The following is a 227880-nucleotide window of genomic DNA, read 5'->3' as shown; positions in this document are numbered from 1 at the left end:
GGCGACCGATTGGACTTCGTTCGGGCAGACGAAGGCCACGTCGTAGGAGCCGACCTCTTCCAGCGCCAGGCGCGCAATCTTGGCGCCGAGGGCCCGCGCCTTTGCGACGGACTCGCCGAGCGACGATTCCGTCGTCGTATTGTTGAGCTGGACGATCAGTTCACCCTTGCGCACGATCTGGCCGACCTGAACGGCGATGGTTTCCACCACCCCTGCTTCGGACGACTGCACGATTTGCGTCTTGGAGACCGGAATAACCTTGCCTTCCCCTCTCGCGATTTCATCAATCTCGGCGATTGCCGCCCAGGCCAGAAAGAGCACGATGAAGCACGCGACAAAAACCACGATCATGCGGGCCATGAACGGAGGCGTGTCGGCAACCGGACGGCTCATGGCTTGACGCCCTTCTTCTGCATGGCTTCGATAACCTGATGCTTCGGCCCGTCTGCCACCACACGGCCCTTATCGAGGACGATCAGACGATCGACGAGATCGAGCATCGTGAAGCGATGGGTTGCGATCAGAAGCGTGGTGTTCTTGTCGAAGGCATTCGACAAACGGTTGATCAGATGACGCTCGCTGGCCAGATCCATGGCGCCCGAGGGCTCATCGAGGAAAACGATCTTCGGCCTGGTCAGCAGAAGACGCGCTATCGTCATGGCCTGCTTCTGGCCACTCGACAGATTGGAACCGCGCTCGCCGACGGGCATATCGAAGCCGCGGGGATGCCGCGAGACGAACTCTTCAACACCGGTCATGCGGGCCACTTCGAGCAGTTCTTCGTCGCTGGCATCCGCCCGACCGATCAGGAGGTTCTCCTTGACCGTCCCGGAAAAGAGATCCGAGGACTGGCCTGCGACGGCGACGGCCGAGCGCACTTCCGACATGTGATACTGGCGGATATCGACGCCATCGATCAGCACGCGCCCGTCTGTCGGGACGAAGAGACCATCCAGCAGACGGCCAAGCGTCGTCTTGCCGGAACCGATACGGCCGATGATGCCGACCTTTTCACCGGGCGCGACGGTCAGCGACAGCTTGCTGATGACCGGGTTGTCTGAGCCCGGATACTGAAAGCTCACATCCTGGAAACTGAAACCACCATGCTTGATTTCGCGGTTGACGAAACCGACCGTCGACGGACGATCCTCCGGCTGCTCCATCACCTGGTCGAGAATTCTAAGCGACAGTGTCGCCTGACGGAACCGCGCGAGCGTCATTGCGATCTGACCGAGCGGCGCGCCGGCCCGGCTGGCAAGCATGACAGTGGCGATGATCGCGCCCATGGCGAGGCGCCCCTCCGAGAATTCGTAGGTGCCCGCAATCACGATCAGCACGCCGACAATCTGCTGGATGAGCGCCGTCAGGTTGATCGCATTCGTCGAGACGTGCTTGATCTCTTCGCTTGTGCGGCTCGAATGCTTCATCAACTCCTGCCAGCGACGCAGCATGGTCGCTTCGGCGCGCAGGCTCTTCAGCGTTTCGATGGTGGAGATCGTCTCGACCAGAAGCGCCTGCCGTTTCGACGCCTCGTTGGACGCCGCTGCCATCCGGTGGCCGATCTGAGCCTGGGCGCGAAGTCCGATCGCGATCGACAGGATCAGCGCTACGGCCGGAATGATCGCAAGCCAGCCGGAGATCAGATAGATGACGATCAGGAAGATGAAAACGAAGGCCGTATCGATCATCAGACCGATCGTGTTCGAGGTGAAAAACTCGCGCACAAACTCGTATTGCATGACCCGATTGGCATATTCGCCCGTCGACATCGGGCGCGAGGCAAGCGTCGTATTGAGCACCTTGTCGAAGATCATCTGTGACAGGCGCAAATCGGCGTTGCGACCTGCGTGGTCGATCAACGAGGCGCGCGCTTCCTTGAGCAGATAGTCGAATAGATAGGCGAGCATGATGCCGGCCGCGAGCACCCACAGGGTGGGAATTGCCTTATTGGGCAACACGCGGTCGTAGACATTCATCGTGAAGAGTGGCGAGGCAAGCGCGATCAGGTTGATGAACAGCGCGGCAAGGATGACCCGAAGATAGGTGCGCCAATAGGGCATCAGCGCCCGCACCAGCCAATGGCGCTTCTCGATCTCGTCGGCACTGCCGATCCGCGCGTCTTCCGTGTCGTTCCGATAGAAGAGCGTGAAAGCGAACAGGAACTCCGGACCGAGCGCCATGAGTTCCTGATGCGTCAGGCGGGCGGAAGCGATACCCTCGCGAATATCAAGCGTGTAGACGCCGTCGTCGCTGACCTCGAGCAAGGGCAGCGTGCCGCCATCCTTCAGGACAACAATCGCTGGACAGTCAAAATCGTTCTCGCGGATCGCACGTTCGCCAACCCGGATGACCTGCAGGCCAATTCGCTCGGCGACATGTTCCACATCGTCGAGTTCGAGAGATTCAACGATTTCGTCCGGCAGACCTGAGAACAGTACGGTATCGGAGCTGGGCCGACCGTAAAATGTGGCGACAGCCTTGAATGACGCACGAAAGCTCAGGCGGGCACGAGGGCCCGCCGGTTCGATCAACGAATTTAACATGTCATCCTATCGGATGGGCGTTTACTGGAGCGGCGCCAGGAGGTCCATCGGAATTCCCGCCTTTTGCCGCGGATCCCGCTGGACATAAGCCCCATTCGGGGTCGTCTTCACGGAGAACTCGTTGCGCGCATATGCGTCGGTCTGGCCGACCGGCTTCGCATTCATGGTCTTCAGAAGGGAGCCCGAGGCCGCCAGGATCTTGTACTCCGCAAATAAGGCCGCGACGCGGGCCGTTTCTGCGACGATGCTGGTGTTGAAGCGGGTGTTCTGTGCGTCGAGAACGTCCAGAAGCGAGCGCTGGCCAATCTTAAACTGCTCGCCGTAAGACGAGACGAGCTGGGCATTCTGCGAGGACTGCGAGCTCAGGATCTGGGAGAGCTCGCCGCGGCTGCGGCGCTCATTCCAGGCCGAACGCACGGACTCTTCGATCTCGCGGTGAACCTGATCGGATGCGTAGCGCTGCTCGCTGGCGCGACGGATCTGCTCCTGCTCACGAGCCTGGTCGATACCACCGCGATAGAGGTTCCAGCGGGCGACCAGACGCACCTGAACGTCGTTGGTGTTGCCCTGGCTGGTGCCCACGTCGTTGCCGACGCTCGCACGACCTTCGAGATCGACGGTCGGGGCATAGTTGGAGCGGGCGGCACGCACAGCGGCGTCAGCCGCATCGATGTCGGCGCGGGCCGAATAGATGCGCGGATTGTTGGCCTTGGCAGTTGCGATGGCGTCATCCAGCGTGCGCGGGATGAACTTGGCAACCGAACCCGGCACCTTGGCATTGGTGATCGGCTCACCGACCGTCTTCAGGAAGCGGATCTTGGTGAGCTCGAGTTCTTCCTGAGCTTCACGCAGGCGGGCCTGGGCGGCCGCGAGACGCTCGCGTCCCTGAACCGCATCGACTTCCGTCAGCGCGCCACCGGAGATGCCCTGGTTGATGTCAGAAAGGATGCCATTGTGGAACGAGACGTTCTGCTGTGCGACACCGACGATCTTCGCCTGCAGAATGTATTCCAGATAGTCCTGAACGACCTGCAGGGCGATCGTCTCCGAACGCTCCAGAACACGGAAGGAAGCGCCGTCAACACGCGAGGCCTGCTGGTCGACCTGGGCGCGGCGACCGCCGCCGTCCAGGAGGCGCTGGGTGACCGTAAGACCGACCTCGGAGGAATTAAAATCCTCGTAGTCCCGCGTCAGATTTCCCGTGCTCTCGTTGGAGAGCCGGCGCTTTCCCACGCTTGCCTCGAGATCGATCGACGGGAGATAGAGACCGCGCGCCTGGCGCAGTTCGAACTCGACCGCCTCACGGTTCTGGACCGCCTGCGAAATCTGCGGATTGGTCGTCAGCGCCTTCTGAATGGCCTCTTGCAGCGACATGGCGCTGGCAGGGGCAACAGACGCGATGGCGAATGCTGCCGAGGTGTACAAGGCTGCAAATAAAGTCTTTTTCGTAAACAACGGATTGCCCCTACCCAAATCTTGCTTGGGTGTCGTTATATACCGGGGCGACTGTCGAGGGGAAGTCCAATCGGCATGTCCAAAAGATGCACCCAATTTTGATCTGTTGGAACGAAACTCAAGTTTTTCCAAATCCGAAGGAAAGAAATACTCGAAAATTCGACTAGGCACCGTAAACATCAACTATTGTGCACGTTCATTCGAATCATTTTGCCCGGCTCCGATGTTAACCCTGCAATAAGGTTCCCCTATTTTTGAGGTGAAACCCCGAAGATGCGGGGGAACTGTCTCCCCGGCGCAACACCCATTCAAGCACCCGCGACTGTCGATGGGCAGCAACGCATGCGCAAATCCAGAGTCCTTTTCGAATCGATGGCAAGTAAAGTCCACTTCAGCACAACCGCGAAAAGAAAAAGGGCGCCGATCTGGCGCCCGTTCTCCTAGTAAAACCACTATCTGTCTTAGTCGTGTGGCGTCACGACCGTGTGCTTGTCGTCGAACAGCACCTTGATGGCGGTGTCGTGGTTCTGCAGGACCACGACATCCTTCCAGGTGTCAGCACCGGTCTGGACGCTGACCGTGGTGTTGCCGTCGTCGACCGTTGCCCGCAGATGCGAGGCTGCGGTCTCAGCAGAGGCCTGCTCACCGAGCAGACTGTCGAGCAGGGCCGTGACATCGAGCACGTCGCCGTCGCCGTTGAAGTCGGTAATGACATCGGCGACATCGAGCTCGTCCAGCGCCGTTCCGTCAAAGACGAAGGTGTCGTTGCCGGCACCGCCGGTCATCACCACCTTGCCCATGCCGCCATGCAGGATGTCATCGCCATCCGTTCCCATGACCGTCAGCGGATCCGCATCCGACCCGAAGATCGTATCGAAGCCAACTTCCATGAAATCGCCGGTCGAGCCATCAGCGAAGGTGAAGGTGCCCTTCGAGAAGACCGTCTGACCATCTTCCTGACCGCCGGTGTTGTCGGTGGTGAGCGAGATGCTGGTGACACCGTTGTCGAAGAGGCTCGACAGCTCGCCTTCGTCGCTGATGCCGTTGTTGTTGGCATCAACCCAGATCTTGAGCTTGGAGAAGGCATCGTCGCTTGCATCGATTACGCCGTCACCATTTGTATCGAGCGAAGCCAGAGCCGCCACGCCGCTTGCAAACTTCCCGCCATTGAAATCAGGCGTGAAGATCTCCGAGCCGTTGTCGATCAGGCCGTTGCCATCAATGTCATAGGCAAGGATGCCATCGTCCTTGGTCCAGGCAATCTGGTCCGCCTTGCCATCGGCATCGATGTCGAAGGTGACACCGTCGCCGATCGACGAGAAGGCGAAGCCGTTCTTGTCGAGGTCGAGGATGATCGGGTCTGCAACAGCGGTGTAAGAGTTATCGCCCAATGACGACACAGTTATAACGTAGCTGGAACCGCCGATCTCTACTCGAACGCTATCGGATCCCCATCCGTTCGCACCCGTCAAAGTGTAAACGGTGGTCCAGCCTGCTCCGCCGCCGAGGGAACCGTTCACATCGACTTGGACAAGAAGATTGCTCCCCGAGTTCTGTAGTCTGACGTAACTCGACACACCTCCGTGAGTGAACGCTGGAACCAGAGCGCTTAAGTCGATCTTGTCACTCACCATACCATTTGAACTGTAAGTGTAGTCCGTGATCGTATCAGAATTGCTCGAAGAGGCTGCCTCAGCACCCCAACGGAATGTGTTCGAACCCGAGCCGCCCCGCAGAGTGTCGTTTCCGAGGCCACCCATGATAATATCATTGCCGTCGCCACCCGAAATCGTGTCGTTGCCGCTACCGCCAATGATTACATCAGCACCGGTCGAACCGGTGATCGAGAACCCCTCGGTCTGGTTTGATAGGTTAAGCACGCCGCTAGACGTCATACGAACGTTTTCAATGTTCACAATCTGAGCGTTGGAAGCGCTGGTGAACCCGCCGGTGACATAAAGCGTGTCGGTGCCAGATCCTCCATCCAAAAGCAGGTCGTCTTGGTCTCCGTACAGCCAGTCGTCTCCATCGCCACCGTAAAGCGTATCCTTCCCGGCACCGCCGTACAGGTCGTCATCTCCATTCTGGCCAAACAGCGTGTCATCGCCGTCTCCGCCATACAGTATGTCACGACCTCCCCAGCCATAGACGATGTCATCACCCACCAAAACCGGATTGTTTTCATTCCCCGGCAATGTTTCCCCCTGGTTCTTGCCGCCCAGAATGTTGAACGTTTCCAGGTAAGTGGCGCCGGTTGGATCAGTAACCTTCACAACGATCGTATAAACACTGTCGTTGGCGATTGCATCAATCGTGCGTACTTCGCCGCTCGGCGTGATTTGGATCCCTGCTCCAGACACGAGTTCGTAGACGTGTCCGCTGGCGTTGTCAGGATCGACAACGGAAAGCTGAGCGATCTTCCTGTTAGAAGGAGGCAGATTGGAACCCGGATCGACCGCCGTCCAGATGATATCCGTCGGTGCCTGCCGCGTGTCTATCGTGAAGTTGCCGGACGCCGTCGCCCCCTCATTGCCGTTCCCGGCGAGGTCAAAGACGGAGTTCGTCTTCAGAGTGATCGAGTTCGTGGCAGAGTTCACACCGGAACCAGGGGTGAAGATTGCAGTCCAGGTTTTTCCGTCGGGGCTAGAGGTGACTGGAGACAGCGTACCGTTCTGAATGACCAGATCGGTATTGGTGAAAGCAGTCACGGCTTCACTGAAGCTGAAGGTGACGAGCGAGGTTTCGCCGAAAGTCAGGTTCGGATCCGCAAGCGTGATGGTGACCGTGGGTCGAACCGTATCGACAACGTAGTTGCCGCTGGTCGATCCCGTTCCTGCGTTTCCGGCAACATCAGAAAACTCGGTTCCAACGGTGATCACATTGGTCGCCGCTTCCGTGTTTTCAGCTGGCGTTAGCGTACCCGTCCAGACTTTGCCATCCGTCGTCGTCAGTGTGCTGAGAGTACCGCTCGAAACGTTCACATCGTCATTGCTGAAGCCTTGGACCGCCTCTGAGAACGTGATGGTCACCGTAGCAGCGTCACCAATCTTAAGGGCAGCGTCATCGATCTCAATGGACTGGACAACAGGCGCAAGCGTGTCGATTGCGTAGCTGTTTGAGTCCGTGGTTCCGGTCCCCGCATTTCCGGCGGTGTCCGCCACACCTGCGTTGTCGAGAACGATGAGGTTGCTAGTATCCTCCACGTTCACGTCAGGCGTGAAAGTAGCAGTGAACGTTATATTGTCAGTGGTCTCAAGCGAGCTGAGTATACCGTTCGCAACGCTGAAGTCAGCCGTAGTGAGGCCTGAAACTGGTTCACTGAATGTGATGGTGACCAGGGATGTCTCGCCGATCTTCAGGCTGGTGTCATTGATCACGATGGTCGCCGTTGGACGCACGGTATCCACGGCGTAGCCGTTAGACTGGCTCGTACCCGCACCGACATTGCCGGCCAGATCAAGTACACCTGCGTTATTCAGGACGATCAGGTTGGCGGCGTTCTCAATATTCGCAGATGGCGTCAGCGTGGCAGTCCAGGTTTTGCCGCCGTCGGCGGAGGCGAGACCGGAAAGCGAACCATTCTGAACGGTGAAGTCTGCGAGATCGAGCCCTGAAACCTCCTCGTTGAAGGCGATGGTAACCATCGACGTTTCGCCAATCCTGAGGCTTGTATCCGCCACAGTGATGGTCGCTGTCGGACGAAGCGTATCGACGGCGTAGTTGTTGCTCGTCGCCGCGCTGCCCGCATTGCCGGCAAGATCGGTATAGGAAGCAAGCACCGATACGACATTGGTCGTGTCTTCAAGATCGGCATTCGGGGTGAATTTCGCCGTCCAAGTCTTGCCGCCATCTTCAGACTTCAAGTCTGTCAGTATGCCGCTCTCCGCAGACATGTCATTGAGATCGAAGTTTTTGACGGCTTCGGAGAAGATGATCGTCACAGTAGACGTATCGCCGATCTTGAGCGCCGTATCATCCATGGTGATAGACACGACAGTTGGCGGCACGGCGTCTGGTCGGGTCACCGTGATGACAAACTTCTCTGCCGTCAGGGAAACTCCGTCGCCATCGGCATCGACAGCCTGGATGATCGAGGAGAAGTCGATTGCCTTTGCGGCGTTGCCGTCGAGCGGCTTGTTGAGGGTGAAGGTGCCTTCACCATTGGCTGCGATGGACAGGGTAAAGACTGTGACATTGCCTGCCGTGGCGGTGAGGACATTGCCGACCACGGCATAGGTCAATGCCGTTCCACCGACGGAGAGCGCCTGAGCCTCCAGTGCAGCAGTGCCGGTCTTCAAGCTGAATTTGACCACCTCATCCGCACCGCCCTTGACGAGAGCGCCGAGATCAAATTCGCCGACCGCTGGCTGACCGGTCTGGCCGGGGGTGCCTGCAAGACCGCTCAGCGTGCTCTGCATAGCGGCGGACAGCGTGGCCGAGCTGTTGACGTTCGTCGCCGTACCGCCTTCGACATTGCCGAGGACGACAAGGCCGGAGTTGCTTGCATTGATGCCAAAGGCTTCGATCTTGAACGCCTGATCCGGACCGGCGTTTCCGTCAGCGTCGGTCTTGATCGCCAAGAGCTCGTTCTGAATGGCCGCAATCGCCTGGTTGACGTTGGCATTGCCATTGTTCGTCATGTTCGGCTCGCCATCCGACAGGAAGATGAGCTGATTGACATGCGCATTTGGCAGGGTGCCGGGCTGCGTGGCCAGCGTCGTTACCGACTGCAGATCCACATCACCATAACCGTAACCGACCGTGAACTCAACGTAAGCGATGGTCTTGCCGCTGTTTGCGCCGCTGCCGCTCAGGACGACGTCGGTCGAACTATTGCCGACCACGACCGAGGATGACTGGAAGGTTCCGTCTGTGAAGACGATCTTGTACTGGAACTGCGTGTTGCCAGGGTTATTGTTGTCGTCCAGCTTGAATGTCGCGCTGGTGACCGGAATGCCACTGAAGTTTCCAGTATTGGCATAACCGTTCGGGCCGTCGAAATCATCGAACGCGCCGAAGTCGAAGCGCAACATTTGGCCGGGATCCACGTCAGTGTCGCTGAAACCGGAGCTTGCGCCGAAACCGCCCGTCGTGCTGCCATTGGCGTTGATCAGGTCCGCCAGCTGGTTTCCAGGAATATTCCAGCCGGACACCAGAGCAATCTGTTTCGATCCATTGCCGATGATATAAGCCCGATCGTAGCCCGAACCGCTGTTGGCGTCGAACGACTTCAGGGTCGAGGTCACGTCGATGGATGTGGACGCAACGCCCTCGATCCACTGCAGAGCCTGCTGGAGACCGGCTTCGTAGTTGGTGCCACCTTCGTCATTCAGATTTTGAACATCCTGCAGCGCCTGGTTCAGCGCGTTTTGCTGGACTACGCCGTTGACGATCAGATCGTAGGTTCCGACCGCAGAACCTTCTTCACCAAACTCGACGAGATGAACGCGAACGTCCTTGGCGCCGGACTGGCTGACCTTTGCGAGGAAGTCCTGTACCTGCGCCTTCAGCGTGGACAGATCCCGATCAATACTGCCGGACGTATCCAGAACCAGGACAAAGTTCGCCACCTTGCCCGGGACAGAGTCAACGACTTCAGGGGCGATGACGGTGATTGCCTCGTTCGCCGTCGTCAGGACCGGGATATCGTCCTGGATCTCGATCACGAGCTTGCCGGTCGTCAGTGTCACCGTGTCGCCGTCACCATCCTTGCCGACGATGAACTGCGACAGGTCCAGGGACACCGCGTTTTCAGCATTGTCGAATTCGCCATTCGCGCCACTCGCCACGTCGTCGAGCGACGGATGGTCGATCTGGCCCTTCAGCTTAAACTCATAGGAGCCGTTTGCGTTGACTTTGAGCTCAAAGACAACCCGTTCCGGGCTGCTGGCGACGTAGCCGGTGAGCGTATTGCCGATCACCTTGATCAGAACGTCGGCCCCTTGGGAATTCAGGCCGGAGTCAATCGGCGAAGTCGTCGGCTTGAGCGAGATCGCTTCTGTCGCATGGGCGCCATCGGCACCAAAGTCGAAGAGTGCCGTAAGGGTCCCTGCGACACCTGAGGCCATGGCCGAACCGGTTCCGGCAACCTCACCCGGACGTGATGCGTCGGGCGCCGCAGACGGCAGGCCATCTTCATCAACCTTGATCGTCAGCGATCCGGACTTCACACTCGGGCCATCGTCCTGGAAGCGGATGTTACCACCGAGGTCGATCGTCTCGCTGTCTCTGGCACGGTCGCCTTCGTCATCGAAGATCGTCGCGGTCGCGGTCAGCTTGACGAGGTTGTCGGCAAGTTGCTTGATATCGCCGGTGTACGGGCCGTTGCTTTCCGAAAGCGAATGATCGATTTCCCGCAACTGGGTCAGGGTTACCTCACCCTTGCTGTTGACGGAAATCGAGAAGACAACGTCGCCGGACTGCGTCTTGCCGTAGACGATACCGTCATACAGGAACAGCTTGATGTTCTGGCCGTCGTGGTTGAGACCGGAGTCCATGCCGTTGTTGCCAGTCAGGCTCAGCGCATAGCTCATAGAGATGCGACCGGGGCCGTCGGCACCGAACGACGACGAGGCAATCGAGAAGACACCACCGAAGCTTGCCGTGCTTGAGGCATGGTCCGTGGCAGAACCGATGGTGTCGCCGTCCTGCGTCTGAAGGATGATCTCCTGCTCGTTGTTGGCAACAAGGTTGATCCGCGGGCCATCGTCCTGGAAGCGGATATTGCCACCAAGGTCGATCGTCTCGCTGTCGCTGGCGCGGTCGCCTTCGTCATCGAAGATCGTCGCCGTCGCGGTCAGCTTGACGAGGTTGTTGGCGAGTTGCTTGATATCGCCAGTGTACGGGCCGTTGCTGTCCGAACGCGAGTGATCGATTTCCCGCAACTGCGCCAGCGTCACCTCACCCTTGCTGTTGACGGAAATCGTGAACACAACGTCGCCGAGACTCGTCTTGCCGTAGACGATATCGTCATACAGGAACAGCTTGATGTCACGGCCGTCGTGGTTGAGACCGGAGTCCATGCCGTTGTTGCCGGTCAGGCTCAGCGCATAGCTCATCGAGATACGGCCGGGGCCGTCGGCGCCGAACGACGACGAGGCAATCGAGAACACACCACCGAAGCTTGCTGTGCTCGAAGCATAGTCCGTGGCAGAACCAATCGTATCGCCATCCTGCGTCTGCAGAATGACCTTGTGCTCGTCCTTGGCAACAAGGTTGATCCGCGGGCCATCGTCCTGGAAGCGGATATTGCCACCGAGGTCGATCGTCTCGCTGTCGCTGGCGCGGTCACCTTCGTCATCGAAGATCGTCGCCGTCGCGGTCAGCTTGACGAGGTTGTTGGCAAGTTCCTTGATATCGGTCGTGTAGGGGCCGTTGCTGTCCGAACGCGAGTGATCGATCTCGCGGAACTGCGCCAGCGTCACCTCACCCTTGCTGTTGACGGAAATCGAGAAGACAACGTCGCCGGACTGCGTCTTGCCGTAGACGACACCGTCGATCAGGAACAGCTTGATGTCCCGACCGTCGTGGTTGAGACCGGAGTCCATGCCGTTGTTGCCGGTCAGGCTCAGCGCATAGCTCATCGAGATACGACCAGGGCCGTCGGCACCGAACGACGATGAGGCAATCGAGAACACACCACCGAAGCTTGCTTTGCTCGACGCATAGTCTGTCGCGGAACCAATCGTATCGCCATCCTGCGTCTGCAGAATGACCTTGTGCTCGTCCTTGGCAACCAGGTTGATGCGCGGGCCATCGTCCTGGAAGCGGATATTGCCACCGAGGTCGATCGTCTCGCTGTCGCTGGCACGGTCACCATCTCCATCGAAGATCGTCACCGTCGCCGTCAGCTTCACCAGGTTGTCGGCAAGTTCCTTGATATCGGTCGTGTAGGGGCCGTTGCTGTCCGAACGCGAGTGATCGATCTCGCGGAACTGCGCCAGCGTTACTTTGCCTTCGGCATCGACAGAGATCGAGAATATCAGGTCGCCAGACTGCGTCTTGCCGTAGACGGCACCGTTGATCAGGAACAGCTTGATGTCACGGCCATCATGAGTGAGACCGGAGTCCATGCCGTTGTTGCCGGTCAGACTCAGCACATAACTCATCGAGATGCGACCAGGGCCGTCGGCGCCAAACGACGACGAGGCAATCGAGAAAACACCACCAAAGCTTGCCGTGCTCGACGCATAGTCCGTCGCAGAACGGATCGTATCGCCGTCCTGCGTCTGAAGGATAATCTCTTGCTCGTTGTTGGCCACGAGGTCGATGCTCGGCTCATCATCTTCGACGCGAACCGTAAACTTGCCATCGGCGCTGTCGCCATCGGAATCGGTTGCAGTGAAGGGGATCTCAATGTCGAGGAAATCGACCGGGTTGCGCGGCGTTTCCGAACCAGATACCCGCGAGGCTTCAGTCTCGGACGGAACCGAGCCATTGCCGCCGGCCGCATAGTGGTCGAGATTGCCGATCAGCTCAAAGGAGTAGGAGCCATTGGCTGTCGTCGGATTGAGCGTGACGATGAAGATCGTTTCGCCTTCGACCGGATACGGGAATTCGGCGATCGGGCCACCGTCATCTTCGATACGCAGCGCCTCGAACGGACCGTCAAAGAAGGCCTTGTATGCGATCAGCTGATAGCCGCCATTCCACTTGCCGTCAGTGCCTTTCGTATACTCGATACGGTAGGACAGCGGGAAACCGTCCGAACTCAGACCAGCGAGACCAGGAATCGCTGCCTGGATTTGAGCGGAGGTCGAGGAAGTATCGAGACCCGTGAAGCCGACGGTACGGCCGACAGGATCGTCCCCAATCGGCTTACCGTCTTCACCCAAAGTTTCACTCTTCAGATCGTTGTCCGCTCCCCAGCGAATGGCGAGCGAACCTTCTGCCCTGGAAGCGCCCGCAGATTCGCCTTCGGAGTCGGACTCCGAGTCCGATACACGCTTTACAAGCCTCGGCTCGTCGCCCTTGCCCGTGAGACCGTCTTCGTTGACCGAACCGTCGACCGGGGCGCCAATCGTCGGCGCATCGTCTTGCACGTCGATATTGAAGGTGCCGGTGACACTATCCCCATCGCGGTCGGTGACCGTGTAGGTGAAGCCGAGGCGCAGGAGATCATCGAGATCATCCTGTGAGCCGTTGCTGCCAGCATCCGGATGGTCGAGCTTGCCGACAAGCTCGAAGGTGAAGTCGCCCGTGATACGGTTGGTTACCGTGATGGTGAAGACGAGGTTGCCCGCAGAATCACGGCCCTCTAGAGCCAAGAAGCTGGGGGCCGCACCGACGGGCGCGAAGCTCGTGACCGTAATGGGAAGACCACCCGAGGTGAAGCCGCCAAGAACCTTGAGGCCATCCCCCTCGTCCACGTCGGACGCGCCGACGAAACCGATGGCAGAGATCGTGCCAAAATCCCGCCCAGGATTGAAGGGCAGACGGCCACTGATGATCTTTACGCCGTCGCCGCCGGCGATGACAGCCTCGTCGTAGATGAACGAGGTCGTCAGAGGAGTCGGGATGGAGGGACGGCCATTGCCGCCGAACACCACGCCCGTGCGCAGCTCGTCGCCGAAGCTGGTATCGCCGAGCAGATCGGCCAGCGCCAGATCTTCCGGACCGGCGTCGATCGGATCGTCATTGAAATTGCGGCTGGCGCTGGGCGTGCCCTGGGCCGAGAAGGTGCCGTCGGGACCGGCCGCGACGTTGATGTTACTCTCTTCGAGGGCCGCGAAGAGCGCGACCTGCGGCAACTCGACATCGCCGATCACAAAGGTCGGGATGTTGGCGGCGCCGCCGATCACGGTGATCTCGGTGCCATCCGCCAGGACGAGGACCAGATTTTGGCCGTCCACCTGGAACTCGAGATTGTCGAGCTCGATGCCGGCCGGCAGGGTCACGATGTTTTCGGCGTTCGCCGCTACTTCGCTCGGGATCGCCGCAGCGGCGACGTTAACCGGCTGCTGAGCCGGCAGGCGATCGGTGCGACCGGCGTCGGGCGTTTCCGCCTCAGCCACTTCAATTCCCTCTACGGTCTCGCTGGCGAAACCCAGATGCTGCTCGACCGCAGAGTCGAACTCGTCGGCTGCGGAAGTATTGTCGATGCTGGACAGGCGCGGATCTTCGATGGACATGGTAACTCACCCCTTAACAAGTTGATCGCAGTTAAATCCCGATGCCGGGGCAAGTGCAACGGTTTCTTAACCCTGAATACATAACCGGTTATGCTTGGAGCGACCATTATTGAAAAAGAAGTTAATTTCGGGCCGAAAAATCCTTTTATTTCTGCAGTTTACTCAAATTTTAACGAATGGGCGCTGGCGGCTGGAATGGCATCCACCGATTGCGCTAGCGAGTACTGCGTCCACTTGAAGCAGCAACCATGGCACCCCCGAAACAAGTGATGGCCGGACGCTCGTCGAGTGTCCGGCCATTCAAAGAAACGGAGCGACGGGGTCAGTCTTCCGCGAAGATCGGGTCGTCGATGAAGGGGCCACCCTGATAGACCGCGATCGTATCGCCCGGCTTCGGCCTTGCCACCGCTGCATCGATTTCGGCGCGGAAGCGCTCGGCGTTATCCTTCGGTTGCCAGCCGAGATAAGAGACATGGGAATTGTCCCACCAGCGGGTGTCGTTGTTCGAGCAGCCCCAGATCACCGGGCAGGCCAGGCGCGGGACGCTGAAGATGCATTCGATCATCGACAGGAAATCGTCATAGCTCATCCAGGTGGAGAGCATGCGGTGGTTCTTCGGCTTCTCCATGCAACTGCCGATGCGCACCAGAGCCGTCTCCTGGCCGAACTTTTCGAAATACATGCGGGCGAGCGCCTCGCCGAAGCATTTGGACACGCCGTAAAGCCCGTCCGGGCGCATGGGCATCTCGTGGTCGAGATATTCGTCCTGGCGATAGAAGCCGATCGTATGGTTGGAGCTGGCAAACAGAATGCGCGGCATGCCGTTCGCGCGCGCGGCTTCATAGAGATTGTAGAGACCGAGCAGATTGGCGTTCATGATCTTGGAGAACTTGTCTTCAACCGAGATGCCACCAAGATGGATGATGGCGTCACAGCCTTCAACGAGCCTGTCGACGGCTGCCCGATCGCCAAGATCGCAAACCATTGCCTCTTCATGCGCCGCGACCCGACCGAGATCCACGATATCCGAGACCCTGACAATCTCCGCAAGCCCCTTCAAGCGCCCGCGCATTGCGCTGCCCAGCCCGCCGGCAGCCCCCGTCAGCAAAAGCCTCTTCACGCGCAGTCCTCCATGATGTCACACCTCAACTTATCATACAGGTTGCCCTGACCCGGTCAATATCGTAAACCTTACGAGCAACAGGCTGACAAAGCCCGACGCATGGATGATGATATGCGCCGGCACACAGGGGCGGGAAAACACGTATGGCATTGCAGGCACGAAGCGAAGCGGGCTCCGGAACCCTTGTGGAGAAACTCGGCGACACGTTGCGCAAGGCGATCGGCGCCGGCCAGTTCCCGCCCGGCAGCAAGCTGCCGAGCGAGGCGCAACTGTCCGAAGCCCACGGCGTCTCCCGAACCGTCGTGCGCGAGGCGATCGCTTCGCTGCGCGCCGACCGCCTGGTAGAGGCCCGCCAGGGCGCTGGCGTCTTCGTCCTCACCCCTCAGGAGCCGACGCCCGCCCCCTTGCTGATCGGTAATGTGGACCCGGCGCGCGTTTCGTCGATGATTGAACTCCTGGAGCTCAGAACGGCAGTGGAAGTGGAGGCAGCAGGCCTCGCCGCGTTGCGACGTTCCCCCGCCCAGGAAGAAGTCATACTTGAACGGCACTACGCTATCCGCGCCTGTCTTGAGGCTGGCCAATCGACTACGGAAGCCGATTTCGCCCTTCATCTCGCGATCGCCGAAGCGACCAACAACCCCCGTTTCCGCGAATTTCTGGCAATGATTGGCAAGAATGTCATCCCGCGGGCCGCCTTGCGCGACGAAGACAGCGAGGAGGATCAATCCGCTTATCTGCACCTCATCGATGCCGAACACGCAGATATTGTCGAGGCGATTTCCCGAGGCGATGAGGAGGCCGCGCGTGACGCGATGCGGCGTCATTTGCGCGGCAGTCAGGCGCGCTACCGCGCCCTTTTGCGCGAGCAGCGCCAACCTGTACGATAACATTTGACATAGGCGTCGTTAATACGTATGACAACTTGGCCGGAGGAGGCCAAGAGAGGACATTCGAACATGACGCCGCAAGACATCAAGGCCGCGCTCGGCGCCGGCCTGCTCTCCTTTCCTGTCACGCATTTCGATGACGCAGGGAATTTTAAGTCCGACAGTTATGCAGAGCATGTGGCGTGGCTATCCGGCTTCGATGCGCCTGTGCTGTTTGCGGCTGGCGGCACGGGAGAGTTCTTTTCGCTGACGCCATCGGAAGTTCCGCGCGTGGTCGCCGCGGCCAAGGAGGCGGCCGGCAAGACGGCCATCGTCTCGGGCTGCGGATATGGCACCGACATTGCCATCGAGATCGCACGATCGGTCGAAAAGGTCGGCGCTGATGGCATTCTGCTGTTGCCGCATTATCTGATCGACGCGCCGCAAGAGGGCATGTACCAGCACGTCAAGCGCATCTGCCAATCCGTCGGCATCGGCGTCATGGTCTATAACCGTGACAATTCGGTTCTGGGTGTCGAGACGCTGCAGCGCCTGTGCGATGAGTGCCCCAACCTGATCGGTTTCAAGGATGGCACCGGCGATATCGGGCTCGTGCGCCAGATCACGGCGACCATGGGGGATCGCCTCACCTATCTCGGCGGTATGCCGACGGCCGAACTCTTCGCCGAGGCCTATCTGGGCGCTGGTTTCACCACCTATTCATCCGCCGTCTTCAACTTCGTGCCGGGGCTGGCCGTCGACTTCTACAAGGCGCTGCGCGCCGGTGAGCGCGAGCGGTGCGAGACGATCCTCAAGGACTTCTTCTATCCGTTCATGGCGATCCGCAGCCGACGCAAGGGTTATGCGGTCTCGGCCGTCAAGGCTGGCGTCCGCCTGCAGGGCTTTGCCGCCGGCAAGGTGCGCCCTCCCCTCGATGACCTCACGGCGGAAGAAGAAGAGATGATGGCCAAGCTGATCGCGCCGTGGAAGCGCTGAGCAAAGGACGCCCCAGATGAAGATCGCCGAGGTTCGCACCCATCTTCTCGAGCACAGGCTCACCGTTCCGTTCCAGAGCGCTTCGATGCGCTTTGATCGGCGGGCGCATGTGCTGGTCGAGATCGTCTGCGACAACGGGCTGACGGGCTGGGGCGAATGCCTCGGTCCGGCACGACCGAATGCGGCGGTGGTTGCAGCCTATCGCAACTGGCTGATCGGCATGAACCCGCTGGAAACCGAGAAGATCTGGGCGGTTCTCTACAACGCCCTTCGCGATCAGGGCCAGCGCGGCCTGACGCTCACCGCATTGTCGGGCATCGACATCGCACTCTGGGATATCAAGGGCAAACATTTCGGCGCATCGGTTTCGACGCTGCTCGGCGGGCGTTTCCGGGAGAGCGTCAAGGCCTACGCGACCGGCAGCTTCAAGCGCGACGGCGTTGATAGGGTCGAGGACAATGCGCGTGACATCGCGCTCTATCGCTCCCAGGGCTTCCATGCGTCCAAGATCAAGGTCGGCTTCGGGATCGAGGAGGATCTGCGGGTCATCCGGGCTGCACGCGAGGCAGCCGGCTCCGAGATGCGCCTGATGGCCGATGCCAATCATGGCTATGGCGTATTGGAGGCCGTCGAATTCGGCCGTCGGGCTGCCGAATACGGCCTCGACTGGTTCGAGGAGCCCGTCGTGCCGGAGCAGCTGGCGGCCTATCGCGAAGTGCGAGCCAGGCAGCCGATCCCCGTTGCGGGTGGCGAAACCTGGCACAGCCGCTGGGGCATGAAGGAGCCGATCGAGAGCCGCGCGATCGACATCGTCCAGCCGGATCTCGCCGGTGTCGGCGGCTTTACCGAAGCAAAGCGCGTCGCCGATCTCGCAGCACTGCACGGCGTGCGGGTCGTACCGCATGTCTGGGGAACGGCTGTCCATATCGCAGCCGCTCTGCAGTTCATTGCCGCGATGGTGCCGGATCCGGTGCGCGTCAACCCGATCGAGCCGATCCTCGAATTCGATCGCACGGACAATCCGTTCCGGCAGGCCGTTATCCAGACGCCGATAGAACACGAGCATGGCGTGGTCGCCATCCCGAATGCACCGGGTCTCGGCATCGAGATCAACCGCGATGCTCTCCAGGAATTCAAGATGAAGGACGAGGCATGAGCCTGATCCGCACCCTTGCCGGTCGCAAGCCCGCCATCGCCCTGCCCAAGGGCGCGATCGATACGCAGATGCATGCCTATTTGCCCGGCTATCCGGCACTGCCCGGAGGGCCTGGCCTTCCAGCCGGTGATCTGCCGACACCCGAACAATACCGCCAGTTCATGGACTGGATCGGAATTGATCGCGTCATCGTCACGCAGGGCATGGCGCATCAGCTGGACAATTCCAATCTCGTCGCCTGCCTTGAATGGTTCGGAGACATCGCTTGGGGCATTGCAGCCGTCGATGCCAGCACCAGCGAAGCCGAGCTCGATCGTTTGTCGGCGGCGCGGGTGCGCGGCGCGCGGATCATGAATCTGCCGGGCGGTGCGGCCAATCTGACCAAGCTCGAAGAAGTGGATGCGATTGCCGCCAGCCGAGACTGGATGATCGCCATCCAGTTCGATGGCAGCGACATCCTCGACTATGAGGAGCGGCTCTCGAAACTCAGATCACGCTGGGTGCTCGATCACCACGGCAAGTTCTTCCGCGGGGTGACGCCGGACAGTCCTCAGGTGAAGGCCACCAAACGGCTGATCGACGGTGGCCGCTGCTGGTTCAAGTTCGCCGGCGCCTACGAGTCCTCCAAGACGGGCGGACCGGATTTCGCCGACGTAGGCGCCGTTGCCCGATCGATTGCGGCGCATGCGCCGGAGCGGATCGTCTGGGGCTCGAACTGGCCGCACAATCTGGCGCGAACCCAGGCTGACTATCCCGACGATGCCGCGCTCGCCGACACCGTGCTTGGCTGGCTGCCAGACGAGACGGCTCGCCGTCTCGCGCTCGTGGACAATCCGGAAGAACTTTTCGCTATCGCGCCTGCTGCAGGCAGGTAGCCGGACTGCAATCCGCCGAAACGGGAGGTTCCGGCGGCTCAATCAAAGAGGAGGAAGACCAATGAAGACTGCCGCAATGCTCAGCCTCGCGATGGGGCTCACCTTTGGTGCGGGTGCTGCCGTCGCCCAGGAGATCACCCTGCGTTCCGCCGACATCCATCCCGACGGCTATCCGACGGTCGATGCCGTCAAGTTCATGGGCGAACTGGTCAAGGAACGCACCAACGGCCGCATCGCCATTCAGGTGATGAACAACGCAGCACTTGGCTCCGAAAAGGACACGATCGAGCAGACGCGCTTCGGCGTCATCGACATGAACCGCGTCAATAGCGCACCGTTCAACAACCTCGTGCCGGAAACGGTGGTCTTTGGGCTGCCCTTCCTGTTCCGCGACACCGAACACATGCACAAGGTGGTCGATGGCGAGATCGGCGATGAAGTGCTGGCCGCCTTCGAACCGCATGGCCTGATCGGTCTTGCCTTCTACGATTCCGGTGCACGCTCGTTCTATTCGACCAACAAGCCGATCAACAGCCTTGCCGACCTCAAGGGCATGAAGGTCCGCGTCCAGCAATCAGACCTCTGGATCGCGATGATGGAAGCCTTTGGTGCGAACCCGACACCGATGCCCTTCGGCGAAGTCTACTCGTCGCTGGAAACCGGCGTCGTCGACGCGGCCGAAAACAACTGGCCTTCTTATGAATCCTCGCGTCACTTCGAAGTGGCCAAGAACTACACGCTGACCGATCATTCGCTCACGCCGGAAATCCTGGCGATCTCCAAGATCACCTGGGACAAGCTGACGCCGGAAGACCAGACGATCATCCGGGAGGCCGCCAAGGAATCCGTCGGCAAAATGCGGGAACTGTGGCAGGCACGCGAAAAGGCGTCGGAAGAGAAGATCCGAGCATCCGGCGTGAACGTGATCACCCCCAACAAGGAAGAGTTCGCCGCTGCCATGCAGCCGGTCTACGACAAGTTCGTCACGGATCCCAAGATGAAAGAGCTGGTGGAGCGCGTTCGCGCCGTCAAGTAAGCACCACGGACCGGCCGCATCCTCGATGCGGCCGGTTTTTTCTTATCCTGGATTTCGGAGGGATCCATGTCGCGTTTCATGCGGGCCATCAGGCCCGGCCTCAGCTGGCTGAGCCTCGCCTGCCTTTATCTGGCCGGCCTCGGCGTGGTCCTGATGACCATCATCATCGGCTGGCAGGTTTTCGGCCGTTACGTGCTCAATGACACACCGAGCTGGTCCGAGCCCCTGTCGCTGCAGCTGATGTCCTGGTTCATCCTCTTGGGTGCGGCCGTCGGCGTGCGCGAAAGCGTGCATCTCGGGCTCGACATCGTTCGCCACAACATGGCGCCTCGCATCCAGCGCCTGATGGATCTCGTCAGCCTCGGCCTGATCTGCCTGTTTGGCGGCGCCATGTCCTACTATGGTACGCTGCTGGCCATGGGCACCTGGACAGCCCGGATCCCCGTGCTCGGGTGGCCGGGTGGCATAGACTTCATTCCCCTCATCATCGGTGGCGCAATGATCTCCATCTTCGCGCTCGAACGCTTCGCCGACACGTTCATCGGTACTGCTATCCCGGCGGCGGACGATGTCGCCCAGACCGAGGTTGTGTGATGGCCTATACGATCCTTTTCGGTACCTTCGCCTTTCTCATGCTCCTCGGCATGCCCATCGCTTTTTGCCTCGGGATCGCGTCCTTGGCGACGGTCCTCTATATCGGCATCCCGCCGATCGTGATCTTCCAGCAGCTGAATTCGGGGATGAACGTCTTCGCCATGATGGCGATCCCCTTCTTCATCTTCGCCGGCGATCTGATGGTGCGCGGCGGCATCGCCTTCCGTCTCATTCGCTTTGCCTCCGGTTTCGTCGGACACATGCGCGGCGGGCTGGGGCAGGTGAATATCGTCTCATCGACGCTGTTCGGCGGCATTTCGGGTTCGGCGGTTGCCGACGCATCGGCCATCGGCGGCCTGATGGTGCCGCAGATGGCAGCGCGAGGCTATGACCGCGGATACGCCGTGAACGTGACGATCAGCTCTGCCCTCATTGCCCTGATGATCCCGCCGTCGCACAACATGATCCTGTATTCGATCTCGGCAGGCGGCACGGTCTCGGTTGCGGATCTCTTCACCGCGGGCATCATTCCCGGGATGCTTCTGACCGTCGCCCTGATGGTCACCGCCTATGTCGTGGCCCGCAGACGTGGTTATCCGGCCGAACCCTTCCCCGGCTTTGCGAAACTGCTGGTGTTCTTCTTCGCCGCCCTGCCCGGCCTGCTGCTGATCGCCATCATTTTCGGCGGCGTGCGCTCCGGTATCTTCACGGCGACCGAAAGCTCCTGCATCGCCGTTATCTACGCCTTTCTCGTCGCCGTACTCGTCTATCGCGAGCTGAACTGGAGCGGCTTTGTCGAGGCGATCCTCGGCGCGGTGAAAACCACGTCACTGGTTCTGCTCGTCATCGGCATGGCCGCTGCCTTTGCATGGCTCATGTCCTTTCTGCAGGTACAGGTCACGCTCATCCAGGTGGTCAAGTCGATCTCGGATAACCCGATGGTCGTCCTGCTGCTGATCACCATGGTCCTCCTGCTGCTTGGCACTTTCATGGACATGGCGCCGCTGATCATCATCACGACGCCGGTTTTCCTGCCGATCGTCCAGGCCTTCGGCATCGATCCCGTGCATTTCGGTGTCATCATGATCCTGAACGCCGGGATCGGTCTGATCACGCCACCGGTTGGAACCGTGCTCTTCGTCGGCTGCGCCGTGGGCAAGATCACGATCCGGGAGGCGATGCAGACCATCTGGCCATTCTTTGGCGCCTGCGTGATGGTGCTTTTGTTGGTCACCTTCATTCCCGAGATATCGCTCTGGCTGCCGGCGCAGTTCAAGTGATCCTCCCGCTCTCGCCTTCCGAGTGTTCTCAGCAGGAGCCCCAGCTCCTGCCTCTCTTCCTGTTCGAGTGACAGAATGCGCATCCGCTGCTGACATTATGGAAAGCCAACCACACAAAATGACAGTTTCTCGCCATTTCGGCGAAGCGTGACCACCGCTACAGTGATCCAACCTTCGTTCTCAACCGGTGGATCATGACAGCGCCAGCCCCTTCGGACAAAGCCCTCGTCCCCTTCGTCAGCGTCGAAAACATGATGCGGCTCGTGCATCACATTGGTATCGAGCGCGTGCTCACCGAGCTCACCGACGTCATCGAAGCCGATTTCAAACGCTGGGAACTGTTCGATAAGACGCCGCGCGTCGCGTCGCATTCCCGCGAGGGCGTCATCGAGCTGATGCCGACGTCGGATGGGGAGATCTATTCGTTCAAATACGTGAACGGCCATCCGAAGAACATGGCGGAAGGCCTACAGACGGTGACCGCCTTTGGTCTGCTCGCCGATGTCTCGACCGGCTATCCGGTTCTGCTCACCGAAATGACCCTGCTGACGGCCCTTCGCACCGCGGCGACCTCGGCGATGGCGGCCCGCCACCTCGCCCCCAAGGGCGCGACGACCATGGCAATGATCGGCAATGGTGCCCAGGCAGAATTCCAGGCGCTTGCGATGAAGGCCGTGCTCGGCATCACCCATGTCAGGCTCTTCGACATCGACCCGAAGGCAACGGAGAAGACACGGCGCAACTTGGAGGGCTCCGGCCTTGATGTCACGGCCTGCACAACGTCACAGGCGGCGATCGAAGGGGCCCAGATCATCACGACCTGCACCGCCGACAAGCAGTATGCCACCATCCTGACGGACAACATGGTCGGCGCTGGCGTGCACATCAACGCCATCGGTGGCGACTGCCCCGGCAAGACCGAACTGCATCGCGATATCCTCTCCCGTGCCGACACTTTCGTCGAGTATCCGCCGCAGACGCGGATCGAAGGCGAGATCCAGCAGATGGATCCGGACTATCCCGTCATCGAGCTCTGGCAGGTGGTCACCAGTCAGGTCGAAGGTCGTAAGAACGACAAGCAGATCACCCTCTTCGACAGCGTCGGCTTTGCGATCGAGGATTTTTCGGCATTGCGCTATGTGCGCGAGCGCGTACGGGGGACCGCCTTCTACCAGTCTGTCGATCTGATCGCCGATCCGGACGATCCTCGCGACCTGTTCGGCATGCTGCAGAGGTCCAAAAACTGAGCCCCCACCCCCAAGATCTAGGGGTTCGCGCTGAATTTAAGTTGGCGGAAATATTTGCGGCCTAATGTCCTCATCTCCAAGGAGTCTGGCCGGATGAATGATGTCGAACGCCTGAACATACTCCATCAGTACGGCATTCTCGATACGCCGCATGAGGAGCCCTTCGAACGGATCGCCGCCCTGGCGCGCCTGATCTTCGACGCGCCGATCGTGCTGATCTCGCTGCTTGACGACGATCGCCAATGGTTCAAGTCGAATATCGGTCTGGACCTGCGCGAAACCGAGCGCGAACACGCGATATGCAACGAGACAATTCGCAGCGACGACGTTCTGGTGATTGCCGACACAAGGCAGGACATCCGGACGGCGCGAAACCCTTTTGTCATTGGAAAACCTTACGTCGCATTTTATGCAGGCGCTCCGCTGGTGACCTCGGAAAAAGCTCGCCTCGGTTCACTCTGCATTATGGATCGCGAGCCGCGACACTTCGATGAGCGGCAAATGGCGATCCTGCAGTCGCTCGCCGCCCTGGTGATGCGGGAAATGGAGCTCCGGCGGCAGATCGATCAAGACTGGCTCACCGGTGCCACATCTCGTATGGCCTTCCACGGTACTTTGGAGAAGCTTGTCGGACGCATGGCGCCACCGTCGATCGGCCTGATCAGCTTCGACATCGATCACTTCAAGCAGATCAACGACCGATTTGGTCATATGGCAGGCGATCGTGTGCTGATCGACGTTGTGGAGGTGTGCCGCGGCGTCTTACGCGATGGCGACGTGATCTCACGGATGGGAGGCGAGGAATTCGCCGTTCTCTTGCCGGGGGCAACAACCAAGAGCGCGCTTGCAGTCGCCGAGCGCCTCCGGCAGGCAATCGAAAGCTCGCGACGCACAGATGTTGATGGCCCTGTCACGGCAAGCTTCGGTGTCACCATGCTCGATCAGGGCGACCACGGTCTGGCAGATCCCTTGCGGCGCGCGGACGAGGCCCTTTATCGATCCAAGGCGAACGGCCGCAATCGAGTCACCTATTCCTGGGCCATGCCTGCAGAAATAGGCCCTGGCGTCGGTAGCGTGTGCAATGGGTCTTTAAGCAGATAGTCTGCCCGTTGGCCCGATCCGTTCATGCCGGCCCGAGAAGAATGTCCTCGGCTTCTTCACGTTCCATGTCGAGCACACGCTTAGCCAGATCTAAGCCGAAGCCCTGGCGGGCAAAGGAGGCGATCTCCTTGCTCCAGCGGGCGTCATCGGCTTCCACATCCGGTCGGCGGAAGGGCCCGAAAGCCTTCTTTCGCGCGTAGACCACGGCCGAGCGAAAATCGTCGGCGTCGACGAGGACGGCATCTACGATGCTGCGGTCGACCCCCTTCTCCGCGAGCTTGCGGGCAATCGCGCGCTTGGAGCGGCCGCTGCGCGCCGCCGAATTCGCCCGGATCTCCGCATAATTCTGGTCGTCCAGCGCCTTCATGCTGCGCCCGAATGCAAGGGCCGTCTCGGCCAGCGCATTGACCTGACCCTCGCTGATATCCTCGAATTTGCTGCGCGCCTTGCGCTTGATCGCGTCGGAAAGCTCGCGCTCGGTCATCATGCGTTTCGCGAGACGGTAGGCGGCGGAATTCTTCGCCCAGGCCAACATGCGAGGCGTGGGCTGATCTTCGGTGGCTTTCGACGGTTCGTCCATGGGCCCGGTGTCCCAACTTCGTGGACGATCGTCAACAGACATCTGGACCCGTTGGATTGATCAATGAGACCGCAGCCACTCCGCAAGTTCGGCCTCGGCGCGCTCCAGAGCACTGTAGTTCAGAAGCTTGCGCAGCAACGCGACCGTCACAGCCCTGGCCCGCAGGTTGAAGCGTCCTTCGTCGCTGTCTTCGACCGACATCTGGTAGACGCCGAGTTTTTCGTAGAGCTGTTGAAGGCGGTTCTGAACGCTGCGGATCGATAGGCCCCGTCGGCGGGCGATGGTGCGGTCCGTCAATCCGAGCGCGATATCGACGAGGATCTCGTATTCGCTGTCGCTGAAGCCCCTCACCTGTCCGAGGCTCTTCTGCTGCATGCCGCGCACTTCGCGATCGATGACGCATTGCGCCTCAACGAAGATACTGCGCAGCGCGAGTTTCAACCGCTCATCGGAGGCTGATTTCAGGACGTAACCATAAGCCGCGCCGTCCGGCACGATACGGGAGACGCCACGCACATAGGCTTCGTCGGAATAGTTCGACCAGAAGAGGATGCGGGTATCGGGTCGTTCCTTCCAGATGGTACGCGCTGCCTCGATGCCGTTGCGGGCGTTCATCTGCAGGTCCATCACGATATGGGCGGACTTGTGGTCGCGCGCCAAGCGCTCGCCATCGGCCCCGTTCTCGGCCTCCAGCACGTCGCGGCATTCCGGAAGAGCCGCACACACCGCTTCGAGAAGATAGGAGCGGTGCAACGGATCGTCCTCCACGATCAGGACCTTCATGCGTCATATCCCTTCGCTGTCATTGTCTGCGCAGGGAGAGGCAGTTGCACCCGGACAGTCGTCCCCGCGCCCTCCCGGTTTGCTCCTATGGTGAACTTGGCCGAGATCAGCCGCGCCCGCGTCATCATGTTGTCGATGCCCCCGCCCTCGCCTCGGCCGCCACGTGACAGGCCGCGTCCGTTATCGGCGACTTCGACGACGACCGCGCAGTTGCTTGCCCGCAGACGGACCTCAAGCTCGCTGGCCTGCGCATGGCGAACCGCATTGTTGATGGCCTCCTGCGTGATCCGAAACAACGCGATCCGAACCGTCTGATCCAGGAGATCGATGACACCGTCGCTGTCGTCCACCAGACGCCAGGACAAAGATGCCCCCTGATCTCGAACGGCCCGATCGAGATGGTTCTCGATCGCATGGGCAAAGCCGAAAAGCTGCAAGACAGCCGGTTTCGCCTCCTCGATGATCTCGCGCAAATTCTGCATGCATTGCTGCAGACTGCGGGCCACGGGCTCGAGCATCTCTCCACTCAGGTCCTTCTCCTGCATCATCCTGTCGACCCGGCGCGACAGGCGCGTCAGGTCGGCAAGCGTCTGGTCGTGCAGGTCCATTCCGATGCGCTGCCGCTCGCTTTCGAGCGCCTCGGTGAGATTGAGAGCGCCCAGCCGCAAGCCTTCCTCGCGAGCGCGCGCCTCGGCCTCAATGATGGCCGACTGCTTTGCCTGTTCAGCGGCTCGAAGGGCAAAGAAATAGGGAGACAAGAGGTCGGCGATCGACTGGGCGTTTTCGACATCCTGTGGCGAGTAGAAATCCACCTGATGCGAGGAGCAGCTGAGCGCGCCGATAACCTCGCCACCCACCTTCAGCGGCACATGGATGCGGCTGCGGAGGTTGTGCTCGAAGATCGGACGGGTGAAGGGCGTATCGACGTGGTAGCGGGTTTCAAGCTGTGCATCTGCCGTCAGGAGGAAGTCTATCTCGCCCCAGAGCAGGGTCCGGATCGGGCTGCTCGCCACCGGTGCAGGCGTCGTCTGGCCCCAGAAGGTGTCGAGACCAGTCTCGTAAGCGGTATGATAGAGCCCGTTGACCATGGTGATGCAGACATCGAGGTGGTCATGCGGCACGATATGCGATACTTCGACGCCCACGGCCTTGATGGCCGAGCGGAAATCGAGCTGACCGGCCAGGAGCCTGGATATGCCGAGATAGTGATCGAGCAACGCCGAGGGCGCGATCTTGAGCATGGTGTCCTCCCGCAGCCACTCCCACGGCCGCATCGCCTTCATAACACATCTCGATAGGGTGGTCGTCTTGCGGGATCCCGCAGGACTTTGCGTAATTCCCGCAAACGTCCTGCCGTCCCGAACCTGTACAGGCGTCGCCGTTCGCTCCATCCTGATCCTGCCGAGAAGAGGAACTCGGCGGGGAATTCAGACCGGGACACGCCCGGCTGTTTGGAGGAAACCGGCGCCAAGAGCGCCGGACAACAGGGAGTGAGATCATGAAGACCAGCAGAACCCTTCTGGCGAGCGCGGCACTGTGCCTTATCGCCACATCCATGCCCGCAATGGCCGACACCTCGGCCAAGAAGATTGCCCTTTCGAACAACTATGCCGGCAATTCCTGGCGCCAGGCCATGCTGACCAGCTGGGAAAAGGTGACCGGCGAGGCCGTCAAGGCCGGACAGGTCGCAGCCGCCGACGCCTTCACCACCGCCGAAAACCAGGCGACCGAACAGGCAGCGCAGATCCAGAACATGATCCTGCAGGGCTATGACGCCATCGTCATCAACGCTGCCTCGCCGACGGCACTCAACGGCGCCGTCAAGGAAGCCTGTGACGCCGGCATCACCGTCGTTTCGTTCGACGGCATCGTCACAGAGCCCTGCGCATGGCGTATCGCCGTCGACTTCAAGGAAATGGGCCGCAGCCAGGTCGAATATCTCTCCGGCAAGCTGCCGCAGGGCGGCAATCTGCTCGAAATCCGCGGCCTTGCCGGCGTCTTCGTCGATGACGAAATCTCGGCCGGCATCCATGCGGGTGTCGAGCAGTTCCCGCAGTTCAAGATCGTCGGCTCCGTGCATGGCGACTGGGCGCAGGACGTAGCGCAAAAGGCCGTCGCCGGCATCCTGCCGAGCCTGCCGGAGATTGTCGGTGTCGTGACCCAGGGCGGTGACGGCTATGGTGCGGCCCAGGCGATCGCTGCCGCCAACCGCCCGATGCCCGTTATCGTCATGGGCAACCGCGAAGACGAGCTGAAATGGTGGAAGGAACAGAAGGACGCCAACGGCTATGAGACCATGTCGGTCTCGATTGCGCCCGGCGTTTCCACGCTTGCCTTTTGGGTCGCCCAGCAGATCCTCGACGGCAAGGAAGTCAAGAAAGACCTCGTCGTTCCCTTCCTGCGCATCGACCAGGACAACCTGGAAGCCAACCTGGCCAACACCCAGGCCGGCGGCGTCGCCAATGTCGAGTATTCGCTCGAAGACGCCCAGAAGGTCATCGGCTCTGCGATGTAACCGACCGGAAACCTCCCCGAACCGTCCGGCCTTCGGGCCGGGCGGTGTGGGGAACCTTTGGCGCGTGAGTGAGAGAGTTGTGCAGCATGAATGCCATGCTCGATAAGGGCGATGGACGGCCCGTCGTCAGCGTTACCGATGCAAGAGTGCGTTTCGGCGCGGTCAAGGCGCTGGATGGCGTCACCCTAGTGATCGGGAGTGGCGAGTGCGTCGGCCTGGTTGGCCACAACGGCGCCGGCAAATCCACGATCGTCAACGTCATCAATGGTGGGCTCAGCCCACATGAGGGCTCCATCCGATACGGTCACGGCAGCGGGGGCCATAGCATCAATGCCGCCCGCGATGCCGGCATTCGCTGTGTCTTCCAGGAGCTGTCGCTCTGCCCGAATTTGACGATCGTCGAGAACACCCGCGTCATGCATCGCAGCCTGAAAGGCTGGGGCTGGCGCAAGCGGGGTGCTGCGCTCATCGAGAGCAAGCTCGAGGAAATCTTTCCCGGCCATTCCATCGACTGCCACGAGGCCGTCGGCACACTCACCATCGCGGAACGCCAGATGGTGGAGATCGCGATCACGTTCTGCGAGATCGGCAGCCCGGTGCGCCTCGTCATCTTGGACGAGCCGACCTCGTCGCTGGATACGCGGCTTGCGGAGCAGTTGCTCGCCTATGTCGAGCGCTTCGTCCGCGACGGCGGCTCGATCCTGTTCATCTCCCACATTCTCGGCGAGATCCTCTCGGTCTCAAGCCGCATCGTCGTCATGAAGGACGGCAAGGTGGTCAGCCAGAGACCGGCCGAGGAGTTTTCGGAGCACGGGCTGATCGAAGCGATGGGCAGCGTGGTGAAGACGCGGCAAGCGCGCACGAACCTGCTGAGGACGGACACGGCAAGTGTGCTGACAGCTGCACCGGTGCGCGGACGCGGCCTCCCCTTCCAGGCCATGAAGGGCGAAATCGTCGGTTTCGCCGGTCTGGGCGGGCACGGCCAGACGGACATGCTGGTCGGCCTCTTCGAGTCCCGAACCGGCAACTGGCTGCGAGCCAATGACCCTGAAGTCGCCTTCGTCGCCGGCGACCGCGCTGTCAATGGTACCTTCACGCTGTGGAGCATCCTCAGAAACCTCAGCATCGGCATCCTGCCGGATCTTTCACGGCTGCAGACCCTGGATTTCGACCGGGAGGAGACGCTGGGGCAGACCTGGAAGGAGCGGATCGGCATCCGCACACCCGACATGGACAATCCGATCCTGTCGCTCTCAGGCGGCAACCAGCAGAAGGTTCTCTTCGCCCGGGCGCTTGCCAGTCGCGCACCCGTGGTTCTGATGGACGACCCGATGCGCGGCGTCGACTTCGGCACCAAGCAGGAGGTCTATACGATCCTGCGGCAGGAGGCGGACGCCGGGCGGACCTTCGTCTGGTACTCGACCGAGATGGATGAGGTCTGCCTCTGCGACCGCGTCTATGTGTTCAACAACGGCATGATCGTTGCCGAACTGAAGGGCGACGAGGTGACGGAAGAAAACATACTCTCCGCCTCTTTCCAGGAGGCCGCATGACGAGGTTCCTCTCCGCCGACAGTCTGCGCCTCGTTATTCCGGCCCTTTCGCTGGTCGGACTTCTTGCGGCCGTCTTCTATCTCCAGCCGCGGGCGATGAGCTATACCGGGCTCAACCTGCTGTTCAATCTGGCGGTACCGATCGCGCTCGCCACCATCGCCCAGATGCTGATCATGACGGTCAACGACCTCGATCTGTCGATGGGCACCTTCGTCAGCTTCGTCGCCTGTGTCACGGCGACCTTCCTGCAGTCCTCGCCTCTGCTGGGTGTCCTCATTCTAATGGCAGCAATCGGCGTCTATGCGCTGATTGGTGTGATGATCCACCTTCGGGATCTGCCGTCGATTGTCGTGACGCTCGGCATGAGTTTCGTCTGGGGCGGGCTTGCGGTTTTGATCCTGCCGGCACCCGGCGGTGAGGCACCAGGCTGGATCCGCTCAATCATGACGGTGAAGCCGCCGCTCGTTCCCATGGCGATCGTTGCCAGCGTCCTGATCGCCGTCGTCAGCCACTATGTCATCATGCGCTCGTCCTTCGGCGTCGTCTTGCGCGGTGTGGGCGGCAACAGCCGCTCGGTTGCGCGGGCCGGATGGTCGATCATCGGCGCACGGGCGGCTGTCTATGGTCTCGCCGGGTTCTTTGCGGTGCTTGCCGGCATGGCGCTGGTGGGGCTGACCACCTCAGCCGACGCCAATATCGCGCTGCGCTATACGCTGCTCTCGATCGCCGGTGTCATTCTCGGCGGCGGTGAATTTGTCGGCGGGCGCGTCTCGCCGATCGGCGCCGTTATCGGTGCACTCACCCTGACGCTGGCCGGCTCATTTCTGTCGTTCCTTAGGATTTCGCCGGACTGGCAGATCGGCGCACAGGGCGCGATCCTGATCCTCGTGCTGACGCTGCGTCTTGCCCTCAATCGCGCCGAAGGCCGGAAGGGCAAGTCATGACCCAGGCACTCTCCACACTCTTCTCCCGGACCTGGATCTGGTCCTTCATCGCGGCCGCCAGTGTCTTCCTTGTCACCATCGTCTTCACGGGCGGCGCAAGCACCGTCGGGCTCGCACAGGCGGCCCTCACCTTCGGGGCATTCTCGGTACTGGTTGGGCTCGGCCAGATGCTGGTGATCACGCTCGGCCCTGGAAATATCGACCTCTCGGTTCCCGCCAACATGACACTTGCGGCAACGGTCTCGCTCAAGGTGATGAATGTCGAAAACAGCATGATCCTGAGCGGGCTTGTCGTTGCCATCGGTGTCGGGATCGCGATCGGGATTGGCAATTACGCGCTGATCAAGCTCTTGCGCATTCCGCCGATCATCGCGACGCTGTCGATGAGCTTCATCGTGCAATCGACGGCGATCTGGACGAACCGGGGACTGCGCATCAAGCCGCCGAGCTGGCTTGCCGACTTCACCACGGCGACGACGGCTGGCGTTCCCAACGTCGCGATCGTCGCCTTGGTGCTGTCCGTCATCGTCTGGTACGTCCTCAACCGCACGGTCTATGGACGCTCGATTGCCGCGATCGGCCAGAGCATTCGCGCTGCCCGCATGGCCGGCATTCCCATCGATGGCACGCGGCTCATCACCTATCTGCTCTGCGCCGTGCTCGCTTCCCTCTGCGGCTATCTGCTCGCCAGCTTTTCCGGCGGTGCAGCGCTCAACATGGGCACGGAATATCTTCTGATGTCGATTGCTGTCGTTGTTATCGGCGGAACTGCCGTTGCGGGGGGCAACTCGAATGTTCCGGGGATATGGGGCGCCTCGCTCTTCATGTTCCTTGTCGTTTCGATGCTGAATACCTACGGTTTTGGCGCAGGCATCCGCCTCATTCTCACCGGTCTCATCATCATCGCCGTCATCATGCTGCCGACCACGCGCAGCACCGGCAAAACCTGAAGCGCTCCAGGACTGTCCCCATGGAAAATCCACACTACGAGATCCGCGACCCCCGCTTCCGCGACCTGCTCGTTTCCAGCGCCGCCCTGGAAGAGCTTTACTCGGGCTGCCGATGGGCCGAGGGCCCCGTCTGGTTCAATGATGGCGGCTATCTGCTGTTCAGTGACATTCCGAACGAACGCGTCCTGCGCTGGGTTGAGGGTGCTGGTACTTCCGTTTATCGGGCGCCGTCGCAGTTCATCAACGGCAATACGCGCGACCGTGAGGGACGGCTCGTTTCCTGCGAACATGGCGGGCGCCGCGTGATCCGCACCGAGATCGGCGGCACGGTTACGACCCTGGCCGATCGGCACGACGGCAAGCGGCTGAACTCGCCAAACGATGTTGTGGTGAAGTCAGATGGTTCGGTCTGGTTCACGGACCCGTCCTACGGCATTCTCTCGGACTACGAGGGCCACAAGGCCGACGAGGAGCAGGTGAGCCGCAATGTCTACCGGCTCGATCCCGCGACCGGCGAGCTCAGCGTCATGATCGACGATTTCCTGCAGCCGAACGGGCTATGCTTTTCGCCGGACGAGACATTGCTCTACGTCGCGGATTCCGGCGCCAGCCACAAGCCGGACGCGCCGCGCCATATCCGGGTGTTCGATGTGACCGATGGCAAGCGGCTGACAAACGGGCGAGTCTTCGCCCATATCGACAAGGGTATTCCCGACGGCATGCGAACGGATATGGACGGGAACCTCTGGTCGAGCGCTGCCGACGGCGTGCATTGCTTCCATCCCGATGGCACGCTGCTCGGCAAGATCCTGGTGCCGCAGGCGGTCGCCAACCTGACTTTCGGCGGACCGAAGAAGAACCGCCTGTTCATCACCGCCTCGACATCACTCTATGCGATCTACACCGCGACACGGGGTGCGCAGACGCCCTGAGTTGCGCCCGACTGCATAGAAAACAACAGGACCGCCCGCTCAGGAGAACGGGCGTTCCCGCTGTCATGCCACGCGTGGGATATGGCACGACCGGATCGGCCTGGCGGCGGCCGATGAGGCAATTACGTGACCAAGAGCGATCACGCAGTCATGGATTTGAAGGCTTCGGCCTGGCTCTCTACCCAGCTTTCGAAGCTTTGCGGCTCCGTGCCCGTCAGCGTCTTGAAGTCACCGGTGGTGCCTGCCAGACCGCCGTTGCCGACCATGGTATCGATAGAGGCAAAGACGCGCGCGACGGGTTCAGGCAGACCGGCTCCGACCATGCCCTGGACGAGACCTTCGACCGGAACATCGATCACGCTGATCTCCTTGCCGGCAGCGGCAGAGATGAGGGACGCCATCTCGCGATGCGTGTAGGAAGAGGAGCCCGTCAGCGTGTAGACGGTCTTTTCCTTGTCTGCGGCGACGAGCGCCGCAGCAGTCGCACGACCGATGTCATCGCGTGAAATGTGCGCCACCTTGCCGTCACCGGCCGCCGAATACCAACGGCCGGAGGCAAGCGCAGGGCCCGCGCTCATCATGACGTTTTCGAAATACCAGTTGTTTCGCAGAATGGTCCAGGCCGGCACCGAGCTTGCTTCGATTGCCGCTTCCGTCCCTTCGTGGTCGGGGGCGAAGAGCAGAGCTGAGTTCAGGGGCTCAGGCATGGAGGTATAAAGCAGATGGCTAACACCGGCCTTTTCAGCTGCGGCGACGGCCGCGCGATGCTGAACGAGACGATGCCCTGGGCGGTCGAGCGTATCCGTGCTGATGATCAGCACCTTTTCGGCTTCGGCGAAGGCTGCTTCCATGGACGCGGCATCGTCGAAATCGACCCGGCGCACCAACACGCCCTTTGCAGCAAGGTCTACCAGTTGCTCCGGCTTGCGGCTGGCAGCAATGATGTCACCTGCGGCGACGCCCGAGGTTTCAAGCAGGTGATGGACAACGCGCTGGCCGAGCTGGCCCGATGCGCCGGTGACGAGATACTTGGCGGTCATGGTTCTCTCATTGTCTGGTCCCCAAACTTCAGGGATGGTTTAATTTACAGAGTAGGTCTAAATTACAGACCATGATCATGCCGTAAAGTAGGCAGTTTTTTAGAACCAGGTTCTGAGGACCGTACCGATGACAGCACATGCGAAGACGAAGACCGATTACACGGCGGCGATCCGTTCGGTAATGGCGATGATCGAGACGCCTGCGAACACGGTTTTCGATGCCGGGAATTGCCCGGTTCGCGATGTCTTTTCCCATATCGGCGACAAGTGGGCTTCCCTCATCCTGCAGACGCTCGGCTACAGGCCGCATCGTTTCGGCGAGCTGAAGCGAGCAATCCCGGATATCTCGCAGGCGATGCTCACGGGTACATTGCGCAGCCTGCAGCGTGATGGCCTGGTTCATCGAAAGGTCTTCCCCACCCAGCCGCCGAGTGTCGAGTATAGACTGACGGAGCTCGGGCAGTCTTTGCTGGGGCCTGTCGCGGCCCTGGTGGTCTGGACGGCGGAACATCACGGTCGTATCCGCGAGGCACGAGCTGTTTACGATGCTGAGAATCCGCCGGCAAAGAAGAAGGTCGCGGCCGCCTGACCGGCATGCTTCGCCTTCAGGCATTTGCTAACCATGCAGATGAACGAAAACGATACGCGGCGCCCGTAACTTGCCCCCTGATATATGGGGGTATGTTATGTTCAGACGATTTCTCTGCGACCGCAGTGGCAATTTCGGCGTCTTGACCGCCATCCTGCTTGTGCCCGTGATCGGAGCGGCGGGCCTGGCCATTGATATCAGCAATGCGCTGACGGTGCGCAGCACCCTGCAGGCGGCGGCCGACGCAGCAGCGATCGCAGCCGTCGCTGAAACCTCCGCCGGCGTGATGCAGGCGATGCAAATGAAATCCGACGGACAGCTATCGGCAGCGATCGCAGATGCTAAGAAGGTGTTTCTCGGCCACGCCAAGATGTCTCAAGCGTACGAGCTCAAGAATTTCGACGTGGAGGTGGTCAAGAGCGGGACCCAGCTGAAGGCCGTCTTCACATTCGACGCGACCGTTCCCACCACACTCGCACGGGTCATGGGACAGAAAGACGTCACCGTCAGCGGCAAGGCCGAGGCCGTCTATCAGACAGACACCTTCCGGGATTTTTACCTTCTTCTCGACAATACACCCTCCATGGGCGTCGGCGCGACGCCGGCAGACGTGACCAAGATGGTCAACAACACCGGAGACAAGTGTGCGTTTGCTTGCCACATCGTCAAAAACGGCGTCGAGGACAAGAACAGCTACTATTACCTCGCCAAGAAACTCGGCGTGACGATCCGCATCGACGTCGTCGCCAAGGCGACGGCGGCGCTTATGGACACCGCCAAGAATTCCCGCAAAAGTTCTAACCAGTTCCGCATGGCCGTCTACACCTTCGGCGAGCGTGCCGAAGATACCAAGTTGCTGGAAGTCGCCTCGCTGACTGACAATCTCGACCAGGTTCAGTCAAAGGCGTCCAAGATCGGGCTGATGTCTATCCCCTGGCAGGGTTATGATAACGACCAGCAGACGGATTTCGACCGCGCCCTCAAGAATATCGGCGACCTCATGGGCGCTTCCGGCACCGGTGCTTCTGCAGGAGATCCGGAGAAGATTGTGTTCTTTGTCTCGGACGGGGTGGGCGACGCCTACAAGCCAAGCACCTGTACCAAGAAAACCACCAACGGGCGCTGTCAGGAGCCGATCGACACCACGCAGTGCGAAGCCCTTAAGAAGAAGGGCTATCGCATCGCCGTTCTCTATACGACCTATCTGCCGCTTCCCACGAATGACTGGTACAAGAAATGGATCAGCCCGTTCCAGTCCGAAATCCCGACGCGGATGCAATCTTGCGCATCGCCGGGTCTCTACTTCGAAGTGAGCCCGAGCGAGGGCATCGCAGACGCCATGAATGCGCTGTTCCTCAAGATCGTCAGTACGCCCCGGATCACAAGCTGAGAGCGCGATCGGAGAACTCAGCTCCCCGACCTGGGGAAGCCCTGCAACGACACGGTATTGCCATCGCTGAACGCCAGGCCCTCGCGCTCGAAGGCCTCGCGGATCGCGCTCAGCGAAGCCGGCCGTGTCGAACGCTCCCCCTCCCCCTCGATCCGCCTGATCGATGAGACCGATACGCCGGACTGCCGGGAGAGATCTTCGAGGGTCCACTGCAACATGGCCCGTCCTGCCCGGATCTGCATCGGCGTCACCGTGGGATCGGTGGCAGATCCGCGATTGCCCAACATGGCAAAGTCTTGATGGCGGATGATCATGCCCAGCCATTCATGCGAGCGTCCACCTTTGTGAAGGACGGGCACCGCGCGGGCATGAAACCATTCATATTCCCCGTCGGCTCGGCGGATGCGCTGATCGGACCTATAGGGGGAGAGTGAGGCCACGGCTTGTTGCCAGGCGGCGCTCACCGCGTCGCGATCATCGGGGTGCACCGCGCTCAGCCAGTTCCCGTCAAGCATGTCTGTTTCACGCTGCCCGGTCAGCGCCGTCCAGCCATGGGAAAACACGGGCTCGCCAGCCGCCGTCGCGCGCCATTCCATGGTTGCGACTGTGCCGATCAATGCTCTGTAGCGCCCGGTGCTTTCGTCCAGCGCCTGCCGGCTCTCATGCTGCTGCGAGACGTCCTGCAGCAGCCCGATGGCGCGGGCCGGACGTTGCTCGGCGTCGAGCACCACTTCAGACCGGAACTCGACCCAGCGTACGGTCCTGTCACCGCGGATGATGCGGAAATTCCGGTTCACCGGCACGCCCGAGCGTATCAGCGACCATATATCTTCGCAGAATGTGCGATCCTCGGGGTGCACCTGATCAATCAGGTCGATCATTCTAAAGGGTCGGGCCTGCTCGAGCCCGATCACGCGCAGGAGACCCGGACTGCAGCTGCATTGACCGGTGGTGAGATCACAGGTCCAGAACCCGGTATTGCCGTGTTCTTCGACGAGTTTCAGGAAATGGGTCGACGAGACGCCTGAAATCTTCCTTCCGGCTGCAGACGCGTCTCCGTCCAGTCCGGAAGAAGCATCACCCAGGGCGGTGTCAAGAAAAGTTCTCATTGCAGTTCGGCAAAGTCCATCATGCGTTCGACGGGAAAGGCCTTGAGCTTGGCCTGTCGGCATCTTTTCCCTTGAAAGCGGACGCTAGCGAGGCCGAAGTCTGCCGACAAGTGTGAAGTGAAAGATTGTTCGGCGCGCGTGTCGCCGAAGCCACTGCCGCATGTATCAGCTGACACGCAACCAGCAGGCTTGTTGTTGTCGCACGATCATGGCAGGAAGCTTCCAGACAAGCATCACGAGAGAGCAATAGCATGTCGAACGTCATCAAGTTCGAGCGCCCGCCCGAAGACAAACCGCCGAAGCCGAAGGCCAGTGTTTCACCTTCGATGCGGAAAACCCTGATCTGGGTAGGGATCGTGGCGGCTTTCGGGTTGGCCTGGGCCTATTTCACGTTCGTTGGCGGCGGCGCCGCTCCGGCTTGAACCCAAAGCTCCTCAGGCCTGCGTTACGGCATCCGGCACCAAAGCTCCCCGGGCGCCGATTACTCTACCCGCCAGTCTGGCGCCGGCAGTAACCGCATCCTGAACGGAGGCACCTTTCAGTTCTGACGCGAGATAGCCAGCGTTGAAACTGTCGCCTGCAGCGGTCGTATCCACAACATGCTCGACCGAGGGGACGGAGAAGCGGGAGAGTTCACCGCTACTGCCCGCAGAGGTGACGTCCTCGGCTCCGTTCTTGACGATGACCCTTCGCGCCCCTTCCGCCTGATAACGTTTCGCCGTCGCGGCTGGATCGGCATCGCCAAACCATGTCGCCTCGTCCTCGAAAGACGGAAGGCAGAGGTCACTCACAGCTGCGGCGCGATGCACCCAGCCGCGCATGGTCTCGGGATTGTCCCAGAGACGTGGCCGCAGATTGGGGTCGAAAACTACAGTGCCGCCCTTGCCCGCGAACTGGCCAAGCGCCTCGATCAGCGCCAGCCGATCCTGGTTCGAGAGAATGGCCAAGGTGATGCCTGACCAGTAGGCGAGATCCGCGCCCTCGAGCGCACGGCTGAGGGCTGCAGGATCACTCGCGAGCCGCTTTGCGGCACTGTCGTTGCGCCAATAGGTGAAACTGCGCTCACCGTCCTTCAAGGTGATGTAGTAGAGCCCGATCGTCTTGTCGGCCAGGCGACGGACATGCTCGGTCCCGATGCCCTCATTGTTCAGGAAATCGACCATCCTGTCGGAGAGCCCGTCGGTGCCGACGGCGCTCACATAATCGACCTGCCAGTCCTTCCCCAGACTGTGACGCAGATAATAGGCGGTGTTCAACGTATCTCCGGCAAAACCCATACTAAGGGTGCCGGGCGAACCCGTCTCCGACAGCTCGCCCATGCATTCGCCGATCGATACGATTCGTCCCATCTTCATCCCCCGTCTTGTCGCTTCCCGTTCCTACCTAGCGCGCCAGCCAACCGCCGTCGACGGGCAGGATCGTGCCATGCACATAAGCTGAGGCATCTGAGGCAAGGAAAACGGCGGCACCACCGAGCTCCTCCGGAGTGCCCCAGCGGCCTGCCGGGATCCGCCCAAGAATGTCGCTGGACCGCTTGGGATCTTCCCGCAAGGCGGTCGTGTTGTTGGTGACGAAATAGCCCGGCGCAATCGCGTTCACATTGATGCCCTTGGCGGCCCATTCACAGGCCAACAGACGGGTGAGACCCGCCAGGCCACTCTTGGACGCCGTGTAGGAGGGGATGCGGATGCCCCCCTGGAAGGACAGCATGGAGGCGATGTTGATAATCTTGCCGCGGGCATTGGGGATCATGCGCTTGGCAGCAGCCTGAGAAAGGAAAAAGGCCGTCTTCAGGTTGACGTCCATGACGGCATCCCAATCGGCCTCGGTGAAGTCGATAGCATCGGCACGCCGGATGATGCCCGCATTGTTGACGAGAATGTCGACGGAGCCGAAAGCGGATACCGCCGCTTCGACGATGTCGTCGACTGGATCGATGGTCGACAGGTCGGCGGAGAAGGAGGCGAAACGTCCAGCTGCAGAGCCAATCATGGCCTCGGTTTCGCTCATGCCCGATCGGCCGACGCCGAGAACAGCGGCACCAGCAGCGGCCAGTGCCACGGCTATGGCCTGCCCGATGCCTGTGTTTGCACCGGTGACGATGGCCGTGCGGCCCGAAAGGTCGAAATATGGTTTCATGATGCTGCTCCCGGAATATCTGGCAAGGGCCGCCTGTTCGATCTAGGCGTCGATGAAAAGCTCGGGATCGAGATCCCCGATATCGTCCAGCTCCTCGGTCATGCGGCCGATATGCTGGCTCATGGCCAGTACCGCCGCGCCGTCGTCGCGGTCACGGATCCCCTCGATGATCGCCGCATGCTCGGCGATGACGATATCAAGCCGCCCCGTGCGAGGCAGCGTGATGAAGCGATAGCGGTCGATATGGACCTTGACCTGCGCGATAACCGTCCAGATCCCCGGGTAGCCGGCGATGTCGGCGATCAACTGATGGAATTCGGTGTCGATCCGGTGGAAGAGCGGAATGTCACCGGCCTCGGCTGCTTTTATCAGGGCTGCCTGATTGTCTTCGAGCGACTGCAAGCGGCTGCCGTCCGTCATGGCGGCAATGGCGAGTGAGACGGTGGTCGCCTCGAGCGCCTTGCGGATCAGGATTGCCTCGTAAAGCGCACGGCGGGGGATGCGGGAGACGAATGTGCCGGACTGGGGATAGATCTCGACGAGCCCCTCATCTGCCAGTCGCAGCAGAGCTTCACGCACAGGCGTGCGGCTGACGCCGAAGCGCTGGCCGAGCTGCTTCTCGTTCAGGGTATCCAACGGCTTCAACTGCAAGCGGACAATTTCGTCCTGCAAGATCGCATGGATCCGGGTCGCGGCACGTCCGTCACGCGTTCGTCCGCGATGATGTTCGACGGGAACGGTGCGCATTTTCCCAGCGTGCTTCTCTGTCTCCGGCATCGCGCCCTCCCAACTGAAATATTAGTATATCAGTTTGCGAGGTGTGTAAATGTCATGCTTCATGGAAAGCGCCTCGCTGTGCTGATTGCACAGCAGGCCCAGTGACGTCATCACCACTGTCCTGCAGCGCAACGTCCGCCTCACGGGATGCCCACATCGAAGCCTGCCGCCAAAGGCGCCCGTTGGTCACCGTGAACACGGCGCCGGGTTGGCGCCGTCAGCAACCTCAGCTGAGACCCATGTAGCGACCGGGCTTGTGGTTGATGGCCAGGATCAGATTGGCGATGGCAGCGCCCAGTACCGAAAGCGCCAAGCGGTCGGCCGGCAGCACGAAGAAGGCGATTGCGAGGATCGTCAGGTCGACGCCGAGCTGGAAATAGCCCGCGCGCAGCCCTGTCTTGTCCTGCAGATACATGGCGAGGATGTTGATGCCGCCGAGACCCGTGCGGTGGCGAAAGAGCATTAGCAGCCCCGTCCCGATCAGTCCGCCGCCGATCACCGTGGCGTAGAGTGGATCGAGATGGGAAAAATCGATCCACTGGCCGTTCAGCTTCGACAGGATCGACACAAGTGCCACAGCGGTGAAGGTCCGGAGTGTGAAAGCCCAGCCCATGCGCTTTACCGCCAGGATGTAGAAGGGCAGATTGACGATGAAGAAGATCACCCCAAAGCCCCAGCCACTGACATAGGACAGAAGCAGCGCGAGGCCGGCGCTCGATCCGACCGTCAGCATGGTCTCGGTATAGATCAGCGTCCCGAGCGAGACGAACATCGTGCCGGAAATCATCGCGAGCACGTCTTCATACAGGCGATGGCGCTCGGCGCCCGCCCGGTTCACGGTGGTCGTGGTCATGATCTCAGCCCAGAAGCGGTTTCAGAACAGCAGCGACGCGCGGAATATCCTGGCTCTTAAGGCCCGCAATATTGATGCGTCCAGAGGTTGGCATGTAGATGCCGTGATCCTTGCGCAGCGCCAGCACATCGGCCTCCTTGAGCGGCAGGAGCGAGAACATGCCCTGCTGCTCGGCGATCTGCGGCGCCAGCTGCCAACCATCCCCGAGGGCTGCCGCCAGTTCGCGGCGGAGGCCATTGAGACGATCGCGCATGCTGTTCAGCTCGTCGATCCAGTCCTGACGCAGGTTTTCGGTGGAGAGAATCGTTCGCACGACGGCCGCACCGTGATCAGGCGGCATGGAATAGCTGGTGCGCGCCATGGTCACGAGGTTCGAGCGGGCGATGTCGGCCGCATCCTGCGTTTCGGCAACGGCAAAGATGGCGCCGGTGCGCTCACGATAGATGCCGAAGGACTTGGAGCAGGAGACGGCAACCAGCGCTTCCGGCACTGCGGCGATGATCGTGCGCAGACCAGCCGCATCTTCCTCGATGCCGGCGCCGAAGCCTTGATAGGCGGAATCGATCAGCGGTACGAGGCGACGCTCGGCGATCACCGCGGCCAGCTCTTCCCACTGGGCCAACGTCAGCGTGGCGCCAGTCGGATTGTGGCAGCTCGCATGAATGAGCACGGCATCGCCACGCGGTGCGCTGCTCAGCGCCTTCATCATGCTGGCGAAACGGACGTCCTGCGTCGGCACATCAAAATAGGGATAGGTCTCGACGCTGAGGCCGGTCGCACCGAAGATACCGGCATGGTTCGGCCAGCTGGGCAGGCCAAGATGGATGCGGCCGCTGCCCGCGCGGGCAATGAGATCCGAGGCGAGACGCAGCGCGCCCGAACCGCCGGGGGTCTGAACGCCCGCGGCAAACTTGCCCTGTCCCTTGCCGCCGACAAGATCCCAGAGCAGGTCGAGGAAGACGCGGTCACCTTCCGGCGCCACATAGGACTTGCTGTCCTGCTTCTCCAACAGTTCCTTCTCGGCCGCCTTGACCGAGCGCATGACCGGCGTGCGACCAAGATCGTCACGGTAGACACCGACACCGAGGTCGATCTTGTCGGCGCGATGATCGGCATTGTAGAGCCCGATCAGGGCAAGCAACGGGTCATTGGGCTGGGAGGCGAGCTTGTCGAACATCGGGGACCTTCGTCAAAATGCGATTGTGTTGGACGAGAGATATCAAGTTTGCCGCGCAAAGTCTCTGCGGATTTCATGTCCGGCACCAACTGAACTTAAGACACATTGCCAGAAATGGTATTTTTACGATAGAATTTTGCGTAATTATGGATAGTAGAGATCGATAATGGAAGCTGAGAGCGCGACCCTGGACAGGATCGATCGAAAGATCATCGCCTGCCTTCTGGACGATGCGAGCCTGAACAATGCAGAACTCGCCGAGCGTGTCGGGCTGACCGCGGCTCCCCTTTCGCGCCGGCTTGCCCGTCTCTATTCGAGCGGGATCATCCGGCAGGCAATCGTCGTCGATGCGCCGCGGGTGGGCCTGGGCTTGCAGGCCTTCGTGGAAATCACTCTCGATCGCACGACGCCGCAGGTCGGCGAGCGTTTCATCGACCATGTCGGCAAACTGCCGGAAGTGGTGGAGATTCATGCCGTTGCCGGCGGCTTCGATTTTCTCCTGAAGATCTCGGTGCGCGACATGACGGACTACAAGCGCCTGATCTGGCAGGAGTTCGATCGTCTGGCCGAGATCAAGACAATCAGGTCGACGATGGTGTTCGACAGTCCGAAGATCTCCTACGGCTATCTGCCGTAAGAAAAAGGGCGCCCTGTCGGCGCCCTTTGTCATTGCATCAAGCTTCAGAAAGCTATCAACCGGCCGTCGGTGCCAACCGACGTTTGGCCATACGGGCGCGGATTGATTCCACATCGGCGCGTGGCGTCGCGGCAAACAGCGTGCGCGTGTATTCGTGCTGCGGATCCGAGAAAACCGCATCGCGCGTGCCGTATTCCACGGCCTCACCGTAGTACATCACCATCACCTCGTCGGCGATGTAGCGCACGACCGAGAGGTCGTGGCTGATGAAGACATAGGTCAGGCCGAACTCTTCCTGCAGGTCGGCAAGCAGGTTCAGGACCTGAGCCTGGACCGAGAGGTCGAGCGCGGAAACGGGTTCGTCGAGCACGAGCAGCTTCGGATTGAGCATCAGTGCACGGGCGATCGCGATACGCTGGCGCTGGCCGCCCGAGAACATGTGCGGGTAGCGGTTGTAGTGCTCAGGCCCCAAGCCGACCTTGACCAGCATCTCGGTTGCGCGTTCGCGACGTTCAGCAGCGCTCATCTTGGTGTTGATCAGCAGCGGCTCGCCGAGCACGTCGCCGATCTTCTGGCGCGGATTAAGCGAACCATAGGGGTTCTGGAAGACGATCTGTACCTTCTGGCGCATGTCGGAGGTCAGATGGCCCGGACGGGTATCGACCTTCTGGCCGTCGATCAGCAATTCACCCGCCGTCGGCTCGTCGATGAAGGTCAGAATGCGGGCAAGTGTGGACTTGCCGCAGCCGCTCTCGCCGACGATGGCGAGCGTCTTGCCCTTGTCGAGCTTGAAGGACACGCCCTTCACCGCATGGACGATCTTGTCGTCCTTGAACATGCCCTGCGGCACGCGATAATCGCGCTTGATGTCGCGGATCTCGAGCATCGGGGTTTGTGTGGCGGCGGTCATGCGGCACCTCCCGTTTCAGCGGCGGCCAGGAAGTCGGAGACCGTCGTCAGGCGATCGCCGGTGGCGTTTTCCGGAAGTGCGGAAAGCAGCGCACGGGTATAGGGGTTCTTCGGGTTTTCGAAGAGCGAGAGCACGTCGGCTTCCTCCATCTTCTTGCCCTTGTACTGGACGATGACGCGGTCGGCGGTCTCGGCCACCACGGCCATATCATGGGTGATCATGATCAGGCCCATTCCGGTTTCCGTCTGGATCTTCATCAGAAGGTCGAGGATCTGCTTCTGGATCGTCACGTCGAGGGCTGTTGTCGGCTCGTCGGCGATCAGGAGCTTCGGATTGCAGGCGATCGCGATCGCGATCATCACGCGCTGGCACTGGCCGCCCGACATCTGGTGCGGGAAGTGGTTCAGGCGCTCTGCAGGATCCGGCAGGCCCACCAGCTTGAACAGCTCGATGGCGCGCTCGCGACGCTCCTTCGCTCCAAGGCCCATATGCAGACGCAGGACTTCCTCGATCTGGAAGCCGACGGTGAAGCAGGGATTGAGGCTTGCGACCGGCTCCTGGAAGATCATGGCCACGTCCTTACCGATCAGCTTGCGCCGTTCGGCGGCCGAGATCTTCTGGATGTCGCGCCCCAGGAATTCCATCTTGTCCGCGGTGATCTTCGCCGTCCAGGGCAGAAGGCCCATGACGGCGAGCATGGCGACCGACTTACCGGAGCCGCTTTCGCCGACGATGGCAAGCACTTCACCAGGTGCGACCGACATCGACACGCCATCGACCGCCTTGAACCAACCACTGGCCGTCTCGAACTGGACGGTGAGGTTCTGAATCTCGAGAAGTGCCATGATCAGGACCTCTTCAGCTTGGGATCGAGCGCATCGCGCAGGCCATCACCCATCAGGTTGATGGCGAGAACGGTGATCAGGATGGCGAGACCCGGGAAGGTCACGACCCACCATGCGCGCAGGATGAATTCGCGCGCTTCGGCCAGCATTGTGCCCCATTCCGGTGCCGGCGGCTGGGCGCCCATGCCGAGGAAGCCGAGGGCGGCTGCGTCGAGGATGGCGTTCGAGAAGGACAGCGTCGCCTGGACGATCAGCGGCGCCATGCAGTTCGGCAGGATCGTCTTGAACATCAGGCGGAAGGGGCTTGCACCTGCAAGGCGGGCGGCCGTCACATAGTCGCGCGTCTTTTCCGACATCACCGCTGCGCGGGTCAGACGGACGAAATGCGGTTGCAGGACAAGAGCGATTGCGATCATGCCGTTTGTCAGGCCGGGGCCGAGGATCGCAACGAGCACGAGGGCCAGCAGCAGCGACGGGAAGGCCAGGATGATATCCATCAGGCGCATGATCGCCGTGTCGAGCCAGCCACCGTAGTAACCGGCAATGACGCCGATCGCGATGCCTGTTGTCAGCGACAGCGTGGTGACGAAAACGCCGATGAAGAGCGAATACTGCGAGCCATAGATGAGGCGGGACAGGATATCGCGGCCAACAGGATCGGTACCGAGCGGATAGCTCCAGTTGCCACCCTCGAGCCAGGCCGGCGGCAGGAGAATAGCGTTACGGTATTGCTCGAAAGGCGAATGCGGTGCGATGACGCTGGCGAAAACGGCGATCAGCACGAGGGCGACGAAAACGACGAGGCCCATGACGGCACCGCGGTTTTCGGAGAAGTAGAACCAGAACTCGGCCAGCATCTGGCGGCGCATCTGAGCGCTCGAAACCGGCTGGCTGACTGTTGTCTCTGCCATGGGACTTTATCCTTCTAGTGGCGGATGCGCGGGTTGATCAGGCCGTAGAGCAGGTCGACGATGAGGTTCACGACCATGATGATGCCGGCGATCAGGAGGAGACCTCCCTGGATGACCGGGTAGTCACGACGGAACACACTATCGACCATCCACTTGCCGATACCCGGCCAGGAGAAGATCGTTTCGGTGAGAATGGCGCCTGCGAGCATGACGCCGATCTGCAGGCCGATCGTGGTGATGACCGGGATCATCGCGTTGCGCAGCGCATGTAGTCCGACGACGCGAAAGGGCGAAAGGCCCTTGGCGCGTGCCGTGCGGATATAGTCTTCCGACAGGACTTCGAGCATGGCAGAGCGCGTCTGACGGGCGATGACGGCGAGCGGAATGGTGGCAAGCACGATCGTCGGCAGGATAAGATGGCTGGCGGCCGAGGCGAAGGCACCCTTCTGACCAGACAGGAGGCTGTCGATCAGCATGAAGCCCGTGACCGGCGGGAAGAAGTACATAAGCGAGATGCGGCCCGATACCGGTGTCCATTGCAGGATGCCGGAAAACAGGATCATCAGCAGAAGACCCCACCAGAAGATCGGCATGGAATAGCCGACAAGGGCGATGCCCATCATGGTCTGGTCGAAGAAGGAGCCACGCTTGATGGCAGCGATGATGCCGGCAGGAACGCCGATGGCGACGGCCAGCAGGATCGCACAGAGGGACAACTCGACCGTGGCCGGGAACAGCGCGAAGAACTGGTCGATGATCGGGCTTTTCGAGACGATCGATGTGCCGAAATCACCGGTCAGAACGCCACCGAGATAATCGAAGTACTGGATGACGAGCGGACGGTCGAGACCGAGCTGCGCACTGATCTGTGCGTGACGCTCGGGTGACATGACGCGCTCACCGGAGAGCAGCGCGACCGGATCGCCGGGGAGAAGCCGGATGAAAGCGAAGGCAATGATCGAGACGCCGATAAAGGTCGGGATCAAGACGGCGAGCCGTCGCAGGAGAAAGCCAAACATGTGTGAGACCTGTTGTTTTTAAGGAGGTCGAACCACGGCCCCGTGGCCGTTTGAGGTTTGCCACAACCGCTCCGCCTGAGCGTTCGAGCATGACGCGAGATCGGTCTCGTATCAACGACAAACGCCGCGGGCCAAGGCCCGCGGCGAAAGATTGTCTGTTTCGATTACTCGGCGATGTCGACGTTTTCGAAGGTGAAGTCGCCAAGCGGGCTCTGGACGAAGCCAGAGACTTCCTTACGCATCGGGACGATCGAGAGCGAATGGTCGATCGTGGCCCACGGCGCTTCGCGCTTGAAGACGAGCTGTGCTTCTTCATAGAGCTTGGTGCGCTCGGCCTGGTCGGAGGTGACCTTGGCCTTCTTCACCAGGGCGTCGAACTCCTCGTTGCACCACTGAGCGCGGTTGTTGCCGCCGACGGCAGAGCAGCCGAGCAGCGTGTCGAGGAAGTTGTCCGGGTCGCCGTTGTCGCCGGTCCAGCCGAGCATGACGGCGCCGTCACGATCCTTGGCCTTCGAGCGGTCGAGATACTCGGCCCATTCGTAGGAGACGATCTCGACGGTAACACCGATCTTGGAGAAATCGTCCTGGATGATTTCAGCGGCGCGACGTGCGTTCAGCATGTAGGGGCGCGAAACCGGCATTGCCCAGACCTTCATCGAAAGGCCGGTTACACCAGCGGCTTCGAGTTCTGTCTTCGCAGCTTCCAGGTCATACGCGTCGTCCTGCGTGGACTGGTTGTAAGACCACATGGTCGGCGGGATCGGGTTCTTGGCCGGAGTCGCCATGCCCTGGAATACGGCGTCGACGATGGCTTCCTTGTTGATCGCCTTGTTCAGCGCCTTACGCACTTCCGGCTTGTCGAACGGAGCCTGGGTCGTGTTGTAAGCGAGGTATGCGACGTTCAGGCCTTCCTGTTCCATGACCGTCAGAGCCGGGTCGGACTTCATGGTCTCGACGTCGGCTGCGTTCGGGAACGGCATCAGGTGGCATTCGCCAGCCTTGAGCTTCTGGTAACGAACGGCAGCATCCGTGGTGATCGCGAAGACGAGATCGTCGATCTTCGGCGCGCCACCCCAGTAATCGGCGTTCTTCTTGTAGCGGATGACGGCGTCCTGCTGGTAGCCAACGAAGGAAAACGGACCGGTGCCGACCGGCATCTGGTTCAGTTGTTCCTTCTTGCCTTCAGCTTCGAGCTTGTCGGCATATTCCTTCGAAACGATCGATGCGAAAGGCATTGCGAGGTTCGCGAGGAACGGCGCTTCCGGCTTGTTCAGCGTGATCTTGACCGTCATGTCATCGACCTTTTCGATCGACTTGATCAGCTCGGGGAAGCCCATGCCTGCGGCATATTCCCAGGAGGTGCCGGCAACATACTGGTTCCACGGATGGTCGGCCTTCAGCTGACGATCCAGCGAGAAAAGGACGTCATCGGCGTTGAGATCACGCGAAGGGGTGAAGAACTCGGTCGTGTGGAACTTGACGCCCGAGCGAAGCTTGAAGGTGTATTCGGTGCCTTCGGCGTTGACTTCATAGCTTTCGGCCAGGCCGGCTTCGGCTTCGGTCGTGCCGGGCTTGAATTCCATCAGACGGCTGTAGATCGGATGCGCGGAGGCATCGAAGGTCGTGCCGGCGGTGTACATGCCGGGATCGAAGCCTTCCGGCGATCCTTCCGAGCAGTAAACGAAGGTCTTGGCGCTGGCGGCACCCGACAGGAAAGTGGCTGCAGCAAGTGCTGCAGCTGCAAGAGCGAACTTGGTTTTCATGAACAGTCTCCCAAAGGCAAAGGACGAGCGTCCTCGCCGGTTCTTTTGGTCCCGCAGCGCGTGGATCGCGCCCGTGTTTTGTGAAGGTCGGGGTCAACCGGTCTTCCGGCGATCGAAGGGCTTCTCGCGGCACGTCGTATTCTGACAAGCACCAGAGATCATCCACCCGATCACTGATGCAGTGTCTTATCGCCTTCGGAAACGTTGTAAAGAGAGATTCGGCTCAATTCCGTCACAGAATTGGTCTGGTTTTCGCCATAATCGGCGCCGAGCAGTTTAATTATTTCCTAACACGACAAGCCGCATTTCGAACGCATCAAAAATTAGAGATCTTTGATAGCCATTGAGAATCAAGGAGGCATCCGATGATGCGTCGCAAAAGGGCAAGGGCTCTCAAGCGAGTCGCGATGGTCTAACAACGGAAGGAAAATTTATCAACCGATCAAAAAAAACAATGAAACGCAACGCCATTGGCACGGCGAAAAGGGGAAGGAGGAGAGGCTTGGGGACCCTCTCCTCCTCTCCTTCGGTCACGCTTTGCGGGGAGAGCGACCGAAGAAGAAAGCATAGGCTGCAGGGAGAACCAGGATGGTCAGGACGGTTGCAACGAGAATGCCGCCCATCATCGCGTAGGCCAGCGGTCCCCAGAAGATGCCGCGCGAAATCGGGATCAGCGCGAGGACTGCGGTCAGCGCCGTCAGCATGATCGGGCGGAAGCGGCGGACGGCGGAACCGATGATCGCTTCACGCCGTTCCATGCCGGCCGCGATATCCTGGTCGATCTGATCGATCAGGATGATCGAGTTGCGAATTATGATGCCGAGCAGGGCAATAACGCCGAGGATCGCGACAAATCCGAACGGGGCGCCGGATATCAGCAATGCAGCAGCGGCTCCGATGATGCCAAGTGGCCCGGTTGCAAGCACCAGCATGGCCTTGCCGAAATGCTGCAGCTGGATCATCAGCAGCACGACGATGACCAGAAGCATGATCGGTGCCTTGGCTGCGATTGAATCCTGGCTCTCGGCACTGTCTTCTGCGCCGCCCTGGATCTCGATCGCGTAACCGGCTGGCAGGCTGTCGCGCAAGGACTGCATCTCATCGAACATCTTCAAGGTCACATCGTTCGACTGCACATCATCCGGCAAGGTGGCCCGCACCGTGATCGTCGGCAAACGGTTGCGACGCCATTCGATGCCCTGCTCCAGCTTCGGCACGACCTTGGCGATCTGCGACAAGGGGATGAAGGCGCCGAGATCCGTCGGGACATAGATCGAGTTGACAGCCGTCAACAGGCGGCGGCTATCCTCCGGCTCCCGGGCCACGATCGAGATCGTTTCCTCACCGGCGCGAACGTCTGCGAGCGGCGCACCGCTCATCGTCGCCTGCAGCATCTGACGCAGGCGCTGTGACGAGACGCCGAGGGCACGGGCACGATCCTGGTCGACGACCAGCGTCATCGCGGGGACCGGCTCGAGCCAGTCATCATGGACAGCCTGCAAAACGGGGTTCTGGTTGAAGCGCGCCTTCACCTGATCGGCAATGCGGCGAACCTCGTCCCGCTCCGGTCCGCTCACACGCATCTGCACAGCCCATCCGGTCGGCGGCCCCAGGAACAGTCGATCGACCTTGCCCCGCACCGAGGGGAAGTCTTCCGCCAGTGTCATGCGCAGCTTGGTGATCAGACGTTCGCGTGCATCCTCGTCCCTCGCCATGACCAGAAGCTGGGCATAGTTCGGATTGCGCAACTGTTGGTCGAGCGGCAGGAAGAAGCGCGGCGCGCCCTCGCCCACATAGGTTGCGACGAAGCGTTGATCCGGATCGGTCAGCAATTCCGCTTCGAGGCGCCTCGCCTCGGCCTCGACTTCCTTGATCGAGGTGCCCTCGGGCAGCCACATGTCGACAAGGATTTCCGGGCGGGACGATTGCGGGAAGAAGTTCTTCGGGATGAACTGGAAGGACCAGAGGCTGACCGCAAAGATGGCGAGCGTCGAGACGATCACGATGATGCGGTGCTCCACGGCCCAGGAGACGGTCGCGCGGAGGCGACGATAGAAGCGGGTGTCGAAAGCGTCGTGATGGCTGCCGGCATGGGCCCGCTGCTTCAGGATCATGTAACCGAGCCAGGGCGTGAAATAGACGGCGACGAACCAGGAAATGATGAGCGAGATGCCCACGACGTAAAACAGCGAGCGGACATATTCACCGGCGGTCGATTCCGCGAAGCCGACCGGGATGAAACCGGCCGTCGTAATGAGCGTTCCGGTCAGCATCGGAAAGGCTGTCGAGGAATAGGCAAAACTCGCCGCATCCAGCTTCTCAAGCCCCTCCTCCAGTTTTCGCTCCATCATCTCCACGACGATCATGGCGTCATCGACCAGAAGGCCGAGCGCGATGATCAGGGCACCGAGCGAGATGCGCTGCAGGTCGAGCCCGAGTTCGTACATGACGGCGAAGGTCGCGGCGAGCACCAGCGGGATGGCAATCGCAATCACCAGACCAGAGCGCCAGCCGATGGAGACGAAGGAGACGACGAGCACGATCAGCAGAGCTTCGCCGAGCGCCTTCATGAATTCACCGATTGCCTCGCGAACCACCTCCGGCTGATTGGAAATCTGCGAGACCTCGAGGCCGATCGGCAGGGTCGCCTCGAAACGCTCCAGCGTCTCCTCCACGGCATCGCCGACATCGGTCACCTTGAAGCCCTTGGCCATGACGACGCCGACCTGAACAGAATCCTTGCCGTTGAACCGGAACTTGCGCTGATAGGGATCCTCGAGACCTTCGGTCACTGTGGCGATATCGCCCAGACGCGTGACCTGGTTGCCGGAATTGAGGCGCAGTTCTCGGATGTCTTCCGCGGCGGAGAAGCCGCCATCGACGGATATGCGGACGGACCTGGAGCCCGTGTCAATGCTCCCGGTCGCATCGATCGCATTCTGGCCGGCAAGCGCACTCTGCAGATCGGTGAAGGTCAGCCCACGTTCGGCGAGCGCCTGGGAGGATACCTCGATGAAGATCTTCTGCGGCTGATCGCCGAGGATCACGGCCTTTTCGACGCCCTCTGTCGACAACAGAACATCGCGCGCCTGAATCGCATATTGCTTCAGCTCGGGATAGCTGTAGCCATCGCCGGTCAGGGCATAGAGCGTGATGTAGGTATCGCCGAACTCGTCATTGAAGTAAGGGCCCAACAACCCTTCGGGCAGCTCGTTTTCGATGTCGCCGACTTTTTTACGCACCTGATAGAAGGCGTCGGCCACGTCGTTGGCATCGGTGTTGCCCGTCACCTGCAGCGTGATGATGGCCGAGCCCGGCCGGGTGTAGGACTTGACCCAGTCCAGATAGGGCGTCTCCTGCAGCTTGCGCTCGATCTTGTTGACGACCTGATCCTGCATATCGGTAAGCGATGCGCCCGGCCAAAAGGCCTGCACCACCATGACGCGGAAGGTAAAGTCCGGATCTTCCTTCTGGCCCATGCGCATCAATCCGAAGAGACCGGTGAGGATGATCAGACCGAAGAGGAAACGGGCAATGCTGGGATGGGCGATGGCCCAACGGGACAAGTTGAACGAGCCCGGTTCGACAGGAGAGTTTGTCATGATTGAAATGTCCCGAAGGTAGGGGGCGCGCTGGGCTTACCGGGTGGCGGCGTCGGGCGTGACGGTGGCGGTTTTCTGATCAGCCTCGGCCGACCGCGACAGGTTCTCGTTGGCCAGCCGAACCTTCATGTCTTCCGCCATGAACTGCGTGCCTGCCACGACCACGAGGTCGCCGGGTTTCAAACCTGCAGACACCTGGATCCCCGTATCGGAAAACGTGTCGATCGTGACCGGTCGCGCATGAACGGTCGCGGCGGTGCGGTCGACGGTCCAGACTTTCGGCTGCTTGGCAGCATCCTGGGCAAGGGCGGACAGCGGCAGCTCGAACAGATTCTTGTCCGACGGCGCAAGCGCCGTGACACGCGCGGTCATGCCGAGCAGGATCTGCGGATTTTCGGGAAGCGTGATGCGCACGGCAAAGGTTCGCGACGTAGCATCCGCACTGCCGGCAACTTCGCGAACGGTTCCCTTGAGGGCAAGGCCATCCTTCGACCAGAAGCCTACCTCGACCTGCTTGCCTGGAGCGAATGCGAAGATCTCATTCTCCGGCACTGCGATCAGCGCTTCCTTCTCGCCGTCGGCGGCGACCGTGACGACCGGGCTGCCTGCTGCCACGACCTGGCCTGCATCAGCACTGATGGCGGTGACGATGCCCGGCTTGTCGGCCTTCAGCTCGCCATAGGCGACCTGGTTTCGCGCCTGCTCCAGCGACGAACGCTGGCTGTCGCGGGTGGCGAGGGCCTGGTTATAGGTGAGTTGCGCCTGCTCGAGCTGCGCCTTGGTCGTCACCTGCTGGCGGTAAAGGGCATCGGCGCGCTTGAGAGCGAAATCGGCCGTTTCCAGCTGGCGGTCGGCTGCGGCAAGGCTCGCCTCGGCACTGCGCATCTGCAACTGGTAATCCGTCACGTCGAGACGCGCCAGCACGTCACCCGGCATCACACGATCGCCGATATCGACCAGGCGCTCGATGATCTTGCCGGCCACCCGAAAGCCGGCGGCAGCTTCGCTGCGCGCCTTTACCGTTCCGGAATAGCGCAATTCGCGCGCGGTCGAGGGCGCCTCGACCTCGATCACCTTCACGGGGCGAAGGCTTGGCTGCTCCACCGTTTCCGCACCGCCTTCCGTGCAGGCGGCGAGCCCGAAGGCGGCGAAAAGGGACAATGCACTCAGGGACAGGCGGACGCTGGCGGACATAGTGGTTCCTCCCCGGCGGGGTCTCAGACTTTGAGGGCTCGGATGGCGAATTCGGTCAGATCTTCCGGACCGGCGCGATTGGTCTTGCCGATACACTGTGCGACCATCTGAGGATGGTGCAGTGGCGAGGTCGCCGCGCCGAAACAGCGCGCCGCATGGGCCGGGTCGCCCTTGGCGAACTCTCCCTTTTCCATGCCTTCCGCAATGATGTCGGTCAGGATGGCCTGGATTTCGTCGATATGCTTGTCGATGACACCCCAGCTCTGCTCGATCGCGGCCACGACCATGTCATGCACCTTGCGCTCATCGAGCATGGTGGCCACGGTGAACTCGAAATGCGTCATGGAATAGCGGCGCAGCCTTTCCTCCGCACTGACCGGAAGGGCGGCGATGGACTGGGCGATTGACAGGCTCTGATGCAGGAGGCGGGCACAGACCCCCTCCAGCAATTCGCTCTTCGAGCCGAAGAACCTGTAGATGTTGGCCGGCGACATGCCGAGTTCCTTTGCCACATCGGCGACGGTTGTCTTGCTGTATCCGTAGTGACGAAATTGCCCCTCCGCCGCCTCAAGGATGCGGGTGGCCATATCGGCTGCTTCGGTGGACGGGACTGTGCTCTGGGTCATGATGATTTACGACTGACGATTTTTGAATTTCGTCATTCGTAAATCAAAAATCGTCACCGGTCAATCGACTTGTCAAGCGATGCGTGAATTGTGAGTAGAGGCGAGAGCCCTCACGAGAACAATGGCAAGCGGGCACAAGAAGCGCCATGCAGCCTAAAGAAAGAGCTAAAATGCAGATGTGGCGCGTGACTTTTTAAGGAGGCTGAAGCGAACGCTTTGGGTCGGAGCCTGTGGCGTGACGACCAATACTACGTTTGGGAAGTTTGAAGAAAAATGGTGCCCGGAGGCGGATTTGAACCACCGACACGCGGATTTTCAATCCTAGCAGACCCTATACAGCGCAGGGCTTGCACCGTCCATGTCGCATTCATGCTGCATCCACAGATCAGCGCAGGAAGGAAGCTTCCGCCGCTGCCATCTCGTCGGCATCATCGCCGCGCGGGAACAGATGGCCGTAGGTGTCGAGCGTCATCATGATTGTGGAATGCCCAAGCCGTTCCTGGACGACCTTCGGCGGTAAGCCGAGCCCGCCATCTTCCGGCCTGTTGATGCACCACGAGGCGTAGAAGTGCCGCAGCGAATGCATGCCGGTATATTTGGCCTTCAGGACAGGATTTCCGTTCTCGTCAGTCTCGTCGGTCTCGATCGTCACGCCCGCCTTGATCATCATCGGCACGAGGCCGCGATTGATGATGTTTGCCAAGCTCTCGACCTTGCCGCTGCCGTTCGGGAATACGAGGTCGAGCACATGGCGCGTCTCGCCCTTCTCGTCGACCTTGAGCTTCGGGCAGGCCAGCCGCCATTCCCGCAAGGTATTCGCCACCATGGGCGGAATGGGGATGAACCGCTCACCCGCCGCCGACTTGGGCCGGCCGAGATCGTTGAAGCGGTCGGCGCGCTCAACAACATGGATTTGCCGCTTGTCGAGATCCACGCTTTCCCACCGCAGCCCGCGCAGTTCTGAGGCTCGCATTCCGGTGAAAACCGCCGTCATCAGCAAGGGGCGCCAGCGGCCCTCCAGCGCTGCGACGAATGCCTTCGCTTCCTCTCGTGTCGGGATATCGACGCCGATCTTCAGCTTGCCCTTCTGGCGCCGCTCCTGCGCTTTCTCCCGGCCGGTGCTGCGCTTGGCCTTCATCTCCCGAACCGGATTGCGCGTGGCAAGGCCCCGCTCCATTGCATCGGACATGAGGCTGCTGAGGCTGGTCATGACCTTGCGGACCATTGCCGCAGATCGGCCCTTCTCGTGCAATTCGTCCTGAAAGGCGCGGGCGGCCGGGACCGTCAGCTTGGAAAGCAGCATTGAGCCGATCAGCGGCTTGATATGCAAATCGATGTGCTGCCGGCGCTGGTCAAGCGTTGTTCGCTCCAGCCCTTGCCGCTCGCCGTCCTTCATCCAGAATTCTGCGGCCTTCTCGACCGTGACGCTGGCGCTGTCTGCGACGTGTATTCCTTCCCGAACTTCGATTGTGGCCGTCGCAGCGAACTGGTCGGCTTCCTTCTTCCGGGCGAACGTCTTCTGCCGCCGTTTCCCTTGGGCGTCGGCATAGTCAACAATCCAAGCGCTCTTCTTCTCGCCCTTGGGCGTGATCCATTGTCTCTTGCGGACGCTCATGTTTCCGACCGCCGTTCGAAGTAGGCCCCGACCATCAGCAGCTCCCGAGCCTTGCCCACGTCACCCTGATCCAGCGCAGCAACGGCGCGGCTGTAGGTGTCGCGAAGACGGGCTTCATTGTCGAGCAACAGATCGATGCGCCGGGAATAGTCCCGGCGGCTGCCTTCGTTGAAGCTCAGTTCGAGCCGCTCGACCATTTCGGCCGTCATGCTGCGCCCGTTGCGATCCGCAGCCTCTTCGACCTTGTTCTTCAGGTCTTCCGGGATGCGAAGCCGGAAATGCAGGTCTTCTCTCGCCATAACTATCGCTCACCATTCAAAACAATTGACGCTCTTGACATCAGTGCCACACCTATGACACACAATCAAGGACACACCGATGCCACACAGACGAAGGAGCACAGGAGATGGCAGAGCAGGAAAAGGAACTGGATCTGATTTGGGGCCTGGCCGAGATCGGGAAGGTGATCGGAAGGACTTACCCCCAAGTTCACCATATGGTTCGGAGCGGCAAGATCCCGCCGATTAGGCAGGTCGGGCAGCGGTATTTCGCAAGCCGCCGGGCACTGATCGCATTTTTCGACCGTGAAGAAGACGCCGCCTAAGCGAGCCCGAGAACACCAAGCGGGCCAACGCCTTACGAAGCAGAACGGCACGAAAGAATGCCGAATTGTCTTACAATATCAGTAGCTTGAATTGAGTTTTGGCGGCAGTTATCTCTTGCGTATCCAGACAAGACCGCCGTATTGTGACACCTGAGACGACCAAACCTCACGGAGCGTAAAGCATGAAAATCAACTGACGCGGGCGCGATGCCTGCACGAACCGAGGCATTGCTATGCAGAAGTCGATCCCCTCTGATCCGGTCGCTCACTGGTCCGAACGTCCGTTTCTCCGAACACGAGAAGTGGCCGAGCTTTTGGCCGTCAGCCGCTCCACCGTCTACAATCTGGAAAAAGCCGGCAAGCTCCGGTTCATCAGCATAGGCCAGCGCACGCTTGTCGATACCGTGTCCCTTGTCCGCTACGTGGACGGCCTGAAGGCATCCGCAGCGGTGCAGGAGGCGCGAGCATGAGCGACGCACGCAGGTACGGCACCAGTTACCACCAGCCCCATCCGCAAGGCCGATTGGCCTTCCTCGAATACTGCGTCCTCGCTTGGTGCGAAGCCGACGCGGCAGGCACTCCACCGACAGACGACCCAAGCTTTCTCGCCTTTGTCGAAGGCGCGATCCGCAAAGACGTTCAAAGTCGGTTACCTGAAGCGCCAGCGGAGACGGTCGATTACTTTGTCCGCGTCGGGCTGGAGGGACATCGCCATTGGGAACAGGCGCGCTTCTATGCCGGCGAGGTTGAGAAGATGAAGGCGCCGCGCCCGCCAAAAGGCAATCTCAGGCGCGAAGTCCCGGCGCACCTCCCGGTACGCCCGACCCGCACGATAGTCGCACACACCGCGCAACACATTCAACGGCAGGCCCCCACACTCTCCCGAAGCTCGATCTATGCGGAAACAGCACAATGGCTGAACGACGGTATCGTGAAGTCGCAGGCTGCTGGGCGACTGGATAAGCGTAACGTCCGGAGCGCTTGCGAGGCGCACGGCATCCTTGATGACGTCGGGACTTTGATCGATCGACAAGTTCGAGCGCGCCGGCAGCGGACGCGAGCAACCGCCCATCTTTGGGACTGCACTCAGCTCGATTGGCTTCAAAGTGGCGCGTTCATGACTGAACGGTGGGGTTCTTCGCCTGGCGAGGCGCTTTTGTTGCGGGAGCGAGCCATCGACTGGCCGCTCGCAGCCTTTGAGCGACTTTATGCGCGAGCCCGCGCTGGCAAGCGCTTTGCAGGACTGTCGGGCTTGGAACTTGCGAAAGCGATCGATGCGACGCTGGGGCTGCGAGAGATGGCCGCGCAGGAGCTGGACAGGCATGCGGGTTTCCACCCGAAAACCGTCTCTATTTCAGCACCCCGCGCCGTGTGAAAGTCGGCGTTCGATTTCGACTTAGGAGACGACCAATGCACCAACTAAATTCCCTTCCGCCCGTATCTGACATGATCACAGTCCGAGAAGCTGCCAGACGCTCTGGTTGGACTGCCGGCCACATTCGCAGTCTCGCCCAATGCGGCAAGCTCGAAAGCAACCGCAGCGAAGGCCGAATACTCGTCGATGCGGAGTGCCTCGCGATCCTGCTCAGGGCGCGAGCAGCCTGCCGACCGAAGCCGAAACTCCGGCTGGTCGTATCGAACAATCATCTTTGAAAAGGAAAAGCCGGCGCGAGAGGTCGAGTTCTCGCTACCGGCCAACAATTGAGGTACGCAATGACTATACCGCACATCATCAGCACCGGCAATCCGGCGTGGGATAAGATGAGAGCCGAGATGGCCGTCGTGCCATTGAAGCTGGTCGATACCGCGAAGCCTAAACCCGAAGCGCCGACACCGGCACAGCTGCAACTCTCCGAGGCCGCAGCGGCAGTCGTCGGCTTCCTGAAACTTCTTGACCCGAACGGCTGGCACAACCTGGTGAGAATTCACCCGGATACAGGGGAGATCTTCGGCAAGACCTTCGCGCCCGGCTCTTGGGCGGAAATTGCTCAATGGGCGGACGCTTACAACGGGGCGTGGAACCTGTATTTCACGGCCAATGAGCCGAAGCCGAACAGCCCCGACAAGAAGCTGAAGAAGCAGGACATCGCCTCTATTCGAGCGCTGGTCATAGATGTCGATCCCGAGGAGGGTGTTGCGTTCGATCGCGCCCGGATGGACCTCGATGAAGAAGCAAAGAAGGCCCAGACGCTGACACTCGCGCCGTCTATCACCCTCGATACCGGCGGCGGCAATCAGTACTTCTGGCTGCTGACGGAGAAGGTGGACGCCCTCAACGGCGGGCAGGAGCGCGCCGAGGCCCAAGGCGAGGCGTTGCAGAACATTCACGGCGGCGACGACGTGCACAGCATTGAGCACATCTTTCGGCTTCCGGCGACGATGAACCTGCCGAACAAGAAGAAGCGCGCCGCAGGCCGTTCAGCTCGGCCGGCGAAACTGCTGTTCCAGAATGATCGGCGCTACACGCTCGAAGCGTTCGAGCAGGGACTGGTGCAGGTTGCCGGGGGTAAGAAGTCGAGCACTGATCCCGATCCCTTCATTCAAGCCGCCTTCAACGACATCGACCTGGACAGCGCTCGCGCAGTCGGCAGCTTTGACGATCTCGACGCCGATTTGCAGGAACGCTTCAAGGCGGCATGCGCAGGTTCGAAACGCTTAGACCGAATTTGGGCAGGCGATCAGCAGTATCTCGGTGACGACAAAACCGGCTCTGGCTGGAGGATGTGCCTCGCGCATGAACTAGGCCGAGCGGGGTCGGTTGCGTTCAACGCACAAGACTATACGGAACTCGTCCACGCATGGCCGATGGTCGGGAACGCTCACGATCTCCCTTTGCGGCAGTTCGCCCGGGATTGGGGCAAGGCAGCCGCAGCGAAGATTGCAGAGCGCGAAACCTGGCATCAGGAGGTCGGCGAAGATCGCAACGAAGGGACCCCTCGCGAGCGTCCCTTGATCACGATCCGCGCCGGCGAGCTAGCGTCTATCGCGACAGAGGCAGAGGCCGCGCTGGTTGTCGGCGGGGCTCCGCTTTACACACGCGGCGGGGCGATCGTCCGGCCGTTCGTTGAAGAACTGCCAGCGACGAAAGGTCGAACAGCGGCAGTGCCGCGCACGGTCAAGGTGAGCAAGGACGGGATCACCGACCATCTGGCCCGCGTGGCTGATTGGGAAAAGTTTGATGCTCGCTCGAAGAAGATGGTTCGGGCAGATCCACCCAAACAGGTCGCCGAAGTCATCTTGTCTCGGGATGGTGAGTGGACGCTTCCGAAGCTCGCAGGGGTGATCACCACGCCCACTCTACGACCGGACCACTCGATGCTCTCTGAGCCTGGGTATGACGCGGCGACGGGTCTGTTGCTTGAGAGGCCGCCCACGATGCCGGAGATCGCGAACAAGCCAACCCGCGAGCAAGCACAACAGGCCCTGGCGTTGTTGCTGGGGCTTCTACGGGGTTTCACCTTCGTAACCGAGGCAGACCGGTCGGTGGCATTGTCGATGCTCATGACGCCCGTAGTACGCGGGGCTATGGCGTGCGCCCCACTTCACGCGGTCCGGGCGCCCGCACCCGGATCTGGCAAGAGCTACCTCACGGACCTTGCAGCGGCCATCTCGACGGGCCAGCCTTGCCCGGTCATCGCGCCGCATCAAGACGAACAGGAGCTTGAAAAGCGTCTCGGTGCTGCCCTGTTGGGTGGCCAGCCTCTTGTTTCGATTGATAACCTTAACGGGGCGCTTGGCAGCGATGCGCTTTGCCAGATTGTGGAGCGTCCTGCCGTGCAAGTCCGCGTGCTCGGGAAAAGCGAATTGGTGCGGATTGAGAACAAAGCAACCATTCTCGCCACCGGCAACAACTTGCATCTGGTCGGGGACATAGTACGGCGCACCGTCGTATGCACCTTGGACACGGGCGAGGAACGCCCCGAACTGCGGCCGTTCGATGACAAACCCTTTGACACGGTGCTCGCCGACCGCGGGAAGTACGTTGCCGCCATCCTGACAATCGTCTTGGCCTATAAGGAAGCAGGCTTTCCCGGGCAGCGCCGCGATCTCGCTTCCTTCGATGACTGGTCGCAGCTCGTTCGCTCGCCTCTGATCTGGCTTGGGTGCGCGGACCCGGTACAAACGATGGAAGCAGCACGCGCGGAAGATCCAGTTCTCTCAAGCTTAAACGCAGTGATGGGAACGTGGCTCGAAAGCGTCGGCGTTGAGGTTCCTTTGAGCGCTGGCGAACTCAAAGAGCGCGCTGATGCGTTTCCCGACCTGCGGGCCGCTCTAATGACAGTTGCCGGCGACCGATCGACCATCGACACCAGAAGGCTCGGCCAATGGCTGAAGAGGTACAAAGGACGAATTGTCTCCGGGCTGAAGTTCGAAGCGGAGGAAGACAGGCACGCAAAGCAGAACGTTTGGGTTCTCAGATATGCGGGTAAGGCGGGGATGTGCGGGTATTCTCTATACCCCGACCAGGAAACTGTCAGATTAGTAACTACTAATAATACCTTAGCACATGACAGTTCTATAGAAGGGATGGGGGAAGTACCCGCACATCCCCGCCTTCCCCGCACGGACATTTTGGCGGAACCGATCGGAGTTTTTGCATGAAGCGGGCGGCGCAGCTTGTGGGATTGGGATCTGGTCGTGTCGCCTTGAGTGGTGGCGCGGCCGGTTTGGTGCGGTCAACTGGTCTGACCTCATGGGTGCATATGACCACGGAGGCTGTGAGCGATGCCTAGGAAGCGATCCGACAGACAAGAAGCGTGGGCCAAATTCGGGCTGCCGAAGATCGGCGCTGCCGCGTTGACGCGGTATAATCGGGAAGTGCGCCCCTATCGAAAGCTCTGCGGCGCCCGAACGAAATCGACCGAGGATCATCGGCCTTGTCAGAACCTGGCCTTGGCTGGTTCCGATCGCTGCCGCATTCATGGCGGGGCTACGCCGAAGGCCGACCAGTGGGGGCTGGTTCAGTGGCCCAATGGGAAGGCCCCGGATGCAGAAGCCAAACTGCAAGCGAAATTGAAAAGGATCGAACGGGATCGCAAGGCGAAGGTGAAGAGGTTGGCAGCCATGAGCCCGGAGGAACGGCAGCGACACGACCAGAGGGCCAATACCCACGCACCGGGACCGGCAGCAGAACGGGCAAGGCGTCGGGATGATCGCAAGCGTGCGGCCGAGATCCGCGCCAGCCTGGATAAGCCCGACGACAAGCCGATATCAGCCGAGCTTGCCGAGCTGCAACGGCAGAAGGCGGCTCTTCAAGCCGCACGGGATCATTATCGGCGACTAGCCGAACAGCAAATGCAACCAACATCAGGGGTCTTTGACTAATGACAGTCGAGCACGATGAAGAAGACGCAGCACGCGCAAGAGCAATTCGAAGACTGCGCACGCGCGGGCTAGAGGCGGCGGTCAACGCGTTGATCGATCTCGCAGAGGACAAGAGCGCTCCCGCGAACAGCAGAGCCGCAGCAGCGAGCGCGCTCGCCCGTGGGAACGGCCTCTATGCGACCACGGGCAATGAGCCGCCCAAGGCCCTGCACGAGATGACGGCAGCCGAGCTGAAAGCAGCAGGTGAAGAGATCGAGCGGGAGAGGCGTGAATTCCTTGCCCTGATGGAAGCCGGGGCCGAGGGCAGCGGCGACGTATTCGAGTGAGGGCTTAGAGCCCCCACTCTTTCAGGTTCTGGTCGGCGGCTGCCGGATCGGCCCTGATCCGCATGATCGTCTGGCGCGTCAGTCCCGTTTCTTTGGCGATTGCAGTCACGCCGGCATTTGCGGCCAGCATCTCGACCACCCTCGCCAGTGTCTTTCTCGTGAAGCTCGGTTTGCGGCCGCGGTAAGCCTTTGTGCGATCCGCTGCATTCGCTTTGGCGTGTTCGATCCCGGCCAACTGAGCGGCCTTCAGGCTTTCCGCCTGCGCTTGGGCTGATGCGGCCATGAAGGAAATAAGCGCATCGCGCACGGCCATCGTCATGGGATCTCGCGCCGATCCGTCAAAGACCATGGAATTGATGATGGTGCGGATAATCACCCCTCGCTCCATAAGCTCACGGATCGTTTGCGTCACATCGCGATAATCTCTCCCGAGGCGATCCACCCAACGCACTACGAGCGTGTCGCCCTCGCGCAGCATATCGAACAGGCGCCGTCCTTCGGGCCTATCCTTCATCTTCGTGCTGACACCGGAAACGCCATGATCGGCGAGAACCTGATCAAAGACATACCCGGCCTTCTCTGCCTGGGTCTGCTGATGGGCTAGGGTCTGTTCGTTCGTGCTCACACGAGCGTAAAAGATCACTTTGGGCATTGGGCTATGGCCGGCTCTCGCCGGCCCTCCTTGGCTGATCTGGGATGATTAGAAGCGCATGGCCGTTTCGGTCAGCACGGTTGCAGCGGCGACACGAACCGTTGTGTGCTGCGTGCTGCGGCGAATGCTCTCGATCTCAGCGAGATTGTGCTGAAAGGCGATCGTGTCGCGCTCATGAGCGCCAGCGCCTTCGATCTCCGTGCGAAGAACCTGAAGGTCATAGGCGTCCCGCTCTTCGGACGTGGGCATGTGGTCGGCATGCAGGCGAAGGAACTCGCCAGCCGCTTGGCGAAGGCGCGGCCAATCGGTCGCGAACATCATGGTTTCAATCTCCATCAGGGCAAAGTGAGCGGTTTCGCGGTCGCCGGCCTTTAGCGCGTCGATGGCTTCGTTCTGGACCGAGATGAAAGAGCGGTATGCGTGGGTGCGGTCGGCGTTCATGGCGTGCTCTCCTTAGTACGCTTGGGTTATGACCGTATATAATCATGACCGTTGACGCTAAGTCAAGCCATACGTACGCAAAAAAGGACAGAAATCGTCCGTACTCTGAACTATACCCATTCGGACAGCATAAGACGGCCATGACAGCATTGACGCGCCACGCATGACCGCAACGCAGCAGCAATCGCGCCTTGCTGCTGCCACCCGGCACCCCGCCCCGGCCCCCGGCACATAGTCGCCCGCGCATCTGACCCCCACCGGGCTACGCCTGGAGAAATGTGCGGTTTCGTGGATGTTTGGACCTCTGAAACTGCTCCCGCCACGCTGGCCTCCGAGCCTCTTTCCTGATATCTTGAACGGGCTGGAAAACCGTGACGAGGCGAGCGCGTCGCACCCGAGGCCCATGCGGGCAAACGTCAATCAATCCGTCCCATCGGCGATCTTTCGCCGCGACCGATATTGATCCAGCAGCCCCATGACAAAGCGCCAGCTACCCCCTGAAATCCGTGCGGAAAACCTCACCATTGGGCGCACTACTTTCGCTTACCGACATGCCCGACACTTCGACAACATCAACGTCGAAGCAGGTAAGACCGTGAGCATTGCAACACAGGCAGCCAATGAAAGCGCAGCTTTCGCAATTCAGCACCTGAAATGGGTTGGCGGGCAGTCGCGATGGGTGTTCGACATGCAGATGGCCTTGGGGGCGATCCTCCAGCTATCTGACCGGCACCGCGAGACGTGGGAGCTACCCGACACCCGCCTGACCCACGAGCTAATGGGCGCCGTCTATTCGGCACTCGGTAGCGCAATCCGTTGGGGTACTTCAGAGCCTGGGATGGGCAAAATGGAGATCGAGCATCTGACAGAGGGGCTGCTTGCCGCAGCGCGCTTGGTCGAGGCGATCGACAAAGAGCAGTTCACCGACCGTCACAACGACGATCGCAGCCGCGTGAAGATCCTGATCCATCGCGCCAGGATCGCCGAGCACTATCAGGATCTCGCCCGCTGGCGTCGGGATCGGGAGCGCGGGACTATCGACCAGATACTCGGAAAGGCGGCTGAAGAAGCCGACATATTCTCATGACCAAGACCGGGAATGAATGCCTCGAAATCGCAGTCTCAAAGCTCAGCAGTGCCGCAGAGGGAAAAAGCGTGGTGCTTCATTGCGCCGAGGGGCTGAATGCGCTGATTGCCGCCGCAAGCCTGGGCGGGCTCGATCCGGCGCTTTCTGCCGATGCTCAGCGGCTCTTGTTCGCAGCCGCTCCACAGGTCGCCGCCGAAACCGCCGGCAGGATCGCAGCCGAGCATATCTTTCACTCTCTGGGATGCGCCAACGCCGCCTTGACCTGTACGGACTTGGATCGCTTCACGTGGCTGCTCGCAACGGCGCGCATTCTGGAAAGCGAGCTTAGAGCGCTGCACCTTCGGGATCTCGTCGTGGCCTCGTCTCAGCTCGATCTTGCCCACGCTCTCAGCAGGAACCCGCTAGCTGCTGTCTTTCACCCCGAGCCGCTGACGGCGCATTGAAGGAACCGAGATCATGACCATCAAAAGCAATCGGGTTTACCAAGATCCTTACGTGGCCCAGATCGCCAGCAACCTGTCCAATTTGTTCGCCCCGCCGATGGGCATGGAGAGCGGCAGCGACGCGGCGGGCTATGCAACGGCAGACGCCAAGCGCGCCGAGATGAACCGGCTGGGACAGTATTTTGAGATGTCGCTGGACCCGACTGTTGATCTCGAAACGCTGAGCCGTGTCGGGACCGGCGCGGGCGTCCTGAACTTCACCAACAACAAGTACGGCGTCGACCAGGGCAACATCAACGCGCTGGAACAGCGCCGCATCATGGAACAGGGCCTGATGGATCGCCAGATGGCCGCGCCCGTGATCCTGGACCAAGGCCAGCGAGCCTTTCTGCCTTCACAGACCGTCGAAGCCACGGACCTCACGGAGATCCTGGAAGGTGCTCCTAAGCCTTTGTCCGCTTCGGAGTGGACAGCGGCGCAGAACCAGCGCCTGCTCGACAACGGCCGTCTGACCGACACGGATCTTCTCGATGCCATCATGGGCGATAAGACCCCGGTTAAGGCGATCGATCCGCGCACCAATCAGCCCGCATTCATGACGCCAGGCGCTGCAACCCGTGTGGGAGCGCAGCCCTATGAGCCGGCCAGCGCTGAACGTGTCGACAACTATCTGGCAGTCGGTCCCGATGGGCAGGAATTCCGCTTCCCCGGTATCGTCGGGCCAGATGGTCGGATCGTGAACGCCAACAACGGCCAGGTCGTGCCGAATGTCATCCGCAAGGAAGGCACCGGGGGCGGGATCACGTTCGAAACGGACGGCGAAGGCAAGATGCGCTTCACCACGGGAGGCAGCGGCAACACCGTTTCCCAACAGACGCAGCTTCAAGGCCAGCGGGACGCAGCAGCGCGCAGCGCCCGTGAGCTTCAGACCCTGTTCGACAACATCTCGGCTTCTGACGTTGGCGTTGCGGGCAACTTCAACGAGCTTCTGACGAACTACGGCGCCCAGATCTGGCCCGAGGTGGCCCGCGGCGACGTGACCTCGATGCGGGCTCAGATGACCGCAACCACCATGGGACTTGCCCGCAGCTTGGCCGGTGACAGTCGGATCTCCGATACCGATCGGCGCATGGCGCAAGAGGTTATGGCCGGAAAGGGCTTGGGCGAAAGCTTGCCCGGCGCAAGGGCAAAGATCGCAGCGCTCACGGTCCTGCACGCTTATCGCGAGAAGTTCGCCGGCACGCTGGCCGAAGGCGGCGAAGCTCTGCCACCGATCAATCGTGCGGTCGTGGGCCAGCTTGTCGATGACGGGGCAATCTCGCCGGCTCTGGCTCAGACCTACGTTGAGACCATGCTCAGCACCAGCCGAGGCGGCCCGACGCAGATCCCCGGCATGGACAGCTTGCAACCGCAGCAGCCCGCGCAGGCCCCCGCCTCGCCACAGTCACCCCCGCCGGGCGTCGATCCGGCCGATTGGCAGTTTCTTACCCCTGAAGAGCGGGAGCTTTTCCGATGACCCCTGAACAGCAGAAAGCCCTTGCGCTCGCTCGCGCCCGTCGCCGCCGCACTGAAGCCGAACAGATGGAAGTCCGGCCAGAAGACCGTCGAGACAGCCGGGGCGTTCCCGGTGGCCCCAATCAGCCTGTAATCCCGCCGCCGGGCCGCGCAGAGCGTGCGATTGATACTGCGGGTACTGTCCTTGGGGCTCCGCTGGACATGGCCGATACCGTTCTCAGCAGCATCTTCGGCATGCCGCCTTCCGAGATCTCCGCTGGCGAGCTGTTCGGCTCGGGAATGCAGGCCGTTGCGGGCATAAAAGAAAATCGCCGCATCGAAGCTACGAACCCCGGCATCCGCCCCGGTGGCGCTCCGCTCAGCGAACGGGCCTATTCCTCGTTCCTGAACACGCCTGAAGCCCGCGACCGCTATCTGACGAACACCTACGGCGCGGAGAATGAAGGCTGGTATGTGCTGAACGATCAGTTCGGCAATCCGACCGATCGCCGCGTGGTTCGGGATAAGGACGGCATCGAACGGCTGTTCAACCCGCCCGGCATCGATATGGGCGACGTTGCCAGCATGGCCGGCGGCGTGCCCGATCTGGTCGGCGCTATCGGCGGCGCGGCGGCATCCGTGCCGGCCTATTCCGTGAGCCCTGCCGTGGGCATTCCTGCTTCGGCGGTCATGTCCGCAGCAGGCGCCCAGATGGTCGGCGAAACAGTCGGCCGTCTCTTCCCCGAGAACCGGGAAGTCGAGCCGTCGATTGTTGACGACGTTCTGCCCCGCGCTGCCGGAGAGGCCAGCGTCGATGCAATTCTCGGAACGATCTTCGGGGGCGTGGGAAGGCTGGCGTCTGGCGCGACCAATTGGGCCAAGGCACCTTTCGCCAAGTCGGCATCCGATCCCATCGCGACCGAGTTCCGGCAGGCATCCGAGCGCCTGCGCTCCCAAGGCTACGACATCGCCCCTCTGGCGAGCGAGGAAGGCGCAGGCGGGTTTATCCCTCGAATGGAAGGCATGCTTGAGAAGCTGCCTGGATCGAGCGAAGCAATGCGGCAGTATCGGGAACGTGGAGATCAGGCCGTTGCCCGTTTCCAGGACGATCTGGCCGGCGGTGTTGACCCCAACGCCGTGGGACGCGAGGCCGTGGGCGAGCTTTCGACGCAGCGACAGAACCTAGCGATTGATCGTGAGCAGGCCCTCACCCGCGCCGATCAGGCCATTGACCGCAACCAGACGAGTTTGACCGAGCGGCAAGGCCCGCTCATGTCCGCTGAAGGTGCAGGCCAGCAGACCCGTGCAGGGCTGGAGCGTGCGCGGCAGGAGTTCAAGGACGAGGCGAAGCGGCTCTACGATGCCGCGCGTGCCGCTCCGGGCGGTCAGGATGCAATCGTCAACGTCGGCCCGGTTCGCGATCAGGTCGCCCGCATTCGGGAAGCGCTGCCCCCGACTGCTGACGGGAGCCCGAGCAACCGTTTCACGCCGCAGGGCCTTTCCCGCTTCCTGCTCGGGGTCGATGACATCGCCGAGAACGTCACCATTGAGCAGGCTCGCCAGATGCGGTCCCTGATCATGGATGCGATCGACGACAAAACTCTGATGCCGGGCGTGCCGGAACGCTACCTGAACCAGTTGAACCAGGCGATCTCCCGCTCGATTGACGACAGCGTTGCCCGAGCTGGCACGCCGGAACTGCGCCAGGCGCTTTCTCAGGCGAACCGCTTCTATGCGCAGAACATCGACCGCTTCAACCGCAAGGGCATCGCGGAGACTTATCGCGAACCGACGCAATCCGGCTTTGTGGAAGACAACAAGCTGGTCGAGCGGCTGCTGACGGGCAGAGGTGCCCCCGGCGTTATCCGAGAGACCCGAGACCTGATGGGCGCTGATAGCAGGGAATGGGCCGCCACACGCCGCAGCGCCGTTGAGCAGATCCTGGACACCGGGCGGGACCAGACCCGGCAGGGCCGCAAGGTGGTCAACGTTGACGGGCTCGTGGAGCGGCTGAACCGCCTCGATGATGAGGCCGTGACCGAGTTGTTCGGCGTCGCCGACGCTCAGCAGCTTCGCAATCTGGCCGTCGATATCTCGAACCGGTCGAAGTATCTCGACGCCGAGGCGCTATCCCAGAACGGAACGCCCAACATCATGGGCCAGCTTCGAGCCGCAGCCGCCGCCGAGGACCAGATCGCGCGTGAGTATCGCAACAGCGCAATCGGGCCTTTCCTGCGTGGCGAGAACGGCGCGGCTGCCAAGCTGAACGCCGAAGAGCTTGTCCCGTGGTTATATCGCCGGGCTTCTCCCAATGAGGCCTTGCAGGTCATGACCAAGCTGCCGGCGCCGATGAAGGCCCAGGTTGAACGTGGGATTGTCGCGGACATCGTTGAGAGTGCCATCAGCCGCGGCGGTGGCGACATGTCGGCCGTGCGCCGTCTCGTGACGGACGAAGCGAACCCGGCAGATAGTCAGGGCATCGCGGAACTGCTCGGGGCCGGCAAGGACAGCGTAAGCCGCCAGCAGGCGGATCGGATCAACGCGCTCGTGTCGCCTGAGAACCGCCAGGCGCTGCGGGATCTGGCTTTGATCACGGCCCGCCGGCAGGAACGGGACGCCACGACCAGCGCAATCGGTGGCCTTGCTGCCGGTGCCGCAGTCACGGGCATGCTCTCGTCACCGGGCAAGGCCTTTCAGGGTGCAGTCGTCGCACGCGGCCTCGCGGCCCTGATCACGCATCCCGGCTTCAGGCGCTGGATGACCAACACCAACCGCCGAACCATGAGCCCGACGACGCAAGCCCAGATGACGGCTTTGACGCCCCAAGCGATCGGGCTGGCTGGCAGTGCCTTGGCTGAGAACTCCGATGTGCAGGCTGCCATGGAGTGGCTGAATGCTGGCGCGTCCCAGATCAACGAAGCGGGCGAGCGCGTGACCCGACCGCCGCAGGGTGCCGGATCGTGGGAAGACTTCTTCGAGCGCGAGATCGCGCGGTGATGCTATTGCCGCGCGAACAGGTCAATCTAAGACCGTGCATTTTCCAATCGCGATGTGCGGCGTGTAGCTGTGCTCAGTTTCGCCGCCGGCAGTGTACCCGACACCAAAATAGTACTCAAAACGCATCGTTCCTTCCACGAATAGAAGGCTCAGGCCGGGGTATCCGCAGCGCAAGCTTGCGTCCTTTGCCGAGGGAAAGGGCTCGCACAGTATGTGGAGCGCGCTATCACCCATTCGATAGACGCCATGCGTAGCCAGTGGATCTAGGCTCGTTGGTGGGATCGGGCGCAATAGGAACTTCATCGGCACGGGGTCAAATCGCGCAGCAGACCACCGATCCGCCTGCCACTTGAAGCCGGTAGCCTGATCAGCAACACAAAGATAGCTTCGCCCCGGCGCTGAAGCGTCCGATGTCGTGGCGCTAACAAGAAGCGCCGCAGCAGTGAAGAGTGTCCGCATGTCTGCCCTCCCCGCGAAGAATGACCGAGGCAAGCGTTACTGACAAGCTGGTTCGGCGTGCTCCATGTTGCATTTCATGTCGCGTCTAACTGCCGCGCATCAGTGAAAACCACTGAAAATCAACGTTTCTCAGTTGCAACATGCTGCGACATGGAAAGGAGCGATTTTTCGGCTAAGTGCTTGAAAAATATGGTGCCCGGAGGCGGATTTGAACCACCGACACGCGGATTTTCAATCCGCTGCTCTACCAACTGAGCTATCCGGGCATCTCGGCTTGTTTGCAAAGCCTGCCGGTCTTTAGTCAAGACCGCCGGGGCATATCCCCGGGAGCGAGCGGGGTTATAACATCTTGTTCGGCCATGTCCAGCGGCTTCGGCGACTTTTTTGAAGAAGATGTGAAAATCGCTGAAAGGTGAACGAGAACAAGGGGATCGGGGGAGGTCGCGAACAGGCTTTTCGGCCAGCGAACGATCAATCGCGGTAGTCGTCGTCCGCCTTGGACTCGTCGTCGGCAACCGGGATGGCGTAGGAGCCTTTCAGCCAGCGCGAGAGGTCGAGATTTCGGCAGCGATCGGAGCAGAACGGATAATTGTCCCGCGTCGAGGGACGGCTGCATTCCGGGCATGGCCGCGTCTTGCGCAGCGGCTCGACCTTGGCGGTCCGCTGTTCGTCTCCCTGCGACATCGTCAGCCCTCCGTCCAGCCGGTGTGCACGTCATAGCCTTCGCCCGAGAGCATCTGCAGCGTCTCGAAGAGCGGCAGGCCGACGACGTTGGTGTAGGAGCCGACGATCTTCTGGACAAAGCTACCGGCAATGCCCTGGATGGCATAGGCGCCGGCCTTGCCGCGCCATTCGCCTGACGCAAGGTAGCATTCGATGTCGTAACCTGAGAGGCGCTTGAAGCGGACCTTGGTCTCGACGATCTTCTGGCGCTGCTTGCCATCGGGGCCGATCAGGCAAACGCCGGTGAAGACCCAGTGGCTGCGACCCGAGAGCAGATGCAGCGCCGAGGAAGCCTCCTGCATCAGCTCCGCTTTGGGCAGGATGCGGCGGCCGACCGCGACCACGGTGTCGGCGGCCAGGATATAGCTGCCTCCCCAGGTCAGATCCTTGCGCACCTGCTGATAGGCGGCGTTTCCCTTGTCTGCAGACAGGCGACGGGCGAGCGAGCGTGGATGCTCCGACTTCTTCGGCGTCTCGTCGAGATCCATCGGCATCAGGCGTGCGGGCTCGATGCCGGCCTGCTTCAGGAGATCCACGCGGCGCGGCGACCCGGAGGCCAAAATCAGCTTCTGTCTCAATTCCATCCGAACGCGCTCCTCAAGCCTCAGCTTTTGGCCTAAGGCTTACTTGAAGCGGTAGGTGATACGGCCCTTGGTCAGGTCGTAAGGGGTCATCTCGACCAGAACCTTGTCACCGGCGAGAACGCGGATACGGTTCTTGCGCATGCGGCCGGCGGTGTGGGCAATGATTTCGTGTTCGTTTTCGAGCTTTACGCGGAAGGTGGCGTTCGGCAACAATTCGGTAACGACGCCGGGGAATTCGAGGACTTCTTCTTTTGCCATAGAGCGGTTGTCTTTCCTGGGGTTTTGGAGGGGCGCACGAGGGGCCCCTGAAAATGTGGGCGGAAACTACACAATCGCCCGGCATTTGTGAACCTTGTAGATTCGGCTTTTGGAATTTGTTTCAAGGGGGGCAAAACCGGCGCTAATCCGGGGCCAGAACCAGCCTGTCCCGGATCAGCTTCGTCAGGCGATCCCGCACGTCGCGATAGGCGATGAGCCGCTGTTCGCGACTGCCGGTTTCGACTGTCGGATCCGGCATCGGCCAATACTCAACCTCGACCGCGGAAGACCGGGTCAATTCGAGGGCTGCGTGATGTGCTTCCGGCGTCAGGGTAATCACGAGATCGAAGTAGTCGTCTTCCATGTCCTCCAGCGTCTGGGGCTGGCGGCGGCCGAGTGACAGGCCGATTTCATCGAGCACGACATCGACGAAGGGGTCTCGCTCGCCCTTCTTGACCCCGGCAGAGGCAACCCAAGTTCCAGATGGCAGGAATTGCCTGGCGACCGCCTCTGCCATGGGGCTGCGAATAACATTCTGGCCACACATGAAGAGGATCGCCCCCGGCCGCGACGGACGCCGGCCCTGAACCCCATCCCCATCCATACCGCCTAGCCCCGCCAATAGAGCACGCAGACCAGAGTGAAGAGACGCCGCGCAGTATCGAAGTCGATCTTGATCTTGCCCGAGAGCCTGTCCATCAGCGTCTGGGAGCCATCATTGTGGATGCCACGGCGGCCCATGTCGATCGCTTCGATCTGCGACGGCGTCGAGGAGCGGATCGCCTCGTAATAGCTTTCGCAAATCATGAAGTAGTCCTTGATGATCCGCTGCAAGGGCGTCAGCGACAGGATGTGCACGGCGACGTCCTCGCCGGCCTCCGTCTTGATCGAGAAGACGAGCTTGCGATCCATCAACGACAGGAAGAGGTGATAGGGACCGCCAGGATGGCCGGCGGGCTCGAACGAGTTTTCCTCGATCAAGTCGAAGATGGCAACCGCCCGCTCATGCTCGACATCAGGGGTCGAGCGCCCGATGGTCTCGTCCAGCACGACATCTGAGAGCCGGAAGTCGCCCGCCGCCATGTGCTAGTCCCCGAGATTGAGCCGGATGGAAACGGAACGCGCATGGGCCTCAAGCCCCTCCGATTTTGCCAGCGCAATTGCAGCCGGCGCAAGCTTGCGCAGCTGCTCCGGCCCGAGCCGCAGGATCGAGGTGCGCTTGACGTAGTCCAGCACCCCCAGCCCCGAGGAGAAGCGTGCGGATCGCGCCGTCGGCAGAACGTGGTTGGAACCACCGACATAGTCACCAATCACTTCGGGGGTGTGACGTCCGACAAAGATCGCGCCGGCATTGCGAATGCCCGATATCAGCGGCTCCGGATTATCAACGGCCAGTTCCAGATGTTCGGCTGCAATCCGGTTGGCGAGCGGAATGGAATCTTCCAGTTTCTCGACCTTGATGATCGCACCGAAGTCACGCCAGCTGGCAGACGCCGTCTCGGCGCGCGGAAGCGACTTGAGTTGACGCTCGACAGCGGCTTCGACCGCTTCGCCCAGCGCGCGGTCATCGGTGATGACAATCGACTGTGCGCCCGGATCGTGCTCGGCCTGGGCCAGCAGGTCGGCGGCCAGCCAGTCCGGATCATTGTCCTTGTCGGCGATGATCAAGACTTCGGATGGGCCGGCAATCATGTCGATGCCAACGGTGCCGAAGACCTGGCGCTTGGCAGCGGCGACATAGGCATTGCCCGGGCCGACGATCTTGGCGACGGGGGCGATCGTCTCGGTGCCATAGGCGAGTGCTGCAACGGCCTGAGCGCCGCCGATGCGGTAAATCTCGGTGACGCCGGCAATACTGGCCGCCGCGAGAACCGTCGGGTTGATGGCGCCACCGGTGGCCGGCACGACCATCACGACACGGGGAACGCCTGCCACCTTGGCCGGCAATGCATTCATCAGCACCGAGCTCGGATAGCTCGCGGTGCCGCCGGGCACATAAAGGCCGACGGCATCGATCGCCGTCCAGCGCGAGCCGAGGCCCACCCCAATTGCGTCCTCGTAGATGTCGTCTTTCGGCATCTGCCGGGCGTGATGGCGTTCGATGCGTTCGGCAGCAAGCTTCAGCGCGTCGATCAATTCCGGAGCGGTGGAGGCTAGTGCGTCTGCAATTTCTTCTTCCGTTACCCGCATGGAGACGGTCGAAAAATCCACGCCATCGAAACGCTTGGAATAGTCGGCAAGGGCCGCGTCGCCGCGCGCGCGCACATCGTCGATGATCTTGCGCACGACATCGTTGACGTCGTCGGAAACTTCACGCTTGGTCGTCAGGAAGGCCGCAAAACGCGCCTCAAAATCTCCCGATGCCTGATCCAGCCAGATTGCCACGCCCCGTATTTCCCTCTCAAGCATTTCAATTTAGATGACGCCGCGACGATCACGTCGATGCGCCGCCTCAGCCGGCCTCGTGTTCCGGACGAGCCGTCGTTTCCCAGGCGCCGCCGATATCGGCAAGCTGGGCCTCGATGCATTCCACTTCCAGCGCGATCGTGCCGCCACCGGCCAATACGAGCTCGACGACGCCCTCTGGCCCCTCGCCCTTGGGAACATACCGGATCGCGAGCAAGGACATGACCTCATCCGCCTTGCCGCGATCGAAGCCGATCGAGCGCACAGCTTCGACGCGCTTCAAGCTCAAGGCCGCACGACGGCGCTCGAAGCTCTTGGTTGCGCGCGCCGCCTTTTCCCAGACGAAACGGTTGGCCGCCAGCGAAAACAGACCCGAGCAAGCCGAAAAACTGAGATCGCCGACCTTGAAGACGGCATCCTGCATATGGGCCGAGATGATCGCGAGATCATCATTGTCGAGCGCCAGAAGCTTCAAGTCCGTCATGTCACCTCACCGTGCCGCCCGACGACGGCCTTCCTGTCGAATTTCATGTTTTCGACATAGGTTGCGGCTTGTCCAGTGGCAACGGGGCAAAAAGACTTTTCGCCCCGTATCGCTCAGAAAGAGATGACCCCCGGCAGGGTCAGTCGCTGATGCGCTCGACAATGGCGCCGCAGCGGGTGAGCTTTTCTTCCAGCCGCTCGAAGCCACGATCAAGGTGATAGACGCGGGAAACCATGGTTTCACCTTCGGCGGCCAGGCCGGCAATGACCAGCGACACCGAGGCGCGCAGATCGGTTGCCATGACCGGTGCGCCGCGCAGGCGCGAAACGCCCTCGATGCGCGCCGTCTGGCCCGACAGCGTGATCTTGGCGCCAAGGCGGGCCAGTTCCTGCACATGCATGAAGCGATTTTCGAAGATCGTTTCGGTGACATGCGAGACGCCATTGGCGCGGGTCATCAGACCCATGAACTGCGCCTGAAGGTCGGTCGGGAAACCGGGGAAGGGTTCGGTGACGATATCGACCGGGCGGATCGCGTCACCATGGCCGATGACGCGGATGCCGCCCTCGACGGCCGAAACTTCAGCGCCGGCGCGGCGGATCGCTTCAATTGCGGTGTCGAGCAAGCCAAGCTCGGTGCCCGCGAGCGTCACGTCACCGCCGGTCATGGCGACCGCCATGGCATAGGTGCCGGTCTCGATGCGGTCGGGCAACACGCGATGACGGGCGCCAGAGAGGCTCGGCACGCCTTCGATGGTGATGGTGGAGGTGCCGGCGCCCGAGATCTTGGCACCCATGGCGATCAGGCAGTTGGCGAGGTCGACGACTTCGGGCTCGCGGGCGGCATTGCCGATCACGGTCGTGCCGCGGGCAAGCGAAGCGGCCATCAGCATGACATGGGTCGCGCCGACCGAGACCTTGGGGAATGTGTAGCGGGCGCCGATCAGGCCGCCCTTCGGCGCCTTGGCATTGATGTAGCCGCCGTCGATTTCCATCTCGGCGCCGAGGGCTGTCAGCCCCTCGATGAAGAGATCGACCGGACGCGTGCCGATAGCGCAGCCGCCGGGCAGCGAAACGCGCGCCTGGCCTTCACGGGCAAGCAGCGGACCGATGACCCAGAAGCTGGCACGCATCTTGGAGACCAGCTCATAAGGCGCCGTGGTATCGGCCACCGTGCGGCAGGTGAAATGCACCGTGCGCGAATAGGAACCGTCCTGATGTTCGCGGCGACCATTGACGGCGATATCGACGCCGTGATTGCCGAGAATGCGGATCAGGCCTTCGACGTCTGCCAGATGCGGCACGTTTTCCAGCGTCAGCGTATCGGAGGTCAAGAGCGACGCGATCATCAGGGGAAGCGCTGCGTTCTTGGCGCCCGAGATCGGGATGATCCCGTTCAACGCATTGCCACCAACAATCCTGATGCGATCCATGAGAGCCTGCGATACGGGCGAGAAATGCCCGCCTTTCCTGAAGAAGGTGTGAGGGGAAGCCAATCCGGCGAGGCTGGCTCTTTAGACGAAAACCACGAGCGGTTCAATTGACGCCGCAACGCTCGGTTAATCACCGGGTTTGGACGAATTTGCGGCAGGATCGGATTTGTCCGCCTCCGCTTCCGCATGCCCGGCCTCGCGGCCCATATCCTGCGATGCGGCGCGCGCAGCCGGCAGACCGACGCCATCCTCAGCCTCACCGGCCCGGCGCGCACGCGACTGCTGCTTGCGGCGGGCGAGATTTTCTCTGAGCTTTGCGGCCGCCCGCTCACGGCGGCGCGCCTCTGCGTCGGACAGCGCACGTTTTCCACGATCGGCAAGCCGGGCCGCCTCGATGACGTCCTCGTCCGCTCCGCCCTTGTTTTCCAGGTCATTCGTCATCAGTGCGTGATAACCGATCGAAGAAAAATCGCAAAGGCCCTTCACATCCCGTCACAAAACTTGGCCGCCCGAACGCTTTATGGCTTGCGCACCCCAAAACTCTGTGGCAATAGGCGCCTCGTTCCGGGCGGCACACAATCTCCGCCCGCCAGATGCTGCTATAGCTCAGGGGTAGAGCACTCCCTTGGTAAGGGAGAGGCCGAGAGTTCAAATCTCTCTAGCAGCACCATTCCATCCCCTTGGATTTTCTGTATTTCTTTCAATCGCTCCCGGCCGCCGATTGATGGCGACGACCGGGCTGATGGCGTTGTTGGTGCGTCGGCTTTGACTAGTTCTTCGCGAGCGTTTCTGTGATGCGCTTGAAGAAATCCAGATTCTCGCGCTCGTAGCCGAGCGGGCTCGCGGGGGCTGCGAGCTTCACGATCACCACGTTGGTCGACCGATCGACATAGGTGTACTGGTTGTAGAGGCCGACGGCGGAATAGGCGTCTGAGCCGCTGATCGTCCACCACTGGTAGCCATAACCATAACCAACCTCAGGATCGACCACGGCGGAATCGGCGGGGGCAACGGTCGAGGCTTCGACCCAGTCTTGCGGGACGACCTGCGTTTCCCCGACCTTGCCGTTTTCCAGCATCATCAGGCCAAAGCGACCGTAATCGCGAAGGGTGGCATTGAAGCCGGCACCATAGAACTCCCGACCAACCGCTTCCGAACCATCGAGCACGTAGAATGCTGGGGCTTCCATGCCAGCCGGTTTCCAGATCTTTTCGCTCATGTAGTCCGCCCCTTTCATGCCGGTCGCGGCCTCCAGAACGCAGCCGAGAATGGACGTATCAAGGGTCGAGTAGTTGAAGGTGCTTCCCTGTTCGTTCAGCGGCTTGGACTCATTTCGCGCATAGTCGCACCAGCGATACTTGTATCCGACCAGTGAGTTGTCATGGACCTTGGTGAGCTGGGTCTCGCTGCCGAACTCGTAGATCTCCTTCCAGTCTATCCCGGAGCGCATGCGGAGAAGATTGAGGATCGTGACATCCGCATAAGCCGTGCCCTTCCAGTCGGGCAGGTAATCGACGACCTTGTCATCGACGCTCTTGATTTTGCCTTCGGAAATCGCGATGCCGATCATGGTCGCCAGCATGGACTTGGCCATGGAAAAGGACATGAAGCGGGTCTGCTCACCGCTGGTGTTGCGGTAGATCTCCTTGACGATCTTCCCATCCTTGATGACCAGCAGCGCGTTTGTCGCGGTCTCTTCGAGGAAGGCATCGAGCCCCTGCTCCTTGCCTTCGAAGACGAAGCTGTTGCCGATGTCACGCTCCTCACGCGGCAATTCTCTCTTGGTCTCCCCTGCTGCCACAGGCCGCGTGGCGAAAAGCTGATCCATGTGCTGGAAAGTCAGGTAGTTCAGTTCCGGCATGAGCATGGCGGCTCGACCGTTGATCATCGTCGGCGTCTCCCAGCGCGACGGTTCAGCAGCAATGGCTGTTGTTGAGATTGACAGCGCGAGGCCGACAGAACAGGCTAGTTTCGATTTCATGAGAACTCCTCCTTTGTTCGCAAGACATACAAAATAGGTGAAGCGCATGGGGCACTCTATCCAGGTCCATCAAGGGGATACGCTCAATTATTGGGCAGGAGCTGCGTGGTCCTATCGGAGCCAGGAGTTCGCCGACGTGACCGAGCAGGCCGGCGCCGTCGGAGGATGGCAGATCGCCAGCAAGCAGTTGGGGCGGGGTCGATATGCGGCGCTCTCGGAAACGCTGTCGATCGGACAGGTCACGATCACGCGCGACCGCATCAATCTTCCGATCGGACAGGAAACGATCAGCCCCGGAGGGCGTGTGTCGCTGTTCTTCCCGCTCCGATCCGAAGGAGGTTGGCGCGTCGATGGCCGGTGTGAGACGGACGCCGTCATAGCCATGCGGCAAGGACTGACCCATTTGCTCGTTGCGCCCGGCAGTGGCAGCGAACTCCTACATGTGGAAATGCCAGCCGCGTTGCTCGCTCTCGATACGAAAGAATCCGTCATCCAGTCGAGACGGCTGCGGCCCGAGGATGAATTTCTGCGCGACTGGCTTCTTTGCCTACTCGGTCAGGCGCGAACTGGTGGTGGACTCGACGGATCAGCCGCAGCTGCGCTGGAGGAAGTTCTCCTCATGCGCCTTTCAAGCTGTGCCGGGGCCTTTGCACCGGCGCCAAGCCAGAAGATCAGTCGGTCTGCGGCGATCGATCTTGTCAGCCAACTGGAACGCGCGCTCCTTAAAGAGGACGACATCCCCGAGACCTTCGGAGCGCTCTGCGAACGCTGGTCCCTGGCACAGAGCGAAGTGGCAGCAGCAACGCTCGCCGCATTCGGGCAAGCCCCTGATCGATGGTACCGGATGGCGCGGCTGAACGGCGTTCACCGTGATCTCCGAGCGCGGTCTCGTGGCCTGACCGTGACACGGGCTGCCACGCGCTGGGGCTTTTTTCACCTCGGGCGCTTTTCGGGTGACTATGCCGCCTTCTTCGGCCGCCACCCGCGGGAAACGCTCAAGGCAAACTGACGCCGAAATCGGCGGCGGCCTTGCGCACCACCTCGGCCACTTCCATCAACTGCTTGGCGATCGGGCTCGTCCTGCGCCAGATCATGCCGATCGTGCGTGAGGGTTGGGGGTCGGCGAAGCGGGCGATCGAGACGTCGGCGGAGCGGGTTTCGACCGGCATGGCGATTTCCGGGATCAGCGTCACGCCGATGCCGGCGCCTACCATCTGGACGAGGGTCGAGAGCGAGCTGCCATCCAGGATCTCGCGGGGGCGCACCGCGCCGATGTCACAGAATGAGAGCGCCTGCTCCCGGAAGCAGTGTCCTTCCTCCAAAAGCAGAAGCCGCATTTCGCGCAGCATCTCGCGGTCCGGCACCGGCTTTTCAGCATCCTCCCTTGGGCGAACCAGAACGAAGTTTTCCTCGAAGAGTGGCGTTTCGGTCATGGCCGGCTCCGAGACCGGCAGCGCCACGATCGCCGTATCCAGCCGTCCTTCGGCCAGTTCCTGCAAAAGCTTCGGCGTCACCGTTTCGCGCACGTGAATGTCGAGATCGGCGTTTTCGCGGGTGAGCGCCGAGATCATGCCCGGCAGAAGATAAGGCGCGACCGTCGGGATGACGCCGATACGCAGGCGTCCGACGAGGTGCTTGCGATGGGCGCGGGCAAGATCGCCCAACTCGTCGACCGACCTCAGGATGTCGCGCACGCGCAGGAGAAACTCCTCCCCGAAGGCGGAGAGACGAAGCTGGCGGGCGGCACGCTCGAAGAGTTCGGCGCCGAGCGCCTCCTCGAGATCCTTGATCTGGACCGAGAGTGCCGGCTGAGAGATCGCGCAGTCTTCGGCAGCGCGCCCGAAATGGCCGTGACGGGCCAGCGCCTCGAAATAGCGGAGCTGGCGAAGGGTGAAATTGATCATAATCTTTTCCTATGGAACTGATCACAATTTCCAAATTACATTAATCGAAATGGTTTGCTAGAACAATTCCAGATGACGTCGTCGGGTCGCCTTTAAGGGGGCGATCCTTTAGCCTGTGACCATACGGATCCGGGCGGCGGCGGGTCAGGCGGGATGTCCCGCCGACAGTTCATCGGCTTGTGATGCTGACATGCTCTTCAAGGCGCGTCAGCGATCCGATCCTGGACAAGCGGGTACTTCAAGGAGGCAAACATGGATACCATGAGCAACAAAAACGCCGGCAAATGTCCGGTGATGCATGGCTCGAACACCGAAAGCGGCGCAAACGTCATGGCCTGGTGGCCAAATGCGCTGAACCTCGACATCCTGCACCAGCACGACACCAAGACCGACCCGATGGGCAAGGGCTTCGATTACCGTGAAGCCGTCAAGCAGCTCGACGTCGCCGCATTGAAGGCGGACATGAAGGCCCTGCTGCGGGACAGCCAGGAGTGGTGGCCAGCCGACTGGGGCCACTATGGCGGCCTGATGATCCGTCTCGCCTGGCACTCTGCCGGCTCCTATCGTCTGGCCGACGGCCGCGGCGGCGGCGGCACGGGCAATATCCGTTTTGCTCCGCTCAATTCCTGGCCTGATAATGCCAGCCTCGACAAGGCGCGTCGTCTGCTCTGGCCGCTGAAGAAGAAATACGGCAACAAGATCTCCTGGGCCGACCTGATCCTCTTCGCCGGTACCGTCGCCTATGAAGACATGGGTCTGAAGACCTTCGGCTTCGCCTTCGGCCGTCCCGACATCTGGGGTCCGGAAAAGGACGTCTACTGGGGCGCGGAAAAGCAGTGGCTTGCGCCCTCCGACAGCCGCTACGACGACGTGACCAAGCCTGATACGATGGAAAACCCCCTTGCCGCCGTGCAGATGGGTCTCATCTACGTCAACCCGGAAGGCGTGAACGGCAAGCCGGATCCGATGGCGACTGCCGCTCAGGTCCGTGAAACCTTCGCCCGCATGGCGATGAACGACGAAGAAACCGCAGCGCTGACCGCCGGTGGCCACACCGTCGGCAAGGCACACGGCAATGGCGATGCCCAGGCACTCGGCGTCGAGCCGGAAGCCGGCGACCTGGAAAACCAGGGCTTCGGCTGGATGAACCCGAACCAGAACGGCAAGGCGAGCCTGGCTGTCACCTCGGGCATCGAAGGCGCATGGACGGCCAACCCGACCGTCTTCGACATGGGCTATTTCGAACTTCTGTTCGGCTATGACTGGGAACTGACGCACAGCCCCGCCGGTGCCCAGCAGTGGCAGCCGATCGGCATCAAGGAAGAGCACATGCCGGTGGACGCCACCGATCCGTCGATCCGTCGCATGCCGATGATGACCGATGCCGACATGGCGATGAAGGTCGACCCGGCCTACCGTGCGATCTGCGAGAAGTTCATGGCGGACCCGGCCTACTTCCAAGACACGTTCGCCCGCGCCTGGTTCAAGCTGACCCACCGCGACCTCGGTCCGAGGGTTCGTTACATCGGTCCGGAAGCTCCGACCGAAGACCTGATCTGGCAGGACCCAATCCCGGCTGGCGCCAAGAACTACGATGTCGGCGCCGTCAAGGCGAAGATCGCAGCTTCCGGTCTGTCGATCGCAGAACTGGTTGCTACGGCCTGGGACAGCGCCCGGACCTACCGCCAGTCCGACATGCGCGGCGGTGCGAACGGTGCCCGCATTCGTCTGGCGCCGCAGCGTGACTGGGAAGGCAACGAGCCGGCCCGTCTGGGCAAGGTACTCTCGGTGCTCGAACTGATCGCCGAGGAATTCGGCGCCAGTGTCGCCGACGTCATCGTGCTCGCCGGCAATGTCGGCATCGAGAAGGCGGCCAAGGCTGCCGGTTACGACGTGACCGTGCCGTTTGCCGCTGGTCGTGGCGACGCGACTGCCGAGCAGACGGATGCCGCAAGCTTCGCCCCGCTCGAGCCGTTGGCCGATGGCTTCCGCAACTGGACGAAGAAGGACTATGTCGTCAGCCCCGAAGAGATGCTGCTCGACCGCGCCCAGCTCATGGGTCTGACGGGCGCTGAAATGACGGTGCTGCTCGGTGGTCTGCGCGTGCTCGGCACAAACTATGGCGGCACCAAGCATGGCGTATTCACCACCCGCGAAGGTCAGCTGACGAACGACTTCTTCGTCAACCTGACCGACATGGGCTTCACCTGGAAGCCGACGGGCAAGAACTCCTACGACATCTGCGACCGCAAGACCGGTGAGAAGAAGTTCACCGCGACCCGCGCCGATCTCGTCTTCGGCTCGAACTCGGTCCTGCGTGCCTATGCGGAAGTCTACGCTCAGGACGACAACCAGGAGAAGTTCGTGAAGGACTTCGTGGCTGCCTGGGTCAAGGTGATGAACGCCGATCGCTTCGATCTCGAAGCCTGAAAGCTACGGCAACGAGCCTCGTGCCCCGAGGCTCGGAACCGCTAGAAGAAGCCGGAGATGCAGCCGCCTCTCCGGCTTTTTGCTGTTTTAGCGCAGGAAGGCGCGAAAGCGGCGCAGGGACAGGACGAAGAACACGGCCGAGATCGCGAGCAGCGCCAGGATCTGCGGCCAGACGACATCGAGCCCGGCATCCCTGAAGAGAACCGCCTGGGCCATGATGACGAAGTGCGTGTTGGGTGCCGCCGACATGATCCACTGGATCACCTCGGGCATGCTTTCACGGGGCGTCATGCCGCCCGACAGGATCTGCAACGGCAGAAGAACCAGCATCAGCAACAAACCGAACTGCGGCATCGACCCGGCGACCGTGGCGAGGAAGATGCCCATGGATGTCGCGGCAACCAGTTGTAGCGCTGCCCCGATGAGGAAAAGGGTCATGGAGCCCTGAAGTGGCACGTTTAGCGCGCCTTGCACGACGACGAAGAGCGAAAACATCGTCGCCAGCAGCACGACCAGGCCCATCGACCAGATCTTGCTCAGCATGATTTCCGCAGGCGTGACCGGCATGACGAGGAGATGTTCGATCGTGCCGTGCTCCCTCTCCCGGATCAGAGCCGCCCCGGTCAGGATGATCGACAGCATGGTGACAGCGGAAATGACTTCATTGATCGATCCGAACCAGCCTTTGTCGAGCTCGGGATTGAAGCGTGCCCGGAGCGACAGACCGACGCTCGCCTGATCCGCTGGGTCTCCCCGGCTGAGGAAATCCGTCACCTCGCGCGTGACGATTTCCTGAATGTACCTGCCGCCGGAAAAGGCCTGGGTCATTTGGGTCGCATCTACATTGAGCTGAATCTGCGGACTGCGGCCGGCCAGAAGATCGCGCTGAAAACCGGGCGGGATATCGAGTACGAAGGTGTCGAGGCCGGCATTCATGCGGGGATCGATGTCAGCTGGTGTGATCATCTGCGGGGCTAAGAAATAAGGCGGGTAGAGCGCGCTTTCGATGCGCAACGAGACTTGCGACCGGTCCTCATCGACAATGGCGACCGCCGCCTTGTTCAGCGTCTCGGGCTCGGCGGTGGCGGCCGTGTAAATGTTCAGGGTGAAGGCATAGACGATCAGGAGCAGCAGGGCCGGGTCGCGGGCGAGACCGCGGAGTTCCTTGATGCCGAGCTCGAGAATGTTGGCCAGCCGCATGGGTCACACCGCCTGCTTTTTCAGGAGGAAGGTCCCTGCGACGAGAAGGAGCGGACCGATGATTGCGAGCGCCAGCAGTTGAGGCTCAAGATCGGCGAAGGTCAGCCCCTTGGAGAAGACACCGCGCGAGATGGTGACAAAATGGCTCGCAGGATAGATCTGCCCGATCAGGGCGCCTGCCCCTTGCAGAGCGGAGACGGGCGACAGCATGCCGGAAAATTGGACGGCCGGGATGATCGTGATCAGCGTGGTGCCGAAGATCGCGGAGATCTGGCTCTTCATGAAGCTCGACAGGAGGAGACCGAGCGCGGTTGCGGCAAAGACGTAGAGCAAGGCTCCCAGCGCCAGAACCGCAAAGCTTCCCGTGAGAGGCACCTGGAAGCCGAAGATGGCGAAGGCCGTTAGGGTGAGGAAGTTCAGGAAAGCGATACCGATATACGGCAGTTGCTTGCCAAGCAAAAATTCGAGACGCGTCACCGGCGTGACGTAGAAATTGATGATCGAGCCGAGTTCCTTTTCACGCACCACGCTCAACACCGACAGCATGGCCGGGATAAGCATCAGCAGGAGCGGGATGACCGCCGGGACCATCGAGACAAGGCTTTCCACATTCGGATTGTAGCGATAGCGCAATTCGATCTCGAAAGGCGCCAGAGTGGCCTTGTCGCCGTAAAGTTCGCGGGCCTTGCGGGCGAGCCAGCTTGCATGCATGCCCTGGACATAACCCGAGACGGTTTCGGCCCGAGCCGGCATCGCTCCGTCGATCCAGGCACCCACGTCGACAGTGCGATTGCCGCGGGCAAGATCGCGGCCGAAGCCGGGCGGGATCTCGATCGCGAGGCTGATGTCGCCGGCGCGCATGCGGCGATCGAGCTCCTGGTAGTCGGTCAGCGGCGGCCGCTCGATGAAGTATCGGGAACCGGCGATCTCCGCGATATATTCCCGGCTCAAGACCGTGTCGTCGCGGTCGAGAGCCGCGAAGGTCAGGTTCTCGACATCGAGATTGATGCCATAGCCGATGACGAACATCAGAATGAGGCTGCCGAGCATGGCAAGCGTCGCTCGAATGGGGTCACGGACAAGCTCCAACGCTTCGCGACGGCTGAAAGCGAGCAGCCGACGGCGATCAAGAAGCGGGCGATGACCTTTCACTTCCGTCGATGGCGCGGGCGCTGAGATTGCAGCGTCTTCAACCTCGCCAGAGCGAAAAGTGGGCACGACTTCTTCGCCGATCGCCTGTTCCAGATGATGGATGAAGGCCTGCTCCAGGTTTTCGGCGCCACAGCTTGAAACGATTGCCTCGGGCCTATCGGTGACCAGAACCTTGCCGGCATGCATCAGCGAGATCCTGTCGCACAGTGCCGCCTCGTTCATGAAATGGGTCGAGACGAAGATGGTCACGCTGTCGCGCCGGGAGAGGTCGGCCAGCAGAGCCCAAAAGCCGTCACGCGCCACCGGATCCACACCCGATGTGGGTTCGTCGAGGATCAGGATGTCGGGACGGTGGATCAAGGCGACGGCGAGCGACAGCCTCTGGCGCATCCCGAGCGGCAGAGCATCGGGCAGTTCTTCCAGCGTCTCGACCAAGCCAAATCGGTTCGCCAGTTCCTCCAGCCGCGGCCCAATTTCGGCATCCGCCATCCCGAAGAGACGGCCATGCAATTCGAGGTTCTGCCGAAGCGTCAGCTCGCCGTACAGCGAGAAGGCCTGGCTCATATAGCCGACGCGGCGCCGGATCGCGATGTCCTTGGGATCGACGGGATGGCCGAAGACCTCCGCCCTGCCCTCGGTCGCGGCCAGCAGCCCCGTCAGCATTTTCATCGTCGTCGTCTTGCCGCAGCCGTTCGAGCCGAGAAAACCGAAGATCTCGCCGCGCGGGATCTCGAAACTGACATCATCGACGGCGGTGAAATCACCGAAGCGCATGGTCAGATGATCCGCACGGATCGCGATGTCGCCGCCATCCGCCTCAGACCGTTTCGCAATCCGCAGCGGTTCGTTTCGACCGCGCTTCTCCTGAGGCAGCAAGGCGACGAAGGCAGCATCGAGTGTCGTGGTTGCCGTTCTCTTCCGCAACTCGTCCGGTGTCCCCGTATCCAGTATGCGCCCGCCGTCCATGGCGACCAGCCAGTCGAAGCGCTCGGCCTCTTCCATGTAGGCGGTCGCCACGATGACGCTCATGCCGGGACGGTCGGCCCTGATGCCGTCGATCAGTTCCCAGAACTGCCGGCGTGATAAAGGGTCGACGCCGGTCGTCGGTTCATCAAGGATCAGAAGATCGGGATCGTGAATAAGGGCGCAGCAGAGACCGAGCTTCTGTTTCATGCCGCCCGATAACTTCCCTGCCGGACGATCAGCGAAGGGCGTCAGGCCGGTGGCGTGCAAGAGGCCGGCAATGCGTCGCTCGCGCTCGCGGCGGTCCTGGCCGAACAGGCGGCCGAAAAATTCGACATTTTCGAAGACCGAAAGCGTCGGATAAAGGTTCTTGCCCAGTCCTTGCGGCATATAGGCGATGCGCGGGCAGGATTTGCGTCGGTGCGAGGCACGCGCCATGTCGCCTCCGAAGGCCTCGACCCGACCTGTCTGGATCCTGCGGGCGCCGGAGATGAGCGACAGGAGGCTCGACTTGCCGACACCGTCAGGGCCGATCAAACCAACCATACGGCCTGCCGGCACATCCAGCGAGACATCGTTCAGCGCCAGCGTCTTGCCGTAGGCGAGGCTCACCCCTTCAAGGCGCACGACAGGATCGTCCGATCGAGTTTGCGCCACACCGTTCATGTCACTGCACCAGTGTCGTCGTCAGGCTCTCGGGCCAGGGAGCAGCAGGATCGAGATTGACATAGGCGATCCCTGGCAGGCCTGTTTTGACCTGCTGGATGTACTTCTTGAGCAAGGCCTCGGGGATCTTCGCCTTGACGCGGAACATCAGCTTCTGTCGCTCCTCGTCGGTTTCCACCGTCTTGGGCGTGAACTGCGCGACATCGGCAACGAAACTGATCCTGGCCGGAATGGTATAGGCCGCGGCGGCGTCGAGCACTATGCGGGCTTCGCTTCCGAGCGCGATGCGCCCCACCTCTGCCGTCGGCAGGAAGAAGGCCATGTAAACATCGGAGAGATCGACGATGTTCAAGACGCGACCGCCTGCGCCCAGAACTTCGCCGAGCTGGGCAACGCGGTATTGCACGCGACCATCTCTCGGCGCCCTGAGTGTGCTGTCGGCAATGTCGGCATCTATGCTTTCGATTGCGGCCGAAGCGGCAGCAACAGCGGCTTCAGCATCAATCACCTGGGCCCGGGCCGCACCGATCGCCGCCTCCGAGGCCGCCACTTGCGCTTTCGACGCGGCAAGAGCTGCACGGGCGCTTGCGGTTGCAGCACGGCCGTCATCGACCACCTGCTGGCTCGTGGTGCGGCTTTCCATCAGCCGTTCCGTGCGGGCAAGGGTGGTTTCTGCGGCGTTCAACTGAGCTTCGCGCTGGGAAACAGTCGCAAGGGCTGCCTCGCGCTCGGCCTCCCGCTGGGCGACAATGCTTCTGGCGGTGTCTACGGCAACGAGCGTGCGGCGATGTTCAGCCACGGCCTGACGGCGATGTGCATCGAGCTGGTTCGTGTCCATCAGGGCCAACACCTGACCGGCGCTGACGAAATCACCTTCTTCGACGAGAATGTCTTTCACCCGGCCGCCGGTCTTTGTGGAAATGTCGATTTCCACTGCCTCGATGCGACCATTGCCGTGCGCGATATTTGCCGGCAGGCCGTCACCTTCAAGGGTCTTCCAGCCATAATAGGCCCCGCCGCCCACCACGATCATCAGCAATGCGACCAGCCAGCCGCTTTGACGCTTTGCCATCCGCCATCTCCGAGATCCGCCTGCCATCGCCGGACATCGGCTTCACCAGGACAGCATAGACATAGCCGCCTGGACGGTCGGCGAACTTGATCCACGTCAATTGGAGATTGCTTCGCCCGATCGTTTCGCGTCAGCAAAACGCCGTCCCGGCGAACCGGGACGGCGTCTCTCTGGCGCAACGAACCATGTGACTAGAAACCGCTGGCAAGCCGGCGGCGAAGATCTTTGATATCGGGCGTGGCCTGCTCCTCAAGCCGCCGTTCCCAGGCAAGGGCCGTGTTGACGATGACGCCCAGGTCATCGTAACGCGGTGTCCACTCCAGAACCTGTTTCGCCAAGGTGGAATCCGCCACGACAAGCGACGCATCGCCGGGACGGCGCGGCGCGTAATCGACGTGGAAATCAGTATTTGTGGCACGACGCACCGCTTCGATGATGTCGAGCACCGAGTATCCCTTGCCGTAGCCGCAGTTGGCCACCAGGGGCCCGCCACCCTTTCGCAAGTATCGCAACGCCTGGAGATGGGCATCCACGAGGTCGTTGATGTGAATGTAGTCCCGCACACCCGTGCCATCTGGGGTGTCGTAGTCAGTGCCATAGACAGACATCGAGGAACGTTTGCCGAGCGCTGCCTCACAGGCCACCTTGAGCAGATGCGTGGCACCGACGGCGGAATTTCCGGCGCGCCCCTGCACATCGGCACCGGCGACGTTGAAATAGCGCAGCGCCACGTAGCAGAGACCGTGGGCGCGCGCCGTATCGCGTAGCATCATTTCGCTCATCAGCTTGGATTGCCCATAGGGCGATTCCGGCCGCAGTGGCGCATCCTCCCGCACCGGCAGCGGCTTGTCCGGCAGACCGTAGACCGCCGCCGTCGACGAGAAGATGACCTTGTCAATCCCCGCCTTGACGGCGGCCGACAAGAGACGGCGGGTGTTTTCGGTGTTGTTCTCGTAATAGCTCAGGGGATTGGCGATCGATTCCGGCACGACGATCGAGCCTGCGAAATGGATGATCGCCTCAATGTCGTTCTCGGCGAAGATCTGCTTGAGGACAGTCGGCTTGGCGATATCGCCCAGATAAAAACGTGCCTGGGGGGCGACCGCCCAACGAAAGCCCGTGGACAGCCGGTCGACCACGACCACCTCTTCCCCGGCATCGAGGAGAGCCCACACCATATGGCTGCCGATGAAGCCTGCGCCACCTGTCACCAAGATCGCCATGACTTTTCTTCCCGTGTTCTTCTTATCGGGACATGAAAAGCATGCGCATCTTACGGAGTGCTTATCGAAAGCCTCCAAGCCACTGAAACGGCTTAACTATTCGAATTCTTCGTAAAGTTCGAGTAAGCCGTTTCAGTCGAATTTTATCGATTCACCATCCGATCGCTTCGGGAGATCAGAGAGCCTTGATATATCCGCTGAGGCGTTCGGCTGCGTCTTCGATATGGGCGGGGTTGCGCAGGAAGCAGGCCCTTAGGAACGGCAGGCCACCCTTGCCGAAGGCCGTGCCCGGTGCCATGCCGACGCCGGTCTTGTCGACGATATCAAGCGCTGCCTTGCGGCTGTCGGTGATGCCGTCGATCTTCAGGAAGGCATAGAGTGCTCCTTCCGGCTTCAAGGTCTCGACCCTGTTGGTGGCAATCAATGCGTCGCAGAGAATGTCGCGCGAGGCCGTGGCGCGCGCGATGTTTTCCCGTATGAAATCGTCCCCCTGATCGAGGGCGATGACCGCACCGCGCTGCATGAACTGCGCGACGCCCGAGGTCGAATACTGGATGAGGTTTTCGAGCACCTGACCGAGCTCCGGTGGAGCAACGATCCAGCCGACGCGCCAGCCGGTCATCGACCAGTTCTTCGAGAATGAATTGGCAAACATCACCTTGTCGCCCTCCTCCATCACGTCGAAGAAAGACGGCGCCCGTTCGGACGAGCCGTAGTAGTAGAGCGCATAGATCTCGTCGGCGAGGATCCAGATGCCGTGGCGGCGGGCAATCTCGAGGATGGCCTTCAAGTCTTCGCGGGTCGCCGTCCAGCCGGTCGGGTTCGACGGGGTGTTGATGAAGAGCGCTTTGGTCTTCGGGGTGATCGCCTTTTCCAGCTGATCGAGATCGAGCACCCAGCGGCCGTCGGTGAAGGAAAGCGGAACGCAAACAGACTTTGCGCCGGCGAGATCGATCGCCGAAACGATGTTCGGCCAGCAGGGCGAGAGATAGATCATCTCATCGCCGGGCGAGGTCAGAGCCTGAACGGCAAGCGCGATGGCCTGCATGCCAGACGCCGTGACGTAAAAATGTTCGACCGGCAGATCAACGGCGAAGTGGCGCTTGTAGTAGCGCGAGAGCGCCTGGCGGAGTTCCGGAATACCGCGCTGCCAGGTGTAGAAGGTCTCTCCGCCAAGCAAAGCTTCGCTCGCGGCACGATTGATGAAGTCGGGCGTGGGCAGATCGCCCTCGCCCGCCCATAGCGGCAGAAGCCCGTCTCGACCCCGTGCATAGTTGATGATCTCGACGATACCGCTTTCCGGTGCGGCGAGCGCGCGGGGGCTAAGGCTGTCCAACAGTGCCATGGGAAATTCACTCCTTCGATCGGTGCCGACTGTCTAACCGATCGCCGGGCAAAAATCCCATGATATTCCTTGAGGACAGGATCGATCCTGCTGATGGGTTCTGCGATCCGCAGCCGGATCGCAGAGAGGTTTCAGCGAGTCTTCAGCAGGTCGCGGATCTCGGTCAGAAGCTGCACATCAGCCGGCGGCGGAGCAGCTTCAGAGGCCTTCAGCTCTTCCTTTTCCATCGACTTGCGCAGCGAGTTCACGCCCTTGACCATCAGGAAGATGATCCAGGCGAGGATCAAGAAGTTGATGACGACGGTGATGAAGTTGCCATAGGCGAAGACGGCACCCTGCTCGCGGGCGGCGGCCAGCGTCTCTGCCGTGACATTGCTGCTCAAAGGCAGGAAATAATTCGAAAAATCGAAGCCGCCAAAAATGACGCCGACAACAGGCATGACGACGTCCTCGACCAGCGAGCTGACGATCAGACCGAAGGCGCCGCCAATGATCACGCCGACGGCAAGGTCCATGACGTTGCCGCGGGCGATGAATGTCTTGAATTCGTGTAGCATTTTCCCCTGCTCCTAGATGGTCCCGAGATTTGCCGGCACACAACCGGTCCGGGATCATGGTTAATCAATCTTCACGCTTTCGAAAATGGTAATTTGGCACAGGCCGCCATTCCCTTTCGACTAAGGTCAATATTCGAAACGATTTCAAAAGACGCAGACATGCCCTAAGGTTCCCCACCGGGCGCAGTCGAGGAGGAAAAGGTGTTCCCAGGCTGGATCATCGTTGCGTCAGCGATCGGTTACCTGTTGCTCCTGTTTGCCGTCGCAAGCTACGGGGACCGGAAGACGCGCGTGCATGGCGTTCCTGCGGGGGGACGGCCGGTCGTCTATGCGCTGAGCCTTGCCGTCTATTGCACGTCCTGGACCTATTTCGGCGGCGTGGGCCTTGCCGCCGAGCATGGTCTGGAATTCATGGCGATCTACATCGGCCCGATCCTGATGTATACGCTCGGCATGCCGATCCTGCGGCGGATCGTCGAACTTGCCAAGACAGAAAAGATCACCTCCGGGGCTGACTTCGTTGCGGCACGATACGGTAAGAACCCCGTCGTCGGCATGCTGGTCACCGTGATTTACCTGGTAGGCATCATTCCCTATATCGCGCTCCAGCTGAAAGCGGTGTCAAGTTCGGTCGCAGCCGTCATGGATCCAACCGCTTACGGCATCGGGACCGGCAATCTCTACTTCATCGACCTGCCACTGATCGTCGCTTTCATCCTTGCCTGCTTCGCGGTGATCTTCGGTACACGCCATACCGATGCGACAGAGCACCAGGACGGCCTGATCCTCGCCATCGCCATGGAATCGGTGGTCAAGCTCATCGCTTTCTGGACATTGGGCGTCTTCGTCATCTGGGTAATGTTCGATGGCCCGGCGGATCTCTGGCAGAAGGCCACCGAGAGCGAGGCTGTCATGGCCGCCCTGACGCATGAAACGCCGCCCAGTCGCTGGCTGTTGTTGATTGCGCTTTCGGCCTTCGCGATCATCATGCTGCCTCGGCAGTTCCATGTCACCGTGGTCGAGAACCGCACGCCCCGGGAACTGAAGCTCGCCGGTATCCTGATGCCGATCTATCTGATCGCCATCAACATCTTCGTCTTGCCGGCGGCCATCGCCGGTGTGTTGATGTTCGGCGGCAGCGGCGATGCCGATCTCTACGTGCTCTCGCTGCCGCTCGAAGCCGGCTCCGGCTTCGTGTCGCTGCTGACCTTCATCGGCGGCTTCTCAGCCGCGACCGCCATGGTGATCGTCGCCTCCGTGGCGCTCGCGATCATGGTGTCGAACGACATGGTCCTGCCGATCTTCCTGCGGCAAAAGCTGCTGGGGCGGCCCAGCCAGCGCGAGGATTTCGCCAAGACGCTCTTGCATATCCGCCGCACGGCGATCTTCGGCGTGTTGCTGCTCGGCTATGTCTACTTCCGATCCGCCGACAATACGACGGGGCTCGCCAAGATCGGCCTTCTGTCTTTCACCGCCATCGCGCAGATCGCACCGGCCATGTTCGGCGGCCTGATCTGGCGGCGGGCCAATGCACGAGGCGCGATTGCTGGCCTCACCATCGGGTTCCTGGTCTGGGCATACCTGCTCTTCCTGCCGAGCCTCGGCGCCGAAGATCATTCCTGGATCGCGTCCGCAGTGCTGGGTTTCCTGTTGCCCGGGCTATCGATGTTCGAACCGCAATATGCCGATCCGCTTGTCAATGCGACAATCTTCAGCCTGCTGGTCAACACACTCGCCTTCGTTATCGGTTCGCTCAGCCGCAATCCGCGCCCTGTGGAGCGCATCCAGTCGGCGATCTTCATCAAGCGCCAGCCGCGTTCCAACTCCGCAACCCGGGGATGGAAGACGAGTGTCGCCGTCGGCGACCTGAAGGCTGCGATTGCCCGCTATCTCGGCAATGAGCGCATGGAGCGGTCATTCCGGTCCTACGAGCAGACGGTTGGCCGCAAACTCGCCGATGACAGTCCGGCCGACATGGCCTTCATCCATTTTTCCGAACAGTTGCTCGGCAGCGCGATCGGTTCGTCTTCGGCGCGGCTAGTCCTGTCGCTGATCCTGCAGAAGGCCGAGGATCCATCGGCCGACACGGTCTGGCTGCTCGACCAGGCCTCGGAAGCGCTGCAATACAATCAGGACATGATGCAGACGGCACTCGCCCAGATGGAGCAAGGGATCGCCGTCTTCGACGCGTCCGACCGCTTGACGATCTGGAACCGGCGCTTCCGCACTCTGCTGGACCTGCCCGAGCATGTCGGCCAGGTCGGATTTCCGCTGCTCGACATGATCGCCATTCTGGCGCAGCGAGGCGATGTTCCGGCCGGTGACACACAGGCTGTGATCCGAAGCTTCCACCAGTTCGACAGGCCGTTCCAGATGGTGCTGGCCGGTGGCCATCGGATCATCGAAGTGCGCTGCAATCTGATGCCCGACAAGGGCCTGGTCGCGACCTTCAGCGACATCACCGCCCGGGTGGAGGCCGACCAGGCCCTCAAGCAAGCGAACGAAACGCTGGAGCAACGCGTCAGCGAACGCACGGCAGAACTGACACGGGTGAACCATGCACTGGCGGAGGCCCGCGCGGCAGCCGACGAGGCCAATATCGGCAAGACCCGCTTCTTCGCAGCCGCTGGTCACGACATCCTTCAGCCTCTCAACGCGGCAAGGCTCTATTCCTCGTCACTGGTCGAGCGGCTCGGCGATTCCCAAAACAGCGCGTTGGTCGGCAATATCGATTCTGCTCTAGAATCGGTCGAGAGCATTCTCGGTGCCGTTCTCGACATTTCGCGTCTGGACACCGGCGCGATGAAGCCACGCTTTTCCAGCGTGCCGTTGAACAGCCTCTTGCAAAGGATCGAAACCGACTTCGCGCCGATGGCTCGAGAAAAGGACCTCAAGCTCGTGGTGATGCCGACAACACTGTCGGTCCGCTCGGATCCGACCCTGCTGCGCCGCCTCGTCCAGAACCTTGTTTCGAACGCGATCAAGTACACGCCGTCAGGCCGCGTCGTGGTCGGGGCCCGGCGTCAAGGCGACAATGTGGTGATCCAGGTCACGGATAGCGGCATCGGTATCCCCTCGTCCAAGTTTCGCACAGTGTTCAAGGAGTTCGCGCGGCTCGAAGAAGGCATGCGCACAGCATCCGGTCTCGGCCTCGGCTTGTCGATCGTCGACCGCATCGCCAAGGTGCTGCAACACCCGGTGGAACTCGCCTCGAAGCCCGGCAGGGGCACGACGTTCAAGGTCGTCATGCCGCTCGATGTCGCCAAGCCGGCCACCCAGGGCGTTGTACCGATCGATGCCGGCAGTCGCTCCACGCCGGCGCTGCATGGCTTCCGGGTGCTGTGCATCGACAATGAGCCGAAGATCCTCGAGGGCATGCAACTTCTCATCTCCGGATGGGGCTGCACCGTCGAATGCGCGGGCTCGATCGCGGAAATGGATGAACTGATCAAGTCCGGCAAGGCTCCGGATCTGGTCATAGTCGATTACCATCTCGACGATGGCAGCGGCATTGGGGCAGTTCTCAGGCTGAGAGCACTGACGCAGGCCGACATTCCCGCTCTTCTGATCACGGCCGATCGCTCAGCCGACGTGCGCGCGGAAGCGGAGCGCCATTCGATCACCCTGCAGCACAAGCCGGTGCGGCCTGCTGCGCTTCGTGCCTTCATCACGCAGGTTTCCTCGCAACGCAGTGCGGCCGCCGAATAGCTCTTGCGGATAAGCGGGCTTGCGACGCCCGACCTCACCAGCTCTTCAAGGCGCGCAGTGTGGGCGTCTTCTTGAAGACGTGATCGTTCATGCGCCCCATCAGACGGTCGAGAAGCGAGACCGCCTCGACCACAGCCGGCCCCTTGTTCAGCATCACGCACTCGGCCCGCGCCGCCATAGCGGCATCGGTCATCTCGCCGCGTGTCGGAATGCCCTGTTTGACCATGTCTTCCAGCACCTGTGTCGCCCAGATGCAGGGGACGGAGGCGGCCTCGCAGATCCAGAGGATCTCCTCCTGCATTTCCGCCAGCCGTTCAAAGCCGATTTCCGCCGCGAGATCGCCACGTGCAATCATCACGCCGAACGGCCCGCGCTGGCGTGCCCGCGCGATGAGGGCCGGCAGATTGGTGAGCGCAAGCGGCTGCTCGATCTTGGCGATCAAGCCGAGCTGCCGATCGATCCTGCCGTGGCGAGAGAGGACGTCGTCAAGCAGATCGATGTCTTCCGGTCGACTGACAAAGGAATAGCCGATGAGATCGGCGCATTCGATGACCATTTCCAGGTCGGCTTCGTCCTTGGTGGTCAGCGGCGAAAGCCCAAGAGCTGTGTCTGGAAGGTTTATGCCCTTTTCCGGCTTCAAGCGTGTGCCGCCAGATTTGGTGCGACGAACGACTATGATCGCCTCCTCCTCTGCTACACTTTCGACAACCGCTTCGAGCTTTCCGTCATCGTAACGGAGCCGATCGCCGACAGAGAGTCGAGTCACCATTTCCGGCAGGGAGACCGCTGCGGAGTGCAGGACTTTCTCATCGATGCGCGGTGCGGCGTTTGCCACCAGGCGGACGCGGTCCCCGATCTGCAGCCTCGGCTTCTTGTCGACCGAGGCCACCTCGCCGGTCCTGATCTTCGGGCCGGCAATGTCCATCAGAACCTTGATGTCACGTCCGCAGACGCCGGCGGCTTCCCGGACGAAAGCAGTCATGGCGCGCCAGGCCTCCGGATCGTCATGGGCACAATTGATGCGGGCGACATCCATTCCGGCCCGGGCAAGGTCCAGGGTGAGGTCCGGACCTTTGGCGGCCTGACTGGGCAGCGTCACCATGATCCGCGTCCGGCGGCTGGCCGGCGTTGTACCAAACAGGGCAACGGTTGAGGCCTCGAGCCGCGCCTCGCCAGCGAAAAAATCCGTTTCCGTCGGCATGGCGGGTGCCCCTGCCCGGACGCCAGAAAGCGATGCCAGCGCATGGATCACGGCATCGATCGTCGGCAGGACCCGGCTTTCCAACCGACCCATCGAAGAAAGGCCAAGCGCCATAAGGCGGCGTTGCAACGAACGGATATCGTGACGACGCAGAGCGAGATAATGGTCCAGATTGACGATCGCGGGGTCCGCTTCACCATGCCCTGAAGACGAAAGCGATGCTCCGTCGAGGATTGCTTGCCTGAGGGTCACCATCTCGGTGTGGATTTCAGCTGCGCGGATGGTGGCGTCGGTGGTCTCTCGCATGTTCATGATCGGCCCTGCCTGATTGTTGCAGAACCCTAATCCCGGCTTGTTGACAGCCCAATGACAGTCGATGTCGCAGGGATCTCAGAGCCTGAGGCTCCATACGGTGGCGTTCACCACGACACCGGGTTCAGCCACGAGCCTTGCCGCCCGTACCGGTTCGAAGCCGGCAATCCGCTTGGTACCGGCCACGCGCCCGCCATCGGCGAAAACCTCCAGAGAACCGTAGTCGAGAAAGACGCGCAAACGGCGGGCGCCCGCGGCCTTCGCGAGATAGCGCGGACCCGGCGGCTCTTCGGGGCGGTCGAGATAGCCATGCAGGATCTCGAGGCCTTCCTCATGCTGGGCAATGGCGAGGCGAATGTCCGGGTGGTCGAACTCCAGGCGAAACGCGCCGCCGGCCTCTGACAACTCGAAGGTTATCTCGGCAGCACCATTGGGCAGCTCGATACGTTGCCCCGACGCCAGCCGCGTACGGTCGAGCATGCGCGCGCGCAGGCTTTCGGCTGCGCCAATGGGAGGCGTCAGCAGTGTGTCTCCTTCGAGAACCAGCGTGCGCGGCAGTGTCATCGCAGAGGGAAAATCGACGGTCGGACCGGTATCCGCCCAATTGCCGAGCCAGCCGATGCCGACCGGCGTGTTGCCGTCGACGAATGCCTGGAAAGCATAGTTGTCGGTGCCGAAATCGAGTTCACGGCCGAAGGACTTGGCGAAGCTTCGCCCATCGAACCAGCCGATGTCGATCATCGTCAGGTTTCGCCGACCCGTCTCCTTGTCCTCGCCGTTCATCAGGCCATAGATCAGCGCCCAGCGGGTGGCGGGGTCACGGTAATCGCCATCCATGGGCAGAAGGCAGGGGCATTCAAGCGCAGAGGTTTCATAGCGCGTCTCGGTGTAGAGCTTGCCGACATAAACCCAGCCGGAGGCCGCGGTGTTATCCTCCGTCTCGTAAAGCAGCACGACGCCACCGGTGTCGCTCTGGCTGCCGAGCAGCATCTTCCAGAGGCCGTCAGGCCCCCGGAACACATAGGGGTCGCGGAAATCGAAAGTCAGACCCTCGCCATCCGGCCTGCGGGGCAGGAAGACCTCGGCAGCACCCGCGCTAAACAGATCGGTCGATGTCGCCGTCAACTGGATTTCCTGTTCGGGAATTCGGTCGGCAATCTTCTCTGTGAAGAAGACGCGGATGCCGGGCCCGTCGGTGCGCGCAATTGCCGAACCGGAAAATGCCCCACCGCGCTTATCCGGCCTGACCGTCAGCTCTTCCGACGGGAAGAGGAAGACCGGAAGGTGTCGCCAGCGCAAATAGTCGGAGGAAACGGCGTGACCCCAATGCATGTTGTTCCAGATCCGGCCATGCGAATAGTGCTGGTAGAAGAGATGCGGGCGCCCGCCGAACCGACCGAAGCCGTTCGGGTCGTTCATCCAGCCGAAGGGCGGGCGGAAGTGATATCCAGCAGGCAGATCCGGCGGCTCGTTGGCCGGATTGGTGTGGATGACCGTAATGCCGGTTTCCAGCACGTCCGATGGTGTAAACCAATAGGCAACTGAGAGTGAGGTCACCGCCGTATCATAGGCCAGTGTGACCGTGCCGCCGCCGAAGACATGGTAGATACGGAAGGAGTTTTCCTCCGAATTGACGGCCTGGACTTCGCCGAATTTGCCATTGACGCTGTAGAAGGAAACGGCTCCCGGCTCATCCGGCGTCACGGCCTTCAGCCAGAGATGCAACATCGCATTGACGGGTAGTTCGACGTCGATGGCCCTGTGGCCTTCCGGTATGCCGGTCGTCGTCGTCATCATGCGCATCTTCCTTTCATTCCTGTCGCCACCGTTCAACGGTACGGCCCGGCGACTGTTCCATGCCTCGATGTCACAGAGGCTTCAGAAAACCGTCATGGCGGCTTCACCCGAAGCGCCTACTGCGGCGAGAACGACATTGAAGATCGGAGCCCTGCTCATGCGTCTCGCCGTTCTCGTCCTCGGCCTGCTTCTGACCCTCGTCACGGGGGCTGCAAGCCTTGCCCCCATTCCTCCGTCCAATCGTGCGGCCCTCATTCACGAGCGCCTGACTAAGGCCAACCTCAACCGCGATCATGTCATGGTCGTGGCCCATCGCGCCGGCTGGAAGAAGGAAGGCGTCGTTGTCCGCGCCGAAAATTCGTTTGCCGCCATAGACCACGCCGTTTCGACCGGGGTTGAAATGGTGGAGCTCGACGTGCGGCGCTCGAAAGACGGCGCGCTCGTCATCATGCATGATGAAACACTCGACCGCACTACCACGTGCCGAGGAAAAGTGGCCGAGTTCACCCTTGCAGAGCTTAGAACCTGCCGGCTCGTGGTCGAGGGAGACCGTCGCACGACCGACGAACATGTCTTCACGCTCGAAGAAGCGATGCTGCATGCGCGCGGCCGGATCCTGATCAACATCGACAACAAGCTCGAGCCGGAAGCCCTGGTCGAGATCGCGGATCTCGCCCGCAGCCTCGGCATGACCGACGGCGTGCTCCTATGGCCGTCTGGAATGCCGACCGGCTGCAACTCGCCCGCGACATCCGCCGCGCCATCGGGGCCGACTTCGCCTTCATGCCGATCCTTGCCGATGACGCCGTGACCGAGCCTGCCTTCATCGACCGCGCCCAATCAGCGCTCGGCGCACCGGCCGCTGAGCTAGTCCACTGGTATCGGGATTCATCGGAGCCGATCACTACGGATGGCGGACCTCTGCTCTCGCCTCTCGCCCGCGCGGCAGCGGTCCGGAATAACACGCATCTCTGGATCAACACCTATCCGATCACCGATCGCCCTGAAGGCATGGTGGCGGGCGGACGCGGCGATTATCTCGCGCTTTCGACCGGGCAACCCGAGGATGTCTGGGGCTTCTTCGTCGAACGGGGCGTCACGATCATCCAGACGGACGAGCCGGAGGCGGTGATCGCATGGCTCGACGCTCAGGGGCTGCGGCGGTCGTATGAGCTGACGAACTGAGATCGGAAATAGAAAAGGCGGCCCGAGAACCGCCTTTTCCAATTCATGCAGGGCCTGACTCAGGCAGCCTTGGCGGCTTCACCGTAGGGGTCGAAGCGGCCGTAGAAGGTTTCGCCCTTGGCAGCCATGTCCTTGAGCAGCGGCGTCGGGGTGAAGTGCGGGCCGTAATCCTTGGCGAGGCGTTCGCAGAGCTCCACGAAGGTCTTCACGCCCATGCCGTCGATGTAGGACAGCGCGCCACCGGTGTAAGGTGCAAAACCAAAGCCGAGGATCGAACCGACATCGGCTTCGCGCGGGTCGTTGACGATGCCTTCCTCGACAGTGCGGGCGGCTTCGAGCGCAATGGTCGCGAGGAAGCGTTCCTGCAGCGTCTTGACGTTGACAGCTTCTGGCTTCAGCTGCGGATGGAGATCCTTCAGGCCCGGCCAGATGTGCTTCTTCGCGGGTTTGGCCGGATAGTCGTAGAAGCCCTTGCCGTTCTTGCGGCCGAAGCGCTCTTCCTTTTCGACCATGCGGGAGACGAGTTCCATGTGGCGCGGGTCGATGGCCTTTTCACCGAGATCGGCAACGGTCGCCTTCAGGATCTTGTAGGACAGATCGATCGCCACTTCATCGTTCAGTGCCAGCGGACCGACCGGCATGCCGGCGAACTTCGCGGCATTTTCGATCATGACCGGCGGAACGCCCTCGATGAGCATGTTGTAACTCTCGGACATGTAGCGCAGGACGCAGCGGTTGACGAAGAAGCCGCGGGTGTCGTTGACGACAATCGGGGTCTTCTTGATCGCAGCCACGTAGTCGAGGGCGACGGCCAGTGCCTTGTCGCCGGTTTCCTTGCCGAGGATGACTTCGGTCAGCATCATCTTCTCGACCGGCGAGAAGAAGTGGATGCCGATGAAATCGACCGGGCGCTTCGAGTTCTTGGCCAAGCCCGTAATCGGCAGCGTCGAGGTGTTGGAAGCGAATATTGCGCCTTCCGGCAGGACGGCCTCGACCTTCTCGATAACGGCTTTCTTGACGTCGCGGTCTTCGAAGACGGCTTCGATGACGAGATCGGCGTCGGCGAGCGTGCCGTAGTCGTCAGAGGGCGTGATCAGCGACAGGAGCTTGTCGCCTTCGTCCTTGGTGAGCTTGCCCTTACCGACTGCGCCGGCAACGAGACCTTCGGAATGGGTCTTGCCCTTGCCCGCAGCCTCCATGTCACGGTCGATCAGCACGACATTGATGCCGGCCGCAGCCGTCACGTATGCGATCGAGGCGCCCATGAAACCGGCACCAACGACACCGACCTTCTTGATCTCCGACTTCGGCTGACCGGCGGGGCGGCGGGCGCCCTTGTTCAGCTCCTGCATCGAGACGAAGAGCGAGCGGATCATCGAATAGGCTTCGGTGGTCTGGACGATCTCGGTGAAATAACGCTGTTCGATCCTGAGACCGGTATCGAAGGGCACCTGCAGGCCTTCGTAGACGCTCTTCAGGATCGCAAGCGCTGCCGGGTAGTTGCCGGCGGTTTCGCGGCGCAGGATCGCGGACGCGGCCGGCCAGAGCTGGGCTGCGGCAGGCGTCCAGATGCCACCGCCGGGAACCTTGAAGCCCTTTTCGTCCCAGGGGGCGACAGGCTTCAATCCGTCCTTGATCATCTGCTTGGCGGCATTGATCAGTTCGCCGGGCTCGACGACCTGGTGCACGAGGTTCATCGCCTTGGCGCGGGCGGCCGACAGGGTCTGACCTGTTGTCATCATCTGCAGGGCATCCTGCGTGTTGGCGAGGCGAGCAACGCGCTGCGTGCCACCGGCGCCGGGGAAGATGCCGACCTTGACTTCCGGCAGGCCGATCTTGACCGATTTGGCGTTCGAGGCCACACGGCCATGGCAGGCGAGCGACAGTTCGGTCGCGCCACCCATGCAGGTACCGTTGATGGCGGAAACCCATGGCTTGCCGTTGGTCTCGATCTTGCGCCAGAGCCAGGTCATGCGACCGGCGGCGTCAAAGAGCTTCTGGACGGCGGCGGCCGGGTCCTTGGCCTTTTCCTCTTCGAGCATGGAGAACATGCCCTTGATCATCGTGAGATCGGCCCCACCGGAGAAGGAGGACTTGCCGGAGGTGAAGACCACGCCCTTGATGCCGTCGTCGGCAACGGTCTGGTCAAGGATCTTCTCGATCTCGTCCATCACTTCCACGGTGAAGACGTTCATCGACTTGTCGGGCATGTCCCAGGTGACGAGTGCAATGCCGTCTGCGTCTGTCTCGATGGTAAAGTTCTTGTAGGTCATGTTGGGATTCCTCTTCCCTTGATTTCGCCGATGTCGCCGCCGCTCCGCGTTGGGTGCGATCTGGCGGGGTTAAGCCCCTCCCCTTGTGGGGAGGGGTTGGGGAGGGGATCTTGTGCAAAGGCCCCTCCCGCCTGCCGGCCACCCTCCCCACAAGGGGAGGGTTAAACCCCATCAAACGCGCTCGATGACCGTCGCCGTGCCCATGCCCGCACCGATGCAGAGCGTAACCAGCGCGGTGTTCAGATCGCGGCGTTCCAGCTCGTCGAGAACGGTGCCGAGGATCATCGCGCCGGTGGCACCGAGCGGATGACCCATGGCGATGGCGCCGCCAGCAACATTCATCTTCGAATGGTCGACCTCGAAATGCTGCATGAAGCGCAGGACGACAGCGGCGAAGGCCTCGTTCAGTTCGAACAGGTCGAAGTCGGAGATCTTCATGCCGGTGCGCTTCAGGAGCTTTTCCGTCACGTCGACAGGACCGGTCAGCATGAGGGCCGGGTCGGAGCCGATATTGGTGAAGGCGCGGATGCGGGCGCGCGGCTTCAGGCCCATCGCCTCGCCGCCGGCCTTGGAGCCGACCAGAACGGCAGCAGCACCGTCGACGATACCGGAAGAGTTGCCGGCATGGTGGACATAGGTAATGCGCTCGATCTCGGGGTGGGCCTGGATGGCAACGGCTTCGAAGCCGCCCATTTCGCCCGGCATCTGGAAGGAAGCGTTGAGGCTGGCCAGCGACTGCATGTCGGTGCCGGGGCGCATGTGCTCGTCACGATCGAGGATGACGAGGCCATTGCCGTCCTTGACCGGGATCACCGACTTGGCGAAGTTTCCGGCAGCCCAGGAGGCGGCAGCGCGCTTCTGGCTTTCGACAGCATAGGCGTCGACGTCGTCGCGCGTGAAGCCATATTTCGTGGCGATCAGATCTGCGGAAACGCCCTGCGGCATGAAGTAGCCGGGGAAGTTTACCGAGGGGTCCATGTACCAGGCGCCGCCTGACATGCCCATGCCGACGCGGGACATCGATTCCACGCCGCCAGCAATCACGATGTCGTCGGAGCCAGCCTTGACCTTGCCGGCCGCGAGGTTGATCGCGTCGAGACCCGAGGCGCAGAAGCGCGAGATCTGCATGCCGGGGGCTGCGAAATCATAACCGGCTTCGAAGGCGGCGGCCTTCGGGATCACTGCGCCGGCTTCCATGACCGGATCGACACAACCGAAGATGATGTCGTCGACGGTGGACGTGTCGAGGCCGTTGCGGTCACGCAGCGCTTCCAGCGTCTTGGCGGCCAGGCGCGGCGTCGGCACTTCGTGCAGCGATCCGTCCTTCTTGCCGCGCCCGCGGGGCGTGCGCACGTGGTCGTAAATGAAAGCGTCAGTCATCATCTCTCTCCCTTGGGCGCATGGGGGCGCCGGAATTTTACTGTCCTCCCCCTGCCGTTTTCCGGACAAGACGGGGGCTGCATCCTCGGGTCAACCCTCCCCCTTGTGGGGAGGGTCGGAGCGCAGCGACGGGGAGAGGGTGCAGCTTGAAAAGGCCCCTCCCCACCCCTCCCCACAAGGGGGAGGGAGCAGGTCGCGCAATCAAAACGCCTCGGCGGCCATTTCCATCAGGCTGTCGGCACCGGTTTCGATGCGAGCCTTGCGCAGCGCCGTTTCCGGCATGACCTTTTCCATATAGAAACGGCCGGTCAACAGCTTGTTCTTATAGTAGTCGGCATCGCCAGACCCTGCGGCCAGGTTATCGTTCGCCGCCTTGGCCATTTTCGCCCACATGTAGCCGAGCACGACGAGGCCGAAGAGGTGCATGTAGTCGGTCGAACCGGCACCGGCATTGTCGGGCTTGGCCATGGCGTTCTGCATGAACCACATGGTGGAAGCCTGCAGATCGTTCAGGCCCTTCTTCAGGCTCTTGGTGAAGGAGGCCATCTTCTCGTCGTTACGGTTCCCTTCGCAGAAATCGCCGATTTCCTTGAACAGCGCCATGACGGCACGGCCGCCATTGAGGCCAAGCTTGCGGCCGACGAGGTCGAGCGCCTGGATGCCGTTTGCGCCTTCGTAAATCATCGCGATGCGAGCATCGCGGACATACTGCGACATGCCCCATTCTTCGATATAGCCGTGGCCGCCATAGACCTGCTGGGCCATGACCGCATGGTCGAAGCCCTTGTCGGTCAAGACGCCCTTGAGGATCGGCGTCATCAGGCCAAGCACGTCGTCGGCAAGCTGCTTTTCAGCCGCATCGCCGGAACGGTGCGCGACGTCGGACTTGAGCGCCGTCCACAGGGTGAAGGCGCGGCCGGCTTCGTTGAAGGCCTTGATGGTCAGCAGCGTGCGGCGAATGTCGGGATGCACGATGATCGGATCGGCCTTCTTTTCCGGCGCCTTGGCACCTGACAGAGACCGGCCCTGAATGCGCTCGCGGGCATAGTTGGCGGCGTTCTGATAGGCGATTTCGGAGATCGACAGACCCTGCAGGCCAACGCCGAGGCGGGCCTCATTCATCATGACGAACATGGCCGCGAGACCCTTGTTCTCAGCGCCGATCAGGTAACCCGTCGCCTCGTCATAGTTCATGACGCAGGTCGCGTTGCCGTGGATGCCCATCTTGTGTTCGATGGCGCCGCAGGTGACCGTATTGCGGCCGCCCACCGAACCATCGTCGCCGACCATGAACTTCGGCACGATGAAGAGCGAAATGCCCTTGGTGCCTTCGGGTGCGCCCTCGATACGGGCGAGCACCAGGTGGATGATGTTATCCGACATGTCGTGTTCGCCGGCCGAGATGAAGATCTTCTGGCCGGAAATCTTATAGGCGCCGTTGCCATCAGGAACCGCCTTGGTGCGCAGCAGGCCGAGATCGGTGCCGCAATGGGGCTCGGTGAGGTTCATAGTGCCGGTCCAGATGCCCTCGACCATCTTCGGCAGATACTTCTGCTTCTGCTCGTCGGACCCATGCTCCAGGATCGCGGCGATCGCGCCCTGGGTGAGGCCAGGATACATCATCAGTGCCATGTTGGCGGACGACATGTATTCGCCAACTGCAGAATGCAGCGTATAGGGCAGGCCCTGGCCGCCGTATTCGGCCGGAACTGCGAGGCCCAGCCAGCCACCCTGACAGTAGGCGTCGTAAGCCTGCTTGAAACCCTTCGGCGTCTTGACCGAACCGTCATCCGAACGGACACAGCCTTCCTGGTCACCGGAGAGATTAAGCGGGAAGAGCTGCTCTTCCGCGAGCTTCGCTGCCTCACCGACGATCGCCTCGATCATGTCGGGCGTTGCGTCCTCGAAGCCGGGCAGGTTGTTATAGCGCTCCAGGCCAAGCACGTCGTTGAGAATGAAAAGCGTGTCGTTTACGGGGGCCTTGTAGACGGGCATCGGGCATCTTCCTCCAAAGACATGATTTCCGACGGGATCGGATTGGGTCTGCTTATACAAATAATTGACGTGCGCGTAAACGTCAAAGTTTTTGGCTGCGGCATTTTTGTGCCGGATGCGGCGTCCGCCCTTTCGTGCATGGCTTCTAACGAAAGGTGCTTGTGCGGGCGTGGCGGGAGACTGAAGACCTCCGCATTCACCGATTTTTGGCGAAGCTTAACGGCTTGTTTACCATGTTTCATGAAAGGTTGCGTTCGAAAGCTGGTGATCCATCCGCGATTCCGACGCGCCCTCATCACCCTTTGGGCAAGAGGCATTCGTCGAGGTCACACAGGACCACCCGGACGCATTCGGACGCACTTTGCATCCGGCACCATCGAGGCGAGCAGAACCATGAACGGATCGCGATCCCAGACCCAACGGCCCGGCAGCCCATCCTCGCTGGATGCCTTGAGCCGCACGATCGAAGGGCTCGAGGCTCGCATCGAGGGCCTTATCGGCCAGCAGACGGCCCGCAGCCGCGGTGCAGACGAGCCGGTGTCACGCGCGCTTCCCGGTCGTCGCGCGAGCGATCCGCCGCGCAGCGAGCGCAATACGCGGCCAGATCCCCTGGCTGAAATTCGCCAACGCCAGCGCCTTCTGGAAGAAAGCCGCAAACACGGCAGCGAAGGCAGCCTTTACAGCCGCAGCGACGATGCGCCGGCGCGTGCGCCCTTGCGTCAACCCGTTCCTCCGCTTGTCGATCCGCAGCCGGCCTATACCACCCGTCCGAGCGCCCCGATGCCGGCGCGCGCAAGCGACGACATCGTGGAAGCCCTGAGCGGCCTTCGCCGCGAGCTCAAGCAGGATATCGGCGAAAGCCTGTCGCGCGAGATCTCCGGCCTTCGCAACGAGATGCGCTCGATCCGCCAGCTCGCCGAAGAAAGCCGCCCCCAAGACGACATGCGCCAGGACATCGCCCGTCTGGCTGAAAGCATCCAGCGGCTCGAGGGCATCAAGGCTCCGGGCACCGACGGTCTGCGTGAGGACTTCGATGACCTGCGCTCGCTCATGGACGGCCTTGCCCGCGAGGATTCCATGCGCCGCATAGAGCGCCGCTGGGAAGATGTCGAGGTCCGTCTCGATGGCCTCGACACCGGCGCGATGCGCGACGAGATCATCCGCATCGCCGACCGCCTCGACGACATCAAGTCGCAGCTCGGCGGCATGGGCGACACGCGCGCGATCCGGGCTTTGGAAGACAAGCTGGTGACCGTCGCGTCTGCGCTCGAACATATCGGCGCACATATCGATCCGAACGAGCGCAAGCTCACCGAGCAGTTCGCCTCGCTCGACATGCGGCTCGACGAAATCACCCGTGCCATCGCGGCCGGCAGCCGCAACACCGGTCCGGGCAATGATCCGGCAACCTTCCATCGGCTGGAAGAGCGGCTCACCGGCCTTGCCCGACAGATCGAGACCATTTCCGAGCGGCGCCCGCCGCAGCCGGATGCCTCGCACGAGATGGCCGAGCGGCTCGAACTCCTGACGGAGCGCATCGAACAGCTCTCCACCGAACAAAGCGCCGTCCGCCTGGAAGAGCGTCTCGAACAACTCGCCTACATGCTCGAAAAGGTACAGCGGCCGGCGCCGGCGCCGGAATTGACCGGCTACCTCGCCGACATCTCCCGCAAGATCGATGCGCTCGACGGCAGTGCCGTCAACGACCGCCTTGCCGATCGGCTCGAAATCCTGGCGCGCCACATTGAGGAGCTCGACGCGCCGCAGCCGGTCGCCATGATCGATGACAGTGCCCTGCGCAACCTCGAAGACCGCTTGAATGCCGTTGTCGACCGTCTTGAGGAAACCAGCTCCTCCGCCCCTACCGGCGAAAGCGCAAGCCTCAAGGGGCTCGAAGACCAGATCGCCCATCTCTCCCAGCTGATCAGCCAGCCGTCGCCGTCCGATCCAGAGGTCTCTGGCCGGATCTCGGCCCTTGAGGATTATGTTGCGACGAGCGACGAATACATCATCGAGGCAGCCCGTCAGGCCGCCGAAACCGTCATGGCCAACTTCGCCCAGCGCTTCCCAGTCGGCAGCCAGGCGGCATCGGCTGACATTTCTGCGCTGTCGGCCCTGTCCGATCACCTGAAGCAGCTCGAAGACTATAGCCGTCATTCGGAAGAGCGGACCCACCGCACCTTCGAGGCCCTGCATGACACGCTCGTGCAGATCGCCGGAAGGCTCGACGAGTTGCACCATATCGGACAGCAGACCGAAGCAGCACCTCTCTTCGCCCAGGCTCCTGTTGCTCCCGCACCGCGCGCACCTGAAGCCGCGGCACCGGTTCCGCAACCGCCGCGCATGATGGCGGAACCCGTCACCGAACCGGCACATCCGATTGATCAGGAACTGCTCGCGGCAGCGGACGATTTCGCCCAGACCATGACCGCACTGCCGGTGATCGATGCCGCGCGTGAAAAGAAGGTTGCGAAGCCCAGCCTGCTCGCCGGTCTCGGCAAGAAGCTGATGCCGGGCAAGAAGGCGCCGAAGGCCCCTGCCGAACCGCGCCAGATGGTCGACCCTTCGCCGTCGATCGATCCGGTCGATGTGCTGCCGCCCGACGACGCGAATGAACTCCTTGAGCCCGGCTCCGGAGCGCCCGATGTACGCAAAATCCTTGAGCGCGTTCGTGCCAGTCAGCAGGCAGCCAAGGGCGCAACCCCTGCCGGCGCCGACAACGGGGACCGTACCGACTACATCGCCGCCGCCCGGCGCGCCGCCCAGGCAGCCGCCATGGAAATGGATCGCGCCCAGAAGGCAGCGCCTACGGGCAACAAGACGATGGCCGATGTGAAGGCCAAGGCGAAGTCAGGGGAAACCTCCCTCTTCGCGCGGTATCGCCGCCCCATCATGATGGCCGTGGGCGCCGTGCTCCTCGTTGCCATGGCCATGCCGCTCGTCAATACGCTGACCCGCAGCGATGCGCCCGCTGTTGTCGAAGAGACCGGCCCGAATGAGACGAGCGAGGCCGTCATCGCAGAACCTGCGGTCGAGACCGCTGGTGAAGCTGCTGTCCAGAGCGACACCGGCACGGCGACACCGTCGGCGGCCTCCGCTCAGGCAGAGCCTCCAGCCGAGACTGAGGAAGACCTCGTCGCCGTTCAGGCCGCATCGACGACACCGGCACGTGTTCAGGCGGGTGAGACGGCTCCTGTCAGTGCGCTGATGGCGCCCGCGGCCAGCGCGCCCAGCCAGACACTCGAAGCGCCAACCAGGGTTGCCGATTCCGCGGCCAACGTCGTTGTCGCCCAGGAAATCGCGCCCGCGGCTCCGTCAGCAGAGATCGTCGTTCCCTCGGAAATCACGCCGCCATCGCTTTCGATTGCTGCCAAGAATGGCGATCCGGTCGCGCTCTTCGAAATCGGCGCACGTTATACCGAAGGGCGCGGTGTGAAGAACGACTTTGCCGAAGCGGCCAAGTGGTATCGCCTCGCCGCCGACAAGGGTTTTGCGCCTGCCCAGTATCGTCTGGCCAATTTCCTCGAAAAGGGCACGGGCGTCGCACCCAATATCGGCGAAGCGAAGCGCTACTATGAAATGGCGGCGAATGCCGGCAATGCCAGCGCCATGCACAACCTCGCCGTCATCTATGCCTCCGGCAAGGATGGGGCACAGGACTATGCCAAGGCGGTGGAATGGTTCGGCAAGGCCGCTGATTACGGTATTTCAGACAGCCAGTTCAACCTCGCGATCCTCAGTGCCCGTGGCAATGGGACCTCGGCTGATCTAGTGACGTCCTACAAGTGGTTTGCGATCGCAGCCAAGGGTGGCGATACGGATGCTGCTCAGAAGCGCGACGAAGTGGCCAATGCACTGAAGCCGGAAGAACTCGAACGCGCCCGCGCCGAGGTGGACCTCTGGAAGGCCAAGGAGATGGACCCGGACGCCAATTCGGTCAATACGCCGGACGAATGGGCCGGCAAGGGCCTGAAAACCGCAAGCGTCGACATGAAGAAGGCGATCCGTAACATCCAGGCCATTCTCAACAAGAACGGCTATGACGCAGGAACGCCCGACGGCGTGATGGGTGCCAAGACCGTCTCGGCGATCAAGGCCTTCCAGACATCGATCGGTGAACAGCCGACGGGTCAGGTGACGGATAAGTTGGTGACCGAGCTTCTGGCCCGCAACAAATGATGTGGCTGTCACAAAAGACCGCGAATAAGGGTCTATGACGGGCTCTCGAATTGACTTGGATGGCCTTGAGGCGCAGAAAAGAATTCAAAGGGGAGCAAGTCCGATCAAGGACTTGCGCCTATCCAGCATGAGAGAGAACGAGGGGCTGAATGCCCTGACGTGACCGCGCGCCAACGCGCGGCTTCCCGCATTTGAGGTCCTGACGTGACGATCTATCTGCCGATCGCCGAGTTGTCGGTCAACGTGTTCATCATTCTTGGAATGGGCGCGGCTGTCGGCTTCCTCTCGGGCATGTTCGGCGTTGGCGGTGGCTTCCTGATTACGCCACTCCTGATCTTCTACAACATTCCTCCTGTCGTCGCCGTTGCGACCGGCGCCAACCAGGTCGTCGCTTCCTCCGTATCGGGCGCCATCTCGCATTTCCGGCGTGGCTCGCTGGATATGAAACTCGGAACGGTCCTGTTGATAGGCGGTCTCGTCGGCGCGACGATCGGTGTCTTCATTTTCTCGTGGCTCAGGCGTCTCGGCCAGCTCGATCTAATCATCTCGTTGCTCTACGTGATCTTCCTCGGAACCGTCGGCGGGCTGATGCTGGCGGAGAGCCTGCGGGCGCTTCGCCGGGCCGCCCGCAACGAAGCCGTCCCGCTGAAGCGGCCAGGGCAGCATAATTGGGTGCATCGCCTGCCCTTCAAGATGCGCTTCAAGAAATCGAAAATCTATCTGAGCGTCATCCCAATTCTTGCACTCGGTTTCGGCATCGGCATCCTGACCTCGGTCATGGGCGTCGGCGGCGGCTTCATCATGGTCCCGGCCATGATCTACCTGCTCCGCATCCCGACCAACGTGGTCGTCGGGACCTCGCTCTTCCAGATCATCTTCACCACCGCCTATACGACGATCGTCCAGGCGGCGACGAACTATTCCGTCGACATCGTACTCGCTTTCATCCTGATGGTGGCCGGCGTGATTGGCGCGCAATATGGCGTGCGTGTCGGCCAGAAGCTGCGCGGTGAACAGTTGCGCGCGTTGCTCGGGCTTCTCGTGCTCGCGGTCGGTGTGCGTCTTGCGGTCGAACTGGTCGTGACGCCCGACGACATCTACTCGCTGGCGATCGGAGGCTGAGATGAAGGCAGCTTTTCTCGCTCTCGCCCTGGCTACCCTCACCGCTTGCTCGACCCCGGCGGCGGCCCAGGATCCGCTAACGACGCAGCTTGCGGAACGCGAAGGCCTTGAGATCGGCATCTCGACCAGCGAGATCGCGATCACCTCGGACTTTTCTGGCGCTGATCTCACCGTCTTTGGCGCACTCACAAACACCGACCAACTGCTTCTTGCCATCGGGCAATATGATATCGTTGTGACCCTGGAAGGGCCACGTGACTGGACAACCGTGCGCCGCAAGGAGCGGCTGTTCGGGATCTGGGTCAATCGGACGTCGCTGACCTTCGAGCGAATGCCGATCTCTTATTCCTTGGCAAGCACCCGGCCGGTGGAAGAGATCGCGGAGGACGGGGTTCTGACTTCTCTCGGCATCGGCATCGATCACCTCGCGCTGACGCCCACCGGTTTCATCAGCAATTCCGCGAACCTCCGCGAGTTTCGCGAGGCATTCCGCAGGCTGAAACAGAATGGCGGCCTCTACCAGCGCGACACAGGCGGCGTGCGCTTCGTGTCATCGAGCCTGTTTCAGGCGAGGTTGCGGCTACCCGCCAATATCCCCAATGGCGTTCATACGGTGCATGCCTACCTGTTCAAGTCGGGCGAGTTCATCGGGGAGAGGGAATTGCCGTTGCGAGTCATCAAGACGGGTCTGGAAGAAGCGATAACAGAAGCCGCCCATCAACAGCCCCTGGCCTACGGCACATTTGCCGTGCTGCTTGCCTTGATCACGGGATGGGCTGCGAGCCTGATCTTCCGGAAGGATTGAGGTTCAACCCAGCAGGTTGCCGTAGCGAACCGAATAGATCCGGTCGCGGCCGAGCAGGTGGGCGATCAGGTCGGTACGGGCGAAGAGGCCAGTGAAAGCTTTGTGGCGCAGATCGAGGCCGCCGGTGATGACGCCGAAGGACGGCATCACCATGCGCAGGCCATCTGTCGCAAAGCATGGACGGCGGACCGATTTTTCGCGGCGGCGTACGGTGGCTGAGGGATGGAGGTGGCCCGCGACCTCGCCCTTGCCATGGGCGAGCGAAGGCTCGTGGCGGAAGGTGAGGCCTGCGAGCGAAAACTCATCCATCGACACGCCCGGCAAAGCCGTCGTGCCATCAGGATCATGGTTGCCGTTGATCCAGACGATGTCTCGTCCGGCAGCAAGCGCCAGGATCATCTCGCGGAAGACAGGGGGCATCAACGCCGAGCCGACGCGGTCATGGAAATTATCGCCGAGGCTAATGATCGTCGCCGGCTGGTAACGCGTCACCACGTTCTCGAGCAGACGAAGCGTTGCCAGCGTGTCGTAGGGCGGCAGTAGTTGCCCGCGCCTTGCAAAGGCCGCGCCCTTTTCGAGATGCAGGTCGGAGACAACTAGGGTGCGGTGGTCGGGCAGATACATGGCGCCGGTCAGATCACAGACCGCGGCTACGCCCGAAAGCGCAATCTCGGCCATCGTTTCCAGTGTCTCTGTTGGCGCGAGGCGCCTTGCCGTCATACCCGTCATGTCTTCATTCCGCAGCATCAGGCCTCGTCATAGCCGCTCCGCATGATTCATGCCATGGCTTCGGCGATCAGATCTTCCGCCGCCATGGACAGCACATGCTCCTGGGCCTCGCCAGCGACCGGCTCCTTGCCGATCTCCAGCATGACCGGCACGGCGAGCGGCGAGATCTGCGTCAAGCGCTTGTGCAGGATGTGCCCCTTGATTCGCTCCAGCATATCGGCAAGGCGGGCAATGTCCAAAAGTCCGGCGGCGGCATCCTGTCGCGTCGCCTGCATGAGGATATGGTCCGGCTCGTGGCTGCGCAGCACGTCATAGATCAGGTCGGAGGACACCGTCACCTGCCGGCCGGACTTTTCCTTGCCAGGATGGCGCTGCTCGATCAGGCCGGCGATGACCGCGCAGTTGCGGAAGGTGCGCTTCAGCATGAAGCTCTCGTCGAGCCAGGTTTCGAGATCGTCTCCCAGCATGTCCTGATCGAAGAGGTCTGCGAGGCTGAGTGCTCCCCGCGCGATCAGCGAGCCCATGTCCTCCAAGGCCCAGATCGCGAGGGCATAATCGGTCGCGACGAAGCCCAGCGGCTTGGCGCGCATGCGTTCCAGCCGACGGGTCAAGAGCATGCCGAGCGTCTGATGCGCGAGCCGTCCCTCGAAGGCATAGATCACCATGTAGAAGCGCTCGCCGCGCGGAAAGGTCTCGATCAGCAGATCGCCGCGTTTGGGCAGAACCGACTTCTCCGCCTGCAGCGACAACCAGTCGCGCACCTGATCCGGCAGCGCCGTGCGGCGATCGGGGTCGTCGAGCATGGCGCGCACCTGCTCGGCGAGATAGGTCGAGAGCGGGAACTTGCCGCCGGCATAGGCCGGGATTTTCGGATCCATCGAAAAGGCGTTGGATACGAGGCATTCGTTGTCTCTGATGCCCTCGAAGCGCAGCACCTTGCCCGAAAAGAGGAAGGTATCGCCCTGGGTCAACTGTTCGAAGAAATACTCCTCGACTTTGCCGAGCGTCATGCCGCCGCGGCCGATGGAGCCGAGATGGTTGCGCTTGACCAGCCGGACATTCAGCATCGGCATTTCGACGATGGTGCCGAGGTTGAGGCGATACTGCTGGGCGACCTGCGGATTGGACACGCGCCATAAGCCGTCCTTGCGGCGGCGGATGCGGGCGTAGCGTTCGTAGGTGCGGAGCGCATAGCCGCCGGTCGCGACGAAGTCGACGATGCGGGCGAAGGTCTCGCGCGGGAGCGCTGCATAGGGAAGCGCCGTCGTCACCTCGCGGTAGAGCTCCTCCTCATCGAAGGCATCGGCGCAGGCCATGCCGAGCACATGCTGGGCCAGCACGTCGAGCGAGCCTTCGCCGACCGGCGGCGTGTCCTGGGCGCCGATATAGTTGGCATCGAGTGCGGCCTGGCATTCCATGACCTCGAAACGATTGGCCGGAACGAGAATGGCGCGCGAGGGCTCGTCCATCCGGTGATTGGCGCGACCGATACGCTGGGCAAGTCGCGAGGCGCCCTTGGGCGCGCCGACATGGATGACGAGATCGACGTCACCCCAGTCGATGCCGAGGTCGAGGGTCGAGGTGGCGACGACCGCGCGCAGCCGGTTTTCGGCCATGGCGGCCTCCACCTTGCGACGCTGGGAGACGTCGAGCGAACCGTGATGCAGCGCGATCGGCAGGTTGTCGTCATTGACCGTCCAGAGCTCCTGGAAGAGCATCTCGGCCTGGGAGCGCGTGTTGACGAAGAGCAGCGTCGTCTGGAAGTCCTTGAGGACCTTGTAGATCTCAGGAATGGCATAGACCGCCCGATGTCCGGACCAGGGGATGCGATCTTCTGTCTGGAGGATGGTGATATTGGGTCGCGCACCGCCCTCGACCGTTATCAGGCCGGCTGCCGCCTCCTCGTCCGGCCGCTGTGCGACCAGCCAGCGGCGCAGATCCATAGGCTGGGCGACGGTTGCAGAAAGCCCGATGGTCTTCAGATCAGGAGCCAGTTTCCGCAGCCGCGCCAAACCAAGCGACAGCAGATGGCCGCGCTTCGAGGCTACGAGCGAATGCAGTTCGTCGAAGATGACGAAGCGCAAATCCTTGAAGAACCTGATGGCATCGGAATGAGAGAGCAGCAGGGCCACCTGCTCCGGCGTGGTGAGAAGAATATCCGGCGGATTGGTCTTCTGCCGCTGGCGCTTGTGAGCCGGTGTGTCGCCGGTGCGGTTCTCGATGGTGATCGGAAGCCCCATCTCGGTGACGGGCTTCATCAGGTTGCGCTCGATATCAACGGCGAGCGCCTTGAGCGGCGAGATGTAGAGCGTGTGAATGCCGGTGAATGCCTCGCCCGGTTTCTTGTGGCCTCGCTCGGTCAGTTCGGTCAGCGACGGCAGGAAACCTGCGAGCGTCTTGCCTGCCCCGGTCGGCGCGATCAGGAGAACGCTCTCGCCGCCATTCTCGCCGGATCTCGCCCGGGCTAAAAGCTCCAGCTGATGGTCACGCGGTTGCCAGCCCTTTTCGCCGAACCAACGGACGAATGGGGCAGGCAAAAAAGCAAGGGCGGAATCAGCTATCGTCACCGCCCCAAGGTAGTGGACGCGCGCGGAAAGAGAAGGGGCGAAAGAGCTCTCACCTCAGCGCGATATATCGGTCCGAGCGGTGGTTGATCGCGAGGAAGAGGTTCAACACCACGGCGCCGATGACAGAATAGAGCACCACGGAAGGACTGACGACGGCGAAGGCCAGCGCCATGACGCAGAGGTCGAAAGCGAGCTGCACAAGGCCGGCGCGGATGCCGAAGCGGTCCTGGATGTAGACGGCGAGAATGCCGAGGCCGCCAAGGCTGGCGCGGTGGCGGTAGAGTGCCAAAAGGCCGAAGCCGAGCAGCAGGCCGCCGAGGATCGCCGCCCAAATCGGCGCGATGCTCTGAATGACGAGGAAGCGGCTCTCGATTTCGACGATGAAGGAGGTGAGGCCGACGGCGACAAAGGTCTTGATGGTGAAATCGAGACCGACACGGCGGAGCGACAAGATGTAGAAGGGCAGATTGAGCAGGAAGAAAAGAAGACCGAAGCTCCAGCCGCTCCAGTAGTGGAGCACGAAGGCAAGACCGGCCATGCCACCGGTCAGAAGTCCGACCTGAGCGAGGAAATAGAGCCCGAGTGCGGCGATCAGGCTGCCGGCCAAGATGCCCTGCAGATCTTCCGCCGGCGTGTGGCGTGTCGGGTTCGAATTCCAGATTCCCAGCATGCTCGTCAACGGCGCCATCTTGCTCTCCAGACCTTGACCTCCCAAGTACAAATTGTACCCGAGATCCCCTGGGAAACAAGGAGGATAGGTCAGCAAAACTGACCTATCGCGCAAATCGCAAGAAAGCTGCTCGTCAGGCCTTCCGGCCAGCAAGAAACAGTATGCCGGAGACTGGTTTTCCGCCATCCATGCGAATGGTCGTGTGCAGGAGCTTCACGAGGTCAAAGCCGTTTTCATCGAGACGCTGTCTCACATGCTGCTCGGTATGGGCATAACGCAGGCTCGGCGCCAGGAGAAAACCGTCGCCGTCGCCTGCGTCTTCAATCGAGAAAGCGAAGAGCGAGCCCGGTTTCAGAAGCTGCGCTGCAAGCGCAAAAGCGTTGGCGAGGTCACCCAGATACATCAGCACGTCAGCCGCGGAGACGAGATCGGCACGATTTTCTGCGAGGCCATCATCGAACAGGCCTGACTCCGTCGCCTCGAGCGACAGATCGGCCTTCGCCAGGAAATCGTAGAGTTCCTTTTCCTCCGCCTTGGCGAGCATGTTGGCCGAGAGGTCGAAGCCTTCCAAGCGGCTCACTCTGTCGCGGATCTCGGCGCCGAAAAGTCCCGTGCCGCAGCCAAGGTCGACAGCCAGATCGAAGCGCCTGTCATTATGCTCGACGATCAGCCGGGCGAGCTTGGCCGGAACTGAATAATCGAGCTTCTCGACTAGGGCCGTATCGAAACGATCGGCATAATCATCGAAAAGCGCCTCGACATAGCGAGAGGGTGGCTGGTCCGGGATATCTTCCGCCCCGAGCAGAGCCAGTTTCAGCTGCGCGCCGAACAGATCTTCCGGGTCGAGCACAAGCAGTCTACGCAGAGCGGGTATCGCCTTTTCTGCCTGCTCGGCCTTTTCCGCATAATCCGCAAGACGCAACAGACCGGCCGGCCAGTCCGGCACCAGTTCCAAGGCCTGTTCCATCAATTCGACTGCTGCCTCATGTTCGCCATTCTCAGCGAGCATGCGCGCATAGTCGGCACGGCGGTCGGCGATGACGTCGCCGGACGAGAACTGGGTGGGGTGCATCGAAGAGATCCTTGCGCCTGCCAGCATGGGGTGATCCAGCATGGAGCGGGCGCGCGGTCTTGACCGATCCCCAGAAAAAACTCAAGTCCTATCGCAAGCCGCTGCTTTGCCAGCTTGCAGGGCGGGCCGACCGGGCCCATATCAGCGAACGACAACAGGAGACACGCATGGCTGATGGCCTCAATCGATTTCTCGGCGACACGCCGGGCCGCACGATCGTCAAGCTGATCGTCGTTTCGCTCATCGTTGGCTTTGTGATGTCGATCTTCGGGCTTGATCCGATGGATCTTCTCGAGGGCATCCGGTTCTTCATCATCGACCTCTGGTATACCGGCTTCGACGCCCTTGGTCGGGTCGGGCAGTATCTGCTGATTGGCGCGACAATCGTCATTCCCGCCTTCATCCTGCTCCGCCTCTTTGCATCACGGAGCTGAGGGCGTCATGGCCGAGCCTGTCTTGCACCGCCGCCGGCTGATCCTGATCTCGGCCGGCATGTTGACGGCAGCGATCGCCGGCTGCCGCTCCTCCGACATCCTCAATCCCGACAACGGTCAGTCCCGGGCTGAGACGGCCGCCGCATTGCCGATGGTCAACCGGCTTCGGCAATCTCGTGGCCTCTCCTCCCTCTCCCGCAGTCGTCCCGCAGAAGTGGCGGCCATCGCCCAGGCAAAACGCATGGCACGCGCCGGCGAGATGTCGCATCTGATCGGCTTCAACGATAGTTTCGGCGCCCGCATGAAGGGACATGGCGTACCCTTGCCGGCGGCCGAAAACATCGCGGCGGGTCAGGATAGCGTCGAGCGTGCCGTGCAGGCCTGGATCGACTCCAAGCGGCACCTCGACAACATGACCGGCAGCTTCAACGGGCTCGGCGTCGCCGTTGCCTGGGATTCCGCTTCCGGCAACCGCCCCTATTGGGCCATGGTGCTCTCGGCCTGAGTGATTCTGTCACTCCGGTCCCCACCGGAGCACAGCATGCACAGCCCGTCACTCCCCGCCTCCAGACCGATCGAGGTCACCCATCGCAGCGTGCTGGCGATCGCCGTGCCGATGACCCTCGGTTTCGTCACTACACCGCTTCTGGGGCTCACCGATACCGCCGTCGTCGGACGCAGCGGCGATGCGGCCCAACTGGCAGGGCTCGCGATTGCTGCAGCTCTCTTCGACCTTCTCTTCGCCTCCTTGAATTTTCTGAGAGCCTCGACGACGGCCCTCGTCGCCCAGGCGCAAGGACGCGGGGAGCCATCTGAACTCTTCGCCGTCTTTTGGCGCTCGATCGTCTTGTCGCTTGGTTTCGGCTTGCTGATCCTTGCCGCCTCTCCGGTCATCGTCGGCTTTGGCCCCGCGCTGATGGGTGCCGATGGGGACGTTCAAGCAGCTGCCGCGACCTATATCGGCATCCGCATTCTGGCGGCTCCCTTGACGCTCAGCAACTTCACCCTGCTCGGCTTCGTGCTCGGGCGCGGGCTCGGCTCTGTCGGGCTTGCGCTGCAGATCCTCTTGAACGGCGTCAACATCGCCATGTCCATCCTGCTTGGTCTGACATTCGGATACGGGATTGCCGGCGTTGCCTGGGGCACTGTCATCGGCGAGTTCGTCGCCATGATCGCCGGCTTCGCCTTCGTCTTCTGGCGCTACGGGCGGGCCGCCGTTCCGCAGGTCTCGATGATCAACGACCGCGCCAAGCTGATGGCGCTGTTCCGGCTCAATCGGGACATCCTGATCCGGACTTTCTCGCTGATCACTGCCTTTACCGTCATGACCCGCATCGGGGCGGGTTTCGGCGCCGTGACGCTCGCGGCCAATGCCGTTCTGATGAACTTCTTCATGATCGCCAGCTTCTATCTCGATGGCATGGCAACGGCGGCAGAGCAGATCACGGGGGAAACGATCGGCGCCAAACAGCGGCGCGCCTTCGAGCGTGCCGTGAAACTGACTGGGGTCTGGTCCTTCGGCCTGGCTCTGGCGAGCCTTGCCTTCTTCCTGGTCTTCGGGTCCGCGATCATCGGCTTCATCACCACGGCCGGCGATGTCCGCAGCGTTGCAGAGACCTATCTGATCTATGCGGCGCTGACCGCGCTGACCGGGGCACTCGCCTTTCACATGGACGGCGTCTTCATCGGTGCGACATGGTCATCCGACATGCGCAACATGATGCTCGTCGCGCTTGCCGGCTATCTTGCGACGGTCGCCGTGCTCGTGCCCCTGTTTTCCAATCACGGACTCTGGATCGCGCTCAATGTGTTTCTCGGTCTACGCGGTCTGCTGCTTCTCGCCAGACTGAAGCCGAAGACCGATCAGACCTTCACCGAAAGCCAGTGATCGAGCCTGGTGTCGCGCAATTCGCTGATATTGGCGACCGTTTCACGATCGAGCAGCGACGACAGGCCCCGGACGATCCGTCCTGGCAGCGCCGGTCCGTCATAGACCATGCAGGAATAGAGCTGCACCAAATCCGCGCCTGCGCGGATTTTCTCCAGCGCGGTTTCGGCCGAGGACACGCCGCCGACCCCGATGATCGGCAGAGCCGGGCCAACGCGCTTTCGCATACGGGCGAGAACGGCGGTCGACTTGTCAAACAGAGGTGCGCCAGAGAGGCCGCCGGCCTCACCCGCCAGCGTCGGGTCCGTCAGGCCGTCGCGTGACAGCGTGGTGTTGGAGACGATGAGGCCGTCGAGATCATGGGCGGCGGCGACCTCGGCGATGTCGTCCATGCCCTCTTCCGTAAGGTCAGGCGCGATCTTGAGGAAAACCGGCAGGCGCTTGCCGGCGCGCAGACTTTCTTCCGAACGCGCTGCGAGTACGGCAGACAGGAGCGCATCAAGGCTTTCCTTGGCCTGCAGATCACGCAGACCCGGGGTGTTTGGCGAGGAGATGTTGGCGGTGAAATAGGTCGCCACGGGATAGAAGCGGCGGATGCCGGCGACATAGTCGGCGATCCGGTCGGTCGCATCCTTGTTGGCCCCGATGTTGACGCCGACGATGCCTGAGCGATTGCCGCGCGCCGAGAGACGCGCCAGCGCTGCGGCATGGCCCTCGTTGTTGAAGCCCAGGCGGTTGATCACCGCGCGGTCGCGTTCCAGGCGGAAGATGCGCGGCTTCGGATTGCCGGCCTGCCCCTTCGGGGTCAGCGTGCCGACTTCGGCGAAACCGAAGCCGAGCGACAAGAGTGCATCCGGCACTTCGGCATTCTTGTCGTAGCCTGCGGCCATGCCGAGCGGGTTGGGGAAGTGAATACCGGCAACTGTCTGGGCCAGACGCGGATCGACAGACGCCTTGCAGGTCGGGACGAGGCCCGTTTTCAACGCGGCAATCGACAGCCCATGGGCGGTTTCCGCATCGAAGAGAAAAAGGCCGCGACGGCCGAGGGAGAAGAGGTCGAGCATCAGCGGTTCTCCGCATCGATATCCGGGAATACATGCAGTCCGTCGCCACCGAGGGCCAAGGGCTTTTCCCAGAGCACGGCGTCGAGCGGCAAGTCGGCATAAAGATGCGGAAACAGATCTCCGCCGCGCGAGGCCTCCCATTTCAGGGCCTCACCGAAGACGGCGGCATCGACCGCGACAAGCAGCAGATCGGACTGTCCGGCAAAATGCAGACGCGCAGTCTCCACCGCCTGGGCTCCTGTCGAAAAATGGATGTAGCCGTCCTTGAGATCGACGGGCGCGCCTTTGAAAAGGCCCGCGTCGCGTGCCTCCTGCCATAATTCTCGCGGCACGATCTTGTATATGGTCTTGTCCAAGGTCCGGTCTCTCGCAGATCATCAGGGTCGAGGTGGGTTTGCCGCAAACGCGGCCAAATGTCCACGCCGGGAGATACGGACGACAGGAGGAGAGACAAGATGTCCATCGGCAAGACAGTTCTCACACTGGCGGCGCTCTCGCTCGGCGCTTCCTTCGCCATGGCGCAGGATGTTGCCACCGACCGCTTCACGCTCGAGAAATCCGAAAGCGGCTTCGTGCGGCTCGATCGGCAGACAGGGGCCGTGACACTCTGCACCGAAGCCGAGGGCACGCTCACCTGCCGGATGGCGGCAGACGAACGTGCCGCTTACGACGCGGATCTCGCCCGGCTGGAGAAACGGGTCGAGGCGCTGGAAAAGCAGGTGGCAGAAGGTATAGCTGCCAAAAGCGGCGAGCTTCCGAGCGACGCGGAGATCGACCGCTCGATCGGCATCATGGAGCGCTTCATGCGGGCTTTCTTCGGGCTGGTGCAGGAATTTCAGGGACAGGAGCAGGATCAATCGGGGGACCCCGTTCCGGACAGAACCTGACCACGAAAAGGCCTCGTTCACCCATTCGTTGCACGACCATTGTCTAGTGCGCCGTCAAGCGCTAAAAGAATGAGACGCATTCGCGCGCAAAATGACATCGCTCTTGGGAGGGGGCTGTGACATGGCTGCATCGACCTTCATCATCGCCGACGACCATCCGCTGTTCCGGGGCGCCCTGCGCCAGGCCGTGACCGGCATAGACGGCACGCAAACCATCATCGAGGCCGGCGATTTCGAAGCTGCCCGCAAGGCGGCCGCCGAGCATTCGGATGCGGACCTCATGCTGCTCGATCTCGCCATGCCCGGGGTCTCCGGTTTTTCCGGATTGATGGCGCTGCGCGCCGAATTCGCGAGCCTGCCGCTGGTCATCGTCTCCGCCACCGACGATCCCGTCACCATCCGCCGGGCCCTTGAGCTCGGGGCCTCCGGCTTCATTTCAAAGTCGGCGGGGATCGATGAGATCCGCGCATCGATCCAGTCGGTGTTGGAAGGTGATATCGCCACGCCTGCAAGCTATCAGGGCGGGCAGGAGACGGATCCTGACGTGGCCGATCTGATCAACCGGCTGCGCACACTTACGCCACAGCAAAGTCGTGTGCTCGGCATGCTCGGCGAAGGCCTGCTCAACAAGCAGATTGCCTATGAACTCGGCGTGTCGGAAGCGACGATCAAGGCGCATGTCTCGGCGATCCTGTTGAAGCTCAAGGTGGACAGCCGCACCCAGGCCGTGATCCAGCTCGGCAAGATCAACATGGCCATGGTCGCCTGAGGCAGACGAGAGGATTTTATTCCTTTTTGCTTTACTAACGGCCCTTGCTGATCTATTGTTTTCGCCATTGCCGGACCGGGGATCCGAAGTGTTCCGGCGCTGAAGAGGCGCGAACATGCTTTCGCATGACAGCATATGGGCCGCGATCGATCGGCTGGCGGAGCAGCATTCGCTGACGCCATCAGGTCTTGCGCGCCGTGCAGGCCTCGACCCCACCTCCTTCAACAAATCCAAGCGTATCGGGGCCGATGGCCGGATGCGCTGGCCCTCGACCGAATCCATCGCCAAGGTGCTGGAAGCGACTGGCGCCAGCCTCGACCAGTTCATGCGCTATGTCTCACCAGACGCCTTGCGCGGCAACCCGCTGCCGCAGGGGACATTTCCGCCGCAGGCAAGCTCGATCCCCCTGCTCGGCATGGCACAGGCAGGTGCCGGCGGCTTTTTCGACGATGGCGGCTTTCCGGCCGGTCAGGGCTGGGATCTCGTCGAGTTTCCGGCAGCCCCGGGCCGCAACAACGGGGTCTATGCGCTGGAGGTTCAGGGCGAAAGCATGAAGCCGCTCTACCGGGACGGCGACATCCTCATCGTCGAGCCGGGTGCCCAGGTTCGACGTGGCGACCGCGTCGTGGTGAAGACCCGTGAAGGCGAAGTCATGGCGAAGATCCTGGCACGGCAGAGCGCGAAATCGATCGAGTTGCAATCGCTCAATCCGGACCACCCTCCGCGCATGCTGGACATGGGCGATGTCGAATGGGTAGCGCGCATCATCTGGGCGAGCCAATAGGAAAACGCGCCTATGCGACGGATCAGCACCTTCATCGCCGGCGCGATCGGGCTCCTCTTGTGGGGCTATCTCGTCATGGCAGCCGGAGCGACGCTCCGTGACGATCCCGTCGACTACAATCTCGAGGATCTGGACGTACCAGATCCGTCGGAGCTCGACCTACCCGATGTCGGCTCCTTGCAGGATGACACGGTCGAAGAACCGGCAGTGATCGAAGCAAGGCGGCAGGTGCGCAGCATCGAGCCGGATGCTTTCGGATCTCCGGCCTTTGCCGACGCGCAAGACCTCGAACGGGTGGCGGCGCGGGCACCTTTGTCCACCGCCGCCGAGCGCACGAAACCGAAAGTGGTTCTCCTGCATCGGCCGTCGAGCCTCGCCGCTGGGGTCGTCGCCTTCGGACCGGATCAACGCGTTCGCCTGGCCGATCTGATCGAGACGCCTGTGGACCTCAGCTGTACTACAGCGGAGGGCGACGTCTGGCCCTGTGGCGCCATGGCGCGCACGCAGCAGCGTCAGTTCCTGCGCAACCGGTCGCTCACCTGCGAAACCGGCGCCACCGCATGGCAGGGCGAGATCCGCACACGATGCTGGGTCGGCGTTCAGGATGTGTCCTCCTGGCTTGCAAAATACGGATGGGCAGAGGCGGAGCCGGGCTCCGCACTCGCCGCACTGACCGAGGAAGCCCGTGCCGCAAGACGCGGGCTTTTTGGTGAGCCCGTACAACGCGCCGGCACGCTCCCTTGAAACGCCCAGCCGTCCCTCCTACTCTTTGCCCACTGCAACTGGAAACCATCTTACATGAACAAGCCCGTATCCCCGGAAGAAGCCCTGATCTTCGTCATGGTCATGGCGTCCGCCGTCGACAATGCCATGGCCGAAAAGGAACTCGTGCGGATTGGCCAGCTGATCGACATTCTTCCGGTCTTTGAGAATTTCGACAAGGAGCACCTGATCGAGGTGTCGCAGCGCTGTGCAACCCTGCTTTCCGGGCCTGAGGGTCTGGACATCGCGCTCGAAACCATTCGCGACGCCCTGCCGGAATGGCTGCATGAGACCGCCTATGCGCTGGCTGTTGAAATCGTCGCGGTCGATCTGACCATTCGCGCGGAGGAAATGCGCCTGCTGCAGTTGCTCCGCGATCGCCTTGCGCTCGACAAGCTCACCTGCGCCGCCCTGGAGCGCAGCGCCTCTGCCCGCTATCGCCGGGTCTGACCGGCTCAGAAAAGCCCAACCGGGAAATAGCGCAGATAGATTTCTTCCAGCCGCCCGTCCTTTGACAGCGCCGCAAGCGCGCTTTCAAGCGCGGCGGCAAGGGCTCCATCCTGCCCGCCGACCATGATGGTCATGCCTTCGCCGAGATGGCGCTCGGATAGATAGGGCCCATCGAGAAAGCTGCAGCAGCCGACAGCTTCAGGGCTCATCATCCAGAAGGACAGTTGTAGGGCATCCGCGAAGACCGCTTCGACCTCCTTCTCCTTCAGTCCAGTCATGAGGGCGCCCTGATCCTCGAAGGTCGTCGGCGTGATGCCGGGAAAGAAAGCCTTCAACATGGCTTCATGCGCGGTATCCCTGACGACACCAACCTTCCGACCGGAGAGCGCCTCGACATCCTGACGAGCAAGGGCAATGTCGTTTCGCATCAGGAAACGTGCGGGCAACAAGAGATAGGGTCGCGTGAAATTGAACTTTCCGCGCAGGTCTTCCGTGACCGCGACGCCCGCCATCACCGCTTCCCCCTGCCCACTTTCAAGCGCCGACGTCAGCTGCTCATACGGCAGGGCCTGGATCTGGCAACGTGCCTGAAGGCCCAACTCATCGCACAGCGCGCGGGCAAGATCGACATGGAAGCCAGTTAGCCGACCGCTCTGATCGGTGAAGTTGAAGGGCGGAAAATCCGTGGTGGTCAGAAAACGCAACCGAAGAACGCTGCTGACATCCGGCCGAACCAGCCGCTCGCGGGCATCAAAAAGGACCGGAAGGTCGATCCCCTGCGCCCGCGCAGGTGGCGCGGACATGAGCGAAACGAGAAGAATCGCGGCGATCCAGGGCCACAACCCCGCAAAATCTAGGGATGTAACTTTTGCGCGCATCTCTATCATCTTCAACCGGGGTCAAGGGTGGGGCGTCGTTCAGACCGGACGACGTGTAGCAGCTTGGTGTGGACGAGGGAATACGGCCCGCGGATGGTTGCCGCGCGCCTTGGATCATTGCGGGGGCAAGACCAGCGGAGCGCGGTAGGCGCGGCCGACGTGGGAAGTTTGGCCTGGCTGAAAAGCGAAGCGCGCTTGCTCCATATACTCGGCATTTCCAAGCCGCTGATTGCCCGCATGGCAAAACGCGCAGCCGCCAACGGGACCTCCGTCGAGGCCGAACTGCTCGCCAGTGGCGTCATCGAGGAAGAGGCCTATTTTGCGGGTCTGGCGCGGATGTACGGCTTGCCGTTCCTGCCGGAGATCGACCCTTCGCTGCTTGTGGATCATACGTATAGCGACACCCAGCTCGCCGAGCCGCGCATGCTGCGGCTCCACTACAGCGACCGGCCGCCGGTCGTGGCGATTGCTCCGCACATCCTCAACATGGAGGGTCTCGCAAAACGCTTCGGTCGGAACGGACCGGGCGCGGGCACCCTCATCGTCACGACACCGAGCGCCATCCGGCATGCCAGCTGGAAGGTCGGGGAGAGCAGACGCGTGGGCCAGGCCGTGCGCGGTCTGTTCGACACGCTGCAGCCGCTTTCGGCGCGGCTCGTGGTGACCGGGGACCAAGGCTTCATCGCCGGCGCCGGGCTCTGTTTGATCTGTCTCTTTGCGATCATGGCGCCGATGCTCGCCGCCGTCATCAGCCACCTTGCGCTCTCCCTCTTTCATACGGCAGCTCTCATGCTGCGCATGGCCGTCGTCTCGCATGGGCGACGCCACCGGGTCTTAGAAGCAAAGCTCGAATATGGCAGCGATGTTCTGCCGGTTTACACGGTCATGGTGGCGCTTTACCGGGAGGCCGATGTGGTTCCGCAACTGCTCGCCGCCCTCGATGGGCTCGACTGGCCGCGTAGCCTCCTGGATGTGAAGCTAGTTTGCGAGGCCGATGATCACGCGACGATCGAGGCGATCCGCCAGTTGAATCCCGGTCCGCATGTCGAGGTGGTGGCCGTGCCGGCCATGGCGCCGCGCACCAAGCCCAAGGCCCTCACCTATGCACTGGCTGGCGCACGCGGCGAGTTCCTCACCATCTACGATGCCGAGGATCGGCCACATCCGCAGCAGTTGAAGGAAGCCTATCACGCCTTCCGGCTCGGTCCGGCCGATCTCGCCTGCCTGCAGGCGCCGCTGGTGATCGGCAATGCTGGCGAAAGTTGGATCAGCGCCATTTTCGCGCTCGAATATTCGGCGCTGTTCCGCAGACTGCTGCCGGCCCTCGGCTATTATCGTATGCCGCTGCCGCTTGGTGGCACCTCCAACCATTTCAAAACCGCCCTCCTCAGAGACAGCGGCGGCTGGGATCCCTACAACGTCACCGAGGATGCCGATCTCGGCATGCGCCTCTACAGAATGGGGTATCGCTCCTCGACCCTCACGCTGCCAACTCATGAGGATGCGCCGACCGAGTTCCGGATCTGGCTCGCGCAACGGACCCGCTGGTACAAGGGATGGCTGCAAACCTGGCTGGTGCTGATGCGCAAGCCCCTGCAAACTGCGCGCGACATGGGATTTTTATCCTTCCTCGCCTTTCAGCTGCTGGTCGGCGGCATGCTGATTGCAGCGCTCAGCCACCCCGGCCTAATCGTCTTCCTCACATTTCTGGTGATCTCGCTGATGCAGGCCCCGGCTGCGCAGCCGAGCCTCTTCACGACGATCATGCTCGCCATGGACATCTTCAACATCCTCGGGAGCTACGCGATCTTTTTCGTGCTTGGCGCAACGCCGATGAGCAAGGGCGAAAAGGAGGGCGTCGGCTGGAAATGGGCGATGATCCCGGTTTACTGGATGGCCGTGTCGCTTGCGGCATGGAAGGCCGTGATCGAACTGAGGCTGAAGCCGTTCCACTGGAACAAGACACCGCATCGGCCAAGCGAAGCGGTTTTGCAGGCGTCCGAGTGATTGCTCCAAACCCGGTCGCACATTAGTGTCGAAGCAACGCATCCAACCGGGAGACGAGGATCATGGTGGCACTGCTCGGCATTTCGGGAAGCCTGCGCAAGGGCTCGCTCAACACGGCTCTGATGCAAGCCGCCGCAGCCTTGCCGGCAGACGGTTACCGGATGGATACAGCCGGCATTCACGGCATACTGCTTTATGACGGCGATCTCGAGGAAGCCGAGGGCATCCCAGCAGCTGTGGCGGCTCTGAAAGAGAAGATCATTTCCGCCGATGGCGTCATCCTGTTCACGCCCGAATACAACAACGGCATCCCCGGCGCGTTCAAGAACGCAATCGACTGGCTGTCGCGTCCGTCGTCTGACATGGCTCGAGTCTTCGGTGGAAAGGCCTTTGCGCTCGTCGGCGCGTCGCCTGGAAATTTCGGGACGCTGCTCAGCCAGAACGCCTGGCTCTCGGTGCTGCACACGCTCGGTTGCCGGACGTTTTCAGAGAAGCGGCTGATGGTGTCGCGGGCGCATACGCTGTTCGATGCCGAGGGCAAGCTGACGGACGAAGCGACGGCAAAGCGGCTCGGCGACCTGCTAGCAGCGTTTGCGAAGTTTGCGGGGAAATAGCGAGAAGAGTCTGGAGCGGGTGAAGGGAATCGAACCCTCGTATTCAGCTTGGGAAGCTGCTGCTCTACCATTGAGCTACACCCGCGACGGGGAGAGGAATCCAACAGTTCGCTGCCAGTGTCAAGCGCTGGCAGCGACGCCTGCCTCAGGGCAAACGGAAGTGTTTCGACAGCTTCAGGCCCTGCGCCTGATAGTTGGAGCCGAGGCCCGTGCCGTAGAGGCCTTCCGGGCGCTCCTGCATGTGTTCGTAGACCAGGCGGCCGATGACCTGGCCGTGTTCGAGGATGAAGGGCACTTCGTGGCTGCGGACTTCCAGAACCGCGCGACTGCCTGAGCCACCGGCGGGCGCATGGCCGAAGCCGGGATCGAAGAAGCCGGCATAATGCACGCGGAATTCGCCGACCAAGGGGTCGTAGGGTGTCATCTCGGCGGCATAGAGCGGCGGCACATGCACGGCCTCATTCGAAACGAGAATGTAGAACTCGTCTGGATCGAGGATCAGTTCATCGCGACCGCGGCTGTAGAGTGGTTCCCAGAAATCCAGCACCTCGTGGGCGCCTTTCAGGTCGACGTCGATGACCGAGGTGTGGTGCTTGCCGCGATAGCCGATCAGGCCTTGCGGCCCCGATCCCTTCAGATCGATCGACAGCGCAATGCCACCGCCCGAGACATTTGGCATGTCGCTTGCGACCAGCGTCTCGGCCTTGTGCAGGTCGAAGAGTTCGGCCTCGCCGAGCAGCGCCTGTCCGGTGCGGAAGCGGATCTGCGACAGGCGCGATCCACGACGCACGATGATCGGGAAGGTGCGCGGCGAGATTTCGAGGTAGAGCTGGCCCTTGTAGCCGGCCGGCACCTTGTCGAATTCCTGGGCGTAATCCACCATTACGCGGGTGAAGATGTCGAGGCGGCCGGTCGAGCTCTTCGGATTGGTAGACGCCGAGATCTCCGCGGGCAGATCGAGGCTTTCCATCAGGGGCACGATGTAGACGCAGCCGGTTTCGAGCACCGCTCCGTTTTCGAGATCGATCTCGTGCAGGGTGAGCCGCTCCAGCTTTTTGGCAACGGTGTGGCCGCGCCCCGGCATGAAGCTGGCTCGCACACGGATCGCCTTGCCGCCCAGACGCAGGTCGAGGCTTGCCGGCTGGATCTGGTCCTTGTCGAGCATGACCTCGCTCTTCAGCTGGCCGCCACCGAACAAGGCGCCGATCGCGCGATCGGACAAAATCCCGGGTTTCAAGGTCATGATCTCAATCCTGTTTGGGCCCGACAAAACCAAAGCCCACCAATTGACGCAAGGCCCACGAAGGCGTAAGGCAGCCTTATCCCGTGGTGATTTGGCCGGTCGGCTTGCAGCCACGTTAAACAAGTGGCTAAATAGACCGGGTTTACGAAACCGGTCCGTTCACGCGACCGGTTTTTTTGTGTTCGAAAGGCACGTGCATGAGCAAGAACTGGCGCCCGGCCACCACCCTCGTCCATGGCGGCACGCTGCGCTCTCCTTATGGCGAGACGTCTGAAGCGATCTTCCTCACCCAGGGCTTCGTCTATGAAAGCTCGGAAGCGGCAGAAGCCCGCTTCAAGGGCGAGAACGACGGCTATATCTACGCCCGCTATGGCAGCCCGACCAATGACATGTTCGAAAAGCGCATGTGCATGATGGAAGGCGCCGAGGATGCGCGTGCGGTGGCGTCGGGCATGGCCGCTGTTGCCGCTGCCGTACTCTGCCAGGTCAAGGCCGGCGACCATATCGTCGCTGCCCGCGCCCTGTTCGGCTCCTGCCGCTATGTCGTCGAGACGCTGGCGCCCCGCTACGGCGTGGAATGCACGCTGGTCGATGGTCGTGACCTTGCCAACTGGGAAGCGGCGATCCGGCCGAACACCAAGGTGCTGTTCCTGGAAAGCCCGACCAATCCGACGCTCGAAGTGATCGACGTCGCAGGCGTCGCCAAGCTCGCCGATCAGATCGGCGCGAAGCTGATCGTCGACAACGTCTTTGCGACCCCCCTCTTCCAGAAGCCGCTCGAACTCGGCGCGCATGTCGTCGTCTATTCGGCGACCAAGCATATCGACGGTCAGGGCCGCTGCCTCGGTGGCGTCGTCTTGTCGTCGAAGGAATGGATCAACGAGAACCTGCACGACTATTTCCGCCATACCGGCCCTGCCATGTCGCCGTTCAATGCCTGGACGCTCTTAAAGGGCATGGAAACGCTGCCGTTGCGGGTGAAGCAGCAGACGACGAGTGCGGCAGCGATTGCCGATTTCCTGGCGGACCAGAGTGCCGTTGCCAAGGTCATCTATCCAGGCCGTAAGGACCATCCGCAGGCCGACATCATCGCCAAGCAGATGACGGGCGGTTCGACGCTGGTCTGCTTCGAGCTGAAGGGTGGCAAAGAAGCGGCATTCAAGCTGCAGAACGCCATGGAGATCGTCAAGATCTCCAACAATCTCGGCGATGCAAAGAGCCTGATCACCCATCCGGCAACCACGACCCACAAAAACCTGACCGACGAAGCACGCGCCGAACTCGGCATCTCCGGGGGCACGGTTCGCTTCTCCTGCGGGATCGAGGATACCCAGGACCTGCTGGACGACTTCGCACGGGCGCTCAAGGCCATCTGAGCGCCAGACACGCGCTCAGCAACGCAAATATTTCAGCCGCGACAGGCGTTGCGGCTGGAGCATTGCCCTTGACGTAAGGAGTTGCGTCGTTATCCCTTCAAAAGGCACGGTGTTTGTGTGTCGCCCTTGCTGCCGCCACAATGAGCGCCATCTCTATCACTGTTGATGACAAGCTTTTCAGGGTCCAGGCATGTATCGCGCGCTGACACGGGACATAGAGGTTCTGGTCGAACCTTACTATCTCGAGGAACAGTCGGACCCCGATGACAGTCGCTATGTCTGGGGTTACCGGATCGTGATATCCAATCACTCGGGCAAACCTGTGCGGTTGACCCATCGCTACTGGCACATCACCGACCAGAACGGTCAGGTGGATGAGGTAAGCGGCCCGGGCGTAGTGGGCGAGCAGCCGCGCCTCGATCCCGGCGACACTTACGAATATTCTTCCGGCTGCCCGCTCGATACGCCCTCGGGCATGATGTATGGCACCTACCGGATGGAAACCGACGACGGAGAGACCTTCGACGTCGAAATACCTGCCTTTTCCCTCGACAGCCCAGGCATGGTCCGCACCCTCAATTGACGATTGCCAGTTGAGTTGACCGGCCCCAGCCGCTATCTGATGGCATCGATCGCGACGCCATCCAGAGGGCTAAACCGGCATGAGCATTACCCATCTCGTCACCCATAGTGGTGGCTTCCATGCCGACGAACTCTTGTCGAGCGTGATCCTGACACGGCTCTATCCCGATGCGACGATCGTGCGCAGTCGCGCGCCGGACTGGATCACTCCGGCATCCGACCGGATCATCTATGATGTCGGCGGCGCCTATGATGCCGAAGCGCAGATCTTCGACCATCATCAGCGCGGCGCACCGCTTCGCGACGATGGACAGCCCTACAGCTCCTTCGGGCTCATCTGGAGGCATTACGGGCGCGCCTATCTTGCAGCCATGGGTCTCCCTAGCACTCATGTCGAGGCGGTCCACCAGAGCTTCGATGCGAAGTTCGTTCTGCCCATCGACCTGATGGACAATGGCGCGCTCAGCCCGGCAACGGCCGGGCCACTGGCCGATCTCACCCTGCCGAGCCTGCTCGAAACGCTGAAGCCTGTTTTCGACAACAAGGAGCCCGGAGCCGACGATCGCGGCTTCCAGTCCGCCCTTTCGATTGCACGGATGATCGTTGAAGCTGCCATCGGCCAGCGGGCGGCGAAGCTGCGCGCCGAGACGATGGTGCTGGAAGCGATCGCAGCAACAGGGGACGCTCGCGTCCTCGAATTGCCGATGGGCATGCCGTTCCGCCCGGCCATCGTCAAGGCAGGCGCCGACCAACTGCTCTTCGTCGTTCATCCACGCGACAAGGACTGGTGCATCACCGGAATCCGCAAGGCGGAAGACAGTTTCGAGCAGCGGGCAGATCTACCCGCCGCCTGGGCAGGCCTGAGCAACGGTGACCTAGAGGCTGCCTGCGGCGTCAAGGGCGCCACCTTCTGTCACAATGGCCGCTTCATCGCGGCAGCAAATTCGCGGGACGCGATCCTCGCCATGGCGGACATCGCCGTTGAGAAAGCGATCGGCGCTCACCCGGCATCATCGGAGGCGTAAATCCTCCCGGCGCTTGCTACATGCAACCAAAGAAAAGGCCGGATCGCTCCGGCCTTTCTCATCTTCGGCATTCCGCTTGATCAAGCCGGCGTCAGTTCGCCAGGCTCGAAATCATAGTTGGTCGAGCAAAATTCGCAGGTCACCGTAATCGTGCCGTCTTCCGTGCTCGCCTCGATCTCTTCGGCGGAGAAGCCCTGGAGAACACCCTTCAGGCGCTCGCGTGAGCAACTGCAGCGGTCGTAAACTGCCTGCGGTTCGTAAGCCCGCACACCGCGCTCGTGGAAGAGGCGGAACAGCAGCCGCTCGATACCCACCTGCGGATCGGTCAGCTCATCCGCATCGATCGTCTCGACCAGCACGCGAGCCTCATCCCAGGTATCGTCGCCGTGCAGATCTACATCGCGGTCGTCGCCGTCGCCGCCATGCAGATCGGGCTGGCGCATCCGCTCTGGCGCATCCGGCAGGAACTGCGCGATGAGACCCCCTGCCCGCCACGTGCGACGTGGTTTGCCGTCTGCATCCCGATCGAAGAGTTCGGCAGCGCCCAGGCGGACACGCGTCGGGATCTGTTCCGACTGGCGGAAATAGACACCGGCGATGTCTTCGAGCGATGTTCCGTCGAGCGGCACGATGCCCTGGTAGGGCTGCATGAAGGAGCCCTGGTCGATGGTGAAGGCGAGCACGCCCGCGCCGAGCAGCTCCTCGGGCGAGGCACGACCGGCAGCAACGGCATCGGCGACCGCCTGCTCGTCGAAGCGGGCATAGGCGCGCACGTTTTCAGGCGAGCTGAAATCGGCAACCAGCAGGTCGACCGGGCCGTCACCCTTGGTCTGGACCGTGAACTTGCCCTCGAACTTCAGCGACGTCCCGATCAGCACGGTCAGGACGATGGCTTCGGCGAGAAGCCGCGCGACCGGCGCCGGATAGTCGTGGCGGTCGAGAATGGAATTGATCAACGGTCCGAGCTGGACGGCACGGCCGCGCACATCGAGGCCCTCCACCTGGAAGGGAACCACACGATCGTCACCGGCGAAACCGAATTCGCCGAGTTCTGCTTGTCTCATCGACATGAATGTACTCCCGGCGCTTGAAGCGCCAAACGCTGGGCCCGAGCGGCCCGATCAGAAACGGCACAGATGGGATCACCCGTGCCAAAGGTCAAGTCGGGCGCCAAAGCCCCTGCCCGGCCTCAGATCGCGCCGAGGCACCAGGCGAGGATCGACTTCTGCGCATGCAGGCGGTTTTCGGCCTCGTCGAATACCACCGACTGCGCGCCATCGATCACCTCGTCGGTGACTTCTTCGCCGCGATGGGCCGGCAGGCAGTGAAGGAAGAGCGCTTCCTCCTTCGCCTTCTTCATCAGTTCCGCATTCACCTGGAAAGGCTGGAAGACGTTATGGCCACGTGCCTTGTGCTCCTGGTTCATGGACACCCAGGTATCGGTGATCACGGCATCAGCACCCGCGACCGCACGATCTGCGTCATGGCAGAGCATGATCTCGCCGCCATTGTTGCGGGCCCAGTTCAGGATCTTGTCATCGGGCTCGGAGCCGAGTGGCACGGCCATGTTCATCCGGTAGCCGAAACGGGCTGCCCCTTCGACCAGCGAATGCAGGACATTGTTGCCGTCGCCGGTCCAGGCGAGCGTCTTGCCCGTCACGGGGCCACGATGCTCCTCGATGGTCATGATGTCTGCCATGATCTGGCAGGGATGGGTGAGATCTGTCAGCGCATTGATGACCGGAACCGTCGCATGCTCGGCCATCTCCAGGAGACGGGCATGGTCAGTGGTTCGGATCATGATCGCATCGACATAGCGCGACAGAACCTTGGCGGTGTCGCCAATGGTCTCCGCGCGACCGAGCTGCATTTCCGTGCCCGAAAGGAACAAGGTCTCGCCACCGAGCTGGCGCATGCCGACATCGAAGGAAACACGCGTGCGGGTGGACGGCTTCTCAAAAATCATCGCCAGCATCTTGCCGGCGAGCGGCTTGTCGGCGGTGCCGGCCTTGGTCGCCTGCTTGCGGGTCTTCGCGTCCTCAAGAATGCCACGCAGGTCCCCGGCCGTCATGGCGGAGAGATCGAGAAAGTGCTTCGGAGATGCCATGAATGGGTCCTGTCTTAGGCAGATGCTGCGACTGCGGCCTTGGCGCGGATGTGCTCCGCGGCGTGTTCGATACGGGCGAGACCGTCGCGAGCTTCTTCGGCGGTCACCGTCAGCGGCGGCAGGAGACGGATAACATTATCGCCGGCGGGCACGCCGAGCAGATGCTCGTCGCGCATTGCCATCAAGAGTTCGGTATTCGGGATCTTGGCCTTGATGCCGAGCATCAGGCCTTCGCCGCGCACTTCCTCGATCACATCCGGGTAACGATCCTTCAGCGAGGCGAGACCCTGGCGGAAGACGAGGGCTGTATCGCGAACATTGTCGAGGAAACCCTCGCCGAGCACGACATCGAGAACGGCATTTCCGACGGCCATGGCGAGCGGATTGCCGCCATAGGTCGAGCCATGCGTCCCTGGCTTCATGCCATAGGCAGCTTCTTCGGTCGCCAGGCAGGCGCCGAGCGGGAAACCGCCGCCAATACCCTTGGCAACCGCCATGAGGTCGGGCGTGATGCCAGCCCATTCATGGGCAAAGAGCTTTCCAGTCCGACCGACGCCGCACTGGACTTCGTCGAGGATCAACAGCAAGCCGTGTTCGTCGCAGAGGTCGCGCAAGGCGCGCAGCATCTCCACCGGGATCGGACGAATACCGCCCTCGCCCTGCACCGGCTCGACCAGGATCCCAGCCGTTGCGTCGGTGATTGCCGCCTTGACGGCTTCGATGTCGCCAAACGGCACCTGATCGAAACCCGGGGCCTTGGGACCGAAGCCTTCCAGATACTTCTCCTGGCCGCCGGCAGCGATTGTCGCGATGGTGCGGCCGTGGAAGGCGCCTTCCATCGTGATGATGTGGAATTTCTCCGGATGCCCCTTGGCAAAGTGATAGCGACGCGCCGTCTTGATCGCACATTCGAGGGCTTCAGCGCCCGAATTGGTGAAGAAGACACGGTCGGCGAAGGTGACATCGGTCAGACGCTTGGCCAGCACTTCCTGCCCCGGCACCTCATAGAGGTTGGAGAGGTGCCAGACCTTGTCGGCCTGATCCTTCAACGCGCCAACGACATGGGGATGGCCATGGCCGACCGAGGTGACGGCGACACCGGCTGCGAAATCGAGATAGCGTTCACCACTTTCGGTCACGAGCCAGACGCCCTCGCCTCGCTCGAAACGCAGCGGCGCCCGATTGTAGGTCTGGTAGAGCGGCGTAGCTTCGGCCATGGCTGTCACGATCCTTCTCGACAATCCGTCACACGGGACGACGCGGCCTTTTCGAGGCCTTAGAAAATTAAAAATGCCGCCTTGCGGCGGCGCGGGCACTATCGGCATTTCACCCTGCGATGTCAACGAATTCCGCAGGAATCGCAGGAGTAGGCGCGGATTTGGCCGCCTCGCGCCAGAAGGGTGCGCGACAAGATTCCACCTGTTGCATACTTGACTCACTCGGGAAGCAAGTTGGGGAAAACCGGAAAATCGATTCCAGATGATTCCCCCGACTCTTGTCACGGAGTCAGCGTGCCACTAGGTTAAATTTCATTAATAGATTGCATGCGGCGGAAGTGCTCACCGACAGTAACGAGGCGGCTATGTTTCGAATTCGTTCGAAGCAGGGGTGACGGATTCTGCCATGACAGACGCGAGCGGCGGAGAGAATTGGCATGACGACTGCGCAATGGAGTGACGACAGGGTCGAAAGACTGAAACGGCTGTGGGCCGAAGGCCTCAGCGCAAGCCAGATTGCGGCTCAACTCGGTGGCGTGAGCCGAAATGCCGTCATCGGCAAGGTTCACCGCCTCAATCTTCCGGGTCGCGCCAAGGCAGGCGGCAGTTCGTCTGCGGCTCGCCCGGCGAAGCGTCCGGCGCAGACCCAGCGCCCGGCAACCTTCCAGAACCGCCCCGCGGCAGCGACGGCCACGAGAACCGTGCCCCGTGCAGCTGGCGCGACGATGCTGAAGGAAGAGATCGAAGTCGAGGCCTACGAAGAAGTCGAAGTTCGTCGTCCGCTGAACGTGGTCGTACCGATCTCGCGTCGTCTGGCCCTGACGGAACTGACCGAGCGCACCTGCAAGTGGCCGATCGGCGATCCGATGAAGGACGATTTCCACTTCTGCGGCTGCGAAATCGCCGATAGCGCACCTTACTGCACCTATCACGCGAAGCTCGCCTATCAGCCGGTCAGCGAACGCCGAAAGGCCGCCCGCTGATATCAAGCGAAGCTTGGAGTTTGAAACGGGTCCTTCGGGGCCCGTTTTTCGTTACCGCCTGTCGCCCATGAAAAAGGGCCGCAACGGACAATCCGCGCGGCCCTTGATCCCTAGTGCATTCGGATGGTCAGGCTTCCATCGAATAGCCGGCACCGCGGACGGTGCGGATGACATCCTGCATGTTGGAGAAGTTGAGCGCCTTGCGCAGGCGACCGACATGCACGTCGACCGTACGTTCGTCGACATAGATGTCGTGGCCCCAGACACCGTCGAGAAGCTGCGAGCGAGAGAAGACCCGGCCAGGCGACGCCATCAGGAACTCCAGAAGGCGGAACTCGGTCGGCCCGAGACGAACCTCGCGGCTCTTGCGATGCACCCGATGCGTCTCGCGATCAAGCTCGATGTCGCCGCAGCGCAGGACGCTGGACAGGACTTCGGGCTTGGCACGCCGCAACATGGCCTTAACGCGAGCCATCAGTTCCGGGGTAGAGAAGGGCTTGACGACATAGTCGTCGGCACCCGTCGCCAGACCACGCACGCGCTCGCTTTCCTCGCCGCGCGCCGTCAGCATGATGATCGGCAGACGCTCGGTCTCGGGTCGCACGCGCAAACGGCGGCACAGTTCGATGCCGGAGACGCCCGGAAGCATCCAGTCCAGGATCAGGAGATCGGGCACGCGCTCCTGAAGCCGGATCTCGGCTTCGTCGCCCCGCAGGATCGTTTCGACCTCATAACCCTCGGCTTCGAGATTGTAACGCAGGAGGACCGAAAGGGCCTCCTCGTCTTCGACTACGGCAATCTTCGGCTGCATTGATCATCAACCTCGCTGGCCATCGTCACTCGGTGATTGCGCCGACGGAAGAGGTCAGGTCTTCCTTCGGGCGCTCGCCTTCCGGCTGGGCGCCGGTGGCCATGTAGTAGATGGTCTCGGCGATGTTGGTCGCGTGATCGCCGATGCGCTCGATGTTCTTGGCGCAGAACAAGAGATGGGTGCAGCTCGTGATGTTGCGCGGGTCTTCCATCATATAGGTCAGGAGTTCGCGGAAGAGCGAGGTGTAGATCGCATCGATCTCCTCGTCGCGGTCACGGATGGACTTAGCCTTTTCAGCCGAACGGGTCGTGTAGACGTCGAGCACTTCCTTGAGCTGGGCAAGAGCCAGGTCCGAAAGGTGCTCCAGGCCACGAGCGAGCTTGCGCGGAACGCCGGTTGCCTGAACGGCGACGACACGCTTGGAGTTGCTCTTACCGAGGTCACCGACGCGCTCGAGATCGGCCGCGATACGCAGCGCACCGATGATTTCGCGAAGATCCGAGGCGACCGGCTGGCGCTTTGCGATGGTGATGACTGCCTTGTCGCCGATCTCGCGCTCCATGGCATCCATGAGCACGTCGTCGGAGATCACCTTCTGAGCGAGGGCAGCGTCGGAATTGACCAGCGCGCGCACGCTTTCGGCGACCATCTGTTCCGCCAGACCGCCCATTTCGGAGATGCGGCGCATCAGGAACTTCAGTTCCTCGTCGAAGGCCGAGTAGATGTGTGTGGAGCCCATTTGAAACGTCCTTGAAATTGAGTTCAACCGAGGATGGTGCCCGGGCTCAGCCGAAGCGGCCCATGATGTAGTCCTGGGTGCGCTGGTCATCCGGATTGGTGAACATCTTGTCGGTGTCGTTCTCCTCGACCAGATTGCCGAGGTGGAACATGGCGGTGCGCTGGGAAACGCGGGCCGCCTGCTGCATCGAGTGCGTCACGATGACGATGGTGAAATTCTCGCGCAGTTCGTGGATCAGTTCTTCCACCTTGGCGGTGGCGATCGGGTCGAGCGCCGAGCAGGGCTCGTCCATCAGGATGACTTCCGGGCTCACGGCGACCGCTCGCGCGATACACAGACGCTGCTGCTGGCCACCGGAAAGACCTGTACCGGCGGCATCAAGACGGTCCTTGACCTCGTTCCAGAGGCCGGCCTTCTGCAGCGCGGTCGCAACGATCTCGTCCAACTCCGCCTTGTTACGGGCGAGACCATGGATGCGAGGACCGTAAGCCACGTTTTCGTAGATCGACTTCGGGAAGGGGTTCGGCTTCTGGAAGACCATGCCGACCTTGGCGCGGAGCTGCACCGGGTCAACCTTGGTGTCGTAGATGTTTTCGGCATCGATCAGGATGCTTCCCTCGACACGGCAGCTCGCGATCGTATCGTTCATACGGTTGATGCAGCGCAGGAAGGTGGATTTGCCGCAACCCGACGGACCGATAAAGGCAGTAACGGAACGGGGGCGGATGTCGATGTCGACATCCTTGAGGGCGTGCTTGTCACCGTAGAAGACCTGCACGTTGCGGGCGGTGATCTTGGCTTCAGTCATTGTCGGAGCTTTCGTCGTGGTCATCTTGGTCGCGAGATTGTTCATCATCTTGGAACTCCTTACCAGCGACGCTCGAAGCGGCGGCGAAGAATGATTGCGATCAGGTTCATAAGGATCAGAAACACCAGGAGCACGATGATGGCACCGGATGCACGCTCGACGAAGGCTGGGTCACCGCGCTGGGTCCAGTTGTAGACCTGGACCGGCAGGGCCGATGCCGGATCGAAGAAGCCTTCCGGTGGAGCGCCAGGATATTCGCGAACGAAAGCCACCATGCCGATGAGAAGCAGTGGCGCTGTCTCGCCGAGCGCCTGGGCAAGGCCGATGATCGTACCGGTCAAGATACCCGGCATTGCGAGCGGCAGGACATGGTGGAAGATCGACTGCATCTTCGAGGCGCCGACGCCGAGAGCTGCGTCGCGGATCGAGGGCGGTACGGCCTTGAGTGCGGCACGGGTCGCAATAATGATCGTGGGCAGTGTCATCAGCGTCAGAACAAGACCACCGACCACCGGTGCCGATTGCGGCAACCCAGCATAGTTGATGAACACGGCGAGACCGAGGATACCGAAGACGATCGAAGGAACAGCCGCAAGGTTGGCGATGTTGACTTCAATCAGGTCGGTGAACCAGTTCTGCGGCGCGAACTCTTCAAGATAGATCGAGGCAGCAACCCCAAGCGGCAACGACAGGCACAGAACGATCAGCATCATGTAGGCAGAGCCGAGGATTGCGACGCCAAGGCCGGAGGCTTCGGGCCGGGTATCGGAGGCGTCGGGCGCGGTGAAGAAGTTCCAGTTGAACCGGGTCGTCAACACGCCTGCGTCCTTCAGCGCGTCTGCCAGACGCAGCTGCTCGGGCGAGGTGTTCCGGTCGAGCGCCGCGCTCTCCATGGTCACGCGGCCCTTGTAGTAGCCGTCGATGCGGCCAGAGGCCAGCAGGTCGAATGTTACCGTCGTGCCGATGACCTCGGGATTTGCCAGCACATAGTTGCGGAGGCTCGCCGGCGCCTCTTTCGAGATCAGTTCCGCTGCGGCTTTGGCATTCATGCCTTCCGCTGCAATGCCTTTTTCCTGCATGGCTTGCGCCAGGGCCGCTTCGATCAGCGGTACGTAGCCGAAGGTCGAGACCTTGGAAATCTCTGCGCGATCGCGGTTACCGGACTTGTCCAGCTTTGCTGCATCAAGATCGACGTCGAGCGAGATGTAAGTCTGGCGGAAGGACGACAGGCCATTTGACAGGATTGAGGCGAGCAGACCGACAAGCGCCAGAACACCGATGATGACGGCGATCAGTCCCATCATCCGAAAGCGGGCCTCGGCTGCATTGCGGCTGCGCGTGCGAGCATCGGACGTGAGGATCGACTTGGTCTCGGCGGCCTTGTGGGCGGCCTCGAAAGCGGTGATGTCGGTCATTCGTACTGCTCCCGGTACTTGCGCACGATGTAGAGGGCCACGATGTTGAGGCAAAGCGTGATGACGAAAAGCGTGAGACCGAGCGCGAAGGCGACAAGGGTCTCGGGGCTTGCGAATTCGGTGTCACCCGTCAGCTGGCTGACGATCTTGACCGTGACGGTCGTCATGGCCTCGAAGGGGTTGAGGTCGAGCTTTGCCGCGGCACCGGCGCCGAGCACGACGATCATGGTTTCACCGATCGCGCGGCTTGCCGCGAGAAGGATGGCGCCCATGACACCCGGGAGGGCTGCCGGAAGGATGACGCGCTTGATCGTTTCCGATTGCGTGGCACCCAGGCCATAGGAACCGTCGCGCAATGTCTGCGGTACGGCGTTGATAATGTCATCGGACAGCGAGCTGACGAACGGGATGATCATGATGCCCATCACGAGACCCGCCGTCAGCACCGACGAGGACGATGTGCCGAGCCCGAGGGGCTGGGCGAGCCAGTCGCGGATCAGAGGCCCGACCGTCACAAGGGCAAAGAGACCGTAGACGATCGTCGGAATGCCGGCCAGGACCTCGATCGCTGGCTTGGCAAAGCCACGCAGCGTCGGGCTGGCATATTCGGACAGATAGATTGCGATCAGAAGGCCGATGGGGACGGCGACAAGCAGCGCGACGAAGGACACATACATGGTGCCCCAGAGAAGCGGCAGAATGCCGAGCTCCGAGCCACCGCGAAACTGCGGGTTCCAGACCGTTGAGAAGAAGAATTCCGAGGCCGGATACATCTTGAAGAAGTTGATGGTCTCGAAGACCAACGAACCAACGATACCGACCGTCGTTAGAATGGCGATCGTCGAGGAGCCGATCAATAGGGCAGTGACGAAGGTCTCGCTGACATTGCGAGCCCGCATGTCCGGGCGGATCCGGCTCAGAGACCAGAGCCCAAGACCTAGCGCCAGTGCGAGCACGGCAAACGTCATGATCATCGAACCGGTACGCGCTGCCTCGCGATACACCTTTGCGGCTTCGAAAACTTCAACCGGCACGTCGCCTGCCAGCGCGACACCGACTTCGGCAAGCCGTGCTCGCACGGTCGAGACGTCGATTTGACCATCGACAAGGGCGCTTGCGCTTGCATCCTGATTGGCAATCATCGCGTCGAGGCCGCCGGCGATGCGCCGTACATCCGACAGTACAAGGCTGCGTGCGCCGCCCTGCGGGATCACACTATCCGGGATCAAAGCGTCGGCGCGACCTTCGACAATGATCGGCTGCACGAAAAGCCATGCCAGCATCAGCAGGAAGGCAGGGACCGCGGTGAACAGGGCCACCGTCTGACCGTAATAGCCTGAGAGAGAATGAAGTTTGGTACCACTGCTGTCGGCGAGAGAGCGTGCACGGCGTTTGCCGAGGACGAAGCCGATCAACGCGAGCACCGCAAGAATGAGAACGATGATGCCGCCACTCATATGACAATAGTCCCCTGCCAAACAAAAAAGGCCGGCGGCACATCATGCGCCGCCGGCCGATGCATCAGATTAGTTCAGCGGTGCCATCGGCGTGCGGGCCTTGACGGCTTCCTGCGTCTGGGCCAGTTCCGGGTCGGAAACGAGGCCGTAGGCCGCCAGCGGGCCATCCGGGCCGGCCATTTCGTCAGAAACGAAGAACTCTACGTATTCCTGGAGACCCGGGATGACGTCGAGGTGGGCGTTCTTGACGTAGAAGTAGAGCGGACGCGAAACCGGGTACTCGCCCTTGGCGATGGTCTCAACCGAAGGAACAATACCGCCCATGGTGGCTACGCGCAGCTTGTCGGTGTTGTTCTGGTAGAAGGAAAGGCCGAAGACGCCGATGCCGTTCTTGTTGGCGTCGACGCGAGCGAGCGTCTCGGTGTAGTCGCCGTCGATGTCAACGGAGGTGCCGTCGGTGCGCAGAGCCATGCAGCCCTTCTTGCCAGCATCCTTGTCGCCGCCAGCAGCAGCGATCAGGGCTTCGAGCGTGCCGTTTTCTTCGCAGCCAGCTTCAATGACCTTCACATCGAAGACTTCGCGGGTGCCGTGCTTGGTGCCCGGGATGAAGGCGAGGATCGGCTGAGCCGGCAGGTCAGAGCGAATTTCGTTCCAAGCCTTGTAAGGATTGGCAACCAGCTGGCCATCCTTAACGACCTGGGCAGCAAGAGCGTTGTGCCAGTCGGCCGGGGTGAAGGCGTATTCAGGACCGTTGATGTCCGAAGCGAACACGATGCCGTCGTAACCGATGCGAACTTCCTGGATGTCGTTCACGCCATTGGTCTTGCAGAGCTCGATATCGGACTTGCTGATGCGCGAAGAAGAGTTTGCGATGTCGATGGTGTTCTCACCCACGCCTTCGCAGAGCTTCTTGCGGCCGGCGCCAGAGCCGCCGGACTCAACAACCGGGGTGGCGAAATCGGTGTTTTCGCCGAAGGCTTCGGCAACGATGGATGCGTAGGGCAGGACAGTGGAAGAACCAGCAATCTGGATCTGGTCGCGGGCTACAGCAGCGCCGGCGAAGGCCACGGTGGCCGCCAAGGCAGCTGCGGAAAGTTTCAGAGCGTTCATGATCATCTCCCGGTGAGGGCTTGTGTGTCTTTGCGGCCGTTGCGGCGTCTCCCAAGCAGCGGCGACTGCGTTCTTAGCGGCTCTAGCCTCACGCTTTTATGTCAGTTCGATGAAACATTTGTGACAGAAATAGACTTTATATTACAATTACTTATCCTGAATGCCCCGCAGCAGAATAGCGTTTTATGTCAAAACCGGACGGTGAATACGCTTCCCTCGCCAAGCTCGGACCTCACGATCAGACGCGCACGATGGCGGGTGAGGATATGCTTGACGATCGCAAGGCCGAGCCCGGTCCCCTTTTTTGAACGGCTATCCTCGACATTGACGCGGTAAAATCGTTCTGTCAGGCGCGGCACATGCTCTGCTGGAATGCCGGGACCATGGTCGCGGACGCTGACTTCCGTCGCACCGCCAGCATCGCGCCGGAGCGCAACCTCCACGACTTCCCCGTCTTGACCATATTTGCAGGCGTTTTCGATCAGGTTTTCGAAGACCTCGACGAGTTCGTCGCGCTCGCCCAAGACTTCGATCTTCTCCTCGGGGAGGTCTAGGCGGATCTCGACGCCGAGCTCGGCTGCCAGCGGAGCGAGACTGTCTCTGACATGACCGAGGATCGGCGCAAGCTCCACTCTCTGGTCTGGCGCGACATGAGCCTTGAGTTCCAGCCGGGAGAGGGACAGGAGATCGTCCACCAGGCGGCTCATACGGTTAGCCTGATCCAGCATGATGGCGAGAAACCGGTCCTTGGCCTTCGCATCGTCGCGGGCGGGCCCCTGCATGGTTTCGATAAACCCGCGAAGCGATGCGAGCGGCGTTCGCAATTCGTGACTGGCATTAGCAACGAAGTCGCTGCGCATGCGATCTAGTCGACGTAGCTCCGAGATATCCTTGAACGACAGAAGGAAATAGGATGCGCCAGCCGCCTTGTCGGCATCGATCGGCGCGACCCGCACCACATAGACCCGTTCGGAAGGGTGACGCTCCGAATGCTCGATCTGGTTGGGCTGAGCGGTTTCGGTCGTCTCCCGGATCATGTCAAGAATACCAGGGGAGCGCCAGCGGGTAGAGACATGCAGGCCGACGACGAGCTCGCCGAAAACCTTCTGCGCCGCCTGGTTCTGGGCAATCAACTCGGCCTCGGGACTGAGGACGAAGATCGGCATGTCGAGACCGTCGAGCGATGCAAGGATAAGGGGAAGCGGATCAGCCGGCGGATCCGGCTCCGTGTTGGTTAGCGTCGGCGCGGCCGGCATATCGTCTTCGGGCAGTTGCCGGAAGACCACGAGCAGAAACAGCAGAACGAACAGGGTAATTGCATAGCCTGTGGCGGCGCCCGTTGCCCAGGCACTCACAGCGAGGATGGCGGCAGCGAGAATGTATACCCAAGCGGACAGAAGCTGTCGAAGATCTTTGCGCCAACCACCAACCTTATCGTCCTGCATGCGCGCTCATTCTCCACCTCGACCTCATTCAAGCCTGATAGTCGCGATTCATGACAGAAGTTACACTGCCACACCATCGCCTCCCAGGCCTTTTCCCGAGGCATCGTCGGCTCACAAGAGGGAACCGAGATGCTTGAACTTCATTTCGGCTTGGGCTCAAGTAAGAACATCTGAAACTGACAAGGCAAAGGGAGCTGGGATGGACGCGCAAACAGAAAGCAGGGCGGTAACCCTGTCGGTTGGTGGAACCCCGAAGGTCTTCGACATCGATCTGCCGGATCTGCCAGACTGGATCGAAGACAAGGCGCTGAAGTCCGGTGGCTTTCCCTATGACAAAAAGCTCTCTGAGAAGGACTATGTGAAAGAACTCACCCAGCTGCAAATAGAGCTGGTGAAGGTGCAGTTCTGGATGCAGAAGACCGGCGAACGCGTCATGGCCCTGTTCGAAGGCCGGGATGCCGCGGGCAAGGGCGGCGCCATCCATGCCACACTTTCCTATATGAACCCCCGCTCTGCCCGTGTGGTCGCCTTGACCAAGCCGACGGAAACCGAGCGCGGTCAATGGTATTTCCAGCGTTATATCTCGCACTTCCCGACTGCCGGCGAATTCGTTCTGTTCGACCGCTCCTGGTACAACCGTGCCGGCGTCGAGCCGGTCATGGGCTTCTGCACGCCCGACCAATACGAGAGTTTTCTCGAGCAGGTACCGCGCTTCGAGAAATTGATCGAACGGGAAGGCATCCGCTTCTTCAAGTTCTGGCTGGATACAGGCCAGGAAATGCAGCTGAAGCGCTTCCACGACCGCCGGCACGATCCCCTGAAGTGCTGGAAACTCTCTCCGATGGATATCGCGGCCTTGAACAAGTGGGACGACTACACGAAAAAGCGCGACCGAATGCTGAAGGAAACCCACACCGAGCGCGCGCCGTGGACGGTGCTGCATGCCAATGACAAACGCCGCGCGCGGTTAAACCTGATCCGCCACATGCTTCTTTCGCTCGATTACGAGGGCAAGGATATCGAGAAGATCGGCAAGCTCGACAAGAAGATCATCGGCAGCGGCCCCGACTTCCTGAAGTGACCTTTTTGGGGGGCCGTCGCCCTCTCCCCATCACGCCTGCGCGACCGTCACTGGCCGGGCAGCACGCGGATCGCGTAAAGGTTCACGCCGCGTCCGGTGCCTGCGAGATCCGCATTGATCAGGAGGCGTCCCGGGGTGGACGGCGCCATGCCGTTGTCGAAGGAAACACGGAACAGAGCATCTAGCTTTTGCGGGTTGACAGTGAAGCGGTGGCGCGGACAGTCGCCCATGCGCGGGAAATCACATTCGACGGAGATCTGCACAGGCTCGTCATCCATCGACTGCACGGTGAGCGCAATCGTCGAAGTGCGACCTGCCATTTCGCGCAAGACCTCTGTCGGGACCGTCACCTCGATCACGCCAGCCTCGTCACCGCTGCGCGATACAATCTGCGCGGCACTGCCGTCGCTGGCCGTGACAATATCGACGAGCGCATTTGCGCGGGGGCGAAGCGCCGAGACCTGTTGCGGCGCAAAGACCTCGATCCAGTCATCCGAAAAGCCACCGCGTGCATCGAGCGCCTGCGGCCCGGCAGGCTCTGTTGGGGAAGTCGCCTCAGGTGCGCCGGTAAAGTCTTCGGCTTCGGCGCGCGGCGGCGGATTGGGTACCGAGGTGTCACGCTCGGCCTCCGTTAGCAGCAACCCGGAAGAGTAGATCCACCATGCGCCGATCCCGAGTGTCGCCACGAAAATCGACATGATGGTCAGTCGCGCCACAATCCCGCGGCGCCGACGCGGTGCCCGCAGGGGACGCTCGGACCGCATGTCCGGCATCGGTCCTTCCTCATCGGCATGCGCGTCAACGGACGCCCTCGCCGCGATCTCGGGCTGCTCGTCGAAAGAAGGCTCGCGATAGCCTGTTTGGGCGCCAAGCGGCGGATCACCCGCGTCGAAGCCGGGCTCGACACGACCGGGGCGCCGGTCTGGCGGCGTGGTTGCCATTGGCTCGGCAGGCCGCATTGGAGGCGGAGGCACAGGCGCAGTCGGCGGTGGAGCAGCCGATTCCAGACGCGCCTCTAGGCGGGCGCGCTCTTCGAGCTCGATCGAATGGATGAGCGCCTCCAGTCGGCGGCGCTGATAGTTTATGGATTCGGGGTCGTCGATGTTCTGCTTGCGCAGGCCCGTTTCGAGCGCCTGGCGGGCAGACTGATACACCCGGGCACGGGCCTCCGCATTCGAACGGTCAGCGCGCTCCAGGGCCTTCCTGATGGCCGTTTCCAATCCACTCATTGGCCGCCATACTCCTTCGGGGATCGCCCCTGCCACATCGCAATCATAGTTTCGATTCGGTAAACTCTGGATATTTCAAGCACAAGCCCGGAAAACCCGTATGGCGCCGAATAAACACAGGAATGAGGCTGCGCAGCCAATGTCAACATTTGCGGCATCAGACGCTTGCATCACTGTCGAACATAGGACCCGCTTTCCTCGCCGCCCATGTTCTGCTATTTGACGTTTGCGTAAACGTAAACTTCCTGGGAGGTGAAGTGATGGCCCTGCCGCCGATCCTGAAAGACAATCTGAGGCTCCCCGTCGTCGCCTCGCCGCTCTTCATCATATCGCATCCGAAACTGACGCTCGCCCAATGCAAGGCGGGGATCGTCGGCTCATTCCCGGCACTGAATGCCCGGCCGGAGGCGCAACTCGATGAATGGCTGGCAGAAATCACCGAGGAACTCGCAGCGCACAACGCGAAGAACCCAGATCGTCCGGCCGCACCCTTCGCGGTCAACCAGATCGTGCACATGTCGAACAAGCGGCTCGAGCATGACCTGATGATGTGCGTGAAATACAAGGTACCGATCGTCATTTCCTCGCTCGGCGCCGTGCCGGAGGTCAATGCCGCCGTGCATTCCTATGGCGGCATCGTGCTGCATGACGTGATCAACAACCGGCACGCCAATTCGGCGATCCGTAAGGGCGCTGACGGGCTTATCGCTGTGGCGACCGGTGCGGGCGGCCATGCCGGCACGCTCTCGCCTTTTGCCCTTGTCCAGGAAATCCGGGAATGGTTCGACGGGCCACTTTTGCTCGCCGGCGCGATTGCCAATGGCGGTGCGGTGCTCGCTGCCAAGGCGATGGGCGCCGACATGGCCTATATCGGCTCGCCATTCATCGCGACCGAAGAGGCGCGTGCGTCCGCCGAATACAAGCAGGCGATTGTCGACGCCCACGCCAACGACATTGTCTACTCCAACTATTTCACCGGCATTCACGGCAATTATCTGAAGCCGTCGATCGTTGCTGCTGGCATGGATCCGGACAATCTGCCGGTCGCCGATCCCTCGAAGATGGATTTCGACAAGGCTACCACCGGGGCTAAAGCCTGGAAGGATATCTGGGGCTGCGGCCAGGGCATAGGCGCGGTGAAGTCCGTCGAACCGGTCGCGGCCGTGGTCGATCGGCTGGAGCGCGAATATATCGGCGCAAAAAAGGCGATTTGCGGCTGAGACTGCCGCTGATAGCGTCCCCGCAACACTGATTTGCGGGGACCCGACATGCGTCTATCCACCTTGAGCCTAACGCTTGCCGCTCTGGCCGGCAGCGCCTTTGCCGTCAACGCTGCCGACGGCGCCTATAAGGAGTTCAAATCCTGGCAGGTGAGCTGCTCGCAGACACTGTCCTGCAGTATGCGCCAGTTCATCTCAGACAGCCCCGTCTCAGGTTTCGAACTGCAGCGCAGCGGCTTGCCGGAAGCGCCCGTCGCGCTTTTGATCTCCCCGTCCGAGAGCGCGCTTCTCGAGGGCGAGGATGAGATTGCCGTTGCGATTTCGGTCGATGGCGGGGCGCCGGTGAGCTTCCAGAACGCCGACATCGCTGTTGACGCGAATACCGCCGCGCTCTCGCTGTCCGGCGACGTCATCAGCAACGGCCTGATCGACAGCCTGAAGAATGGCACCACGGCGAAGATCACCATCTCCCGCGGTCAAATGACCGCGGCAGGCGAGATCCCGCTGGCTGGCGCTGCCGCAAGCCTGCTGTTCATTGACGAGTTCCAGAAACGTGTCGGTCACGTCGATGCCATGAGCGCCAAGGGCGATAAGGCCCCAAATCCGCCGCCGCCAGTCTCGGACATCCGCCGCTTCGCGGACTTTCCGGAAGCCGTGCGGGCCCGCTTCGCCGAAGGGGGCGAATGCGCGGAAACGGAAGAAGCCATGCTCGACGGTAACGCGCTTGCCCACAAACTTGCCGAGGAGCAGACACTTTATGTAACGCCCTGCGGCATGGGCGGCGCCTACAATTTTCCCTATGCCGTCTTCGTGGAAGTCTATGGCACGGTCTCGGCGCTGCCTTTCCCGACGATGCAGGAGGGCGCACCGAGTGCCGTCACCAGCGCCTTCAATCTGAGTTATGATTACGAAGCGAAGGCCCTCTCCGCCTTTTTCAAGGGACGCGGCGTGGGCGATTGCGGGACCTACAACGAATGGAAATTCGCAAAAGGCGCAATGGGCCCGCAACTCGTGCTCGTTGAGGAAGCGTCCAGGGACTGCCCGTCCGAAATCGACGAAAACGAGGCCATTGATCCTGCGAACTGGCCGAAGTCGTGGCCGCTCCAATAATCGGCAGCCAAACAAGGCGGCTGCGGAATTTTTCCGCCGCCGCCGAAATGCGTCTTGAAATCAGCAGGCAATCCCTGTATCAGCCCCCTCACCAAACGCGACGGGTTTCTCCCGCTCCAGCGCTGGCCGCTTTAGCTCAGGTGGTAGAGCACATCATTCGTAATGATGGGGTCGCAGGTTCGAGTCCTGCAAGCGGCACCATTTCCCGAAATATTGTGAAGCCATTCCCTTCCCCGCAGAGACATTCTGTGCCATGAGCGCCGTCGGGCGCGAGTGCCGTAAACTTTAGTACGGGCTCGGGCGGGTTGATTGACGTCTCTCCTGCTGCAGCGCGATTACGCTGCCGTCCACTTTGCCCAATACCACCGATCCGAACGCCAAAAAGGGCCCCGAGTTACGAGGCCCTTCCATGGTCGGTTGGGGATCGTTCGGATCAGATCCAATATGGCGGAACGCCATAGTAGTCGTAGACCGAACGGCCATTGTTGCGATACCATTCGTTGCTGTCGTCAGTGGCGCGCGGGGCACCTTCGACTTGCTCCTTGGTAAGATCGATGCGATAGCCATCAAGGCTCTCGTCATAGGTCAGCTTTTCCCAGGGGAGCGGATAGTAGTCGTCGCCGATGCCCCAGAAGCCGCCGAAACCCAGAACCGCATAAGCGACACGGCCACCCTTCTTTTCGAGAATGAGGCGTTGAATGGAGCCGATGCGGTCGCCATCGCGGCCATAGACGGCTGTGCCTTCGACCTTGTCGCTGGCGATCAGGCTCGGAGTATCCTTGACGTAAGGATCCTGGCCGGCGGCGGTGTTACGGTTTTCCTGCAACATGGGAAGTCCTCCTTCTTTGTTGTCGATGAAGAGGTAACGGACTCCCCAGCCCATGGTTCCTCACAAACGACTTGCAAAGCCGGGCGACGCAATGTTGACGTTTACGTCAAGGTTATATAGCCTTCCCACACTTGCACTGCCGGTGCGAAAGCATAAGCTTTCGGGGCCTGAGGAGGAACCAGTCCCGAATGGGCGTGCCTGGCAGACCAATGATTTTCGGGAGGATTACATGACGGAAACCCTGAGCCGCCTCAGCGGCCGCGCCGCAGAAAAAATCTGGGTCAACTCCTATCCGGCATCGGTTCCGGCCGAGATCGCACCGCATGCGCATTCTTCGCTCGGGGCGCTTTTCGAAGCGAGCTGCGCGAAATTTGCCGATCGCCTCGCCTTCTCCAGCATGGGCCGCGGCATGACCTTCCGCGAACTGGAACAGCAATCCCGCAAGGTCGGGGCCTGGCTGCAGTCGAAGGGCCTCGTGAAGGGCGACCGCGTTGCCGTCATGACGCCGAACATCCTGCAGAACCCCGTTACCGTATATGGCATCCTGCGTGCTGGCATGACAGTGGTGAACGTCAACCCGCTCTATACGCCTCGTGAACTCGAGCACCAGCTCAAGGATTCCGGCGCCAAGGCAATCATCGTTCTGGAAAACTTTGCCCATACGGTCGAGCAGGTCGTGGCGCATACCGACGTCAAGCATGTCGTGGTCTGCACCATGGGCGACATGCTGGGTTTGAAGGGCCATATCGTCAATCTCGTCGTCCGCAAGGTGAAGAAGCTGGTCCCGGCCTGGTCGATCCCTGGTCACACGGGCTTCAAGGCGATGCTGGCCAAAGGCGAGAAACTTGCGCTGAAGCCTGTCGACGTGGTGTCCAGCGATGTCGCCTTCCTGCAGTATACCGGCGGCACAACCGGCGTTTCCAAGGGCGCGACGCTCACCCATGCCAACTTGCTCGCCAACAAGCAGCAGATCGCGCTGTGGCTCGAAGCTGCATTCGCAGGACAAGGTCGTCCCGATGTCCTGAATTTTGTCTGCGCGCTGCCGCTCTACCATATCTTCGCACTCACGGTGAATTCGCTGATGGGCGTGGCGCTTGGCGGCCACAACCTGCTGATCGCCAATCCGCGCGACATCCCGGCCTTCATCAAGGAGCTGCAGAGCTTCAAGGCGCATGTCTTCCCGGGCCTCAACACGCTGTTCAACGCGATGATGAACAACCCGGAATTCAAGAAGATCGACTTCTCTTCGCTGATGCTGGTGCTCGGCGGCGGCATGGCCATCCAGCGTCCGGTTGCCGAACGCTGGCTCGAGATGACCGGCCGTCCGATCACCGAAGGCTACGGCCTCTCGGAGACATCGCCGGTCGCGACCGTTAACCGCCTGGATGCGCGCGAATTCACCGGCATGATCGGCCTGCCGCTGCCTTCGACCGACATCGAAATCCGCGACGAGGACGGCGCTACATTGGCGATCGGCGAAGTGGGCGAGATCTGCATTCGCGGCCCACAGGTCATGGCCGGTTATTGGCAGCGTCCGGAAGAAACCGCCAAGGTCATGAGCGACGACGGCTTCTTCCGCTCCGGCGATATGGGCCTGATGGATGAGCGCGGCTATGTGAAGATCGTCGACCGCAAGAAGGACATGATCCTCGTCTCCGGCTTCAACGTCTATCCGAACGAGATCGAGGAAGTCGCTGTCATGCATGCCGGCGTGCTCGAATGTGCCGCCGTCGGCGTGCCGGACGAGCATTCGGGTGAGGCGGTGAAGCTCTTTGTCGTCAAGAAGGACGAGAACCTCACCATCGACGAGCTGAAGGCGCATTGCGCTGCCAACCTCACCAATTACAAGCGGCCGCGCTATATCGAATTCCGCACCGAACTGCCGAAAACCAATGTCGGCAAGATCCTAAGGCGAGAGCTGCGCGACGGGAAATAAATCGATTTAAATTTGGGGAGGCTCTAGCCTCCCCTTCGTCTTGATCCCGTCTCAAGTCGCTAATAAGGTCCCCGACATCATCGTCGAACCAGGGACATTCCGATGCAATCCATCATCGACACGCTGACGAGCACGGTCGCCGCCACCCATGCCGAAGACCTGCGCGCCGCCTTTGCCGCAGATCCGCAGCGCTTCAGCCGGTTTTCCGCTTCGCTCGATGACCTGTTGATGGATTATTCCAAATGCGCCGTGAATGACGACGTGCTCGAACAGCTCGAGCAGTTGCTGACGGCGGCCGGCGTTGAAGAAAAGCGCGACGAGATGTTCTCGGGCGCGCCGATCAACTTCACCGAAGGTCGCGCCGTTCTCCATACCGCGCTTCGCAACCGCTCGAACCGTCCTGTCATGGTCGATGGGCGCGACGTCATGCCTGACGTAAACGGCGTTCTTGAGGCCATGGGCAAGTTCGCTGACGGCATCCGCTCCGGCGAGATGAAGGGCGCCACCGGCAAGGCGATATCAGATGTCGTGAATATCGGCATTGGAGGCTCGGATCTCGGCCCTGTCATGGCGACGCTTGCGCTCTCGCCCTTCCATGACGGACCGCGGCTGCACTTCGTTTCCAACATCGACGGCGCCCATATCGCCGACACGCTGAAGACGCTTACACCCGAGACCACCCTTTTCATCGTCGCCTCGAAGACCTTCACCACCATCGAGACGATGACCAACGCCCAGACGGCGCGTGCCTTCATTGCCAGTGCGCTCGGCGAAGCCGCTGTCGGCCACCACTTCTGCGCGGTGTCCACCGCGCTCGACAAGGTCGCGGCCTTCGGCATCGATCCGGCCCGCGTCTTCGGTTTCTGGGACTGGGTCGGCGGTCGTTATTCGATCTGGTCGGCCATCGGCCTGCCGCTGATGATCGCCATCGGGCCTGACAATTTCGGCGATTTCCTAGCAGGCGGCCATGCGATGGACGAGCATTTCCGCAACGCTCCCTTCCGTGCGAACCTGCCGATGCTGCTCGGCGCGCTCGGCGTCTATCACCGCAATGTTCTCGGCTACCAGACGCGCGCAATCCTGCCCTATGACCAGCGTCTCTCGCGCTTTCCGGCCTATCTGCAGCAGCTCGATATGGAATCGAACGGCAAGAGCGTGACGATCGACGGCAAGCCAGTCCACGGTGCGTCGGGTCCGGTCGTCTGGGGCGAGCCTGGCACGAATGGCCAGCACGCCTTCTACCAGCTGATCCATCAGGGCACGAGCGTCATCCCGGCCGAGTTCCTGATCGCAGCCAACGGCTTCGAGCCGGAGCTCCGCCACCAGCACGAACTGCTGATCGCCAATTGCCTCGCGCAGTCGGAAGCGTTGATGAAGGGCCGCACGCTGGCTGAAGCCAAGAGCCAGCTGACCGCCAAGGGCGTCTCCGATGAAGAGGCCGATTTCCTCGCGCCGCACCGCGTCTTCTCCGGCAACCGCCCGTCGATCACCTTCGTCTATGAGCAGCTGACCCCCTTCACGCTCGGCCGCCTCATCGCGCTCTACGAACACCGCGTCTTCGTCGAAGGCGTCGTCTTCCGCATCAATTCTTTCGACCAGTGGGGCGTGGAGCTTGGCAAGGAACTGGCGACGGGGCTGTTGCCGGTGGTGCAGGGTAAGGTCGCAGCGACCGGGCATGACAGCTCGACGGCGGGGTTGGTCTCGGCGCTGGCGGAACGGAAGATGGGGTGAGTCGCGAGTACTCCCATCTGATGCGGCATCTGGAAGTTTTAACGATTCGCTGCTAGGTTGCGAACTCAATCACTGTTCGCGGCTATTGCATGAGGCTTTGGCGCTGGTGCTCGGACCGTCCATGATCTGGATGTATCGAGCTAGCGAGAGAATCCCATGACAATAGTCCCCTCCACAAATTTGGCGGCTCTTCTGATCCTCCAGCAGACAGGCCCCATCCAAACGAGCCGGCAGCAAGCCGCTGGTTCCGACGACTTGCTGGCGGTCGCAAATGGCATGACAAAGCAGGTCAGCAGCGATCAGCAGCCGACGCGGGCGCAGGCAAACGTTTCGGAATCCCTCTTCAGCGTGAACCATGTCAGCATCAACAAGCTGAAAATGGATCTGATCGACCGCACCGGCAAAGCCCTCGGCGTCGACCAAGCGGACTATGCCTCGAGAAAAGACTTCGTCGATGCCATGCAGAAAGCGCTCGGGAAACTGAAGATGGAAGGCGGAGATGACGCTGTCCGGGGCCTGGAGAAGGAACTCGGCCTCGACAAACTCGGCGTGTCCATTCAGGATGTGATTGACAGCGCCAAGGATCCCGAGGCGAACGATAAGCTGACCAAGGCCCTGGAGAAGCAGGCCAACATCAATCACGGACTCGACGAGGTCGCATCACAGCGTTTTCTGATCCAGTTTGACGAGGCTGGAACCTACGGTCCGACAACTGTCTGACCACGTTAGCAGGCACTCCGCGAAACCTCCTTCAGCGCTTGCAAACCTTCCGGGGACGCCTGCCTGCTGACTTCAAGGTTGATCGGGACGAGGCAAATGGCCGGTACGATCGTCAATCCGGTTCGCCAGCCCTGAGCGCTACCTGGATTGCAGCTGGCTTACTGCCTTCCGAGCATTCTATCCAATGCAGTCTGCAACCTATCGGCCGATGCATAGTCGAAATGCGCCTGGTAAAACTCGACGCCCTGCCGCGCCTTCTCGGTGAAGTCGATGCGCGAGTTGTCGGTCGCCATATCCACAGACTCGCCGGTCTCCGCAGAGATCTTCAACGTCATGCCGAGGAAAGGCGAGCTTTCATCGAAGGACATCTCGCCACTCCGAAGCTGCTCGTTCATCCAGTCAAACAGTTCCTGTCGGGTCATGCTGGTGAAATCGAGTGGCTCGCTCTCGGCGCTGTCGTCTGCGGCTTTGCGCGTGTCCGCAGCTTTCGCAGATAGCAGCGCTTCGAATTCCTGCGTATCCGCACCCGCCAGTTTTCGTGGCTCCGAGAATTGATAGCTCGCGGCTGTATCGACTTTCATGATTGCACTCCCTTCTGCGCGCAGATGGTTGCAATCAGAACTTGCGTCAAGCTTTACCGACGGAAGGACTGCTGCAGCTCAGCTGCGTCACCGGGAGTGCGGCGACCGTAAACCTACCTCGACAGAACAACTCTTGCGGCCGCGCCTCAGAATCCGATCTCGGCTGCCGTCGGCGGGTTGGCCCCTGCCCGCGATACAGTTACGGCAGCCGCCTTCGCACCCACAGTCAGCGCGTCGCGTACCGCCTCTTCCGAGAGCGTTGCGACCTTTTCCTTGGTCAGCAGACCCTGGCGCTTGAGCGAAGCGAGGATACCCGCATCAAACGTATCGCCGGCGCCGACAGTATCGACCACCTCGACCTTGTTCGAAGGCACCGAGACCTTGAAGTTTGCAGTATAGCCCGTCGCGCCCTCCGCGCCCTTGGTCAGCACCACGAGCTTGGCGCCGCGCGTCAGCCAATAGGCGGCGCGTTCGTCCTGGCTGCCCTGGAGATCGAACCAATCGAGGTCCTCGTCCGAGAATTTCAGGATGTCGGACATATCGGCCATGCGGGCAATGCGCGCCTGATGAGCCGCCTTGTCCTTGATGAAGCCGGGGCGGATGTTCGGGTCGAGCGAGATCACGCGGGTCTTGTGCTCGCGGGTCATCAGCGCCTCATAGGTCGAGCCGCAGGGTTCCGGGATCAGGCTGATCGCGCCGAAATGCAGGGCCTCGCAGCTGTCATCGAGCTTGGGCAGATCGGCTTCGGTAATCATCCGGCCTGCCGTGTTTTCGTCGTAGAAGGCATAGGATGCTTGGCCGTTGGTCAGCTTGACAAGGGCGATGGTGCAGGGTCGCGAGAGCGTGGCGCAATAGCTGAAATCGACGCCCGAAGATTTCAGCGTGTCGCGCAGGATATCGCCCAGCATGTCATCGGACAGGCCGGTGAAGAAGCCGGTGTCGATGCCGAGGCGACCCAGGGCAATCGCCGTGTTGAAGATCGCGCCGCCGGCATAGGGCGCAAAGGCGCGCTCGCCGAGCGTGGTTTCGCGTGGCAACATATCGATCAGCGCTTCGCCGCAACACAGGATCATCTCGACCTCCCAGTTTTCTGTTTCAATCGATTTAAACCAAGTCGCACTGTATTTCCAGTGCGAGTGTGAGCATTTGCTCAGGCGAGCGACGAAACCCCGCCATTGCGGCCGGACCATTCGAGCGGGGCATCGAGGAAGGCCTCGACTTCCGACAGGGTCTTCTCGTCAAACAGCTTCTGGTCGCGGGCGACGGCCAGGACATTGCGCCAGGTGGCGATGTAGTGGAGCTTGACCTTGCCGTCGTCGAAACGCTGCTCGGCCTCCGGGAAGATGCCATAGAAGAAGAGCGCGATGCCATGGTCGACGACGCCGCCAGCAGCCCTGATGGCATCGATGAACTTGAACATGCTGCCGCCCGCCGTCGTCAGGTCCTCGATGACGAGAACGCGCGCCCCTTCCGGCATATGGCCCTCGATCTGTGCGTTGCGGCCATGGCCCTTGGGAGCCTTGCGGACGTAGATCATCGGCAGGCCGAGACGATCGGCAAGCAGGGCTGCGAAGGGGATGCCCGCCGTCTCGCCGCCGGCGATGCAGTCGAACTGCTCGAAGCCGGCATTGCGCATGAGCGTCGCTGCGGCAAAATCCATGACGGTTGAGCGCACGCGCGGATAGGAGAGGAGCTTGCGGCAATCGATATAGACGGGGCTCCGCATACCCGAGGAAAGCTTGTAGGGCTCGGCCGCATTGAAATGCACCGCCTTGATCTCCCACAGCATCTTCGCCACGAGTTCTGCCATGACGGCCGGGTCGGTGAAGGGGGTCTGGATCATCGGGCGCTCCTGTCTGTCTTGTTGCTTCGGCAATAGCAGCTAGCCGGGCGACCCGCCAGATGGGCGTGGCATGGAACAATCGGCCTCGACAGATCTTTACGGCTCACCATCCACGAAGGACAGATATCCATGGACAACACGCTCGTCATCCAGCCGCTCGTCGCCCTCATCGCCGGCATTCTGATACTCATCATGCCGCGCCTTTTGAATTATGTGGTCGCGCTCTATCTTATCGTGATCGGCGTGCTTGGCCTCTGGCCGCAGCTTGGCTCGCTCGGAGCCTGACGCAGGTTGTTTCAACCTACCCCACACATGAACAAATGCCTCGCTTTATCAGCGAGGCATTTTTGGTTCAGGCGACGTCCCAGTGCAGCGGGAATTTTGGATTGAAGACCGTCACCGACCCGGCGCCCGTGAAGATCTTGCCCGGAAACTCGACCGGCTCATGGCGCTTGACGAGGGTGATGGTCTCCTCGTTTGCGGGCAGGCCATACCAGGCCGGCCCGTTCAACGAGGTAAAGGCCTCGAGCTTGTCCAGCGCGTTCTCCTGTTCGAAAACATGGGCGAGGCAGCTCATGGTATTGATCGAGGTGTAGATGCCGGCACAGCCGCAGGCGCATTCTTTCAACGGATCGACATGCGGCGCGCTGTCGGTACCGAGGAAGAACCTCGCATCGCCAGAGACAGCCGCCTTGCGGAGTGCCTGGCGATGGTTCTCGCGCTTGGCGACCGGCAGGCAGTAATAATGCGGCTGGATGCCGCCGACGAGAATGTCGTTGCGGTTGATGATCAGGTGATGCGTGGTGATCGAGCCGGCGAGATTGCGATCGGCCGATCGGATATACTGGATACCGTCCTCAGTGGTCACATGCTCCATCGTGACCTTCAGTTCCGGCAGGCGCTTGCGGAGCGGCTCGAGAACCGTGTCGATAAAGACCTTTTCACGGTCGAAGATGTCGACTTCGGGCGTCGTTACCTCGCCGTGAACGCAGAGGGGAAGCCCAACCTTGGCCATGCGCTCGAGCACCGGCATGGCCTTTTCCATGTCGCGCACACCGCCATGAGAGTTCGTCGTCGCACCTGCGGGATAGAGCTTCACCGCCGTGATCAGGCCCGAGCGCTTGCCCTCCTCCACGTCATCAGGATTGGTGTGTTCCGTGAGATAGAGCGTCATCAATGGCTCAAAGCGATCGCCCTCAGGCACCGCCTTCAGGATCCGCTCGCGATAGGCACGCGCGTCATCGGTCGTCACCACCGGCGGCACGAGATTCGGCATGATGATCGCACGGGCGAAGTGCCGGCTGGTGTCGCCGATCACGCCTTCCAGCATGGCGCCGTCACGCAGATGCAGATGCCAATCGTCGGGGCGGCGGATGGTGAGAGATGACATGGGGCGAGCCTCCGGCTTGACGAGAACTCGCCGCCCTTAGCATGTCCATCCCGCCGGATCAAAGGATCAGGCAACCCGTTCGTTCGCGGAAGCCACCGCCTTGTCGGCCTCCTCCATCTGCTCGCGGCGATCCTGCTCCATGATTGCCTGGATCCGCGGAAGCGCCCGCTCGAAGGCGGCCACACAATCCGGATCGAACTGGGTGCCGGCACGGCCGAGGATATGCTCGACCGTGCGCTCAAAGCTCCAGGCCGGCTTGTAGGGGCGTTCCGTCGTCAGCGCGTCGAAATTGTCGGCAACGCAGACGATGCGGCCGGAGATCGGGATCGCGGTTCCGACGAGCCGGTTCGGATAGCCCTGACCGTCCCAGCGCTCATGGTGGCTGGCGGCAATTTCCGAGGCCAGTTGCAGAAGTGATGAACGGGAGCGTCCGAGAATGTCGCTGCCAATTTCGGCATGAGACTGCATCTGGCGATATTCGGCTTCCGTCAAGCGGCCCTGTTTCAGAAGAACCGTATCGGGCATCGCGACCTTGCCGATGTCGTGCATTGGGGCCGCGAGCCGAATGTCGTGGCAGACATGGCTCGGCAGTCCCAGTTCGATCGCGATCGCTTCCGAATAGGCAGCGACACGCAATGTGTGGCGGGCCGTTTCCGGGTCCTTGTATTCGGCAGCGAGCGTCAGGCGATGGATGATTTCCTGCTCGCGTTCACGCAGTTCGCCCACGGCACGTTCGACCTCACGGCGAAGCCACTCGGCCTGGTCGGCAAGCTGGCGACGGGCACGGGCGAGGCTGACGATGTTCTGCACGCGCGCCTGAAACTCGACGGGGTTCACCGGCTTGGTCAGAAAATCGATCGCACCGGCATTGAGAGCCGCCATGCGGGTCGTCATATCCTTGTCGGCGGTGACGAAGATCACCGGGACGTTGGCATATTTCTCGAAACGGACGATCTCCGTGTAGAGCTCCACCCCGTTATAGACCGGCATCTGGTAATCGATGATGGCAATGTCGAAATCGAGTTCCGGCAGGGCTGACAGCACAGCGTCGGGACTCGCAAAAGGCAGGGCTTCGCAGTGATCGAGCTTACCGACGAGCTTCGTCAGGAGCTTCAGATTGGTGCTGTTGTCGTCCACCAACAAAATACGCATGAACGCCTCCGTGCTTCTCAGGCAACCAGTTTGAATTTCAGCGCGAGAATTTCCTCGCCCAGCATTTCGATATCCGCGGCCTCCGGTCTCTGGCTGCGCAGCGCATGGGCCTTTACGGCCAGATCATTGAGCCCGACATTCGAGGCCGCGCCCTTGATAGTATGCAGGACCCGGTCGATCTTCTCCGGATCGTTGCGACGAAGGGCCTCGTTCAGCTCGTCGAGCAGACCGGTCGCATCGTCGAAGAAGGACTCCACCAACTCCTGGAACACCTCTTCGCCCAGGGCATCCACCAGTTCGGCGTGACGCGCTTCGTCCAGCCCTTCGATGCCGAGGGCAGGCATGGCCTGAAGCGGGATTTCGGCAAGATCGAGCTCAGGCAATTCGAGCTTCTGGGGGGCGGTTGTCGTGGCCGCTGCCGGCACGCTTTCGCGGGCGGAAGACGTGGTATGGGCAATCATTTTCTTCAATCTCTCAAGTGTCACTGGCTTGGATTCAAATCCCTGCATGCCCGCTTCCAGGCAGCGGCGTCGGTCATCGTCGGAAGCGTTGGCGGTCATGGCGATGATCGGCGCATCAGCAGAGGGACCGCGCTCCGCGATGATCCGCTTCGTTGCCTCGATGCCGTCCATGACGGGCATCTGCATGTCCATCAGGATGAGGTCGAAGGCTTGTTCGCGAGAGATGGATACGGCTTCGGCACCGTCATTGGCGATCTCGACGTCCTGGCCCAGACGTGCCAGAAAACGGGTCGCGACGATCTGGTTGACCTTGTTGTCTTCGACCAACAGGATGCGGCAACGCGGCAGCGTCTCTTCGGCGACAACCTTTGCAGCAAGGCCGTTTGCCTCTTCGCGGGTGACCGGGACAACGCCCAGTTCGAACCAGAAGATCGAGCCGACACCGACCGTGCTGCTCATGCCGAGCTCGCCACCGAGCTTCTCGACGATCTGCTTACAGATGGTGAGGCCGAGACCGGTGCCGCCATAGCGACGACTGATTGAGGCATCGACCTGGGAAAAGGGCTTGAACAGCTTGTCGAGGCCAGCCTCATCGATGCCGATGCCCGTATCTTCCACCTCGAAGCGGATCATCAGCTTGCCTTCGCGGTAGAAGTCGCGCAGGCGCAGAGTGACTGTTCCCTGATGGGTGAACTTGACGGCATTCGACAGGAGATTGAGGAGAACCTGGCGCAGACGCGTCGGGTCGGTCTTGACGTAGAGCGCCTGCAGGGAATCCGGCAGGTCGAGGATCACCGTATTCTCGTGATCGTCGGCGCGGCCGCGGATGATGCTGACCGTGCTTTCGGCGAGCGCGCAAACGTCGAAGGCACGCTCCTCCAGCTCGAGCTTGCCGTGCTCGATCTTGGAGAAGTCGAGGATCTCGTTGATGATCTCGAGCAGCGCCTCGCCAGACGAGCGGATGGTTTTGACGCTCTGGATCGTGTCGTCGGGCAGCTCCGAGAGTTCGAGCAGTTCGGACATGCCGAGGATCGCGTTCAGCGGCGTACGGATCTCGTGGCCCATGGTGGCCATGAACTGCGACTTCGCGCGGTTGCCGGCATCGGCCGCTTCATAGGCCTCGCTCAATTGAGTCGCCATGACCTGCAATTCGTGGCTCGACTGACGGACCGAGCGAAGCTGTCGATTGAGCGTGACGACGAGGAAGACGACCGACACCATCAGCAGGGTCAGCATGACGGTGGAGGTTCGCTCCAGGTTGAGGATCGTTGACCGGCTATCGGCCCGCTCATGGCTGACACGGGTGTTAGTATACAGCAGGAAATCTTCTGCCACGCGCCCCATGGAAACCAGCGCCGCGTCGAGCTCTTCCAACTGTTCGGACGTGGGCACCGTCCCGGCCGCGTAGTCATCGAAAATCGGCTGGACCTTGCGGACACCTTCCGTCACGGCGGCGATGTAGCCGCGAATGTGTTCGTCGCCGGAAAAATAGGTGCCGAATTTTGCCTGATCGAGGATGGAGACGCGGGAATAGAGGATGTCGTAGCGCAGGGACAGTTCGTCGAGCAGCCGGGCATCCTGTGGATCGCCCTTTACGCCGGTCAGGCTATGATTGAACTGCCGCACTTCGCGGTCCAGTTGGTAGACGGACCAGAGCGAGTTTTCGCGGACGCCATCCTCCATGATCCGGTATTGGCGCGCGATATCGACGAAGAGCACCAGAAGCACGATCAGAAGCACCGCAGACACGGTCTGCAGGACGAAGGCAACAGTGCCTCCGCCTGCAAATTTCCGTGCTGTGGCGCCTGTCATTGTCACTGGCCGACCTCGATTTCCTTGATCTGCCAGACTGAGCGCGAGAAGTATTTCTCGTTGAACAGGTCTGCGTTGAGATCAAATGGATAGACCAACATCAGCGGACCCTTGTCGCGGACCGACATCGGCTTGCCGTCGAGCTTGGTTGCCAGGATGGTGTCGAGCTTGGCGTCTTCGGCCGGTACATCGGCGGCGTAGTCGTTCAGAGCACGGACCTTCAGGCTCGTGCCGGTCGCACCGACCGCAGCCAGGATCTCGCGCAGGAGCGGGCCTTCGAAGGTGACCTTGCCCGTCGTCCAGGGCGTTTCCATCTCGCCCTTGCGGCCTTTCAGCTTCTCCAGCATCGCCATGTCGAACTGAGCGGCATCACCGGCATTGGTATTGGAGATCTTGCCCGTCACGGTCAGCACGACCGGACCACTCGGCGCCTCCAGCGCGAGGGCCGCCGTTGCCGAGAGACCAATTGCAAGTATCGTAGCGATAATGCTCTTCATGGTGCAGCTCCTTCCGATCAGGCCGAACGCAGTTCAGGATGCACGGCGCCCGCGCCGAGGTGATCCGAAAGCAGCTTGCGGAACGCGACCGCTTCAACCGGCTTGTGCAGGAAGTCCGTGATACCGGCGGCTTTTGCTTCTTCGCGAAGACGCGGCTCGTCGTCCGCCGTCACCATCACCACAGGAACATCACGGTAACGGTCAATCAGGCGCACGGCCTTGACGAACTGAAGACCGGACATGCCCGGCAGCAGGTGGTCGACAATCAGCATTTCGAAATTCTCGGCATGACACAGCATCAGTGCCGTGTTGCCGTCGCCGGCGACCTTGATCTCCTCGACGGTGACCTTCCTTGCGAGATGCTTGATGATCATCGCATTGGTCGGATTGTCTTCGACAATTAGTATGGCCATTTCCAAAACCCCCATAAACACGCCCAGCCCGGGCTCCGTCAGCCTTCCAGGCCGGACGGGAACTGCGTTAACCTTTCATGGAGGAGTTGTATCAGGGGGAGGCTGAAATTCGCTGAACCAAACCGGTACAATTTTACCGATGGCACATTTAATTAGAACTTAAGAATTTTCGCAGGCTCGACTATGCCTTGAGCCAAACAGGTTCAGAACGTGTCGAAGGTGAAATCGGCCGTCCGACTGCGTTCGATGACCAGCCTACCGTTGGGCAAATCATTGCTTTTCACTTTCGCATCGATCTGTGCCGGTGTGAGACCATAATGGGTCCAGCGCGCCACGAGCCTACGCTCGAGTTCTTCGATCGACGGCGCGACCATGACGGTGAGGTCGAAGAGGTCCGCCAGGCTCGCCCAGCGTCCTTGCTCCAGCAGCAGATAATTGCCCTCGGCAATGACGATGCGATCTTCCGCTGCAATGCACCGCGCGGCGGCGATGGCGAGTTCGCGGTCACGATCGAAGACGGGCGTAAAGACTTCGCCGCCGGCCTTTATGGCCCTGAGGAGATCGTCCAGGCCCCTGATGTCAAAGGTATGCGGAGCGCCCTTGCGCGCGATGTCACCGCGCTCTTCAAGGATCGCATTGTCGAGGTGGAAGCCATCCATTGGCAGGACCGCGCTGCGGTGGCCCCTCTCCGTCAGAGTTTCATGCAGGCGATCCGCCAGCGTCGACTTTCCCGCACCAGGCGGTCCGGCGACGCCGACGAGCAAGCGGGCACCATCCTGCGCCCGCCGCTCGATCTCGGTGATCAGATCATCCAGCACCGGCGTCATGCGGCGCGCTCGACCTCTGGGGCCGGACGGGCGCCAGTCATGAAGGCGACGGCATCCGACATGGTATAGTCCTTCGGATTGATGACGCAGAGACGCTTTCCGAGGCGGTGAACATGGATGCGATCGGCCACCTCGAAGACATGCGGCATGTTGTGGCTGATCAGTACGATCGGCAGGCCGCGCGAGCGGACGTCAAGGATCAGTTCGAGCACCTTGCGGCTCTCCTTGACCCCGAGTGCGGCCGTCGGCTCATCGAGGATGATCACTTTCGAGCCAAAGGCCGCCGCACGCGCGACTGCCACACCCTGGCGCTGGCCGCCCGAGAGCGTCTCCACCGCCTGGTTGATGTTCTGGATGGTCATCAGGCCGAGTTCGGAGAGCTTGTCGCGGGCGATCTTCTCCATTGCAGGCCGGTCCAGCTTGCGGAACAGACTGCCCATGACGCCCGGCTTGCGAAGTTCGCGACCGAGGAACATGTTGTCCGCAATCGAGAGCGCCGGCGACAGAGCGAGGTTCTGGTACACGGTCTCGATGCCGGCATTGCGCGCATCGATCGGCGAACGGAAGTTGATCTGCTTGCCTTCGAGCCTGATCTCGCCCTCATCAGGCGAAACGGCACCGGAGATCGCCTTGATCAACGAAGACTTGCCGGCCCCGTTGTCGCCGATGACGGCGAGGATTTCGCCTGGATAGAGATCGAAGTCTGCCTGATCGAGGGCGGTAACGCGACCGTAACGCTTGACCAGGCCGCGGGCTGTGAGAATGGGTTCCTGGGTCATCAGCCTGCTACCTTTCTGATCCACTGGTCGATTGCCACGGCGGCGATGATGAGAACGCCGATCAAGAGATAGGTCCATTGCGGGTCCGTGCCGATCAGGCGCAGGCCGAGCTGGAAGACACCAACGATCAGCGCGCCGAAGATCATGCCGAGGATCGAGCCACGCCCGCCAAAGAGCGAAATGCCGCCGATCACCACGGCCGTGATGGATTCGATATTGGCAAACTGTCCGGCGGTCGGGGAAACCGAGCCGATTCGGCCGATCAAGGCCCAGCCGGCGAGCGCGCAGATGAGGCCGGACAGCGTGTATACGGAGATCAGCATGCGCTTGACGTTGACGCCTGCGAGTTCCGCCGCATCCGGATCGTCACCGACCGCATAGACGTGGCGGCCCCAGGCGGTGTGGTTCAGCACGTACCAGAGGAGTGCAACGAGGAGCACCATGGCGATAACGCCATAGGTCAGCACCGCGCCACCCATGCGGATGTTCTCGCCGAAGAACTTGAGGATCGGCGCGTTGGCGTCGATGTCCTGGCTGCGGATCGTCTCGTTGGCGGAATAGAGGAAGTTGGTGGCGAGCACGATCTGCCACATGCCGAGTGTGACAATGAAGGGCGGCAGCTTCATGCGCGCCACGAGCACGCCGTTGATGAAGCCACAGAAGGCGCCGACGCCAAGACCGCAGATCACAGCCAGCTCGGGAGGAAGGCCGTAGCGGAAGGCAAACTGACCCATGACGACCGAGGAGAGCACCATGATGGCGCCGACCGAGAGATCGATACCCTTCGTCAGGATGACCAGCGTCTGCGCCGCTCCGACGATACCGACGATGGCGACCTGCTGGAGAATGAGGGTCAGCGTGAAGGCGGAGAAGAACTTGCCGCCGAGAATAATGCCGAAGACGGCGATCGACAGCACAAGCACGATGAGCGCTACGGCTGCCGGGCTCGAATGCAGGAAATGCTGGAAGCGCTCGAGGGCACTCTTTTCGTGACGGTCGAACGAGGCGACTTCGGTCGAACTCGACGTTAGGACCTTCTCAAATTCCTGCGGGGTCCGCGTCTCGGGATTGGCCGGCTGCATGGGTCATCCTCCCTGCCGTTGGTCTAGTATTCTACATGAAGGATACGCCCGGCCTGCCGCCGCGCAAAGGCCGGGCGTTGCGCCTGGCGGCGGGAGACGGACTCCCGCCGACGTTTCAGTTCAGGCGCAGGAGTTCGATCAGCCCCAGCACTTCTCGGTGCCGACCTTGGTGTCGATCGACTCGACGCCAGCTGCCGGCTTGTCGGTGACGAGAGCGACACCCGTGTCGAAGAAGTTCTTGCCTTCGGTGGCAGCCGGCTTTTCGCCGGTGTCTGCGAACTTCTTGATCGCCTCGATGCCGAGCGATGCCATCAGCAGCGGATACTGCTGCGAAGTCGCACCGATGACGCCTTCGGCGACATTCTTGACGCCCGGGCAACCGCCGTCGACCGACACGATCAGCACGTCACCTTCCTTGCCAACGGCCTTCAGCGCTTCATAGGCGCCGGCAGCTGCAGGTTCGTTGATGGTGTGAACGACGTTGATGGACGGATCCTTCTGGAGAAGGTTTTCCATGGCGGTGCGTCCGCCTTCTTCGTTGCCGTTGGTGATGTCGTGGCCAACGATGCGCGGATCGGTTTCGTCGCCGATCTTGTTGATGTCGACGGTGTCGATGCCGAAGCCCTTCATGAAGCCCTGGTTACGCAGGACGTCGACCGACGGCTGCGAAGGGGTGAGGTTCAGGAAGGCGATCTTGGCGTCCTTGGCAGCGTCACCGAGGGTTGCAGCAGCCCACTTGCCGATCAGTTCGCCAGCGAGAAGGTTGTCGGTCGCGAAGGTCATGTCGGCGGAGTCGATCGGCTCCAGCGGCGTGTCGAGGGCGATGACGAGGAGTCCTGCGTCACGGGCCTTCTGGACGGCCGGAACGATGCCCTGCGTGTCGGATGCGGTAAGCAGGATGCCCTTTGCGCCATCGGCAATGCAGGTTTCGATGGCGGCAACCTGGCTTTCCGAATCGCCGTCGATCTTACCGGCATAGGACTTCAGGCTCACGCCGAGTTCGGCGGCCTTGGCGGTCGCGCCTTCCTTCATCTTGACGAAGAAGGGGTTGGTGTCGGTCTTGGTGATGAGGCAGGCAGAAACGTCGGCTGCCTGCGCCGGGGCGGCGAAAACAACGCCGAGGGCCAGGGTCGACAGGGCAGCAGTGATCAGAGACTTTTTCATTTGGTAATCCTCCCGAATGGTGTCGGCCAGCTCCTCCGGCCGCAGCGTGTCGGCACGGATCACCCTCCGGCGATCCGATCGGCTGCCATCAGGCATCCACTCCTCCACGGGCCCATTTAGAACATGAGGAGATTTCAGCTGTCAATAAATAAATCCAGTTGAATTATTAAATCGGTGTGACATTCTGCGAGCGCTTTCGTAAAAGGAAGCGGTCGGGAGGAGCGGCCTTCAGTGTCACAGGATGATCATGCACGACTGGCGGATCCGGCGCCCAGGGTGAGCGCCGGCGGCGGCTCGAACCAGGTGCGCGTGCGCGCCTATAACGAGCGGCTGGTGCTGTCACTGGTTCGGCAGAATCCCGGCTGTTCGAAGGCCGACATCGCACGCCTCACCGGCCTTTCCGCCCAGACCGTCTCGGTCATCATGCGCTCGCTCGAAAGCGACGAACTCTTGATGCGCGGCGAACCGATCCGCGGCCGCGTCGGCCAGCCATCGGTCCCGATGTTCATCAATCCGGAGGCGGTCTTCTCCTTCGGCGTGAAGATCGGTCGTCGAAGCGCCGACCTCGTGCTGATGGATTTCGCCGGCACGATTCGGGAGCAACGCCACCGCACCTATCGCTACCCCCACCCCGACCACCTCCTGCCCTTCATCTGTGACGGCATCGCCGCCATGGAAGCGGAAATGGACGAAACGATGCGGGCGCGCATTGCCGGAATCGGCATTGCCGCACCCTTCGAACTCTGGAACTGGGCCGAGGAAGTCGGCGCACCGGAAGGGGCGATGGATATCTGGCGCAGGGTCGACCTGCAGGTCGAGGTACAGACGCGCATGGCGCATCCCGTCTATCTGCGCAACGACGCGACCAGTGCCTGCGGGGCAGAACTGGTGTTTGGCGCAGGCCAGCGCTATCCGGATTTCGTCTACTTCTATATCGGCTCGTTCATTGGCGGCGGCATCGTCGTCAATTCGTCTCTCTTTGTCGGCCGAACCGGGACCGCCGGGGCCATCGGCCCCCTGCCCGTTCGTGACAAGCACGGCCAGACGCGCCAGCTTCTCGACATCGCCTCGATCTTCGTTCTCGAGAACCTGCTGCGAGAGCGTGGGCTCGATCCCCAGCCGCTCTGGTATGCGGCGGAAGAATGGATCGACTTCGGCGAGCCGCTGGAGATCTGGATTCAGGATACGGCCGCAGCGCTGGCCCAGGCCGTCATCGCGGCCGCATCAATCATCGACTTTGCCGCCGCGATCATCGACGGCGGCTTCCCGGCCTGGGTTCGCCATCGCCTGGTCAAGGCCACCATCGAGGCGATGAACCGCCTCGACCTGCAGGGCGTCGTCATTCCCGACATCGTCGAGGGCGAGGTCGGAGATCAGGCCCGCGCCATCGGCGGCGCAAGCCTGCCGATCTTCGACCGCTATCTCATCGATCAAACCGTGTTGTTCAAGGATACCACCCATGCTGAAGGGCATTGATCCCCTCCTGAGTCCCGAGCTTCTTGCCACCCTGCGCGCGATGGGTCACGGCGACGAGATCGCCATCGTCGACGGCAACTACCCGGCGCTCGAACACGCACGACGGCTGGTTCGCCTGGATGGCCATCACCTCGTGCCCGTGCTGAACGCGATCCTCAGCGTCATGCCGATCGACGATTTCGTGCCGGAGGCGATCTTTCGGTCTGTCGTCGGCGGCAAGCCCGACCAGATCGACCCGGTGCATCAGGAAATCATCGATTGCTGCGCCCGCCACGAACCAAAGGTAGCGGTGACGAAGCTGATCGGTGCGGATTTCTACAACCGGGTGAAGGCCGCCCATACCGTCGTTCAGACGGGGGAGCCGCGGCTTTACGCCAATGTCATTCTGCGCAAGGGCGTTATCTACCCGTAAGCCTCAGCCTTCGAGGGCGCGCGAGATCCGGCGGGACAATTCCACAGGGTTCTTCAGAACGATGGCACGGCTGGTGCGCTCCACCAGCTGCTCGCGCGCCAGCCTCGACATTTCGCGCGACACCGTTTCGCGGCTGGCGCCGATATGTTCTGCCAATTCCGCATGCACCAGCGGCGGCGAAATGATGCGTTCGCGACCTCCGTCGTTGCGCACGCGCGAAAGCCTGAGCAGCGTGTTGTAAAGGCGGTGCTTGGTGTCGAGAAAGGACAGCTCCGACAAACGGTCGTTCATCGCCCGGATACGCTTCGACAGAAGCTGCAGCAGCGCCAGCGCGACATCCGATCTCTGCCGCAGGATGTCGAGAAAGACGATGCAGGGGATCACGGTCACTGTTGCGTCGCTGACAGCCATGAGGCTTGCGGATCGCGCCATGTCATCGATCGCCGACTGCTCGCCGAGGATGTCGCCGCGTTTGAAGCTGCCGAGAATGGCCTCCTTACCGACGGAGAAGCGCAGCACCGCGCGGATCTCGCCCGTCTGTACGATGAAGACGTCCTTGGACATATCCTCGAAGTCGACCAGACTTTCGCCGGCACTCAGCGTGCGAGAATGGCAGCGCAAAAGCCACTCGCGGTCCTCTTCCGGCGTAAGACCAGAAAAAATGGCACATCCGCGCAGTGTCGGAAGCGTGGTTGCCGGAAGCGGCAGGGCGGAGCCTGTCGTAGCGTTTGCTTTCATTTACGGATTACTTGTCGCGTTCATGACGATGGAGCTTACTTATTCGCCGGCATTCATGCTTAGCAAGATGTCGAAATCCAAGACCCTTACAATTCGGCTACCGCAGAGCATCGAATTTCATTCAATTTGAAACAATGCAGAAACCGGTGCGCAAGAGTCAACCGATGGAGCCGGAGGACGGTCCCCAGACGTCGGTGAGCGCAAAACCCCGCTCGAAGGGATCGAAGGGGTCAAGCGCCACCTGATGCAGACCGAAGGTGAAGCCGCGACCGCTGATGGTAGGGATAACAGCGGGACGTCCGGCCACCTCCGACAGGGCCGAGAGTCCGACCTCGAATTCGGAGCCGATGATCGACCGAGACAGCATCACGTCGCCAACCTTCGCCTTGCCACGCGCATGGAGCGTCGCAAGATTTGCGGAGTTGCCGGTGCCACAGGGCGAGCGATCGACGCGCCCCGGCCACATCGTGGTGCAGGTGCGGATCGCACCGTCAGGATCGACATCACGGAACATCACATAGGCCACGCCCGAGATCGCGGGTATCTCGGGATGGACCACCGGGATCTTGCGATTGATCTCTTCCTTCAGGATCATGCCGGCCTCGACCAGTGCCCGCGCATTGCCTTTCTCGATCGTCAAACCGACCTGGCCCACATCGACAAGTGCATAGAAGATGCCGCCATAGCTCAGATCGAAGGTGATGCGACCCCATTGTTCGGTGTCGAGCGTCACATCCAGTTCGTGTACGAAGGACGGCACCATGGTGAGCTTAACGCGCTCGCAGCGCCCGTCACGGCAGGTCGCGGTCGCCTTGACGAGGCCGGCTGCCGTTTCCAGCATGACGATCGTCTCGGGCTCCTGCATCTCGACCATACCGCTTTCCAGAAGCGCCGTCGTCACGCAGATCGAGTTGGAGCCGGAGCTCGCATGGGCCTGGTCGGGCTGGAGAATGACGAAGGCGGCATCGGCGGAGGGGGTCTTCGGCGGCAGCAGCAGGTTGACGGAACCGATCGGCGCGCCGCGCGGCTCAAGCACCAGCATGCGTCTCAGCGCCTCGCCCTTGGGATCGGTGTTCAGCCAAAGCAATTGCTCCGCCACCGTCTCACCCGGGATCTTCGGCACGCCACCGACGGCAACCTTTCCGATTTCACCCTCGGCGTGAACGTCGAGCAATTGAAGAGTGCGCTTCCATCTCATGTCATTACCCCATGCCGGTCGACCAACCCGCCGCGAAAACGGGCCCCTGCCCTTCAAGAGCACAAGCTTATGCGACATCTCAAGGGGATACATCACAGGTGGCGACCTGCAACGTTGCCGGCGCCGTGTTAAATCAGGGGAACGAGATATCCAAGTGCTTTTATTGCGTGTTTGTGAAAACGGCTTTGGTGATCGCCCGGGAGTAAGCCGCACGGAGATTCACGGGAATGAGCTTGCCCCTTGGTCAGCTGACGCCGACGATCATGCCATCATGAAAGGAAAAGGAATGGCGCACCCGAAAGGATTCGAACCTCTGACCCCCAGATTCGTAGTCTGGTGCTCTATCCAGCTGAGCTACGGGTGCTTGCCAAAACCGACTGTGCGTCGGCGTGTGGCGATCCTCTAAAACGGGACGATCAGGATTGCAAGCGCCCATTTGAAAAAAGAGTCATTTTCCTGTCACGTGCCTTGCCGTGCGACCTTACGCGCGCGCGCGCCAATCGTCGAGAGCCACTGGCCTGTCGGGGATTTCGACGCGGAACATGGTGCCGGGACCCGGCTTTTCCACAAGGGCGATTGTTCCGCCATGGGCGATCACAAGCTCTCGGGCAATCGCAAGGCCGAGGCCCGTGCCGCCGGAACGTGCCGAACCCCGGAAGGCGGTGAACAGGTTTTCCCGTGCCTTGCGCGGCATGCCAGGACCTGTGTCGTCGATGACGATGGCCACAACCGATCCGGTTCGCTGTGCGGATACGGTGATGCGGCGGACGTGCTCGGGATCATCTGGCGTGAAGGTGGCCAGCGCCTGAATCGCGTTGCGGCAGATATTGTGAATGACGCGGAAGAGCTGTTCGCTATCGGCATCCACTTCGATATCGACGCCGACATTGTCGATGAATTCGATGCCCGCCTCGTGGCTCAGGTGCAAGAGATCCCGAACCTCCTGGCAGACTTCCGACAAAAGGAAGCGGCGACGGCGCGGCTCAGCTTCCGAGGTCTGGCCATAGGAGAGAACCTCGCTGGTGTAACCGACGGCGCGATCGATGGTGCGCAAGAGCTTGGGGGCAAAGCTCTTCACCAGGGGATCATCGACATCGACCAGGCGGTCGGACATCAGCTGGGCCGAGGCCAGGATGTTGCGCATGTCGTGATTGATCTTGGAGACGGCGAGACCGAGGTCGGCGAGCGTCTTCTGCTGGCGCAGCGTCTTCTGCAATTGGTCCTGCATCCGTGAAAGATGACGCCCCGCGACCGCGATCTCGTCATTCCCGACGGTCGGCGGCAACACGCGGGCGGGATCTTCGGGATTTTCCGCAAACACCTGCATGCTGCGGGCCAGTCGCCGCACCGGCATGATCATCACGCGATTGATCGCCAGGAACATCAACACAGCAGCGATGACGGAAATAATCAAGGATACGAAGAGGATGTTGCGGGCATAGCCAAGCATGGCCTTGCGCAGCGGCGCTTCGTCCATGACGATCTCGACGGTGACATCACTGCCTTCCGCGATGGGCCCGTAGACGCGCAGCAGACGGTCGCCGCCAAAAATCAGCGTATAGAAGGCGTCGCGGATCGACCCGAGTTCCGAATAATCCGAGAGGTCGAAGGCGGCATCCACCTCGTTCGGCATCTCGGTCACGGCAAGCAGGCGCGAGGTACCATCCTTGCGAAGCACGATAGCCTTCGTTCCCGTGGTCGTCAGCGTATCTTCCTGGACGTTGCGCGGCAGTTCCAGTGGCTGTAGCCCGTCGATCACCACGCCGGCGGCAGCCGCCGTATTCAGCCGATCCTGCAGCCAGCGCTGGCGCATCGTCGCGACGGACGGCGCGAAGATCAGGATTTCGGCCAGCATGACAAAGGCGATCGTCAGCCACAGGAGTTTGCCGGAGAGCCCCCTGATCCGGGACGGCATGGCATACCCCTCGGAGAGGTCGGCCTGCAGATGACTGTCCTGCCGGTCGAACATCGGCCCTCATTCCTTGTCGTCCGTGTCTGTCGCGCAATTGTGACGCTGCCCAAAACGACGTGACGACGCCAGTGTAACGCGGTGTTTTCAATGCCTAGCACGCGCAAGCCGTGAAGAAACATGAAAGTTTGGTCATGTTCTTTCGCGGGGTTACCAACCTTAACGAAGGAAGCGGCGTGGCGGATGTGTGGCAAGGCGAGGTTTTTTCGCCTTCATTCGCAGGATAAAGGCATCACGGCGACCTGATTGACTCCTGCGCCCCCTGACACTATAAGCCGCGCACGTTCGGAAACAGGCGCCCGGCGGCGCTTACCCGTGCGACGAACCAAAACGCTGTTGCAATTTGCACATCCAAGAAGGGCCGCACCCCGCGGTATTAAATAAATGTCGAAGCGTACTTTCCAACCTTCCAAGCTTGTTCGCAAGCGCCGCCACGGCTTCCGTGCGCGTATGGCCACCAAGGGCGGCCGTCAGGTGCTCAACGCTCGCCGCGCTCGCGGCCGCGCCAAGCTTTCGGCCTAAGGCCGGATGAGCCCGACGAGACTGACGGGCCCATGACGTCCACGGACTCCAAGACATCTGTTGGCCGGCTCAAGAGCCGGCCTCAGTTCCTCGCCGTCAGGCACGGCGAAGCGCGCAAGGGTCGCACCTTCCTGCTGGAGGTTCTCGACCGCAAGGATGACGCGCCGCCCCGCGTGGGCTTCACGGTCACCAAGAAACATGGCAATGCAGTGGAACGTAACCGCATGCGGCGCAGGCTGAAAGAAGCCGTGCGACTGAATGCGGCGTTTGCAATGCAGCCGGGACACGACTATGTCATTGTCGCCCGGCGCGAGGTACTGGATGTGCCTTTCGATCAATTGTCCCGGCAATTGATCCTGCGCATCGAAAACCGCCAGACGAATAACTCCCGGTCAAACAAGACCGCTCCCAGGAAAGAGTGATGCAGAACAACCGCAACTATTTCATCGCGATTGCCTTATCGGTGGTGATCGTACTCGCCTGGCAGTTCTTCTATATGAACCCGCGTATCGAGGCCCAGCGTCAGGCTCAGGAGGCGCAGATCGCCCAGCAGCAGGCACAGGCCGAGCAGCAGGCAACGAACCCAACCGCCACTGTTGACGGCAGCTTGCCGGCGGGAGGGGTCACAAATCCGGAAGCAAGCCGCGATGCCGCCGTTGCCACAACTGCACGCATTGCCATCGAAACCCAGGACCTCGAAGGTTCCATCAACCTGACCGGCGCTCGCTTCGACGATCTGAAACTCCGGCAGTATCGCGAGACCGTCGACCCGACGAGCCCGATCGTCACGCTCTTCAACCCTGCCGAAACGCGTGATGCCTATTTCGCCGAACTCGGCTTCATCGCCGGTGAGAATGCCGGATCGGTTCCGGGTCCGAACACCGTCTGGACCGCGCCGGAAGGTGCCACGCTCACGGAAGCGACACCGGTGACGCTGACCTACACGAACGAGGCCGGCCTCACCTTCACCCGCACCATCTCGGTCGACGAACACTATATGTTCACCGTCGAGGACCAGATCGTCAACAATGGCGCTGCCTCCGCAAGCCTCGCGCCTTACGGCCGCGTTACCCGCTACAACAAGCCGAGCACGCCTTCGATCTTCGTTCTGCATGAAGGCTTCCTCGGCGTTCTCGGCGCCGAAGGCAGCCTGGTCGAGCACGACTATTCGGATGTCGAAGAAGCCGCGATCACCAATGCCAAGGCGACCGGCGGCTGGCTCGGGATCACCGACAAGTACTGGGCCGCATCGCTGATCCCGCAGCAGACCCTGCCTTACGAATCGCGCTTCTCCTACTTCACCGACGGTCAGGCCCGTTTCCAGGCCGACTACAAGAACGATGCCGTGAGCATTCCGGCCGGCCAGAGCACCTCGGTCAAGACCCTGCTGTTCGCGGGAGCCAAGCAGGTTCCGGTCATCGACAGCTATCAGGAAAGCCTCGGCATTCCGAAGTTCGACCTGATGATCGACTGGGGCTGGTTTTACTTCATCACCAAGCCAATGTTCCACCTGATGGACTACTTCTTCCATCTCGTCGGCAATTTCGGCGTAGCCATCTTGCTCACCACCATCGTCGTCAAGCTGCTGTTCTTCCCGCTCGCCAACAAGCAGTACGCCTCCATGGCCAACATGAAGCGTGTGCAGCCGAAGCTCGAAGAACTGAAGACCAAGTATGCCGACGACCGCATGGGTCTGCAGCAGGCGATGATGGCGCTTTACAAGGAAGAGAAGATCAATCCAGTGGCCGGCTGCTGGCCGGTGCTCCTGCAGATCCCGGTCTTCTTCGCGCTCTACAAGGTCATCTACGTCACGATCGAGATGCGTCATGCGCCGTTCTTCGGCTGGATCCAAGATCTCTCCGCTCCCGATCCGACGAGCCTCTTCAATCTGTTCGGGCTGCTGCCCTTCACCCCTCCGCTCTTCCTGATGATCGGCGTCTGGCCGCTGATCATGGGTGTGACCATGTGGGTCCAGATGCGCATGAATCCGACGCCGCCGGATCCGACCCAGGCGATGCTGTTCAACTGGATGCCCGTTATCTTCACCTTCATGCTCGGCACGTTCCCGGCTGGCCTCGTGATCTACTGGGCGTGGAACAACACGCTGTCGATCCTGCAGCAGGCCTTGATCATGAAACGTCACGGCGTGGAGATCGAACTGTTCAAGAACATCGCCAATACGTTCCGCCGGAAACCGGCCCAGACCAAGTGACGATCAAAAGCCCCGGCCAAGCCGGGGCTTTTTCTATGGTGATCGAGATTCAGGCCCATGGCAGACATATCCTCCTCCGCACAACGCTCCTGGCTTGGCATTGCTCTCGTTGCCGGCTCGGCAGTCGCCTGGAGCTATGGCGGTGCTATCCAGCGATTCATCGGCGTGGAGGACGGCTGGACGATCGTGTTCTGGCGCTGCCTGTTCGCTGGCCTTTTTCTCCTTGCCTTCATGCTGATCCGTGACCGGATCGATGGCACGATCCGCCTGTTCCGCGCCATGGGCTGGCCGGGCTTCTGCATCGCCGTCGGTTTTGCCCTCGTCTCGACCTTCTTCGTGCTTGCCGTCACCATGACACCGGTAGCCAATGTCGTGCTGTTCATGGCATCCATCCCGCTGTTTGCAGCCCTTCTCGCGCGCGTCGTGCTCGGGGAACCGATCACGCCGGTCACCTGGGGTGCCATCGGTGCGGTCATCCTCGGTGTGGGAATCATGGTCTCGTCCTCGATCGGCGAAGGTGGCTCGATCCTCGGACTGGCGCTTGCTGCGGCGATCCCGGCAATCTTCGCCTGCATGACAGTGCTGACCCGCCGCTATCCCGGCATCCGCATGACGCCGGCTGCCTGCGGCGGCTCCTTCATCGCCTGCGCTATCGCAGCAAGCCAGGCCGGCGCCTTTGCCGTCGGCTTCCAGGACCTCACCTTGCTCTTTTGCTTCGGCGCCCTCAATCTCGGGCTCGGCATGGCGCTCTACGTCACCGGTGCCCGGATGATCCCCTCGGCACTCGCGGCGCTTCTCGGCACCGCCGAGATGATCCTTGCGCCTGTCTGGATGGTCCTTCTGCATAACGAGATCCCGTCGGGGCGCACGATCATCGGCGGCGCGCTCGTCATGGCCGCCCTGTTCACCTATCTGATCAGCCATGCGCGGCAGGCCTCGCGTCCGGTCCCGACCGCGGCTGCTTGACTTTCCGGGCCAAAACCGGGATCTGTCCCGCTTACGAAAGGCCAGCCCATGACCGAAATACACGACAAACCCGACCAGCCGCTTTTCGGCCGCCCCTGGATCTTCATCCGCGGCGTGCCGTCGATGGAATTCCTGCCGCCAGAAGGGCCGCTTGAAGTGGCCTTTGCCGGACGCTCGAATGTCGGCAAGTCGTCGCTGATCAATGCGCTCGTCGGCCAGAAAGGCCTGGCTCGCACCTCGAACACGCCCGGTCGCACGCAGGAACTCAACTATTTCGTGCCCGACGGCTATTCCGGCGGGGCAGGCGACCTGCCGCCGATGGCGCTCGTCGACATGCCCGGCTACGGCTATGCGCAGGCGCCGAAGGAACATGTCGATGCCTGGACGAAGCTCGTCTTCGATTATCTTCGGGGTCGCGCGACGCTGAAGCGCGTCTATGTGCTGATCGACAGCCGTCACGGCATCAAGAAGAACGATGACGAGGTGCTTTCGCTGCTCGACAAGGCCGCCGTCTCTTACCAGATCGTGCTGACCAAGACCGACAAGATCAAGGCCCCAGGTGTCGTGAAGCTGATTGCGGAGACGCAGGAAAAGATCAAGAAGCGCCCCGCAGCCTTCCCTGTCGTGCTTTCGACATCTTCTGAAAAAGGTGATGGCCTCGACCAATTGCGCGGGGCAATCAGCGAGGCCATCGGTCGGAGCCTTTGACGCTCAGGCTCCGATCAGATCGGCCCGATCAGGCGGTGACCGGGTCGAACCGTATTCCTTACATCTTCGGCAGGATCACCGCGTCGACGACGTGAATGACGCCGTTCGACTGCTTGACGTCCGCGATGGTCACGGTCGAGACGCCGCCGTTTTCGTCGGTCAGCGTCACCTTGCCGTCGGCCGCCTTGCCCTTCAGGACACAGCCGCCGACGGTCGCGACATCGGCTTCACCGCCATTGTCGGAGATCATCTTGACGAGGGCTTCCGCCATCACTTCCGACGCCACGACGTGGCAGGTCAGGACCTTGGTGAGCTGTTCCTTGTTCTCAGGTTTCAGCAGCGTGTCGACCGTGCCGGCCGGCAGCTTGGCGAAGGCCTCGTTGGTCGGAGCGAAGACGGTGAACGGACCGGCGCCCGAAAGGGTTTCAACGAGACCGGCTGCCTGGACGGCGGCAACGAGCGTCGTGTGATCCTGCGAGTTGACGGCGTTTTCGACGATGTTCCTGGTTTCGAGCATTTCACCACCGCCGACCATCGGATTGGCGGCATAGGCTGCGGCAGCCCCTGCCAGGATGGCTGCGGAGAATGCGAGCGGGCGAAGAGCGGTCTTGAACATTGAAGGTATCCTCTTATCCTTGGTGTTCACGATCGTGTCCCAGCGGTTCGGGCGGGACATCGGGGCATTCCTCAGCGGGAACACCACCAAGGACGGCGGGTTGTCCAAAGAAGTTTCAGGCGGCCCGAAAAAATCGACCGCCTGAAAACAATCCATTGAATTCGTGAGGGAATTTCTTCGTCAGGGACGAACTTTGCCGAGCGCCACGACAGGCCCGGTGGCTTGCCCGGTCGGCGATCCGCCGAAAGGCTCTAGGCTGACGGCCAGCACGACGCCTTCGGTCAGGCGGGCGCGCAGATCCTCGGGAACGTCGAGTTCGCCTTGCCCGGTCTGCGGCAGCACGCCGAGCGAGATCGGCGCCTGTTCACCTTCGACGAGCCACAGTTCAAGGGACTTCTCATCTGAACCACCGCTTGCGACGGGGGTGACAGCGAGGCGGCCCGAGTTCCCGTCGTAGCGTGCATGCAGGGCAATCGCCTGGTTCTCGCCAGCGAGTTCGGCGGTCAGCGCCGCCTGCGGCTTCGGACGCATGCGTTCTGCATAATCGAGCCCGAACACTAGACCGAGTGCCGCAATGGAAGCAAAGCTCAGGCCCCGCCAGAGTACCAGCGAATTCCACAGGCTGCCCTTTACCGCCGCGACCGCGGCAGGAGACGCAAACAGCCGATCCTCGATCTTCGAAAACAGCTGATCCGGCGGTGTAGCCTCGGCGTAATCGTCGTTGAACTGGATGAGGTTCTCTTCCCAGCGCTTGACCATGGCGGCGAACTGTCGATCGTGGCGCAGGCGCGCGTCCACCTTCTGACGCTCAGTTCCGCTCAGGACACCGAGGACATATTCGCCCGCGAGAACTTCATCTCGCGACCGGTCTCCCTTGCTTTGGTCAGGCGTGCTCATCCATGCACTCTCTCAGTTTCAAAAGGCTGCGCCGCAGCCATGTGCGCATCGTGTTCAACGGAACGGCGAAATGATCCGCCAGCTCCTGGTAGGACAGCCCCTCGACATAGGCCTGGCGAACGGCGAGCGCCCGATCAGGATCCAATGCCTCCAGGCAGGTGTCAATGCGGCCGCCCTCGGATCTGAGCACCGCATGCTCTTCTGGATCGGGCGCCAGATCGGCAATATCGGCCGCAGCTTCGATGTCTTCTCCTTCCGGCCGCCGTGCGCGCAGACGATCGATGCAATGGTAGCGGACGATCGCGCAGAGCCAGGGATAGGCATTGTCGCCCGCACCCGTATAGGTCCCGGCCTTGTGCCAGATCTTCACGAACACATCCTGGAGAGCCTCTTCAGCCTCTCCCCTGTCTTTCAGCATACGCAGACAGATGGCGAAAAGTTTCGCCGAAATGCGACCATAGAGCAGAGAAAAGGCGGCACGGTCCTTCAGCGCCACGCGGGCCAGCAAGCCGCCGATATCGTCGCGTTCCATGAAGCCCCCTGGTGCAGTTGGCCGAGATATAGAGCACCATTTTCAGCAGACAATGCGACGAGAAGAAGAAGCATGTCATGATGCGCCCATCATGGGTCGCTTATATTGCCGGACAATTATTCCCTCTGTCGTCCGGATGCGCTAAAAGGCCGCGATCCAGAACGAGGGTATCCGATGACGGCTTCCGAAAGCGAAACGCAGGCCAGGCTTCTCGCCCAGGCCCTGCCCTTCATGCAGCGCTATGAAAACAAGACCATCGTTGTGAAATACGGCGGTCATGCCATGGGCAATCCGGAGCTCGGCAAGGCATTCGCTGCCGATATCGCGCTTCTGAAGCAGTCCGGCGTCAACCCGATCGTCGTGCATGGCGGCGGCCCGCAAATCGGGGCGATGCTTGCCCGCATGGGCATCGAATCACGCTTCGAGAACGGTCTTCGCGTCACCGACCAGAAGACGGTCGAGATCGTCGAGATGGTGCTGGCCGGTTCGATCAACAAGGAAATCGTCGCGCTGATCAACCAGACCGGCGAATGGGCGATCGGGCTTTGCGGCAAGGACGGGAACATGGTCTTTGCCGAAAAGGCGCAGAAGAAGGTCCGCGATCCCGACAGCAATATCGAGCGCGTGCTCGACCTCGGCTTCGTCGGTGACGTCGTCGAAGTGGACCGCACCCTGCTCGACCTGCTTGCCCGCTCCGAAATGATCCCGGTCATCGCGCCGGTTGCGCCTGGCCGCGATGGCGCCACCTACAATATCAATGCGGACACCTTTGCCGGTGCAATTGCAGGCGCGCTCAATGCCTCGCGCCTGCTTTTCCTCACCGACGTGCCCGGCGTTCTCGACAAGGATGGCAAGCTGATCAAGGAACTGTCGGTCGCTGAAGCCCATGCGCTGATCAAGGACGGGACGATCTCAGGCGGCATGATCCCGAAGGTCGAGACCTGCATCGAAGCGATCCAGGCCGGCGTCCAGGGTGTGGTCATCTTGAACGGCAAGACCGCCCATTCCGTGCTGCTCGAACTCTTCACCGAGACGGGTGCGGGCACGCTGCTCGTTCCCTGACCCGGATCTCAACGCTGCCGGTCACTCGATCGGCAGCGGACGCTCCAGCTTCTCGCTTCCCGGTGTCACCGTGCGCATCAAGGCAACCGCGATCAGCACGATCGCATAGGCGACGAAGTTGTAGATGAGGCCGAGGCTCAGGCCTTCGGCATAAACCTCCTGTCCCGACATCCCCGCGGCGGCATTGCGCGCCAGATCCGAGAAGAAGATCTCGCTAACGATCGCAATGCCGAGCGCACTTCCTACCTGCTGGATGGCTTGAAGCGCGCCCGATCCGCCGCCCGCATCCTGCGGCGGCACGCCAGCCAGCACGAGCTGGAACATCGGCGCAATCGCGATGCCCATGCCAAGGCCGCTCAGAAGAAACCAGGGCAGGAGCGCCATGCGGTCAATGCTCTCTCCCAAGGTCTGAATCTCGGCACGCAAAAATCCCATGCCGATCATCACCATGACGACACCGGCCACCACGCGGATGCGCGGCGCAATACTACCGAGGCGGCCAGAGATGAGCGAGGCGACGAAGATGCCGACGGAAAAGGGCACGGTGGTCATGCCCGACTGCAGCGGGGTGAGGCCATAGCCTTGCTGCAGGAACATCGCGAAGATCAGGAAGAAGCCCGGGAGGGTCGAGAAGAAGGTCGCGGTCATCAGCGAGCCGATGACATAGTTGCGGTTTTTCATCAACGCGACGGGTAAAAGTTCCGGTGCCTTGATCCGGTGCTGGCGACGCTCCCAGAAGCCGAAAGCCACGCCAAAAGGAATGGCCATCGCGACCATCACGAAGCACCAAAGGGGCCAGCCGAAACCGCGTCCCTCGATCAGCGGGAAGATGATGCAAAAGATCGTCAGGGCAGCCAGAATGATGCCGACGAAATCGTTCTTCAGGCCGGGCTTGGGCGGAAGTGCCGGGATCAGACGCCAGCCGAGCAGGATGGTCATGATCCCGACTGGAATATTGATGAGAAAGATCGGCCGCCAGCCAAGTCCGAGTACATCGAGACTGATCAGCCACCCGCCAAGGATAGGGCCGGACACCGAAGCGAGGCCGGCGCTGAGGCCGAACAAGGAGAAGGCCGCAGCGCGCTCTTTCGGCGGGAACATCATCTGGGCAATCGCCAGCACCTGAGGCGTCATCACCGCAGCCCCCGCGCCCTGCAACAACCGCGCCACCACCAGCCAGCCGATATCGGGCGCGAGACCGCACAGCAGCGAGGCAAAGGTGAAGGCCGCCACGCCGACCAGAAAGACCTGCTTCTTGCCCCGGACATCACCGAGCCGGCCAAACGGCAACAACCCGAGCGCAAAGACCAGCACGTAGCCAGCGACCACCCATTCGATCTGGCTGGAGGTCGCGCCAAGCTCGGATTGCAGGCTCGGCAGCGCGACATTAACGATGGTGACATCGAGCAGGTTCATGAAGTTTGCCAGCATCATGACCGCCAGCGCCGTCCAGCGCTTGGGGTATGGCTGTTCGGCGTCGGCGCTGATCGTTGGTGACGCGGGTGTCTTGGTGTGCACTTTTGTCTCCCCGCCCTCGGCGCGCTTGTGCCGTCCGGTGTATCGCGCAGCGGGATGGGTCGCAACGGGGCAAGGGTGTCCGTCGTGGTGAGTCGGCCGTGGCGGCGTTCCTCTCCCCCTTGCGGGAGAGGATGGAAAATCGAAGGCTTAGGCGAGCGCAAGCCGCCTAAACTTCAGATTTTCCCAGAGAGGGGCAAGGTTCCGCTGGCGCAAAGCTCACCGAGCCCCCCTCTTGCGAAACCGCAAGGGGGGAGATGCGCGTCGCGCCCCTCCTCACACCAGAACCAACAACAAGACCCCGAACACAATCAGCACGCATCCCGCAATCTCCAGCCTGTTGATCCTCTCCTTGAAGAACAGCACTGACGACGCAAAGGTGAAGAGCATCTCGACCTGGGCCAAGGCTTTCACCACCGCCACCTGCTGCAGGGTCATCGCCGTGAACCAGCCGAAGGAGGCCGTGGCGCCGACGAAGCCGACGAGGGCGCTGACTTTCCAGGCGGCCCGGACGCGGGTCAGCTCTGTCCGATCACGCCAGGCCATCCAGAGAAACATCGACAGGGTCTGGATCGTGATGACGACGCAGAGCGTGTAGCCGGCCTGCACCATGGCATCCGGTGCGGGCAGGCTCGGGGACAGTGACAGTGAGGCGGTGCGATAGGCGATCGCGGAGACGCCGAAGAAGAAACCGGAGGCGAGGCCGATCAGAGCCGTGCGGCTTCCCACAGAGGTGACAAGGCTCAAGGGCGTGAAGGCCGTGCGCGCCACGGAAATCAGCATCACACCGAGGATCGAGACCAGAATCGCCGCAACCGTGCCCAGCCCAATTGTTTCGCCGAAAAGAAGAAGCGCCAGCACGGCCGCCTGGGCGGGTTCGGTGCGCGAATAGGCGGTACCGACGGCGAAGTTGCGGAACGAAAAGAGGTGTACGAGCAGAAAGGTCGCGGCAATCTGGGCGAAGGCGCCGATCACAGACCAGACGGCAAAGGTGGCACCCGGCACCGGCAACGGACGGCCAAGGCCGAGATGCAGAATGGCGAGATAGAGAAAGGCAAAAGGCAAGCCGAAACCGAAGCGCACGAAGGTCGCGCCTGTTGTGCCCATTCGGCCTTTCAGATGTTTCTGCAGCGTCGAACGCAGATTTTGCAGGAAGGCGCTGCCAACCGTGATGAGGGCCCAGAGTTCCATGGGAGCGTGTCCGGAAAAGCCGTGTCTTGAAGAAAGCGATGACGGCGGAAAGTCGAAAAGGGGGTGGGCGGGCCTGGATTCAGGCCCGGACGATGCGGCTCACGCCTGACGTTTGCGGATCGTGCCCGCGCTCACCGGATGGAAACGCGACGGCAGACGCTTGCGGTCCTGCAGCACCACCACGTGTTCCATCGCCGAAATCGACATCTTCTTTCCCATCTTTCCCCGATAGCACTTCCCGAAGCGGCGACCAATGCTAATTAGGGTCAACGCGCCTGGTGTCATCAGGCGATCCGCCCTGCCCCAAGAGGACCTGATGAACACCCCAGCCAAGATCCCCTCGCCCGCCGATTTCTCCCATGTGCGCGACTGGGTCTTCGACCTCGACAACACGCTCTATCCGCATCACATCAATCTCTTCGCGCAGATCGACACGAACATGACGGGTTTCGTGGCTGAATTGCTGCAGATGGAGCCGGCAGAGGCGAAACTGCTGCAGAAGCGCTACTACCATGAACACGGCACGACGCTCGCCGGACTGATGCTGCACCACAAGGTCGATCCGAACGCGTTTCTAGAGCGGGCGCATGCGATCGACTATTCGGCACTGATCCCGGACGAGGCGTTGGGCACTGCGATCAAGCAGCTGCCGGGTCGAAAATTCATCTTCACCAACGGCACGGTTGCGCATGCGGAAGCGGCGGCCCGGGCACTCGGCATCCTCGACCATTTCGACGACATCTTCGACATCGTCGCTGCCGATTACGTACCGAAGCCTGCCGGATCAACCTATGACAAGTTCGCGAGTTTGAACCGCATCGACACCAAACATGCCGCCATGTTCGAGGACCTGCCGCGCAATCTGATGGTGCCTAAGGCGCTGGGCATGAAGACCGTGCTGCTCGTGCCGCGCAATCTAGATACCGCGATCCTGGAGACCTGGGAGCGGGTCGAGCATATCGATGCCGATGTCGTCGACTATCTCACCGACGATCTCACGACCTTCCTGCAGCGGCTGCTCTCCCATGCTGTGTGAGCGCAAACTTACGAAAGTTTCATGCAGCTTACCGAGAGTTAAGTAGGGCCTGAGCCCGCCCGCCTCTACGGTCATCCCATCGAAGCAGATATTCGAAAGGATACCAAATGAACGGCAAGACCCTGACGCTGGCCGCCGTGGCCGCCTCTCTGATGATCGGCACGGCCGGCAGCGCCTTCGCACAGGACCGCGGTGAACGCAGGGGCCCCGGCCGTGGCGGTCCGGAAGCGATGTTCGTGCAGATGCTGCAGCAGCATGACACCAACAAAGACGGCAAGATCAGCAAGGAAGAAGCGACAGCAGCAAGCACCGCGCTGTTTGCCGCCATCGATGCCGACAAGGACGGCGTGTTGACACCAGGCGAGATGCGTCAGCACCGCGAAGCGATGCGCGAAGAGCAGAAGGCGGCCCGTGAGGCGATGCGGGCCGAACGCAAAGCTGAACGGGAAGCAGCAAGGGCCGATGCGCCGACACCGCCCCCGGGTGATGCACCGCAGGAACAGGCCATGAATGACGGCCCGCGTGGTGAGGCGCGTGACGGCAAAGGCCCTCACGGCAAGCGTCACGGCTGGCACAATGATCGTGCCGAGCGCGGCGAAGGTCGGGGTCCGGACGGCATGCGCGGCCCCGGCCGCATGATGCGGATCGCCGACACCGATGAAAACGGTCAGATCAGCCAGGCGGAAGCAACCGCCATGGCAGAGCGGATGTTCACCCGCATGGACCGCAACAAGGACGGTTTCATCAGCGCCGACGACATGCCTAAGCGGCCGGTGATGTTCCGCTAAGCAGCAACCAACATCAAGTATGTGACTACAGGCGGCCCCTCACGGGGCCGCTTCGTCGTTCAGGTCATAGAAGTCCGCAATGATCTTCCAGGCCTCTTCGGCCGTTTCGGCGAACTGGAAAAGCTCGAGATCGTCAGGGGCGATCGTGCCGAAGGCGGCGAGCGCCTCGAAGTTGATGATGTCCTCCCAGAAGGCGCGGGAGAAAAGGATCAGCGGGATCGGCGCCATGCGCTTGGTCTGGATCAACGTGATCGTTTCGAAAAATTCGTCCAGCGTGCCGAAGCCGCCTGGAAAGATGGTGATCGCCTTGGCGCGCATCAGGAAATGCATCTTGCGAATGGCGAAATAGTGGAAGTTGAAGCTGAGTTCCGGCGTCACATAGGGGTTTGGCGCCTGCTCGTGGGGCAGAACGATGTTGAGGCCGATCGAGGGAGCTCCGACCTCCTGAGCCCCGCGATTGCCAGCTTCCATGACACCCGGTCCGCCGCCGGTCACAACCACATATTCCTGGTAGTCGCTGTGTTGTGCATGCTCAGAGCAGAGCTGAGCAAACTTGCGGGCTTCCTCATAATAGATCGAAGCGTCTTCCAGGTTCTTCTTCTGGATATCGTTCTTCGCCGCCCAGGCAGCTTCGCCAGGTGCTGGGATGCGCGCGCCGCCGAACATGACGACCGTCGACTTGATGCTGCGCTCGGTCAGGATCATCTCGGTCTTCAGCAGTTCGAGCTGCAGACGGACCGGGCGCAGTTCCTCGCGGCAAAGGAATTCGTCGTCGACATAGGCCAGCGTATAGGACGAAGACGCCGATTGCGGGGTGCGCGGAATGACTTCAGCTGTCTGCTTGTCGGTCGAGCTATCCTTCAAGGGATCCCAGGATCCGTCCTTGCGCCTGTGCTTGCCGTTCTTCCACCGTGCCATGCCTCTTCCTTTCCAAAGCGCAGAGCTCCTGCGGCTGTTTTCTTCCAGCCCTTTATGCGCTAGAGCTTTGCGCGAATTTTCGATCAGGTCCTGATCGTTTCCATCCCCACGGTAGACAACGAAGTTTAAGGAATTCAGATGAGCGCCACCGATCTCGCCCAGCTCGAACACGTCATCGAAGCGGCATTCGACAATCGCGATACCGTCACGACGGCGACCAAGGGCGAGATCCGCGATGCTGTCGAAACGGCGCTCAACCTCCTGGACAGCGGCCAGGTTCGCGTCGCAGCCCGTAGCGAAGACGGCACCTGGACCGTGCATCAGTGGCTGAAGAAAGCCGTGCTTCTCTCCTTCCGCCTGAACGACATGGAAGTGGTCAAGGGCGGCCCGGGCGCCTCGACCTGGTGGGACAAGGTGCCGTCGAAGTTCGAAGGCTGGGGCGAGAGCGAATTCCGCTCGGCCGGTTTCCGCGCCGTCCCGAACGCCGTCGTCCGCCGTTCGGCTTACGTTTCCAAGGGCGTCGTTCTGATGCCGTCCTTTGTCAATCTCGGCGCCTATGTCGGTGAAAACACCATGGTTGACACCTGGGCGACCGTCGGCTCCTGCGCCCAGATCGGCGCCAATGTTCACCTTTCCGGCGGCGTGGGCATCGGCGGCGTTCTCGAGCCACTGCAGGCCGGCCCGACAATCATTGAGGACAATTGCTTCATCGGCGCCCGTTCGGAAGTCGTCGAAGGCTGCATCATCCGCGAAGGCTCGGTTCTCGGCATGGGCGTTTACATCGGCAAGTCGACCAAGATCGTCGACCGTGCCACCGGCGAAGTGATGTATGGCGAAGTGCCGCCCTATTCCGTCGTCGTTGCCGGCTCGATGCCGTCGGGCAATGCCGTCATGGCAAACGGCTTGGCCGCACCGCATCTCTACTGCGCCGTCATCGTCAAGCGCGTCGATGAAAAGACCCGCTCGAAGACCGGCATCAACGAATTGCTGCGCGACTAAAGCGGATGTCCGGGCCTGGGCGTGAGACGACCGTCGGCTGGGCGCTCTTCCTTTGGGACGGGCGCATCGGCCGGCGCATCTTTATCCTCGGCACGCTGTTCTGGATGATGACGAACGCGGCCGTGATCGCGTTCGTCACCGGGCAATCAGACGAGCAGGTCGCGCCCGGCTTCCTCTCGCTCTTCCTCGCCTCTGCTTCTCTCTCCCTGCTGTCGTTACTGATGCTCGGCACCAAGAGGCTGCACGACATCGGCATGCCCGGTGTGGTGGCGGCGCTCCTGATCATGCCTGCGTTCTCACTGATCATCTTCTTCGTGCTCTGCGTCTGGCCCTCGGTCGAGGATGACAATCGCTATGGACCGGGTCCTGATATGCGTTCGACCTGAGCGGGCGCGTGGTGGGTGACAGGCCCCGGCGGATCGGCTAAGTCTGCCTTATCTTCTCAAGGCACCGACGGCCGGGCTGAACCGGCACTCGGTCAATCCCGTAAAAGTTTTCATGACCGCTACCAATCCCGTCGATATCCTCCAGGCCCTTATCCGCTGCCCCTCCGTCACGCCCGCAGAAGGCGGCGCGCTCGATGTGCTGGAAGGCCTCCTTTCGCCTCTCGGCTTCAAGGTCGACCGAATGGTCGCCAAAGACGAGGGCACACCCGATATTGAGAACCTTTATGCCCGGGCGGGATCGGACGGACCGCATCTGATGTTTGCCGGCCATAGCGACGTGGTCCCCGTTGGTGCCGAGACAGACTGGAGCGCTGGCCCGTTCTCCGGTGATATCCGCGATGGCATGCTGTACGGCCGAGGCGCCGTCGACATGAAGGGCGGTATCGCCTGCTTCATCGCGGCCTACGCGCGGCTGGTGGAAGCCGGCAAGGAGCCGAAGGGCTCGGTCTCGCTGCTGATCACCGGCGACGAGGAAGGCCCTGCCGTCAACGGTACAGTGAAGTTGCTCGAATGGGCAGCAGAACGGGGCGAACGCTGGGACGCCTGCCTGGTCGGTGAGCCGACCAACCCCAATACGCTCGGCGACATGATCAAGATCGGCCGGCGCGGCTCGGTATCTGGTACCGTGACGGTCAAGGGTGTGCAGGGCCATGCGGCCTATCCGCATCTTGCCGACAACCCGGTGCGCGGAGCACTGTCGCTTGCGAAGAGCCTTATGTTCCCGGCTTTCGATCAAGGCACAGAGAACTTCCAGCCGTCCAACCTCGAAGTGACCACGGTCGACGTCGGCAATGCAGCAACGAACGTCATCCCAGCATCCGCTCGCTTCAAGTTCAACATCCGCTTCAACGATGTCTGGACTGCAGACAGTGTCAAGGCAGAGATCATTCGCCGTCTCGATGAGGCCGCTGTCGATCCAGAACTTCGCCCGGAACGGGCCGCGATCGGCTACGACATCACCTGGTCGGAGCGGCCGAGCCATGTTTTCCTGACGCGCAACAATGCGTTGATTGCCTCGCTGTCGGGTGCGATCGAGACGGTGACCGGCAGGACGCCGAAGCTTTCGACCACGGGCGGCACGTCGGATGCGCGGTTCATCAAGGACTATTGCCCGGTCGTGGAATTCGGGCTGGTCGGCCAGACCATGCACATGGTCGACGAAAGGGTTGCTGTCTCGGATCTGGAAACCCTGACCGTCATCTACCAGACCTTCATCGAGCAGTGGTTTGCCCATGCCGACGCTTAAGGAGGTCGAGTTCTATCTCAGGGGCCTCTGGCTGCTATTCAAGCAGGATCCGTCAGGCTTTTCCTATCTCGACCTCAGCGATCGCGGCGCGATGCGCTCCTTCTGGTCGATCCTCTGGGCTCTGCCTGCGATCCTGATCTCGTTTGCCTGGTGGCGACTGCTCTATCTCCAGGGCCTACCGGAGGGGACGGAGACGGGCGCACTTTTCTTCTTCCGCCTTGCACTGGTCGAGGCGTCAAACTGGCTCTTTCCGCTGATCCTGCTAGGGGTTCTCTGCTGGATTATCGGGATCGGCGAGAAGTTCGCGTCCATGGTGGTGGTGACCAACTGGCTGGCGCTGCCGGTCTCCTATTCCTACGGCCTACTGGTCCTGGTGATGATGTTCGTGCCCGGCCTGGCGGGCATCGTGGCGCTGTTGTGGTTCCTGCTGATGATCGCGGTCATCGCGGCGCTCTTTCGTGTCATGCGCATGATCGTCGGCGACCAGTTGCTGATGGTCTCGACCATCGTTCTGATCCTGCTCGTGCCGGCAATGATCATTGCCGAGATGCTGCAACGCTATCTCGGCGTCTATCCGGGCTGAGCCTGAGCCTCAGCCGCTAAAGGGCTGGTCACCGGGATAATCCACAGCCATGAAGAACAGTCCTTCCGGCGGGGCGACAGGCCCGCAGGCTGCACGGTCACGGGCTTCGAGCGCAGCGCGCACATCGGCCGGCGTCATCTTGCCCTCGCCGGCAAGCTTGAGCGTGCCGGCGAAAGACCGGATCTGATTGTGCAGGAAGCTCTGGGCCGTGGCGCGGATCTCAATGAGTTCATCTGATCGCGTGACATCAAGGCGGTCCAGCGTGCGCACAGGGCTTTTCGCCTGGCAATGGGCCGAGCGGAAGGTGGTGAAGTCGTGATGGCCGACGAGCTGCTGGGCTGCCTCGTGCATAGCATCGTGGTCGAGCGGCTTCGGCACCCACCAGGCCCGCTTATCCTCCAGCGCTAAGCGCGCCGGGCGGGTGATGATCCGGTAGAGATAATGCCGGCGAAGCGCCGAGAAGCGCGCATCGAACTCGTCCGGGACAGCCTGTACCTCGAGCACGGCGACCTGTTCCGATGCCATCGCCAGATGGGCGTTGAGCGCATTGCGCAGCTTGTGCGGCACCCAGTCCCGCGAGAGATCGGCATGGATCACCTGGCCCATGGCATGCACGCCGGAATCGGTTCGGCCGGCGCCACGGATGACCACGGTCTCGTTGGTCAGCGACAGGATCGCCTGTTCGAGGGCGGCCTGGATAGAGTGGCCGTTCTCCTGGCGCTGCCAGCCGACATAGGCCGAGCCATCATATTCGACGGTCATGCGGAAGCGCGGCATCAGGCGATCACCGTGCCCTTAGGCAACGGGGTGCCGCGCAGGAAGTCTTCCGCGTTCAGTACCTTGCCGCCGGCCTTCTGGAGGCGGACGAGGCTGATTGCGCCCGTACCGCAAGCGATCGTCAGGTGCTCGTCAAGGGCCGTGCCGGCAGCCGCCAACACTTTATCCTTCTCGGCGAGATGCGAGGCGAGGAGCTTGACGCGCTCGGGCTTGCCATTGACCTCGATCTCGGTCCAGGCGCCCGGGAAGGGCGAGAGGCCGCGGATATGGTTGTGGACCTCAGTTGCCGAACGGGAGAAGTCGACGCGAGTCTCGGCCTTATCGATCTTTGCCGCGTAGAGCACACCGTCTTCGGCCTGAACGACCGTTTCCAGAGTACCCGCTTCGAGCTTCGCCATTGCCTCGACCATGGCTTCGGCTCCTGCGAGGCTCAGGGCATCGTGCAGTTCGCCGGCGGTCATGTCTGGATCGATCGCGACTTTGCGCGTGAGTGCTACCGGGCCCGTGTCGAGGCCCCTATCCATTTTCATGACCATCATGCCGGTTTCGGCATCACCGGCCATGATGGCGCGCTGGATGGGGGCAGCCCCCCGCCAACGCGGCAGGAGTGAGGCATGGCCATTATAGGCGCCAAGACGCGTGCCGTTCAGGATCGGCTCCGGCAGCAGCAAGCCATAGGCAACGACCACCGCGACGTCGGCCTGAAGCGCAACGAAGGCGTCCCGGTCGGCCTGATCGCGAAAATTCAGGGGGTGGCGGACTTCGATACCGAGCTCTTCGGCGGCCTGATGGACCGGCGACTTCTGCAGGTCGAGACCGCGGCGCCCGCCCGGACGCGGCGGCTGCGAATAGGCGGCGACGATCTCGTGGCCCGCCGCATGCAGCGCTTTCAGGGTCGCGACGGAAAAGTCCGGCGTCCCCATGAAGATGATGCGAAGTGCCATCGTGTCTGCCTCAAGCGGTTGCTGACGCCCCAGTGCATTTCCGGCGAAAACGAAGACGCCATCAATGCTCTATCTTTTTGTTTCTGCGCAATTCCGGACGCAAAACCGCTTCGCACTTTTGCTGGATTTGCTCGATATCAGATCTTCTGACGGGCTGCCTTGGTGAACCTCTTGATCACCATCTCACGCTTCAGGCGAGAGATGTGATCGATGAAGAGCACGCCGTTCAAATGGTCGATCTCATGCTGAAGGCAAGTGGCGAGCAGGCCGTCGGCCTCGGTCACTGTTTCCTTGCCGTCGCGGCCGATCGATTTCACCGTGATCGAGGCCGGACGTTCAACCTCGGCATAATAGTCCGGGATCGACAGGCAGCCTTCCTCGTAGACGGAGCGTTCGTCCGAGCTCTTGATGATCTCCGGATTGATGTAGACGAGAGGTGCTGGCTCTTCGCCTTCCTTGGCGAGATCGATGACGAGCAGCCGACGCGGCACGCCGACCTGGATCGCGGCAAGGCCGATGCCCGGCGCTTCGTACATGGTTTCGAGCATGTCATCGATCAACTGCTCAAGCTCGGCATCGACGCGCTCGATGGGCGCAGATACCTGACGCAGCAGGGGATCGGGCAGGATAATGAGAGGCTTGATGGTCATGGCCTCCCTTAGCGCAACTTCCCCACAGAGGAAACGGAAAAAACGCGTGGCTCTTCCCGTTTGACGACCGGTCAGGCGGCTCGACGCCCCCCGACCTGGCGCGCCTCGGGCATGGTGCCGTCGCTGCGGGTTCTGATCTGCGACAACTGCTCGACGAGACCAGCCACCTCTGTTCGCAGACGGCGCGTTTCGTCCGACGTGCGCTCGACCATGTCGCTGTTCTCATGGGTGAGCAGGTCCATGTTGCGGGTCGCCTGGTTCACTTCATTGAGCCCGATCGCCTGATCCTTGGCGGCGGTCGCGATGTCGGAGACGAATGTGTCGATCGCATCGATGCGCGTGATGATGTCGGTCAGGGCTTCGCCGGTGCCGGTGACGAGGCCAACGCCTTCCTTGACCTGGGCGGAGCTCTGGGAAATCAACTGTTTGATTTCCTTCGCCGCATCGGCTGAGCGCTGAGCGAGCTGGCGCACTTCCTGGGCGACCACTGCAAAGCCTTTGCCGGCATCGCCCGCACGGGCTGCCTCGACGCCAGCGTTCAGCGCGAGCAGATTGGTCTGGAAGGCAATCTCATCGATCACGCCGATGATCTTGGAGATCTCGGTCGAGGACTTCTCGATCGCGTCCATGGCGGAGACAGCCTTCGACACGACCGTGCCTGATGTCTTCGCCTGCTGCTGCGTATCGCGCACCTCCTGCGAGGCGCGCTCGGCATTGGCGGCCGTCTGGCTGACGCTGACGGACAGCTGTTGCAGGGCGGTGGAGCTTTCCTGCACGCCACTTGCCTGACGGGTGGTGCGGCTGGCAAGTTCATCCGAGGCATGAGCGATCGCGTCCGTACCGGTCAGGATCCCTTCCGAGGCGCGGCGGATCGCGGCAAAGGAGACGTTCAGGCGATCGACCGTGTCGTTGTAGTACCCTGCCATCTCCTTGAAGTTCTCGGGCAGGTCCGTGGTCATGCGAGCTTCGAAGTCGCCCTGAGCCAGCGATTCCAAGCCACGACGCAGATGTTCCATGGCGATCGCCTGATCGGCCTCGAAACGCGCACGCTCTTCCTCGAGCGCCCGGCGCCGGCTTTCCAGCTCTTCCAGGTAGACGGAAATCGAATAGTCCATGTCGAGCATGGCGGCCTTCACCACGGCGCGCATCTTGTCGGCGAGCGAGGCGGCATGCTGTTTGCCGAACGGGAAAGGCCAGTGCTTGATCAGGATGCCGGCCAGAAGTTCGCCAACCAGCATGGAGTAGCCGCCGATATACCAGCGTGGCTCGAGCCCGATACGGGCATGGGCCTTGCCCACTGCGGTGACACCGCGGACGTAGTTTTCATCGAAGTTGCCGCTCGCGACCTTGTCCCAATGACCGATCTGGGCACTCTTTGCGCCATTCATATGGGCGCCATCGCGGAAATGTGCGGCGGTCTTTCCGGTCTTCGAAATCTTGGCGTAGAACTTGTCGAGTGCCCCGCCCAGGACATCCTTGATCGTGGGGCGAAGCTCGGCGAGCGTACCGCGCGTCTTCTGATCGATTTCCAGGAATTCAAGACGTTCGGTGAGGTCGTTCTGAGCGTTCGAGGTCATGATGCGATGAGGACTTTCGATTTGACTGCTATCAACCAGAACTGCCACGGTTTGCTGAATAGTTTCTAAACGGTAGCGCGCATTCCGCGCTACCGTGAGGGGCGGAGTCCGGTTTACGAGGCCATGCGGTAGTTGCTGCCATGGTTCGACGTCTGCGTGCGGCTGCCGCTCGTCTTGAAACCTTGCAGCGCCTGAACGAGACGCCCTGCCTCTTCCATCAGCGTAGCGGTCTGGGCCGAGCTTTCCTCGACCATGGCGGCGTTGCGCTGGGTGATCTGGTCCATTGACTGCACTGAAGTGTTGACCTCGCGCAGGCCGCCGGACTGGTCGGCTGCAGCAAGCGCGATCTTGCCGACGATGTCGTTGATCTCGCCGATGCGGACGATGATCTTGCCGAGTGCATCGCCAGCATTGTTGACGAGGCCGACACCGGCTTCGACCTGTGTCGAGCTCTGCGAGATCAGGTTTTTGATCTCGCGGGCGGCGTTGGCGCAACGCTGCGCAAGCTCACGAACTTCCTGCGCGACGACCGCGAAGCCACGCCCGGCCTCACCTGCACGGGCAGCCTCGACGCCGGCGTTCAGCGCCAGAAGGTTGGTCTGGAAGGCAATCTCGTCGATGACGCCGATGATCTTGGAGATCTCGTCGGAGGATTTCTCGATGGCCCCCATGGCGGTGACGGCGCGGGAGACAACCTCTTCGGAGACGCGGGCTTCCGTCAAGGCGGCGCCGACAACCGTGGCAGCTTCCTTCGCGCCATCGGCGGTCAGGGTGACATTCTGGGTCAGCTCGTGCAGCGCGGCAGTGCTTTCCTCAAGACCTGCCGCCTGCTGCTCGGTGCGCTGGGCGAGATCATCGGTGGCATCGGAAATCGCAGTCGTCGACTTGAAGATTTCGTCGGCAGAATGACGTACGGTCGTGATCGTCGCGCGCAGGGCATCGACCGACGCATTGTAGTCCTCGGCCATCTGCGCGAAATTGGCCGGCAGATCGTTCGGCAGGCGAGCTTCAAGATCGCCGGCAGACAGCTTGCCGAGTGCGCCGCGCAGGGCTGCGAGCGCCGTTGCCTGCTCGGCTTCCGCCTTCAGCCGGGCGTCTTCCGCAGCCTGACGCTGCTCGGCCAGGATCGCCAGATAGACGGAGATGGAATAGTCCATGTCGAGCAAGGCAGCCTTGACGACGACGGAGATCTCTTCGGCGAGCTGCTCGGAATTGCGCCGACCGAAACGGCTCGGCCAACGTTCGCGAACGACCGCATGCACGAGCTGCTCGAGAACGAGCGCATAACCGCCGATATACCAGCGCGGCTCGAGGCCAATGCGGGCATGAGCCTTGCCGACCTTCGTGACACCCTCGACATAGCTGTCCGTGTAGTCCGCGGTGCCGACGATGCCCCAGTGTTCTTCCTGGCGCTTCTTGGCACCCTTGATGTGATCTTCGTTGCGAAAGAAAGCGGCGGTTTCCGGAACCTTGCGCACCTTGTCGTAGAAGATTTCGAGCGCACCGCCGATATTCTTGCGGATCAGCGGTCCCAGTCTTCGCAGGGTATCCCTACCCTTGTCGTCCAATCCCAGGAAGCGAAGACGGTTCTTCAGATCTGTATTTTCGGTTTGCGACGCCATGGACGGTACTTCACTTTTCTTATTCACAAAAATATCAGCGATTGCTGATAAATGACCTTCAGGGAATTCTAAAATGGTAAAGTTTCGGTTGCCGAAGGAGAGCTTATTTTCACCTCCGTCGGAATGCCGGCGTGCCGATGAACGAAAAATGTCCAGATATCCGGGCAGAGATTGATCATCGTCACCAATGAAAGACGTGTAGTTATTTCGCCGACGCAACCTGCGCCGCCCCATCCGTCCGCCGGCGTTCACTCTTTGATCTGTTTTCGCAGACCGAATCAGCTATCATCCGAGCCATGAACCTTCTCGACATTCCGGCAGTGACCATTGGCTCAGTCACTCTTCAGCCCGCGTTCCTCATCGGCCTCGCGGCTGCTCTGTTTTTCCTGCCCGTTGTCGTGATGGTCATCGCTTCGATGCGGGCCGCACGTCTGCGCGCCGAATTGCGCGAGGAGACGGCACGGCGGGACGAAGCTGCGGAAGCGCGGCTTGCAGAACTGCTGAAAGCCCAGGCCGAAATGCAGGGGCGGCTTGCAACCATGGCCGAGGTCTTCGGCAGCCGCCAGGCCGAGCTCAATCAGTCGATCAGCCAACGGCTTGACGGCATGACGCATCGGCTGGGCACGACGATCACCGAGCAGACAAAGTCGACGCATGACAACCTGCGCACGCTGCAGGAGCGACTGGCGGTGATCGATGCCGCGCAGAACAACATCCAGTCGCTTGCCAAGGATGTCGTCGGCCTTCAGGCGATCCTGTCCAACAAGCAGACGCGCGGCGCCTTCGGGCAATCGCGGATGGAGACGATTGTCGCCGACGGCTTGCCGATGGGCGCCTACGCGTTCCAGACGACGCTGTCGAATGGGTCGCGCCCCGACTGCACCATCCGGATGCCGAACAATTCGCCGCCACTGGTGGTGGATGCGAAGTTCCCCCTCGAAGCCTGGAACGTGATCCGGGAGACGGAAAATCCGGAGCAGAAGAAAGCAGCGTCGCAGCAGTTCCGCCGGGATATGGAGGTGCATATCCGCGACATCTCGGAGAAGTACCTGATCCCCGGCGAGACCCAGGACATGGCCTTCCTGTTCGTGCCGTCGGAATCGATCTTCGCCGAGATCCACGAGAACTTCGAAGGCATTGTGCAGAAGGCGCACCGACAGAAAGTGGTGATCGTCTCCCCTTCCCTGCTGATGCTCTCCATCCAGGTGATCCAGGCGGTCCTCAAGGACCAGCGCATGCGCGAGCAGGCGCATCTGATCCAGGGCGAAGTCATCCGCCTGATGGAAGACCTTGGACGTCTTGATGACCGGACGCGAAAGCTGCAGAGCCACTTCCTTGCGGCCCAGAAGGATGTCGAGATGATTATCACCTCCTCGGACAAGCTGGCCAAACGCGGCGCCAAGATCGAAGCCATGGAATTCGAGACGCCGGGCGGACGAGACGATGGTGACGAGGCGCCCGCCCGCGCCGTCGAGAGCCGCACGGGTCTCCTCAAGCTCAGGGTTGTTGACGAGGACTGAGACCCGGTCCAAAAGAGCGCAACAGCCTAGAGCACTCAGGGAGGCACCGCGCTCATGATCACCGTTTTCGGCTCCATCAACATGGACCTCGTCGCCACCACGCCAAGGCTCCCGAAGCCGGGCGAAACGGTCGCCGGAACGGGATTTGCGACGGCCGCGGGCGGCAAGGGTGCCAACCAGGCGCTGGCGGCTCGGCGCGCCGGGGCTGAGGTACGCATGGCCGGCGCTGTCGGTCGCGACGAGTTCGCAGGCCCGGCGCTTGATCTTCTCGAGAAGGCCGGGACCGATCTCTTGGGTGTGGCCCGCGTCGATGGCCCGACCGGCACCGCGCTCATCCTGGTGGGTGGCGACGGCGAGAACATGATTGCCGTCGTGCCGGCCGCCAATGGTACCGTCACCGCCGCGCAGGCCGAGAGTGCCGTAGAGGGCATGCAGGATGGCGATATCCTGATGTTGCAACAGGAGGTGCCGGCAGGTTCGGTCAAGGCGGCACTTGAGAGCGCGAAAGCCCGAGGCGTCCGCACGGTGCTCAACATCGCACCCCTCATCCCGGAGACAGAAGCTCTGGGGGCGCTTGCGGATATCGTCATTGCAAACGAGACCGAATTCGAACGACTGGTCGGGCGTGACAACCTGACAGGCGAAGAGCGGGAGCAGATCCTCCTCGACATGCATGGCAAGACCGGTCAGATCCTGATCATCACCCTCGGCGCCGATGGCGTAATCGCTGCCGAAGGTGGCACTCTGCACCGGACCAAGGGCCTGAAGATCGTGCCGGTCGATACCGTCGGCGCCGGCGACACCTTCTGCGGCTATCTTGCCGCGAGCCTGGACGCTGGTCTTGCTTTCGGCGATGCGCTGCGCCGCGCAGCCGTGGCAGGGTCGCTTGCCTGCCTCAAGGCCGGCGCGCAGCCGTCGATCCCCGTGGCCGCCGATGTGACGGCCTCGCTTTGATACTTAATCAGGCCGCTTAAGTCTGATTTATTGCCCGTTAAGCAATGGAACATAGCATCGGTCGCGATCGGGGTATGCGAAAGCATGCCCGGCCGCGCCATGAGGGTGCGGAACGAATGTCCCTGCGTCCTGATCCTCAGTTTTCGAGGCTTCCATGTTCGCCTTTTTTACCCGTTCGATCGCCGCCAAGCTCCTGGTCGTCACCGGCGTCGCCATCGGACTTGTGCTTTTCCTTTCCAATCTCGTTCTGATTTCGCAGACCCGCGACCGTGTTCATGCGCTGACCATGGAACAGGCGGATGCAGAGGCGAAATCGATCGCCCGTGAAGTTGCCGGCGATATAGGCGAACTGGCGAGTGCGGCCCGCACGATGGCCGGCGTCATCGGCCGCGGCCATGAAGGGCAATCCTTCGACCGTCAGGGCATCACAAACATCCTGAAGGCCAATCTCGAACAGAACCCGTTCGCTTTTGGAAGCTGGATGGCGGAAGAGCCGGGTGGCATTGACGGCCGCAAGGACGACGTCAAGGGGCAGGCCGATCTCAGCGCCAATGACGACGGGATTTTCACCCCCTACTGGTCCAAGGACCGCAATGGCGCGATCCAGTTCTCGACCTTCGGCGCCAAGTATGATGCAGAGTGGTATGCGCTTGCGGCCAAGAGCGGCAAGGGCGCGATTACGGCTCCTTATCTTGCCGAAGGCACCGATGTGCCGACGACGATGAGTTCGATCGCCTATCCGGTCTTCTCTGGCGGCAAGATGATCGGCGTCAGCGGCGTCGACATCTCGCTTCTGTCCCTGTCCGACAAGCTCAAGGCGCTCAAGCCTTTCGAAACCGGCCGCGTGCTCCTGGTGGCACAGGGCCAGCAATGGCTGGTGGCCCCGACGGACGAACTCTTGATGAAGCCGTATGAGGAAGCCGGCGCAGACGCGCTGAAGACGGCACTCTCAAGCGGCACCGGCAACCTCGTTCCCAATCTGGCGGACGCCAATGGCGAAGGCTTCGACCGGTTGCTCTTTCCCTTTGCCGTGCCTGGCGTGAACACGACATGGGCTGTCATCATCGACATCCCGCATGCCGCGATCAATGCGCCCGTCGAGGCGCAGACCCTGATGATGATCATCGGCGGCCTGATCGTGCTCGGTGCCGTCATGCTGGCGCTGTTCCTGGCAGTTCGTTCGATCGCTCAGCGCCCGTTGCATGGTCTCGTCGGCGACGTCGAACGCATGACCAAGGGCGACTATGCCAGCGACGTTTCCAACCAGGACCGTCAGGATGAAATCGGGCTTGTCGCCAAGGCGCTCGACGGCTTCCGCCACAAGCTCGCCGAAAGCAACATGCTTGCCGCCGAAGCAGACGCACAGCGCAAGGCCGCTGAGGGCGAGCGCCGTCGCAACGAAGAGGAACGCAATCAATCCGCTTCCGTGCAGCAGCATGTCGTCACCGCACTCGGCAGCGGTCTCGCCCAGCTTTCGCAGGGCAACCTCACCTATCGGATCGCTGACGAGTTCCCAGGCGAGTACGCTGCCCTGAAGCGCGACTTCAACGATGCCGTGACAAGCCTCGAACAGGCGCTCGCCTCCGTTAACGGCAGCGTGGTCAACATCGCCGCCGGCACCAGCGAGATCTCCGAAAGTGCTGCTGACCTTTCCAAGCGCACCGAACAGCAGGCGGCGAGCCTCGAGGAAACTGCGGCTGCCCTTAACGAGTTGACCGAGCAGGTCAACTCGAGCGCCGACAATGCCGGGACCGCGGCAAACACTGTTTCGGTTGCAGTTAAGGATGCCGAAAAGTCCGGCGAGGTTGTCCAGAAGGCGGTTGCCTCGATGCATGGCATCGAGCAGTCCTCGCAGGAAATCTCCCGCATCATCGGGGTCATTGACGAGATCGCGTTCCAGACCAACCTGCTCGCGCTCAATGCGGGTGTGGAAGCGGCGCGTGCCGGGGAAGCCGGCAAGGGCTTTGCCGTCGTCGCGCAGGAGGTCCGTGAACTCGCCCAGCGGTCGGCAACAGCTGCGAAGGAGATCAAGTCGCTGATCAATGCCTCGGCTGCCCAGGTCAAGGATGGCGTCGAGCTTGTCGGCGAAGCCGGGCAAACGCTCGAAAAGATCGCCCAGCAGGTCATGCAGATCAACGGGCTCATCCGTCAGATCTCCGCTTCGGCCAGCGAACAGGCCTCTGGCCTCAAGGAGGTCAATGCAGCGGTCAACCAGATGGACCAGGTGACCCAGCAGAACGCTGCGATGGTGGAAGAGACGACGGCCGCCAGCATGGCGCTGCGCAACGAGTCCGACACGCTGCGCGGCCTCGTGGCGAAGTTCCAGGTTACGGGTGCAGCCGCACCGGTTGCTGCCCTGCGCGCTGCGGCGGAGACGATGCGAAGCCCCGCAACCTCAACCGCTGCAAGCCCCAGAGCACCGGTCTATTCTCCGGCCCCTCGCAAGATGGCGTCGGCAGGCGGCGCTGCGCCAAGCGCGGACAATTGGGAAGAGTTCTGAGGTTTAGAGCCCGAGTCCAAGTCCAAATCAAAGGGCGCTGCCGAGGCAGCGCCCTTATTCGTTTGATCAAAGGCGGGCAAAGCGCTCGATCAACAGATCAAAGAAGCCGTCGGCATCGACGCTGCGCATGAAGGTCGCATTCGGCGTGCGACCGGAGACGCGCCACCAGTCGACGACGGTCATGCCGACCGTCAGCTCGGACTGCAGCTCGATCTCGACATTGCAGTGGCGTCCGCTGAAGAGCTCCGGCTTCAGAAGGTAGGCAACCACCGTCGGATCATGCAGCGGCCCGCCATCCGAGCCGTATTTCTCCTCGTCGAAGCGCTCGAAGAATTCCAGCCACTCGACCATGACCTTGGCAGGCTTTGTGCCAAGCGATGCCATACGGGCAACACGGGCCTTTGTGGTCATCAGCTGGTGAGTGACATCCAGCGGCATGATGGTGACCGGAATGCCCGAGCCGAGGACGGCGGCGGCGGCATGCGGATCGACATAGATGTTGAACTCGGCGGCCGGCGTGATGTTGCCCCCCTCGGAGAAGCCACCACCCATCATCACCAGTTCATTGACGCGCGGTGCGATATCAGGCGCCTTCTGAAGCGCAAGGCCGATGTTCGTCAGCGGACCAAGCGTGCAGAGCGTGACGGTGCCTGCCGGCTCGTTGCGGACTGTCTCGATGATGAAGTCCACGGCGTGCTGGCTCTGGACGGCTCTGGTCGGCTCCGGCAATACCGCGCCATCAAGACCGGTCTTGCCGTGCACATGTTCTGCCGTGACGAGCGGGCGTACCATCGGGCGATCTGCGCCCTCAAAGACCCGGCGATCGGTCTCGCCGCAGAGCTCGCAGACGATGCGGGCATTGCGGCTCGTCATCGTGAGCGGCACGTTGCCGGCGACCGTGGTGATGCCGAGCAGGTCGAGTTCGTCGGGGCTGGCAAAGGCGAGCATGAGGGCGGCGGCATCGTCCTGACCGGGGTCAGTATCGATGATGATCTTGCGGGGTTCTGTCATGGGGCAATCCTAAAGTCGAAAGCCCGAGGCTTGGAGCGCGGGTTCGCTTTTGTCAAGCAAGACAGTGCTTGTCGGGGCGCGCGCGATTTCCCATATTCGGCTTGGACGGACAGTCCCCGCAGGACTGAACGAGGGAATGAAATGACACGCAACAGACTGCCAACCGAAGCCTTTCTCATCACCTTCGACACCGGCGACGGCAGCGCCTTCCGGCGCCCGCGCGGCAGCGACGGATACCCGCCCTACGACATTGAGCGGCTCGCGCCGCAGAAGGGGGCAGAACGGTTGCGCGTCACGCTGGCAGTGGCTGGTTTTGCCGAGAACGAACTCGATGTCAGCGTGGAAGCCAATCAACTCGTGATTCGGGGCAAGCAGGTAGAACGCGAGGAGGCAGACTATCTCTTCCGCGGCATTGCCTCACGTCAGTTCCAGCGGGTCTTTGCCATAGAAGACGGTATGGAAGTGACCGGTGCCTCGCTGAGAAACGGCCTTTTGGCAATCGAGATCATCCGGCACGATCCCGTGCATCTGGTAAGGAAAATTAACATCTCCACCGCAGAATGAAGTTCGCGGCAATGTTCTGCCGCCTCTCCCTCATTCGCGGAGGATCGGAATGTTACTCAAAGAAGCCTCGTCCCGCCTGACGAAATCCGAACTGGCGCATCTCGGCGCCGGGGAAGTGGGCTATATCAGGAAGATGAAATCGGACGACGTGTCCCGCTGCTTTCCGGAAGCCCCGGAAATCGATCCAACGCTGGATCTCTGGGCGTTGTTTGCCGCAGACGGCACGCCGATCCTGCTCACCGACAACAGGTCCAGCACCTTCTTCAAGGCAGCAGAAGACGACCTGAAGACTGTTTCGCTGCACTGAAAAGTGCAGCGAGCCGCCATCTCACAGAGATACGAATCAGCGCTTTTGAAATGTGAGATAGGCCGATGAGCGGCCTTCACGCCGGGCCTTGGCTTCGTAGCGCGTCCCCGGCCAGCCTTCATAGGGCGTGAGCCAGTCGCTGGCATTGCGCGCCAACCACTCGAACCCACCATGATCGCGGCAGTGCTGCAGCGTCCAATTGACATAAGTATCGATGTCGGAGGCGAAGCAGAAAATGCCTTCCGGCTTCAGCACCTTGTGGAAGCGCTGCAGGTTGACCTGCGAGACGAAACGACGCTTCCAGTGCTTTTTCTTGGGCCAGGGATCGGCGTAGAGGAGATCGATCTGGTCGATCTGGCCTTCCGACAGCCAGTCCAGCAATTGTGTCGCATCATCGTCGTAGACGCGGATGTTCTTCAAACCCTCAGCCTCCACGACCGCGAGCAGTTTCGCCATGGAATTGACGAAGGGCTCGACGCCGATGAAGCCTGTGGTGGGATTGGTGCGGGCGCGGTGAACCAGATGCTCACCGCCGCCGAAACCGATTTCCAGACGGATCTTGTCGACGGGAACAGCGAAGAGCGACTTGAGGTCGGCCGGCACCGGCGACGCGAGGTCGACCTTCAGCTCCGGCAGGACGGTTTCCATGCGCTCGACCTGTTGCTCGCGCAACGGCTTGCCCTTGCGTCGACCGAAGAATGCTTCGGTCGACCTCGTCCTGCGTTCCTGTTCCGTCATTCAGATCAAGCCTTGATCGCATCCTTGAGCGGCTTGACCAGATCCAGCTTCTCCCAGGAGAAGGAACCGTCACGGCCAGCCTTTCGGCCGAAATGGCCGTAGGCCGACGTCTTAGCATAGATCGGCTTGTTCAGGTCAAGATGGCGGCGGATGCCCGACGGGGACAAATCCATCACCTTGCGGATGCCAGCCTCGACCTCGTCCTCGGTCACCTTGCCGGTGCCATGCAGGTCGACATAGATCGACAGCGGCTGGGCAATGCCGATGGCATAGGAGATCTGGATCGTGCAGCGCTCGGCGAGACCGGCAGCGACGACGTTCTTGGCGAGGTAGCGGGCAGCGTAAGCGGCCGAGCGGTCAACCTTGGTCGTGTCCTTGCCCGAGAAGGCGCCACCGCCATGGGGGGCTGCGCCGCCATAGGTGTCGACGATGATCTTGCGGCCTGTGAGGCCCGCGTCACCATCCGGACCGCCGATGACGAACTTGCCGGTCGGGTTGATGTACCAGGCGCAATCATCGGCGATCTTCAATTCGCCCAAGGCTTCGCGGATGAAGGGCTCGACAACCTGGCGGACCTTCTTGGAATCCCAGCTTTCGTCGAGATGCTGGGTGGAAAGAACGATCGAGGTCGCTTCGGCCGGCTTTCCGTCGACGTAACGGACTGTGACCTGGCTCTTGGCGTCAGGGCCGAGCTTGCCGACATCACCCTCGCCCTTCTTGCGGGCGGTGGAGAGTGTCTGCAGAATCTTGTGCGAATAATAGATCGGGGCCGGCATCAGGTCCGGCGTCTCCTTGCAGGCATAACCGAACATGATGCCCTGGTCGCCAGCGCCTTCGCTGTTGGAGCTGTCGGCAGCCTTGTCGACGCCCTGGGCGATGTGGGCGGACTGCGAATGCAGGAGCACATCGATCTTGGCCGTCTTCCAGTGGAAGCCGTCCTGCTCGTAGCCGATATCGCGGATCGCCTTGCGGGCGGCGGACTTGAACTTGGCGGGGTTGATGACCTCGTTGCCATTCTTGTCGGTCTTCATCAGGCTCGGCGGAAGGCGGACCTCACCGGCGATGACGACACGGTTGGTGGTGGCAAGCGTTTCGCAGGCGATGCGTACGGTCCAGGGATCAACGCCGGTCTTGGCGGCTTCGCGATACACGAGGTCGACGATTTCGTCGGAGATTCGGTCACAAACCTTGTCCGGATGACCTTCGGATACGGACTCGCTGGTAAATAGGTAATTCGCACGCATCGGGATTCCCCTCAAAGTATGGATGGCGGGCATCGTTACTCAGTTCGAAACCCGATGACAAGGACACAACCACATAAATATATCTTTATGTGAGTAAATTTTTCCTTCTGCGGACACAAAAAAAGCGACCCTGCGGCCGCTCTCTTTGTCAGGCGTGTATCTGAGTTCACTCGCTGTCAGCTTCGGCCGCCAGAGCCTTGACCAGATCGACAATCTTGCGACGGACCTTGGCGTCGCCGATCTTCACGAAGGCGCGGTTGAGCTGCAGGCCTTCGGAGGACGACAGGAAGTCAACGACATAATTCGAGCTGGAGGCTTCAGCCATGCCCGAGTTCGACGGCTGATCGCCCGGCGCATCTTCGAAGAAGAAGGATACCGGCACAGTCAGAATATTGGAGATGTTTTGAAGGCGGCTCGCGCCAACGCGATTGGTGCCCTTTTCATACTTCTGGATCTGCTGGAAGGTGATGCCCAGGCTCTCGCCCAGCTTCTCCTGGCTCATGCCCAGCATTGTACGACGAAGGCGAATCCGGCTTCCGACATGGATGTCAATCGGGTTCGGCTTCTTCTTGTTCTCGATCATTAATGTCGTCCTGACAAAATTGTTGGCGTTGCGACCATAACCCCATACCCGCCAAACCAAAACGAGACGTTGTGCTCGCCATTGATCATTTTCCAGCATACTTGCAGATTATCGGTCTGAGCCACTATGCAATTTTAGGGGTTTTTGGTCAATTCGTCCGCCTAATAAAACCCAGACTAGAAACTACGGCGACCAGGGTCATGGACACCAATACCAACCATAAGTTTAAATTATGGTTGTAGCCGCTCCGTTCCGGAACAGATGCTACACCGAAGGTTGCATCAGCGGCACCGACAGCATCAAGGGAAAGTCCCTCAATAACGCGTCCATAGGGGTCGACAACGGCGGAAATGCCGTTATTGGCCACACGGATCAGCGGCGCGCCAGTCTCAACTGCACGCAAGCGGGTCTGCAGGAAATGCTGATAGGGGCCCGGGGTTGCGCCGAACCAGGCGTCATTGGTGACGTTCAGGATGACACTGGCGCCGGCCAGATCAGGCGCAATTTCCGCCGGAAAGATCGCTTCATAGCAGATCAACGGATAGAGACCGAGGCCTGAAGGAAGCTTCAATGGTGTGCGGCTGGAGGCTGCGGTGAAGCCGCCGGGCAGGCTGATCAACTCCTCGATCCCGAATTCCCGCAACAGGCCCTCATAAGGCACGTATTCGCCGAAGGGCGTGAGATGGACCTTGTCGCTCGCGGCGAGGATCTGTCCCTTGTCGTCGATCATGTAGACGGAATTGTAATAGAGCGGCATCTGGCCCGCGCCACGTTCTTCCGCCCGGACGGCGCCGGTCAGCAGGATCTGCCCGTCCTGGAGTACATCTCCGATCCGCGCCAGAGCATCGGGGTTTTCCGTCAGGATGAAGGGGACGGAGGTTTCCGGCCAGACGATCACATCCGGCCGGGGCTTGCCTTCCTCGGGTGGGGCTGCCGTCAGCGCCAAATGCTTCTCGAAGATGCCGATGCGGTCGGTATTCTCCATCTTTTGCGACTGATCGATCGATGGCTGCACGAGGCGGACAGTGAGCGTCTGATCCGTTGCCGCCACCGGCGCGACATAGAGGCGATAGGCGCCATAGCCCAGATGAGCGCTGAGCAGGCTCGCGGCCAAAAGCAGGCCGGGCCACGCGCCTCGACGCGTGCCGAGGAGTGCTGGAGCAGAAAAGACGAAAACGGCCAGCGGTGTGATGGCGAGGACGCCGAGCACATGGCTCGACTGCATCATCAGGGGGACCGGCATGGCGGCATAGCCGATCGCGTTCCAGGGGAATCCGGTCGCGACAAAGCTGCGGAGCCACTCGGCGAGACCGAATGCGGCAGCAAGTGCTGCTATGCGGCCCATGCCGTCCGACCAGACGAGACGCGCAAGCATCGTGGCCAGTCCGTAGAAGATTGCGAGCACAGCGGGCAGGCCGAGTACCGCCAGCGGGATTGCCCAGGCAAATTCATCCGCTTCCAGAAGCAGGGCATTTCCGAGCCACCAGAGGCCGCAGACAAAATAGCCGAGGCCGAACAGCCAGCCCGTCCAAAAGGAGGACGACAGCCCTGCCCTGCCGGTTTCGGCATTGCCGGTTGCGCCGTCCAGCAGCCAGACCAGCAGCGTGAAGGAGATGAACATCGACGCGAAGATGTCGAAGGGCGGAAGGGCGAGCGCCCCGATTGCGCCTGCGAGAACCGCGAGCCCTGCCCGCCTCAGCCCCCACAACAGCAGGATCCTCGTTGCCAAAGCCTGCATGTCCACCCCTTTTGCCCCGAATCAATAGCGGGCAGTCTCCCAAAAAACGGAGGCCATGTCGCGGTTTTCGGTGCGGAGGATGGCGACCGTCAGGCTGACGATCGCTCGGCGCTTTCCATCTCGGTCACCGGGGTTTCCGGGGCCGGCTCGGCGGCGGGTGGTGTTTCGACCTTCGGTGCGCGCGGCTTGGCAGGAGCCCTTGTCCGCGGCTTTGCCGCAGTCTCACCCGATGCAGGCGCGGAGGCCTTCGGGGCCTTTGCCTCGGCAGCCTCGTCCGCACGGACCTCGACATCACCCTTGGTCGTCGAGCGACGGCGGGCGCCGGCGCGCTTGCGGCCGATCCGGACGCGCTTGATGCGCCGGGGATCCGCATCCAGAATATGGAATTCGAAACCGGGCATTGCCTGCACGACTTCGCCACGCGCCGGAATGCGTCCGAGCGCCGAGAAGATCAGACCACCCAACGTGTCGACGTCTTCGATCCGGTCGGCAATGTCGAAATCCGGGCCAATCGCTTCGGCGATCTCTTCCAGTTCGACGCGGGCGTCGGCGATAATGACGTCGTCGGAGACGCGGCTGAACATGACTTCTTCGTCGTCGTGTTCATCGTCGATGTCACCGATGACCATTTCGACGATGTCCTCGTGGCTAACGAGGCCGTCCGTGCCACCATATTCGTCGATCACGAGCGCCATCTGGGTGCGGGCTGCCTGCATGCGGCTCATCAGGTCGGAGGCAAGCATCGAGGGCGGCACGAAAAGGATGGAACGGATGATGCCGGCTTCGGCAACCGTCTTGCTCAGATCGATGCGGGCAAGATCGAAGTCCATCTTTGGCTTGGCCGACTTCTCGACCTTTTCGGTCTTTTCAGCCTTCTCGCCGCCAGTTGCTCCGTTGGCTGCCTTGGCAGCCACGCGCCTGCGACTACGGGCCTGTTTGGTGACGTAGGAGAGCAAGTCGCGGATGTGGACCATGCCGCGCGGATCGTCCAGCGTATCGGCATAGACGGGCATGCGCGAGCGACCGGACACATCGAAGATGGTCATCAACTCGCCGATGGTGACGCTCTGATCGACCGCTTCGATGTCGACACGCGGGACCATGATGTCCTCGACGCGGACCTCGCGGAAGCGGAGGATGTTGTTGAGCATCGCCCGCTCTTCGGGCGTGAAAGCTTCGCCGAGGCTGGCATCGGCGCTCAGGGCGACCGTTAGGTCTTCGCGCAGGCTCGTGGAGGAGGATGGCTTCAGAATACGGCCCAGTCGGGCCCAGAAGGAAGGATGTTGGCGTGCCGAGCTTTCCGCTCGGTAAGGACTACTGCCCTCGTCCGAAGACGATCCTTCGTTACTCTCTTTGGCCTCGGGGGCCGACTTCGTTGCAAAATCGCTCATTGTTCCAGACTATCAGATGGGGTCCTGCCCCGCATAGGGGTCAGATAGGCCAAGTTCTGCCAGAATGCGAGTCTCCAGCGCTTCCATTTTTTCGGCGTCATCGTTTTCGATGTGATCGTAGCCGAAGAGATGCAGGAAGCCATGCACCATCAGGTGGGTCAGATGATCCTCGAAACTCTTGTCGAGATCAACGGCTTCACGCTCCACCGTCTCGCGGGCGATGATGATATCGCCGAGCATCGGACCAGGCATCTTGCCCGGGGTCAGCGGGAAAGCGGGAAAGGACAGGACATTGGTCGGCTTGTCCTTCTTGCGCCATTCCGCATTGATCTCGCGGATCATCTCGTCGTCGCCGAAGACGAGCGAAACCTCTGTCGGCTGCGTCGGAAAGGGCTGACCTTCTGTCTCAGCAAGATGGTTTTCAGCAGAACCGAGAACGCGAAGGGCCAAAGCCTCCAACGCGGTCTCATCTGCCCAACCGTCGCTCTCGACGGCAATCTGTATGTCCAACTGGCTCATCGTGTGATCGCAGAGCGGGCTTAGTGCTCGCTCTGCTCGCTCTCGTCCTGTACCTTGTACTTTGCGTCATAGGCCTGCACGATGCGGCCGACAAGCGGATGACGCACAACGTCGGTGTCCTTGAAGCGGACCACCGACACGCCTTCGACACCCTTCAGCACGGTCAAAGCCTCAACCAGACCCGACGTCACGCCGCGCGGCAGGTCGACCTGGCTCGGGTCGCCGGTGATGATCATGCGACCGTTTTCACCGAGACGGGTGAGGAACATCTTCATCTGCATCGAGGTGGTGTTCTGCGCCTCGTCGAGGATGATCGCGGCATTAGCAAGGGTGCGGCCACGCATGAAGGCAAGCGGGGCAATTTCGATGACGCCGGCCGTGATGGCACGCTCCACCTTGTCGCCCGGAATCATGTCGTAGAGCGCATCATAGAGCGGGCGCAGATACGGATCGACCTTCTCCTTCATGTCGCCGGGCAGGAAGCCGAGGCGCTCACCGGCTTCGACGGCCGGGCGCGTCAGGACGATGCGATCGACAACGCCACGCTCCAGCAGCTGGGCGGCATGGGCAACGGCAAGATAGGTCTTGCCGGTACCGGCCGGGCCCACGCCAAAGACCATTTCCGACCGCTCCAGCGCGCGCATGTAGGCGTCCTGGGTCGGGGTGCGGGCCGCGATCGTCTTCTTGCGCGTGGAGATCTGCGCCATGGAGAGCTTCGCCTTGCGCTCCAGCGTCGGAAGCGACAGCTGGTCGTCTGCGGCGACCGCCATGCGGATGGCCCCTTCGACGTCGGAGGCTTCCACCGATCCGCCGCTCTGCAGGCGGGCATAGAGGAAATCGAGTGCGCGGCGGGCCTGGTTGGTGGCCTGCAACTCACCCGTAATGGCAACCGAATTGCCGCGGGCACGGGCCTCGATCTGGAGGCGCTGCTCGAGAAGTTTCAGATGCTGGTCGAACTGGCCAAAAAGCTCGCTCGCAAGCCTGTTGTTCTCGAACGTCAAAATGAAGTGATTGGCGTCGGTCGCAGTTGTGCGGACATTGCGCGAGGGTGAAGAAACCACTTCTGTTGCGTTCAAGCGATCAGGCTCCTGTTGCGATCAGGTTCAGGCCCTCACTCTAACCCTCTGCCACCTCGGCAAACAAGCTGTTTGGGCCGGCTGCGGTGATTCGTACCTGTATAATGTCACCGATTTGCGATGACTTTGCATCAACATTCACAGACTGTAGCCAAGGCGACCGACCGATCAACTGCCCCGGCATGCGGCCCGGCTTCTCCAGGAGCAAATCAACGGTCTTGCCGATCATCGACTGCATGAAGGCCTGCTGCTGTTCCAGCAACAGCGCCTGGAGCCGTGCCAGGCGTTCGGTCTTCACATCCTCGGCCACATGATCCGGCAGATCGGCGCCGGGCGTGCCGGGACGTGTCGAATACTTGAACGAATAAGCCTGCGCGTAGTTCACTTCGCGGACGAGATTCATCGTGTCCTCGAAGTCCTGATCCGTCTCGCCCGGGAAACCGACGATGAAATCGCCCGACAGCGCGATGTCAGGACGGACAGAACGGATGCGCTCAATGAGGGCGACATATTCGGAGGCCTTGTGGCGCCGGTTCATGGCTTTCAGGATCCGGTCGGAGCCCGACTGCACAGGCAGGTGCAGATAGGGCATCAGCATCCTGAGATCGCGATGCGCCTCGATCAGACGGTCGTCCATGTCGCGGGGATGGCTTGTGGTGTAGCGCAGGCGGGCGAGACCGGGGATTTCAGCGAGCCGGTAGAGCAGATCGCCGAGGCCGATCGCCCGACCTTTTTCATCTTCGCCATGCCAGGCGTTGACATTCTGACCGAGCAGGGTCAGCTCACGCACGCCGCTGTCCACCAGTTTTCGCGCTTCCATCAGGAGTTGCGCCAGCGGACGAGAGACTTCCGAACCGCGGGTATAGGGCACCACGCAGAAGGTGCAGAACTTGTCGCAGCCTTCCTGGACGGTGAGGAAGGCGGTGACGGAGCGCGGCTTGCCGACGACCTTGGTCGGATCCGGCAGGTGCTCGAACTTGTCTTCCAGCGCATATTCGGTATCGACCACGCGCTCGCCGGCCCGAGCCTTCTGGAGCGCCTGCGGCAGACGGTGATAGGTCTGGGGGCCAAGCACCACGTCGACTGCTGGTTCTCGACGCGAGATTTCCTCGCCTTCGGCTTGGGCGACGCAACCGGCGACGCCAATCATGAATTCCTTGCCTTCGGCTGCGCGGGCTTTCTTGTGCTCACGCAGGCGACCGAGCGCCGAATAGACCTTTTCGGCGGCCTTTTCACGGATGTGACAGGTGTTCAAGAGGACGAGATCTGCCTCTTCCATGACCTCGGTCGGGGCATAACCATCCGCCGCCAGGGCATCGGCCATGCGGCCGCTGTCATAGACGTTCATCTGGCAGCCATAGGTCTTGATGAAGACCTTGCGCGTGTGGGCGCCCGGCATCGGCGTTTCGGTGAGGCTCGCGGTTTCCTGGGTCATGGCGCGCTATTTAGTGGTTTTCGGGCCGCGATTAAACCGAAAAGTTGGCCGCCACGTTCAGCGGCGATGCCGACCGCGCAGATGGGCGAGCAGCAGGGTGCGCAGCTGTTCCTCGATGCGGATGGCAAGCGCCTTGCGGCTGTCGCCTTTCTTGAACTCCACCGTCTCGCCGAAGGTCACGTCGACATCGAGCGCTCCGGCGCGCAAGACGCCCATAAGGTGCTCCATCAGCCCGACATCACCCGGCCAGCCGGCGATCGGACGGTGATAGCGGCCCATGGGCATGCCCTGGACGCGGGTGTAGGCGATCGCGACAGGCTGGACATGCACCACCGCATCCTCTTCATTCGGCAGTGCGGCTGCGGCCGCCCCAAAGAGGGAGGACTTGATGCCGAGGATGCGGTTACCATCCGACGTCGTGCCTTCCGGGAAGAGCACGACGATTTCGCCATCGGCCATGCGGGCTGCGATCTCATTGACTTGGTCGCCGGTTCGGCGCTTTTCTTCCCGCACGACGAAGATGGTTTTCTGCAACCTCGCCAGGAAGCCGAAGACGGGCCAGGAGCCGACCTCGGTCTTGGCGATGAAGGTGACATCGGCGAGCGAGCCGAGGACGAGAATATCCTTCCAGGAGGCGTGATTGGCGGCGATCATCAGCGGACGGCGGGTGTCGAGGGTGCCGTGGACATGCACGCGGATGCCGAGGAACCAGAGGGCCAGCCGATGCCAGCGGCGCGGCAAACGGCGGCGAAGCAGCCAGTCGAAGCGCAGCGCCAACAGCTGGACTGGGATCAGCAGCCCCGAGACCACCAGCAGCACAATGAGATAGAGCCCGACCCTCAGCCAGTTGATCACGCGGGCCTCACTGGCATGGCGGGCATCGGCTTATTTCTCGTCCTTCGACAGCGGAATGCCATAGAGTTCGAGGCGGTGGCCGACGAGGCGGAAACCGTGTTCACGGGCGATCCGCTCCTGGAGCGCTTCGATCTCCGGTGAATGAAATTCGACGACGGTACCGGTCTTCAGATCGATCAGGTGATCATGATGTTCTTCCGGAACGGTCTCATAGCGAGAGCGGCCGTCACGGAAATCGTGCCGCTCGATGATGCCGGCATCTTCGAAGAGTTTGACGGTGCGGTAGACCGTCGAGATCGAGATCTTGGCGTCGATCTTGGAGGAGCGACGATAGAGCTCCTCGACATCCGGGTGATCGTCGGATTCTTCGAGGATGCGAGCGATGACGCGGCGCTGCTCGGTCATGCGCATGCCCCGCTCGGCACACAGCGCTTCCAACGATTTCAGGGCGTCATTCATGGTGTCAGCATATCCGCAGAAGGTCGGTTCGTCCAACCGACCGGTTAGCGAAGATCACGGCGCATGACAAGCGCGGAGGACCGGCGACCGTTTTCGTCGGTGTAATAGGCCGGGCGTTCGCCGGCCTTCTCGAAGCCGAGCTTGCGGTAAAGCCCAAGGGCTGCGTGGTTACCATCATCGACTTCCAGGAACATGGATTCACCACCCCGCGACTTCGCTTCGCGCAGTGCCGCCTGCATCAGCCGCCAGCCGAGGCCGAAGCGGGCGACCTTGTCGCTCACCGCAATCGTCAGGATTTCTGCCTCGCCGGCGACCTCGCGCGCCAGCACGAATCCCGCGAGCGGGGCCTTGAAGATCAGCGTATTGGTCTGCCAGGCGGCAAAGCCGAAGGTGTTGGGCTGCAGAAGCAAGCTCAGGAACTCGCCATCGCCCCAGGCTCTCGGGAAGCGCTGGCCATGCAGCTCGGAGACTGCGTGGCAGTGTTCGGAGATCATGGGGACAATTTCGAACTCAGGCTGGCGGTAGAACAGGCTGTCGCGCATGTCAGGCTCTCGATACGGCAAACCCGGTCTGCGGTTTGGCATCCGGTCCACGTAGATAGAGCGGCTTCGGCTTGCCCTGGGCTTTCGCTAATGAAGCAAGACGTGCGACGATCTCGATCGGATAGTGATCGGGCGCGGTTTCGGCCTCTCGGTCGGCAACGAGCGCCGAGGCGGAACCCACAAGTACCGTGTCTGGTGCGGCTGCACGGGCGAGATAGTCGTCAAGCTCGAGCAGCAGCGGCTCCCCCTCAGGCTCACCTCCGGCAAAGGCCTGGGCATAGACTTCATCGCGATGGGCATTGATGGCGGCAAGAACGGATTTGTCGCGTTCGGCTGCGGTTTGCGCCAGCACCTCCAGTGTCGAGACCCCCACACACTCCACCCCAAGCGCCAGCGCGAGGCCACGGGCGGAGGCAACACCAACACGGATGCCGGTGAAGGAGCCGGGGCCAACGGTCACGCCAATGCGCTCGATGTTGGTCAGCGACAGCCTCGCTTCGGCCAGCGCCTCGTCGATCATCGCCATCAACCGTTCGGCATGGCCACGCCCGATCGTTTCGCTGACGCGCCCCAGAACCTTGCCTGTATCGGAATCAAAAACGGCGGCTGCGCAGTCCACACCCGCCGTGTCGATCGCAAGAACGATCATCTCGTCTCCAGTCCGGTCCAATCAGACCGCTTCGACTTCCTGCACTTCCGGAACGAAGTGGCGCAGCAGGTTCTGCACGCCATGCTTCAGGGTCGCCGTCGAGGACGGGCAGCCGGCGCAGGAGCCCTTCATGTTGAGGAAGACCTTGCCGTCCTTGAAACCGCGGAAGGTGATGTCGCCGCCATCCTGGGCGACGGCGGGGCGGACGCGGGTCTCGAGCAGTTCCTTGATGGTCGCTACGATCGTCTCGTCGCCGGCATCGAAGAATTCCTCATCGGTGTCGGTCTGTGCCGATGTCGAAGCCGTTCCCATGACCGGTGCGCCGCTCATGAAATGCTCCATGATCGTGCCGAGGATTGCCGGCTTCAGGTGGTGCCATTCCGGACCGTCTTTGGAGACGGTGACGAAATCGTAGCCAAAGAAGACGCCGGTCACGCCCGGGATCGCGAAGATGCGCGCCGCAAGCGGAGAAGCGCTCGCGCTGCCGGCATCGCGGAACTCGGCGGTGCCGGTTTCCATGACCACCTTGCCGGGCAAGAATTTCAGGGTCGCCGGGTTCGGCGTGGCTTCGGTCTGGATGAACATAATGGCCTCCGGGCGGTGAATGCACCGCTAAAGATTAGAATGTTTCAAAAATAGACCCTGCAGGCTCCATCTTCAAGACGTGATCGGCAGGATGCTCAAATTAGCAAAGCGCGTCGATTTCCTCATTGGTCAGCGTATCCGGCAGGACCGTGACCGGGATCGGGAAAGCGGCAGCCCGGCCGGCGATCATCGAGACCAGAGGGCCCGGACCTTCCTTGGTCGAGCCGGCCGCGAGGACGAGGATCGCGATGTCGCGGTCTTCTTCGATCAGACTGTTGATCTCGGGATAGGCGCTTCCCTCGCGGATGATAAGCTCAGGCTCGATGCCGATGGTGTCGCGCACGGTCTGGGCAGCCTTCGCCATGATGGCTTCCGCCTCTTCCCGGGCCTCCGCCCGCATGATCTCCTCGACGCCCAGCCACTGCTGGAAGTCGCCTTCCGGGATCACGTAGATCAGCACCAGTCCGCCATTGGAATTCTTGGCGCGGCGGCCGGCATAGTGGACCGCGCGCGAGCATTCCGGGGTGTTGTCGATCACCGCCATGAACTTGCGGCGGTGACCTTCAAGACGTGACAGACGCGTTGAAACCATAAAGAACCCCGCCGCCGGACCGATGACATGTGACGCGGGCGGGCTCCGGGCGGACCCGCCAGCGACCGAGACCTTATCGCACGAAGCCGATGATGTCGCGGACTTCGTTCATGGTCTTTTCGGCGCGGGTGCGGGCACGCTCGCCGCCGTCGCGCAGGACCGCATCGATGTGACCGGGGTCTTCCATCAGGCGGCGCATCTCGGCATTGATCGGGCCGAGTGCCGCGACCGCCAGATCGATCAGTGCCGGCTTGAAGACGGAGAACTGCTGGCCGCCGAACTCGGAAAGCACATCGGCCTTCGACTTGTCGGCAAGGGCTGCGAAGATGCCGACGAGGTTGTCGGCTTCGGGACGGCCTTTGAGGCCTTCCGTCTCGCTCGGCAATGCATCCGGATCGGTCTTGGCCTTGCGGATCTTCTTGGAGATCGCGTCCTGGTCATCCATCAGGTTGATGCGCGACAGATCAGACGGATCCGACTTCGACATCTTCTTGGTGCCGTCCTTGAGGCTCATGACGCGGGGCGCCGGGCCATCGATCAGCGGCTCAACCATCGGGAAATAAGCATGCACCGGCTCTTCGCCGACTTTGATGTCGATGCCGAGACCGGTCGGCTTGATTTTGTCATGGAAGTCCAGGTTGAACTTCATGGCGATGTCGCGGGCGAGCTCCAGATGCTGCTTCTGGTCTTCACCAACCGGCACATGGGTCGCGCGGTAGACGAGAATGTCTGCGGCCATCAGGCTCGGATAGGCGTAGAGACCGAGCGAGGCCTGCTCGCGGTCCTTGCCGGCCTTGTCCTTGAACTGCGTCATGCGGTTCATCCAGCCGATGCGGGCGACGCAATTAAAGATCCAGGCGAGTTCCGCATGCTGCGGCACCTGGGACTGGTTGAAGACGATGTGCTTCTTCGGGTCGATGCCGGCCGCGAGGAAGGCGGCCGTGATCGAGCGGATCTGGGTCGCCATGTCCTCGTGGACGAGCTGGGCCGTCAGCGCATGCAGATCGACGACGCAGTAGATGCAGTCGTTGTTTTCCTGGAGCGCGACGAACTTTCTGATGGCACCGAGGTAGTTTCCGAGATGGAGATTGCCGGTCGGCTGAACGCCGGAGAAAACCAGCGGCTTGAACTCAGTCATAATAATCCTCAACAGGCTGGTGGAGGGCCCGATCCTCTGATCGTGTCGGTCACGGCTTATGCACGGCGGACCGGGCGCAATCAAGCGCTCACTTCGGCGGACAAGGAAGGCTCTGCTGGCGCCGGCTCGATCAGGTCCCAGAGATTGCCATAGAGATCCTGGAAGACGGCGACGGTTCCATAGACCTCACGACGGGGAGCCTCCTTGAACACGACACCCGCCTTCACGAAGCGCGCATGGTCGCGGGCAAAATCATCCGTTTTCAGGAAGAAGCCGACGCGACCGCCGGTCTGGTTGCCGATTGCTGCACGCTGGGCATCGTTCGACGCCTCAGCGAGCAGAAGAGAAGCGCCTGCGGCACCTGCCGGACGGACCACCAGCCAGCGTTTACCGTCCGGCATTTGAGCGTCCTCCAGGCACTCGAAGCCGAGGGCACTGCAATAGAAGGCCTTGGCCCGATCATAGGAGTCCACGACCAGGCTGACGAGAAAGAGGCTGTTTCCGCTCATGAAATCGCACTTTTGGTTTGATGTGTGATGAAGACGCCCTCGATGTCACGCATAGGGAAATTTCCTCCCAGAAACGAGGGGTTTAGGGAATGAATTCGCGACGTGCCAAGACCGCGATTCGCGCGCTGACGCGAGCTCGAGAAGCAGAAACGAGCAAAGCGCACCAAATTTGACACATTTCGGGGAATAAAAACCCGCCGAAAGCGATCTGGATCGCTCCAAAGAACAATCCCATTCCAGAAGGTCATTCATGCGCACTTTGTTTCGCGTCGCGCTCGGCTGCGTTCTTTCGCTCTGTCTCCTCTCCCCCGTCCAGGCCGTGGAGAAGAAGAAGCGGCACTTTTTCATGAAGCACGATACTGCTGTCGCCTACACGCTGCAGCGGGTCAGCGTCAAAGACAACTGCTTTCCCGACGAATTGAAAGCGATCCTTGCTCATATCGCCAAGCAGACCGGCAAGACGCCGGTCGTGACCTCCGGCCACCGCCCGCGCTCGGGCCGCTCGCAGCACAGCCATTGTTTTGCAGCGGACATTCGCGTGCCCGGCGTGCCCGAGAAGAAGATCGTTGCCGCCGCCCGCAGCGCGCCCGGCATCGGCGGCATCGGGCGCTACTGCAACGGCATCGTGCATGTCGATATCGGCCCGAAGCGGACCTGGACTTACTGCTGATCCGGATCGGATGCGGTCGTTGCGGCCTCGTCAGCCGTTTTCTTCCTGCGCTTGAGGCTGCGGCGGACCAGGCGCCAGTCCGCGCCGCCGATCAGAAAGGCGATGCCGAAATAGACCGGCATGGCGATTGCAATCAGCCCACCCAGCGCCAGCAACTGCTCGAAGAGCGGGCTTGATGGTGAAAGCCAGTCAGCCCAGCGATCGGAGAGATAGACGAGCAGGCCGGCCATAATGGCGGAGGCGATCATCAGACGCAGGGTCCGCGTCACAAGCGGCCACTCGAAAATGAGGTGGCCCCGCCACAGCAGCACCGAAAACAAGAGGATGGTGTTGGTCCAGCCGGCAGCGGCCTCGGCCATGGCGATGCCGCTCTCCTCGAAGATCGGGAAGAGCGTGATGGCAAGCCCCGTGTTGAGCGCGACCGACACCATGGTGAAACGCATCGGCGTCTTGGTGTCTTCGCGGGCGTAATAGCCCGGCTGGAGCGCCTTGATCAGCACGAAGCCCGGCAGGCCGATGCCATAGATCGCGAGGATCGACGCAACCACGGCGGTATTCTGCTCGGAAAAAGCGCCGCGCTCGTAGAGCACCCGGATGATTTCATCTGACAGTACCCAGATGGCGGCAGCGGCTGGCAGGGTGAGGAAGAGGACGAATTCGATCGAGCGGTTCTGGAGATTGCCCGCCTCCTTCATATGGCCGCCCTTCAAGGCCCGGGCGAGTTCGGGCAGCAGCACGACGGCAACGGCGACCCCGACGACCCCGAGCGGCAACTGATATATACGATCGGCATATTGCAGGGCCGAAATCGCGCCCTCCTTGGTCGAGGCGATGGCCTGGCCGATCAGCTGATTGATCTGGGTGATGCCGCCGGTGATCGCCGCGGGTACGGCCAGCATCAGCAGACGCTTCACGTTCGGGGTAAATCGCGGACGCTTGAAGCCGATCCGGATGCCGGCATTGCGCACGCCGATATAGACCACGGCCATCTGCAAAAGGCCGGCCCCCAGCACGGACCAGGACAAAGCCCAGGCGGTCGCGGCGGGATCAGCCCCCGTCCATAGCGCCCAGCCAAGCGCACCGATCATCAAGATATTGAGGAAGACGGGCGCAATGGCGGCGGCAAAGAAGTGATGCAGCGAATTCAGCATGCCGCTCAGCATGGCCGTCAGCGACATGCACATGAGATAGGGGAACATGACGATCGCGAGGCGGACCGTCAGGTCAAACTTTTCCGGGTCGTTGGCAAAGCCCGGCGCGATGATCCACTGGACCAGCAGCGGCATCGACAGCTGCATGCCTATCGTCAGGATCAGAAGGACAGAAAAGAGAACTCCGAAGACCTCTTCGGAAAAACGCTTGGCGCCATCAATGCCATTCGCCTCGATTTCCTTGGCAAAGAGCGGTACGAAGGCGGCGTTGAACGCTCCTTCGGCAAAAAGGCGGCGGAATAGATTGGGGAAGCGGAAGGCGGCGTAGAAGACGTCAGCGACCGGACCGGTCCCGAGTGCCGCGGCCATCAGGGTTTCGCGCGCAAAGCCGAAGATGCGGCTGCCGAGCGTCGCACCACCGACCGTCATGAATTTCTTGACGAGGCTCATGTCTCAGGCCCGTGCCTTCTTCGGCACCGCAGCTGCCCGTGGCGGCGCGATGATGCCGGAGGGCATGTTGTCCTTGAGCTCGTCGGGCTGCTCGGTCATCACGGGCTTCAGGCGGTTGGCAATGTTGACCTGCCTGTTCTCGTTGGTCACCTTCTGTCCGACGAGATCGGTGACATAGAAGGTATCGATGACCTTTTCCCCGAAGGTGGTGATTCGGGCCGAATGGATGTCGAGAGACAGGTCCGACAGAACCGCTGTGATTTCAGCGAGAAGACCGATGCGGTCGAGGCATTCCACCTCGATGACGGTGAACTTGTTTGACAGCGCATTGGAGATGCGGACATCCGGCTGGACCGGAAAGGTCTTGTTGCGCTTCTTGCCCTTCGTGCGCGTGGCGATGACCTCTGGCAGGCGTTTGCGGCCCGACAGCACGTCCTCGATCATCTTGCCGATGGTGGCCGCGCGGCGGGTTTCGTCCTCGTCGATCGGAAATTCCCGGTTGATCAGGATCGTATCCAGCGCGCGGCCGTCCGATGTCGTGAAGATCTGAGCGTCGGCGATGTTGGCGCCGGCTGCGGCACAAGCGCCGGCAATGATCGACAAGAGACGCGGATGGTCGGGCGAGAGCACCGTGATCTCGGTGATCGCGTGGAACTGGTGGGTGCGCACCATGGTCGCCAGCGCCTGACCCGACTTATCGGTCTGGCGGATGAAATGGGCGTGACGGATCTGGTCCTCGAGGTCGACCGAAAGCAGGTAGGGCTCATAGTGGAGCTTAGTGTAGGTGCGCTGATCCTTCTGGCTCCAGCCTTCGAGCGCCTGACTGAGCTGCTCGGCGGCATGCTTGGCGCGCTCCTTGCGCGAGACCTGCGAGAAGCCACCTGAGAGGAGAAGCTCGGTCTCGTAATAGAGCGTGCGCAGGAGCTGGCCCTTCCAGCCGTTCCAGACGCCGGGCCCCACCGCACGGATGTCGCAGATGGTGAGCACCAGCAGCATCTTCAGGCGGTCGAGCGACTGCACCTTCTCGGCAAAATCGGTGATCGTCTTGCGGTCGTGCAGGTCGCGGGTCTGGGCGACCATCGACATCAGGAGATGCTGGTCGATCAGCCAGGCGACCATCTCGGTCTGCTTGGCCGAGAGGCCGAGACGCGGGCAGAGCTTGCGGGCGACCTTGGCGCCGGCGATCGAGTGATCCTCCTGCCGGCCCTTGGCGATGTCGTGCAAGAGGACCGCAACATAGAGTGTCTGGCGATCCTCGATTTCCGGCATGATCTTGTTGGCGAGCGGATGGATCTCCTCCGCCTTGCCCTTGTCGATCTCGGAGAGAACCTCCAGCGTGCGGATCAAGTGCTCGTCGACCGTGTAGTGATGATACATGTTGAACTGCATCATCGAGACGATCTTGCCGAATTCCGGCATGAAACGCCCGAGCACGCCGGCCTCGTTCATGCGCCGCAGGATGAAACCCGGATCCCTGCGCGAAGTCAGGATCGACAGAAAGAGGCGGTTTGCCTCCTCGCTTTCGCGGAACTCGTTGTTGATCAGCGACAGCGAGCGTGTGACGGCCTTCAAAGCGTCGGGATGGAATTCGAGCCCGTTCAGATCCGCCACGTGGAAGAGGCGCATGATCGACATCGGGTCCTTCTTGAAGACACCGGGATCGGCGAGCGCAATGCGGCCGCGATCGTCGATGAATTCGCTGGCACCGGGGATCTTGCGCGGGCGGTTGGCGAAGCGGCCGATCATGCCGCCGATACCGGGTGCGGCCTTGGCCTGCTGATCTTCAAGCGCTGCTGCAAAGATGCGGGTCAGGTCGCCGACATCCTTTGCCACCAGGAAGTAGTGCTTCATGAAGCGTTCGACGGCGGAAAGCCCCGGGCGCGCCTGATAGCCGAGGCTTTTGGCGATCTCCGGCTGGATATCGAAATACAGGCGCTCTTCCGGCTTGCCGGTCAGATAGTGCATGTGGCAGCGAACTGCCCAGAGGAAATCGTCGGCCTTTTGGAAAAGGCGCCATTCGTGACGGGAGAGAACGCCAAGACGGACCAATTCGCCGGTATCGCGGACGTGGTAGTTGTATTTGGCGATCCAGAAGAGGGTCTGCAGATCACGTAAGCCCCCCTTGCCTTCCTTGACATTGGGTTCGACGAGGTAGCGGCTGTCGCCGGCCTTGCGGTGACGCTCGTCACGCTCCGCGAGCTTTGCGGCAATAAACTCCGGCGCGGTACCCGTCGTCACTTCCTGATCGAATCGGCGCTGCAGCTCGGTGACCAGAGCCTCATCGCCGCAGATATGGCGGGTTTCGAGGATCGCGGTCCGAATGGTCATGTCCGTGGTCGACAGCCGGATGCATTCCTCCACCGTGCGGGTGGCGTGGCCGACCTTGAAGCCGACATCCCAGAGCAGATAGAGGACGAATTCGACCGCCTTGTGCATGGCGGGACCGGCCTTCTGCGGCAGCAGGAAAAGCAGGTCGATGTCGGAGCCCGGCGCAAGGGTTCCGCGGCCGTAACCGCCGACGGCCGCGACAGCCAGACCGTTCGCGTCTTTCGGATAGACATGGGTGCGAGCGAAATCGAAGATCACCGAGATCAGCTGGTCCTGGATCCAGGAGATGCGGTTTGCGCAGTTGAGGCCACTGCCATCTTCGAAGAGCTTCAGCCGCGCCTGTTCGCGAGCCTCGGCAGAGGCCTTCTTCAGGATCGGCAAAAGCTTGGAGCGGGTCTCCAGCATATTGCCGCATCCCGCCTCTGCGATGGTCTTGCAGGACGCACGGAGCGCGTCGATGTCGAGGAGATCGTCGAAGGCAAGCTCTGCAGTGGCCATGGGCGCGGCATCATCTCTTGGGACCGGGGAATCAACCGGAATGGGTGGCGCTATAGCGCTTTTCGGGCGCGATTGACAGGCACTCTACCGGTCAAGGCTTGCCAAGTTGTTTCTTCAGATCATAGAGCGCATCCAGCGCCTGGCGAGGCGTGAGGTCGTCAAGATCGAGTGAGCGCAGGGCCTCCTCGACTTTCGACGGGCCAGATTTCTGGATCTCCTCGCGGCGCACGGCGACCTGGAAAAGCGGCAGGTCATCGATCAGCTGGGCGGCCGGGTTTTTGCGGTCGCTGTCTTCGAGGCGGGTCAGAACTTCCCGGGCGCGGGCAACGACGGCCGCCGGCAAGCCGGCGAGACGGGCGACCTGGATGCCGTAGGAGCGATCGGCAGAGCCTGGGCCGACCTCATGCAGGAAGATGACGTCGCCGTCCCATTCCTTGACCCGCATTGTGACATTCGACATGCGGGCGAGCTTCTCCGACAGCGCCGTCAGCTCATGGAAGTGCGTAGCGAACAGCGAGCGGCAGCGGTTTGCCTCATGCAGGTGCTCGACGGCGGCCCAGGCGATGGAGAGGCCGTCGAAGGTGGCCGTGCCGCGACCGATTTCGTCGAGAATGACCAGCGAGCGGTCGGTCGCCTGGTTGAGGATGGCCGCCGTCTCTACCATCTCGACCATGAAGGTGGAGCGGCCACGGGCCAAATCATCGGAGGCGCCAACGCGGGAGAAGAGCCGATCGACGATCCCGATATGGGCGGCACCAGCCGGCACGAACGAGCCCATCTGAGCCAGAATGGCGATCAGCGCGTTCTGACGCAGGAAGGTCGACTTACCGCCCATGTTGGGACCTGTCAGCAACCAGATGGCGCCGGGGCCTTTGGTATCGTTGGGAGAGAGATCGCAGTCATTCGCGATGAAGGGGCTGGCGGCCTGACGGCGCAGCGCCTGCTCGACGACCGGATGGCGTCCGGCGGTGATGGCGAACATTCTCGAGTCATCGATGAGCGGGCGGCAATAGCCCTGCTCTTCCGCCAAAGCCGCAAGGCCGGCCGCGACGTCGATCACGGCGAGTGCCCTGGCAGCGGCCTTGATGGGTTCGGCAGCAGCGACGACCTGGCTCACCATCTGGTCGAAGGCTGCGAGCTCCAGCGACAGAGCCTGACCGGCAGCATTCGCAATGCGGCTTTCGAGGTCGGCAAGCTCGGTTGTGGTGAAGCGCATGGCGTTGGCCATGGTCTGGCGATGGATGAAGCGAGACTTGGCCTCGTCGCCTTCGGTCATCGGGCCGGCATTGCCGGCGGTTACCTCGATGAAATAGCCGAGCACATTGTTGTGCTTGATCTTCAGCGACTTGATGCCGGTTTCCTCGGCATATTGCAGCTGGAGGCCGGCGATGACGCGGCGGGACTGGTCGCGCAGAGCCCTGAGTTCGTCGAGTTCCGGGATCGCGCCGTCGCGCAGGAAACCGCCGTCGCGCTTCAGGAGCGGCAGTTCGTCGGCAAGCATTGCCGCGAGGCTGGAGCCAAGATCGGCAGGTAGCGCCGCGAGATCAGCAAGAGCCTCAGACAGTTCCGTCGGCAAGTTGGACGGATCGAGCAGTCGGCCAACCTCGGCAGAGGCTGCGAGACCGGCGACGATGGCGCCGAGGTCACGCGGGCCGCCGCGATCGAGCGCCAAACGGGAGAGCGCGCGCGGCATGTCGGGCACGCGCTTCATGGCGTCGCGGAGGCGGTCGACGAGCAGACCATCGGACAAGAGATGAGCGATCGAGTCCTGGCGGTCGGCGATGGCTACCGGGTCCGTCAACGGCGACATCAGGCGCTCTGCCAGCAGACGCGCGCCGCCACCTGTCACGGTGCGATCGATGGCCTTAAGGAGCGAACCGTTGCGGTCGCCGGACAGCGTCTTCACCAGTTCGAGATTGGCGCGCGTGGCGGGATCGATGAAGAGGGTGGACGCCGCATTCTGCCGTTCCGGCAGACCGAGCGGCGGGCGCTCGGAGATCTGGGTCTTTTCGACATAGGCGACGGCGGCAGCGGCCGCGGCGATTTCGGCGCGGGAGAAGGCGCCGAAACCATCCAGCGTTCCTACGCCGAAATAGCGGGCGATCCGACCTTCGGCGCTGGCGCTGTCAAAGAGCACGGCGGGTTGCGGCACGACCACACGGCCGAGCACGTCGAAGGCGGGCTTCAGTTCCTCGTCGTGGAAAAGCGTATCGGGCACGATCAGTTCGCGCGGCTCAATGCGCAGGATGTCGGCGAGCAGGCGCGTCTCTGTCGTCTCCGCGAGGCGGAAGATGCCCGTGGAGATATCGATCCAGGCGAGTGCCAGCTGCGGGGCGGAGCTGCCCCGGATCCGCGCGAGCGCCATCAGATAGTTGGATTCGAAGGGCGAAAGGAGCTTGTCCTCGGTAATCGTGCCCGGCGTGACGAGGCGCACTACGTCACGCTTTACGACCGACTTCGAGCCGCGCTTCTTGGCTTCGGCGGGGTCTTCGATCTGCTCGCAGACGGCAACGCGGAAGCCGAGCGAGATCAGTTTCTGCAGGTAATCATCCGCTGCATGTACCGGCACGCCGCACATGGGGATGTCCTGGCCGAGATGCTGGCCACGCTTGGTTAACGTGATGCCGAGCGCGCGCGACGCATCGACGGCATCCTCGAAGAAGAGCTCGTAGAAATCGCCCATGCGATAAAAGAGCAGGCTGCCTGGGTTGGCTGCCTTGATCTCGATGAATTGCTCCATCATCGGAGTGGCCGTCGCGCGGCTCTCCTCCGAGGTCAGCTCGGCGACGTTCAGGACATCACTTTGGGTGGCTTGATATAGCGTCACGGGCTCAATGTTTTCTTGAAAAGGAAGTCGTGCAACACTAACGACTTAAGGCGAGGAAAAACAACCAGGATGGGCCGGCGATCGCCCGCTGCCCACAACAAGGTGAGGGGAAGCATGGCAAACGAGAAGACACCCGGCCGGACGAAAGTCTCGGTGACGGAACAGGAAGCGCTGGACTTTCACTCCCAGGGCCGCCCCGGCAAGCTCGAGATCACCCCAACCAAGGCGATGGCAACTCAGCGCGACCTGTCGCTCGCCTATTCCCCCGGCGTCGCGGTGCCCGTGAAGGCGATCGCCGCCGATCCGGCCACGGCTTACGACTACACCACGCGCGGCAACATGGTCGCGGTCATCTCCAACGGTACGGCAATCCTTGGCCTCGGCAATCTCGGGGCACTCGCCTCCAAGCCGGTCATGGAAGGCAAGTCGGTTCTCTTCAAGCGCTTCGCCGATGTCGATTCGATCGATCTCGAGGTCGACACCGAAAATGTCGACGAGTTCATCAACTGTGTTCGCTATCTCGGCCCCTCCTTTGGCGGCATCAACCTCGAAGACATCAAGGCGCCCGACTGCTTCATCATCGAAAGCCGGCTGCGCGAGCTGATGGACATTCCTGTTTTCCATGACGACCAGCACGGGACTGCGATCATCGCGGCGGCTGGCCTCATCAACGCGCTAGAACTGACGGGCCGCGACTTCAAGACGACGAAGCTCGTCTGCAACGGCGCCGGGGCTGCGGCCATTGCCTGCATCGAGCTCATCAAGGCGATGGGCTTCAATGGCGAGAACATCATCCTCTGCGACACCAAGGGCGTGATCTATCAGGGCCGCACCGAAGGCATGAACCAGTGGAAGTCGGCGCATGCGGTCAAGACCGATCGGCGATCGCTGAAGGAAGCCATGGTCGGCGCTGATGTGGTCTTCGGATTATCGCAGAAGGGTGCCTTGTCCTCGGACATGATCGCCTCGATGGCGGACAACCCGATCATCTTTGCCATGGCCAATCCGGACCCGGAAATCACACCCGAGGAGGTCGCTGCCATCCGCTCCGACGCGATCATGGCGACAGGACGTTCGGACTATCCGAACCAGGTGAACAATGTTCTGGGTTTCCCTTACATATTCCGCGGTGCGCTCGATGTGCGTGCCAGCCAGATCAACGATGCCATGAAGATCGCCGCTGTCCGGGCGCTCGCCGATCTCGCGCGCGAGGATGTGCCTGACGATGTGGCAGCCGCCTATCAGGGCGAGCGGCCGCGCTTTGGACCGCAATACATCATCCCCGTGCCCTTCGATCCGCGCCTGATCTCGGCGATCCCGGTCGCCGTCGCCAAGGCTGCGATGGAAAGCGGCGTGGCACGCAGGGAAATCGAGGATCTCGGCGCCTATGCGCATGAGCTTTCCGCCCGCCGCGACCCGATCGCTGCCGCCACGCAGCGTATCTACGAACATGTGCGTAGCCATCCGAAGCGCGTCGTCTTTGCCGAAGGTGAAGAGGAGCAGGTCATGCGTGCGGCGATCTCGTTTGCCAATCTCGGCCTCGGCACCGCCATCCTGCTCGGCCGCGACGAGCCGCTCAAGGCGACGGCCGAGCGGGCCGGGATCGATCTCCACCGTCCCGGCATCGAGGTGGTCAATGCCCGCATGTCGACGCGCGTCGAGGCCTATACCGAATATCTCTATGCCCGCCTGCAGCGGAAGGGCTACCTGCATCGCGATGCGCAGCGGCTGATCAATACCGACCGTAACCACTTCGCCGCCTGCATGGTGGCGCTGGGCGATGCGGATGCGATGGTGACCGGCACGACGCGCAACTATTCCACCGCGCTTGAAGACGTGCGTCGCTGCATCGACACGGCACCCGGCCACCGGGTCATCGGCGTGTCGCTGGCTCTGGCGCGTGGCCGCACGATCGTCGTGGCAGACACCGCCGTGCACGACATGCCGACGGCGGATGAGCTGGCGGATATCGCGGAAGAAGCAGCCGGCGTCGCACACCGGCTCGGACTGGAGCCGCGCGTGGCGCTGCTAGCCTACTCCACCTTCGGGCATCCGACCGGCGAGCGTTCGGAGCGGGTGCGCGAGGCGGTGAAGATCCTCGACCGGCGCGGCGTATCCTTTGAGTACGACGGGGAGATGGGCGCGGACATCGCGCTCAACCATCACCGCATGGAGCAGTATCCGTTCTGCCGCCTCTCGGGCACGGCCAATGTGCTGGTCATGCCGGCGATCCATTCTGCGGCAATCTCGACCAAGATGCTGCAGGAACTGGGCGGCCTGACCGTGATGGGGCCACTGCTCATTGGCCTCGAAAAGTCGGTACAGATCGCCCAGATGGGCGCAAAAGACAGCGACATCGTAAACATGGCGGCGATCGCGGCCTATAACGCCGCGGGTTAAGCGAAGACCGGAGCGGCTTTTGCGAGCCGCTCCATGTCGTCCTCGATTTCGCGCTTCAGCCAGCGCTTGAACTTTTCCACCTTGTCGGAACGTCGAGCATTCTCTGATATCCCGAAGTAATGGCCGAAGCCGGTTTTGACCGCCGGACCAAAGGGCGCGACGAGCTGGCCGTGCTGCAGCTGATGCGACGCGATGGTCTGCCAGGCCAGCATCACCCCCTGCCCTGCAATTGTCGCATCGAGGCAGAGCGAGGCCTCGCTGAAGGTGTGGCGGGCCTTGATCTCCGCACCCTCAAGACCCACCGCGGAAAGCCAGACATCCCAGGTAAACATGGCCCTGCCATCGATGACCTTCGGTAGGTCGAGGATGTCGGCGGGCTCGCGCAGCTTTTCGGCCATGGCCGGGGTGCAGAGCGGGGCGACCCGTTGCTCCAGGATGAGTTCGGCCTTGAAACCCGGCCAATGGCCGCGTCCCACACGAATTCTGACATCCACATCCGTCTGAGTGGCATCGGTCAGGCGGTCATTGGCGTCGATGCGAAGGCCGATTTCCGGGAAGCGCTCGGAAAAGTCTGCAATTCGATGCACGAGCCAGCGGGCGGCAAAGACCGGGGCGACCGAAATGGTCAGCAGGCTGTCGTCGGTCCGCTTCGCCAGATCCACGGCGTCAGAGAGATGACGCATGCCATTGGCAAGGCGGGCCAGAATGTCATCGGCCGTTTCCACCGGGACCATGCCACGGCTCGTGCGCTCGAAAAGCAGGCGGCCGAGCTGCTGTTCGGTCTTGATGACCTGCTGGCTGACTGCACCGATGGAGACGCCTAGCTCGTCGGCCGCCGCTTGGAGCGAGCCGAGGCGGGCGACGGCTTCGACGGCGCGCAGACCGTTCAGATGCACCTGATTGAGGTTTCTCATATAGGAAAGCTATAGCCACCAGCGGTAAAACTCAATTGAATTGAGGATCCCGAAAGCAGAGAAACAGGCAATACGGAACTGATCACGCCATTCATTCGGCGCAGGGAGGGACTTACATGCTCAAGCTTTCCTGGATGAGACCACGTAGCCGACGGGGCTGCCACGAGCAGGACTGGCGGCATGATCCGCTGGGCCATCCCGCTTTGCGCGAGATGAGCCTTCGGGAGCTTGCCGACCTGCCGATGGTGGCGGAAGTTCCGATGCGGATGACCAGGGTCGAGGTTAAAGAGGATTGCCGGAGAGGTGTCGGCCGACTGCCATCATCCGCTTGCGCTGTTTCGAGATGATCGCAATCGTCAATGGATGGACCCCGCCGCCCCGCTCATTCAGCGGCGCGCGCCACCTTCTCCCGCAGGGCAGAAGGTGATCAGATCAGCTGGCGCTGGCGAAGCGACCGGCGTCGGCGCCATAATAATTGACGTAGCGGCCGGAGATGCTCGAGATCGGCAAGATGATCAGAACATCTGTGGTGTTGAAGGCCTGATCGATGACCGCGCCGTTGCCGACCATGGCGCCAAGGCGCAGGTAGCCCTTGATCAGCGGCGGCATCGAGAACAGCGCGCGGCGGGCATTGACGGCTTCCGACGGCATCAGATCCATTTCACGGTAGAGATGCGGGAGGGCATCGACGGCCCACTCGCCCTTCGCAACCGCGTTGTGGTGCAGGAAAGAAAGTGCCAGTGCATGCTCCTCCGGCTGGGTCCCGGGGAAGGAACCGCAGCCGAACATGGCGTCGATTCGGTGCTGCAGTGCATAAGCCCAGCAGCCCTGCCAGAGCAGCTCGACCGTGCGCTTGGTGCGGTATTGCGGCAGCACGCAGGAGCGGCCGAGCTCCATGAAACGCTTGTCCTTGTGGCGGGCAACGAGATCGCCGACAGCGAATTCCGAACTTGAGTAAAAGCCGCCATGGGTAACCGCCACATCATGGCGCAGGATCCTGTAAGTGCCGACGATCTGCTCTTCCGTATCGCCCTCGATCGCGCGGTCGAGAACGAGCAGATGGTCACACAGGCCGTCCCAATGGTCGATATCGCGGCCGCGGCGGGCGCACTCCGGGTCGACCTGGGCTTTCATCTCCTCGACGAAGACCCGGTAGCGAACGGCTTGGGCGGCGTCGATCTCGCGCTCGCTGCGGGCGAGCCTGGTTTCCAGGCTGCCGATCCGGCCGAGCAGATCACGCGAAGCGGAAAGCCCCGGCGGCATACCGGCCGGGTTTTCCAGAAGAAGGTCTCGTTCGATCAGTTCCACGCTCATGGGATCTATCCAGCGTTGAAGTCACGGCCTTTAAACACGAGACTGCTACAGGAAAGTGACAAAACTTCGAACAGCTTCTCCGCCTTTCAAGCTTCCGGCGGCTTCGGCTTGCGATGCTGGATGATCTCGTCGAGGACGATGCAGATCGCGCCGATGGTGATGAAGCTGTCCGCCAAGTTGAAGACCGCGAAGGACCAGGTGTCCGTGTAAAACAGGATGTAATCGACCACATAGCCATAGGTGAAGCGGTCGATGATGTTGCCGAGCGCGCCTGCGATGATCATCGCAAAGCCGAGATGGGCGAAATGCTGCTCAGGCCCCGTCTTGCGCCAGAGCCAAAAGACGAAACCGACGATGACCAGGCGCAGGCCGATGATGAACCAGCCGTCGAGATGGGACAGCATGGAAAAGGCGACGCCCAGATTATGCGTGCGGTAGAGTGCCCAGAACGGCAGAACGGGGATCAGCTCGTGCATCGGCAGATAGACTTCCACCGCATATTTGATCGCCTGATCGAGAATGAGCGCGACCGCAATGAAGGTGAGAACCGGCAGCGGCCGGTTGAAGGCTGCAAGCATGGTCACTTGGCTCCGTCGAGGGCGAGCAGATGGCGGCGAACCTCGAAGAGCATGACGCCGGTGGCCACCGCTAGATTGAGGCTGTCGGCCATGCCGACCTGCGGAATACGCGCCAGCTTGTCGGCAGCGGCCGCCAGCTCATCCGGGAGGCCGGACTGTTCGTTGCCCATCATCAGGATGACCGGCTTCGACTTGTAGTCGATGGTGCGGTAATCGACAGCGCCGGCGAGATGCGTGGCGACGAGGCGGGCATCGACAGATTTCTTCCACTTGAGGAAATCGGCCGGCGTCGTCTTCACCAGCGGCAGGGCGAACATCGAGCCCATGGTGGCGCGCACGGTTTCCATCGAGAAGGGATCGGTGCAATCGCCGACGAGGATGACGCCCGAGGCACCGGCGGCGTCGGCCGTGCGGATGATCGTGCCGAGATTGCCAGGATCGCGCACACGGTCGAGCGCTATCCAGGTTTCCGAGCCCTTGGGCTGGATGTCCTTAAGCGGTGTCCAGCGCTGTTCGAAGACGGAGGCGACCATCTGCGGGTTCTCGCGCCTCGTGATCGAGGACATGACCTTTTCGCTCACTTCCAGTACAAGGCCGCCTGCTGCGACGGTACGGGCGGCGACCTTCTCGACCAGCGGCTTGCCCTTGCCGGCCTTGGCATAGACGAGGGTACGGATGGTCCAGCCGCGATCGAGGGCGTCGATGACGAGCTTCAGGCCCTCGGCGAGGAAGGTGCGGCTTTCGTCGCGAGCCTTCTTCAGCGACAGCGCCTTGATATCCTTGATGATCGGATTGGCGAGGCTAGTGACCTCCTTGACCTGGCCGACCCGGCGCGGGCCATCGTGGCGGAAATCATCGCTCATTTCGGTACCCAGCGGCTGAAGAGAGAGGTCGAAAGCGCGCGGCCAGGCGTCTTGCCATCGAGGCCGGCCTCACGGATGACGAGTTCGCCTGACTCGACGAGGCCGCCCTTGCCGCGCATGGTTTCCCGCATCAGTTCGTGGATGGAATAGAAGCTGGCACGGATGGAATAGGCAGTCAGAACAAGCCCGACGGCCTTAGGCGCCAGCAGTTCGCGGCAGATGTCGAGCATCAGCGGCAGGTGGTCGAAGAGCTGCCAGACTTCACCGTTCGGGCCACGGCCGAACTTCGGCGGGTCGGTGAGGATGATGTCGTAGCGGTGGCCGCGGCGCTCCTCGCGCAGGATGAACTTCATCGCATCCTCGCAGATCCAGCGGATCGGCGCCTTGTCGAGGCGGCTCAGGGACTGATTTTCGCGGGCCCAGCCGATCGCCTTCTTCGAAGCATCGACATGCGTGACTTCGGCGCCAGCGGCGGCGGCCACAAGCGAAGCGACACCGGTATAGCCGAATAGGTTGAGGACCTTGAGCGGCCGGTCGGCAGCCTCGATCTTCTCTTTCATCCAACTCCAGTGGGCGATCTGCTCCGGAAAGACGCCGACATGGCGGAAGGCGGTGAAACGGCCGTGGAAATCGACGCCGAGCAGGGAGAGCGGCCAGGTTTCGCCGAGCGCCTCGCGCTGGAAGCGCCAGCGACCCATGCCGTCTTCGTCCGTGTCGCCGGTGAACACCGCGTCCGCCTTGTCCCAGACATGGGATGGCAGCGCCTTTGGCCAAAGCGCCTGGGCTTCGGGGCGAACGATGCGATAGGGGCCGTATTGCTCAAGCTTCAATCCGTCGCCGCTGTCGATCAGGTGAAAGTCGCCCGCACCTGAGGATTCGAGGATCAGCGGCACGCGCTCGGCCGGGCGGTTACCGTTGCGGACCGTCAGAACTCGGGCAGGTTCAGCCGTTGTATCGGGCGATTGCGGCTTCGGCTTTGGCGCCTCGGTCTCACGCCGCGGCGGTCGTGCCTGACGCTCGTCCCTGCCCTTCGAGGCATAAGGCTTTGCCGTTGCCGGCCGTGTTTCGCCGCTGCCTTTGGCCTTCGCTCCCGGAAATGGCTTGGCGCCGGGGCGACGTTCCTTGTTCTTCACGTCAATGATCCGTGGGTCGTGTTGGTTTGGCCCAGCCCTTAGCATTGCCGGCCCGGCGCGGAAAGGAAATTTGCCGCGAGTCCGATTGCCCTGATGTCACTTGGCGCCGAGCTGGGGCAGCGTCGAACCGGCAATCTGTTCAGCCCTTGTCTTCTGGCGATCGGCCTCTGCCTGCCATTGCTGCGCTTCACGCGACTGGCTGCGCGCCTTCTTCCGGTGTTTGCCCTGGGTGAACCAGGTCACGACAGAGCCGAGGAGCACACCGAACATCACTGCAAGAATGAGGAAGACGAAGAAGGGTGCGGAGACAGACAGCGCCTGATCTGCCGGATTGAACGGGTTTAGCGCGAGGCTGACGACTCCGCGATTGGCCACGGCCAGAACGATCAGCAGCACGCCGAGGGGCAGAAACACCACGAGGCTCACGACTTTCCGGATCATCTGGACAACTCCCTGTTCACTCCGAGGCGACTGCGGTCACCTCCATGGGCTCAAATTAAGGACAGGGGCGGAATTTTCAACGCGAAAAGCGCTTATTCGTCGTCCTCGTCACCCATACCCGGGTTGAGGCGCTCGCGCAGCTCCTTGCCCGTCTTGAAGAACGGAACCCACTTCTCTTCGACGAAAACAGTTTCGCCTGTGCGCGGGTTGCGTCCCGAGCGGGATGGACGGTTCTTGACGGAAAAGGCGCCAAAGCCGCGCAGTTCGACGCGATTGCCGCCTGCAAGCGCGTCGGTGATCTCGTCCAGAACCGCATTGACGATGTTTTCGACATCGCGATGATAAAGATGCGGATTGCGGGCCGCGACGATCTGCACCAATTCCGACTTTATCACGCGGACCCCCTGAAATTTCTATTGTGACGTTGAGCGCCGATAACGTTGCCAAAGCAAAAAAGCTCAGTCAAGGAACAACTTAACCATAAATTGCCGTCTTTGCGAGAGATATGACGAGCGTCACACGCAATATCGTGATCGCGAGGGTCACATTTTCACCCTCCGTCCCCGGCATGGCTTGTCTGGCGCTTCTTGTAACGGTTCTGCCACAATCCATATTGGCAATGCCGAACGGACGTGCGAAACGACGAGCCAGGCGGTTTGCTGACGGCCACCGCCACAATAGACGGATACTATCAAATGCTGGAAGCGACACATGAGGCCCTGACGCCGCTGGAGCGCCGATCCGAAGCCGATGCCTATCGGCGGGCGGTCAGCCATTCGCGTCGCGTCCGGCGTCTGCGCTTCCTTCTGCCTGTCGTGGCCCTCGCCATCACGCTGGCCTTCGTTGCGGTCTCCTTCGTGCGCAGCCTGATGCCCGACGAATTGCAGATCGAATCTGCCAAGATCGAAGACGGCAAGGTCGTCATGGAGAAGCCGGCGATCGCGGGCCGCAACGACGAGGGCGTGCGCTATTCGATGCGCGCCGAGCGGGCGTTGCAGGACATCAAGAATCCCAACATGATCGCGCTCGAGACC

Annotated in this window: 203 protein-coding genes, 5 tRNA genes and 1 riboswitch (2 of these 209 running past the window's edge); of the genes, 82 read left to right on the top strand and 126 right to left on the bottom strand. The window is 61.5% G+C overall.

The window, feature by feature from the left end; translation table 11 throughout:
- The 5 genes from ACQKP1_RS02720 to ACQKP1_RS02700 all read right to left on the bottom strand — a co-directional run.
- Window positions 1–393, bottom strand: the 5' portion of a protein-coding gene (locus tag ACQKP1_RS02720) for an HlyD family type I secretion periplasmic adaptor subunit (RefSeq protein ID WP_203019604.1). 900 nt of this gene lie to the left of the window's left edge; only the first 393 of its 1293 coding nucleotides appear in the window; its start codon is at window positions 391–393; its stop codon lies beyond the left edge, outside the window.
- Window positions 390–2543, bottom strand: coding sequence for a type I secretion system permease/ATPase (locus tag ACQKP1_RS02715; protein ID WP_427274108.1), 2154 nt, complete (start codon window positions 2541–2543; stop codon window positions 390–392). Before ACQKP1_RS02715 ends, ACQKP1_RS02720 begins: the two co-directional genes overlap by 4 nt.
- 21 nt (window positions 2544–2564) lie before the next feature.
- Complete coding sequence (locus tag ACQKP1_RS02710; protein ID WP_427276382.1) at window positions 2565–3917, bottom strand: TolC family outer membrane protein; 1353 nt, start codon at window positions 3915–3917, stop codon at window positions 2565–2567.
- A 542-nt stretch (window positions 3918–4459) separates the two neighbouring features.
- Window positions 4460–14128, bottom strand: a complete 9669-nt coding sequence (locus ACQKP1_RS02705) for an Ig-like domain-containing protein (protein WP_427274107.1) — start codon at window positions 14126–14128, stop codon at window positions 4460–4462.
- 322 nt (window positions 14129–14450) lie between these two features.
- Window positions 14451–15248, bottom strand: a complete 798-nt coding sequence (locus tag ACQKP1_RS02700) for an NAD-dependent epimerase/dehydratase family protein (RefSeq protein WP_427274106.1) — start codon at window positions 15246–15248, stop codon at window positions 14451–14453.
- 146 nt (window positions 15249–15394) lie between these two features.
- Between ACQKP1_RS02700 and ACQKP1_RS02695 the strand changes: the two genes are divergently transcribed.
- The 9 genes from ACQKP1_RS02695 (at window position 15395) to ACQKP1_RS02655 (ending at window position 24402) form a co-directional block, all read left to right on the top strand.
- Window positions 15395–16138, top strand: coding sequence for a FadR/GntR family transcriptional regulator (locus ACQKP1_RS02695; RefSeq protein ID WP_427274105.1), 744 nt, complete (start codon window positions 15395–15397; stop codon window positions 16136–16138).
- Between the two features lie 69 nt (window positions 16139–16207).
- Complete coding sequence (kdgD, locus tag ACQKP1_RS02690) at window positions 16208–17113, top strand: 5-dehydro-4-deoxyglucarate dehydratase (protein ID WP_054148998.1); 906 nt, start codon at window positions 16208–16210, stop codon at window positions 17111–17113.
- Window positions 17114–17129: 16 nt separating this feature from the next.
- Window positions 17130–18269 carry a mandelate racemase/muconate lactonizing enzyme family protein gene (locus ACQKP1_RS02685; RefSeq protein WP_427274104.1) on the top strand — a complete coding sequence of 380 codons (1140 nt, stop codon included), beginning with the start codon at window positions 17130–17132 and terminating at the stop codon, window positions 18267–18269.
- A complete protein-coding gene (locus ACQKP1_RS02680) occupies window positions 18266–19144 on the top strand; it encodes an amidohydrolase family protein (protein ID WP_427274103.1) in 879 nt (292 codons plus the stop codon). Before ACQKP1_RS02685 ends, ACQKP1_RS02680 begins: the two co-directional genes overlap by 4 nt.
- Window positions 19145–19205: 61 nt before the next feature.
- Window positions 19206–20180: a TRAP transporter substrate-binding protein gene (locus ACQKP1_RS02675; RefSeq protein ID WP_427274102.1), complete on the top strand. Its 975-nt coding sequence runs from the start codon at window positions 19206–19208 to the stop codon at window positions 20178–20180.
- Window positions 20181–20246: 66 nt separating this feature from the next.
- A complete protein-coding gene (locus tag ACQKP1_RS02670; RefSeq protein ID WP_427274101.1) occupies window positions 20247–20774 on the top strand; it encodes a TRAP transporter small permease in 528 nt (175 codons plus the stop codon).
- Window positions 20774–22054 carry a TRAP transporter large permease gene (locus ACQKP1_RS02665; protein WP_427274100.1) on the top strand — a complete coding sequence of 427 codons (1281 nt, stop codon included), beginning with the start codon at window positions 20774–20776 and terminating at the stop codon, window positions 22052–22054. Before ACQKP1_RS02670 ends, ACQKP1_RS02665 begins: the two co-directional genes overlap by 1 nt.
- Before the next feature lie 194 nt (window positions 22055–22248).
- Complete coding sequence (locus tag ACQKP1_RS02660) at window positions 22249–23301, top strand: ornithine cyclodeaminase (RefSeq protein WP_427274099.1); 1053 nt, start codon at window positions 22249–22251, stop codon at window positions 23299–23301.
- Between the two features lie 93 nt (window positions 23302–23394).
- The gene (locus ACQKP1_RS02655) at window positions 23395–24402 is read left to right on the top strand and encodes a diguanylate cyclase (protein ID WP_427274098.1); all 1008 of its coding nucleotides are present in this window, start codon (window positions 23395–23397) and stop codon (window positions 24400–24402) included.
- A gap of 22 nt (window positions 24403–24424) precedes the next feature.
- On the opposite strand, the gene ACQKP1_RS02650 is transcribed toward ACQKP1_RS02655, so the two are convergent.
- From ACQKP1_RS02650 to ACQKP1_RS02640, 3 genes are read right to left on the bottom strand one after another with little or no spacing between them, the layout of a single operon-like run.
- Window positions 24425–24982: a regulatory protein RecX gene (locus ACQKP1_RS02650; RefSeq protein WP_427274097.1), complete on the bottom strand. Its 558-nt coding sequence runs from the start codon at window positions 24980–24982 to the stop codon at window positions 24425–24427.
- Window positions 24983–25042: 60 nt separating this feature from the next.
- Window positions 25043–25765, bottom strand: coding sequence for a response regulator (locus ACQKP1_RS02645; RefSeq protein WP_427274096.1), 723 nt, complete (start codon window positions 25763–25765; stop codon window positions 25043–25045).
- Window positions 25762–27006, bottom strand: a complete 1245-nt coding sequence (locus ACQKP1_RS02640) for a GAF domain-containing sensor histidine kinase (RefSeq protein WP_427274095.1) — start codon at window positions 27004–27006, stop codon at window positions 25762–25764. Before ACQKP1_RS02640 ends, ACQKP1_RS02645 begins: the two co-directional genes overlap by 4 nt.
- Window positions 27007–27263: 257 nt before the next feature.
- Here ACQKP1_RS02640 and ACQKP1_RS02635 point away from each other — a divergent pair, with 257 nt between their 5' ends.
- The 5 genes from ACQKP1_RS02635 to ACQKP1_RS02615 all read left to right on the top strand — a co-directional run bounded on the left by ACQKP1_RS02635 (window position 27264) and on the right by ACQKP1_RS02615 (window position 32659).
- Window positions 27264–28280, top strand: a complete 1017-nt coding sequence (locus tag ACQKP1_RS02635; RefSeq protein ID WP_427274094.1) for an ABC transporter substrate-binding protein — start codon at window positions 27264–27266, stop codon at window positions 28278–28280.
- Window positions 28281–28366: 86 nt separating this feature from the next.
- Complete coding sequence (locus ACQKP1_RS02630) at window positions 28367–29833, top strand: ATP-binding cassette domain-containing protein (protein ID WP_427274093.1); 1467 nt, start codon at window positions 28367–28369, stop codon at window positions 29831–29833.
- On the top strand, window positions 29830–30777 hold the full coding sequence (locus ACQKP1_RS02625; RefSeq protein WP_427274092.1) for an ABC transporter permease: 948 nt from the start codon (window positions 29830–29832) through the stop codon (window positions 30775–30777). The genes ACQKP1_RS02630 and ACQKP1_RS02625 overlap by 4 nt, the downstream gene beginning before the upstream one ends.
- Window positions 30774–31727, top strand: a complete 954-nt coding sequence (locus tag ACQKP1_RS02620) for an ABC transporter permease (protein WP_427274091.1) — start codon at window positions 30774–30776, stop codon at window positions 31725–31727. The genes ACQKP1_RS02625 and ACQKP1_RS02620 overlap by 4 nt, the downstream gene beginning before the upstream one ends.
- Window positions 31728–31747: 20 nt before the next feature.
- Window positions 31748–32659 carry an SMP-30/gluconolactonase/LRE family protein gene (locus ACQKP1_RS02615; protein ID WP_427274090.1) on the top strand — a complete coding sequence of 304 codons (912 nt, stop codon included), beginning with the start codon at window positions 31748–31750 and terminating at the stop codon, window positions 32657–32659.
- 140 nt (window positions 32660–32799) lie between these two features.
- On the opposite strand, the gene ACQKP1_RS02610 is transcribed toward ACQKP1_RS02615, so the two are convergent.
- Complete coding sequence (locus ACQKP1_RS02610; RefSeq protein WP_427274089.1) at window positions 32800–33699, bottom strand: SDR family oxidoreductase; 900 nt, start codon at window positions 33697–33699, stop codon at window positions 32800–32802.
- 127 nt (window positions 33700–33826) lie between these two features.
- Between ACQKP1_RS02610 and ACQKP1_RS02605 the strand changes: the two genes are divergently transcribed.
- Both ACQKP1_RS02605 and ACQKP1_RS02600 read left to right on the top strand, forming a co-directional pair.
- Window positions 33827–34288: a winged helix-turn-helix transcriptional regulator gene (locus ACQKP1_RS02605; RefSeq protein ID WP_427274088.1), complete on the top strand. Its 462-nt coding sequence runs from the start codon at window positions 33827–33829 to the stop codon at window positions 34286–34288.
- A 97-nt stretch (window positions 34289–34385) separates the two neighbouring features.
- On the top strand, window positions 34386–35678 hold the full coding sequence (locus ACQKP1_RS02600) for a TadE/TadG family type IV pilus assembly protein (protein ID WP_427274087.1): 1293 nt from the start codon (window positions 34386–34388) through the stop codon (window positions 35676–35678).
- A 17-nt stretch (window positions 35679–35695) separates the two neighbouring features.
- Here ACQKP1_RS02600 and ACQKP1_RS02595 read toward each other — a convergent pair whose 3' ends face one another.
- Window positions 35696–36682 carry a PAS domain-containing protein gene (locus tag ACQKP1_RS02595; protein ID WP_427276381.1) on the bottom strand — a complete coding sequence of 329 codons (987 nt, stop codon included), beginning with the start codon at window positions 36680–36682 and terminating at the stop codon, window positions 35696–35698.
- A gap of 356 nt (window positions 36683–37038) precedes the next feature.
- Here ACQKP1_RS02595 and ACQKP1_RS02590 point away from each other — a divergent pair, with 356 nt between their 5' ends.
- Window positions 37039–37209, top strand: coding sequence for a hypothetical protein (locus ACQKP1_RS02590; protein WP_427274086.1), 171 nt, complete (start codon window positions 37039–37041; stop codon window positions 37207–37209).
- Window positions 37210–37221: 12 nt separating this feature from the next.
- Here the strand turns inward: ACQKP1_RS02590 and ACQKP1_RS02585 are convergent, their stop codons facing one another.
- The 5 genes from ACQKP1_RS02585 to ACQKP1_RS02565 form a co-directional block, all read right to left on the bottom strand.
- On the bottom strand, window positions 37222–38136 hold the full coding sequence (locus ACQKP1_RS02585; RefSeq protein WP_427274085.1) for a sugar kinase: 915 nt from the start codon (window positions 38134–38136) through the stop codon (window positions 37222–37224).
- Between the two features lie 34 nt (window positions 38137–38170).
- Window positions 38171–38926, bottom strand: a complete 756-nt coding sequence (gene kduD, locus ACQKP1_RS02580) for a 2-dehydro-3-deoxy-D-gluconate 5-dehydrogenase KduD (RefSeq protein ID WP_427274084.1) — start codon at window positions 38924–38926, stop codon at window positions 38171–38173.
- Between the two features lie 42 nt (window positions 38927–38968).
- Entirely contained in the window at window positions 38969–39703 is a 735-nt protein-coding gene (locus ACQKP1_RS02575) for a GntR family transcriptional regulator (RefSeq protein WP_427274083.1), read from the bottom strand.
- Between the two features lie 226 nt (window positions 39704–39929).
- Window positions 39930–40556 (bottom strand): YitT family protein, encoded by a 627-nt coding sequence (locus ACQKP1_RS02570; protein WP_427274082.1) that lies wholly within the window; start codon window positions 40554–40556, stop codon window positions 39930–39932.
- Window positions 40557–40560: 4 nt separating this feature from the next.
- Window positions 40561–41733, bottom strand: coding sequence for an amino acid aminotransferase (locus ACQKP1_RS02565; protein WP_427274081.1), 1173 nt, complete (start codon window positions 41731–41733; stop codon window positions 40561–40563).
- A gap of 166 nt (window positions 41734–41899) precedes the next feature.
- On the opposite strand from ACQKP1_RS02565, the gene ACQKP1_RS02560 reads away from it, so the two are divergent.
- Window positions 41900–42370, top strand: a complete 471-nt coding sequence (locus tag ACQKP1_RS02560; RefSeq protein WP_427274080.1) for an Lrp/AsnC family transcriptional regulator — start codon at window positions 41900–41902, stop codon at window positions 42368–42370.
- Between the two features lie 55 nt (window positions 42371–42425).
- Here the strand turns inward: ACQKP1_RS02560 and ACQKP1_RS02555 are convergent, their stop codons facing one another.
- The 10 genes from ACQKP1_RS02555 to ACQKP1_RS02510 form a co-directional block, all read right to left on the bottom strand.
- A complete protein-coding gene (locus tag ACQKP1_RS02555) occupies window positions 42426–43280 on the bottom strand; it encodes a dipeptide ABC transporter ATP-binding protein (RefSeq protein WP_427274079.1) in 855 nt (284 codons plus the stop codon).
- Complete coding sequence (locus ACQKP1_RS02550; RefSeq protein WP_006727899.1) at window positions 43277–44125, bottom strand: ABC transporter ATP-binding protein; 849 nt, start codon at window positions 44123–44125, stop codon at window positions 43277–43279. The genes ACQKP1_RS02555 and ACQKP1_RS02550 overlap by 4 nt, the downstream gene beginning before the upstream one ends.
- 2 nt (window positions 44126–44127) lie before the next feature.
- A complete protein-coding gene (locus ACQKP1_RS02545) occupies window positions 44128–45036 on the bottom strand; it encodes an ABC transporter permease subunit (protein ID WP_427274078.1) in 909 nt (302 codons plus the stop codon).
- Between the two features lie 14 nt (window positions 45037–45050).
- Window positions 45051–46055 carry an ABC transporter permease subunit gene (locus ACQKP1_RS02540; protein ID WP_006727901.1) on the bottom strand — a complete coding sequence of 335 codons (1005 nt, stop codon included), beginning with the start codon at window positions 46053–46055 and terminating at the stop codon, window positions 45051–45053.
- 164 nt (window positions 46056–46219) lie between these two features.
- On the bottom strand, window positions 46220–47818 hold the full coding sequence (locus ACQKP1_RS02535) for an ABC transporter substrate-binding protein (RefSeq protein WP_427274077.1): 1599 nt from the start codon (window positions 47816–47818) through the stop codon (window positions 46220–46222).
- A gap of 530 nt (window positions 47819–48348) precedes the next feature.
- The gene (locus tag ACQKP1_RS02530) at window positions 48349–51420 is read right to left on the bottom strand and encodes an efflux RND transporter permease subunit (protein WP_427274076.1); all 3072 of its coding nucleotides are present in this window, start codon (window positions 51418–51420) and stop codon (window positions 48349–48351) included.
- 36 nt (window positions 51421–51456) lie between these two features.
- On the bottom strand, window positions 51457–52614 hold the full coding sequence (locus ACQKP1_RS02525; RefSeq protein ID WP_427274075.1) for an efflux RND transporter periplasmic adaptor subunit: 1158 nt from the start codon (window positions 52612–52614) through the stop codon (window positions 51457–51459).
- Between the two features lie 23 nt (window positions 52615–52637).
- Window positions 52638–53240 (bottom strand): TetR family transcriptional regulator, encoded by a 603-nt coding sequence (locus ACQKP1_RS02520; protein WP_427274074.1) that lies wholly within the window; start codon window positions 53238–53240, stop codon window positions 52638–52640.
- Window positions 53241–53625: 385 nt separating this feature from the next.
- On the bottom strand, window positions 53626–54855 hold the full coding sequence (locus tag ACQKP1_RS02515; protein ID WP_427274073.1) for a tyrosine-type recombinase/integrase: 1230 nt from the start codon (window positions 54853–54855) through the stop codon (window positions 53626–53628).
- Window positions 54852–55154, bottom strand: coding sequence for an Arc family DNA-binding protein (locus ACQKP1_RS02510; protein ID WP_427274072.1), 303 nt, complete (start codon window positions 55152–55154; stop codon window positions 54852–54854). The genes ACQKP1_RS02515 and ACQKP1_RS02510 overlap by 4 nt, the downstream gene beginning before the upstream one ends.
- A 107-nt stretch (window positions 55155–55261) precedes the next feature.
- Here ACQKP1_RS02510 and ACQKP1_RS02505 point away from each other — a divergent pair, with 107 nt between their 5' ends.
- The 7 genes from ACQKP1_RS02505 to ACQKP1_RS02475 all read left to right on the top strand — a co-directional run bounded on the left by ACQKP1_RS02505 (window position 55262) and on the right by ACQKP1_RS02475 (window position 61110).
- Window positions 55262–55459 carry a hypothetical protein gene (locus ACQKP1_RS02505; RefSeq protein ID WP_427274071.1) on the top strand — a complete coding sequence of 66 codons (198 nt, stop codon included), beginning with the start codon at window positions 55262–55264 and terminating at the stop codon, window positions 55457–55459.
- A 233-nt stretch (window positions 55460–55692) separates the two neighbouring features.
- On the top strand, window positions 55693–55929 hold the full coding sequence (locus ACQKP1_RS02500) for a helix-turn-helix transcriptional regulator (protein ID WP_427274070.1): 237 nt from the start codon (window positions 55693–55695) through the stop codon (window positions 55927–55929).
- Complete coding sequence (locus ACQKP1_RS02495; protein WP_112685379.1) at window positions 55926–56834, top strand: hypothetical protein; 909 nt, start codon at window positions 55926–55928, stop codon at window positions 56832–56834. The genes ACQKP1_RS02500 and ACQKP1_RS02495 overlap by 4 nt, the downstream gene beginning before the upstream one ends.
- Before the next feature lie 35 nt (window positions 56835–56869).
- Complete coding sequence (locus ACQKP1_RS02490; protein ID WP_427274069.1) at window positions 56870–57112, top strand: hypothetical protein; 243 nt, start codon at window positions 56870–56872, stop codon at window positions 57110–57112.
- A 60-nt stretch (window positions 57113–57172) separates the two neighbouring features.
- A complete protein-coding gene (locus ACQKP1_RS02485) occupies window positions 57173–60061 on the top strand; it encodes a hypothetical protein (protein WP_427274068.1) in 2889 nt (962 codons plus the stop codon).
- A 123-nt stretch (window positions 60062–60184) separates the two neighbouring features.
- On the top strand, window positions 60185–60784 hold the full coding sequence (locus ACQKP1_RS02480; protein ID WP_427274067.1) for an HGGxSTG domain-containing protein: 600 nt from the start codon (window positions 60185–60187) through the stop codon (window positions 60782–60784).
- Complete coding sequence (locus ACQKP1_RS02475; protein WP_427274066.1) at window positions 60784–61110, top strand: hypothetical protein; 327 nt, start codon at window positions 60784–60786, stop codon at window positions 61108–61110. The genes ACQKP1_RS02480 and ACQKP1_RS02475 overlap by 1 nt, the downstream gene beginning before the upstream one ends.
- Before the next feature lie 4 nt (window positions 61111–61114).
- Here the strand turns inward: ACQKP1_RS02475 and ACQKP1_RS02470 are convergent, their stop codons facing one another.
- Window positions 61115–61762, bottom strand: a complete 648-nt coding sequence (locus ACQKP1_RS02470; protein ID WP_427274065.1) for a recombinase family protein — start codon at window positions 61760–61762, stop codon at window positions 61115–61117.
- A gap of 48 nt (window positions 61763–61810) precedes the next feature.
- Window positions 61811–62203 (bottom strand): hypothetical protein, encoded by a 393-nt coding sequence (locus tag ACQKP1_RS02465; protein ID WP_427274064.1) that lies wholly within the window; start codon window positions 62201–62203, stop codon window positions 61811–61813.
- Window positions 62204–62678: 475 nt separating this feature from the next.
- On the opposite strand from ACQKP1_RS02465, the gene ACQKP1_RS02460 reads away from it, so the two are divergent.
- The 4 genes from ACQKP1_RS02460 to ACQKP1_RS02445 are packed head-to-tail and all read left to right on the top strand — an operon-like array spanning window position 62679 to window position 68224.
- Window positions 62679–63290: a hypothetical protein gene (locus tag ACQKP1_RS02460; RefSeq protein WP_427274063.1), complete on the top strand. Its 612-nt coding sequence runs from the start codon at window positions 62679–62681 to the stop codon at window positions 63288–63290.
- The gene (locus ACQKP1_RS02455) at window positions 63287–63733 is read left to right on the top strand and encodes a hypothetical protein (protein ID WP_427274062.1); all 447 of its coding nucleotides are present in this window, start codon (window positions 63287–63289) and stop codon (window positions 63731–63733) included. The genes ACQKP1_RS02460 and ACQKP1_RS02455 overlap by 4 nt, the downstream gene beginning before the upstream one ends.
- Before the next feature lie 13 nt (window positions 63734–63746).
- The gene (locus tag ACQKP1_RS02450) at window positions 63747–65249 is read left to right on the top strand and encodes a hypothetical protein (protein WP_427274061.1); all 1503 of its coding nucleotides are present in this window, start codon (window positions 63747–63749) and stop codon (window positions 65247–65249) included.
- Window positions 65246–68224 (top strand): hypothetical protein, encoded by a 2979-nt coding sequence (locus ACQKP1_RS02445; RefSeq protein ID WP_427274060.1) that lies wholly within the window; start codon window positions 65246–65248, stop codon window positions 68222–68224. Before ACQKP1_RS02450 ends, ACQKP1_RS02445 begins: the two co-directional genes overlap by 4 nt.
- 21 nt (window positions 68225–68245) lie before the next feature.
- Here ACQKP1_RS02445 and ACQKP1_RS02440 read toward each other — a convergent pair whose 3' ends face one another.
- From ACQKP1_RS02440 to ACQKP1_RS02390, 11 genes are all read right to left on the bottom strand, one after another.
- Window positions 68246–68683: a hypothetical protein gene (locus ACQKP1_RS02440; protein WP_113460018.1), complete on the bottom strand. Its 438-nt coding sequence runs from the start codon at window positions 68681–68683 to the stop codon at window positions 68246–68248.
- Between the two features lie 190 nt (window positions 68684–68873).
- Window positions 68874–68949 (bottom strand) — tRNA-Phe (locus ACQKP1_RS02435).
- Between the two features lie 205 nt (window positions 68950–69154).
- Window positions 69155–69367, bottom strand: coding sequence for a DNA gyrase inhibitor YacG (gene yacG / locus ACQKP1_RS02430; RefSeq protein ID WP_427274059.1), 213 nt, complete (start codon window positions 69365–69367; stop codon window positions 69155–69157).
- A 2-nt stretch (window positions 69368–69369) separates the two neighbouring features.
- On the bottom strand, window positions 69370–69990 hold the full coding sequence (locus ACQKP1_RS02425; RefSeq protein WP_203019486.1) for a Maf-like protein: 621 nt from the start codon (window positions 69988–69990) through the stop codon (window positions 69370–69372).
- 39 nt (window positions 69991–70029) lie between these two features.
- Window positions 70030–70248 (bottom strand): translation initiation factor IF-1, encoded by a 219-nt coding sequence (infA, locus tag ACQKP1_RS02420; protein WP_004435948.1) that lies wholly within the window; start codon window positions 70246–70248, stop codon window positions 70030–70032.
- A 142-nt stretch (window positions 70249–70390) separates the two neighbouring features.
- Window positions 70391–70852: a low molecular weight phosphatase family protein gene (locus ACQKP1_RS02415; RefSeq protein ID WP_203019484.1), complete on the bottom strand. Its 462-nt coding sequence runs from the start codon at window positions 70850–70852 to the stop codon at window positions 70391–70393.
- A 5-nt stretch (window positions 70853–70857) separates the two neighbouring features.
- Complete coding sequence (locus ACQKP1_RS02410; RefSeq protein WP_054149036.1) at window positions 70858–71331, bottom strand: UPF0262 family protein; 474 nt, start codon at window positions 71329–71331, stop codon at window positions 70858–70860.
- 3 nt (window positions 71332–71334) lie between these two features.
- The gene (hisD, locus tag ACQKP1_RS02405; RefSeq protein WP_427274058.1) at window positions 71335–72633 is read right to left on the bottom strand and encodes a histidinol dehydrogenase; all 1299 of its coding nucleotides are present in this window, start codon (window positions 72631–72633) and stop codon (window positions 71335–71337) included.
- 67 nt (window positions 72634–72700) lie between these two features.
- Window positions 72701–73138, bottom strand: coding sequence for a DUF2948 family protein (locus ACQKP1_RS02400; protein WP_427274057.1), 438 nt, complete (start codon window positions 73136–73138; stop codon window positions 72701–72703).
- Between the two features lie 139 nt (window positions 73139–73277).
- Complete coding sequence (gene murA, locus ACQKP1_RS02395; protein ID WP_203019476.1) at window positions 73278–74570, bottom strand: UDP-N-acetylglucosamine 1-carboxyvinyltransferase; 1293 nt, start codon at window positions 74568–74570, stop codon at window positions 73278–73280.
- A gap of 126 nt (window positions 74571–74696) precedes the next feature.
- Window positions 74697–75011: a hypothetical protein gene (locus ACQKP1_RS02390; protein WP_427274056.1), complete on the bottom strand. Its 315-nt coding sequence runs from the start codon at window positions 75009–75011 to the stop codon at window positions 74697–74699.
- A gap of 154 nt (window positions 75012–75165) precedes the next feature.
- Between ACQKP1_RS02390 and ACQKP1_RS02385 the strand changes: the two genes are divergently transcribed.
- Window positions 75166–75240, top strand: a tRNA-Thr gene (locus ACQKP1_RS02385).
- A 99-nt stretch (window positions 75241–75339) separates the two neighbouring features.
- On the opposite strand, the gene ACQKP1_RS02380 is transcribed toward ACQKP1_RS02385, so the two are convergent.
- Window positions 75340–76551 carry a serine hydrolase domain-containing protein gene (locus tag ACQKP1_RS02380; RefSeq protein ID WP_427274055.1) on the bottom strand — a complete coding sequence of 404 codons (1212 nt, stop codon included), beginning with the start codon at window positions 76549–76551 and terminating at the stop codon, window positions 75340–75342.
- A gap of 46 nt (window positions 76552–76597) precedes the next feature.
- On the opposite strand from ACQKP1_RS02380, the gene ACQKP1_RS02375 reads away from it, so the two are divergent.
- On the top strand, window positions 76598–77560 hold the full coding sequence (locus ACQKP1_RS02375; RefSeq protein WP_427274054.1) for a helix-turn-helix domain-containing protein: 963 nt from the start codon (window positions 76598–76600) through the stop codon (window positions 77558–77560).
- Here ACQKP1_RS02375 and ACQKP1_RS02370 read toward each other — a convergent pair.
- Window positions 77547–78455, bottom strand: coding sequence for a LysR substrate-binding domain-containing protein (locus ACQKP1_RS02370; RefSeq protein WP_427274053.1), 909 nt, complete (start codon window positions 78453–78455; stop codon window positions 77547–77549). The two genes, ACQKP1_RS02375 and ACQKP1_RS02370, sit on opposite strands and share 14 nt — an antisense overlap.
- Before the next feature lie 252 nt (window positions 78456–78707).
- Here ACQKP1_RS02370 and katG point away from each other — a divergent pair, with 252 nt between their 5' ends.
- Window positions 78708–80885 carry a catalase/peroxidase HPI gene (gene katG / locus ACQKP1_RS02365; protein WP_427274052.1) on the top strand — a complete coding sequence of 726 codons (2178 nt, stop codon included), beginning with the start codon at window positions 78708–78710 and terminating at the stop codon, window positions 80883–80885.
- 87 nt (window positions 80886–80972) lie between these two features.
- Here katG and ACQKP1_RS02360 read toward each other — a convergent pair whose 3' ends face one another.
- From ACQKP1_RS02360 to mscL, 6 genes are all read right to left on the bottom strand, one after another.
- The gene (locus ACQKP1_RS02360) at window positions 80973–82085 is read right to left on the bottom strand and encodes an ABC transporter permease (protein WP_427274051.1); all 1113 of its coding nucleotides are present in this window, start codon (window positions 82083–82085) and stop codon (window positions 80973–80975) included.
- 3 nt (window positions 82086–82088) lie between these two features.
- On the bottom strand, window positions 82089–84866 hold the full coding sequence (gene rbbA, locus ACQKP1_RS02355; RefSeq protein WP_427274050.1) for a ribosome-associated ATPase/putative transporter RbbA: 2778 nt from the start codon (window positions 84864–84866) through the stop codon (window positions 82089–82091).
- Window position 84867: 1 nt separating this feature from the next.
- Window positions 84868–85938 carry an HlyD family secretion protein gene (locus tag ACQKP1_RS02350; protein ID WP_427274049.1) on the bottom strand — a complete coding sequence of 357 codons (1071 nt, stop codon included), beginning with the start codon at window positions 85936–85938 and terminating at the stop codon, window positions 84868–84870.
- 191 nt (window positions 85939–86129) lie between these two features.
- Window positions 86130–87161, bottom strand: a complete 1032-nt coding sequence (gene galE / locus ACQKP1_RS02345) for a UDP-glucose 4-epimerase GalE (protein WP_427274048.1) — start codon at window positions 87159–87161, stop codon at window positions 86130–86132.
- Between the two features lie 175 nt (window positions 87162–87336).
- A complete protein-coding gene (locus tag ACQKP1_RS02340; RefSeq protein WP_427274047.1) occupies window positions 87337–88506 on the bottom strand; it encodes a pyridoxal phosphate-dependent aminotransferase in 1170 nt (389 codons plus the stop codon).
- A gap of 131 nt (window positions 88507–88637) precedes the next feature.
- A complete protein-coding gene (gene mscL, locus ACQKP1_RS02335; RefSeq protein WP_427274046.1) occupies window positions 88638–89063 on the bottom strand; it encodes a large conductance mechanosensitive channel protein MscL in 426 nt (141 codons plus the stop codon).
- A 201-nt stretch (window positions 89064–89264) separates the two neighbouring features.
- On the opposite strand from mscL, the gene ACQKP1_RS02330 reads away from it, so the two are divergent.
- Window positions 89265–92771: a hybrid sensor histidine kinase/response regulator gene (locus ACQKP1_RS02330; protein WP_427274045.1), complete on the top strand. Its 3507-nt coding sequence runs from the start codon at window positions 89265–89267 to the stop codon at window positions 92769–92771.
- A gap of 34 nt (window positions 92772–92805) precedes the next feature.
- On the opposite strand, the gene ACQKP1_RS02325 is transcribed toward ACQKP1_RS02330, so the two are convergent.
- Together ACQKP1_RS02325 and ACQKP1_RS02320 are read right to left on the bottom strand one after the other, a co-directional pair.
- Window positions 92806–94284, bottom strand: coding sequence for a pyruvate kinase (locus tag ACQKP1_RS02325; RefSeq protein WP_427274044.1), 1479 nt, complete (start codon window positions 94282–94284; stop codon window positions 92806–92808).
- A gap of 78 nt (window positions 94285–94362) precedes the next feature.
- Window positions 94363–96078, bottom strand: a complete 1716-nt coding sequence (locus tag ACQKP1_RS02320) for a GH32 C-terminal domain-containing protein (protein WP_427276380.1) — start codon at window positions 96076–96078, stop codon at window positions 94363–94365.
- Between ACQKP1_RS02320 and ACQKP1_RS02315 the strand changes: the two genes are divergently transcribed.
- Together ACQKP1_RS02315 and ACQKP1_RS02310 are read left to right on the top strand one after the other, a co-directional pair.
- Window positions 96038–96892: a glycerophosphodiester phosphodiesterase family protein gene (locus ACQKP1_RS02315; protein ID WP_427274043.1), complete on the top strand. Its 855-nt coding sequence runs from the start codon at window positions 96038–96040 to the stop codon at window positions 96890–96892. The genes ACQKP1_RS02320 and ACQKP1_RS02315 overlap by 41 nt on opposite strands.
- Window positions 96865–97266, top strand: coding sequence for a hypothetical protein (locus ACQKP1_RS02310; protein WP_427274042.1), 402 nt, complete (start codon window positions 96865–96867; stop codon window positions 97264–97266). The genes ACQKP1_RS02315 and ACQKP1_RS02310 overlap by 28 nt, the downstream gene beginning before the upstream one ends.
- Window positions 97267–97325: 59 nt before the next feature.
- On the opposite strand, the gene ACQKP1_RS02305 is transcribed toward ACQKP1_RS02310, so the two are convergent.
- The 3 genes from ACQKP1_RS02305 to ACQKP1_RS02295 form a co-directional block, all read right to left on the bottom strand.
- The gene (locus ACQKP1_RS02305) at window positions 97326–99539 is read right to left on the bottom strand and encodes an FAD-dependent oxidoreductase (RefSeq protein WP_427274041.1); all 2214 of its coding nucleotides are present in this window, start codon (window positions 99537–99539) and stop codon (window positions 97326–97328) included.
- 171 nt (window positions 99540–99710) lie between these two features.
- The gene (locus ACQKP1_RS02300; RefSeq protein ID WP_203019442.1) at window positions 99711–100919 is read right to left on the bottom strand and encodes an acetyl-CoA C-acetyltransferase; all 1209 of its coding nucleotides are present in this window, start codon (window positions 100917–100919) and stop codon (window positions 99711–99713) included.
- 201 nt (window positions 100920–101120) lie between these two features.
- Window positions 101121–102914: an acyl-CoA dehydrogenase C-terminal domain-containing protein gene (locus ACQKP1_RS02295; RefSeq protein WP_427274040.1), complete on the bottom strand. Its 1794-nt coding sequence runs from the start codon at window positions 102912–102914 to the stop codon at window positions 101121–101123.
- Between the two features lie 393 nt (window positions 102915–103307).
- Between ACQKP1_RS02295 and ACQKP1_RS02290 the strand changes: the two genes are divergently transcribed.
- From ACQKP1_RS02290 to ACQKP1_RS02280, 3 genes are all read left to right on the top strand, one after another.
- Window positions 103308–107093, top strand: coding sequence for a peptidoglycan-binding protein (locus ACQKP1_RS02290; protein ID WP_427274039.1), 3786 nt, complete (start codon window positions 103308–103310; stop codon window positions 107091–107093).
- Window positions 107094–107297: 204 nt separating this feature from the next.
- Window positions 107298–108215: a sulfite exporter TauE/SafE family protein gene (locus tag ACQKP1_RS02285; protein ID WP_203019437.1), complete on the top strand. Its 918-nt coding sequence runs from the start codon at window positions 107298–107300 to the stop codon at window positions 108213–108215.
- A gap of 1 nt (window position 108216) precedes the next feature.
- On the top strand, window positions 108217–109020 hold the full coding sequence (locus tag ACQKP1_RS02280; protein ID WP_203019436.1) for a TIGR02186 family protein: 804 nt from the start codon (window positions 108217–108219) through the stop codon (window positions 109018–109020).
- A 3-nt stretch (window positions 109021–109023) separates the two neighbouring features.
- Here the strand turns inward: ACQKP1_RS02280 and pdeM are convergent, their stop codons facing one another.
- The 4 genes from pdeM to ACQKP1_RS02260 all read right to left on the bottom strand — a co-directional run bounded on the left by pdeM (window position 109024) and on the right by ACQKP1_RS02260 (window position 114058).
- Window positions 109024–109740, bottom strand: coding sequence for a ligase-associated DNA damage response endonuclease PdeM (gene pdeM / locus ACQKP1_RS02275; protein WP_427276379.1), 717 nt, complete (start codon window positions 109738–109740; stop codon window positions 109024–109026).
- A 56-nt stretch (window positions 109741–109796) separates the two neighbouring features.
- Window positions 109797–112316: a ligase-associated DNA damage response DEXH box helicase gene (locus tag ACQKP1_RS02270; protein WP_427274038.1), complete on the bottom strand. Its 2520-nt coding sequence runs from the start codon at window positions 112314–112316 to the stop codon at window positions 109797–109799.
- Between the two features lie 49 nt (window positions 112317–112365).
- Window positions 112366–113004: a YitT family protein gene (locus tag ACQKP1_RS02265; protein WP_427274037.1), complete on the bottom strand. Its 639-nt coding sequence runs from the start codon at window positions 113002–113004 to the stop codon at window positions 112366–112368.
- 115 nt (window positions 113005–113119) lie between these two features.
- Complete coding sequence (locus tag ACQKP1_RS02260) at window positions 113120–114058, bottom strand: methyltransferase domain-containing protein (protein WP_427274036.1); 939 nt, start codon at window positions 114056–114058, stop codon at window positions 113120–113122.
- A 167-nt stretch (window positions 114059–114225) separates the two neighbouring features.
- Here ACQKP1_RS02260 and ACQKP1_RS02255 point away from each other — a divergent pair, with 167 nt between their 5' ends.
- Genes ACQKP1_RS02255 through ACQKP1_RS02245 form a run of 3 tightly spaced genes read left to right on the top strand, consistent with a single transcriptional unit; the run spans window position 114226 to window position 116380 of the window.
- Window positions 114226–114492 (top strand): DUF6460 domain-containing protein, encoded by a 267-nt coding sequence (locus ACQKP1_RS02255; protein WP_203019432.1) that lies wholly within the window; start codon window positions 114226–114228, stop codon window positions 114490–114492.
- 7 nt (window positions 114493–114499) lie between these two features.
- A complete protein-coding gene (locus ACQKP1_RS02250) occupies window positions 114500–114997 on the top strand; it encodes a CAP domain-containing protein (protein ID WP_427274035.1) in 498 nt (165 codons plus the stop codon).
- A 36-nt stretch (window positions 114998–115033) separates the two neighbouring features.
- Complete coding sequence (locus ACQKP1_RS02245; RefSeq protein ID WP_427274034.1) at window positions 115034–116380, top strand: MATE family efflux transporter; 1347 nt, start codon at window positions 115034–115036, stop codon at window positions 116378–116380.
- On the opposite strand, the gene ACQKP1_RS02240 is transcribed toward ACQKP1_RS02245, so the two are convergent.
- Window positions 116356–117444 carry a quinone-dependent dihydroorotate dehydrogenase gene (locus tag ACQKP1_RS02240; protein ID WP_427274033.1) on the bottom strand — a complete coding sequence of 363 codons (1089 nt, stop codon included), beginning with the start codon at window positions 117442–117444 and terminating at the stop codon, window positions 116356–116358. The genes ACQKP1_RS02245 and ACQKP1_RS02240 overlap by 25 nt on opposite strands.
- Window positions 117444–117800: a DUF952 domain-containing protein gene (locus ACQKP1_RS02235; RefSeq protein ID WP_427274032.1), complete on the bottom strand. Its 357-nt coding sequence runs from the start codon at window positions 117798–117800 to the stop codon at window positions 117444–117446. The genes ACQKP1_RS02240 and ACQKP1_RS02235 overlap by 1 nt, the downstream gene beginning before the upstream one ends.
- 99 nt (window positions 117801–117899) lie before the next feature.
- Here ACQKP1_RS02235 and ACQKP1_RS02230 point away from each other — a divergent pair, with 99 nt between their 5' ends.
- The 5 genes from ACQKP1_RS02230 to ACQKP1_RS02210 all read left to right on the top strand — a co-directional run bounded on the left by ACQKP1_RS02230 (window position 117900) and on the right by ACQKP1_RS02210 (window position 121096).
- Window positions 117900–118331 carry a hypothetical protein gene (locus ACQKP1_RS02230; RefSeq protein WP_427274031.1) on the top strand — a complete coding sequence of 144 codons (432 nt, stop codon included), beginning with the start codon at window positions 117900–117902 and terminating at the stop codon, window positions 118329–118331.
- A 121-nt stretch (window positions 118332–118452) separates the two neighbouring features.
- Window positions 118453–119100 carry a response regulator gene (locus tag ACQKP1_RS02225; RefSeq protein ID WP_054149065.1) on the top strand — a complete coding sequence of 216 codons (648 nt, stop codon included), beginning with the start codon at window positions 118453–118455 and terminating at the stop codon, window positions 119098–119100.
- A gap of 115 nt (window positions 119101–119215) precedes the next feature.
- Window positions 119216–119884, top strand: coding sequence for a S24 family peptidase (locus tag ACQKP1_RS02220; RefSeq protein ID WP_427274030.1), 669 nt, complete (start codon window positions 119216–119218; stop codon window positions 119882–119884).
- 12 nt (window positions 119885–119896) lie between these two features.
- A complete protein-coding gene (locus tag ACQKP1_RS02215) occupies window positions 119897–120628 on the top strand; it encodes a thermonuclease family protein (RefSeq protein ID WP_427274029.1) in 732 nt (243 codons plus the stop codon).
- Between the two features lie 54 nt (window positions 120629–120682).
- Entirely contained in the window at window positions 120683–121096 is a 414-nt protein-coding gene (locus ACQKP1_RS02210) for a tellurite resistance TerB family protein (protein ID WP_203019418.1), read from the top strand.
- A 5-nt stretch (window positions 121097–121101) separates the two neighbouring features.
- On the opposite strand, the gene ACQKP1_RS02205 is transcribed toward ACQKP1_RS02210, so the two are convergent.
- A complete protein-coding gene (locus ACQKP1_RS02205) occupies window positions 121102–121974 on the bottom strand; it encodes a transporter substrate-binding domain-containing protein (RefSeq protein ID WP_203019417.1) in 873 nt (290 codons plus the stop codon).
- 195 nt (window positions 121975–122169) lie between these two features.
- Between ACQKP1_RS02205 and ACQKP1_RS02200 the strand changes: the two genes are divergently transcribed.
- Both ACQKP1_RS02200 and ACQKP1_RS02195 read left to right on the top strand, forming a co-directional pair.
- Complete coding sequence (locus ACQKP1_RS02200) at window positions 122170–123981, top strand: glycosyltransferase family 2 protein (RefSeq protein WP_427274028.1); 1812 nt, start codon at window positions 122170–122172, stop codon at window positions 123979–123981.
- 62 nt (window positions 123982–124043) lie between these two features.
- The gene (locus ACQKP1_RS02195; RefSeq protein ID WP_427274027.1) at window positions 124044–124595 is read left to right on the top strand and encodes an NADPH-dependent FMN reductase; all 552 of its coding nucleotides are present in this window, start codon (window positions 124044–124046) and stop codon (window positions 124593–124595) included.
- A gap of 11 nt (window positions 124596–124606) precedes the next feature.
- On the opposite strand, the gene ACQKP1_RS02190 is transcribed toward ACQKP1_RS02195, so the two are convergent.
- A tRNA-Gly gene (locus ACQKP1_RS02190) sits at window positions 124607–124680 on the bottom strand.
- 60 nt (window positions 124681–124740) lie between these two features.
- Entirely contained in the window at window positions 124741–125838 is a 1098-nt protein-coding gene (locus tag ACQKP1_RS02185) for a 2'-deoxycytidine 5'-triphosphate deaminase (RefSeq protein WP_427274026.1), read from the bottom strand.
- 73 nt (window positions 125839–125911) lie between these two features.
- Window positions 125912–125990, top strand: a riboswitch (SAM riboswitch).
- A gap of 45 nt (window positions 125991–126035) precedes the next feature.
- Here ACQKP1_RS02185 and ACQKP1_RS02180 point away from each other — a divergent pair.
- The 3 genes from ACQKP1_RS02180 to ACQKP1_RS02170 all read left to right on the top strand — a co-directional run bounded on the left by ACQKP1_RS02180 (window position 126036) and on the right by ACQKP1_RS02170 (window position 128821).
- Window positions 126036–127214 (top strand): O-succinylhomoserine sulfhydrylase, encoded by a 1179-nt coding sequence (locus ACQKP1_RS02180; protein WP_427274025.1) that lies wholly within the window; start codon window positions 126036–126038, stop codon window positions 127212–127214.
- Window positions 127215–127404: 190 nt separating this feature from the next.
- Entirely contained in the window at window positions 127405–127797 is a 393-nt protein-coding gene (gene apaG / locus ACQKP1_RS02175; protein ID WP_006727954.1) for a Co2+/Mg2+ efflux protein ApaG, read from the top strand.
- A gap of 79 nt (window positions 127798–127876) precedes the next feature.
- A complete protein-coding gene (locus ACQKP1_RS02170; protein WP_427274024.1) occupies window positions 127877–128821 on the top strand; it encodes an MYG1 family protein in 945 nt (314 codons plus the stop codon).
- Between the two features lie 80 nt (window positions 128822–128901).
- Here ACQKP1_RS02170 and ACQKP1_RS02165 read toward each other — a convergent pair whose 3' ends face one another.
- The 3 genes from ACQKP1_RS02165 to ACQKP1_RS02155 all read right to left on the bottom strand — a co-directional run bounded on the left by ACQKP1_RS02165 (window position 128902) and on the right by ACQKP1_RS02155 (window position 132145).
- Window positions 128902–129891, bottom strand: coding sequence for an Hsp33 family molecular chaperone (locus ACQKP1_RS02165; RefSeq protein ID WP_427274023.1), 990 nt, complete (start codon window positions 129889–129891; stop codon window positions 128902–128904).
- Window positions 129892–130010: 119 nt separating this feature from the next.
- Window positions 130011–130928 (bottom strand): ornithine carbamoyltransferase, encoded by a 918-nt coding sequence (gene argF, locus ACQKP1_RS02160; RefSeq protein ID WP_427274022.1) that lies wholly within the window; start codon window positions 130926–130928, stop codon window positions 130011–130013.
- 14 nt (window positions 130929–130942) lie between these two features.
- The gene (locus ACQKP1_RS02155) at window positions 130943–132145 is read right to left on the bottom strand and encodes an aspartate aminotransferase family protein (protein WP_427274021.1); all 1203 of its coding nucleotides are present in this window, start codon (window positions 132143–132145) and stop codon (window positions 130943–130945) included.
- 437 nt (window positions 132146–132582) lie between these two features.
- On the opposite strand from ACQKP1_RS02155, the gene ACQKP1_RS02150 reads away from it, so the two are divergent.
- Window positions 132583–133128 (top strand): GcrA family cell cycle regulator, encoded by a 546-nt coding sequence (locus ACQKP1_RS02150; protein ID WP_427274020.1) that lies wholly within the window; start codon window positions 132583–132585, stop codon window positions 133126–133128.
- 127 nt (window positions 133129–133255) lie between these two features.
- Here ACQKP1_RS02150 and phoB read toward each other — a convergent pair whose 3' ends face one another.
- From phoB to phoR, 7 genes are all read right to left on the bottom strand, one after another.
- Window positions 133256–133939, bottom strand: coding sequence for a phosphate regulon transcriptional regulator PhoB (gene phoB / locus ACQKP1_RS02145; protein WP_006727960.1), 684 nt, complete (start codon window positions 133937–133939; stop codon window positions 133256–133258).
- Window positions 133940–133964: 25 nt separating this feature from the next.
- Entirely contained in the window at window positions 133965–134678 is a 714-nt protein-coding gene (phoU, locus tag ACQKP1_RS02140; protein ID WP_203019402.1) for a phosphate signaling complex protein PhoU, read from the bottom strand.
- Between the two features lie 46 nt (window positions 134679–134724).
- Window positions 134725–135510: a phosphate ABC transporter ATP-binding protein PstB gene (pstB, locus tag ACQKP1_RS02135; RefSeq protein ID WP_246754100.1), complete on the bottom strand. Its 786-nt coding sequence runs from the start codon at window positions 135508–135510 to the stop codon at window positions 134725–134727.
- A gap of 35 nt (window positions 135511–135545) precedes the next feature.
- Complete coding sequence (gene pstA, locus ACQKP1_RS02130; protein ID WP_427274019.1) at window positions 135546–136901, bottom strand: phosphate ABC transporter permease PstA; 1356 nt, start codon at window positions 136899–136901, stop codon at window positions 135546–135548.
- Complete coding sequence (gene pstC / locus ACQKP1_RS02125) at window positions 136898–138358, bottom strand: phosphate ABC transporter permease subunit PstC (RefSeq protein WP_427274018.1); 1461 nt, start codon at window positions 138356–138358, stop codon at window positions 136898–136900. Before pstC ends, pstA begins: the two co-directional genes overlap by 4 nt.
- A gap of 69 nt (window positions 138359–138427) precedes the next feature.
- Complete coding sequence (locus tag ACQKP1_RS02120) at window positions 138428–139468, bottom strand: substrate-binding domain-containing protein (RefSeq protein WP_203019394.1); 1041 nt, start codon at window positions 139466–139468, stop codon at window positions 138428–138430.
- Window positions 139469–139656: 188 nt separating this feature from the next.
- Window positions 139657–140913 carry a phosphate regulon sensor histidine kinase PhoR gene (gene phoR / locus ACQKP1_RS02115; protein ID WP_427274017.1) on the bottom strand — a complete coding sequence of 419 codons (1257 nt, stop codon included), beginning with the start codon at window positions 140911–140913 and terminating at the stop codon, window positions 139657–139659.
- A gap of 199 nt (window positions 140914–141112) precedes the next feature.
- Between phoR and ppk2 the strand changes: the two genes are divergently transcribed.
- The gene (ppk2, locus tag ACQKP1_RS02110; protein ID WP_427274016.1) at window positions 141113–141994 is read left to right on the top strand and encodes a polyphosphate kinase 2; all 882 of its coding nucleotides are present in this window, start codon (window positions 141113–141115) and stop codon (window positions 141992–141994) included.
- Window positions 141995–142041: 47 nt separating this feature from the next.
- Here ppk2 and ACQKP1_RS02105 read toward each other — a convergent pair whose 3' ends face one another.
- Window positions 142042–143223 (bottom strand): hypothetical protein, encoded by a 1182-nt coding sequence (locus tag ACQKP1_RS02105; protein ID WP_427274015.1) that lies wholly within the window; start codon window positions 143221–143223, stop codon window positions 142042–142044.
- Window positions 143224–143483: 260 nt separating this feature from the next.
- Between ACQKP1_RS02105 and ACQKP1_RS02100 the strand changes: the two genes are divergently transcribed.
- From ACQKP1_RS02100 to ACQKP1_RS02090, 3 genes are all read left to right on the top strand, one after another.
- Window positions 143484–144443 (top strand): NAD(P)H-dependent flavin oxidoreductase, encoded by a 960-nt coding sequence (locus ACQKP1_RS02100; RefSeq protein WP_427274014.1) that lies wholly within the window; start codon window positions 143484–143486, stop codon window positions 144441–144443.
- A 48-nt stretch (window positions 144444–144491) separates the two neighbouring features.
- Window positions 144492–145553, top strand: coding sequence for a DUF1176 domain-containing protein (locus ACQKP1_RS02095; protein WP_427274013.1), 1062 nt, complete (start codon window positions 144492–144494; stop codon window positions 145551–145553).
- 125 nt (window positions 145554–145678) lie between these two features.
- A tRNA-Thr gene (locus tag ACQKP1_RS02090) sits at window positions 145679–145754 on the top strand.
- Between the two features lie 232 nt (window positions 145755–145986).
- Here the strand turns inward: ACQKP1_RS02090 and ACQKP1_RS02085 are convergent.
- Entirely contained in the window at window positions 145987–146382 is a 396-nt protein-coding gene (locus ACQKP1_RS02085) for a PRC-barrel domain-containing protein (protein WP_427274012.1), read from the bottom strand.
- Window positions 146383–146611: 229 nt separating this feature from the next.
- Here ACQKP1_RS02085 and ACQKP1_RS02080 point away from each other — a divergent pair, with 229 nt between their 5' ends.
- From ACQKP1_RS02080 to ACQKP1_RS02070, 3 genes are all read left to right on the top strand, one after another.
- Complete coding sequence (locus ACQKP1_RS02080) at window positions 146612–148318, top strand: long-chain fatty acid--CoA ligase (RefSeq protein ID WP_427274011.1); 1707 nt, start codon at window positions 146612–146614, stop codon at window positions 148316–148318.
- 102 nt (window positions 148319–148420) lie between these two features.
- The gene (gene pgi / locus ACQKP1_RS02075; protein ID WP_427274010.1) at window positions 148421–150049 is read left to right on the top strand and encodes a glucose-6-phosphate isomerase; all 1629 of its coding nucleotides are present in this window, start codon (window positions 148421–148423) and stop codon (window positions 150047–150049) included.
- Between the two features lie 276 nt (window positions 150050–150325).
- Window positions 150326–150769: a hypothetical protein gene (locus tag ACQKP1_RS02070; protein ID WP_427274009.1), complete on the top strand. Its 444-nt coding sequence runs from the start codon at window positions 150326–150328 to the stop codon at window positions 150767–150769.
- Window positions 150770–150927: 158 nt separating this feature from the next.
- Here ACQKP1_RS02070 and ACQKP1_RS02065 read toward each other — a convergent pair whose 3' ends face one another.
- From ACQKP1_RS02065 to ACQKP1_RS02055, 3 genes are all read right to left on the bottom strand, one after another.
- A complete protein-coding gene (locus ACQKP1_RS02065) occupies window positions 150928–151350 on the bottom strand; it encodes a hypothetical protein (RefSeq protein WP_427274008.1) in 423 nt (140 codons plus the stop codon).
- Between the two features lie 146 nt (window positions 151351–151496).
- Entirely contained in the window at window positions 151497–152423 is a 927-nt protein-coding gene (locus ACQKP1_RS02060; protein ID WP_427274007.1) for a carbohydrate kinase family protein, read from the bottom strand.
- A gap of 77 nt (window positions 152424–152500) precedes the next feature.
- Window positions 152501–153193, bottom strand: coding sequence for an orotate phosphoribosyltransferase (locus tag ACQKP1_RS02055; protein ID WP_427274006.1), 693 nt, complete (start codon window positions 153191–153193; stop codon window positions 152501–152503).
- Window positions 153194–153322: 129 nt separating this feature from the next.
- On the opposite strand from ACQKP1_RS02055, the gene ACQKP1_RS02050 reads away from it, so the two are divergent.
- Window positions 153323–153478, top strand: coding sequence for a DUF3096 domain-containing protein (locus ACQKP1_RS02050; protein ID WP_427274005.1), 156 nt, complete (start codon window positions 153323–153325; stop codon window positions 153476–153478).
- Window positions 153479–153545: 67 nt separating this feature from the next.
- Here ACQKP1_RS02050 and pyrC read toward each other — a convergent pair whose 3' ends face one another.
- The 9 genes from pyrC to ACQKP1_RS02005 all read right to left on the bottom strand — a co-directional run bounded on the left by pyrC (window position 153546) and on the right by ACQKP1_RS02005 (window position 162770).
- Entirely contained in the window at window positions 153546–154583 is a 1038-nt protein-coding gene (gene pyrC, locus ACQKP1_RS02045) for a dihydroorotase (protein WP_427274004.1), read from the bottom strand.
- A 66-nt stretch (window positions 154584–154649) separates the two neighbouring features.
- Entirely contained in the window at window positions 154650–155735 is a 1086-nt protein-coding gene (locus tag ACQKP1_RS02040) for an HD domain-containing phosphohydrolase (RefSeq protein WP_427274003.1), read from the bottom strand.
- Window positions 155736–155752: 17 nt separating this feature from the next.
- Entirely contained in the window at window positions 155753–158008 is a 2256-nt protein-coding gene (locus tag ACQKP1_RS02035; RefSeq protein ID WP_427274002.1) for an ATP-binding protein, read from the bottom strand.
- Between the two features lie 2 nt (window positions 158009–158010).
- The gene (locus tag ACQKP1_RS02030; RefSeq protein WP_427274001.1) at window positions 158011–158505 is read right to left on the bottom strand and encodes a molybdopterin-dependent oxidoreductase; all 495 of its coding nucleotides are present in this window, start codon (window positions 158503–158505) and stop codon (window positions 158011–158013) included.
- 17 nt (window positions 158506–158522) lie between these two features.
- Window positions 158523–158918, bottom strand: coding sequence for a response regulator (locus ACQKP1_RS02025; protein ID WP_427274000.1), 396 nt, complete (start codon window positions 158916–158918; stop codon window positions 158523–158525).
- 203 nt (window positions 158919–159121) lie between these two features.
- On the bottom strand, window positions 159122–159745 hold the full coding sequence (locus ACQKP1_RS02020) for a nucleoside/nucleotide kinase family protein (RefSeq protein ID WP_427273999.1): 624 nt from the start codon (window positions 159743–159745) through the stop codon (window positions 159122–159124).
- Window positions 159742–160524, bottom strand: a complete 783-nt coding sequence (locus ACQKP1_RS02015) for an ATP-binding cassette domain-containing protein (RefSeq protein WP_427273998.1) — start codon at window positions 160522–160524, stop codon at window positions 159742–159744. The genes ACQKP1_RS02020 and ACQKP1_RS02015 overlap by 4 nt, the downstream gene beginning before the upstream one ends.
- A complete protein-coding gene (locus ACQKP1_RS02010; RefSeq protein WP_427273997.1) occupies window positions 160524–161606 on the bottom strand; it encodes an ABC transporter permease in 1083 nt (360 codons plus the stop codon). Before ACQKP1_RS02010 ends, ACQKP1_RS02015 begins: the two co-directional genes overlap by 1 nt.
- 138 nt (window positions 161607–161744) lie before the next feature.
- Window positions 161745–162770: a sugar ABC transporter substrate-binding protein gene (locus ACQKP1_RS02005; RefSeq protein ID WP_203019372.1), complete on the bottom strand. Its 1026-nt coding sequence runs from the start codon at window positions 162768–162770 to the stop codon at window positions 161745–161747.
- Window positions 162771–163001: 231 nt separating this feature from the next.
- Between ACQKP1_RS02005 and ACQKP1_RS02000 the strand changes: the two genes are divergently transcribed.
- Window positions 163002–164246 (top strand): ROK family transcriptional regulator, encoded by a 1245-nt coding sequence (locus ACQKP1_RS02000; RefSeq protein WP_427273996.1) that lies wholly within the window; start codon window positions 163002–163004, stop codon window positions 164244–164246.
- Complete coding sequence (locus ACQKP1_RS01995; RefSeq protein ID WP_427273995.1) at window positions 164230–164658, top strand: RbsD/FucU family protein; 429 nt, start codon at window positions 164230–164232, stop codon at window positions 164656–164658. Before ACQKP1_RS02000 ends, ACQKP1_RS01995 begins: the two co-directional genes overlap by 17 nt.
- 3 nt (window positions 164659–164661) lie before the next feature.
- Here the strand turns inward: ACQKP1_RS01995 and ACQKP1_RS01990 are convergent, their stop codons facing one another.
- The 4 genes from ACQKP1_RS01990 to ACQKP1_RS01975 all read right to left on the bottom strand — a co-directional run bounded on the left by ACQKP1_RS01990 (window position 164662) and on the right by ACQKP1_RS01975 (window position 168509).
- Window positions 164662–165396 (bottom strand): Crp/Fnr family transcriptional regulator, encoded by a 735-nt coding sequence (locus ACQKP1_RS01990; protein WP_054149102.1) that lies wholly within the window; start codon window positions 165394–165396, stop codon window positions 164662–164664.
- Between the two features lie 157 nt (window positions 165397–165553).
- On the bottom strand, window positions 165554–166594 hold the full coding sequence (locus ACQKP1_RS01985; protein WP_427273994.1) for a 4-hydroxyproline epimerase: 1041 nt from the start codon (window positions 166592–166594) through the stop codon (window positions 165554–165556).
- A 287-nt stretch (window positions 166595–166881) separates the two neighbouring features.
- A tRNA-Arg gene (locus tag ACQKP1_RS01980) sits at window positions 166882–166958 on the bottom strand.
- A gap of 117 nt (window positions 166959–167075) precedes the next feature.
- Entirely contained in the window at window positions 167076–168509 is a 1434-nt protein-coding gene (locus ACQKP1_RS01975) for an ATP-binding protein (RefSeq protein ID WP_427276378.1), read from the bottom strand.
- A gap of 438 nt (window positions 168510–168947) precedes the next feature.
- On the opposite strand from ACQKP1_RS01975, the gene rpmH reads away from it, so the two are divergent.
- The 5 genes from rpmH to yihA are packed head-to-tail and all read left to right on the top strand — an operon-like array spanning window position 168948 to window position 172971.
- The gene (gene rpmH, locus ACQKP1_RS01970; protein ID WP_006727993.1) at window positions 168948–169085 is read left to right on the top strand and encodes a 50S ribosomal protein L34; all 138 of its coding nucleotides are present in this window, start codon (window positions 168948–168950) and stop codon (window positions 169083–169085) included.
- A 32-nt stretch (window positions 169086–169117) separates the two neighbouring features.
- Window positions 169118–169507 carry a ribonuclease P protein component gene (gene rnpA / locus ACQKP1_RS01965; protein WP_069042425.1) on the top strand — a complete coding sequence of 130 codons (390 nt, stop codon included), beginning with the start codon at window positions 169118–169120 and terminating at the stop codon, window positions 169505–169507.
- Window positions 169507–171297, top strand: a complete 1791-nt coding sequence (gene yidC / locus ACQKP1_RS01960) for a membrane protein insertase YidC (RefSeq protein WP_203019365.1) — start codon at window positions 169507–169509, stop codon at window positions 171295–171297. Before rnpA ends, yidC begins: the two co-directional genes overlap by 1 nt.
- A 57-nt stretch (window positions 171298–171354) precedes the next feature.
- On the top strand, window positions 171355–172263 hold the full coding sequence (locus ACQKP1_RS01955; protein ID WP_203019363.1) for a DMT family transporter: 909 nt from the start codon (window positions 171355–171357) through the stop codon (window positions 172261–172263).
- Between the two features lie 48 nt (window positions 172264–172311).
- On the top strand, window positions 172312–172971 hold the full coding sequence (gene yihA, locus ACQKP1_RS01950; RefSeq protein WP_203019361.1) for a ribosome biogenesis GTP-binding protein YihA/YsxC: 660 nt from the start codon (window positions 172312–172314) through the stop codon (window positions 172969–172971).
- Between the two features lie 58 nt (window positions 172972–173029).
- Here the strand turns inward: yihA and ACQKP1_RS01945 are convergent, their stop codons facing one another.
- The 3 genes from ACQKP1_RS01945 to ACQKP1_RS01935 form a co-directional block, all read right to left on the bottom strand.
- Window positions 173030–173587, bottom strand: a complete 558-nt coding sequence (locus ACQKP1_RS01945) for a fasciclin domain-containing protein (RefSeq protein WP_427273993.1) — start codon at window positions 173585–173587, stop codon at window positions 173030–173032.
- 180 nt (window positions 173588–173767) lie between these two features.
- A complete protein-coding gene (locus ACQKP1_RS01940; protein ID WP_427273992.1) occupies window positions 173768–174484 on the bottom strand; it encodes an anti-sigma factor in 717 nt (238 codons plus the stop codon).
- Window positions 174471–175016 carry a sigma-70 family RNA polymerase sigma factor gene (locus ACQKP1_RS01935; RefSeq protein ID WP_203019356.1) on the bottom strand — a complete coding sequence of 182 codons (546 nt, stop codon included), beginning with the start codon at window positions 175014–175016 and terminating at the stop codon, window positions 174471–174473. Before ACQKP1_RS01935 ends, ACQKP1_RS01940 begins: the two co-directional genes overlap by 14 nt.
- 174 nt (window positions 175017–175190) lie before the next feature.
- On the opposite strand from ACQKP1_RS01935, the gene argB reads away from it, so the two are divergent.
- Window positions 175191–176078, top strand: coding sequence for an acetylglutamate kinase (gene argB / locus ACQKP1_RS01930; protein WP_203019355.1), 888 nt, complete (start codon window positions 175191–175193; stop codon window positions 176076–176078).
- A gap of 21 nt (window positions 176079–176099) precedes the next feature.
- Here the strand turns inward: argB and ACQKP1_RS01925 are convergent, their stop codons facing one another.
- Together ACQKP1_RS01925 and ACQKP1_RS01920 are read right to left on the bottom strand one after the other, a co-directional pair.
- Window positions 176100–177596, bottom strand: a complete 1497-nt coding sequence (locus tag ACQKP1_RS01925) for an MFS transporter (RefSeq protein WP_203019354.1) — start codon at window positions 177594–177596, stop codon at window positions 176100–176102.
- Between the two features lie 273 nt (window positions 177597–177869).
- A complete protein-coding gene (locus ACQKP1_RS01920; protein ID WP_427273991.1) occupies window positions 177870–178784 on the bottom strand; it encodes an EamA family transporter in 915 nt (304 codons plus the stop codon).
- Window positions 178785–179100: 316 nt separating this feature from the next.
- Here ACQKP1_RS01920 and ACQKP1_RS01915 point away from each other — a divergent pair, with 316 nt between their 5' ends.
- Entirely contained in the window at window positions 179101–179820 is a 720-nt protein-coding gene (locus ACQKP1_RS01915; RefSeq protein WP_203019352.1) for a pyrimidine 5'-nucleotidase, read from the top strand.
- 107 nt (window positions 179821–179927) lie between these two features.
- On the top strand, window positions 179928–180608 hold the full coding sequence (locus ACQKP1_RS01910) for a calcium-binding protein (RefSeq protein WP_427273990.1): 681 nt from the start codon (window positions 179928–179930) through the stop codon (window positions 180606–180608).
- A 39-nt stretch (window positions 180609–180647) separates the two neighbouring features.
- Here ACQKP1_RS01910 and ACQKP1_RS01905 read toward each other — a convergent pair whose 3' ends face one another.
- Window positions 180648–181526: an LOG family protein gene (locus ACQKP1_RS01905; protein ID WP_427273989.1), complete on the bottom strand. Its 879-nt coding sequence runs from the start codon at window positions 181524–181526 to the stop codon at window positions 180648–180650.
- Window positions 181527–181664: 138 nt separating this feature from the next.
- On the opposite strand from ACQKP1_RS01905, the gene dapD reads away from it, so the two are divergent.
- The 4 genes from dapD to ACQKP1_RS01885 all read left to right on the top strand — a co-directional run bounded on the left by dapD (window position 181665) and on the right by ACQKP1_RS01885 (window position 184800).
- Window positions 181665–182525: a 2,3,4,5-tetrahydropyridine-2,6-dicarboxylate N-succinyltransferase gene (gene dapD, locus ACQKP1_RS01900; protein WP_427273988.1), complete on the top strand. Its 861-nt coding sequence runs from the start codon at window positions 181665–181667 to the stop codon at window positions 182523–182525.
- 5 nt (window positions 182526–182530) lie between these two features.
- Window positions 182531–182911 (top strand): DUF805 domain-containing protein, encoded by a 381-nt coding sequence (locus tag ACQKP1_RS01895; protein ID WP_427273987.1) that lies wholly within the window; start codon window positions 182531–182533, stop codon window positions 182909–182911.
- Between the two features lie 112 nt (window positions 182912–183023).
- Entirely contained in the window at window positions 183024–184217 is a 1194-nt protein-coding gene (gene dapE, locus ACQKP1_RS01890) for a succinyl-diaminopimelate desuccinylase (RefSeq protein WP_427273986.1), read from the top strand.
- Window positions 184204–184800: a hypothetical protein gene (locus ACQKP1_RS01885; protein ID WP_427273985.1), complete on the top strand. Its 597-nt coding sequence runs from the start codon at window positions 184204–184206 to the stop codon at window positions 184798–184800. Before dapE ends, ACQKP1_RS01885 begins: the two co-directional genes overlap by 14 nt.
- Before the next feature lie 9 nt (window positions 184801–184809).
- Here the strand turns inward: ACQKP1_RS01885 and truA are convergent, their stop codons facing one another.
- The 5 genes from truA to ACQKP1_RS01860 form a co-directional block, all read right to left on the bottom strand.
- Entirely contained in the window at window positions 184810–185577 is a 768-nt protein-coding gene (truA, locus tag ACQKP1_RS01880; protein WP_427273984.1) for a tRNA pseudouridine(38-40) synthase TruA, read from the bottom strand.
- Window positions 185577–186521: a methionyl-tRNA formyltransferase gene (gene fmt, locus ACQKP1_RS01875; RefSeq protein ID WP_427273983.1), complete on the bottom strand. Its 945-nt coding sequence runs from the start codon at window positions 186519–186521 to the stop codon at window positions 185577–185579. Before fmt ends, truA begins: the two co-directional genes overlap by 1 nt.
- Before the next feature lie 137 nt (window positions 186522–186658).
- Window positions 186659–187171 (bottom strand): peptide deformylase, encoded by a 513-nt coding sequence (gene def / locus ACQKP1_RS01870; protein ID WP_006728013.1) that lies wholly within the window; start codon window positions 187169–187171, stop codon window positions 186659–186661.
- 71 nt (window positions 187172–187242) lie between these two features.
- Window positions 187243–188748, bottom strand: coding sequence for a methyl-accepting chemotaxis protein (locus ACQKP1_RS01865; RefSeq protein WP_427273982.1), 1506 nt, complete (start codon window positions 188746–188748; stop codon window positions 187243–187245).
- A gap of 113 nt (window positions 188749–188861) precedes the next feature.
- Window positions 188862–190370, bottom strand: a complete 1509-nt coding sequence (locus tag ACQKP1_RS01860; RefSeq protein WP_427273981.1) for a methyl-accepting chemotaxis protein — start codon at window positions 190368–190370, stop codon at window positions 188862–188864.
- 296 nt (window positions 190371–190666) lie between these two features.
- On the opposite strand from ACQKP1_RS01860, the gene ACQKP1_RS01855 reads away from it, so the two are divergent.
- From ACQKP1_RS01855 to ACQKP1_RS01845, 3 genes are all read left to right on the top strand, one after another.
- Window positions 190667–191890 (top strand): DNA recombination protein RmuC, encoded by a 1224-nt coding sequence (locus ACQKP1_RS01855; RefSeq protein ID WP_427273980.1) that lies wholly within the window; start codon window positions 190667–190669, stop codon window positions 191888–191890.
- A gap of 54 nt (window positions 191891–191944) precedes the next feature.
- Window positions 191945–192844, top strand: a complete 900-nt coding sequence (locus ACQKP1_RS01850; protein ID WP_427273979.1) for a ribokinase — start codon at window positions 191945–191947, stop codon at window positions 192842–192844.
- A gap of 154 nt (window positions 192845–192998) precedes the next feature.
- The gene (locus tag ACQKP1_RS01845) at window positions 192999–195344 is read left to right on the top strand and encodes a methyl-accepting chemotaxis protein (RefSeq protein WP_427273978.1); all 2346 of its coding nucleotides are present in this window, start codon (window positions 192999–193001) and stop codon (window positions 195342–195344) included.
- A gap of 66 nt (window positions 195345–195410) precedes the next feature.
- Here ACQKP1_RS01845 and ACQKP1_RS01840 read toward each other — a convergent pair whose 3' ends face one another.
- Complete coding sequence (locus ACQKP1_RS01840; protein ID WP_427273977.1) at window positions 195411–196355, bottom strand: nucleoside hydrolase; 945 nt, start codon at window positions 196353–196355, stop codon at window positions 195411–195413.
- Window positions 196356–196496: 141 nt separating this feature from the next.
- Here ACQKP1_RS01840 and ACQKP1_RS01835 point away from each other — a divergent pair, with 141 nt between their 5' ends.
- Window positions 196497–196919 (top strand): Hsp20 family protein, encoded by a 423-nt coding sequence (locus ACQKP1_RS01835; RefSeq protein WP_203019334.1) that lies wholly within the window; start codon window positions 196497–196499, stop codon window positions 196917–196919.
- A 49-nt stretch (window positions 196920–196968) separates the two neighbouring features.
- Entirely contained in the window at window positions 196969–197226 is a 258-nt protein-coding gene (locus ACQKP1_RS01830) for a DUF1150 family protein (RefSeq protein WP_054149132.1), read from the top strand.
- A gap of 36 nt (window positions 197227–197262) precedes the next feature.
- On the opposite strand, the gene trmB is transcribed toward ACQKP1_RS01830, so the two are convergent.
- The 16 genes from trmB to ACQKP1_RS01750 form a co-directional block, all read right to left on the bottom strand.
- Complete coding sequence (trmB, locus tag ACQKP1_RS01825) at window positions 197263–197964, bottom strand: tRNA (guanosine(46)-N7)-methyltransferase TrmB (RefSeq protein ID WP_427273976.1); 702 nt, start codon at window positions 197962–197964, stop codon at window positions 197263–197265.
- A gap of 5 nt (window positions 197965–197969) precedes the next feature.
- Window positions 197970–199208, bottom strand: a complete 1239-nt coding sequence (metK, locus tag ACQKP1_RS01820) for a methionine adenosyltransferase (RefSeq protein ID WP_203019332.1) — start codon at window positions 199206–199208, stop codon at window positions 197970–197972.
- A gap of 166 nt (window positions 199209–199374) precedes the next feature.
- Window positions 199375–199791 (bottom strand): helix-turn-helix domain-containing protein, encoded by a 417-nt coding sequence (locus tag ACQKP1_RS01815; protein ID WP_006728024.1) that lies wholly within the window; start codon window positions 199789–199791, stop codon window positions 199375–199377.
- A 148-nt stretch (window positions 199792–199939) separates the two neighbouring features.
- The gene (gene lnt / locus ACQKP1_RS01810) at window positions 199940–201529 is read right to left on the bottom strand and encodes an apolipoprotein N-acyltransferase (protein WP_203019330.1); all 1590 of its coding nucleotides are present in this window, start codon (window positions 201527–201529) and stop codon (window positions 199940–199942) included.
- Between the two features lie 89 nt (window positions 201530–201618).
- Window positions 201619–202920 carry a hemolysin family protein gene (locus ACQKP1_RS01805; RefSeq protein ID WP_427273975.1) on the bottom strand — a complete coding sequence of 434 codons (1302 nt, stop codon included), beginning with the start codon at window positions 202918–202920 and terminating at the stop codon, window positions 201619–201621.
- A gap of 12 nt (window positions 202921–202932) precedes the next feature.
- A complete protein-coding gene (gene ybeY / locus ACQKP1_RS01800) occupies window positions 202933–203439 on the bottom strand; it encodes an rRNA maturation RNase YbeY (RefSeq protein WP_427273974.1) in 507 nt (168 codons plus the stop codon).
- 20 nt (window positions 203440–203459) lie between these two features.
- Window positions 203460–204515: a PhoH family protein gene (locus ACQKP1_RS01795; RefSeq protein ID WP_203019326.1), complete on the bottom strand. Its 1056-nt coding sequence runs from the start codon at window positions 204513–204515 to the stop codon at window positions 203460–203462.
- A 40-nt stretch (window positions 204516–204555) separates the two neighbouring features.
- Complete coding sequence (miaB, locus tag ACQKP1_RS01790) at window positions 204556–205950, bottom strand: tRNA (N6-isopentenyl adenosine(37)-C2)-methylthiotransferase MiaB (protein ID WP_427273973.1); 1395 nt, start codon at window positions 205948–205950, stop codon at window positions 204556–204558.
- A 57-nt stretch (window positions 205951–206007) separates the two neighbouring features.
- Window positions 206008–206802, bottom strand: coding sequence for a lysophospholipid acyltransferase family protein (locus ACQKP1_RS01785; RefSeq protein WP_425959012.1), 795 nt, complete (start codon window positions 206800–206802; stop codon window positions 206008–206010).
- Between the two features lie 33 nt (window positions 206803–206835).
- Window positions 206836–207264 (bottom strand): Fur family transcriptional regulator, encoded by a 429-nt coding sequence (locus ACQKP1_RS01780; RefSeq protein WP_006728031.1) that lies wholly within the window; start codon window positions 207262–207264, stop codon window positions 206836–206838.
- Window positions 207265–207308: 44 nt separating this feature from the next.
- Window positions 207309–207806 carry a GNAT family N-acetyltransferase gene (locus ACQKP1_RS01775; protein WP_203019320.1) on the bottom strand — a complete coding sequence of 166 codons (498 nt, stop codon included), beginning with the start codon at window positions 207804–207806 and terminating at the stop codon, window positions 207309–207311.
- Window position 207807: 1 nt separating this feature from the next.
- The gene (tsaB, locus tag ACQKP1_RS01770; protein ID WP_427273972.1) at window positions 207808–208455 is read right to left on the bottom strand and encodes a tRNA (adenosine(37)-N6)-threonylcarbamoyltransferase complex dimerization subunit type 1 TsaB; all 648 of its coding nucleotides are present in this window, start codon (window positions 208453–208455) and stop codon (window positions 207808–207810) included.
- 21 nt (window positions 208456–208476) lie between these two features.
- Entirely contained in the window at window positions 208477–209040 is a 564-nt protein-coding gene (locus tag ACQKP1_RS01765) for a NifU family protein (RefSeq protein ID WP_006724950.1), read from the bottom strand.
- Window positions 209041–209140: 100 nt separating this feature from the next.
- The gene (locus ACQKP1_RS01760; RefSeq protein ID WP_006724951.1) at window positions 209141–209632 is read right to left on the bottom strand and encodes a universal stress protein; all 492 of its coding nucleotides are present in this window, start codon (window positions 209630–209632) and stop codon (window positions 209141–209143) included.
- A 73-nt stretch (window positions 209633–209705) separates the two neighbouring features.
- Window positions 209706–210770: a tryptophan--tRNA ligase gene (gene trpS / locus ACQKP1_RS01755; protein WP_427273971.1), complete on the bottom strand. Its 1065-nt coding sequence runs from the start codon at window positions 210768–210770 to the stop codon at window positions 209706–209708.
- Window positions 210771–210850: 80 nt separating this feature from the next.
- On the bottom strand, window positions 210851–211279 hold the full coding sequence (locus ACQKP1_RS01750) for a VOC family protein (protein ID WP_427273970.1): 429 nt from the start codon (window positions 211277–211279) through the stop codon (window positions 210851–210853).
- A 250-nt stretch (window positions 211280–211529) separates the two neighbouring features.
- On the opposite strand from ACQKP1_RS01750, the gene ACQKP1_RS01745 reads away from it, so the two are divergent.
- The gene (locus ACQKP1_RS01745; RefSeq protein WP_427273969.1) at window positions 211530–211949 is read left to right on the top strand and encodes a YcbK family protein; all 420 of its coding nucleotides are present in this window, start codon (window positions 211530–211532) and stop codon (window positions 211947–211949) included.
- Here the strand turns inward: ACQKP1_RS01745 and murJ are convergent.
- From murJ to mutS, 3 genes are all read right to left on the bottom strand, one after another.
- Window positions 211940–213550, bottom strand: a complete 1611-nt coding sequence (gene murJ / locus ACQKP1_RS01740; RefSeq protein WP_427273968.1) for a murein biosynthesis integral membrane protein MurJ — start codon at window positions 213548–213550, stop codon at window positions 211940–211942. The two genes, ACQKP1_RS01745 and murJ, sit on opposite strands and share 10 nt — an antisense overlap.
- 3 nt (window positions 213551–213553) lie before the next feature.
- Window positions 213554–216376 carry a [protein-PII] uridylyltransferase gene (locus tag ACQKP1_RS01735; RefSeq protein ID WP_203019315.1) on the bottom strand — a complete coding sequence of 941 codons (2823 nt, stop codon included), beginning with the start codon at window positions 216374–216376 and terminating at the stop codon, window positions 213554–213556.
- A 91-nt stretch (window positions 216377–216467) separates the two neighbouring features.
- Entirely contained in the window at window positions 216468–219119 is a 2652-nt protein-coding gene (gene mutS / locus ACQKP1_RS01730) for a DNA mismatch repair protein MutS (RefSeq protein ID WP_427276377.1), read from the bottom strand.
- A gap of 198 nt (window positions 219120–219317) precedes the next feature.
- Between mutS and ACQKP1_RS01725 the strand changes: the two genes are divergently transcribed.
- Complete coding sequence (locus tag ACQKP1_RS01725; protein ID WP_427273967.1) at window positions 219318–221603, top strand: NADP-dependent malic enzyme; 2286 nt, start codon at window positions 219318–219320, stop codon at window positions 221601–221603.
- On the opposite strand, the gene ACQKP1_RS01720 is transcribed toward ACQKP1_RS01725, so the two are convergent.
- From ACQKP1_RS01720 to ACQKP1_RS01690, 7 genes are all read right to left on the bottom strand, one after another.
- Window positions 221600–222517, bottom strand: coding sequence for a LysR substrate-binding domain-containing protein (locus tag ACQKP1_RS01720; protein ID WP_427273966.1), 918 nt, complete (start codon window positions 222515–222517; stop codon window positions 221600–221602). The two genes, ACQKP1_RS01725 and ACQKP1_RS01720, sit on opposite strands and share 4 nt — an antisense overlap.
- 432 nt (window positions 222518–222949) lie before the next feature.
- The gene (locus tag ACQKP1_RS01715) at window positions 222950–223780 is read right to left on the bottom strand and encodes a GNAT family N-acetyltransferase (RefSeq protein ID WP_246754096.1); all 831 of its coding nucleotides are present in this window, start codon (window positions 223778–223780) and stop codon (window positions 222950–222952) included.
- A gap of 137 nt (window positions 223781–223917) precedes the next feature.
- Window positions 223918–224409: a signal peptidase II gene (gene lspA / locus ACQKP1_RS01710; RefSeq protein ID WP_203019309.1), complete on the bottom strand. Its 492-nt coding sequence runs from the start codon at window positions 224407–224409 to the stop codon at window positions 223918–223920.
- Between the two features lie 2 nt (window positions 224410–224411).
- Window positions 224412–225272, bottom strand: a complete 861-nt coding sequence (locus ACQKP1_RS01705; protein ID WP_427273965.1) for a TrmH family RNA methyltransferase — start codon at window positions 225270–225272, stop codon at window positions 224412–224414.
- The gene (locus ACQKP1_RS01700; protein ID WP_203019305.1) at window positions 225269–226405 is read right to left on the bottom strand and encodes a class I SAM-dependent methyltransferase; all 1137 of its coding nucleotides are present in this window, start codon (window positions 226403–226405) and stop codon (window positions 225269–225271) included. Before ACQKP1_RS01700 ends, ACQKP1_RS01705 begins: the two co-directional genes overlap by 4 nt.
- 96 nt (window positions 226406–226501) lie before the next feature.
- Entirely contained in the window at window positions 226502–226846 is a 345-nt protein-coding gene (locus ACQKP1_RS01695; RefSeq protein WP_006724964.1) for a LapA family protein, read from the bottom strand.
- Between the two features lie 92 nt (window positions 226847–226938).
- Window positions 226939–227241, bottom strand: coding sequence for an integration host factor subunit beta (locus ACQKP1_RS01690; protein ID WP_006724965.1), 303 nt, complete (start codon window positions 227239–227241; stop codon window positions 226939–226941).
- 300 nt (window positions 227242–227541) lie between these two features.
- On the opposite strand from ACQKP1_RS01690, the gene lptC reads away from it, so the two are divergent.
- On the top strand, window positions 227542–227880 hold the start of the coding sequence (lptC, locus tag ACQKP1_RS01685; protein ID WP_203019303.1) for an LPS export ABC transporter periplasmic protein LptC. 345 nt of this gene lie beyond the right edge of the window; only the first 339 of its 684 coding nucleotides appear in the window; the start codon lies at window positions 227542–227544; its stop codon lies off the right edge, out of view.

This window comes from Allorhizobium sp. NPDC080224 (assembly GCF_050281005.1).
Lineage (GTDB): Bacteria > Pseudomonadota > Alphaproteobacteria > Rhizobiales > Rhizobiaceae > Allorhizobium.
This window is presented reverse-complemented; position numbering and strand designations above follow the sequence as displayed.

Excerpts from the sequence above, each read along its gene's own strand:
- ACQKP1_RS02715 (WP_427274108.1), bottom strand. The coding sequence starts at position 2,543 with ATGTTAAATTCGTTGATCGAACCGGCGGGCCCTCGTGCCCGCCTGAGC.
- ACQKP1_RS02710 (WP_427276382.1), bottom strand. The coding sequence starts at position 3,917 with ATGTCGCTGCAAGAGGCCATTCAGAAGGCGCTGACGACCAATCCGCAG.
- ACQKP1_RS02705 (WP_427274107.1), bottom strand. The coding sequence starts at position 14,128 with ATGTCCATCGAAGATCCGCGCCTGTCCAGCATCGACAATACTTCCGCA.
- ACQKP1_RS02695 (WP_427274105.1), top strand. The coding sequence starts at position 15,395 with ATGGCATTGCAGGCACGAAGCGAAGCGGGCTCCGGAACCCTTGTGGAG.
- kdgD (WP_054148998.1), top strand. The coding sequence starts at position 16,208 with ATGACGCCGCAAGACATCAAGGCCGCGCTCGGCGCCGGCCTGCTCTCC.
- ACQKP1_RS02685 (WP_427274104.1), top strand. The coding sequence starts at position 17,130 with ATGAAGATCGCCGAGGTTCGCACCCATCTTCTCGAGCACAGGCTCACC.
- ACQKP1_RS02680 (WP_427274103.1), top strand. The coding sequence starts at position 18,266 with ATGAGCCTGATCCGCACCCTTGCCGGTCGCAAGCCCGCCATCGCCCTG.
- ACQKP1_RS02675 (WP_427274102.1), top strand. The coding sequence starts at position 19,206 with ATGAAGACTGCCGCAATGCTCAGCCTCGCGATGGGGCTCACCTTTGGT.
- ACQKP1_RS02670 (WP_427274101.1), top strand. The coding sequence starts at position 20,247 with ATGTCGCGTTTCATGCGGGCCATCAGGCCCGGCCTCAGCTGGCTGAGC.
- ACQKP1_RS02665 (WP_427274100.1), top strand. The coding sequence starts at position 20,774 with ATGGCCTATACGATCCTTTTCGGTACCTTCGCCTTTCTCATGCTCCTC.
- ACQKP1_RS02660 (WP_427274099.1), top strand. The coding sequence starts at position 22,249 with ATGACAGCGCCAGCCCCTTCGGACAAAGCCCTCGTCCCCTTCGTCAGC.
- ACQKP1_RS02655 (WP_427274098.1), top strand. The coding sequence starts at position 23,395 with ATGAATGATGTCGAACGCCTGAACATACTCCATCAGTACGGCATTCTC.
- ACQKP1_RS02650 (WP_427274097.1), bottom strand. The coding sequence starts at position 24,982 with ATGGACGAACCGTCGAAAGCCACCGAAGATCAGCCCACGCCTCGCATG.
- ACQKP1_RS02645 (WP_427274096.1), bottom strand. The coding sequence starts at position 25,765 with ATGAAGGTCCTGATCGTGGAGGACGATCCGTTGCACCGCTCCTATCTT.
- ACQKP1_RS02640 (WP_427274095.1), bottom strand. The coding sequence starts at position 27,006 with ATGCTCAAGATCGCGCCCTCGGCGTTGCTCGATCACTATCTCGGCATA.
- ACQKP1_RS02635 (WP_427274094.1), top strand. The coding sequence starts at position 27,264 with ATGAAGACCAGCAGAACCCTTCTGGCGAGCGCGGCACTGTGCCTTATC.
- ACQKP1_RS02630 (WP_427274093.1), top strand. The coding sequence starts at position 28,367 with ATGAATGCCATGCTCGATAAGGGCGATGGACGGCCCGTCGTCAGCGTT.
- ACQKP1_RS02625 (WP_427274092.1), top strand. The coding sequence starts at position 29,830 with ATGACGAGGTTCCTCTCCGCCGACAGTCTGCGCCTCGTTATTCCGGCC.
- ACQKP1_RS02620 (WP_427274091.1), top strand. The coding sequence starts at position 30,774 with ATGACCCAGGCACTCTCCACACTCTTCTCCCGGACCTGGATCTGGTCC.
- ACQKP1_RS02615 (WP_427274090.1), top strand. The coding sequence starts at position 31,748 with ATGGAAAATCCACACTACGAGATCCGCGACCCCCGCTTCCGCGACCTG.
- ACQKP1_RS02610 (WP_427274089.1), bottom strand. The coding sequence starts at position 33,699 with ATGACCGCCAAGTATCTCGTCACCGGCGCATCGGGCCAGCTCGGCCAG.
- ACQKP1_RS02605 (WP_427274088.1), top strand. The coding sequence starts at position 33,827 with ATGACAGCACATGCGAAGACGAAGACCGATTACACGGCGGCGATCCGT.
- ACQKP1_RS02600 (WP_427274087.1), top strand. The coding sequence starts at position 34,386 with ATGTTCAGACGATTTCTCTGCGACCGCAGTGGCAATTTCGGCGTCTTG.
- ACQKP1_RS02590 (WP_427274086.1), top strand. The coding sequence starts at position 37,039 with ATGTCGAACGTCATCAAGTTCGAGCGCCCGCCCGAAGACAAACCGCCG.
- ACQKP1_RS02585 (WP_427274085.1), bottom strand. The coding sequence starts at position 38,136 with ATGGGACGAATCGTATCGATCGGCGAATGCATGGGCGAGCTGTCGGAG.
- kduD (WP_427274084.1), bottom strand. The coding sequence starts at position 38,926 with ATGAAACCATATTTCGACCTTTCGGGCCGCACGGCCATCGTCACCGGT.
- ACQKP1_RS02575 (WP_427274083.1), bottom strand. The coding sequence starts at position 39,703 with ATGCCGGAGACAGAGAAGCACGCTGGGAAAATGCGCACCGTTCCCGTC.
- ACQKP1_RS02570 (WP_427274082.1), bottom strand. The coding sequence starts at position 40,556 with ATGACCACGACCACCGTGAACCGGGCGGGCGCCGAGCGCCATCGCCTG.
- ACQKP1_RS02565 (WP_427274081.1), bottom strand. The coding sequence starts at position 41,733 with ATGTTCGACAAGCTCGCCTCCCAGCCCAATGACCCGTTGCTTGCCCTG.
- ACQKP1_RS02560 (WP_427274080.1), top strand. The coding sequence starts at position 41,900 with ATGGAAGCTGAGAGCGCGACCCTGGACAGGATCGATCGAAAGATCATC.
- ACQKP1_RS02555 (WP_427274079.1), bottom strand. The coding sequence starts at position 43,280 with ATGACCGCCGCCACACAAACCCCGATGCTCGAGATCCGCGACATCAAG.
- ACQKP1_RS02550 (WP_006727899.1), bottom strand. The coding sequence starts at position 44,125 with ATGGCACTTCTCGAGATTCAGAACCTCACCGTCCAGTTCGAGACGGCC.
- ACQKP1_RS02545 (WP_427274078.1), bottom strand. The coding sequence starts at position 45,036 with ATGGCAGAGACAACAGTCAGCCAGCCGGTTTCGAGCGCTCAGATGCGC.
- ACQKP1_RS02540 (WP_006727901.1), bottom strand. The coding sequence starts at position 46,055 with ATGTTTGGCTTTCTCCTGCGACGGCTCGCCGTCTTGATCCCGACCTTT.
- ACQKP1_RS02535 (WP_427274077.1), bottom strand. The coding sequence starts at position 47,818 with ATGAAAACCAAGTTCGCTCTTGCAGCTGCAGCACTTGCTGCAGCCACT.
- ACQKP1_RS02530 (WP_427274076.1), bottom strand. The coding sequence starts at position 51,420 with ATGACAAACTCTCCTGTCGAACCGGGCTCGTTCAACTTGTCCCGTTGG.
- ACQKP1_RS02525 (WP_427274075.1), bottom strand. The coding sequence starts at position 52,614 with ATGTCCGCCAGCGTCCGCCTGTCCCTGAGTGCATTGTCCCTTTTCGCC.
- ACQKP1_RS02520 (WP_427274074.1), bottom strand. The coding sequence starts at position 53,240 with ATGACCCAGAGCACAGTCCCGTCCACCGAAGCAGCCGATATGGCCACC.
- ACQKP1_RS02515 (WP_427274073.1), bottom strand. The coding sequence starts at position 54,855 with ATGAGCGTCCGCAAGAGACAATGGATCACGCCCAAGGGCGAGAAGAAG.
- ACQKP1_RS02510 (WP_427274072.1), bottom strand. The coding sequence starts at position 55,154 with ATGGCGAGAGAAGACCTGCATTTCCGGCTTCGCATCCCGGAAGACCTG.
- ACQKP1_RS02505 (WP_427274071.1), top strand. The coding sequence starts at position 55,262 with ATGGCAGAGCAGGAAAAGGAACTGGATCTGATTTGGGGCCTGGCCGAG.
- ACQKP1_RS02500 (WP_427274070.1), top strand. The coding sequence starts at position 55,693 with ATGCAGAAGTCGATCCCCTCTGATCCGGTCGCTCACTGGTCCGAACGT.
- ACQKP1_RS02495 (WP_112685379.1), top strand. The coding sequence starts at position 55,926 with ATGAGCGACGCACGCAGGTACGGCACCAGTTACCACCAGCCCCATCCG.
- ACQKP1_RS02490 (WP_427274069.1), top strand. The coding sequence starts at position 56,870 with ATGCACCAACTAAATTCCCTTCCGCCCGTATCTGACATGATCACAGTC.
- ACQKP1_RS02485 (WP_427274068.1), top strand. The coding sequence starts at position 57,173 with ATGACTATACCGCACATCATCAGCACCGGCAATCCGGCGTGGGATAAG.
- ACQKP1_RS02480 (WP_427274067.1), top strand. The coding sequence starts at position 60,185 with ATGCCTAGGAAGCGATCCGACAGACAAGAAGCGTGGGCCAAATTCGGG.
- ACQKP1_RS02475 (WP_427274066.1), top strand. The coding sequence starts at position 60,784 with ATGACAGTCGAGCACGATGAAGAAGACGCAGCACGCGCAAGAGCAATT.
- ACQKP1_RS02470 (WP_427274065.1), bottom strand. The coding sequence starts at position 61,762 with ATGCCCAAAGTGATCTTTTACGCTCGTGTGAGCACGAACGAACAGACC.
- ACQKP1_RS02465 (WP_427274064.1), bottom strand. The coding sequence starts at position 62,203 with ATGAACGCCGACCGCACCCACGCATACCGCTCTTTCATCTCGGTCCAG.
- ACQKP1_RS02460 (WP_427274063.1), top strand. The coding sequence starts at position 62,679 with ATGACAAAGCGCCAGCTACCCCCTGAAATCCGTGCGGAAAACCTCACC.
- ACQKP1_RS02455 (WP_427274062.1), top strand. The coding sequence starts at position 63,287 with ATGACCAAGACCGGGAATGAATGCCTCGAAATCGCAGTCTCAAAGCTC.
- ACQKP1_RS02450 (WP_427274061.1), top strand. The coding sequence starts at position 63,747 with ATGACCATCAAAAGCAATCGGGTTTACCAAGATCCTTACGTGGCCCAG.
- ACQKP1_RS02445 (WP_427274060.1), top strand. The coding sequence starts at position 65,246 with ATGACCCCTGAACAGCAGAAAGCCCTTGCGCTCGCTCGCGCCCGTCGC.
- ACQKP1_RS02440 (WP_113460018.1), bottom strand. The coding sequence starts at position 68,683 with ATGCGGACACTCTTCACTGCTGCGGCGCTTCTTGTTAGCGCCACGACA.
- yacG (WP_427274059.1), bottom strand. The coding sequence starts at position 69,367 with ATGTCGCAGGGAGACGAACAGCGGACCGCCAAGGTCGAGCCGCTGCGC.
- ACQKP1_RS02425 (WP_203019486.1), bottom strand. The coding sequence starts at position 69,990 with ATGGAATTGAGACAGAAGCTGATTTTGGCCTCCGGGTCGCCGCGCCGC.
- infA (WP_004435948.1), bottom strand. The coding sequence starts at position 70,248 with ATGGCAAAAGAAGAAGTCCTCGAATTCCCCGGCGTCGTTACCGAATTG.
- ACQKP1_RS02415 (WP_203019484.1), bottom strand. The coding sequence starts at position 70,852 with ATGGATGGGGATGGGGTTCAGGGCCGGCGTCCGTCGCGGCCGGGGGCG.
- ACQKP1_RS02410 (WP_054149036.1), bottom strand. The coding sequence starts at position 71,331 with ATGGCGGCGGGCGACTTCCGGCTCTCAGATGTCGTGCTGGACGAGACC.
- ACQKP1_RS02400 (WP_427274057.1), bottom strand. The coding sequence starts at position 73,138 with ATGACGGACTTGAAGCTTCTGGCGCTCGACAATGATGATCTCGCGATC.
- murA (WP_203019476.1), bottom strand. The coding sequence starts at position 74,570 with ATGGATCGCATCAGGATTGTTGGTGGCAATGCGTTGAACGGGATCATC.
- ACQKP1_RS02390 (WP_427274056.1), bottom strand. The coding sequence starts at position 75,011 with ATGACGAATGACCTGGAAAACAAGGGCGGAGCGGACGAGGACGTCATC.
- ACQKP1_RS02380 (WP_427274055.1), bottom strand. The coding sequence starts at position 76,551 with ATGAAATCGAAACTAGCCTGTTCTGTCGGCCTCGCGCTGTCAATCTCA.
- ACQKP1_RS02375 (WP_427274054.1), top strand. The coding sequence starts at position 76,598 with ATGGGGCACTCTATCCAGGTCCATCAAGGGGATACGCTCAATTATTGG.
- ACQKP1_RS02370 (WP_427274053.1), bottom strand. The coding sequence starts at position 78,455 with ATGATCAATTTCACCCTTCGCCAGCTCCGCTATTTCGAGGCGCTGGCC.
- katG (WP_427274052.1), top strand. The coding sequence starts at position 78,708 with ATGGATACCATGAGCAACAAAAACGCCGGCAAATGTCCGGTGATGCAT.
- ACQKP1_RS02360 (WP_427274051.1), bottom strand. The coding sequence starts at position 82,085 with ATGCGGCTGGCCAACATTCTCGAGCTCGGCATCAAGGAACTCCGCGGT.
- rbbA (WP_427274050.1), bottom strand. The coding sequence starts at position 84,866 with ATGAACGGTGTGGCGCAAACTCGATCGGACGATCCTGTCGTGCGCCTT.
- ACQKP1_RS02350 (WP_427274049.1), bottom strand. The coding sequence starts at position 85,938 with ATGGCAAAGCGTCAAAGCGGCTGGCTGGTCGCATTGCTGATGATCGTG.
- galE (WP_427274048.1), bottom strand. The coding sequence starts at position 87,161 with ATGGCGATCTTGGTGACAGGTGGCGCAGGCTTCATCGGCAGCCATATG.
- ACQKP1_RS02340 (WP_427274047.1), bottom strand. The coding sequence starts at position 88,506 with ATGGCACTGTTGGACAGCCTTAGCCCCCGCGCGCTCGCCGCACCGGAA.
- mscL (WP_427274046.1), bottom strand. The coding sequence starts at position 89,063 with ATGCTACACGAATTCAAGACATTCATCGCCCGCGGCAACGTCATGGAC.
- ACQKP1_RS02325 (WP_427274044.1), bottom strand. The coding sequence starts at position 94,284 with ATGAACATGCGAGAGACCACCGACGCCACCATCCGCGCAGCTGAAATC.
- ACQKP1_RS02315 (WP_427274043.1), top strand. The coding sequence starts at position 96,038 with ATGGCCCTGTGGCCTTCCGGTATGCCGGTCGTCGTCGTCATCATGCGC.
- ACQKP1_RS02320 (WP_427276380.1), bottom strand. The coding sequence starts at position 96,078 with ATGACGACGACGACCGGCATACCGGAAGGCCACAGGGCCATCGACGTC.
- ACQKP1_RS02310 (WP_427274042.1), top strand. The coding sequence starts at position 96,865 with ATGCCGATCCTTGCCGATGACGCCGTGACCGAGCCTGCCTTCATCGAC.
- ACQKP1_RS02305 (WP_427274041.1), bottom strand. The coding sequence starts at position 99,539 with ATGACCTACAAGAACTTTACCATCGAGACAGACGCAGACGGCATTGCA.
- ACQKP1_RS02300 (WP_203019442.1), bottom strand. The coding sequence starts at position 100,919 with ATGACTGACGCTTTCATTTACGACCACGTGCGCACGCCCCGCGGGCGC.
- ACQKP1_RS02295 (WP_427274040.1), bottom strand. The coding sequence starts at position 102,914 with ATGCCCGTCTACAAGGCCCCCGTAAACGACACGCTTTTCATTCTCAAC.
- ACQKP1_RS02290 (WP_427274039.1), top strand. The coding sequence starts at position 103,308 with ATGAACGGATCGCGATCCCAGACCCAACGGCCCGGCAGCCCATCCTCG.
- ACQKP1_RS02280 (WP_203019436.1), top strand. The coding sequence starts at position 108,217 with ATGAAGGCAGCTTTTCTCGCTCTCGCCCTGGCTACCCTCACCGCTTGC.
- pdeM (WP_427276379.1), bottom strand. The coding sequence starts at position 109,740 with ATGACGGCAAGGCGCCTCGCGCCAACAGAGACACTGGAAACGATGGCC.
- ACQKP1_RS02265 (WP_427274037.1), bottom strand. The coding sequence starts at position 113,004 with ATGGCGCCGTTGACGAGCATGCTGGGAATCTGGAATTCGAACCCGACA.
- ACQKP1_RS02260 (WP_427274036.1), bottom strand. The coding sequence starts at position 114,058 with ATGCACCCCACCCAGTTCTCGTCCGGCGACGTCATCGCCGACCGCCGT.
- ACQKP1_RS02255 (WP_203019432.1), top strand. The coding sequence starts at position 114,226 with ATGGCTGATGGCCTCAATCGATTTCTCGGCGACACGCCGGGCCGCACG.
- ACQKP1_RS02250 (WP_427274035.1), top strand. The coding sequence starts at position 114,500 with ATGGCCGAGCCTGTCTTGCACCGCCGCCGGCTGATCCTGATCTCGGCC.
- ACQKP1_RS02245 (WP_427274034.1), top strand. The coding sequence starts at position 115,034 with ATGCACAGCCCGTCACTCCCCGCCTCCAGACCGATCGAGGTCACCCAT.
- ACQKP1_RS02240 (WP_427274033.1), bottom strand. The coding sequence starts at position 117,444 with ATGCTCGACCTCTTCTCCCTCGGCCGTCGCGGCCTTTTTCTCTTCGAT.
- ACQKP1_RS02230 (WP_427274031.1), top strand. The coding sequence starts at position 117,900 with ATGTCCATCGGCAAGACAGTTCTCACACTGGCGGCGCTCTCGCTCGGC.
- ACQKP1_RS02225 (WP_054149065.1), top strand. The coding sequence starts at position 118,453 with ATGGCTGCATCGACCTTCATCATCGCCGACGACCATCCGCTGTTCCGG.
- ACQKP1_RS02220 (WP_427274030.1), top strand. The coding sequence starts at position 119,216 with ATGCTTTCGCATGACAGCATATGGGCCGCGATCGATCGGCTGGCGGAG.
- ACQKP1_RS02215 (WP_427274029.1), top strand. The coding sequence starts at position 119,897 with ATGCGACGGATCAGCACCTTCATCGCCGGCGCGATCGGGCTCCTCTTG.
- ACQKP1_RS02210 (WP_203019418.1), top strand. The coding sequence starts at position 120,683 with ATGAACAAGCCCGTATCCCCGGAAGAAGCCCTGATCTTCGTCATGGTC.
- ACQKP1_RS02205 (WP_203019417.1), bottom strand. The coding sequence starts at position 121,974 with ATGCGCGCAAAAGTTACATCCCTAGATTTTGCGGGGTTGTGGCCCTGG.
- ACQKP1_RS02195 (WP_427274027.1), top strand. The coding sequence starts at position 124,044 with ATGGTGGCACTGCTCGGCATTTCGGGAAGCCTGCGCAAGGGCTCGCTC.
- ACQKP1_RS02185 (WP_427274026.1), bottom strand. The coding sequence starts at position 125,838 with ATGACCTTGAAACCCGGGATTTTGTCCGATCGCGCGATCGGCGCCTTG.
- ACQKP1_RS02180 (WP_427274025.1), top strand. The coding sequence starts at position 126,036 with ATGAGCAAGAACTGGCGCCCGGCCACCACCCTCGTCCATGGCGGCACG.
- apaG (WP_006727954.1), top strand. The coding sequence starts at position 127,405 with ATGTATCGCGCGCTGACACGGGACATAGAGGTTCTGGTCGAACCTTAC.
- ACQKP1_RS02170 (WP_427274024.1), top strand. The coding sequence starts at position 127,877 with ATGAGCATTACCCATCTCGTCACCCATAGTGGTGGCTTCCATGCCGAC.
- ACQKP1_RS02165 (WP_427274023.1), bottom strand. The coding sequence starts at position 129,891 with ATGTCGATGAGACAAGCAGAACTCGGCGAATTCGGTTTCGCCGGTGAC.
- argF (WP_427274022.1), bottom strand. The coding sequence starts at position 130,928 with ATGGCATCTCCGAAGCACTTTCTCGATCTCTCCGCCATGACGGCCGGG.
- ACQKP1_RS02155 (WP_427274021.1), bottom strand. The coding sequence starts at position 132,145 with ATGGCCGAAGCTACGCCGCTCTACCAGACCTACAATCGGGCGCCGCTG.
- ACQKP1_RS02150 (WP_427274020.1), top strand. The coding sequence starts at position 132,583 with ATGACGACTGCGCAATGGAGTGACGACAGGGTCGAAAGACTGAAACGG.
- phoB (WP_006727960.1), bottom strand. The coding sequence starts at position 133,939 with ATGCAGCCGAAGATTGCCGTAGTCGAAGACGAGGAGGCCCTTTCGGTC.
- phoU (WP_203019402.1), bottom strand. The coding sequence starts at position 134,678 with ATGGGCTCCACACACATCTACTCGGCCTTCGACGAGGAACTGAAGTTC.
- pstB (WP_246754100.1), bottom strand. The coding sequence starts at position 135,510 with ATGACCACGACGAAAGCTCCGACAATGACTGAAGCCAAGATCACCGCC.
- pstA (WP_427274019.1), bottom strand. The coding sequence starts at position 136,901 with ATGACCGACATCACCGCTTTCGAGGCCGCCCACAAGGCCGCCGAGACC.
- pstC (WP_427274018.1), bottom strand. The coding sequence starts at position 138,358 with ATGAGTGGCGGCATCATCGTTCTCATTCTTGCGGTGCTCGCGTTGATC.
- ACQKP1_RS02120 (WP_203019394.1), bottom strand. The coding sequence starts at position 139,468 with ATGAACGCTCTGAAACTTTCCGCAGCTGCCTTGGCGGCCACCGTGGCC.
- phoR (WP_427274017.1), bottom strand. The coding sequence starts at position 140,913 with ATGCAGGACGATAAGGTTGGTGGTTGGCGCAAAGATCTTCGACAGCTT.
- ppk2 (WP_427274016.1), top strand. The coding sequence starts at position 141,113 with ATGGACGCGCAAACAGAAAGCAGGGCGGTAACCCTGTCGGTTGGTGGA.
- ACQKP1_RS02105 (WP_427274015.1), bottom strand. The coding sequence starts at position 143,223 with ATGAGTGGATTGGAAACGGCCATCAGGAAGGCCCTGGAGCGCGCTGAC.
- ACQKP1_RS02100 (WP_427274014.1), top strand. The coding sequence starts at position 143,484 with ATGGCCCTGCCGCCGATCCTGAAAGACAATCTGAGGCTCCCCGTCGTC.
- ACQKP1_RS02095 (WP_427274013.1), top strand. The coding sequence starts at position 144,492 with ATGCGTCTATCCACCTTGAGCCTAACGCTTGCCGCTCTGGCCGGCAGC.
- ACQKP1_RS02085 (WP_427274012.1), bottom strand. The coding sequence starts at position 146,382 with ATGTTGCAGGAAAACCGTAACACCGCCGCCGGCCAGGATCCTTACGTC.
- ACQKP1_RS02080 (WP_427274011.1), top strand. The coding sequence starts at position 146,612 with ATGACGGAAACCCTGAGCCGCCTCAGCGGCCGCGCCGCAGAAAAAATC.
- pgi (WP_427274010.1), top strand. The coding sequence starts at position 148,421 with ATGCAATCCATCATCGACACGCTGACGAGCACGGTCGCCGCCACCCAT.
- ACQKP1_RS02070 (WP_427274009.1), top strand. The coding sequence starts at position 150,326 with ATGACAAAGCAGGTCAGCAGCGATCAGCAGCCGACGCGGGCGCAGGCA.
- ACQKP1_RS02065 (WP_427274008.1), bottom strand. The coding sequence starts at position 151,350 with ATGAAAGTCGATACAGCCGCGAGCTATCAATTCTCGGAGCCACGAAAA.
- ACQKP1_RS02060 (WP_427274007.1), bottom strand. The coding sequence starts at position 152,423 with ATGATCCTGTGTTGCGGCGAAGCGCTGATCGATATGTTGCCACGCGAA.
- ACQKP1_RS02055 (WP_427274006.1), bottom strand. The coding sequence starts at position 153,193 with ATGATCCAGACCCCCTTCACCGACCCGGCCGTCATGGCAGAACTCGTG.
- ACQKP1_RS02050 (WP_427274005.1), top strand. The coding sequence starts at position 153,323 with ATGGACAACACGCTCGTCATCCAGCCGCTCGTCGCCCTCATCGCCGGC.
- pyrC (WP_427274004.1), bottom strand. The coding sequence starts at position 154,583 with ATGTCATCTCTCACCATCCGCCGCCCCGACGATTGGCATCTGCATCTG.
- ACQKP1_RS02040 (WP_427274003.1), bottom strand. The coding sequence starts at position 155,735 with ATGCGTATTTTGTTGGTGGACGACAACAGCACCAATCTGAAGCTCCTG.
- ACQKP1_RS02035 (WP_427274002.1), bottom strand. The coding sequence starts at position 158,008 with ATGACAGGCGCCACAGCACGGAAATTTGCAGGCGGAGGCACTGTTGCC.
- ACQKP1_RS02030 (WP_427274001.1), bottom strand. The coding sequence starts at position 158,505 with ATGAAGAGCATTATCGCTACGATACTTGCAATTGGTCTCTCGGCAACG.
- ACQKP1_RS02025 (WP_427274000.1), bottom strand. The coding sequence starts at position 158,918 with ATGGCCATACTAATTGTCGAAGACAATCCGACCAATGCGATGATCATC.
- ACQKP1_RS02020 (WP_427273999.1), bottom strand. The coding sequence starts at position 159,745 with ATGACGCCGGTGCTGGATGATCTGATCACCGAGATCGAGCGGCGGGCG.
- ACQKP1_RS02015 (WP_427273998.1), bottom strand. The coding sequence starts at position 160,524 with ATGACCCAGGAACCCATTCTCACAGCCCGCGGCCTGGTCAAGCGTTAC.
- ACQKP1_RS02010 (WP_427273997.1), bottom strand. The coding sequence starts at position 161,606 with ATGCAGCCGGCCAATCCCGAGACGCGGACCCCGCAGGAATTTGAGAAG.
- ACQKP1_RS02005 (WP_203019372.1), bottom strand. The coding sequence starts at position 162,770 with ATGAAAAAGTCTCTGATCACTGCTGCCCTGTCGACCCTGGCCCTCGGC.
- ACQKP1_RS01995 (WP_427273995.1), top strand. The coding sequence starts at position 164,230 with ATGCTGAAGGGCATTGATCCCCTCCTGAGTCCCGAGCTTCTTGCCACC.
- ACQKP1_RS01990 (WP_054149102.1), bottom strand. The coding sequence starts at position 165,396 with ATGAAAGCAAACGCTACGACAGGCTCCGCCCTGCCGCTTCCGGCAACC.
- ACQKP1_RS01985 (WP_427273994.1), bottom strand. The coding sequence starts at position 166,594 with ATGAGATGGAAGCGCACTCTTCAATTGCTCGACGTTCACGCCGAGGGT.
- ACQKP1_RS01975 (WP_427276378.1), bottom strand. The coding sequence starts at position 168,509 with ATGCCGTCCCGGATCAGGGGGCTCTCCGGCAAACTCCTGTGGCTGACG.
- rpmH (WP_006727993.1), top strand. The coding sequence starts at position 168,948 with ATGTCGAAGCGTACTTTCCAACCTTCCAAGCTTGTTCGCAAGCGCCGC.
- rnpA (WP_069042425.1), top strand. The coding sequence starts at position 169,118 with ATGACGTCCACGGACTCCAAGACATCTGTTGGCCGGCTCAAGAGCCGG.
- yidC (WP_203019365.1), top strand. The coding sequence starts at position 169,507 with ATGCAGAACAACCGCAACTATTTCATCGCGATTGCCTTATCGGTGGTG.
- ACQKP1_RS01955 (WP_203019363.1), top strand. The coding sequence starts at position 171,355 with ATGGCAGACATATCCTCCTCCGCACAACGCTCCTGGCTTGGCATTGCT.
- yihA (WP_203019361.1), top strand. The coding sequence starts at position 172,312 with ATGACCGAAATACACGACAAACCCGACCAGCCGCTTTTCGGCCGCCCC.
- ACQKP1_RS01945 (WP_427273993.1), bottom strand. The coding sequence starts at position 173,587 with ATGTTCAAGACCGCTCTTCGCCCGCTCGCATTCTCCGCAGCCATCCTG.
- ACQKP1_RS01940 (WP_427273992.1), bottom strand. The coding sequence starts at position 174,484 with ATGAGCACGCCTGACCAAAGCAAGGGAGACCGGTCGCGAGATGAAGTT.
- ACQKP1_RS01935 (WP_203019356.1), bottom strand. The coding sequence starts at position 175,016 with ATGGAACGCGACGATATCGGCGGCTTGCTGGCCCGCGTGGCGCTGAAG.
- argB (WP_203019355.1), top strand. The coding sequence starts at position 175,191 with ATGACGGCTTCCGAAAGCGAAACGCAGGCCAGGCTTCTCGCCCAGGCC.
- ACQKP1_RS01920 (WP_427273991.1), bottom strand. The coding sequence starts at position 178,784 with ATGGAACTCTGGGCCCTCATCACGGTTGGCAGCGCCTTCCTGCAAAAT.
- ACQKP1_RS01915 (WP_203019352.1), top strand. The coding sequence starts at position 179,101 with ATGAACACCCCAGCCAAGATCCCCTCGCCCGCCGATTTCTCCCATGTG.
- ACQKP1_RS01910 (WP_427273990.1), top strand. The coding sequence starts at position 179,928 with ATGAACGGCAAGACCCTGACGCTGGCCGCCGTGGCCGCCTCTCTGATG.
- ACQKP1_RS01905 (WP_427273989.1), bottom strand. The coding sequence starts at position 181,526 with ATGGCACGGTGGAAGAACGGCAAGCACAGGCGCAAGGACGGATCCTGG.
- dapD (WP_427273988.1), top strand. The coding sequence starts at position 181,665 with ATGAGCGCCACCGATCTCGCCCAGCTCGAACACGTCATCGAAGCGGCA.
- ACQKP1_RS01895 (WP_427273987.1), top strand. The coding sequence starts at position 182,531 with ATGTCCGGGCCTGGGCGTGAGACGACCGTCGGCTGGGCGCTCTTCCTT.
- dapE (WP_427273986.1), top strand. The coding sequence starts at position 183,024 with ATGACCGCTACCAATCCCGTCGATATCCTCCAGGCCCTTATCCGCTGC.
- ACQKP1_RS01885 (WP_427273985.1), top strand. The coding sequence starts at position 184,204 with ATGCCGACGCTTAAGGAGGTCGAGTTCTATCTCAGGGGCCTCTGGCTG.
- truA (WP_427273984.1), bottom strand. The coding sequence starts at position 185,577 with ATGCCGCGCTTCCGCATGACCGTCGAATATGATGGCTCGGCCTATGTC.
- fmt (WP_427273983.1), bottom strand. The coding sequence starts at position 186,521 with ATGGCACTTCGCATCATCTTCATGGGGACGCCGGACTTTTCCGTCGCG.
- def (WP_006728013.1), bottom strand. The coding sequence starts at position 187,171 with ATGACCATCAAGCCTCTCATTATCCTGCCCGATCCCCTGCTGCGTCAG.
- ACQKP1_RS01865 (WP_427273982.1), bottom strand. The coding sequence starts at position 188,748 with ATGACCTCGAACGCTCAGAACGACCTCACCGAACGTCTTGAATTCCTG.
- ACQKP1_RS01860 (WP_427273981.1), bottom strand. The coding sequence starts at position 190,370 with ATGGCGTCGCAAACCGAAAATACAGATCTGAAGAACCGTCTTCGCTTC.
- ACQKP1_RS01855 (WP_427273980.1), top strand. The coding sequence starts at position 190,667 with ATGAACCTTCTCGACATTCCGGCAGTGACCATTGGCTCAGTCACTCTT.
- ACQKP1_RS01850 (WP_427273979.1), top strand. The coding sequence starts at position 191,945 with ATGATCACCGTTTTCGGCTCCATCAACATGGACCTCGTCGCCACCACG.
- ACQKP1_RS01845 (WP_427273978.1), top strand. The coding sequence starts at position 192,999 with ATGTTCGCCTTTTTTACCCGTTCGATCGCCGCCAAGCTCCTGGTCGTC.
- ACQKP1_RS01840 (WP_427273977.1), bottom strand. The coding sequence starts at position 196,355 with ATGACAGAACCCCGCAAGATCATCATCGATACTGACCCCGGTCAGGAC.
- ACQKP1_RS01835 (WP_203019334.1), top strand. The coding sequence starts at position 196,497 with ATGACACGCAACAGACTGCCAACCGAAGCCTTTCTCATCACCTTCGAC.
- ACQKP1_RS01830 (WP_054149132.1), top strand. The coding sequence starts at position 196,969 with ATGTTACTCAAAGAAGCCTCGTCCCGCCTGACGAAATCCGAACTGGCG.
- trmB (WP_427273976.1), bottom strand. The coding sequence starts at position 197,964 with ATGACGGAACAGGAACGCAGGACGAGGTCGACCGAAGCATTCTTCGGT.
- metK (WP_203019332.1), bottom strand. The coding sequence starts at position 199,208 with ATGCGTGCGAATTACCTATTTACCAGCGAGTCCGTATCCGAAGGTCAT.
- ACQKP1_RS01815 (WP_006728024.1), bottom strand. The coding sequence starts at position 199,791 with ATGATCGAGAACAAGAAGAAGCCGAACCCGATTGACATCCATGTCGGA.
- lnt (WP_203019330.1), bottom strand. The coding sequence starts at position 201,529 with ATGCAGGCTTTGGCAACGAGGATCCTGCTGTTGTGGGGGCTGAGGCGG.
- ACQKP1_RS01805 (WP_427273975.1), bottom strand. The coding sequence starts at position 202,920 with ATGAGCGATTTTGCAACGAAGTCGGCCCCCGAGGCCAAAGAGAGTAAC.
- ybeY (WP_427273974.1), bottom strand. The coding sequence starts at position 203,439 with ATGAGCCAGTTGGACATACAGATTGCCGTCGAGAGCGACGGTTGGGCA.
- miaB (WP_427273973.1), bottom strand. The coding sequence starts at position 205,950 with ATGACCCAGGAAACCGCGAGCCTCACCGAAACGCCGATGCCGGGCGCC.
- ACQKP1_RS01780 (WP_006728031.1), bottom strand. The coding sequence starts at position 207,264 with ATGAATGACGCCCTGAAATCGTTGGAAGCGCTGTGTGCCGAGCGGGGC.
- ACQKP1_RS01775 (WP_203019320.1), bottom strand. The coding sequence starts at position 207,806 with ATGCGCGACAGCCTGTTCTACCGCCAGCCTGAGTTCGAAATTGTCCCC.
- tsaB (WP_427273972.1), bottom strand. The coding sequence starts at position 208,455 with ATGATCGTTCTTGCGATCGACACGGCGGGTGTGGACTGCGCAGCCGCC.
- ACQKP1_RS01765 (WP_006724950.1), bottom strand. The coding sequence starts at position 209,040 with ATGTTCATCCAGACCGAAGCCACGCCGAACCCGGCGACCCTGAAATTC.
- ACQKP1_RS01760 (WP_006724951.1), bottom strand. The coding sequence starts at position 209,632 with ATGGTTTCAACGCGTCTGTCACGTCTTGAAGGTCACCGCCGCAAGTTC.
- trpS (WP_427273971.1), bottom strand. The coding sequence starts at position 210,770 with ATGACTGAGTTCAAGCCGCTGGTTTTCTCCGGCGTTCAGCCGACCGGC.
- ACQKP1_RS01750 (WP_427273970.1), bottom strand. The coding sequence starts at position 211,279 with ATGAGCGGAAACAGCCTCTTTCTCGTCAGCCTGGTCGTGGACTCCTAT.
- ACQKP1_RS01745 (WP_427273969.1), top strand. The coding sequence starts at position 211,530 with ATGCGCACTTTGTTTCGCGTCGCGCTCGGCTGCGTTCTTTCGCTCTGT.
- murJ (WP_427273968.1), bottom strand. The coding sequence starts at position 213,550 with ATGAGCCTCGTCAAGAAATTCATGACGGTCGGTGGTGCGACGCTCGGC.
- ACQKP1_RS01735 (WP_203019315.1), bottom strand. The coding sequence starts at position 216,376 with ATGGCCACTGCAGAGCTTGCCTTCGACGATCTCCTCGACATCGACGCG.
- mutS (WP_427276377.1), bottom strand. The coding sequence starts at position 219,119 with ATGATGGAGCAATTCATCGAGATCAAGGCAGCCAACCCAGGCAGCCTG.
- ACQKP1_RS01725 (WP_427273967.1), top strand. The coding sequence starts at position 219,318 with ATGGCAAACGAGAAGACACCCGGCCGGACGAAAGTCTCGGTGACGGAA.
- ACQKP1_RS01720 (WP_427273966.1), bottom strand. The coding sequence starts at position 222,517 with ATGAGAAACCTCAATCAGGTGCATCTGAACGGTCTGCGCGCCGTCGAA.
- ACQKP1_RS01715 (WP_246754096.1), bottom strand. The coding sequence starts at position 223,780 with ATGCCGCCGGGGCTTTCCGCTTCGCGTGATCTGCTCGGCCGGATCGGC.
- lspA (WP_203019309.1), bottom strand. The coding sequence starts at position 224,409 with ATGCTTGCAGCCTTCAACCGGCCGCTGCCGGTTCTCACCTTCATTGCG.
- ACQKP1_RS01705 (WP_427273965.1), bottom strand. The coding sequence starts at position 225,272 with ATGAGCGATGATTTCCGCCACGATGGCCCGCGCCGGGTCGGCCAGGTC.
- ACQKP1_RS01695 (WP_006724964.1), bottom strand. The coding sequence starts at position 226,846 with ATGATCCGGAAAGTCGTGAGCCTCGTGGTGTTTCTGCCCCTCGGCGTG.